182 protein-coding genes, 1 tRNA gene, 2 pseudogenes and 1 riboswitch (2 of these 186 running past the window's edge) are annotated in these 230,686 nt (G+C 63.8%); of the genes and pseudogenes, 91 read left to right on the plus strand and 94 right to left on the minus strand.

The features are described from left to right. The 12 genes from PTE30175_RS04155 to PTE30175_RS04210 form a co-directional block, all read right to left on the minus strand. Positions 1 to 88, minus strand: the 5' end (the start) of a protein-coding gene (locus PTE30175_RS04155) for a TadE/TadG family type IV pilus assembly protein (protein ID WP_150695804.1). It extends 338 nt beyond the left edge of the window; only the first 88 of its 426 coding nucleotides appear in the window; the start codon lies at positions 86 to 88; its stop codon lies beyond the left edge, outside the window. Further along, positions 85 to 942 carry a tetratricopeptide repeat protein gene (locus PTE30175_RS04160; RefSeq protein ID WP_150695805.1) on the minus strand — a complete coding sequence of 286 codons (858 nt, stop codon included), beginning with the start codon at positions 940 to 942 and terminating at the stop codon, positions 85 to 87. Before PTE30175_RS04160 ends, PTE30175_RS04155 begins: the two co-directional genes overlap by 4 nt. Further along, positions 939 to 1,892: a type II secretion system F family protein gene (locus PTE30175_RS04165; RefSeq protein ID WP_150695806.1), complete on the minus strand. Its 954-nt coding sequence runs from the start codon at positions 1,890 to 1,892 to the stop codon at positions 939 to 941. The genes PTE30175_RS04160 and PTE30175_RS04165 overlap by 4 nt, the downstream gene beginning before the upstream one ends. Further along, entirely contained in the window at positions 1,889 to 2,866 is a 978-nt protein-coding gene (locus PTE30175_RS04170) for a type II secretion system F family protein (RefSeq protein ID WP_150695807.1), read from the minus strand. Before PTE30175_RS04170 ends, PTE30175_RS04165 begins: the two co-directional genes overlap by 4 nt. Beyond that, a complete protein-coding gene (locus PTE30175_RS04175) occupies positions 2,863 to 4,245 on the minus strand; it encodes a TadA family conjugal transfer-associated ATPase (RefSeq protein ID WP_150695808.1) in 1,383 nt (460 codons plus the stop codon). The genes PTE30175_RS04170 and PTE30175_RS04175 overlap by 4 nt, the downstream gene beginning before the upstream one ends. Next, complete coding sequence (locus PTE30175_RS04180; RefSeq protein ID WP_150695809.1) at positions 4,245 to 5,462, minus strand: CpaE/TadZ family protein; 1,218 nt, start codon at positions 5,460 to 5,462, stop codon at positions 4,245 to 4,247. The genes PTE30175_RS04175 and PTE30175_RS04180 overlap by 1 nt, the downstream gene beginning before the upstream one ends. Before the next feature lie 14 nt (positions 5,463 to 5,476). Then, positions 5,477 to 5,863, minus strand: coding sequence for a CpaD family pilus assembly lipoprotein (locus PTE30175_RS04185; RefSeq protein WP_150695810.1), 387 nt, complete (start codon positions 5,861 to 5,863; stop codon positions 5,477 to 5,479). Between the two features lie 16 nt (positions 5,864 to 5,879). Then, entirely contained in the window at positions 5,880 to 7,304 is a 1,425-nt protein-coding gene (locus tag PTE30175_RS04190) for a type II and III secretion system protein family protein (protein WP_191628827.1), read from the minus strand. Positions 7,305 to 7,341: 37 nt separating this feature from the next. Next, complete coding sequence (gene cpaB, locus PTE30175_RS04195; RefSeq protein WP_150695812.1) at positions 7,342 to 8,343, minus strand: Flp pilus assembly protein CpaB; 1,002 nt, start codon at positions 8,341 to 8,343, stop codon at positions 7,342 to 7,344. A gap of 18 nt (positions 8,344 to 8,361) precedes the next feature. Next, positions 8,362 to 8,859: an A24 family peptidase gene (locus PTE30175_RS04200; RefSeq protein ID WP_150695813.1), complete on the minus strand. Its 498-nt coding sequence runs from the start codon at positions 8,857 to 8,859 to the stop codon at positions 8,362 to 8,364. 96 nt (positions 8,860 to 8,955) lie between these two features. Continuing rightward, positions 8,956 to 9,129, minus strand: coding sequence for a Flp family type IVb pilin (locus PTE30175_RS04205; protein WP_150695814.1), 174 nt, complete (start codon positions 9,127 to 9,129; stop codon positions 8,956 to 8,958). 423 nt (positions 9,130 to 9,552) lie between these two features. Further along, entirely contained in the window at positions 9,553 to 10,449 is an 897-nt protein-coding gene (locus PTE30175_RS04210) for a LysR family transcriptional regulator (RefSeq protein ID WP_150695815.1), read from the minus strand. Positions 10,450 to 10,565: 116 nt separating this feature from the next. Here PTE30175_RS04210 and PTE30175_RS04215 point away from each other — a divergent pair, with 116 nt between their 5' ends. The 3 genes from PTE30175_RS04215 to PTE30175_RS04225 all read left to right on the plus strand — a co-directional run bounded on the left by PTE30175_RS04215 (position 10,566) and on the right by PTE30175_RS04225 (position 14,966). Then, positions 10,566 to 12,320 carry an acyl-CoA dehydrogenase family protein gene (locus PTE30175_RS04215; protein WP_150695816.1) on the plus strand — a complete coding sequence of 585 codons (1,755 nt, stop codon included), beginning with the start codon at positions 10,566 to 10,568 and terminating at the stop codon, positions 12,318 to 12,320. Continuing rightward, entirely contained in the window at positions 12,317 to 13,495 is a 1,179-nt protein-coding gene (locus PTE30175_RS04220) for a CaiB/BaiF CoA transferase family protein (protein WP_150695817.1), read from the plus strand. The genes PTE30175_RS04215 and PTE30175_RS04220 overlap by 4 nt, the downstream gene beginning before the upstream one ends. A 76-nt stretch (positions 13,496 to 13,571) precedes the next feature. Continuing rightward, on the plus strand, positions 13,572 to 14,966 hold the full coding sequence (locus PTE30175_RS04225; protein ID WP_150695818.1) for an MFS transporter: 1,395 nt from the start codon (positions 13,572 to 13,574) through the stop codon (positions 14,964 to 14,966). Positions 14,967 to 15,043: 77 nt separating this feature from the next. Here the strand turns inward: PTE30175_RS04225 and PTE30175_RS04230 are convergent, their stop codons facing one another. Further along, on the minus strand, positions 15,044 to 15,688 hold the full coding sequence (locus tag PTE30175_RS04230; protein WP_150695819.1) for a lytic transglycosylase domain-containing protein: 645 nt from the start codon (positions 15,686 to 15,688) through the stop codon (positions 15,044 to 15,046). Between the two features lie 408 nt (positions 15,689 to 16,096). Between PTE30175_RS04230 and ccsB the strand changes: the two genes are divergently transcribed. Then, complete coding sequence (gene ccsB / locus PTE30175_RS04235; RefSeq protein WP_420819603.1) at positions 16,097 to 17,212, plus strand: c-type cytochrome biogenesis protein CcsB; 1,116 nt, start codon at positions 16,097 to 16,099, stop codon at positions 17,210 to 17,212. A gap of 98 nt (positions 17,213 to 17,310) precedes the next feature. On the opposite strand, the gene PTE30175_RS04240 is transcribed toward ccsB, so the two are convergent. The 3 genes from PTE30175_RS04240 to PTE30175_RS04250 form a co-directional block, all read right to left on the minus strand. After that, the gene (locus tag PTE30175_RS04240) at positions 17,311 to 17,547 is read right to left on the minus strand and encodes a hypothetical protein (RefSeq protein ID WP_150695821.1); all 237 of its coding nucleotides are present in this window, start codon (positions 17,545 to 17,547) and stop codon (positions 17,311 to 17,313) included. Positions 17,548 to 17,820: 273 nt separating this feature from the next. Further along, the gene (locus PTE30175_RS04245; protein ID WP_150695822.1) at positions 17,821 to 18,522 is read right to left on the minus strand and encodes a c-type cytochrome; all 702 of its coding nucleotides are present in this window, start codon (positions 18,520 to 18,522) and stop codon (positions 17,821 to 17,823) included. A gap of 185 nt (positions 18,523 to 18,707) precedes the next feature. Next, positions 18,708 to 20,093 carry a cytochrome C gene (locus tag PTE30175_RS04250; protein ID WP_224788595.1) on the minus strand — a complete coding sequence of 462 codons (1,386 nt, stop codon included), beginning with the start codon at positions 20,091 to 20,093 and terminating at the stop codon, positions 18,708 to 18,710. 569 nt (positions 20,094 to 20,662) lie between these two features. Here PTE30175_RS04250 and PTE30175_RS04255 point away from each other — a divergent pair. Beyond that, the gene (locus PTE30175_RS04255; protein WP_150696054.1) at positions 20,663 to 21,430 is read left to right on the plus strand and encodes a response regulator; all 768 of its coding nucleotides are present in this window, start codon (positions 20,663 to 20,665) and stop codon (positions 21,428 to 21,430) included. Positions 21,431 to 21,524: 94 nt separating this feature from the next. Here the strand turns inward: PTE30175_RS04255 and PTE30175_RS04260 are convergent, their stop codons facing one another. Further along, on the minus strand, positions 21,525 to 22,592 hold the full coding sequence (locus PTE30175_RS04260; RefSeq protein ID WP_224788596.1) for a sensor histidine kinase: 1,068 nt from the start codon (positions 22,590 to 22,592) through the stop codon (positions 21,525 to 21,527). A 374-nt stretch (positions 22,593 to 22,966) separates the two neighbouring features. Between PTE30175_RS04260 and gspG the strand changes: the two genes are divergently transcribed. From gspG to PTE30175_RS04355, 19 genes are all read left to right on the plus strand, one after another. Further along, positions 22,967 to 23,452, plus strand: a complete 486-nt coding sequence (gene gspG / locus PTE30175_RS04265; RefSeq protein ID WP_150695824.1) for a type II secretion system major pseudopilin GspG — start codon at positions 22,967 to 22,969, stop codon at positions 23,450 to 23,452. A gap of 53 nt (positions 23,453 to 23,505) precedes the next feature. Beyond that, positions 23,506 to 24,708 (plus strand): type II secretion system F family protein, encoded by a 1,203-nt coding sequence (locus PTE30175_RS04270; RefSeq protein ID WP_150695825.1) that lies wholly within the window; start codon positions 23,506 to 23,508, stop codon positions 24,706 to 24,708. Positions 24,709 to 24,715: 7 nt separating this feature from the next. Continuing rightward, positions 24,716 to 26,419, plus strand: coding sequence for a GspE/PulE family protein (locus PTE30175_RS04275; RefSeq protein ID WP_150695826.1), 1,704 nt, complete (start codon positions 24,716 to 24,718; stop codon positions 26,417 to 26,419). 175 nt (positions 26,420 to 26,594) lie between these two features. After that, entirely contained in the window at positions 26,595 to 27,323 is a 729-nt protein-coding gene (locus PTE30175_RS04280) for a hypothetical protein (RefSeq protein WP_150695827.1), read from the plus strand. Continuing rightward, positions 27,320 to 27,850, plus strand: coding sequence for a PilN domain-containing protein (locus tag PTE30175_RS04285; protein WP_150695828.1), 531 nt, complete (start codon positions 27,320 to 27,322; stop codon positions 27,848 to 27,850). Before PTE30175_RS04280 ends, PTE30175_RS04285 begins: the two co-directional genes overlap by 4 nt. Next, positions 27,847 to 28,404, plus strand: a complete 558-nt coding sequence (locus tag PTE30175_RS04290) for a hypothetical protein (RefSeq protein WP_150695829.1) — start codon at positions 27,847 to 27,849, stop codon at positions 28,402 to 28,404. The genes PTE30175_RS04285 and PTE30175_RS04290 overlap by 4 nt, the downstream gene beginning before the upstream one ends. Beyond that, positions 28,401 to 29,009, plus strand: coding sequence for a secretion system X translation initiation factor (locus PTE30175_RS04295; protein ID WP_150695830.1), 609 nt, complete (start codon positions 28,401 to 28,403; stop codon positions 29,007 to 29,009). The genes PTE30175_RS04290 and PTE30175_RS04295 overlap by 4 nt, the downstream gene beginning before the upstream one ends. Next, positions 29,010 to 31,253 (plus strand): type IV pilus secretin PilQ, encoded by a 2,244-nt coding sequence (locus PTE30175_RS04300; RefSeq protein ID WP_150695831.1) that lies wholly within the window; start codon positions 29,010 to 29,012, stop codon positions 31,251 to 31,253. A 3-nt stretch (positions 31,254 to 31,256) separates the two neighbouring features. After that, positions 31,257 to 31,787 (plus strand): type II secretion system protein, encoded by a 531-nt coding sequence (locus PTE30175_RS04305; RefSeq protein WP_150695832.1) that lies wholly within the window; start codon positions 31,257 to 31,259, stop codon positions 31,785 to 31,787. A gap of 8 nt (positions 31,788 to 31,795) precedes the next feature. Then, the gene (locus PTE30175_RS04310) at positions 31,796 to 32,182 is read left to right on the plus strand and encodes a type IV pilin protein (protein WP_150695833.1); all 387 of its coding nucleotides are present in this window, start codon (positions 31,796 to 31,798) and stop codon (positions 32,180 to 32,182) included. Next, the gene (locus tag PTE30175_RS04315; protein WP_224788597.1) at positions 32,179 to 32,787 is read left to right on the plus strand and encodes a type II secretion system protein; all 609 of its coding nucleotides are present in this window, start codon (positions 32,179 to 32,181) and stop codon (positions 32,785 to 32,787) included. The genes PTE30175_RS04310 and PTE30175_RS04315 overlap by 4 nt, the downstream gene beginning before the upstream one ends. A gap of 208 nt (positions 32,788 to 32,995) precedes the next feature. Next, positions 32,996 to 34,558: a multicopper oxidase domain-containing protein gene (locus tag PTE30175_RS04320; protein WP_150695834.1), complete on the plus strand. Its 1,563-nt coding sequence runs from the start codon at positions 32,996 to 32,998 to the stop codon at positions 34,556 to 34,558. A 10-nt stretch (positions 34,559 to 34,568) separates the two neighbouring features. After that, positions 34,569 to 36,218, plus strand: coding sequence for a multicopper oxidase domain-containing protein (locus PTE30175_RS04325; RefSeq protein ID WP_150695835.1), 1,650 nt, complete (start codon positions 34,569 to 34,571; stop codon positions 36,216 to 36,218). A gap of 17 nt (positions 36,219 to 36,235) precedes the next feature. Then, positions 36,236 to 45,109: an Ig-like domain-containing protein gene (locus tag PTE30175_RS04330; protein WP_191628829.1), complete on the plus strand. Its 8,874-nt coding sequence runs from the start codon at positions 36,236 to 36,238 to the stop codon at positions 45,107 to 45,109. A gap of 149 nt (positions 45,110 to 45,258) precedes the next feature. Next, positions 45,259 to 45,750 carry a hypothetical protein gene (locus PTE30175_RS04335; protein ID WP_191628831.1) on the plus strand — a complete coding sequence of 164 codons (492 nt, stop codon included), beginning with the start codon at positions 45,259 to 45,261 and terminating at the stop codon, positions 45,748 to 45,750. 46 nt (positions 45,751 to 45,796) lie between these two features. Next, complete coding sequence (locus PTE30175_RS04340; protein ID WP_150695836.1) at positions 45,797 to 46,582, plus strand: outer membrane lipoprotein-sorting protein; 786 nt, start codon at positions 45,797 to 45,799, stop codon at positions 46,580 to 46,582. Positions 46,583 to 46,594: 12 nt separating this feature from the next. Further along, a complete protein-coding gene (locus PTE30175_RS04345; protein ID WP_191628833.1) occupies positions 46,595 to 47,446 on the plus strand; it encodes a LolA-like protein in 852 nt (283 codons plus the stop codon). A gap of 13 nt (positions 47,447 to 47,459) precedes the next feature. Next, entirely contained in the window at positions 47,460 to 49,124 is a 1,665-nt protein-coding gene (locus PTE30175_RS04350) for a cytochrome c/ABC transporter substrate-binding protein (protein ID WP_150695837.1), read from the plus strand. A gap of 17 nt (positions 49,125 to 49,141) precedes the next feature. Continuing rightward, a complete protein-coding gene (locus PTE30175_RS04355; protein WP_150695838.1) occupies positions 49,142 to 49,765 on the plus strand; it encodes an SCO family protein in 624 nt (207 codons plus the stop codon). Between the two features lie 60 nt (positions 49,766 to 49,825). On the opposite strand, the gene PTE30175_RS04360 is transcribed toward PTE30175_RS04355, so the two are convergent. From PTE30175_RS04360 to PTE30175_RS04370, 3 genes are all read right to left on the minus strand, one after another. Continuing rightward, on the minus strand, positions 49,826 to 50,326 hold the full coding sequence (locus tag PTE30175_RS04360) for a hypothetical protein (protein WP_150695839.1): 501 nt from the start codon (positions 50,324 to 50,326) through the stop codon (positions 49,826 to 49,828). 239 nt (positions 50,327 to 50,565) lie between these two features. Continuing rightward, positions 50,566 to 52,536, minus strand: coding sequence for an APC family permease (locus PTE30175_RS04365; RefSeq protein ID WP_150695840.1), 1,971 nt, complete (start codon positions 52,534 to 52,536; stop codon positions 50,566 to 50,568). A 253-nt stretch (positions 52,537 to 52,789) separates the two neighbouring features. Further along, on the minus strand, positions 52,790 to 53,656 hold the full coding sequence (locus PTE30175_RS04370) for a LysR substrate-binding domain-containing protein (protein ID WP_150695841.1): 867 nt from the start codon (positions 53,654 to 53,656) through the stop codon (positions 52,790 to 52,792). Between the two features lie 125 nt (positions 53,657 to 53,781). Between PTE30175_RS04370 and PTE30175_RS04375 the strand changes: the two genes are divergently transcribed. Continuing rightward, positions 53,782 to 55,419, plus strand: coding sequence for a gamma-glutamyltransferase family protein (locus PTE30175_RS04375; protein ID WP_150695842.1), 1,638 nt, complete (start codon positions 53,782 to 53,784; stop codon positions 55,417 to 55,419). Positions 55,420 to 55,473: 54 nt separating this feature from the next. On the opposite strand, the gene PTE30175_RS04380 is transcribed toward PTE30175_RS04375, so the two are convergent. From PTE30175_RS04380 to PTE30175_RS04390, 3 genes are all read right to left on the minus strand, one after another. After that, positions 55,474 to 56,607 (minus strand): porin, encoded by a 1,134-nt coding sequence (locus PTE30175_RS04380; protein WP_150695843.1) that lies wholly within the window; start codon positions 56,605 to 56,607, stop codon positions 55,474 to 55,476. Positions 56,608 to 56,820: 213 nt separating this feature from the next. After that, positions 56,821 to 57,513: a response regulator gene (locus PTE30175_RS04385; protein WP_150695844.1), complete on the minus strand. Its 693-nt coding sequence runs from the start codon at positions 57,511 to 57,513 to the stop codon at positions 56,821 to 56,823. Beyond that, complete coding sequence (locus PTE30175_RS04390; protein WP_150695845.1) at positions 57,510 to 58,883, minus strand: sensor histidine kinase; 1,374 nt, start codon at positions 58,881 to 58,883, stop codon at positions 57,510 to 57,512. Before PTE30175_RS04390 ends, PTE30175_RS04385 begins: the two co-directional genes overlap by 4 nt. 351 nt (positions 58,884 to 59,234) lie before the next feature. On the opposite strand from PTE30175_RS04390, the gene PTE30175_RS04395 reads away from it, so the two are divergent. The 5 genes from PTE30175_RS04395 to PTE30175_RS04415 all read left to right on the plus strand — a co-directional run bounded on the left by PTE30175_RS04395 (position 59,235) and on the right by PTE30175_RS04415 (position 64,748). Further along, complete coding sequence (locus PTE30175_RS04395) at positions 59,235 to 60,092, plus strand: undecaprenyl-diphosphate phosphatase (protein ID WP_150695846.1); 858 nt, start codon at positions 59,235 to 59,237, stop codon at positions 60,090 to 60,092. Between the two features lie 40 nt (positions 60,093 to 60,132). Continuing rightward, on the plus strand, positions 60,133 to 61,065 hold the full coding sequence (locus PTE30175_RS04400) for a LysR substrate-binding domain-containing protein (RefSeq protein ID WP_150695847.1): 933 nt from the start codon (positions 60,133 to 60,135) through the stop codon (positions 61,063 to 61,065). A gap of 107 nt (positions 61,066 to 61,172) precedes the next feature. Beyond that, entirely contained in the window at positions 61,173 to 62,366 is a 1,194-nt protein-coding gene (locus PTE30175_RS04405) for a CaiB/BaiF CoA transferase family protein (protein WP_150695848.1), read from the plus strand. Then, the gene (locus PTE30175_RS04410; RefSeq protein ID WP_150695849.1) at positions 62,363 to 63,325 is read left to right on the plus strand and encodes a hydroxymethylglutaryl-CoA lyase; all 963 of its coding nucleotides are present in this window, start codon (positions 62,363 to 62,365) and stop codon (positions 63,323 to 63,325) included. The genes PTE30175_RS04405 and PTE30175_RS04410 overlap by 4 nt, the downstream gene beginning before the upstream one ends. Before the next feature lie 97 nt (positions 63,326 to 63,422). Beyond that, on the plus strand, positions 63,423 to 64,748 hold the full coding sequence (locus PTE30175_RS04415) for an MFS transporter (RefSeq protein ID WP_150695850.1): 1,326 nt from the start codon (positions 63,423 to 63,425) through the stop codon (positions 64,746 to 64,748). Between the two features lie 73 nt (positions 64,749 to 64,821). Here the strand turns inward: PTE30175_RS04415 and PTE30175_RS04420 are convergent, their stop codons facing one another. Beyond that, positions 64,822 to 65,778, minus strand: a complete 957-nt coding sequence (locus PTE30175_RS04420) for a 3-ketosteroid-9-alpha-monooxygenase, oxygenase component (RefSeq protein WP_150695851.1) — start codon at positions 65,776 to 65,778, stop codon at positions 64,822 to 64,824. A 157-nt stretch (positions 65,779 to 65,935) separates the two neighbouring features. On the opposite strand from PTE30175_RS04420, the gene PTE30175_RS04425 reads away from it, so the two are divergent. Then, positions 65,936 to 66,811 carry a LysR family transcriptional regulator gene (locus PTE30175_RS04425; protein WP_150695852.1) on the plus strand — a complete coding sequence of 292 codons (876 nt, stop codon included), beginning with the start codon at positions 65,936 to 65,938 and terminating at the stop codon, positions 66,809 to 66,811. Between the two features lie 63 nt (positions 66,812 to 66,874). After that, positions 66,875 to 68,962, plus strand: a complete 2,088-nt coding sequence (locus PTE30175_RS04430) for an ATP-dependent helicase (protein ID WP_150695853.1) — start codon at positions 66,875 to 66,877, stop codon at positions 68,960 to 68,962. A gap of 34 nt (positions 68,963 to 68,996) precedes the next feature. Here PTE30175_RS04430 and PTE30175_RS04435 read toward each other — a convergent pair whose 3' ends face one another. From PTE30175_RS04435 to cyoA, 5 genes are read right to left on the minus strand one after another with little or no spacing between them, the layout of a single operon-like run. Next, positions 68,997 to 69,776, minus strand: a complete 780-nt coding sequence (locus tag PTE30175_RS04435) for an SURF1 family protein (RefSeq protein WP_150695854.1) — start codon at positions 69,774 to 69,776, stop codon at positions 68,997 to 68,999. Beyond that, positions 69,773 to 70,165, minus strand: coding sequence for a cytochrome o ubiquinol oxidase subunit IV (cyoD, locus tag PTE30175_RS04440; RefSeq protein WP_150695855.1), 393 nt, complete (start codon positions 70,163 to 70,165; stop codon positions 69,773 to 69,775). Before cyoD ends, PTE30175_RS04435 begins: the two co-directional genes overlap by 4 nt. Then, positions 70,162 to 70,827: a cytochrome o ubiquinol oxidase subunit III gene (gene cyoC / locus PTE30175_RS04445; protein WP_150695856.1), complete on the minus strand. Its 666-nt coding sequence runs from the start codon at positions 70,825 to 70,827 to the stop codon at positions 70,162 to 70,164. Before cyoC ends, cyoD begins: the two co-directional genes overlap by 4 nt. Next, entirely contained in the window at positions 70,820 to 72,823 is a 2,004-nt protein-coding gene (gene cyoB / locus PTE30175_RS04450) for a cytochrome o ubiquinol oxidase subunit I (protein ID WP_150695857.1), read from the minus strand. The genes cyoC and cyoB overlap by 8 nt, the downstream gene beginning before the upstream one ends. 52 nt (positions 72,824 to 72,875) lie before the next feature. Continuing rightward, positions 72,876 to 73,904: a ubiquinol oxidase subunit II gene (cyoA, locus tag PTE30175_RS04455; RefSeq protein ID WP_150696057.1), complete on the minus strand. Its 1,029-nt coding sequence runs from the start codon at positions 73,902 to 73,904 to the stop codon at positions 72,876 to 72,878. Positions 73,905 to 74,061: 157 nt separating this feature from the next. Here cyoA and PTE30175_RS04460 point away from each other — a divergent pair, with 157 nt between their 5' ends. The 3 genes from PTE30175_RS04460 to PTE30175_RS04470 all read left to right on the plus strand — a co-directional run bounded on the left by PTE30175_RS04460 (position 74,062) and on the right by PTE30175_RS04470 (position 76,978). Next, positions 74,062 to 75,387, plus strand: coding sequence for an MFS transporter (locus tag PTE30175_RS04460; protein ID WP_150695858.1), 1,326 nt, complete (start codon positions 74,062 to 74,064; stop codon positions 75,385 to 75,387). 134 nt (positions 75,388 to 75,521) lie between these two features. Next, positions 75,522 to 76,070, plus strand: coding sequence for an RNA polymerase sigma factor (locus tag PTE30175_RS04465; protein ID WP_150696058.1), 549 nt, complete (start codon positions 75,522 to 75,524; stop codon positions 76,068 to 76,070). Beyond that, positions 76,067 to 76,978 carry an anti-sigma factor gene (locus PTE30175_RS04470; RefSeq protein ID WP_150695859.1) on the plus strand — a complete coding sequence of 304 codons (912 nt, stop codon included), beginning with the start codon at positions 76,067 to 76,069 and terminating at the stop codon, positions 76,976 to 76,978. Before PTE30175_RS04465 ends, PTE30175_RS04470 begins: the two co-directional genes overlap by 4 nt. An 11-nt stretch (positions 76,979 to 76,989) precedes the next feature. Here the strand turns inward: PTE30175_RS04470 and PTE30175_RS04475 are convergent, their stop codons facing one another. The 9 genes and pseudogenes from PTE30175_RS04475 to PTE30175_RS04515 form a co-directional block, all read right to left on the minus strand. Beyond that, the gene (locus tag PTE30175_RS04475) at positions 76,990 to 77,193 is read right to left on the minus strand and encodes a hypothetical protein (protein ID WP_150695860.1); all 204 of its coding nucleotides are present in this window, start codon (positions 77,191 to 77,193) and stop codon (positions 76,990 to 76,992) included. A gap of 209 nt (positions 77,194 to 77,402) precedes the next feature. After that, entirely contained in the window at positions 77,403 to 77,960 is a 558-nt protein-coding gene (locus PTE30175_RS04480; protein ID WP_150695861.1) for a recombinase family protein, read from the minus strand. Further along, on the minus strand, positions 77,954 to 78,136 hold the full coding sequence (locus PTE30175_RS04485) for a hypothetical protein (protein ID WP_224788598.1): 183 nt from the start codon (positions 78,134 to 78,136) through the stop codon (positions 77,954 to 77,956). The genes PTE30175_RS04480 and PTE30175_RS04485 overlap by 7 nt, the downstream gene beginning before the upstream one ends. A gap of 30 nt (positions 78,137 to 78,166) precedes the next feature. Beyond that, a pseudogene (locus PTE30175_RS04490) lies at positions 78,167 to 78,544 on the minus strand (HepT-like ribonuclease domain-containing protein). Further along, a complete protein-coding gene (locus PTE30175_RS04495; protein WP_150695863.1) occupies positions 78,541 to 78,831 on the minus strand; it encodes a nucleotidyltransferase family protein in 291 nt (96 codons plus the stop codon). The pseudogene PTE30175_RS04490 and the gene PTE30175_RS04495 overlap by 4 nt, the downstream one beginning before the upstream one ends. A 313-nt stretch (positions 78,832 to 79,144) precedes the next feature. After that, positions 79,145 to 79,381 (minus strand): hypothetical protein, encoded by a 237-nt coding sequence (locus tag PTE30175_RS04500; protein WP_150695864.1) that lies wholly within the window; start codon positions 79,379 to 79,381, stop codon positions 79,145 to 79,147. Between the two features lie 502 nt (positions 79,382 to 79,883). Continuing rightward, the gene (locus tag PTE30175_RS04505) at positions 79,884 to 80,402 is read right to left on the minus strand and encodes a M48 metallopeptidase family protein (RefSeq protein ID WP_150695865.1); all 519 of its coding nucleotides are present in this window, start codon (positions 80,400 to 80,402) and stop codon (positions 79,884 to 79,886) included. 66 nt (positions 80,403 to 80,468) lie between these two features. Continuing rightward, positions 80,469 to 82,283, minus strand: a complete 1,815-nt coding sequence (locus tag PTE30175_RS04510) for a chloride channel protein (protein ID WP_150695866.1) — start codon at positions 82,281 to 82,283, stop codon at positions 80,469 to 80,471. A gap of 8 nt (positions 82,284 to 82,291) precedes the next feature. Then, positions 82,292 to 82,717: a MarR family winged helix-turn-helix transcriptional regulator gene (locus PTE30175_RS04515; RefSeq protein WP_150695867.1), complete on the minus strand. Its 426-nt coding sequence runs from the start codon at positions 82,715 to 82,717 to the stop codon at positions 82,292 to 82,294. Positions 82,718 to 82,958: 241 nt separating this feature from the next. On the opposite strand from PTE30175_RS04515, the gene PTE30175_RS04520 reads away from it, so the two are divergent. From PTE30175_RS04520 to ahpF, 3 genes are all read left to right on the plus strand, one after another. Then, positions 82,959 to 83,228: a hypothetical protein gene (locus PTE30175_RS04520; protein ID WP_150695868.1), complete on the plus strand. Its 270-nt coding sequence runs from the start codon at positions 82,959 to 82,961 to the stop codon at positions 83,226 to 83,228. 184 nt (positions 83,229 to 83,412) lie between these two features. Beyond that, entirely contained in the window at positions 83,413 to 83,976 is a 564-nt protein-coding gene (gene ahpC / locus PTE30175_RS04525; protein WP_150695869.1) for an alkyl hydroperoxide reductase subunit C, read from the plus strand. A 75-nt stretch (positions 83,977 to 84,051) separates the two neighbouring features. Continuing rightward, positions 84,052 to 85,659: an alkyl hydroperoxide reductase subunit F gene (gene ahpF, locus PTE30175_RS04530; RefSeq protein ID WP_150695870.1), complete on the plus strand. Its 1,608-nt coding sequence runs from the start codon at positions 84,052 to 84,054 to the stop codon at positions 85,657 to 85,659. A 54-nt stretch (positions 85,660 to 85,713) separates the two neighbouring features. Here ahpF and tssE read toward each other — a convergent pair whose 3' ends face one another. The 8 genes from tssE to tssB all read right to left on the minus strand — a co-directional run bounded on the left by tssE (position 85,714) and on the right by tssB (position 95,429). After that, positions 85,714 to 86,148, minus strand: coding sequence for a type VI secretion system baseplate subunit TssE (gene tssE, locus PTE30175_RS04535; RefSeq protein WP_150695871.1), 435 nt, complete (start codon positions 86,146 to 86,148; stop codon positions 85,714 to 85,716). Continuing rightward, the gene (gene tssH / locus PTE30175_RS04540; RefSeq protein ID WP_150695872.1) at positions 86,145 to 88,874 is read right to left on the minus strand and encodes a type VI secretion system ATPase TssH; all 2,730 of its coding nucleotides are present in this window, start codon (positions 88,872 to 88,874) and stop codon (positions 86,145 to 86,147) included. The genes tssE and tssH overlap by 4 nt, the downstream gene beginning before the upstream one ends. Positions 88,875 to 88,994: 120 nt before the next feature. Further along, a complete protein-coding gene (locus tag PTE30175_RS04545) occupies positions 88,995 to 89,480 on the minus strand; it encodes an Hcp family type VI secretion system effector (RefSeq protein WP_150695873.1) in 486 nt (161 codons plus the stop codon). A gap of 13 nt (positions 89,481 to 89,493) precedes the next feature. Then, complete coding sequence (locus PTE30175_RS04550) at positions 89,494 to 91,194, minus strand: OmpA family protein (protein WP_150695874.1); 1,701 nt, start codon at positions 91,192 to 91,194, stop codon at positions 89,494 to 89,496. A gap of 11 nt (positions 91,195 to 91,205) precedes the next feature. Beyond that, complete coding sequence (locus PTE30175_RS04555) at positions 91,206 to 91,868, minus strand: DotU/TssL family secretion system protein (RefSeq protein ID WP_338044401.1); 663 nt, start codon at positions 91,866 to 91,868, stop codon at positions 91,206 to 91,208. Next, positions 91,865 to 93,211, minus strand: coding sequence for a type VI secretion system baseplate subunit TssK (gene tssK, locus PTE30175_RS04560; protein ID WP_150695875.1), 1,347 nt, complete (start codon positions 93,209 to 93,211; stop codon positions 91,865 to 91,867). The genes PTE30175_RS04555 and tssK overlap by 4 nt, the downstream gene beginning before the upstream one ends. A gap of 124 nt (positions 93,212 to 93,335) precedes the next feature. Then, positions 93,336 to 94,883, minus strand: a complete 1,548-nt coding sequence (tssC, locus tag PTE30175_RS04565) for a type VI secretion system contractile sheath large subunit (protein ID WP_150695876.1) — start codon at positions 94,881 to 94,883, stop codon at positions 93,336 to 93,338. A 27-nt stretch (positions 94,884 to 94,910) separates the two neighbouring features. Continuing rightward, the gene (gene tssB / locus PTE30175_RS04570) at positions 94,911 to 95,429 is read right to left on the minus strand and encodes a type VI secretion system contractile sheath small subunit (protein ID WP_150695877.1); all 519 of its coding nucleotides are present in this window, start codon (positions 95,427 to 95,429) and stop codon (positions 94,911 to 94,913) included. A gap of 263 nt (positions 95,430 to 95,692) precedes the next feature. Between tssB and PTE30175_RS04575 the strand changes: the two genes are divergently transcribed. From PTE30175_RS04575 to tssJ, 12 genes are all read left to right on the plus strand, one after another. Next, the gene (locus tag PTE30175_RS04575; protein ID WP_150695878.1) at positions 95,693 to 98,041 is read left to right on the plus strand and encodes a type VI secretion system Vgr family protein; all 2,349 of its coding nucleotides are present in this window, start codon (positions 95,693 to 95,695) and stop codon (positions 98,039 to 98,041) included. A gap of 148 nt (positions 98,042 to 98,189) precedes the next feature. After that, on the plus strand, positions 98,190 to 99,146 hold the full coding sequence (locus tag PTE30175_RS04580) for a DUF4123 domain-containing protein (RefSeq protein WP_191628835.1): 957 nt from the start codon (positions 98,190 to 98,192) through the stop codon (positions 99,144 to 99,146). Next, entirely contained in the window at positions 99,143 to 99,982 is an 840-nt protein-coding gene (locus PTE30175_RS04585) for a DUF3304 domain-containing protein (protein ID WP_150695880.1), read from the plus strand. The genes PTE30175_RS04580 and PTE30175_RS04585 overlap by 4 nt, the downstream gene beginning before the upstream one ends. Before the next feature lie 2 nt (positions 99,983 to 99,984). Next, complete coding sequence (locus PTE30175_RS04590; protein ID WP_150695881.1) at positions 99,985 to 100,776, plus strand: DUF3304 domain-containing protein; 792 nt, start codon at positions 99,985 to 99,987, stop codon at positions 100,774 to 100,776. After that, positions 100,769 to 102,988 carry a phospholipase effector Tle1 domain-containing protein gene (locus PTE30175_RS04595; protein WP_150695882.1) on the plus strand — a complete coding sequence of 740 codons (2,220 nt, stop codon included), beginning with the start codon at positions 100,769 to 100,771 and terminating at the stop codon, positions 102,986 to 102,988. Before PTE30175_RS04590 ends, PTE30175_RS04595 begins: the two co-directional genes overlap by 8 nt. Before the next feature lie 127 nt (positions 102,989 to 103,115). Then, the gene (locus PTE30175_RS04600) at positions 103,116 to 103,295 is read left to right on the plus strand and encodes a PAAR domain-containing protein (RefSeq protein WP_263596276.1); all 180 of its coding nucleotides are present in this window, start codon (positions 103,116 to 103,118) and stop codon (positions 103,293 to 103,295) included. 9 nt (positions 103,296 to 103,304) lie between these two features. Continuing rightward, the gene (locus tag PTE30175_RS04605) at positions 103,305 to 104,591 is read left to right on the plus strand and encodes a hypothetical protein (protein WP_150695884.1); all 1,287 of its coding nucleotides are present in this window, start codon (positions 103,305 to 103,307) and stop codon (positions 104,589 to 104,591) included. After that, entirely contained in the window at positions 104,584 to 108,126 is a 3,543-nt protein-coding gene (locus PTE30175_RS04610; protein WP_150695885.1) for an ImcF-related family protein, read from the plus strand. The genes PTE30175_RS04605 and PTE30175_RS04610 overlap by 8 nt, the downstream gene beginning before the upstream one ends. A 43-nt stretch (positions 108,127 to 108,169) precedes the next feature. Beyond that, positions 108,170 to 109,747 carry a type VI secretion system protein TssA gene (tssA, locus tag PTE30175_RS04615; protein ID WP_150696060.1) on the plus strand — a complete coding sequence of 526 codons (1,578 nt, stop codon included), beginning with the start codon at positions 108,170 to 108,172 and terminating at the stop codon, positions 109,745 to 109,747. 23 nt (positions 109,748 to 109,770) lie between these two features. Further along, complete coding sequence (gene tssF, locus PTE30175_RS04620) at positions 109,771 to 111,570, plus strand: type VI secretion system baseplate subunit TssF (RefSeq protein WP_150695886.1); 1,800 nt, start codon at positions 109,771 to 109,773, stop codon at positions 111,568 to 111,570. A gap of 65 nt (positions 111,571 to 111,635) precedes the next feature. Then, positions 111,636 to 112,661 (plus strand): type VI secretion system baseplate subunit TssG, encoded by a 1,026-nt coding sequence (tssG, locus tag PTE30175_RS04625; protein WP_150696061.1) that lies wholly within the window; start codon positions 111,636 to 111,638, stop codon positions 112,659 to 112,661. Positions 112,662 to 112,703: 42 nt separating this feature from the next. After that, the gene (gene tssJ / locus PTE30175_RS04630) at positions 112,704 to 113,306 is read left to right on the plus strand and encodes a type VI secretion system lipoprotein TssJ (RefSeq protein WP_150695887.1); all 603 of its coding nucleotides are present in this window, start codon (positions 112,704 to 112,706) and stop codon (positions 113,304 to 113,306) included. 23 nt (positions 113,307 to 113,329) lie between these two features. On the opposite strand, the gene PTE30175_RS04635 is transcribed toward tssJ, so the two are convergent. From PTE30175_RS04635 to PTE30175_RS04655, 5 genes are all read right to left on the minus strand, one after another. Beyond that, positions 113,330 to 113,920 carry a hypothetical protein gene (locus PTE30175_RS04635; RefSeq protein ID WP_224788599.1) on the minus strand — a complete coding sequence of 197 codons (591 nt, stop codon included), beginning with the start codon at positions 113,918 to 113,920 and terminating at the stop codon, positions 113,330 to 113,332. Positions 113,921 to 113,986: 66 nt separating this feature from the next. Then, the gene (gene ppk2 / locus PTE30175_RS04640) at positions 113,987 to 114,907 is read right to left on the minus strand and encodes a polyphosphate kinase 2 (protein ID WP_150695888.1); all 921 of its coding nucleotides are present in this window, start codon (positions 114,905 to 114,907) and stop codon (positions 113,987 to 113,989) included. 85 nt (positions 114,908 to 114,992) lie between these two features. Then, positions 114,993 to 116,252 carry an autotransporter strand-loop-strand O-heptosyltransferase gene (locus PTE30175_RS04645; protein WP_150695889.1) on the minus strand — a complete coding sequence of 420 codons (1,260 nt, stop codon included), beginning with the start codon at positions 116,250 to 116,252 and terminating at the stop codon, positions 114,993 to 114,995. Between the two features lie 151 nt (positions 116,253 to 116,403). After that, positions 116,404 to 116,853: a YXWGXW repeat-containing protein gene (locus tag PTE30175_RS04650; protein WP_150695890.1), complete on the minus strand. Its 450-nt coding sequence runs from the start codon at positions 116,851 to 116,853 to the stop codon at positions 116,404 to 116,406. A 141-nt stretch (positions 116,854 to 116,994) separates the two neighbouring features. Next, complete coding sequence (locus tag PTE30175_RS04655) at positions 116,995 to 117,864, minus strand: MBL fold metallo-hydrolase (RefSeq protein WP_150695891.1); 870 nt, start codon at positions 117,862 to 117,864, stop codon at positions 116,995 to 116,997. Between the two features lie 70 nt (positions 117,865 to 117,934). Here PTE30175_RS04655 and PTE30175_RS04660 point away from each other — a divergent pair, with 70 nt between their 5' ends. Both PTE30175_RS04660 and PTE30175_RS04665 read left to right on the plus strand, forming a co-directional pair. Continuing rightward, on the plus strand, positions 117,935 to 118,387 hold the full coding sequence (locus tag PTE30175_RS04660; protein WP_150695892.1) for a YeeE/YedE family protein: 453 nt from the start codon (positions 117,935 to 117,937) through the stop codon (positions 118,385 to 118,387). A 2-nt stretch (positions 118,388 to 118,389) separates the two neighbouring features. After that, entirely contained in the window at positions 118,390 to 118,809 is a 420-nt protein-coding gene (locus PTE30175_RS04665; RefSeq protein WP_150696063.1) for a YeeE/YedE family protein, read from the plus strand. Between the two features lie 98 nt (positions 118,810 to 118,907). Here PTE30175_RS04665 and PTE30175_RS04670 read toward each other — a convergent pair whose 3' ends face one another. Both PTE30175_RS04670 and PTE30175_RS04675 read right to left on the minus strand, forming a co-directional pair. Then, entirely contained in the window at positions 118,908 to 120,242 is a 1,335-nt protein-coding gene (locus PTE30175_RS04670; protein ID WP_420819606.1) for an MFS transporter, read from the minus strand. A 200-nt stretch (positions 120,243 to 120,442) separates the two neighbouring features. Continuing rightward, complete coding sequence (locus PTE30175_RS04675; RefSeq protein ID WP_224788600.1) at positions 120,443 to 121,102, minus strand: GNAT family N-acetyltransferase; 660 nt, start codon at positions 121,100 to 121,102, stop codon at positions 120,443 to 120,445. Positions 121,103 to 121,707: 605 nt separating this feature from the next. Between PTE30175_RS04675 and PTE30175_RS04680 the strand changes: the two genes are divergently transcribed. Then, positions 121,708 to 122,001 carry an H-NS histone family protein gene (locus tag PTE30175_RS04680; RefSeq protein WP_150695894.1) on the plus strand — a complete coding sequence of 98 codons (294 nt, stop codon included), beginning with the start codon at positions 121,708 to 121,710 and terminating at the stop codon, positions 121,999 to 122,001. Positions 122,002 to 122,107: 106 nt separating this feature from the next. Here PTE30175_RS04680 and PTE30175_RS04685 read toward each other — a convergent pair whose 3' ends face one another. Then, complete coding sequence (locus tag PTE30175_RS04685) at positions 122,108 to 123,379, minus strand: ATP-binding protein (protein ID WP_150695895.1); 1,272 nt, start codon at positions 123,377 to 123,379, stop codon at positions 122,108 to 122,110. Next, positions 123,376 to 124,092, minus strand: a complete 717-nt coding sequence (locus tag PTE30175_RS04690; protein ID WP_150695896.1) for a response regulator — start codon at positions 124,090 to 124,092, stop codon at positions 123,376 to 123,378. The genes PTE30175_RS04685 and PTE30175_RS04690 overlap by 4 nt, the downstream gene beginning before the upstream one ends. A gap of 349 nt (positions 124,093 to 124,441) precedes the next feature. Between PTE30175_RS04690 and PTE30175_RS04695 the strand changes: the two genes are divergently transcribed. The 5 genes from PTE30175_RS04695 (at position 124,442) to PTE30175_RS04715 (ending at position 134,830) form a co-directional block, all read left to right on the plus strand. Beyond that, entirely contained in the window at positions 124,442 to 125,803 is a 1,362-nt protein-coding gene (locus tag PTE30175_RS04695; RefSeq protein ID WP_150695897.1) for an MdtA/MuxA family multidrug efflux RND transporter periplasmic adaptor subunit, read from the plus strand. A gap of 40 nt (positions 125,804 to 125,843) precedes the next feature. Then, positions 125,844 to 128,981 carry an MdtB/MuxB family multidrug efflux RND transporter permease subunit gene (locus PTE30175_RS04700; protein WP_150695898.1) on the plus strand — a complete coding sequence of 1,046 codons (3,138 nt, stop codon included), beginning with the start codon at positions 125,844 to 125,846 and terminating at the stop codon, positions 128,979 to 128,981. After that, entirely contained in the window at positions 128,978 to 132,142 is a 3,165-nt protein-coding gene (locus tag PTE30175_RS04705; protein WP_150695899.1) for a multidrug efflux RND transporter permease subunit, read from the plus strand. Before PTE30175_RS04700 ends, PTE30175_RS04705 begins: the two co-directional genes overlap by 4 nt. Before the next feature lie 49 nt (positions 132,143 to 132,191). After that, positions 132,192 to 133,712 (plus strand): efflux transporter outer membrane subunit, encoded by a 1,521-nt coding sequence (locus PTE30175_RS04710; protein ID WP_150696065.1) that lies wholly within the window; start codon positions 132,192 to 132,194, stop codon positions 133,710 to 133,712. A gap of 476 nt (positions 133,713 to 134,188) precedes the next feature. Continuing rightward, a complete protein-coding gene (locus PTE30175_RS04715) occupies positions 134,189 to 134,830 on the plus strand; it encodes a response regulator (RefSeq protein ID WP_224788601.1) in 642 nt (213 codons plus the stop codon). Positions 134,831 to 134,881: 51 nt separating this feature from the next. Here the strand turns inward: PTE30175_RS04715 and PTE30175_RS04720 are convergent, their stop codons facing one another. Next, complete coding sequence (locus PTE30175_RS04720) at positions 134,882 to 137,104, minus strand: FUSC family protein (RefSeq protein WP_150695900.1); 2,223 nt, start codon at positions 137,102 to 137,104, stop codon at positions 134,882 to 134,884. Positions 137,105 to 137,274: 170 nt separating this feature from the next. Here PTE30175_RS04720 and recC point away from each other — a divergent pair, with 170 nt between their 5' ends. From recC to recD, 3 genes are read left to right on the plus strand one after another with little or no spacing between them, the layout of a single operon-like run. Further along, the gene (recC, locus tag PTE30175_RS04725; RefSeq protein ID WP_150695901.1) at positions 137,275 to 140,694 is read left to right on the plus strand and encodes an exodeoxyribonuclease V subunit gamma; all 3,420 of its coding nucleotides are present in this window, start codon (positions 137,275 to 137,277) and stop codon (positions 140,692 to 140,694) included. Beyond that, the gene (gene recB / locus PTE30175_RS04730) at positions 140,691 to 144,518 is read left to right on the plus strand and encodes an exodeoxyribonuclease V subunit beta (protein WP_150695902.1); all 3,828 of its coding nucleotides are present in this window, start codon (positions 140,691 to 140,693) and stop codon (positions 144,516 to 144,518) included. Before recC ends, recB begins: the two co-directional genes overlap by 4 nt. Continuing rightward, positions 144,515 to 146,677 (plus strand): exodeoxyribonuclease V subunit alpha, encoded by a 2,163-nt coding sequence (recD, locus tag PTE30175_RS04735; RefSeq protein WP_224788602.1) that lies wholly within the window; start codon positions 144,515 to 144,517, stop codon positions 146,675 to 146,677. The genes recB and recD overlap by 4 nt, the downstream gene beginning before the upstream one ends. A 13-nt stretch (positions 146,678 to 146,690) precedes the next feature. On the opposite strand, the gene paeA is transcribed toward recD, so the two are convergent. Next, positions 146,691 to 148,022 (minus strand): polyamine export protein PaeA, encoded by a 1,332-nt coding sequence (gene paeA, locus PTE30175_RS04740; RefSeq protein ID WP_150696068.1) that lies wholly within the window; start codon positions 148,020 to 148,022, stop codon positions 146,691 to 146,693. 587 nt (positions 148,023 to 148,609) lie between these two features. Here paeA and PTE30175_RS04745 point away from each other — a divergent pair. Further along, positions 148,610 to 149,317: a hypothetical protein gene (locus tag PTE30175_RS04745; RefSeq protein WP_150695903.1), complete on the plus strand. Its 708-nt coding sequence runs from the start codon at positions 148,610 to 148,612 to the stop codon at positions 149,315 to 149,317. A gap of 92 nt (positions 149,318 to 149,409) precedes the next feature. Here the strand turns inward: PTE30175_RS04745 and thiC are convergent, their stop codons facing one another. Both thiC and pdxR read right to left on the minus strand, forming a co-directional pair. Continuing rightward, complete coding sequence (gene thiC, locus PTE30175_RS04750; RefSeq protein ID WP_150695904.1) at positions 149,410 to 151,326, minus strand: phosphomethylpyrimidine synthase ThiC; 1,917 nt, start codon at positions 151,324 to 151,326, stop codon at positions 149,410 to 149,412. A 73-nt stretch (positions 151,327 to 151,399) separates the two neighbouring features. Next, a riboswitch (TPP riboswitch) is annotated at positions 151,400 to 151,497 on the minus strand. Positions 151,498 to 151,634: 137 nt separating this feature from the next. After that, complete coding sequence (gene pdxR, locus PTE30175_RS04755) at positions 151,635 to 153,110, minus strand: MocR-like pyridoxine biosynthesis transcription factor PdxR (RefSeq protein WP_150695905.1); 1,476 nt, start codon at positions 153,108 to 153,110, stop codon at positions 151,635 to 151,637. Positions 153,111 to 153,223: 113 nt separating this feature from the next. Here pdxR and PTE30175_RS04760 point away from each other — a divergent pair, with 113 nt between their 5' ends. Next, positions 153,224 to 153,679: a carboxymuconolactone decarboxylase family protein gene (locus PTE30175_RS04760; RefSeq protein WP_150695906.1), complete on the plus strand. Its 456-nt coding sequence runs from the start codon at positions 153,224 to 153,226 to the stop codon at positions 153,677 to 153,679. Positions 153,680 to 153,692: 13 nt separating this feature from the next. On the opposite strand, the gene PTE30175_RS04765 is transcribed toward PTE30175_RS04760, so the two are convergent. Further along, entirely contained in the window at positions 153,693 to 155,363 is a 1,671-nt protein-coding gene (locus PTE30175_RS04765; RefSeq protein WP_150695907.1) for a hypothetical protein, read from the minus strand. Positions 155,364 to 155,448: 85 nt separating this feature from the next. Between PTE30175_RS04765 and PTE30175_RS04770 the strand changes: the two are divergent. After that, positions 155,449 to 155,643, plus strand: a pseudogene (locus PTE30175_RS04770) (penicillin-binding transpeptidase domain-containing protein); the annotation flags it as partial. A gap of 17 nt (positions 155,644 to 155,660) precedes the next feature. Here the strand turns inward: PTE30175_RS04770 and PTE30175_RS04775 are convergent. Together PTE30175_RS04775 and PTE30175_RS04780 are read right to left on the minus strand one after the other, a co-directional pair. Further along, a complete protein-coding gene (locus PTE30175_RS04775) occupies positions 155,661 to 155,954 on the minus strand; it encodes a hypothetical protein (RefSeq protein ID WP_150695909.1) in 294 nt (97 codons plus the stop codon). A gap of 178 nt (positions 155,955 to 156,132) precedes the next feature. Next, positions 156,133 to 157,062 (minus strand): LysR family transcriptional regulator, encoded by a 930-nt coding sequence (locus tag PTE30175_RS04780; protein ID WP_150695910.1) that lies wholly within the window; start codon positions 157,060 to 157,062, stop codon positions 156,133 to 156,135. 142 nt (positions 157,063 to 157,204) lie between these two features. On the opposite strand from PTE30175_RS04780, the gene PTE30175_RS04785 reads away from it, so the two are divergent. Then, positions 157,205 to 158,272 (plus strand): bile acid:sodium symporter family protein, encoded by a 1,068-nt coding sequence (locus PTE30175_RS04785; RefSeq protein WP_150695911.1) that lies wholly within the window; start codon positions 157,205 to 157,207, stop codon positions 158,270 to 158,272. A 335-nt stretch (positions 158,273 to 158,607) separates the two neighbouring features. After that, on the plus strand, positions 158,608 to 160,113 hold the full coding sequence (locus PTE30175_RS04790; RefSeq protein WP_150695912.1) for a DEAD/DEAH box helicase: 1,506 nt from the start codon (positions 158,608 to 158,610) through the stop codon (positions 160,111 to 160,113). 10 nt (positions 160,114 to 160,123) lie between these two features. Here PTE30175_RS04790 and gluQRS read toward each other — a convergent pair whose 3' ends face one another. Then, positions 160,124 to 161,041, minus strand: a complete 918-nt coding sequence (gluQRS, locus tag PTE30175_RS04795; protein ID WP_150696069.1) for a tRNA glutamyl-Q(34) synthetase GluQRS — start codon at positions 161,039 to 161,041, stop codon at positions 160,124 to 160,126. A 42-nt stretch (positions 161,042 to 161,083) separates the two neighbouring features. Further along, positions 161,084 to 161,962, minus strand: a complete 879-nt coding sequence (locus PTE30175_RS04800; RefSeq protein WP_150695913.1) for a sulfurtransferase — start codon at positions 161,960 to 161,962, stop codon at positions 161,084 to 161,086. A 21-nt stretch (positions 161,963 to 161,983) separates the two neighbouring features. Here PTE30175_RS04800 and PTE30175_RS04805 point away from each other — a divergent pair, with 21 nt between their 5' ends. The 3 genes from PTE30175_RS04805 (at position 161,984) to PTE30175_RS04815 (ending at position 174,086) form a co-directional block, all read left to right on the plus strand. After that, positions 161,984 to 162,694, plus strand: a complete 711-nt coding sequence (locus tag PTE30175_RS04805) for a DoxX family protein (protein WP_224788603.1) — start codon at positions 161,984 to 161,986, stop codon at positions 162,692 to 162,694. A 439-nt stretch (positions 162,695 to 163,133) separates the two neighbouring features. Further along, a complete protein-coding gene (locus PTE30175_RS04810) occupies positions 163,134 to 173,180 on the plus strand; it encodes a hemagglutinin repeat-containing protein (protein WP_150695914.1) in 10,047 nt (3,348 codons plus the stop codon). 369 nt (positions 173,181 to 173,549) lie between these two features. After that, the gene (locus PTE30175_RS04815) at positions 173,550 to 174,086 is read left to right on the plus strand and encodes a hypothetical protein (protein ID WP_150695915.1); all 537 of its coding nucleotides are present in this window, start codon (positions 173,550 to 173,552) and stop codon (positions 174,084 to 174,086) included. Here the strand turns inward: PTE30175_RS04815 and PTE30175_RS04820 are convergent. Beyond that, positions 174,036 to 175,043: a KpsF/GutQ family sugar-phosphate isomerase gene (locus PTE30175_RS04820; RefSeq protein ID WP_150696071.1), complete on the minus strand. Its 1,008-nt coding sequence runs from the start codon at positions 175,041 to 175,043 to the stop codon at positions 174,036 to 174,038. The two genes, PTE30175_RS04815 and PTE30175_RS04820, sit on opposite strands and share 51 nt — an antisense overlap. A gap of 263 nt (positions 175,044 to 175,306) precedes the next feature. On the opposite strand from PTE30175_RS04820, the gene dnaE reads away from it, so the two are divergent. Both dnaE and PTE30175_RS04830 read left to right on the plus strand, forming a co-directional pair. Then, on the plus strand, positions 175,307 to 178,792 hold the full coding sequence (gene dnaE / locus PTE30175_RS04825; protein ID WP_150696072.1) for a DNA polymerase III subunit alpha: 3,486 nt from the start codon (positions 175,307 to 175,309) through the stop codon (positions 178,790 to 178,792). Between the two features lie 74 nt (positions 178,793 to 178,866). Continuing rightward, positions 178,867 to 179,712, plus strand: coding sequence for a glycosyltransferase family 2 protein (locus PTE30175_RS04830; protein WP_150695916.1), 846 nt, complete (start codon positions 178,867 to 178,869; stop codon positions 179,710 to 179,712). An 84-nt stretch (positions 179,713 to 179,796) separates the two neighbouring features. Here the strand turns inward: PTE30175_RS04830 and PTE30175_RS04835 are convergent, their stop codons facing one another. Then, complete coding sequence (locus PTE30175_RS04835) at positions 179,797 to 180,582, minus strand: glycosyltransferase family 2 protein (RefSeq protein ID WP_150695917.1); 786 nt, start codon at positions 180,580 to 180,582, stop codon at positions 179,797 to 179,799. Between the two features lie 12 nt (positions 180,583 to 180,594). Continuing rightward, a complete protein-coding gene (gene recQ / locus PTE30175_RS04840) occupies positions 180,595 to 182,406 on the minus strand; it encodes a DNA helicase RecQ (RefSeq protein WP_150695918.1) in 1,812 nt (603 codons plus the stop codon). Positions 182,407 to 182,644: 238 nt separating this feature from the next. Here recQ and msbA point away from each other — a divergent pair, with 238 nt between their 5' ends. The 5 genes from msbA to rfbC are packed head-to-tail and all read left to right on the plus strand — an operon-like array spanning position 182,645 to position 187,633. Then, positions 182,645 to 184,393, plus strand: coding sequence for a lipid A export permease/ATP-binding protein MsbA (gene msbA, locus PTE30175_RS04845; RefSeq protein ID WP_150695919.1), 1,749 nt, complete (start codon positions 182,645 to 182,647; stop codon positions 184,391 to 184,393). A gap of 60 nt (positions 184,394 to 184,453) precedes the next feature. Then, the gene (locus PTE30175_RS04850) at positions 184,454 to 185,032 is read left to right on the plus strand and encodes a peroxidase-related enzyme (protein WP_150695920.1); all 579 of its coding nucleotides are present in this window, start codon (positions 184,454 to 184,456) and stop codon (positions 185,030 to 185,032) included. A gap of 45 nt (positions 185,033 to 185,077) precedes the next feature. After that, entirely contained in the window at positions 185,078 to 186,169 is a 1,092-nt protein-coding gene (rfbB, locus tag PTE30175_RS04855; RefSeq protein WP_150695921.1) for a dTDP-glucose 4,6-dehydratase, read from the plus strand. After that, positions 186,166 to 187,059 carry a glucose-1-phosphate thymidylyltransferase RfbA gene (gene rfbA / locus PTE30175_RS04860; protein WP_150695922.1) on the plus strand — a complete coding sequence of 298 codons (894 nt, stop codon included), beginning with the start codon at positions 186,166 to 186,168 and terminating at the stop codon, positions 187,057 to 187,059. Before rfbB ends, rfbA begins: the two co-directional genes overlap by 4 nt. 13 nt (positions 187,060 to 187,072) lie before the next feature. Then, positions 187,073 to 187,633 carry a dTDP-4-dehydrorhamnose 3,5-epimerase gene (gene rfbC / locus PTE30175_RS04865; RefSeq protein ID WP_150695923.1) on the plus strand — a complete coding sequence of 187 codons (561 nt, stop codon included), beginning with the start codon at positions 187,073 to 187,075 and terminating at the stop codon, positions 187,631 to 187,633. A gap of 42 nt (positions 187,634 to 187,675) precedes the next feature. Here the strand turns inward: rfbC and PTE30175_RS04870 are convergent, their stop codons facing one another. The 14 genes from PTE30175_RS04870 to PTE30175_RS04935 form a co-directional block, all read right to left on the minus strand. Next, entirely contained in the window at positions 187,676 to 188,878 is a 1,203-nt protein-coding gene (locus PTE30175_RS04870; RefSeq protein ID WP_150695924.1) for a cation diffusion facilitator family transporter, read from the minus strand. 43 nt (positions 188,879 to 188,921) lie between these two features. Next, on the minus strand, positions 188,922 to 190,391 hold the full coding sequence (gene rng, locus PTE30175_RS04875) for a ribonuclease G (RefSeq protein WP_150695925.1): 1,470 nt from the start codon (positions 190,389 to 190,391) through the stop codon (positions 188,922 to 188,924). Between the two features lie 155 nt (positions 190,392 to 190,546). Then, positions 190,547 to 191,146: a Maf family protein gene (locus PTE30175_RS04880; RefSeq protein ID WP_150695926.1), complete on the minus strand. Its 600-nt coding sequence runs from the start codon at positions 191,144 to 191,146 to the stop codon at positions 190,547 to 190,549. A gap of 123 nt (positions 191,147 to 191,269) precedes the next feature. Further along, the gene (gene ugpQ / locus PTE30175_RS04885) at positions 191,270 to 192,049 is read right to left on the minus strand and encodes a glycerophosphodiester phosphodiesterase (protein WP_150695927.1); all 780 of its coding nucleotides are present in this window, start codon (positions 192,047 to 192,049) and stop codon (positions 191,270 to 191,272) included. Then, the gene (locus tag PTE30175_RS04890; RefSeq protein WP_150695928.1) at positions 192,046 to 193,143 is read right to left on the minus strand and encodes a sn-glycerol-3-phosphate import ATP-binding protein UgpC; all 1,098 of its coding nucleotides are present in this window, start codon (positions 193,141 to 193,143) and stop codon (positions 192,046 to 192,048) included. The genes ugpQ and PTE30175_RS04890 overlap by 4 nt, the downstream gene beginning before the upstream one ends. Positions 193,144 to 193,145: 2 nt before the next feature. Beyond that, positions 193,146 to 193,991 (minus strand): sn-glycerol-3-phosphate ABC transporter permease UgpE, encoded by an 846-nt coding sequence (gene ugpE / locus PTE30175_RS04895; RefSeq protein WP_150695929.1) that lies wholly within the window; start codon positions 193,989 to 193,991, stop codon positions 193,146 to 193,148. Further along, positions 193,988 to 194,884, minus strand: a complete 897-nt coding sequence (gene ugpA / locus PTE30175_RS04900; protein ID WP_150695930.1) for a sn-glycerol-3-phosphate ABC transporter permease UgpA — start codon at positions 194,882 to 194,884, stop codon at positions 193,988 to 193,990. The genes ugpE and ugpA overlap by 4 nt, the downstream gene beginning before the upstream one ends. A 142-nt stretch (positions 194,885 to 195,026) precedes the next feature. Further along, entirely contained in the window at positions 195,027 to 196,343 is a 1,317-nt protein-coding gene (ugpB, locus tag PTE30175_RS04905) for a sn-glycerol-3-phosphate ABC transporter substrate-binding protein UgpB (protein ID WP_420819607.1), read from the minus strand. A 182-nt stretch (positions 196,344 to 196,525) separates the two neighbouring features. Next, positions 196,526 to 196,996, minus strand: coding sequence for a 23S rRNA (pseudouridine(1915)-N(3))-methyltransferase RlmH (gene rlmH / locus PTE30175_RS04910; RefSeq protein ID WP_150695932.1), 471 nt, complete (start codon positions 196,994 to 196,996; stop codon positions 196,526 to 196,528). 30 nt (positions 196,997 to 197,026) lie between these two features. Beyond that, positions 197,027 to 197,479, minus strand: coding sequence for a ribosome silencing factor (gene rsfS / locus PTE30175_RS04915; RefSeq protein ID WP_150695933.1), 453 nt, complete (start codon positions 197,477 to 197,479; stop codon positions 197,027 to 197,029). 84 nt (positions 197,480 to 197,563) lie between these two features. Beyond that, positions 197,564 to 198,277, minus strand: a complete 714-nt coding sequence (locus PTE30175_RS04920; protein ID WP_224788605.1) for a nicotinate-nucleotide adenylyltransferase — start codon at positions 198,275 to 198,277, stop codon at positions 197,564 to 197,566. A gap of 2 nt (positions 198,278 to 198,279) precedes the next feature. After that, a complete protein-coding gene (gene hemF, locus PTE30175_RS04925) occupies positions 198,280 to 199,215 on the minus strand; it encodes an oxygen-dependent coproporphyrinogen oxidase (protein WP_150695935.1) in 936 nt (311 codons plus the stop codon). A 72-nt stretch (positions 199,216 to 199,287) separates the two neighbouring features. Beyond that, the gene (purD, locus tag PTE30175_RS04930) at positions 199,288 to 200,571 is read right to left on the minus strand and encodes a phosphoribosylamine--glycine ligase (protein WP_150695936.1); all 1,284 of its coding nucleotides are present in this window, start codon (positions 200,569 to 200,571) and stop codon (positions 199,288 to 199,290) included. Positions 200,572 to 200,643: 72 nt separating this feature from the next. Beyond that, positions 200,644 to 201,369, minus strand: a complete 726-nt coding sequence (locus PTE30175_RS04935) for a YebC/PmpR family DNA-binding transcriptional regulator (protein WP_150695937.1) — start codon at positions 201,367 to 201,369, stop codon at positions 200,644 to 200,646. Positions 201,370 to 201,520: 151 nt separating this feature from the next. On the opposite strand from PTE30175_RS04935, the gene PTE30175_RS04940 reads away from it, so the two are divergent. After that, positions 201,521 to 202,438 carry a DMT family transporter gene (locus PTE30175_RS04940; protein WP_150695938.1) on the plus strand — a complete coding sequence of 306 codons (918 nt, stop codon included), beginning with the start codon at positions 201,521 to 201,523 and terminating at the stop codon, positions 202,436 to 202,438. Positions 202,439 to 202,476: 38 nt separating this feature from the next. Here the strand turns inward: PTE30175_RS04940 and upp are convergent, their stop codons facing one another. After that, on the minus strand, positions 202,477 to 203,127 hold the full coding sequence (upp, locus tag PTE30175_RS04945; protein WP_150695939.1) for a uracil phosphoribosyltransferase: 651 nt from the start codon (positions 203,125 to 203,127) through the stop codon (positions 202,477 to 202,479). Positions 203,128 to 203,310: 183 nt separating this feature from the next. Between upp and PTE30175_RS04950 the strand changes: the two genes are divergently transcribed. The 4 genes from PTE30175_RS04950 to PTE30175_RS04965 all read left to right on the plus strand — a co-directional run bounded on the left by PTE30175_RS04950 (position 203,311) and on the right by PTE30175_RS04965 (position 207,117). After that, the gene (locus tag PTE30175_RS04950) at positions 203,311 to 204,090 is read left to right on the plus strand and encodes an SDR family oxidoreductase (RefSeq protein WP_150695940.1); all 780 of its coding nucleotides are present in this window, start codon (positions 203,311 to 203,313) and stop codon (positions 204,088 to 204,090) included. 109 nt (positions 204,091 to 204,199) lie between these two features. Continuing rightward, positions 204,200 to 204,592, plus strand: coding sequence for a methylglyoxal synthase (locus PTE30175_RS04955; RefSeq protein WP_150695941.1), 393 nt, complete (start codon positions 204,200 to 204,202; stop codon positions 204,590 to 204,592). A 59-nt stretch (positions 204,593 to 204,651) separates the two neighbouring features. Further along, positions 204,652 to 205,626 carry a quinone oxidoreductase family protein gene (locus PTE30175_RS04960; RefSeq protein WP_150695942.1) on the plus strand — a complete coding sequence of 325 codons (975 nt, stop codon included), beginning with the start codon at positions 204,652 to 204,654 and terminating at the stop codon, positions 205,624 to 205,626. A gap of 216 nt (positions 205,627 to 205,842) precedes the next feature. Then, complete coding sequence (locus PTE30175_RS04965) at positions 205,843 to 207,117, plus strand: gamma-glutamyl-gamma-aminobutyrate hydrolase family protein (protein ID WP_150695943.1); 1,275 nt, start codon at positions 205,843 to 205,845, stop codon at positions 207,115 to 207,117. Positions 207,118 to 207,223: 106 nt separating this feature from the next. On the opposite strand, the gene PTE30175_RS04970 is transcribed toward PTE30175_RS04965, so the two are convergent. Then, positions 207,224 to 208,381: a porin gene (locus tag PTE30175_RS04970; protein ID WP_150695944.1), complete on the minus strand. Its 1,158-nt coding sequence runs from the start codon at positions 208,379 to 208,381 to the stop codon at positions 207,224 to 207,226. 928 nt (positions 208,382 to 209,309) lie between these two features. Here PTE30175_RS04970 and PTE30175_RS04975 point away from each other — a divergent pair. Then, positions 209,310 to 209,846 (plus strand): NUDIX hydrolase, encoded by a 537-nt coding sequence (locus PTE30175_RS04975; protein WP_224788606.1) that lies wholly within the window; start codon positions 209,310 to 209,312, stop codon positions 209,844 to 209,846. A gap of 63 nt (positions 209,847 to 209,909) precedes the next feature. Here PTE30175_RS04975 and PTE30175_RS04980 read toward each other — a convergent pair whose 3' ends face one another. Then, positions 209,910 to 211,076, minus strand: a complete 1,167-nt coding sequence (locus PTE30175_RS04980) for a sigma-54-dependent Fis family transcriptional regulator (RefSeq protein WP_150695945.1) — start codon at positions 211,074 to 211,076, stop codon at positions 209,910 to 209,912. Between the two features lie 173 nt (positions 211,077 to 211,249). On the opposite strand from PTE30175_RS04980, the gene PTE30175_RS04985 reads away from it, so the two are divergent. Next, positions 211,250 to 212,179 carry a LysR family transcriptional regulator gene (locus PTE30175_RS04985; protein WP_150695946.1) on the plus strand — a complete coding sequence of 310 codons (930 nt, stop codon included), beginning with the start codon at positions 211,250 to 211,252 and terminating at the stop codon, positions 212,177 to 212,179. A gap of 41 nt (positions 212,180 to 212,220) precedes the next feature. Here the strand turns inward: PTE30175_RS04985 and PTE30175_RS04990 are convergent, their stop codons facing one another. The 3 genes from PTE30175_RS04990 to PTE30175_RS05000 all read right to left on the minus strand — a co-directional run bounded on the left by PTE30175_RS04990 (position 212,221) and on the right by PTE30175_RS05000 (position 215,959). Further along, positions 212,221 to 212,976 (minus strand): SDR family NAD(P)-dependent oxidoreductase, encoded by a 756-nt coding sequence (locus PTE30175_RS04990; protein ID WP_150695947.1) that lies wholly within the window; start codon positions 212,974 to 212,976, stop codon positions 212,221 to 212,223. 85 nt (positions 212,977 to 213,061) lie between these two features. Continuing rightward, complete coding sequence (locus tag PTE30175_RS04995; RefSeq protein ID WP_150695948.1) at positions 213,062 to 214,939, minus strand: TRAP transporter large permease; 1,878 nt, start codon at positions 214,937 to 214,939, stop codon at positions 213,062 to 213,064. Then, entirely contained in the window at positions 214,940 to 215,959 is a 1,020-nt protein-coding gene (locus PTE30175_RS05000; RefSeq protein ID WP_150695949.1) for a TRAP transporter substrate-binding protein, read from the minus strand. Between the two features lie 431 nt (positions 215,960 to 216,390). On the opposite strand from PTE30175_RS05000, the gene PTE30175_RS05005 reads away from it, so the two are divergent. From PTE30175_RS05005 to PTE30175_RS05020, 4 genes are read left to right on the plus strand one after another with little or no spacing between them, the layout of a single operon-like run. Next, positions 216,391 to 217,557: an acetyl-CoA acetyltransferase gene (locus tag PTE30175_RS05005; protein WP_150695950.1), complete on the plus strand. Its 1,167-nt coding sequence runs from the start codon at positions 216,391 to 216,393 to the stop codon at positions 217,555 to 217,557. Between the two features lie 23 nt (positions 217,558 to 217,580). Further along, positions 217,581 to 219,158, plus strand: a complete 1,578-nt coding sequence (locus PTE30175_RS05010; RefSeq protein ID WP_150695951.1) for an acyl-CoA synthetase — start codon at positions 217,581 to 217,583, stop codon at positions 219,156 to 219,158. After that, positions 219,155 to 219,691, plus strand: coding sequence for a PPC domain-containing DNA-binding protein (locus PTE30175_RS05015; protein WP_224788607.1), 537 nt, complete (start codon positions 219,155 to 219,157; stop codon positions 219,689 to 219,691). Before PTE30175_RS05010 ends, PTE30175_RS05015 begins: the two co-directional genes overlap by 4 nt. Beyond that, complete coding sequence (locus PTE30175_RS05020) at positions 219,688 to 220,107, plus strand: PPC domain-containing DNA-binding protein (protein WP_150695952.1); 420 nt, start codon at positions 219,688 to 219,690, stop codon at positions 220,105 to 220,107. Before PTE30175_RS05015 ends, PTE30175_RS05020 begins: the two co-directional genes overlap by 4 nt. Positions 220,108 to 220,205: 98 nt before the next feature. Here the strand turns inward: PTE30175_RS05020 and alaC are convergent, their stop codons facing one another. Together alaC and rocD are read right to left on the minus strand one after the other, a co-directional pair. Continuing rightward, positions 220,206 to 221,420 (minus strand): alanine transaminase, encoded by a 1,215-nt coding sequence (gene alaC, locus PTE30175_RS05025; protein ID WP_150695953.1) that lies wholly within the window; start codon positions 221,418 to 221,420, stop codon positions 220,206 to 220,208. Between the two features lie 148 nt (positions 221,421 to 221,568). Continuing rightward, positions 221,569 to 222,798, minus strand: a complete 1,230-nt coding sequence (gene rocD / locus PTE30175_RS05030; protein ID WP_150695954.1) for an ornithine--oxo-acid transaminase — start codon at positions 222,796 to 222,798, stop codon at positions 221,569 to 221,571. 192 nt (positions 222,799 to 222,990) lie between these two features. On the opposite strand from rocD, the gene PTE30175_RS05035 reads away from it, so the two are divergent. After that, positions 222,991 to 223,067 (plus strand) — tRNA-Arg (locus PTE30175_RS05035). Between the two features lie 317 nt (positions 223,068 to 223,384). Here the strand turns inward: PTE30175_RS05035 and PTE30175_RS05040 are convergent. The 3 genes from PTE30175_RS05040 to PTE30175_RS05050 form a co-directional block, all read right to left on the minus strand. Continuing rightward, on the minus strand, positions 223,385 to 223,801 hold the full coding sequence (locus tag PTE30175_RS05040) for a RidA family protein (protein WP_150695955.1): 417 nt from the start codon (positions 223,799 to 223,801) through the stop codon (positions 223,385 to 223,387). 102 nt (positions 223,802 to 223,903) lie between these two features. Next, entirely contained in the window at positions 223,904 to 224,200 is a 297-nt protein-coding gene (locus tag PTE30175_RS05045) for a Crp/Fnr family transcriptional regulator (RefSeq protein WP_191628837.1), read from the minus strand. Between the two features lie 199 nt (positions 224,201 to 224,399). Then, entirely contained in the window at positions 224,400 to 225,317 is a 918-nt protein-coding gene (locus tag PTE30175_RS05050) for a LysR substrate-binding domain-containing protein (protein WP_150695957.1), read from the minus strand. 120 nt (positions 225,318 to 225,437) lie between these two features. Here PTE30175_RS05050 and PTE30175_RS05055 point away from each other — a divergent pair, with 120 nt between their 5' ends. Next, on the plus strand, positions 225,438 to 226,472 hold the full coding sequence (locus PTE30175_RS05055) for a pirin family protein (protein ID WP_224788608.1): 1,035 nt from the start codon (positions 225,438 to 225,440) through the stop codon (positions 226,470 to 226,472). Positions 226,473 to 226,560: 88 nt separating this feature from the next. Here PTE30175_RS05055 and katG read toward each other — a convergent pair whose 3' ends face one another. Continuing rightward, complete coding sequence (gene katG, locus PTE30175_RS05060; protein ID WP_150695958.1) at positions 226,561 to 228,744, minus strand: catalase/peroxidase HPI; 2,184 nt, start codon at positions 228,742 to 228,744, stop codon at positions 226,561 to 226,563. 280 nt (positions 228,745 to 229,024) lie between these two features. On the opposite strand from katG, the gene PTE30175_RS05065 reads away from it, so the two are divergent. Then, positions 229,025 to 229,372 carry an MTH938/NDUFAF3 family protein gene (locus PTE30175_RS05065; protein WP_150695959.1) on the plus strand — a complete coding sequence of 116 codons (348 nt, stop codon included), beginning with the start codon at positions 229,025 to 229,027 and terminating at the stop codon, positions 229,370 to 229,372. A gap of 147 nt (positions 229,373 to 229,519) precedes the next feature. Here the strand turns inward: PTE30175_RS05065 and PTE30175_RS05070 are convergent, their stop codons facing one another. Next, a complete protein-coding gene (locus PTE30175_RS05070) occupies positions 229,520 to 229,942 on the minus strand; it encodes a phasin family protein (RefSeq protein ID WP_150695960.1) in 423 nt (140 codons plus the stop codon). A 426-nt stretch (positions 229,943 to 230,368) separates the two neighbouring features. On the opposite strand from PTE30175_RS05070, the gene PTE30175_RS05075 reads away from it, so the two are divergent. Beyond that, positions 230,369 to 230,686: the start of a leucine-rich repeat domain-containing protein gene (locus PTE30175_RS05075; protein WP_191628839.1), read on the plus strand. It continues 864 nt past the right edge of the window; the window shows 318 of its 1,182 coding nt (coding positions 1-318); the start codon lies at positions 230,369 to 230,371; its stop codon lies beyond the right edge, outside the window.

A 230,686-nucleotide genomic window follows, 5' to 3' on the forward strand; every position in this document is an offset into this window, starting at 1 on the left:
ACAACACCGTCATCAGGAACGGCAGCACAAGCACGAATTCGAGCGCGACGACGCCGCGCTGCTGGCGCGTGCGCGCGTGCCGCTTCATTGCGCCGCCCCCGGCCGGGCTTGCGCCGCGCCCGCGCCGGTCGGCGTGTCGCCGCCGTCCACGGTACGCGCGGCAAGCTTGGCGCGCACGCGCTCGTAGAAGCGCAGATTGTCATCGACGGACGACGCCGGCAGGTCGGCCAGCAGAATTTTCTTCGCCGCGTCCGCGTTGCCGAGCAGGCCGTAGGCCAGCGCCAGATTCTGGCGGGCCTGAAGCGGCGCACTGGACAGTCCCGTGATATCGAGCAGGACGTTCGCGCCCTCGCGCGGTTTGTTGCTCAGAATGAGCGACAGCCCGAGATCCACGCGCAGCCCCTGCACCTCCGGATGCGCCTGCAGCGCGCGGCGATAGACCGCCTGCGCTTGCGTATGGTGGCCCTGCAGGTCGAGTGCCGTGCCCAAGCCCTCTGCGGCCAGCGTGTTCTCGGGTTGACTGTCGAGCAGCACGCGATACAGACCGACGGCGTCATCGAGGCGGCGCTGCCGCAGCGCCACGCGCGCCAAGCCGAGTTGCGGACCCGGCTGCGCCGGCGCCTGCCTTGCCGCCTGCGTATAGAGCACGCGGGCGCGTTCAAGGTCTCCGGCCTGGTACAGGGTGTCGCCAAGGCCGATCTGCGCCTCGATCGACTTCGGGCTCGCCGTCAGCGCCCGCTCGAACAGGGTGCCTGCCAGTTCAGTGTTGCCGGAGGAAAGCGCACTTTCGGCGAGCCGCAGGTCGGTCGTGTTACCGGTACTTTGCTGCGAGGACAGCGGCCGCACATCGAAGCCGCCGCCACTCGCGCAGCCGCCGAGCAGACCGGCCGTCAGCGCAAGCGCCGTGGCCATCGAGCGAAGGAAAGCGGGGAGCGTTTTCATTGGCGGAAGAGTACGACAAGGCGAATTATGGCGGGGCCGGCCGCGATCAAGCCGACGGTTGGCAGAATGAACAGCATCATCGGCAGCGTCATCTTGGTGGCGAGCTTCGCCGCCTTTTCTTCCAGCGCCATCATTTGCGCCGAGCGCTCGGTGCGCGACAGCACCCGCAGCGACTGGGTGATCGGCGTGCCGTACTGTTGCGACTGGATCAGGGTCGAGACGAGCGAGCGCACCGACGTCAGGCCGATCCGGTTGGCAAGGTTGCGCAAGGCGGCTGAGGTGTCTCCGCCGACCTGCATTTCGTCGGCGGTGACCGAAAATTCGTCGGCCAGTGGCGGGCAAATCGCCCGCAATTCGCGTGCCACGCGCCCCACGCCGACCACCAGGCTATTGCCGGCATTGGTGCAGATGATCAGCAGGTCGAGCGCGTCCGGCAAGCACGAGGTGATCATTTTCTGGCGCCGCTCGATTCGATAGCCGAGCAGGTACTCGGGCACGATCATGCCGCTGATGAGGGCGCCGCCCATCATCAGCGCCCGAAATACGAAATACTCGCCCAAGCGCGGCACGTGCGGGCCGACCGCGATCGCTGCGAGTGCCAGCAGCCCGCCCGTGAACAACTTGAAGCCGATCATTACCGAGACGGCCCGGCGATCGCGGAAGCCCGCGCGCACCAATTGTTCGGCGAGCTTGATGCGTTGCATCGCGTTGATGAAGGGCACCCGCTCGCCGAGCATCGCGAAGCGGTGTGCCAGTCCCTGCTTGAGCTGTCGCGGCTGCAGGCCCGCCTCGGACCGGTGTGCCGCGGCCCCGCGTGCGGCCGCGTAACGGGCACGCTGGGCGATCCGGCGGCGCCAGCCGACGGGGCGTTTGAGCGCCAGGACCATGCCGGCGATCAACATCAGCAACAGCGCGAGGTCGCGGGCGGTATCGGTGACGAGGAAGTTCATCGCGAGGTATCCAGATTCGAGATTTTTCGAATCATCGCGAGCCCGATCACGAGCAGCACGGCGGCCAGCGTCAGCATTTTGTGGCCTGCGCGCGTATTGAACAGCAGTTCAATATACGGTCGGTTCACGAGAAACAGCAGTCCGGTGATGGCGAAGGGCACGGCCGAGATGAACTTGCTGGCAATGCGGCCCTCGGCGGTGAGCGCCCGGGTTTTGATCCGGATATCGCGTCGCGTACGGATGATGCCGGACAGGTTCTCCAGGGTTTCGCCAAGGCTGCCGCCGGTCTCGCGCTGCAGCATCAGGCAAACCGAGAAAAAAGAGAAATCGGCAATCTGGAGCTCCTCCGTGGCGCGGTCGAGCACGTCTTTCAAGTCCGCGCCGAGCAGCAGGCTGTCGCCCATGGTACGAAAGGTCGAGCGTACCGGCTCCTGCGTCTCCTGGCCGGCGATGCTGATTGCCTGCACCACCGGGATGCCGGCGCGAACCGCGCGAATAATCAGGTCGAGCGTATCCGGGAACACCGCCAGGAAGCGCGCGCGAAACTGCTCGATCAGGAAGCGATAGGACATGCGCACGACGAGCACGGGCGCGCCGATCAGGATCAGCGGCCGGCTCCAGCCAGGCGTCGGGGCGAACGCGACCACGATGGCGGCGATGGCGGCGGCGGCGAATGCGCCCAGGCCGATCAGGCGCAGCCCGCCCGTGCCGCTCACCGTTTTGACGCGTTGCACGCGCTCCGCAAACCAGGCCGTAAGCGTGCCGTAGTTCTTTGGACGGCTGAACAGTTCGACATTTTCCACGGGCGTCGCGACCCGCTGGTTGACGATGCGCAACTGCCGGATATGTTGCATGCGCTCCTGAATACGTGGCCCCGGCCGGCGCCGCGCGACATCGCGCAAAGTCGAAAGCAGCATGCCGGCCACCACGATCGAGAAGAACGCGGCGACGGCGACGATATCGGCCGGCGTCATGGCCGCATCGCCTCGACGAGCGCGTCTTCGAGCCCGTAGTAGGCCGCGCGCGTCGCGAACACCGGCCGCATCGACGACGACTCGAACGTTCCTTTGACGTCCTCCTGGAAAGCGCTGGCGTCGTAACGGAATGCGAACAGATCCTGCGTAATGATGACGTCGCCTTCCATGCCGGCAACCTCGGTGATGCGCGTCACGCGGCGCACGCCGTCGCGCATGCGCTCGACCTGCAGGATCAGGTGCACGGCGCTGGCGATCTGGCGCCGGATCGACAGCAGCGGCAGATTGCCGTTGGCCATCATGACCATGCTTTCCAGACGAGTGATAGCGTCGCGCGGAGTGTTGGCGTGGACCGTGGTCATCGAGCCGTCGTGGCCGGTATTCATGGCCTGGAGGACGTCGAACGCTTCCGGGCCGCGCGTTTCGCCGAGAATGATCCGGTCGGGCCGCATCCGCAGCGCGTTGCGCACCAGATCGCGTTGCGAGACCCCGCCCAGCCCCTCGGTGTTCTCGGGCCGGGTTTCCAGGCTGACCACGTGCGGCTGCTGCAACTGCAGCTCCGCGGCGTCTTCGATCGTGACGATCCGCTCGTGCTCGTCGATATAGTGGGACAACGCGTTGAGCAGTGTCGTCTTGCCCGAGCCGGTGCCGCCGGAGATCACGATGTTGAGCCGGCACGCGCTGGCGACCTTCAGCGCGGCGACCATGCCCGGCGAAAGGTTGCCCTGCTGCGCCATGCGCCCCAGCGTGATATTGCGCTTGGAGAACTTGCGGATCGAAATCGACGCGCCGCGGATCGCGATCGGCGGCAGGACCACGTTGACGCGGCTGCCGTCGGCCAGGCGCGCATCGACCATCGGGCTCGATTCATCGACGCGCCGGCCGACCGCGGCCGCGATACGCTGGGCGACGTTGATGACGTGCGTGTTGTCTCGGAACTTCAGCGACGTGAGTTCGAGCCGGCCGTGCCGCTCGGCGTAGACCTGGTCCGGTCCATTGACCAGGATGTCGGTGACCGATTCGTCGGCCAGCAGCGGCTCTATCGGGCCGACCCCGAACATATCGTTGAGAATCTCGTCGACGATCAGTGTCTGTTCGGCTGGGGTAACGTCGAGCCGCTCGCGCAGCGCCGTCTCGGCAGCGATTTCCTCGATGCCGGCGCGCACCTGCTCGCGGGTCTTCATCAGCGCAGCCGACATGTTCATCGACGCGAACACCGTCGCACGGATGGTTTTGAAGGTTTCCGAACGAATCAGGGCTTCGTGGCGGTCGGCCGGCGGGGCCGCCGCCGGCCTCGCAGGCACTGCGGCCACGGCCGGTTCCGGGTTGCCGCCCGCGGGCGCGGCAGGCACGGCCGCGACGCTCTTCAGGCCAAACATCATGGCTTCCTCCCGGGCAGTTTCAGGCGCGCGTACCACGGCGTGGCGGCGGTGGGCGACTCGCGCCCGGTGACGGTGTGCGCGAGCCGCTCGATGGCGCTGGCAAAGCCGCCCGGCTTGCGATCCACGACGGCTTCGCCCAGGTTTTCCGCCTTCGCCAGGGTTTTCGGGTCATACGGCAACTCGTGCAGGGCGAAGTGTCCGAGCGCGCGCTTGAAGTCCGCTGTCTGGACCCGGCCGGGCACCGGCTCCAACGGCGTGTTGAGCAGGAGCGTGACGATCGGCGCTTCGGCGAACTCCTCGGCGAAGCGGATCAGACGCGTGCATTCGCGCGCCGAGTACACCGAGTGGTCGGCAACGATGTAGAGCAGTTCCGAGACTTCGAGCGCGTCTTCGGCCATACGTCCGGCACGGCCCGGCAGATCGAGCAACACGTAGTGGAAATTGCGCTTGAGCGTGTTGATCAGGTCGCGCACAGCGCCCGGCTGCGGGGCAAAGTCGCTGCCATAGGCGAGTTCGGACGACAGCACGGAAAGCCGTTTGCTGTGGGCCACCAGCGCGCGCTCTACGGTCGGCGCATCGACCGCGCGCCCACGCTGCAGCAGCTCGGTCAGGCCATTGTTGCTCGTGAGCGCGAGCAGCGAGTTGCCGGCGCCGCCGTGGGGATTCAAGTCGACATAGGCGACCCGCCGTTGCGCGTGCTCGGCCAGGTGGCGCGCCAGCGAAACAGCAACGGTGGTGACGCCCACCCCGCCACGCGCGCCGACCACGCCGATGACTTTGCCGGTGCGCACCTGGGTGGCGGGATCGTTCGCCGACAGCGCCCGCTGCAGCAGCTCGATTGTCAAGGGCTTGACGAGGTAGTCCTGGACCCCAACCTTGAGCAGTTCCCGAAACAGCCCGACGTCGTTGCGATCGCCGACCACCACCACCGAGACCGACGGCACGCACACCTCGGCCAGGCGCGCCAGATCCGACAGCGGCATGGACGAGCCCGACACGTCGACGATCAACTGGCGCGGCGGCTGCGCGCTCCCCTGCAGTAGCCGGATGGTGTCGTCGAGCGTGCCGACTTGCACGTGCGCGTTGGCGACCGCCTGGTCGTTCACCAGGCTTTGCACCACGTCTTCGCTGCCCTTGTCGGACACCACGGCGAGGAACTCGGGGTTCTCTACGGCCGCGCTGCGTTTGGGGCGGAGGAATTCCAACGCGCTCATATCGATTGTCCCGCTCAGGGCGTGGCCCCGGCGCTCGTGGCCGCCGAGGTCGAGGTGGAATTGAGTGGCTTGATTCGATCTTCAGCGAAGCGACGCACCGCTGCCGCGGCCGTCGCCGCGTCGGCGCCGGCGTAGGGCTTGGGTGCGACCAGGTCGGCCGGGCGCGCGAGCATGGCGGCAAGGTTGCTGTAGGTCGCGCAGCCAAAGGTTACGCCGGGGTATCTGGCCCCCGCATCGACCAGGTGCGACGGCTGTACCATCTTGGCGCAGTCGGGCGGCACGGCGTGCTGGCCATCGAAACCGATGACCGAGGCGTCGGGCAGGCTGAGCGGCGGGCGCGGCGACATGCAGCCGGCGAGCGCGAGTGGCAGCAGGGCGATGGCAATCGGTCGCAAGGGCATCGCGGGCCTCCAGGAATCAGTAGACGAAGCCGGCAGCGCCCACCAGGCGCGGCGTGTCACCCGACAAGGGGTCGAGCCCCAGGCTTCGTTGCAGGACATATTCGATATCGCTGCTCGGCCGCGTGACACTGTCGATCGCCTGACCCAGCCGCCCGGGATCGGTTGGCTGGACGATGTACGGTGTGACGATGACCACGATTTCGGACTTGTTGTTCAGATAGTTCTTCGATGAAAACAGCGCGCCGAGCACCGGCAGCTTGCCCAGGCCGGGCAGTTCTTGCAGCACGTCGCTGGTCTTGCTCTGCAGCAATCCGCCGATCGCGAAGCTTTGCCCGCTGGACAGCTCGACCGTCGTCTCGACGCGGCGCACCGTGAGCGCCGGGATCTTGATGCTGCCGGTCGTGACACTGTTGGCCGCATCGATTTCGCTGACCTCGGGTCGGACCTTGAGGCTGATTCGGTTGTCGGCGAGCACCGTCGGCGTGAAATCGAGCGACACGCCGAACGGCTTGAACGCGATCGTGATCGAGCCGGACTTGTCCTGCGCGACGGGAATCGGGATCTCGCCGCCGGCGAGGAAGCTGGCGGTCTCGCCGGACATCGCCGTCAGGTTCGGTTCGGCGAGCATGGTGAGCAGCCCTTCCTGGTCGAGGGCATCGAGCACGCCGTCGATGCCCCAGTGCGAGGTGTGAAATCCACCGAGGATGGAGAAGGCTTGCGAGGTCGAGGAAGACGCGGCGGTCGTCGCGGCGTTCGCGGCGGCCGCACCCACGAGCGCACCGCTCAGGGAGTTGGTGGCGTTCAACGCCGTGCGTCCGTTGAAGAGTCCGCCGATGAAATTGCCGGAGGCCCCCAGGGAGCTCCAGTTGATGCCGAGCTGCTGCGTGATGTTGCGATCGACTTCCGTGACGCGCACGCGCAGATTGACCTGAATCGGCCGAGACAGTGTCATGCGGTTGACCAGCGCTTCCTTGTTACGCAGGTAGGGTGTGAGCGACTGGATCACGGCGTCCGCGTCGGCGGCGCTTGGCACGACGCCCGCCACCATCAGCGAACCAGGCGCGCTGCTCACCGTCAGCCGGAATTGCGGGAAGCGCGCATCCAGCAGGCGCTGCAGAGATTGCGTATCGACGCTGACCACGATCGTCTGGCGCAGGATCGTGCGGTTGTTCGCGCCCAGTGCGAACACGGTCGTGGTGCCGGCTTTCTTGCCCAGCACGAACACCGTCTGCGGCGTCGGCACGTGGACGTCGGCAACCTCGGGGTCCGCGACGAACACGGCCACGGCCGGTTCAGGCAAACGCAGCATCTCGCCTGCGCCGATGGCGACGGTTAGCATTGGACCCGCGCCTTGGGCATGTGCGCCCTGCGCGAGCACCACGCCGAGCACAACGGCCCAGAGCCACCGTGAGCGAACCATCGAAGACGCCATGCGCCACATATTCAGATCCCTGTCAGCACCCGGGACATCCCGGACATCAGCGTTGCGTTGCCGGGTTGGCGGCCACTTGCGGCTGCCCCGCGGGCGTGGGTGGCGGTGAGCCGGGCGTGGCCGCAGCGCCTGCCGGCGGCGCCGGCGTATTGGTTCCGTCGCCCACCTTCGAGCCCCGGTAGACGATGACCTTCGGCGCCGGCGCGCGAGCGGCGCCGCCAGCCGCCGCCGGCCCATGCGAGGAGGTGCGCACCGCGCGCGAGACGTCGCTTGCCCACACCGGCGGTGTTTGCGGCTCCATCTCGTCGCCGGCGGCCGGTTGTTGGCGATCGCTCGTCGCGAAGCTGCGCAACGCCAGCGACAAGGAACCGAGATGGGTCGCCACCGCGATCACCTGCGCCGTGTGTGGCGTGACCTCGAAGGTGACGGTGCGGGCCCGCTGGTGGGCATCCTTGGGTTGCTCCTTGGTTTCCGCGTCTGCCTTCGGGCGCAGGAAGGCTGAGCCGACGGCCAGCACGCGCACCCGGCTGACCACCGTTTCGGCCGCGACCGAGTGGTCGGTCGGCGCGGGCCTGCCGGGAGTGCCGTCCAACTGTTGCGTCAGCAGGAGATCGACATAATCGCCCGGTTGGATCAGGCCGGCATTGCCCGAGACGTCGTCGATCGCCACAGAGGTCGCGCGCATGCCGGGCTTCAGGGCCGCCGCAAGAAAGCCGGGCGCGTCGGGCTGGATCACGTCGGCCAGGCCGAGCGGTTTGCCCGCGCTGACCGACGTGCGCAGCACCGCGCCTTTCAGGTCGGCGCCGCCGTCCTGCGACTGCACCAGCGCGCCCGGCGGGACCTGCCCGTGCGGGAAGTCGCGCCAGGCAAGATCGCTGTCGCGCAACAGCAGCCCTTGCGGCAAGTCGGCCGCGGCCGCACGCACGTGATCCATCGCCGGCGGCGCGGATGACGCGGGGCGGGACGCGGCGACGTAGAGTGTTCTCAATACGAAGGCACCGATGGCGGCGACGATCAGAAGCCCTGCAATTCTCAATAGGCTGGACATGGTCGCGACCGTACTCGGTTAGACAATCAATAGGGGACGTAGCGCGAGCGGCCAGACAGCCGCCATCCCGCCGAGTGCGAGCGCCACGCCATACGGTACGCCGCGCGCCGGAGCAAACAGCGCCAACATGCCGGGAAGTTGCGCGGACGGATCCCGATAGCGCACGCGGATGGCCAGCATGGCAAGGCCGAGCACAAGTCCGCATGACGACACAATGAACAAAACGGGCCAGGCGAGGGGCGGCCCTGCCCAAAGGAAAACCGCGGCTGCGAGTTTTGCGTCGCCGCCGCCCAGCCAACCAAAATGGAACAGCACGGCCGCTATTGCGAACGCCATAGCGGCCGCGCCGAGATGGCTTGCCAATGACGCCACACTCGCTTGCGCGAACGGTGCGCCCACAAAATACAGCCCGGCCACGAGAAGCACCGCACGCGTCGGCAAGCGGCGGAAGCGGACGTCATGCACCGCCAGGAAGGCCAACGCAAAGCAGGTCGCCAACTTCACCGCGTAGAGCATGTGATCCTCATCCAAGCGCACTACCACCGCCGCAACAGGGTCACGTTACGGAAACGCTCCGAACCCCGTGCGGCACGTGTCGCCAAAGATCATCGATTAGATAATGCCCGAGATCTTGGTCGTCAGTTGGGTAAACAGGCCGGATAGCGCAGGGCTGAAAACGACACCGGCCGCGGCCACTGCGACAACGACAATACCTGCGAGCACCGCGTATTCGAGTGCGCTGACGCCGCGCTCGTCGCGCGACAGGGACTTGATGAATTGCAGCATGAGGACCTCCATCATTAAAGTGACCGGTTGGCCGGCCGTGGGGAACATCTCAACGGAAAGCGGCTTGTGTCACTTTCCTTGCGGCTTAACGGCATCTGCTTCTGGTTCATGAATACGACAACCACGGCATCGACGTAGGCGGGACACTTGCATGGAAGGGGAGCTCGTCGATAATGACCATCGTAGCGAGCGGCGTGCGCCGGTGATGCGTGGAACTGAGGGTAAAAAGGATGTCAATTCGTTGTTTGGAGGGCGCACTCGAAGCGTGGCGAGCGGCCGCTCATACGCGGCGGGCTATCGGGTTCCGAAATTGATTTCAAAATGGCTATGACGCTCGTGAAAACATTTGTTTTCAGGCATCCCGGGCGATTTTTGTCATGACGCCGTCATGAATATGCGGGCACGGGGACGTCGCCGGCATGCCTACCCCGGTGCACTCTCGCGCACTGCCTCATGCAAATACTCCAGGAACCGTTCTGTCGCTGGCTCCGCAGCCCCCGCACGTCGTAGCGACAACACTGGCGATGCCTTCTCATTGCGCGCCAGCGGCACAAAGCGCACGCGCGCATCGCCGGCCTGCTCAAGCGTCTTCGGCACCAGCGCCACGCCCATCCCGAACCCGACCATTGTCACCACCGTCTGCCATAGCCGGGCCTCGTGGCGGATCACAGGGCTGAAGCCGGCGTCCACGCACAATGCAGTAATCAGATCGTGATAATGCGGCGACACCGTGCGCGGGAACAGGATGAACGGTTCCTGCGCGAGTGCGCCCAAGTCGACGGACTTGTTGCGGGCAAAGGGATGTCCAACGGGCAGGCAGCACAGGAAGGGCTCGGAAAACATCGGGGCGGACACGACCTCGGCCGGGAAATTGCCCCAATAGGCACAGCCCAGGTCGATCTGCATACGCTGGACAGCCTGGACCTGCTCGCTGGTGTTCATCTCCGTCAGGATGATCTCGACAGCAGGGTGGTCGGCCTCGAAGCGCTTGGCGGCGCTTGGCAGCCCGCGATACAGCATCGAATTGACGAAACCGATGCGCAGCCGGCCCGCCAGCCCATGCGCGGAGCGTTGCGTCAACCGTTCCACCTCGCTGGCCTGCTGCAGCAACTTGTGCGCTTCGTGCAGCAACACCTGCCCGGCGTTGGTCAGCGCGACCATCTTGTTGGTGCGCGACAGCAGCTGCACGCCGAGCTGCTCCTCGAATTTGCGGATGTCGAAGCTGAGCGCCGGCTGCGAGATGAACAGCCGCTTGGCCGCCCGCCCGAAGTGCAATTCTTCCGCGACAGCAACGAAATAGCGCAATTGCTTGAGGTCCACGGCCGCTCCCGTTATCAATAATTAATTCTTATCGTACAGGACAAATCATGTATTGGACGTTAATCGTTGCCGTTTCTATGCTTCACAAACCGAGGAGACAAGCGAGACACGCCCGCATGAACGACATCGTCCACGAGCCGCCTGGCGGCCATCTGAACATCCCCGACAGCCGGGGCATCAATTTCTTCAGCGTCGACCCGGATCTCGCCCGCCTGTTGCGGCTTTATCTGGGCGAGAATGTGTACCAGGCGCTGGAACCCCAGCTCGACTTGCTAGGCCAGCGCGCCTCCGACGAACTCGATGCCTGGGCGCTCAGCGCCGACCACAACCCGCCCCGGTTGCGCCACCGCACGCGTCGCGGCGAGCCGCTGCAGAGCATCGACAAGCACCCCGACTACGTCGCGCTCGAGCGCGTGGCCTATGCCGAGCTCGGCTTGGCCTCGATGAGCCATGTCCCCGACGCGCCGCCACCGCTGGTCAAGTACGCGTTGACGTATCTGTTTGTGCAGGCGGAGTTTGGTCTGTGCTGCCCGGTCAGCATGACCGATTCGCTCACCCGCACGCTGCGCAAGTTCGGTGATGCGTCCGTGGTGGAGCGCTACCTGCCGATGCTTGCCTCGCGCGATTTTGATGCGCTATACCAGGGCGCGATGTTCATGACCGAGCAGGCCGCCGGTTCCGACGTCGCCCGGGTCGCCACGCGCGCCGCGCTCGAAACCGCGCCCGATGGCACGAAAACGTGGCGCCTCCATGGCGACAAGTGGTTCTGCTCAAACGCCGACGCCGACTTGGCGATGGTGCTGGCCCGCCCGGACGGCGCACCGTCGGGCATCAACGGCCTGGCCCTGTTCCTGCTGCCGAAGACGCTGCCGGATGGCTCGCGCAACCACTACCGCATCATCCGCCTGAAGGACAAGCTTGGCAGCCGCTCGATGGCCAGCGGCGAGATCGTGCTGGAAGGCGCAAGCGCTTACCTGATCGGCGAGGTGGGACGCGGATTTCACCAGATGGCCGACATGATCAACATGTCGCGGCTGTCGAACGGCGTGCGTGCGGCCGGCCTGATGCGTCGCGCGACGACCGAGGCGCTGCACATCGCGCGCAACCGCGAAGCCTTCGGCCGCAAACTGATCGACATGCCGCTCATGCAGCGCCAGTTGCTGAAGATGCTGTTGCCGACCGAGCAGGCACGCTCGATGTTCATGCAGATCGCGCTGCTGCTCGCGCGTGCCGATGCCGGCGATGCACAGGCTGCCAAGTGCGTACGCATCCTCACGCCGCTGATCAAGTTTCGTGCCTGCCGTGACGCCCGGCGCGTCACCGGCGATGCGATGGAAGTTCGCGGCGGCACCGGCTACATCGAGGAATGGAGCGACGCCCGCCTGGTGCGCGACGCACACCTTGGTTCGATCTGGGAGGGCACGAGCAATATCGTTGCGCTGGATATCGCGCGTGCGGTCAAGCGCGAGGATGCGCTCGAACCGCTGCGGGACTATCTGCTGAGCCTGCTCGACGCGGCGCGGCTGCCGGCGCAAAGCGATGCCGCGCTGCGTACCACGCTCGACCGCGCCTGCAGCGTCATGGCCAGGGTGGCCGCCGATGGCGACGACGAGCGGGTGCGTCAGGTCGGCTCCGCGCTATACCACATCACCACCGCCGTCTTCATGGCATCCGAAGCGATGCGGCTTGCGCCCGACTTCCGCCGGTTGGCGTTCAGCCACCTGGTGCTGCGTCACAAGCTGCTGCCGGCCGATCCGCTGGCGGTGTCGCCGGAGCAAGACGATGCCCCGCTGCTCGAGGCGCTGGTCAAGGGCCGGGAAGTCTCGCTTGCGCTGGCGCTGCAAGTGCTGCCAGCAGGGGGCTCGCAATGAGCGGGGCACTGCAAGGGCTCAAGGTCGTCGACCTGAGCCGTGTCCTTGGCGGCCCGTACTGCACCCAGGCGCTGGCCGATCATGGCGCCCAAGTCATCAAGCTGGAACCGCCCAGCGGCGACGAAACCCGCACCTGGGGCCCGCCGTTCGACGGCGATACGGCGTGGTACTTCAACGGTGTCAACCGCAACAAGCTGGGCATCTCGGTCGACCTGTCGAGCGAAGACGGTCGTGCCATTCTGTGGCAACTGCTTGAAGGCGCCGATGTGCTGGTCGAGAACTTCAAACCAGGCACGCTGGCCCGCTGGGGGATGGATTTCGAGCGGGATCTGCATCCGCGCTGTCCGCGCCTGATCCACTGCGCTGTCTCCGGCTTTGGCCCGGACGGCCCGTTGGGCGGGTTGCCCGGCTACGACGCCGCCATCCAGGCCATGGCCGGCCTGATGAGCGTCAACGGTGAGCGCGACGGCGGCCCGATGCGTATCGGCCTGCCGATCGTCGACATGGTGACCGGGCTCAACGCGTTGTCCGGCATCCTTTTGGCGCTGGCCGAGCGCGAGAAGAGCGGGCGTGGCCAGTCGATCGACATTGCGCTGTATGACTGCGGCGTATCGCTGCTGCATCCGCACCTGCCCAACTACTTCGGCTCCGGCAAGGTGCCGCAGCGTAGCGGCAACGCCCATCCGAACATTGCCCCGTACGACAGCTACCAGACCGGCACTGCGCCGATCTTCCTGGCCGTCGGCAACGACCGCCAGTTCGCCAGGCTGTGCACGCACATAGGCGCGCCGGAACTGCCCGACGATCCGCGCTTTGCCGACAACCGCAGCCGTTGCGCGCATCGGCCGGAACTCAAGCGAGCGCTGGAGGCGCAACTGGCCCGGTTCGATTGCGAGCGGCTCGCACACGACCTGATTCATGCGGGCGTGCCGTGCGGGCCGGTGCAGACGGTCGACGTGGTCGCCGCACATCCGCACACATTGCATCGGCAGATGGTCGTGCATATCGACGGCTATCGCGGTACCGGTTCGCCGATCAAGCTGTCGCGCACGCCGGCCACGTACCGGACGGCCCCGCCCGCGCTCGGCGCGGATACGGATGCGGTGCTCGCAACGCTCGGCATCGACCCGGCGACTCGTCAACGCCTGTTTGAAGCTGGCGTATTGAAAGGCTGAAACGCGCGCACCGGCGCACACCCCCCGGCGACGGCCCGCAGAGGCCGCGCCCTGCAGTCCCATTAGGAGAGCAACCATGCATCGCCAATCCGATCCGCAGCCAGCGGACCGCCAACCGCGCCGCGCCGCGGCCGCCGCCTTCATCGGCACGACCATTGAGTGGTACGACTTCTACATCTACGGCCTGGCCGCCGCGCTGGTTTTCGGCAAGGTGTTCTTTGCCAAGACGCTGGACCCGGGTATCGCCACGCTGCTGTCGTTCGTAACGTTGTGGGCCGGTTTTGCGGCGCGCCCGATCGGCGGCATCATCTTTGGCCACCTGGGTGACAAGATCGGTCGCAAGACCACGCTCATCATCACACTGATCATGATGGGTCTGGCCACCATGGGCATCGGCTTGCTGCCGAGCTATACGCAGATCGGGGTGTGGGCGCCGGCCGGGCTGGTGATCCTGCGTGTCTTGCAGGGCGTGGCGGTCGGCGGGGAGTGGGGCGGCGCGGTGCTCATCGCCAGCGAGAGCGTGCCCAAGCGCAAGAGCATCCTCTATTCCGCTTTTGCGCAGCAGGGCTCGCCCACGGGCAACCTGCTGGCCACCGTCGTGTTCTTCTTCCTGAGCGTGCTGCCGACACCGGACTTCATCCTGTGGGGTTGGCGCATTCCGTTCCTCCTGTCGGCCGTGCTCGTGATCGTGGGTCTGGTGATGCGCCTGAGATTGGAAGAATCAGACGACATGAAGCGCGTCCTGCAGCAGAAGAAGACCGTCAAGTTGCCGCTGAGGGAGGTGCTGCGCGATCATTGGGGCCTTGTCCTGCTGGGTGCCGGCACGCTGCCGCTCATTCATGTGACGTACCTGAAGAGCAACTTCGCGTTGTCGTGGGCGACCAAGGAACTGGGTTATTCGCAGGGCACCTTCCTCGGCATCATTGCCATTGCACTGGTCGTGCAGTTCCTGACGCAGCCGCTGGGCGCGCTGCTGGTGTCGCGCATGGACATGCGCCGCGCGATCTGCCTGATGGTGCTGCCCGAATTTCTGCTGATGCCGGTGATGTTCTTCGCCATCCAGAGCAAGGTGTACTGGATGGCCCTGGCGGGCATGTGCCTGGCGACGATTCCGCATTCGATGTTCTATGGGGCCATTGGCGGCATCCTGGCGCGTGTGTTTCCGACGCGGATTCGCTACACCGGTTTGTCGCTGGCGTACCAGTTGTGTTCGCTGGTGGTGGGCGGCGGCACGCCGGTCTTCGCACAGTGGGTGCTGAATGCGACCGGCAGCATCGTTGGCGTAGCAATCTCGTCGGCCCTGTACGCGGCGTTGTCGCTGGCCTGCACGCTGATGCTGCTCAATCGCACCGGCTTTCGGGCGGATGAATTGTCCTCGGCGGAACAGGCGGATGCCGCCGATCTCGGACTCGACCAGGCCGGCATGCCGGCAAGCGCGCCTCAGCCGATCGGCAAGACCGTGACTGCATAGTCGGAACGAATGGTGGTTACAAGATCCCGGGCTCGCGGCGATACACGCGTTGTGTCGCGCGGATGTCTTTCAGCGGACTAACTCTGACGTTCGCCTCGAAGCCGGCGGTAGTGCGACATGACCGTCAGTACGTACAACTTTGTTTCCGAGAACGCGGGGATTCGATTGCCTGCACGCATTACCGCGTTCTCGCCCGCGTTGTACGCCGCAACCGCCAATTCGATATCGCCCTTGAACGTATCCAGAAGGAAGCGCAAGTATTGGGCGCCGGCCAGCACGTTGGCTCGGGGATCGAACATGTCGCCGGCCGAAAAGCGCTTGGCAGTCTGCGGCATCAACTGCATGAGGCCACGCGCGCCTTTTTTTGACACCGCTTTGGGGTTGAATTTTGATTCGACCGCAATCACTGCCCTTAACAACTCCTCCGGCACCTGCGAATTGCGGCTGGCTTCGGCAATGATGCCGGAGAATTTGGACGTATCGACGACTGCCGTCGCATTGGCCGCAGAGGATTCTTCCGAACCATGCGCCCCAGGTTCGGGGCCGGCGACGATCACGTGCAGGGTCGGGTCGCTCGGATCGTTGCTCAATACGACCACACCATTGGTACCGACAGCGCCATAGATTTGCGCGTTTGCGAGACACGAAAACGCCAGTCCCACTACGATCAACGCGGTGAGAAAGGCGATTCTGGGCAACGGCGAGGATTCACATAGGTTCATCTTGAGCTTCTCCGCAATTGAATTATGCGAGTGAGCCTGGAAGCTCGACATGGGGTATCGCCCTACCGAAGCGGTGGGGTTTGCGCGCCTGTCGTCTCTTGATGATCGCGATGATTTTCCTGACCTGCACAGCCTGGTCCCGCAGCAGCGTTGCGCGGTTTCGAGGATGAAACGTTTCGGATAACCGCGGGCTTCGTCACCCGTGCCGTCGCAAGTCGCGCCGCGCTGCGTCTGGGTTTTCAGCGTCGGGTACGGTTCGTGCATGGGTAATGGGAGTCGTGCGAAGTGCCGCGACGCCAGAACAGGATATGGCTACTTCGCCATATATCGATCGACATGAAACCGAATCCATCACTTCCCGGACCCGGCGCGCGCCGGCATGCGCATGCGACCCAACAGCACGGCGAAATGACTGCCGCGTCAGCCTTGGGGCCGTTCGACTGGCTGTTCGCCCTGTTGCTCGCGATGGGCGCCGGTTTCGCGTTCTTGCGTTATCACGCGACCATGGATGTCTACGACGAAGGCGTCCTGGCGGCCGCCTCACCGGCGCTGGTCGTGTTGGGTTGGCGCTGGAAACCGGCGCGATCGCTGTTGCTTGGCATTGCAGCGTTGTCGTTGGCGGGCATCGCGCTGTATCGCGGTGACCTGGCGCGGGCCGAATCGGCGTTCTTCCTGAAGTATCTGCTGGCGAGCCAGTCGGCGATCTTATGGATGAGCACGCTGTTCGTCGTCGCCACCGTTTTCTATTGGATCGGCATGCTGGCGCGCTCTCCTGCGGGCGGTGCGATCGGCTCGAAGTTGACCTGGGCGGCCGTGCTGGCGGGCTTCGTCGGCTTGATGATGCGCTGGCATGAGTCCTATTTGATCGGCAGCGACGTCGCCCATATTCCCATTTCGAATCTGTATGAAGTGTTCGTGCTGTTTTGCCTGATCACCTCCCTGTTCTACCTGTATTACGAGGGACATTACCGGACGCGCGCGCTCGGCGCGTTTGTATTGCCGGTGATCTGCGCCGCGGTCGCCTTCATGGTGTGGTACTCGCTCACGCGGGGCGCGCACGAAATCCAGCCGCTTGTGCCGGCGCTGCAAAGCTGGTGGATGAAGATCCATGTGCCGGCGAACTTCATCGGCTACGCCAGCTTCTCGTTGTCGGCGATGGTGTCGGTAGCCTACTTGCTGAAACGGCACGGCGTGTTCGTCGATCGCCTGCCGTCGTTCGAATTGCTTGACGACGTCATGCACAAGTCGATTGCGGTCGGCTTTGCATTTTTCACCATAGCGACAATTCTGGGCGCGCTATGGGCGGCCGAAGCGTGGGGTGGCTATTGGAGTTGGGATCCGAAGGAAACCTGGGCGCTGATCGTGTGGCTGAACTACGCGGCGTGGCTTCATTTGCGCCGGATGAGAGGGCCAGGCGGCGCCGCAGCGGCCTGGTGGGCGCTGATCGGCCTGCTCGTCACAACCTTCGCATTTCTGGGCGTGAACATGTTCTTGTCGGGGCTGCACAGCTACGGCGAGCTGTAGGACGCGCGACTTCCGGCAACAACCATACAGCGCTGCGCCTCGCGAGACTTCCGGCCGGCGCCGGCCGTCGCTGAGGCGCAGATTTTTCAACGGAACGACTACTCCTTCGCGTCGTTGCTTTTTTCGTCTTCCTGCGTGTTGCTCATCGCATCTTCTTTCACCGGGTCGCTGGCCATGGTTGCTTGATTCGTCTCGTCCTGCACGGCTTCGGCGTTCGCAACGGGTTCCTGGCTGGTGACCTCTTCAACGCCCGGCGCGTTGGCTGCGGCCTGGACCGCGAATGCGGGGGCGAACGTCAGGCAACCGAGCAGAATGCCGGCAGTAAGCTTGTTCATGATGGACTCCTCGATCGATTCAGTGAGTGGGTGCAAGACTTGCGAGGCGGCCGCAGGCGCTGGGGGAATCCCGTCGCTACCGGGATCCCTGAAGCGGCCAGCGGCCAGCGGCCAGCGGGTAGGGGGCCGGTCCGCTGGCCGCCAATTCATTTTTGTGCGGATCCCCCCGGAAGAAAAGTAGGAATCCTCGCAAAGCAGGATGGGTAAGGTCCCGCCCGCCCGTCGGGGCGGCCAAGGCAATCGCAGGCGCGGACCGGGGGGACTACGCTGCGCTCATTGAGCGTCCGGGGTAGCGACTGCTTCCTTCTCAGCGTCCGGGGTAGAGACCGCTTCCTTCGTCTCGGCCGGAAATGCCTCGACGTAGGCCGCGACGGCTTGCATCTCACGCTCCGTCATGTTGGCGCAGATCTCCTTCATGATGGCCCCGCGAGGCCGGGCATCGGTGTGCCGGAAGACCATGAGCTGTTTCACGACGTAATCGGAATGTTGGCCGGCCAGCCGTGGAAACGCGCCTTCGCCCTCGCCCCGCTGGCCGTGACATGACTGGCACGCCGCCACGCCTTTGTCCGGCAGGCCGTGCGCATAGATCGCCCTTCCTTCGGAGATCAGCTGGTCATCATCGGCCTTGCCGAGCGCGGGTTGCTGACTTGAGAAATAGTCGGCGATTTCGTTGATTTGCCGCTCGCTAAGATGCGTAAAACCCCACATGAACTTGACGCCGTTCGGATCGGTCCGGCGATGGTTCTTGAAGTCCGTGAGCTGATCGACGATGTATTCGCGTTGTTGCCCCGCCAGTTTGGGAAAAAAAGGCGACACCGAAACGCCAGTCATGCCATGGCAGTTCGAACATATCTGCATGGCGATCGTCTTGCCGGCGACCGCCGGATTGTCGACCTCCCGGGAGCGCTCCAAGGTGTGACAAGCCGATCCGGCAAGCAAGGTTCCAAGAACGATGATTGACGCTGCATGTTTCATGTGACTAACCTCCTGGGCCCTGCCTTTGCTGTCGCCGAGTTAGCGGCGTCGCGCGCTGGTGCGTCCGATGCGCACCACGCAACACTTCGATCCCCGCGTTCGCTGGATATGCCACATCCGCGAAACCGCTTCCACGCGTCGCAAGGTCTTCGCATTGCGACGCGTGGAAGGCACCGAAACGTATCTCACCAGGACACAGCCCATAGATAGATGAACAACGTGTTGTTGTCTCTTGCGTTGCGGCCGTTGCCGTCGAAGTTGGTGGTGGCGCCGAAGAACTTTGTGAAATGCGTGTACTGAACGCCGATCCGCACGTATGGCCACGGCATCCAGAAGATCTCCGGCATCCAGCCTTGCGTCGCGGGAGAAAAGGTTGCACTGCCGGCGTAGGCGACGCTGTCGCTGGTGCCGGAAATATTGAAGTAGGAAAGGCTGACGCCATATTTGGCGTTATAGATATACGAAGCCTTCAGCCGCAACGAGTTGAGATTGGCGGAGGTGGTGTCACCAAAGACCAGGTTGTTCGGGTCATCGATGTTCTCGCGAACGTAGCGGGCCTGTACGCTGACCGTGTGGGGCTCGAGCAGGTATTGGTATTGCGCATCGAAGCCGAGATCGCGAAAGCGGGTCACCCCTTGGTCGAATATCGGAAAAGCGTCCGGGCCATTGGGATAGACATCGGCATTCAAGCCGAATGCCCCGACCATGACGTTGTTCGCGCCCCATTCATGGGTCAGCGCAACCCGCCAATATGGGTTGGAGCCGCGCAAATACGTCTGCGGGTGGTCCACGTTGCCGGCCGCCTTGCCTTTGCTCAGGAACGACCAGATGCCGTCGGCGGTGCTGTACAACGAGACCTCTGCGTAAAGGATCTTGTTCCAGTAGGCATAGGCGCCCATGCCGACGACCTGCTGGGCCAGTCCTCCCTCGACGAGGGTCGTGGCCGGTGGCGTCGCGACCGGACTTAGCGGCGGGGAAACGTAGGGATAGCTCCATGCCGGCGCCGTGTTGAACACGTCTTGCACGGTCGGGTTGTTGTGCAGCGTCGCGCCGATCACGAGGTCGGTGCCGTCGGTGATGATCCGGTCAGCGTAGCGAATGTCCGTGTTGTCCGAGCCCCATCGACCGACAAACCGGCTCTGATCGTCCTGGTGATCGTAGTTCACATAGGTGTATTGGGCGAAGCCGCCGATGTGGTCGGTAATCTTCCCTGCGAGGAAGACGCTGGCCGCATCGAATATCACATTACCGTCCTTGGGGACGATGGGATTGCCGGACGAATCGATGTTGTTCCGCGTCCGCGTAATGTCGACGGTGCCCATCGCGGCGATCGGAATGGTGCGTTCGCCGAAGGTATACCCGGTCATCTTGAACATTCGCCCGTAGGGTGTCAGCTCGGGAAACTGCCCGCCGGCGTGACAGGCCACGCAGCCGTGCGCCGTCTGGCGCGCGAATATCGGCAGTGCCAGCGCGCTGGATGCCTGCCACAGGCAAAGGCCCACGAGTGCGCCCATCCAGGCGCGGCGAAGCTGGCGACTTGTTTCGTTTTTGGCAGTTTGGATCGTCGTCATGGCTACTCCCCACACACAGGCGTTGTCAAGGGTAGAACGCCGCACACTTGTATTCTGGAAGCAGGGGGGATGGCGCGGTATGGGGCGCTCTCCTACGCAGTCGGTAGGCCAAACCATACAAGTTGCGATGGGTTCATATGGGGCGTGAAACTTGCCGACGGCACGCGTTTGATTCGGAGTTGCAACAGGAATCGAGCCTGGGACGCGCCTGAGGGTAGTCCCGTAGCGTTGTCCGGGCGTGCGCGGCAAAGCACCGCCTGTCTTGGCAATGGCGCGGCTGGCGGCGTCGGCCAGGACGAAATTTCAGAGGGAACGGCACCGTGTTTGATACGGTTGCGTACGTCTGCACGCAGGCCAAGGACCTCCGTGTTTCAGGAGTGAAACGTTTTTCTGCGCCCGAACAAGGGGTCGGCACCGGCGCCACGCGCCAGCGTGGCTGGTGCGAACCTTGCTTCACTTGGCGCGGGATGACGCTGCGCCGGATGGACCCGATCAATGGACTTCCGGTGGATCCCTCTTTTTTGCACGCGGGCGAGGTGCAAGATGAGAATGCAGCGGGGGAGGATAACGTGAATGCCAAGTATCGCGTGTTGTTGGCGGAAGACCACCACCTTTTGCGAGAGGGGCTGCGCCTGATGTTCTGCGCCCTGAACGAGTTCGACGTCATTGGTGAGGCGAAGGATGGCGGGGAGGCATGCCGGCTTGCCGTCTCCATGATCCCGGACCTGATCGTGACTGACCTGGCGATGCCCGGCATGGATGGCATCGATGTCATCGCAGCCATCAAGCGCAGATTGCCTCACATTCGGATCATCGCGCTCACCGTGCATCAGGATGAAGAATACGTCCGTGAGGCGCTGCGCGTAGGCGCTGATGGTTACGTGCTGAAAAGCGCATCGGTCGACGAACTTTTCGCAGCCGTGCGCGCCGTGATGCAGGGAAAGCGGCATTTGAGTCCCGACGTCTACGGCTGCCTCGTCGATTCGTTCGTCTCCGGGCGCGAAAATCATGCGCCAAGACCCGCCTGCGACCGTCTCACCGCACGTGAACGCAGCGTCCTGAAGCTTGTCGCGGAAGGTCGCACCAATCGACAGGTCGGCGTGTATTTGCACCTCAGTCCCAAGACGATTGAAAAGTATCGCGCCAGCCTGATGCGCAAACTGGAAATATGCAACTTGACAGGTCTGGTGCTCGTCGCGATCGAGATGGGCTTGATTGGGGACCCGACGCCCGCGGCGCCCGTGCACCACGCGAACGGTGAAGCAGAATCGAATGGCAAGCACCGAGACGGCGACGCGCGGCTGGATAGCCAAATCAGCGTTGCCAGAGGCGGCTGAGCGCGGCTGGCGCGAGCTTGGGCGAAGAGGGCGAAGAGGGCGGGGGCAGGGGCGAGGGCGGAGGGCGACGCAGACATCGCGCAGCCCGTGCGCATCACATCTTCCAGATCGCTGATACCAGCGTTCCGCCGCCGTCGCCGCAGCAGATGAAAAATGCGCCGCCGTTCAACTCGACGCGTTGTTGCATCCCGATCAAGCCCAAACCCGAGAAAGTCGATGGGTCGGCCGTGACGGGCAGATTGCCAAGTCCGATGCCGTTGTCCTGGATCGTCAACAGGATGCCGGCTTCGACGCGCTGCACGGTCAGCCTGATTTCCGTTGCCGCGCCGTGCTTCATGGCATTGTTCATCGCTTCCTGAGCGATTCTGAACATGTCTGCCTTGAGATTGTCCGGGATGTCATGCTCCTCCACATCACATTCAAAGACGACGGCGACGGTCTGCGAACCCTGAGCCACCCGCCGGCAGAGCGATTCCAACGCGACGGCAAGGCCCAGCCGGTCGAGCAGCACCGGGCGCAATTCGCTGCAAATGTGATGCACCTCGCCGATGGCATCGCGCATGTGCAGCACGACCGTGTCGAGCTGCCCGGTCGCTTCATCGACGTCGCCCTGGCGCATGCGCCGAAGTGAGTTTTCGACCATCAGCTTGATCAGGGTAAGGGCCTGACCGAGGCCGTCATGGAGTTCGGAGGAGATGCGTTTGCGTTCCCATTCCTGGCCAATCATCAGGTGCGCGTAACGCTGTCGGGAATCCGTTTCGGAACATGGCGCAGCTTCAAGACATTGCCGCTGCCCGACGACGGGCTCCTCGAAGATGGTCAGAAGTGCCCTGCAATGTCCGGCGTTATCCAGGATGGTTTGCTGGTGCAGCATCAGCGATGTCCGGCGGCCGTTGCGCGTGTGCAGGATCGCGTTAAACGAATGAGGCGTGCCCGATGCGCTCAGGGACAACCCGGCCACGACACCTTGCTGGTCGGCGTCCGACGCCAGGTCGACCACCGATTTGCCGATCAGATCCTCGATCTGGTAGCCGAACAGGGCAGCGGCGCTGTCGTTGGCCGAGATGAATCGTCCGTCGCGGGACAAGACTCCCAATGCAGCGCCGCGTACGTCAGCCCCGACGCCGAAGCTCTTGCCATCTGGCTGAATCAGGGTCTTCATCTTGCGAGTCGCCTCGATCACGTCGCGCAAGTTCAGACGATTGATTCCGCGGGGCGGGAAGGCATCCATCGGAACTCCCTAAGGCGGTAGTCGAGCCCGTGCTGCGAGACGCGGGAACGTAACGCTGCCGACGACCCGCACACGGACCGATGTCAGCGTGCGAAATTCAGGCGTCGGCGCGCCTTTTCATCGTTTTGTGCGCTTTATTGTAGGCAGCCCGTAATGTTGTGCGCAACGGGGCGTAGCGCCATAGATGGGGCGCGGGTTCTTACCCACAGCTATGGGCGGGTATTCCTACTACTTACGCGTCCCCATAAGGACAAGAATGGGTACAAAGACCACTCGAACCGGGGCCGGAAAGAAGGGGACGCACCATGCACATCGATACGCATTTGATCGGGAGCGAACGGCGCCCGCGTATCTCGCGGCACGGTGTTCGCGCAAACGGGCAGGTGCGTCGATCGGGCGGGTTCACTTTGCTCGAGTTGCTGGTGGTCATGGTCATTATAGGTTTGCTCGCAGGGCTCGTGGCGCCTCGATATTTCGAACAGATCGGCAAATCGAACGTCAAGGTTGCGAAGGCGCAGATCGATTCCCTTGGCAAGGCGCTCGATGAATACCGTCTCGATATCGGGGCCTATCCGACCACGGAGCAGGGGCTTCAAGCGCTGGTGACGATGCCGCAAAGCGAGTCCCGCTGGAGCGGCCCTTACTTGCAGAAGGCCGTCCCGCTCGACCCCTGGAGCCGTCCCTATATCTATCGCTCGCCCGGCGAACATGGCGATTACGATTTGTACACCCTGGGCAAGGGTGGGCAACCCGGCGGTACCGGCGAGAGCGCGACCATCGGGTCCTGGTGAAACCGTCTGCGGCGACCCGCTACTCGCCTTACGGGCCGCCGAGGAGAAATGAGGTGAAGTACTTGCTGCGCGTCTTCGATGCCGGTGGCCAGATGCAGACGATCCGCATCGAAGGAGATTCGTCGGCCAGTGCGACCGCTGATGCGCAGTCGCGCGGACTGCGCGTGATATCCGTTGCCGCCGAAAGCGCAGGAAAGCGGCGCCGGGCCGTCGGGTCGGCGTTGCCGGGTTTGAAATTCAACGTCGACTTGTTTGCCCGCGAGCTGGCCGCATTGCTCGACGCCGGTGTCGGTGTGATCGACGCGTTGCGCACCTTGGGCGGCAATGAGCGGCGCGAGGCTTCGGCGAGGATCTATCGCGAGTTGCTGCGGCGATTGGAGGAAGGGCACGCGCTGTCTACGGCAATCGAATACGCGTCTCCCGTCTTTCCCCCCGTACTGGTCGCCTGCGTCAAGGCCAGCGAACAGACCGGCGGGCTGGCGGAAAGCTTGCGGCGCTACTCGCACAATAGCGCCACGATGCAGACGTTGCGCTCGCGCGTCGTGGCCGCTGCGATCTACCCGTCGGTATTGCTGGCGGTTGGCTCGGCGGTCGTGCTGTTCCTGCTGACTTTCCTCGTGCCGCGGTTCGCAACGCTGCTCGAGCGTGGGGGCCGTGACCTGCCGCTGATGTCACGCTGGCTGATGGCCTGGGGCGGGCTCGTGCACGCGCATGGCATCGAACTTGCGGTGGGATTCGCCGTGACGGTGGTGACGGTGATCCTGGTGCTGCAGCGGCCGGCGGCGCGCCACTGGATGGTCGACCGATTGCTGGCGCTGCCCGGCATCGGTGCCCACTTCCGGGTCTACCGGCAGTCACAATTCTTCCGCACCTCGGCCATGCTGGTCGATGGCGGCATTCCGGCGCTGCAGGCCTTCGATCTTGCGCGCGGCCTCGTCAGCCGCGCCGATCGTGCCGCGCTCGCGGCTGCGATGGATGATATTCGCAATGGCGGAAAAATTTCCGAGTCGTTCCAGGAGCGCGGGCTTGCCAACCCGATTACGTATCGCTTGCTGACGGTGGCTGAGAAGACTGGCGGTCTCGGTCCCGTCCTCGACAAGATCGCCGCCTTCCAGGAAGCCCATTTGTCGCGCGCGATCGACCTGATCTCGCGCCTGATCGAGCCCGCGATGATGATCTTTATCGGCATCGTCATCGGCGGAATCGTGGTGCTGATGTATTTGCCGATTTTCGAGCTGGCCTCCAGCGTTCAGTAGGTGTGTCATGGACGAGATCAGTCTGATCCAGGAATCGCGCAGCGCCCGCTACCGGGACGCGCTGCACGCGCTTGGCGAGCGCTACGGGTCACGGCTGCGCGCGCTTGAAGCGCTGCCCGAGCATTTCGCGATCGAGGTCGACGAGGTCGTCGCGCAATTGGCGGCGGAATTCCGGATGACGCCGATCACGATCCGCGAAATGCATCAGCGCGAACCGGATTTCGAAGTCCTTCCGTTTGTCGAAGCCGCGATGCGCCTGTGCGTGGGCTTTCAGGACGGCGCGGGCCTGCTGTTCGTGATCGCCGATCCGCTCGATGCGCGCACGCGCGGCTACGTCGACCAGCGCATGCGTGCGCGGCCAACCGTGCCGTATCGATGGTCGCTCGCGAGCGTGGGCGATATGAACGCCTATCTTGCCGCGCGGGAGAAGGATGTCCGAGCCATGGACACGCTGGCCCTCGACGCGGCCATCCAGCGCAAGAGTGAAATTTCCGCGCTGGCGCTGACCTTGCAAGGGATCAGTCACGATGACAGTCCTATCGTGCGCCTGCTCAACTCGACGATTTACGACGCGCTGAAAATGCAGGCCAGCGACATTCATCTGGAGTGCCGCACCAACGGACTGACGATCAAATGCCGCATCGATGGCGTGTTGAACGTCGTGGGGAGGGCGGACGGACGCGACGTGGCCGATCAGGTCCTGTCGCGCCTGAAGGTGATTTCGGAACTCGACATCTCCGAGCGGCGCGTGCCGCAGGATGGGCGCTTCAAGGCGCATTACGCCGGCCGGGACATCGATTTTCGCGTCTCGATCATGCCGAACCTGTTCGGCGAGGATGCCGTGCTGCGTATTCTCGACCGCTACCAACTGTCCCAGGCGTCGGGCGCCCTGACGCTTGAGACACTCGGCTTCCAGGACGTCGACATGCACTTCATGCGTACCGTGGCGGCGATGCCTTACGGCATGTTGCTCGTGACCGGGCCGACCGGTAGCGGCAAGACGACGACGCTGTACGCCATTCTGACCGAGATCAATGACGGACTCGACAAGATCGTGACGATCGAAGATCCGGTCGAGTACCAGTTGGGCGATATTTTGCAGATACCCGTCAACGAGGCCAAGGGACTGACGTTCGCCCGCGGACTGCGGTCCATTCTGCGGCACGATCCCGACAAGATCATGGTCGGTGAAATCCGCGACCCTGAAACCGCGCAGATCGCCGTTCAAGCCGCGCTGACGGGGCACCAGGTCTTTACGACTGTCCATGCCAACAACGTATTCGATGTGATCGGCCGCTTCACCAACATGGGCGTCGATTCCTACAGCTTCGTGTCGGCCTTGAACGGCGTCATCGCCCAACGTCTGGTGCGTCAGTGCTGTCCGGAGTGTGCGGTCGAGGAGCCGGTCGATGATGACGCCCTGGTTCGTTCGGGCATCGATCCCGACGCGGCGCGGGCCTTCCGCTTCCGGCGAGGTATCGGATGTGCCGCCTGTCGCGGCACCGGGTATCGCGGTCGCCGCGCCATTGCGGAAGCCTTGCGCATGAATGACGAATTGCGCCAACTGCTGTCGGAGCGCGCACCGCTTGGGCACATCAAGAGCGCCGCGCTGCGTTACGGCATGACCAACTTGCGCAGCGCTGCCGTTTGCCTGCTCAGCAGAGGCGAAACCACACTCGAGGAGATCAATCGTGTCACGATCGCCGACTAGTACCCTTGCCATTGGAATTGGCGCGTGCGATCTGGCCATTGGCACGCATCATTCCCGACTGTGGCACGCGTGGCAGCGGATGCGGCGCGGGCATGCCCCGGCGTCCTCCGCAACACTTCCGCGCGAACCAGACGCGCCGCAGCGCGGAACCCCCGGCGCGGATGTCACGTTCGCCATGGACGAAGCGCTGCGTTTCACAGAACCGGGCGCACTCGAAGTCCTTGGCCGGGGCTTGGCCAGCGTAACAGGCGCGCCGGACAAACAGCGCGGATCGCCACGGCGAGCCTTCATCGTCCTCGACGATGCCTGGGCGCATCACGCGATCCTGCGCGGCGATTTTCGCAGTGTGCGCACGCGCGAACTCGGCGATATCACGTTGGCGTATTTCGCCGACACGTTTGGTCTCGACGCCGGGGCGATCCTGACCCGATGGCAACTGCAGCGTGGCGGGCGAGCGCTCTTTGCCAGTGCGATGTCACGCTCGCTTCACGACGGCATTCTCGAGGTCAGTGCTGCCGCACATGTCGATGTGAAGCACCTCACTGTCGGACTCCCTGAGTGTCTGGACCAAGTCCGGCGTGGGGTCGACGACCACAAGGCACTGCTGCTCGTGGTGACCGAAACCCTCTTGCAGGTCGTCGCGGCGGACCATGGCCGCTGGGCTGCCTACGACGCACAGCGCCTCTTTGCCGACGATGCGGCGGACGCCGCGCGGCTCGTCGGCATCGTCGACCACGTGCTCGAGCGCTCGTCGATGAGGCAGCAGGAAGACGGCAAGGTTTACCTCTGCGGGCTTGCGGTCGACCCGGCGCCGTTCCAGGAACGATTTTCCGGCGCGCTTCAACTGCCGGCATTTGCAACGGCTGATCCGCCCGCGGTCCGCCTGATGGGGTTAGCGCAATGATGCCGCACCTGACCATAGATTTCGCCCGGCGCCACGCCATCGTGCCGGCGGCCGGCGTGTTGCTGCTCATCATTGCCAGCGTATGGCTGATGGTGAGCGCCGCAATGATGTGGATTGTCGGCCAGAACAATGAGTTTGCCCGCAACGAGTTCGAGGCCGTCGACAACCATCATGCCGTGCCGAAACGCCAAGCGCCGACCGCGCCGGCGCCGGGCGCCGAGTTGGCGGCCAAGCAGAGCCAGGCGGTCATGCGCGAGTTGACCGTGCCGTGGCAGGAACTGCTGTCGATCGTCGAGAGTTACGCCGGGCGCGACGTTGCGCTGATTGGCATCGACCAGAATCCCGCGCAGGGCCAGCTTCGTATTACGGCTGAAGCCAAGGACGCCGACGCGATGATCGCCTACCTGAAGTATTTGCAGCGCAGCACCTTGCTGCGCGAGGCTGTGCTGAATACGCATGTGGTGGAGACAACCGTTCCGGGTACGCCCATCCGTTTTCAGATCACCGCGGTGTGGAGGAAGCCATGAGCACCGGACAGGACCTGCTGCTGACCCTTCGTTTCGAATTGCGGCGCCTGTTCGGCGTACCGGGTTTGCTCGGCAGCGTGTTGCTCGCGGCGGGATTGGCGATGTGGTTCGCCATTCCCGTGGTCGAGTCGAGTACGCGCGTACTGCTCGAGCGCACGCGGCTCGCGCATCTTGAACGGCTTCATGCCAGCGAACGCGTGCTGGTATCAACCAACGCGTGGTCGCCGGACAAGCTGCCGGGACTTTTCCCGGTCTTCACGCAAAGCGGCAACGACATTGACGTCATTTTCGAGCAAGCCAGGCAGAGCAATCTCACGCTCGGCTCCGCGCAATACCAGATCGTGGCAGACCGAAGTGGGCAATTCACCCACTATCAGGTGCTGCTGCCGGTCAAGGACCGGTACGGCGTGATTCGACGCTTCGTCGCATTGGTTCTCAATAACGTGCCTAATGCCGCGCTGCAGGAAATTCATGTCGAAAGGCCGGCGGTGGACGGTGACGTCCTTGAGGCGTCGATCCGTTTCGATCTCATCTACCGGACGAGCGGGCCATGAAACGCACCTTCTCTACACCGACGCTCATTTCGGCCGCGATCGCGGGCATCGCAATCGCCGCGCTCGGCTATTGGATCGCGCTGCCGGGCATGCATCAGTCAAGTGCCGTTGCCGCGGTTCGATTACCCGCCGCCGCCAGACATATCGCGTCGGGTACGGCGGCGTTGGTGCCACCGGCCACGCGGCAGGCGTCGCAGCCCGCAGTACCCGACGCGGCGGGGGGCGCCGATGCAATGACGCCGCAGCAAAAGCTTGCCTCCTTGCGGACACCGCTGTCTCCCGAATCGGCCAGCGATCCTTTCACCGTTTCGTCGTGGCTGCCGCCGCCACCGCCGCCGCCCCCGGCGCCGGCGCCCGTGCCCGAGGTAAAGCCCGCGCCGACGGCGCCGCCCCTGCCATTCGCATACGTGGGTGCGCAGAACCGCGATACCGACAAGCCACGCGTCTTCCTCAGCAGCGGGGATCGTCTGCTGATTGTGTCTCCAGGCGAGATGATCGACGGGCAGTATCGAATTGAGTCGATCAGTGCCACGGGGGTGGTCTTCACCTATTTGCCGCTCAATGAGAAGCAAGTCATGTCCATTCAGGGCGAGGGAGCAAAATAAATGAAACCTTCACTCAGCCGTCATCCGCCCTGCAAACCCAGGCCCTCGGCTTTGGCGCAAGGTGTTGCGTGCGCCCTGGCCGTGCTTGTGCTCGGGGGATGCGCGACCACCAATCTGAACGAGATGCGCGAGGCCAGCAAGCGCGAACCGACCAACGCCAAGACGCAGATGGACTATCTGCGCGAGCGCGAGAAAGAGGCGAACGCCGTGCTGGATGAGGCCGACCGGTTGCGCGAAGCGAACCAGTTCGACGAAGCCGTGCTCAAGCTCATGGTGGCAAGCAAGATCGATCCGACCAGCGAGCGCGGCCGGATCATCGGCGCCGCGATCGACCGTGACCGGCGTGACCTTGTGATCCTGTTGGAAGCCGAACGGATGATCAAACGCGGCTCCTACGACAACGCCAGTGCGAGCGTCGATCGGGTGCTCGCCGGAAACCCCGCCAATGTTCAAGCGCTGCGGCTATATCGTGAAATTGGCGAGAAACGCCGTTTGCAGCGGGCCGCCAAGGAAGAGAAGGACGCAGCGGCGTCGATCATGCACAAGCCGGTCACGCTGCAGTTTCGCGATGCCAACGTCCGCATGGTGTTTGAGGCGCTCGCGCGCACGACGGGTTTGAACGTCATTTTCGACCGCGACGTGCGCCCGGACCTGAAGACGACCATCTTCGTGACGAACGCCGCGCTGGATAGCACGGTCGACATGATCCTGATGCAAAACCAGCTCGACAAGAAGGTGATGAATGCGGACACGCTGTTCATCTACCCGGCCACCCCGGCGAAGCAGCAGGAGTACCAGGACCTGAAAGTCCGCACCTTCCAATTGTCGAACGTCGACGCGAAGCAGATCCAGGCGCTCCTCAAGAGCCTGTTGAAGATCAAGGAAGTGGTGATCGACGAGCGCGCCAATTCGGTATCGATCCGGGCCACGCCCGAGACGATTCAGGTGGCCGAACGCATGATCATGGCGCATGACTTGCCAGAGCCCGAGGTGATGCTCGAAGTCGAGGTGCTCGAGGTATCGCGCGATCGGATGTCCGATCTCGGTATCGACTGGCCGAGCAGCTTCACGATGGGCACGCCGAGCAGTGTCGGTACGTGGGGCGCGCTGCACCACCTGCACGCGAATGACTTGAACGTGAGTGGCTTGTCCGCGACGGCGAATTTCAAGCTGACCGATACCGATGCGAACCTGCTGGCGAGCCCGCGTATCCGCACCCGCAACAAGGAAAAGGCCAAGATCCTGATCGGCGACAAGGTGCCTGTCATTTCGAGTTCGAGTGTGCCCAGCACCAGCGGCCCGGCCTATTCCCAGTCGATCCAGTACCTCGATGTCGGCATCAAGCTCGAGGTCGAACCGCAGGTGTACCGGGACAACGAAGTCGGCATCAAGATGAACCTCGAGGTCAGCAATATTACGCAGACGATCTCGACGAGCAACTCCCAGAGCGGGCTGAGCTCGCTCGCCTACCAGATCGGCACACGGAGCGCTTCGACCAGCCTGCGCCTGAAGGATGGCGAGACGCAGATTCTCGGCGGCCTGATCCAGGATGAAGATCGCGACGCGGCGAACAAGATTCCCGGCCTGGGCCAGCTGCCCGTGCTCGGACGGCTGTTCTCGAATCACAACGGCGACCACAAAAAGACTGAGATCGTGCTGCAGATCACGCCGCACATCGTGCGGGGGCAAATGGCGGCGGATCCCGACACGCGCGAGGTTTGGTCAGGCACTGACAGCAACGTTCGTACGGAGCAGTTGCTGCTCGAGCCGCCTGCTGCATCCACGAGCGGCGTTCCCGTCGTCGCGGTGGCACCCGTGACGCCAGGCAATGTCGGCGGCGGTGGCGGCGACGCGAATGCCGCGGCAAGCGCGAAGAGCGCGGCGCCCGAAGCGCCCGCCCAGGCGCCGGCAGGCGGCGCATTCGGCGTGGCGCCCGTGGCGCCGCGCACGACCCCGCCGCCGTCCCCCTATGGCGGCAAGTTCATCACGACGGTGCCGCCACCGGCGTCGGCAGCAGGGTCTGCGGCGGTCGCACCTGCCGCCGCGCCGGCGGCTGCACCGGCACCGGCACCGGCAGAAGCGGCTGATGCGGGTCCGGGGGCCACGGTGACACCCGTGGCACCACCGGCGGCGACGCCTGCAACGCCGGTCGCGCCGCCGGCGCCGCCACCGATCCTGCCGGCGCAACCGACCGACATGCCAAGCGAGAATCCGCTGCATGCGATTCCCGTGGAGTCGAATTGAGCCATGGCTTCGGTATTCCACTCGGCGCGGCGGTGCGGTCGCTGTCTATCGGGCGGCCGCGCCGGTGTGCGCGGCTTCACCCTGATCGAGTTGATGATCACGCTCGCGCTCGTCGGCATTCTCGCGCTCGGCATCATGCCGTTTTCCGAGTTGATCGTGCAGCGGCAGAAGGAGCAGGAGCTCAGGGTCGCATTGCGCGAAATCCGCACCGCGCTCGACGCCTTCAAGGAAGCGAGCGACTTCGGCAATATCGAAAGGCAGCCGGACGCGTCGGGCTATCCGCCGACGCTGTCCCTGCTCGTGGCCGGCGTCAAGGATGCCAAGGACCCCAACGGCGCCATGATGTACTTTTTGCGGCGCGTGCCCGCCGATCCCTTCTTCACCGGCGATCCGGCGACGCCGTCGGAGGAGCAATGGAACACGCGCGCCTATGCCAGTCCTCCAGACGATCCGCAAGGCGGCGCCGATGTGTTCGACGTGACGTCGAAATCGGAGGGTGTCGGCATGAACGGCATTCCCTACAAACAGTGGTGAGGTGCATCATGATGCCCGCTAACCGGCGTGGCCGCCGCGGCTTTACCCTGATCGAGTTGATGGTCGTCCTGGCGATCATCGGCTCGTTGCTGACCATCGCGCTGCCGCATTACTTTCATAGCATCGAACGGGGCAAGGCGCAGGTGGAGCGGCAGAATCTCGCGGTGATGCGAGACGCGATCGACAAATACTACGGAGACAACGGAGAGTACCCGCAAACGCTCAATGATCTCGTAAGCAAGCGTTACTTACGTAGTATCCCGGAGGATCCGGTCAGCGGCAACGCCGACTGGGCCATCATTGCGCCGCCGGATAACACCAAGACCGGCGTGTATGACGTGGGGCCGGCGACTGCCTCGGCGGTTCCGGCCGCCGAGGCGGCGGTGCAAAAATGACCGGCGTGCCGCGCGCGCGACGCCCGCGCCGGGTGCGAGCGCCCGGGAGAGAGCGCGGCCTCGCGCTGTTGGCGGTGCTGATCGCGCTGATGCTCGTCACCATCGCCTTGAGTGGCGCGCTGGATGTTTGGGCGCTGCAGCGGCGGCGACAGCAGGAAGAAGAGTTGTTATTCGTCGGCAACCAGTACCGGCATGCGATCGAGCAGTACTACCGGGCGGGCAGGACCTGGCCCGTATCGATCGAGGATCTGCTCAACGACAACCGCTTCCCGGTGCCGGTGCATCATCTGCGACGTGCCTATGCGGACCCGATCACAGGCAAGAACGACTGGATCATCCTGAAGCAAGGCGACGCGATTTACGGTGTTGCCAGCAGTTCGGGCGACGCGCCCCTCAAGCACGCCAATTTCCCCAGGCGCTACGTCGCTTTCGCCGACGCGAAAAGTTATGGCGAGTGGCAGTTCTACTACTTGCCGCTAGGGCGACACAGCCCCGGCGCGACCAATTTGCCAGTGACCCCCGCGCCGGTCAGCCCGTCTGGCCCGTCGAGACAGCCGGGCAGCGCGAAAGGCGTTTCGCCGTTCAGTCCTAACGGCCGTTTTTGAGCCGATGGGCAAAGCCTTGGTTCCGCGAAGTGAAAGCAGTCGAAGGGTTGCCCTACTGCAAGAGTAGGAGGATGACCCATAACGCTCTTGGCCGCGCTTTTGCACAATGTAACTGGGGAGAGAAGTTTGTAATAAACGTGTTTGCCGCGAGACCGGGGCAAGGTGCCGGATTCGATTTGCGCTGGTTGGTCGGTAAGAAGGGGGTCGTATGTTTGGTGCTCGCATCTTTCGAGGCAGTCTGTCGGCGCTGCTGTTGCTGATCGTTGCCGTACCTGCCCTCGCGCAGTCATTTCGGGTTCAGTGTCCGCCCACCACGACACTTCACCCGCTGCCGGCAACTGCCGAGCCCGCCTACACCGGACCATCGGTGACAGGCCAGAAATCCACGCCGACGGGCGTCGTCAACGGGGCGATCAAGTGCCAGCAGATCGCGGGCGGCGACGGTTACGCAACGATGGGGGACGGCACGCAAACGTACATGTTCTCCTTCGGCCCGCTGTCCGGGCTGGCGGATATCCGTAACGGCCTGCCTGGCACGGAAATGGCGAACGTGTTCAGGACGGTTGGCGATCCGATCAATGATATGAACTACAACGGCGCGGTTGGCCTGGTTCCCGATCCGAACGTGGTGGCGCCGGCCGACCCGATTACGGGTCACGTCGATCCGCGGCCGATCATGGATGTCGGCGTCATGAACGGCAACATCCCCGCGCCGATGATGGCGATCGACGAGGACGACGAATTTTTCCTCACGCTGTCGAACGTCGGCATGATCATGCGCCCCGACCTGTTCGAGAAGCACACGGTGCACTTCCACGGCTACCCGAACGCCTCGTCGTTCTATGACGGCGTGCCGGATGCCTCGGTCGCGATCAACATCGGCGGCAGCTTCACCTACTACTACCTGGCGCCGGATGCCGGCACGTACTTCTGGCACTGCCACATCACGCCGCCGGAGCACCTGCAAATGGGCATGGTCGGGCAGATCTACGTGCGGCCGCGCCAGAACCGGGTGCCGTCCACTGGCCAGCTGTACGCCGCGTTGCAGCAACAGCAGTTGGACCTGCGCACCAAGTGCGGCGGCGACATTCTGTGCTCGACGCCGCTACCGCGGGTTCCCAACACCTTGACCCACCAGCCCAACAAGAGCGGCTCGGCAACCCTGTTCGCTTATAACGACGGGGACGGCACGACCGCCTACGACGTTGAGTACCCGATACAGATCCACGGCTTCGATCCAAACTTTCACTTCGTCGGCATGACGTTCAACCCCGAGCCGTTTACCGACATGAAGGACAAGTACTTCCTGCTGAACGGCCGTAGCTACCCGGATACGGTGACCCAAGGTTCGATGCAAACGCCGGTGGCCGACGGCACCATGCACTATTCGCAACCGTTGCCGACCATCGTCAATATTCCGGCAGGCGGCAAGGCTCTGCTCCGGATCTCGGATCTGGATGTCACGGAGTATCAAACACTCGCGTCGCTCGGCATTCCGATGCATGTGGTGGGCATCAACGCCCGTTTGTTGCGCGACATGTCCGGCAACGACATGACCTATTACGCGAACTCGATCACCCTGGGCGGCGGCGAATCGATCGACGTGATCCTGGATGCGCACGACATGGTCAGTTACCCCGTCGGATCGACGTTTTATTTGTACACGCCAAATCTCGACCACCTCTCGAACGACGCGGAAAATTTCGGTGGCCTGATGACAGAAGTCCACATCTGCAATTCCGTGGACCCGGTCAGCAAGTCCTGTTCGTAGGAGAACAGCCGTGAGCCAGATTAATCACAACAAGTGGATCGCGACAGTCGCGCGGTTTGCCGCGGTCATCCTCGTCGCCTTGATCTGCGTACCGGCGCGCGCCGCCGCCCCAGGCATTACGGGGGGCGCCACGAACCCGCGTTTCGATTTGTCCGCCGAGGCGAACCGCATAACGCAGCCAGACGGCATGAGTCTCTATGCGTGGGGCTATGGTTGCCATACCGCGCCGGCGGGCTTTTCGCCGGCGGCGATCGCGGGCGCAAACTGTCCGACCATGCAGATCCCGGGGCCGACGCTGATCGTTCACCAGGGTGACACGGTGACGGTGACGCTCACGAACAACCTGCCGGCGGCCGCAGGCAACACGTCGATTCTTTTTCCCGGCTTCCAGGTCACCCCGACGGGTGGCGTGCAGGGCCTTCTCACGCAGGAAGCTGCGCACGGCGGAACGGTTACCTACACGTTTGTCGCGACAACGCCGGGCACGCACAGCTACTACAGCGGCACCCAGGGCGACCTGCAAATCGAGATGGGGTTATACGGCGCCGTCATCGTCCTGCCGACCGTCAGCGGGTCGTTGGCAGTGCCGACCGGCTGCCGTACGGTTGGCCCGACGCTGCCGGATGGACAGACCGACTTCCGCAACGCCGCGGCGGCTTACAACCTCAGCGCGGCATGCTACGACCGCGAGTATCTGTTCCAGTTCTCGGAGATGGATCCGCGCATCCATACGCAGGCAGAGCAGCAGGCTGGCATGGCATGCGCGCGCAATAGCGGCTGCATGACCGTCGAAACCGAGCCCTACCATCCGGCCTACTACATGATCAACGGCCGCTCGATGCCGGACGACATGGACCCGAATTACTCGCCGCAGTATCCGCATCAACCGTACAACGGCAATCCGCATATGCACCCCGGCGAATTGGTGCTGTTGCGCATCATCGGCACGGGCCGTTGGCAGCACCCGTTCCATGAACACGGCAATCACGTGCGCATCCTCGCACGCGACGGCAACGTCCTGGTCAGCCAAACGGACCCGACACAACCCGCCGGACCGCTGCTGTTCACGACGACCACGACGCCTGGTATCGCCATGGACGGGATTTTCTACTGGACCGGCAGGGGCCTGAACTGGGATGTCTACGGACACTACCCCGGCGCCGTGTACACCGACCCCGACCCGAAATACGCTGCCTTCCTGGGCAAGCCGGTCGTCTGCATCCCGGACGCGAACGGCTACTACACGCAGCTTGACAACGGTAGCGGACAACCAAACGGCGTGCCCAATTCGGCCTCGCTCGCGCCCAACTACTACGAGTGGTGTGCGGATCACAACAAGCCGCTCGAAGCCCACGCGTTCGGCAATGTCGGCAGCGGCGGCCCGGTGACGCTGCCGGACTCGAACATCCTGACCAACGGCGCCTGGTACGGCGGAAGTCCTTATCTCGGTCCGGACGCCACGATACGCGCTGTCGGCGCCACCGGTACGTCGCCACCCAGCAATACGATCGCGAATCCACCGGCGACCGAAGCGGGCTTCGCTTTCATGTGGCACTCGCACAATGAGCGCGAGATCACGACGAACAATATCTTCCCGGGCGGGATGATGATGATGATGCTTGTCGATCCGCAAGCCTTTGTGATCGACGAATCTAATTAGTGGCAAGGGGAACGGCGATGAGACCCATTCAGTTCAAGGCGACGCTTTGCGGCCTGGCCAAGGCGGGGATCGCGGCTTCGATGCTGGTGCTGGCGACTGGCGCAGCGTTTGCACAGACCGTCAGCCTTACGGCGAAGTCTGCCAATGCCGCGCTACCCGACGGACAGCTGGTGCCGATGTGGGGCTATAGCTGTGGCGCGGCCGCGTCGGCCACTTGCACGGCGTTGAACCCGAGTGCCGCCGCCCTCGGCAACTGGTCGCCGGTGGTGATCACCGTGGCCCCGGGCCCGCTGACGATCAGTCTCACCAACAATCTGCCTGCCGGCGTGCCAACGTCGATGGTGATCGTCGGGCAAGTTGGCGGCGGGCTTGGCGCGGCGCCGAGCCGGGCGGCGAACCCCGTACATGCGACGCAGGCTGCCACGTGGCCCATCGCAGGCAACTCGAACGGCGCGACGTTTACGCCGCCTACCCAGCTGCCCGCCGGCCGGGTCCAGTCGTTCGGCACGGAAGTGGCGACCAACGGGACCACGACCCTGAGTTGGACAAGCCTCAAACCCGGCACCTACCTGATCGAGTCGGGCACGCACCCGTCGATTCAGGGGCCGATGGGGCTCTACGGCGTACTGGTGGTCACCACGGCGCCGACGACCACCAACCCGGCGGGAACGGCCTATACGGGCGTGACCTACAACGCGGACGTCCCGCTGTTGCTGAGTGAAATCGACGCCGTGCAAAACGCTGCCGTGGCCAAGGCCGTGGCGACTGTCGGGTTCAAGGAAACGGCCAACGTCGTGTTGCGCGATACCGTCAGTGCGGTAACGGTGAACAGCGCCGGTACCGGCTATCATGTCGGCGACGCCGTGGCATTCTCCGGCGGCGTTGCCGCAGGGGACGCCTCGGTCGCAGCGGCCGCGACGGTCGCCAGCGTGGACGCCAACGGTGGCATCACGTCGATCAATGTCACCAGCGGGGGCTCGGGGTATTCCTCGGTGCCCGGCGCGACGGTGACGAGATCGTCGGGCACCGGCACCAACGCGGTGGTTACCGCGGTACTGGTCCTGGGTGGCGATATGTGCACCGGTGGTGCAGGCGCCTGCTATCCGCCAGCCGTGAACTACGATCCGCGCTATTACCTGATCAATGGCGTAGCCTTCGACCGAACCAATCTGGTCAAATCGCAATTCTCCGCCGCGGCGCCTGCCGCGACCGGCCAGGTTCTCCTTCGTTTCGTGAACGCCGGCCTGCGCATGCATGTGCCGACTGTGGTCGGTGCGCAGACAGGCACGCCGCCCGTCTCCGGATTCTCGCTCATCGCGGAGGACGGCAATCTACTGCCCGGCATTCGGAAGGTCCAGAGTGAAGTGTTCCTGGCTGCAGGCAAGACCTACGATGTCATGATGAACGCGCCCGCCACCGGGGCGCCGGCGCTGCCCGTGTTCGATCGCCAACTCAGTCTGTCGACGGACAATCAGCGCGACGGCGGCATGCAGGCCTATATCAGCGTCAACAACGGCGCGTTGCCGACCACGGCCGCCGGTCTGACCGCGGTCGCCAATAACGACACCTACAACCTGGTGCCCGGCAATCCGTTGATCGTCTCGGACCCGGCCAAAGGGGTGATCGCCAACGACATCGGCGTGTACGGCGTTACGCTCGTGCAGACGCCTGGCTCTGGGCCTAGCGCTGGCACGGTCAGCTTGAACCCTGATGGCACGTTTACTTATGTGCCGAATCCGGGCACGACGACAGACACGTTCACCTATTATGCCAACGGTAATCCGGCGATCCATGCAACTGTGACGTTGCAACCCTGCACGGTGATCTCCGGCTGCATGTCGGCCAACCCCCCGACGATCACTAACCAAAGCTACACCAGTACCGTCGCGTCACGGATGGTGTTGTCGCCGCCCGGCCTGCTGGCAAGTGCGAACGATCCTTCAGGGCTGAAGTTGACGGCGGCACTCGTAGGGAATGCCACGGGCGGCACCGTGACGGTTAATCCGGACGGCTCGTTTGCCGCCTCGCCGACCGCTGCGCCGGCCGCAGGCGGCACGGCTACCGTGTCGTTCCAATACAAGGCCGTCAATTCCCAAAACACCGCGGCCGTCAATGCGCAAAACACGTCGAGCCAAATGGCGACGGCCACGGTGACGTTCGTTGGGGGCAGCGGCCTTAACGTTGTCGTGAAGGACGCGCCGACCGGCCTGCCTATCAACGATTACCGCTGGATCATCGAGGAAGACCGCACCTTCCAGATCGACCCCGCATGTCAAGTGAATCAAACGAGCACGGCCACGCGGCCGGCCGGTTGTCCGCCGTTGCCCGTGCCGAGCGTCGGGACCAATTTCCACACCAGCTACATGCCGGTGGTTGCCTCCGGCTGCTGGGGCACGTTTGCCTGCGAAGCGGGGCAAACGGTCTTCGACCCGGCGAGCAATTCCCACCTGCCGGCCGTATGCGACATCGGCAACGGTAAGTGTCGTACGGACGCCGCGCAACAGACGCCGGTCAATCCGGGGCAGGTCGTGCTCGATCCGACCAAGCGCTACTACCTCTCGATCCTGCCCGGCGATGCCGGCAACCCGTTCGCCTCGGGCGCGGGCGCACCGGTGACGATGAATGGCACGACGAGACCGTTCAGCATCGCGACGGATTGCGGGACGTATGCAGTCGGGGCCGCGAAGTGGCTGCCGGGTACGGGCACCTGCGGCCACGGCTTGGGCGGCGCACCGCTCGCGGCCGGGCAGAAGTCGGTCAATGTGGTCCTGCAACAGACACCGCTACCGACCGCGACGGTTTCGGTGTACGTGTTCGAAGACGACTCCCCGCTCAATGGCGAAGTCGATGTCCACGGTGGGGTCGAGAATTTTGGAGACTCCCGCGAGCCGGGACTGGGCGGCTTTGAAATCAAGATGTGGGACGACTATGGCAGCACCGGTGATGCGACGGGACAGATGAGCTACGACATGTTCAACATGCCGCTGTCCAATGCCTTGCAGTCGAAGATCGATCCCGCCACCGGGCTGTACGCGTGCCCGATCTCCGTGAAAAAGGACGGGCTGGTGGGCATGATCCCGACGTGTCCGAAGTATGAATCCGACGGCAAAACCCTCTCGCCGCTCGTAGGCCAGGCCGTGATTACCAACCTGATGCCCGGCAGATACGGCATCATCGCCACGCCGGCCGCCGACAGAATCGGCCGGGGAGAGGAATGGCTGCAGACGAATACCCTCGACGGGCAGAAGGCACACGACTCTTTCATCCGGGTCGGCGGGCCGACGTACTTCCAGGAATTCGGGCCGGCGGGTTTCCACGTCGCCATCGGCTTTGCCAACCCGAAAATCATCAATGACCGCAGGACCAATGCTGCGAAGACCGGGCTGTGCGACGTGGCCGGCGCTGCGTGTGGCAATAGCATCACCGGCCGGGTCACCAACCTGCATTACAGCCGTCCGCCCAATGAGAACCTCTATGGCAGCGGCTCGCGCGACTCCCTGGCCTTTACGCAGTGCTACGTAAGCGCCGGTGATCCGGACGGCGACGATATTGCGTTCACCAAATGCAACCAGGACGGTACGTTCACGCTTTCCAACCTTCCTGACGGCACGATTCGGGTGACCGTGTTCGACCAGTGGAACGATCAGATCGTCGACGGGCTTGCCAAGGCTGTCGCCGTGAGTGGCGGCCAGACAGTCAACCTCGGGGACCTGCCGGTGCTCCAATGGCACACGAACCTTTACACGAGGACGTTCATCGACCTTCACGGGGATGGCGTCTCGCATCCTGACGACCCCGGGCTGGCGCTGGTGCCGACCAACATCCGTTTCCGGGACGGCAGCTATTCCAATTTCAACAACACGGACTTGAACGGCTACGCGCCATTCAACGAGGTATTCCCGCTGTTCAATTGGTACGTCGTCGACCCCGACCCGACCCGCTTCAAAAACACGGGCACGCATGTGGTCTATGACGCCGGCGGTCCGACGGACGGCACGGGTTTGCCCGGCGCCGGAACGTCGACGATTGCGAAGTTCTTTGCCAATACCGTGGAATCGTCGACCGCGCAGTTGCCGGCAGCCCTGCGGGTGCCGGGCGCTGTGTACTGCGGCAACGCCGACTGCACCGGCTATTCGATCAAGAACGGTCCGGGCAGCAGTGCCGCCAGCCCCTCAACCGGAAGAATCGATCCGCCTTGGGTCACCTCCATGGGATGGCAGGGTTTCTCCGGGCAGAACCAGTTCATCGAGTTCGGCAAGACGCCGTTTGTCGCCGGCGAAAACGGGGGCATCCGCGGTGAGGTCGCCTATGCCTCGACGCGGGCCTTCGATGACCCGACGCTGACGGTGCATGCGAAGTGGCTGCCCAACGTGCCGAACGTTACTGTCAACCTCTATCAAGAGGGTACGGCCGCGGACGGTACGACCAGCCTGAAACTTGTGGACACCACCAAGACCACAAGTTGGGACGATTGGGCGCAAGGTTTCCGCTCCGACGGCATGCCGAACATGAACTGCCCGGGCCAGGAAAACGGCACCAAGGACCCGTTCTTCTTCACGCTGGCTGGCAGCAAGCAGTGGCTCAACCCCAACACGGCGATGCCCAACAACTCCCAGTTCAAGTGCTACGACGGCATGCACGCCTTCAACCAGGTGCAACCGGCGCCGTTCGACGGCAGTTACCAATTCCCGAGCGTGACGGGAAGGGATCCGAATACCGGCAAGCCGACCGCCACGAACTGCAAGATTTGTACGGCGAATCCCTCGAAGGACGGCACTGTGGTTCTGCCGGCGGGCAAATACGTCGTCGAAGTGATCGTGCCGCCCGGCTATGAACTGATGAAGGAAGAGGACAAGAACATTCTCATCGGCGATAACTTCATCGCGCCGGTGACGCAGCAGTTCGGCGCCTTGACCAACATCTTCATCATTCCTGACCAGGCGGCGGTGAATGCCTCGCAGAACCCGAACAATGCGCAGAACCCGACTACGGATCTCGGTTCCTCGCCGCGGCGCGAGGGCGATACGGGCAGTGTCGAGCAGTTCTGGCCTTGCGTCGGTACGCTGCGCATCGTTCCCGATTACCTCAGCCTGTTCCCGGGCGCACTGGAAGTGGCGCCGTTCGCCGGTGCTTCCCGGCACCTGTGCGACCGCAAGGAAGTGCTGCTCAATGATCAGATGTCCGTGCAGACGAAGTTCTATATCTTCAGCTCGACACACGTCGCGGCGCACTTCACCGGCTTCATGCTGGATGACTTCTCTGCGGAGTTCGATCCGTTCTCTCCGCAATTCGGAGAAAAGTTCGCCGTGCCCAACGTGCCGGTTTCCCTGAAGGATTTCACCGGCAACGAAATGTCGCGTGTGTATTCCGACCAGTGGGGCATCTTCAATGGCTTGACGTATTCGACCTGGGAAGTCAACCCGCCGAATCCGACCGGTTACGCGCCGAACATGATGATCGCCTGCATGAACGATCCGGACAAGCCCGATCCTGCCAATCCCGGCAAGACGATCCGGGACCCGTTGTACAACCCGGCGTACAGCCAGTTCTGCTACGAAATCCCGTTCATGCCGGGGCTCACCCAGTACATGGATACCCCCGTGGTGCCGGTGCAGGCGTTCGCGAGTGGCTATAACCCGCCCGACTGCGCGTACCCGGACGCCACCCCGGCGGTCTCCACGGTACTTGGCGATTTGATCCCCAAGAATACCAAGATCGCCGCCAGCGGTAACGGCAACGGCCCGTGGGTCAGCCAACCGGGACACGTCCTGACCATCAACGCATTGGGTGACCAGACCGTGCCTAACAATGCCTACTCGGGACCGGCGGCGACGACTCCGCCGTTCAACCAGAAGTTCATCACGCGGCATTACGGCTTCGGTACGACGAAGGGAACCGTCACGGTTAACGGCTTCCCGGCAACCGTGAACGGGTGGAGCGATACGCAGATCCAGATCCAGGTGCCAGCGATCCCGCCGGCCGGGTTCCCCGTGCCTCCGGGGACGAAGGCATCGAGTTGCCCGATCCAGCAGCGCAACACGGGGTTCGGCGTCGGGCCAGCTTACTGCGGGGAGCTGGTGATAACGGCCGCCAACGGCAAGAAGTCGGTCGATGCGGTTACGGTCACCATCGGTGGCAAGACGCCGATCTATATCAGTGGGGAAAATGCCGCGAACAACGCGATCCAGAGCGTGATCGACGACACGACCAACGTCACGCCGGGCGACATGATTGTCGTCGGTCCGGGCACGTACAACGAAATGCTGCTGATGTGGCGGCCGCTGCGCCTGCAAGGGGTCGGCGCGCCGTCGGTCATCGTCAACGCCAATACCCACCCGTCCGGGAAACTGGACCCGTGGCGCAGGGAAGTCAACTGCCTGTTCGGCATCGCGCTGGACGGTGCCCCGATCACCGGCACCCATCCCTACGATCCGGCGAACCTCAACAGTTGTAAGCTGGGTTCCAGCATGGAGGGCAAGGTGGACGCGATTCCGTTCGAGCCCGTCTTCGGCTGGGACTCCAACGCCAACGGGAATCTCGCCGAACTCCTGATCGAGCCTTCGCTGATGGGTGCGTACGAAGGTGCCGGCATCACGGTGCTCGGCAAGGGCGTGACCGCCGACCCGGTCTGCGTCGCCAACGGCACCTGCCCGCCGCTGACGAACAGCAGCACGGATTGCAACAACAATCCGAGCAACTTCCTGTGCAATCCGTCGCGCATCGATGCCATGTCCTTCTCCAACAGCTCTCAAGGCGGAGGCGGTATCTTCGTGCACGGCTACAACCACAACATCGAGATTGCCAACAACCGCGTCTTCGCCAACGCCGGCACGCTTACGGGCGGCATCACGATCGGCCAGGTCGAGGTCCCGGACGGGATCATTGGCGGGGCGGATGGCAACACCCAGCAGCCGTTCAACTTCAACATGAACGTGAATGTGCATAACAACGCGGTCACGTCGAACGCTTCCTATGGCGACGAAATCAATTCGTCCACGCCAGCTTCGGCCGGCGGTGTGACGTTCTGCTCGGGGGCCGACAACTACCACTTCAACTACAACTGGGTGTGCGGCAACATGAGCAGCGGTGACGGTGGCGGCATGGCGCACTTCGGGTTCAGCTATAACGGCGACATCTCGCACAACTGGGTGTTGTTCAATCAGAGCAACAACCCGACGCTGCCCACCTACGGCGGTGGCATCATTGCCCAAGGTGTGCCGCCGGACGCAACGTTCTGCGAAAACGCGTTGGCGGATACCGACTGCGCGCCCGAGTTGTCCGACGGCATCGGCCCTAACCTGACGATCGACAGTAACCTGATCATCGGCAACACCGCGGAAAGCGGCAAGGGCGGCGGCCTGCGGCTGCAAGCTGTCAACGGCACTGATGTGCAACGCTACCCGACCACGCCGGCCGCATGGTACCAGGTCAAGGTGGTCAACAACATCATTGCCAACAACGTTGCCGGATGGGCAGGGGGAGGTGTGTCGCTGCAGGATGCGGTCGCGGTCAACTTCATCAACAACACGGTGGTTTCCAACGATTCGACCGCTTCGGCTGGCGTGCTCTTCAACACTGCGGCGGCCTCCCAGGCCAACGTTCCGCCACCGACGACCTGCGTCACGACCGGCTCGGAAACGGTCTGTACGCCGATCCCGACGCCGACGCCGAATACGTCGTATCCGTTGCCGGCCGGCCTCGAAACGGCGCCGCACACGGCATTGTTCAGCGCCGTGTTCCCGACGACGGGCGTGACGTGCCCGACGGGCGGTCCAAGCTGCGCGAAGTACTCGAACCCGGTGCTGACCAACAATATCTTTTGGCAGAACCGTTCGTTCAGCATCCAGGTCGGAGGGCAAGGTGCCGGAATCCAGCAGAACATCGTGACGCTGCAACCCGCGTTGCCGAGCCAGACGTCGACCGGCAGTTGCCCCTCGGGCGCCAACTACTGGGACATCGGCGTCTACAACGACAAGGGGCCGCGCGACCATAGCTCGGGATTGACGCTTAACCCGACCTTCTCGATCCTGACTGACACGACGGGCTACGCCGGGACCAACAAGGGTACCGCTCCGGGCGTCATCAGCCAGTATTGCAATGGCGCGCGCGTGCCGCCGGAAAATGGCGGCCTGGGTTACGCCGTGCCCCCGGGCATTGCGGATGCGGTGTTGCCGAATCCGATGTTCGCCTTGCAGCCGTCGGCAGTGCCGGACGAGGGTAACAACTGGATCAACATGTCCTATGGACCGCTCTCGTTGGTGAACGCTTCGATCGCGTCGGGCAGCCCGGGGTACAACGCGATGCTCGGCAACTACTCGATCACGTCGAGCTCGGCCGCGTACAACGTAGGCACCGGGGCGGGTGCGCCGCCGGTCGACATCTTCGGGACGCAACGGCCTCAACCCCGGTTCGGGGGAAGCGGTATCGACATCGGCGCCGTCGAGGTCCCGGGCTTGTTGTCGGGCGGTGCGGGTCCTCTGCTCGCGAGCCTTACCGGTGGACCGGTCGGCACGACCACTTCGGGTGGCCCGGCACTTGCGCCGTCGACGCAGCCGTTCGGGACTGTCACGCGCGGGACTACCGGGCCGGTTCACCTGTTCACGCTGACGAATTCCGGCAGCACGACAGTCTCCGGTATCGGGAACCCGACGACCACGCCGACCGGATCGGGTTTCGTTATCGTCCCTCAGCAGACGAACTGTGGCTCGGTCAATCCGGTGAACACGGCGAACTCCCGGGTCACGAGCCTGGCGCCCGGCGCGAGTTGTGTGATCGCCGTGCAGTTCAATCCGCCCGCGACCGCTGGTGCAGGTTCCACGCAGAACGGAACGCTCAACATTACGGATTCGCCGGGCACGCAGACGAGCAGTCTGCAAGGGACGGCGCAATGAGAGGCGGTACGTTTCGGGCTGCGGGTGGCGTGTGAAGTCACCCGTGAACCGGCGGCGAAGGTAAGGGGCGATGGGGCGGGCACGGCACGCGCCGTCGCCCGCCGAGCCCAAGCCGCTGCGCAAGCGGGTCAACGGGGGGAAGGTCGACCATGTCGAATCAGATGTCGCAGTGGATAGCATTGACGGCGTTGTTCGCGCTCGGCGGGTGTGCCAGCATGGCGTCGGTGGACTCGGCGCGGGACACTGCACCGGCGTCGGCCAGCACTTCCCCCTACTACCCGGTGCAGCTGACTAGCGTCGCGATGGCGTACTACGACCTCTATGGGGGCGTCGAACATCTACGTGTGCGCCGCACCGCATCGGGCAATCTGGTTCGCTTCAGTTTTCGCGTGACCGACCCCGTGGTGGCCAGCGCGCTGGGCGACAAGCGGGCGACACCTTACCTGTACGGACAGCGCAGCCATGCGCTGTTGCAGGTCCCGGTCATGGACAAGATCGGCCCGCTGCGGCAGGCGGGCCCATTGATAGGCGGTAGAGAATATTGGGTGGTGTTTTCCAACAAAGGTGATTTCATCAGGGCCGGGGATCGCGTCAATGTGATCATCGGTTCCTTTCATATCGACGGCTTGCTGGTCGAGTGACCAGGCGAGCGCGTTCGATAAGGCATCAACCGGGGAGGATAGCGTGATGAACCGAGTTCATTTTCTGGCATGGAGCCTCGCGGCACTGGGGGCATCGGTCACCATGGCGGCTACCGCCGCGCCGGCGGGCGGCCTGAGCGCGGCCCAGGTCATTGACAAGAATGTGGCGGCGCGCGGCGGGCTACAGGCCTGGCGGGGGGTCGACACCCTGGTCATGTCGGGCCAGCTCGATGCCGGCGGCAAGAAGGACGTGAAGCTGCCGTTCGTGATGACCATGAAGCGGCCGCACAAGAGCCGTTTCGAGCTTCGCTTCGAGGGGCAAACGGCGCTGCAGGTCTACGACGGACAGCAAGGCTGGAAGGTCAGGCCCTACCTCGGGCGCGATGAAGTCACCCCCTACACGCCTGCCGAGGCTCAATCGGCCGCCGCATCGGCGGAACTCGACGGGCCGCTCGTCGATTACGCCAGGAAGGGGACCAAGGTCGCGCTCGAAGGCACCGAATCGGTCGAGGGACACCGCGCCTACAAGCTCAAGCTGACCATGAAGGATGGTACGGAGCGACGCCTGTGGATCGACGCGACGAGCTTTCTCGAACTGAAGATAGACGGTGAAGCGCGCAAGCTGGACGGCAGACCTCACAAGGTTGCCATTTACTATCGCAACTACAAGCCCGAGCATGGCCTGAGCGTGCCGCACGTCCTGGAGACCGTCGTCGAAGGCGTCAAACCGGCCAGGCGAATGACGATCGACCGTGTGGCGGTCAATCAGCCGATCGATGATGCCGCGTTCGCGAAACCGGCGTTGGCATCGGCCAAGGCGGCCGCCCACTAGGAGGAGCCCGCCATGACGACGAGACGGATGGCGATCTGGGCGCTCGCGGCTTGCTTCTCACTGGTGGCGTGCGCGGACGAACAACGCGCACCGGCCGATCTGAGCGCGGCCCAGATCGTCGAGAAATACGTCCACGCGAGGGGAGGTGTGGACGCGTGGCGCAAAATCGAAACCATGGTGTGGTTCGGACACGTGGAGGGGTCGACCACGCCGGCGCGTTTTGTCCTTGCCCTGAAGCGCCCCAACAAGACGCACTATGAGGTCTTCGCGTCCAACCGCATGGCCCTGCGCGTCTACGACGGGGCCCGCGGCTGGAAGCTGCACCCGGCGGTGCGCGGCACGAAGCCGGAGATGCAGCCTTACACGCCTGAGGAGCTGAAGTTCGCGCATGACGAACACGTCATTGACGGCCTGCTGATCGATTACGAGGCCAAGGGCGTCGCCATCGCGCTCGATGGTCTCGACGAGGTCGAGGGGAAAAAGGCCTACCGGCTCAACGTTACCCTGCCATCGGGCACCACGCGCCACGTATGGATCGACGCGCATTCGTTTCTGGAGGTCAAGGAGGACCGCGAGGTGCACAGCGTGCTCGGGCAGACGGCTACGGTCGTGGTGTACTACCGGGACTACCGGACGGTCGAGGGCTTGAAGATACCGTTCATGATCGAAAGCGGCGTTGTGACGGCCACGGCGACGAACAAACTCGTGATCGACAAGCTGACGCTCAATCAGCCATTGGAAGATCGGCTGTTCGAGAAGCCGGTCGTGCCCAGCGGCGCGTCGACATCGGCGGGAGTCGACACCTGGCCCGGCACCGGCAGCGTCGGCCTGCCAAATCGGGATCAGCCTCCGGCCAGCCGGTAGATGGCCGATCATCATGCTGCCAAGGCGACCCATACAGAATGCTTTTGCCGATGCGCGACGGCGCGTCGTGCGCGCGCTGGCGGCAGTCTTCGTCGGGGGCGCGCTCACGTTCGTCGTGGGCCACGCCTGCGCGGGTGAACCGGTGGATGCCGGTGAAACGATTTTCCGCCGCGGCATACTCGGTTCGGGGGAACTGCTCGAGGCAGGCCGCGAAGGCGGCCTGCGCATGGAGGGCGCGGCTGCGGCCTGCATCAACTGCCACCGGCGCAGCGGGCTTGGCGCCAAGTCGGGCCAGACCTCGATTCCACCGATCGCCGGCAGGTATCTCTACCACCCTCGCGCCCAAAGCCGCGAAGACCTCGACCTGCCTTACGTCGAAAGTGTCCGTTTCGATCGCGATCCATACACCGACGCCACCATCGCCCGTGCGATTCGCGACGGCGTCGACTCGCAAGGCAGGCCGCTCAGCTATCTGATGCCGCGCTTCGCGTTGAATGATGCCGACATGGCGGCGCTGATCGCTTACCTCAAGCGCCTTGATGTGCGCAGGGCGCCAGGGGTTACCGACACCGAACTGCACTTCGCCACCATCATCACGCCGGAAGCCGACCCCGTGAAGCGGCGCGGCATGCTCGATGTGCTGGAGCACTACTTCGCCGACAAGAACGCATTTCCGCTTGGCGCCACGCCCGCGCTTCGCACCTCGCGAAAAATGATGTTCATGGTCAATCGCCGCTGGAAGTTGCACGTCTGGGAGTTGACCGGCCCGGAGGCGACCTGGCAGGACCAGCTGGCCCGGTATATGGCGGCGGAGCCGGTCTTCGCGGTGGTGTCGGGGCTCGGCGGCACGCACTGGGCGCCGGTCCACGCATTCTGCGAGCAGGCGAAAGTGCCTTGCCTGTTTCCAAATGTCGAGGTGCCCGTCGCTGACGATGGTGCGTTCTATCCCCTTTACTACTCGAAGGGCGTGGTGCTCGAGGCGCAACTGATGGCGACACGAATCCTTGGCGCGCACAGCGGCAAGGTGCCCGGGACGGTGTGGCAGGTCTACCGCGCGGGCGACAGCGGCGAGGCGGGCGCGAAGGCGTTCGCCGCCGCCCTGAAGGGGCATGGCGTCACGGTCTCCAGCCGCGCACTCGCGCCGGGCGAGCACGCCGCCCGGGCGCTGCGCGGCATCTCTCGCGCGGACACGCTCATTCTGTGGCTGCGCCCGGGCGATGTCGCGGCGCTCGGCACGGCGCCGCCCGCGCAGAACGTGTACATGTCGGGCCTGCTGGGAGGGCTCGAGCACACGCCTTTGCCGCCGGGCTGGCGCGGTGTGACGGAGATTGCGTATCCGTTCGACCTCCCCGAGCGTCGGCGCGTGCGGGTCGACTACGCGCTTGGCTGGTTCGCAATCCGACGCATTCCCGTGGTGAATGAACAGGTGCAGGCGGACACGTTCCTTGCCTGCGGACTGCTCGCCGAGACGCTGAGCCACATGACCGATACCTTTGTCCGCGACTATCTGGTCGAGCGCGCCGAGGACATGATCGAGCGTCGCATCATCACCGGCTACTATCCGCGGCTGACGCTCGCGCCAGGCGAGCGATTCGCTTCGAAGGGCGGCTACCTTGTCCGTTTCGCCGATCGCGAGGGTACACAGCTCGTGCCCGACGGCGATTGGATCGTGCCATAGTGCAAGAGGAGATTCCAATGAGAGTGCCAACATACCTATTGGGTAGCGCCCTGGCGCTTGCCACCGTGGCCACGATTGTAGTCGTTGACCCGCTTGCACAGGCCCATGAGGGGGCCGATCCGCACGCCCAGCATCATATGATGCAGGGCACGATGACATCCACCATGGACTACACGTTGCCCGCGGTGAATCTGGTGCGCGATGATGGCCGGACCGTCTCGCTGAAAGACGCACTGGACGATGGACGCCCGGTATTCCTGACTTTCATCTACACCGCATGTACGTCGATTTGTCCCGTGATCAGTCACACGCTCTCCCAACTGCAGGACGAGCTCGGTGCGAACCGGGACAAGGTGCACATTGTCTCGATCTCGATCGACCCGGAGAACGACACGCCGTCAGTGCTGCGAGCGTATGCGAAGAAATACGGTGCGGGCCCCGAATGGCAACACTACACGGGGAGTGTCGCTGCGAGCGTGGCGACGCAGAAGGCCTTCAACGTGTTTCGCGAGGACAAGATGGACCATAGTCCGGTGGTCCTGGTCCGCTCTGCGCCCGGCAAGCCTTGGCTGAGGATCGATGGGTTTGCAACCGCGGAGGACCTGTTGCACGCGTATCACGATCTTGTCGCGTCCAACTGAACGCGGCGGGCAGATGACTGATTCATCTGCCCGTTCTACTCGGGCGCCGGTCCGAATCGCTCAGAAATGCACACCAAAGTATCCGGGTGCAGTGATGAACAGCCTGGCGTCAGTACTCGGCGGATTGAACGAGCGAAGCCAGAGCATCTGGTAGGACACGTCCAGGCCGTTGCCCGGCTCGATCAAGGTCTGGCCATCCGCGGCATCGACGCCGAGATGACTCTGCATGGCTTGCAACATCCCGCCCTCTACCAGCGGCGGTGCCCCCGACTTGGCGCGATATGCAAAGAACACCTCGCGCCAGTCCGGCAGCGCGGGTGGCACGATGGCCAATGCGAGTGGCGGAGATCCCGGCGGCGAGTGCGACGGCGAGGAGGGCGCAGGTACTCGCTGCAGTGACCCGCTGGACCCAGTTTCGACGGTAGCCGAGGCAACCGCCGCGGTCCCGCCATCGGTGCGTGCGACGACGCAAACGTCGGATGCCCCGGGAATGCCGGGCATGCCGGGCGTCAGGGGGAGTGCAAAGCATAGACTCACCCAGGCGGGTAGCGACTTTTTCATGACATCCTCGAGGGGACAGGCGGTCGACCCACCTTTTTCCCCGAAGCATGAGCAAAGTTCACGCCATGGCGTTTAGCTGCATGATTCTCAAGGACTTTTTGCTGACGCCAAATAAAAAGTATAGCTCTGTAGTGCGACGTGTTTCAAAATTGAAACACGTCCTTAGAAAATCTAAACAACTCATGCATCAAGCCTCTGAACAATCCCGGTACCTTCCTCGGGACTGGCGCTATGGCCTGTCACCCCACGTTCATCGGCAACAACACCATTTGCCGCCCTTGCAGATGCAGACGTGACTGTATTTCGACGGGCGTCCGATTATGCAGCCATGCGGACAAGAAATTGACGCGCTTGAAGATCAGCTTGCTGGCGAAGCAAACGCTGTTGGGATATTCATCCATCGCCTTATCGGCAAGCTTCATGAATTCGACGATCGGGTTCGTGCCAAAGCCGATCTCGTAGTCGGCAGCGATGCCGTGCCGGCGGCACTGCGCCATGTAGTAATCGAGCGATGACGTGATGGTTTGCCGCAGGCGCTCCAGATGCTCCGCGCCGTCGTAGCTCTGCGCATCGACCTCGCCGACCGCAAGGAAGATGAAGTTCTTGAAATGTCCGGGAAACAGCCGATTGACCCACAGCAGCGCGTGCATGCTGGCGCCACGGTGCTTGCCGACCATCAGGATCGCGGTCGGTTGTGACGGATCCGGCTTCGCCGGCGCTTCACCGTCGGCAGCCGGCGGCATGTCGGCAAACAGCGCGTCCTCCTTGGCCAGCTGCGCACGCGTCTCAGTGTAGTGCCGCTTGATCAGCACGCACACGACGATCACCGCGCTCGTGACCAATACCGTCAACCAGCCGCCGGCCGTGAATTTCTCGATCAGCGTAATGACCAACACCGTGCTGGTCACCGAGAGTCCCAGCGCCGACAGGGCAAAGTGCTTGCCCCAGGTCTTGTCTTCATGACGCCGCCGCCACCAATAGGTGCTCAATCCCAGCAACGACAAACTAAATGTCAGGAATACGTTGATGCTGTACAGCACGACAAGCACGGACACATCGCCGTGCGTCCAGAACAGGATCATCAGGCTCGCGACACCCATCACGATGATGCCGTTCTGCCGGACGAGTCGTGCCGACAAGTCGCGGAAATGGCGCGGCACCCAGGAATCGGAAGCCATATTGGACAGCACGGCCGGGCCGTCCAGAAAGCCGGTTTGCGCCCCGACCAGCAACAGTCCCGCTTCAAAGGCCAGCACCGCCGCCAGCAGCGCATTGCGCGCAAACGACGACCCGAGTCCAAGATGATCGATGACGCTGCCGAACACCACCGCGTTGAGCGTTTGGCCCTCGACCGGCCGGGCATGCCACAGCATGTAGAGCAGGATGATCCCGCCTGCCGTGAATGCCAGCGACGTGGCCATATAGAACATCGTCACCTTGCCGTTCGGCGTACGCGGCTCCGCCAACATATTCACGTTGTTCGACACCGCTTCGAGGCCGGTGTAAGTCCCGCCGCCCAGCGAGAACGCGCGCATCAACAGCGCCGCGACCACGACGGGGCCGAACGCGCTCGACATGCTGTGTGCCTCGCCGATCGCATCCGGCACCACGGCGGGCAGATAGCTCCCGTGCACCGCAACGCCGTAGACGATCAGCCCGAGGTGCAGCACGACAAAGCCCACGAAGATCGGCAGCAGCACGAGAATCGATTCCTTCATGCCGCGGAAATTGAGACCGGTCATCAGCACGATCAAGGTCAGTTCGGTCGTGAGCTTGAACGCCTGCGCGCTGACCGGCAGCAGGCTGAAGAAGGCGTCGACGCCGCTGGCAAGGGATGTCGCGATCGTCAGCACGTAATCCACCAGCAGCGCGGCACCCGACACCAGCCCGGGACGAGGGCCCAGCAACGCTGTCGCGACGCGATAGCCGCCGCCGCCCGTCGGAAACAATTCGATGACCTGGTTATAGCCGAGCGCGATGATGAAAACCGTCGCCGCTGTCGACAACGCAAGGAACAGCGCCAGCGGTGTGTGTTGACCGAGCGCGAGAAAGGCTTCTTCAGGACCGTAGCAGGAGGAAGACAGGCCGTCCGCGCCGAGGCCGACCCACGCCAGCAGCGGCGTGACAGCAATGGCATGCCGAGTGCGCGGATCGAGGGGATCGAGCGGCTTGCCGATCAGCAGTTGCCAAACCTTGTGGACGGCGGCCATAGCGTCTCCGGGGGGCGGGTCCAGAAGCGGCGGAACGATTACCGGCGAGCGCAGCGCACTGCCCTTGCACAGGTGAAAGGACGCCGTATCGTTATCGTCTTTTGCCGCAAAAGTGTAAGTCAGTTCAATACGGTGCGCCAGTCGGCGATACCCCGGCGAGCGCCGCCGGTGCAAAATTTTTACGGATTTTTTACACGGTACGGCCACCGAATTGCGCCACCATGACGCGGCATGTGAAGTAGCGCCCGCGCGCTCACCCCGCGTGCAGCATGTCGGCGATCGCGTCGGTGATGCCCGCCTGGGCGGAGTTCACGCGTTGGATCATGCCGACGGAACGCAGGACCGGCGGCTCGGCGATCGGGATCACGCGCAGCGCCGCATCGCTCTGCCAGTCGCCGCGATGCAGCAGCGGCAGCACCGATACACCGACGTTCTGCCGAATGAGCGCGACGATGGTCTCGATGGAGTTGAGCTCCAGATACTCGTTGACCTCGAGGCCCGCCGACGTCAGCGCTTGCTGTACCACCTGTCCGGTCCGCACACGGCGGTCGAAACGCAGAAACGGATGCGTGTGCAGGATGCGTTGCGCATCGGTGTCGGTGATGTCGCGATTGACCACGAGCATCATCGGCTCCGTATAGAGCGGCACCCAGGCAAGCCCGGACGGCAGCGTATGATCCGTGCGCGCCACAACGGCCGCGATATCCACGTCGCCCTGCTCGACCATTGCCGTCAGCTCTTCGGAACGCGCCGACGTCAGGCGCACGTCCAGCAATGGATGCGCTGTTTTCAGGCCCGCCACCACCAACGACAGCGCGCCAATGACCGATACGACTGCGCCGATGCTCACCGGCCCTTGCATGACCGCCGCCGGCGGTGCTTCCAGTTCGTCCAGCATCGATAGAATCGCCTCGACTTTCGGCAGCAACTCGTGGCCTTGCCGCGTCAAGGCGATCTGTCGCCCGCGCCGGTCGAACAACTGCCGGCGCAGCGCTTCCTCCAACCCGCTCATCTGCAGACTGACCGCCGCTTGCGTCAGCGGCGCCTTCTCGGCCGCCGCGGCGAACGAGCCCGTCTTCGCCGCCAGGCGAAAGGTCTTCAACATCCGGATGGTGACCATGCTTGATTAAATTTTATTTAATTGTCGATAATTAATATTAATATTCTTTGATTGTAATGGGAATGCATAATTGGAGGTGATGTTCGAGTCACGGCATTCTTTCTCACTTCATGACGATCGCTTCGATGAAAACCTTCGACTGGCACAACCCGTATCCCACCGTGCGCATGCCGGTGTTCGCACGCAATATCGTCTCGACGTCGCATCCGTTGGCGGCGCAGAGCGGCTTGCGCATCCTGTGGCAGGGCGGTAACGCCGTCGATGCGGCGATTGCCGCCGCCGCCGTCATGACGATCGTCGAACCGGTATCGAACGGTCTCGGCAGCGATGCCTTCGCGCTCGTCTGGGACGGCAAGGAACTGCATGGCCTGAACGCGTCCGGCGTGGCGCCGGCGGCGTGGAACGTGGACTATTTCAAGCGCAAATATGGCGAGGACAACGGCCTGGCGCTCCAGCCCAAGCGCGGCTGGGATACGGTGACGGTGCCCGGCGCCATCGCCGGCTGGGAGGCGCTGCATGCGAAGTTCGGCAAGCTGCCGTTTGCCGATCTGATGGCGCCGGCCATCGAAATCGCGGAGCGCGGCCATGCGGTCGCGAATATCGTCGCGCATAAATGGGCCGCTGCCGTACCGGAATTGCGCGATCAGCCGGGGTATGCCGCGGCCTTCATGCCGCACGGCCGCGCGCCGGAAACGAGCGAAATGATGCGGTTCCCCGGGCATGCGGCCGCACTGCGCATGCTCGCCGAGCAAGGGCCGCGCGCTTTCTACGAGGGCGAGATCGCCGATCGTATCGCCGCGTATGCCCGCGAAGGCGGCGGGGCGATGACGACCCAGGATCTGCGCCAGTACAGGGCCGATTGGGTCACGCCGATCTCGAAGGACTATCACGGTTACACCGTCCACGAAATCCCGCCGAACGGGCAGGGGATCTCCGCGCTGATGGCGCTCGGCATGCTCGAGAAATTCGACGTGAAATCGCTCACGGTCGACCGGATCGAGTCGCAGCACTTGCAGATCGAAGCCATGAAGCTCGCGTTCGCCGATCTGTACCAATACGTCGCCGATCCGCGTTCGATGGCTGTCACCCCCGAGGAGATGCTCGACGACGCGTATCTGACGGAACGTGCGAAGCTCATCGACCCGAACAAGGCCCGGCACTTCGACTTCGGCATGCCGAAATCGGGCGGCACCATCTACCTCACGGCCGCCGACGAGCACGGCATGATGGTCAGCTTCATCCAGTCGAACTACATGGGCTTCGGCTCAGGGGTGGTCGTGCCGGGCTTGGGGATCTCACTGCAGAACCGCGGCTGCGGCTTCTCGATGGACCCGAGATCCGCCAATGTCGTCGAGGGGGGCAAGCGGCCGTTCCATACGATCATCCCGGCGTTCATGACGCAGGAGGTCAACGGCAGGCGCGAAGCGGTCATGAGCTTCGGTGTGATGGGGGGGGACATGCAACCGCAAGGCCATGTGCAGAAGGTCGTGCGCATGATCGACTACGGCCAGCAGCCGCAGGCGGCTTGCGATGCGCCGCGCTGGAAGGTCAACCGCGATTTCTCGGTCGATGTGGAGACGACGATGAACCGCGACACGGTCGAAGGGCTGAAGGCGCTCGGCCACACGCTCAAGTCCATCGACGATCCGTATATGGACTTCGGCTCCGGCCAATTTATCTGGCGGCTCGACGCCGACGATCCCGAGCGGGGCTACGTGGCGGCCAGCGACAGCCGCCGCGACGGGCTGGCTGCGGGCTTCTGAGTACCGTCCCCTCCCCGCGAGGGGAGGGGCGGCGTGAAGCGGGTTCAGCGGGGATCAGAAGCGGGTACGGATACCGCCCGTCAGCTCGACCTGATTGTTCTTGCCGTTGGTGCCTGCGACGGTGTAGCCGTTATGCAGCTTCATGTAGTCGCCGGCCACGTACAGTTCGGTGCGCTTGGACAGGTGATAAAACGCGGACGCGTACAAGGTTTCCTTGTAGCCGCTGCCGACACCGTTCGTCAGGCTGAAGCTGCCGGAGTTCGCGTTCGGCACGAAGCCGTCGGCGTTGTACGCGACGTTGCTCGCGTGCATCTGCTGGTAGCCGAGTTCGTAATCGAAACGGCCCTGCGGCATCAGCTTCATCGAGACGGTCCAGGCGTTGTCGCGGCGCTGGCCAAGCGCGCCCTGATCGCCCGTGTAGTGGAAGTAACCGGCGTTCACGCGCACGATGCCGATGGTGTAATTGCCGCCGGCCGAATACGATTGGTTGGTGAAGCCGGCACGATTCGCGTGGCTGTAGAAGCCCGATACGTTGAACGGACCACCGTTGTAGCCGATCGCGACCTGGTAGTTCGAGCCGACCGCGAAATTGGTCGTGTTACCAAATGCGTAGCCGGCACTGAGGAACAGTCCGTTGTTGAACAGCTTCTTCCACGCGACGCCGTTCGTGTAACGCGTGCCGGTTGCACTGGCCGCGTAGAAGATCATCTGCTTGAAGTTATTGGAATTGGTAAAGCCGCCTTCTTCGGTGCTCAGCGAGGCGCTGCCGTACGCATCGCCGTAGATCGCCGCCGCGTCGCGCGCAATGGTGTTCTGGAAGCCGACCGTGAGCTTGCCGAAGGTGTCGTCCTGAACGCCGACCCAGGCGTCGCGGTCGAAGATCTGGCCCGGATCTTCCATATCGCCGCTGGAAGTCACGAACTCGCTTTCCAACCGGAAAATGATGTGGGTGCCGTTACCGATATCCTCGGAGCCCCTCAGGCCCCAGCGCGAGCCGCTGAACCAGGGCTCACCGTCGTTGCCGATACCAATGGTCTTGGCGCCGTTCGGGCCGGCATTGCTGCGATAGGTCGGCACGCTCATGTCGATCAGGCCGTACAACGTCACGTTGGACTGGGCGTGGGCCTGCCCGGCGAAAAGTGCACCGGCGGCGGCTGCCAGTGCCAGGGTGTTGTTTTTTAAACGCATCTCCTCGTACCTCTTTGTCGTAGTTGATTACTGATTTGCTAATGTGCCGTTGTGCCAATGGTTGTTCCGGCAGGATGCTCCTCGCGAACGCACTCAATCCTGTACGGTGCCATCAGAGTCCATCGTAGCCAGCGCAACCTTTCACGACCCTGTCACGTTGTCGGGGGACAACTCAGGAGAAATGCCTATTCCCACCCCCGGCGCCGCAGGGCGTTACTGCGCGCAGGCGTCTTCCGGCTGGGGTTTGGTGCGCAATACGTAGCCAAAGCCGCGCAGCGTCATGATCTGCGCCGACGATTCGGCCAGATGCTTGCGCAGGCGATGGATGTAGGTGTCTATCGCGTCCGTGCCGGCTTCGTCGTCGAGGCAGAACACGCTTTCCATCAACTTGACCTTCGATACGGTCTTTCCCTGTCGCAGCATCAGGGTTTCGAGGATGGCGTGCTCGCGCCGGCGCAGCGTGAGCGCGGTGCCGTTGTGGCGGAACTCGCGCGCGCCGAACAGGTAGTGAAGGTCGCCGCAAACCAGGTCCTCCGCCCGCTCGCTCGAATGGCGCCGGATCAGGGCCTTGATGCGCGCAACCAGCTCGCGTGCGTCGAACGGCTTCACGACATAGTCGTCCGCGCCGCTGTTCAGGCAACTGACCTTGTCGTCGGTGGAGCCATGCGCGGTGAGCATGAGCACCGGCACGTTGTCGCGCCGGCGCCGCAAGCGCGCCAGCACGTCCTTGCCGCTGATGCCGGGCAGGCGCATGTCGAGCAGCACGGCGTCATAGTGCTGCGTGGTGAGGACCATGTCGGCCGTCTCGCCGTCGCCCACGCAATCCACGGCAAAGTTCTCATCGCGCAAGAGCGTAACGACCCAATGGGCCAGTTCGGCGTTGTCTTCAACCAGCAGTAATTTCATATGGTGTCTCCCTGCCAAGCCCGCATCCTGACGGTGGCCACAAGTCCGATGCCGCCCGCGCCCGGATCGAGCTGGACGGTGCCGCCGTGCGAGTGCGCGATTTCGCGAACGATCGCCATGCCGAGCCCGGTGCCTTCGGCATTCGTCGTGCCGCGGTAGAAACGCTGGAACACCCGCGACCGGGCCTCGGCCGCAATGCCCGGTCCGTTATCCGCAACCTGCATGAGGACCTCGTCGCCCTCGCGGCGGCAACTGGCGGTGACGTGCCCTCCGCACTGGGTGTAGCGCAAAGCGTTGTCGACGAGATTGGTCATCAGCGCCGACAGCAGGCTCGCGTTGCCTGCCACGTAACTGTCGGCACACAGGTCGGCGCCGAGATCGATGTTGCGCTGCTGGGCGATGACCAGCAGTTCAGAGAGCATGTCCGACATGACGTTGGCGACGTCGACCTTGTCCCGATAACTGTCCGAGGACGCCGATTCCGCCTGTGCCAGCAACAGCAGCTTGGCGGTCAGGTCGGCCATCCGCCGGCTGCTGCGCTGCATGCAGCGCAGCGTCTCGGCGAGTTTCGGGTCGGGATTCGCGCAGCGGCGCGCCACCTGGATCTGGGAATCGAGCACCGTGAGCGGCGTGCGCAGCTGATGGGCAGCGTCGGCAATGAATTGCCGCTGCGCCGCCGCATGCAGATGGAGGCGGGCGATGCACTGATTGATGGCGTCGACGATGGGCCGCAGTTCGGCGTGCAGGCGGTCCGCGTGGATCGGCACGAGCTGCATGGGTTCGCGGTTCGCCACGTCGTCCTTGAGTTTCATCAGCGGGCGCAGCTCGAACGTGAGGCCAAGCCACACCAGCAGCGCGGCGAGCACCAGCATGATCAACTGCCGCAGCAACTGCGGGTGCCACAGGGCCTGGATCATGGCGGTGCGCGATGCCTGCGTCTTGCCGACGACGACGGTGATATGGGTGGTGTTGCCCGCGTCGTACAACTGGCGCTCGTAGGCGATCGCATGGATCGACTGGCCGTTCAGCGTCGTCTCGAAGTAGACGGGCTGCGCCGATCGCACTGACGGCAAGGCAAGGTCGGGGGTGCCGGCGAGCAGGCGGTCGCCGTCGGCGATCACCCGGTAGAACACATGGTCCTGTTCCGGCGACTCAAAGATTTCCAGCGCAGCGGGCGGAATGGTCGCGGTAACCACGCCGTTGTCCCAGCCGACGACTTCGCCGATCGTCCGCGCGGACGCAAGCAGGGCGCCGTCCTGTACAAGGTCGGCGGTTTGCCGCGCTGCGTCGTACGACATCATGCCCGATATCGCGGTGAATACGGCCAGCGGAAGCAGCAGCCACCAGAGCAGGTGCTGACGCAGGCTCATGTCCGACCCGCGGTCGGGCAGGTGACGATCGCCACCGGGGCGCGGCAACGCAAAAGGTCAAGACGCGATCTGAGGGCACAGAATCGCATGATTGTCTCCGTCGTGTAGGGTTGCCGGCATGCGAACGTGCACGCCCGACGTTGTGTTTCCGACGGATTCTACGAAGCGCAAGCCTTCAACCAGCTTTCATGTTGCGTAAACCTGTCCAAGGGTTTTCCCGGCTGGACGGGCGCATCCAGCCAGCTTTTGTCATTGAATTGTCATATTTGTCCCTCAGAATTCCCGCCCGTCCCGGGCGTGCCGGCCTTACAATCACGCTCGACCCACGTTACTCGGAACAGGCCCTTACTCATGGATATGTTGCAGGTGTTGGTGTTGGCGATCGTGCAGGGGGTAGCGGAGTTGCTGCCGGTATCGAGCTCGGCGCACGTGATCCTTGCGGAAAAGCTGATGGGCCTCGACCCGACGGCGCCCGAGATGACGCTGCTCCTCGTGATGCTTCACACCGGCACGATGCTGGCCGTCATCGCGTACTTCTGGAAATCGTGGCGCGAGCGCTATTTTTCGTCGAAGGACGCTTTTGTGCAGTTCGCAAAGCATGTCGTGGCGGCCACGGCGCTGACCGGCGTCATCGGCGTCGCCCTGATGTTGCTCATCGAAAAAGTCGTCCTGCGTGGCTCCGAACATGCGGAAATCGAGCATCTGTTCGGCAATCTGTACATCATTTCGGCCGGTCTCGCGATGGCGGGCGTGCTGATTCTCGTGTCGTCGCGCCGCCGCCCGCCAATGGGCGATCGCCCGATGCGGGTTGCCGATTCCGCCTGGATCGGCGCGGTGCAGGGCGTGTGCCTGCCGTTTCGCGGCTTTTCGCGTTCGGGGTCGACGATCTCGACCGGCCTGATGCGCGGCCTCGACAAGGTCCGCGTCGAAGAATTCAGCTTTGCGCTCGCCGTCGTGCTGACCCCGCCGGTCATCCTGAAAGAAGGCTACCGCCTGTTCAAGTCGCATGACGGTGCGCATGCGCTGGCCGGCCACTTCCTGAGCGTCGCTGCGCCCAGCCTCGTCGGCATGGTCTTCAGCTTCATCGCAGGCCTGGTCGCGCTGCGCTGGTTGTCGCGCTGGCTCGAACACGGCCGCTGGTATCTGTTCGGCATCTATTGCCTGTTCGCCTCGGCTGTCGTCCTCGCGGCAAGTCAATTCCTCGCCTGATCCGCCTCCGGCGAGGTGGCATGGCGCACCTGAAGTCGCGATGACGCTGAACAATCTCCTCCGACGCCTGGATCTCACGACACTGCGCCTGTTTGTCTCCGTACAGGAGGAGTCGACGCTGACCCGCGCGGCAGCGCGCGAAACGATGGCCGTGTCGGCGGCCAGCAAGCGCCTCGTCGACCTGGAGCAGGCGCTCGGCATTCCCTTGTTCGTGCGCCATGCGCGCGGCATGAAATTGACGCCTGCGGGCGAGACCCTGCTCACGCATGCGAAGCGCGTGTTGCTCAGCGTGGAAACCATCGGACACGAACTGGCCGAGCATGCGCAAGGCGTGCGGGGGTATGTCCGGATGGTCGCGAACCTGTCGGCCATCGTCGAATTCCTGCCGGAAGACCTGCGCGCGTTCACGCGGCTGCATGAGGAAGTCAAGATCGATCTGGAGGAGCGCCCCAGCGGCAGTGTCGTCAAGGGCGTGCTCGACGGTTGGGCCGATCTCGGCATCTGCTCCGGCGATACCGATAGGCAAGGACTGCACGAGGTCACTTATCGCCGCGACCGGCTGGTGCTCGTCATGCGAGACGATCATCCCTTGGCATCGGCGGGGCGCGTGAAGTTCAAGGACTCGCTCGACTACGATCATGTCGGACTGCACGCGGACAGCTCCATCAACAATCGCACTCATCTCGCGGCGCGAGATGCCGGCAGGCGCCTGAAAATGCGCATCCACGTGCCGGGTTTCGATGCGGTTTGCCGCATGGCGCAAGCCGGCATGGGGGTTGGCGTGATCCCTGACGGCGTTTTCGAAGCCATCGGACGGCCGCTCGGACTCACCGCCATCGCCTTGTCCGATACTTGGGCGACGCGAGAATTGAAGATCGTGGTGCGCGACGTCGACAATCTCCCGCCGGTCTCCCGCGCCCTGTTCGATTATCTTGCGCCGGCCGAATCGCCTTCGGCGCGTCCCCGCACGTAGCCGACGCGCGAGCGTTCGTCATACGCGAACGCTCGTTGAAAATTTGCGGCTGGATGGCGATGGGTGTCTCTTTTTATCCTTGTCGCAAAGGATAGAAGGAGACAGCAATGAGTGGACCCCTCAAAGGCATTCGCGTCATCGAGATCGGCACACTGATCGCCGCGCCGTTTGCCGCGCGGATGATGGCCGAGTTCGGCGCCGACGTCATCAAGATCGAAGCGCCCGTCAACGGTGACCCCATCCGCAAGTGGCGCAAGCTGCACGAAGGCACCTCCCTGTGGTGGTACCTCCAGTCGCGCAACAAGAAGTCGCTTGCCGTCAATCTCAAGGCCCCCGAGGGCATTTCGCTCATCAAGCAACTTGCGACGGATGCCGACGTGCTCGTCGAAAACATGAAGCCCGGCGCGCTCGAGTCTCTCGGACTCGGCTGGGACATGCTTCACGGAATCAACCCCAAGCTCACGCTGGTGCGCATCTCCGGCTATGGGCAGACTGGACCGTACAAGGATCGTCCGGGCTTCGGCGCCATCGGTGAAGCCATGGGCGGCATCCGCTATACGACCGGCGTACCGGGGAGCGCGCCGGCGCGCGCAGGCATCAGCCTGGGCGATTCGCTCGCGTCATTGCACGCCGTCATCGGGGCGTTGATGTCCGTGTTGCGGGTCAAGACCGGCCAGGGCCTCGGTCAGGTGGTCGACGTCTCGCTCGTGGAGAGTGTCTTCAACCTGATGGAGAGCCTCGTGCCCGAATACGATCTTCTCGGGCATGTGCGCGAACGCAGCGGCGGCGCGTTGCCCGGCATCGCGCCGTCCAATACCTACCCGACGCGCGATGGCGGCTACGTCGTGATCGCCGGCAACAGCAATCCGATCTTCAAGCGATTGATGCATGTCATCGGCCGGCCGGACCTGGCCGACGATCCCGCGCTGGAGCACAACGACGGACGGGTTCGGCAGGTCGCCCTGCTCGACGCGGCGATCGCGGGGTGGACTTCCGCAAACGCCACCGACACGATATTGACTGCGCTCGAAGCGGCAGGTGTGCCCGCAGGGCGCATTTACTCGGTCGCGGACATCGTCGGCGATCCGCATTACCAGGCCCGCGACATGCTGCTGCCGGCACAACTGCCGGGTGGCGTCACCGTGAAAATGCCCGGCATCGTGCCGAAGCTCTCCGAAACGCCGGGCGAGGTGCGTTGGCAGGGGCCGGCGCTCGGTGCGCATACCGTCGAGGTGCTGGGGGAACTCGGATTCACGGCGCAGGATATTCACGGACTTCAGCAGTCGGGGGTGGTGCAATGAGCTCCGCAGTGTCCGAACGTCTGCTGGTGCAGGAAGTCGCCCCGCGCGACGGTCTGCAAATCGAGCCGGTCTGGGTGCCGACCGGCGACAAGGTCGCGTTGATCGACGCGCTGTCCGCCGCAGGCTTCACGCGCATCGAAGCGGGGGCCTTTGTTTCGCCCAAGGCGATTCCGGCGTTGCGTGATGGCGACGAAGTCTTTCGACGTATCCGGCGTAAAGCCGGCGTGATCTATGCCGCGCTGATTCCGAACCTGAAAGGCGCCCAACGGGCGTTGGCCGCCGGCGCCGACGAATTGAACATGGTGATGTCGGCCAGCCAGACACACAATCTCGCGAACATGCGGATGACTTGCGAGGCGTCGCTGGACGGCTTCGCCGGCGTCGTTGCGCACACAGCGCAAACGGCGCAAACGGTGCAAACGGGTGTCACGCTCAACGGCACGGTTGCCACGGCGTTCGGTTGTCCGTTCGAAGGCAAGATCGACGAAGACCGTGTGTTGTCGATCGTTGAACACTACCTGCGTCTGGACATCGGTGCGATCACGCTGGCCGACACCACCGGGATGGCCAACCCGCGGCAGGTCGCGCGCCTGGTGCGCCGGGTGCTGGCGATGCTGCCGGCCTCGGCGCTGACGCTGCACTTCCACAACACCCGGGGGCTCGGGCTCGTGAACGTCATGGCGGCGTTCGAGGCGGGGGCGCGCCGTTTCGACGCTTCGCTCGGCGGCTTGGGCGGCTGTCCATTCGCGCCTGGGGCTTCGGGAAACATCTGTACCGAAGACCTGGTGAATCTGTGCGATGAAATCGGCATTGAGACCGGCATCGATTTACCGGCATTGATGGCATTGACGCGCGGTTTGCCCGCGTTGCTTGGACACGATGTACCGGGGCAGGTGGCCAAGGCCGGACGCAATTGCGACCTGCATCCGGCGCCGCCATCGATGCCCGACGCCGGCTGACGACCACCGATTCGGCGCAGTGCCGCGCCGGCAAGACCCTGAACCATAACGACATGCGCTGCGGCATCGCCGCAAAAGCGCTTCTTCTGGAGACGACATGCAAGACGCATTCACCGCCGGGACCGCCCCGGCCGATCTGCCCGGCGACACCGCCCTGGAAAACGCGATCATTCGCAAGGTCGCGTGGCGCATCATGCCACTGATCATGATCTGCTATCTGTTCGCGTTCTTCGATCGCATCAACATCAGCTTCGCGAAATTTGCACTGCAGGGCGACCTCGGACTGAGCGACACCGCCTACGGTCTCGGCGCGAGCCTGTTCGTCGTCGGGTACGTGATCTTTGAAGTCCCGAGCAACATGTTTCTGTTCAAGGTCGGTGCGCGCAAATGGATTGCCCGCATCATGATTTCATGGGGATTGGCAACGACGGCGATGGTGTTCGTCCACACCGAGTGGCAGTTCTACGCATTGCGCTTCCTGATCGGCGCGATGGAAGCGGGATTTGCGCCCGGCGTGCTGTACTACCTCACGCTGTGGTTTCCCGCCACGTTCCGCGGACGCATCACGTCGTTGCTGTTCCTGGCGTCGGCCTTCGCCGGCCTGATCGGCGCACCGGTCTCGGGTTTGATCCTCGGGCATATGGAAGGCGCGTTGGGCATTCGCGGCTGGCACTGGCTGTTCATGCTCGGTGGCCTGCCCTGCGTGGCGCTGGGCGGGGTGGTGTTGTGGCAACTGCGGGATCGTATCGAGGATGCCAGCTGGCTGACGCGGTGCGAGAAGGACATCCTGAGCAGCCGCATTGCGCGCCATACCCCGCATGCCGGCGGTCATTCGTTGCTCGGCGCGATCAAAACGCCCGGCTTCCTGATGCTCGCGCTGGTCTATTTCCTGATTCAGGTGGGTTCGTACGGATTGAATTTCTGGGCGCCGCATCTGATTCGTGCTGCCGGTACGCAGAATCCGTCGATCATCGGCATGCTCACGGCGGTGCCCTATATCTGCGGCGCGATCGCGATGGTCGTGGTCGGCCGGATGTCGGATGCGCGCGGTGAACGGCGCCGGTTCGTGATCGGGCTGCTGATCCTGGCGACGGTCGGATTCTTCGCGGCAGGTGTCTTCTCGACGCAGACAACCTTGCTGGTCGTCGCCCTGGGGATCATGGGCGCGGGCGTGGTGGCATCCATTCCGGCATTCTGGGCGTTGCCGCCCAAGCTGGTTACCGGCGCGGGCGCTGCGGCCGGTATTGCACTGATCAATACGCTGGGCCAGCTCGGCGGCATTGTCAGCCCGGTCATGGTGGGACGGATCAAGGACGTGACCGGCAGCACCACGCCTGCGTTGTACGTCATCGGCGGCATGACGCTCCTGTGCGCGCTGCTGTTGATGTGCGCAATGCCAGAGAGTCTGAGCCGCAAGGAATAGGGGCATCGGGACGCGTTGTCCGGCGGCGGCGCATGCCGCCGGCCTTGTCCATGAGCCGGGTACGATTCCGACCTCACACGGACCGGATCTCGTCCTCGAAGAATTGCCGGTACCAATCGCGCAGTTGGAACAGCGGGCCGTCGCCGTCGCAGAGCAATGGGGCGGCGCGATAAATCTTGCGCTGCCAGATCACCACATCCTGTTCGAATGCTTCGTGCGCGAAGCGGGCGTATTCGCGCGCAATGGCGTCGGTATCGTGAAGCGCTGGGTCGCGCTGAAGCTTGATGCCGTAGCACACGTCGACATGTTCGGTGTCCACTGGCGTGTGGATATTCACCTGCTTGCTCGGGTAGGTTCCGTCCATGGTAATGTGCTGCACGGCCGGGCCGAAATAGGTGGCTTCTGTCGTCAACTTTTTACCGAGCGTCGGATGTCCGCCGATGGTGGACTGTTGCGACGCAACGTGACCGTCGAATCGGATGACGATGTCTTCGATCGGTGAGCCGTGCACATAGGTGAAGTGCGGCGTATCGACGAGGTTCTCGATGATTTCCTTGCCTTGGGTGCGAATGCGCCACCGCTTGAAGTACCAGCGTGTCCACCCCGGTGCGCCGTTCATGCATTCGTCGAGGGGGAGCTCCCACGTGGGCGGCGCGCCCGCCGGATCGAACCACATATGCACGATCTGGTTGACTTCACGCACCGGGTGAGATTGCAATGCGCCTTCCTTCGCCTTGACCGGAATGCGGGTGGCATAAGGCACATCGACGCATGCCCCGGTTTGCGAGAACTTCCATTCGTGAAAGGGGCAGACGATCGTATTGCCTTCGCATTTCCCGTCACCGAGATGTGCGCCAAGGTGCGGGCAGAACGCGTCCAGCACCGATACCTGGCCGTTTTCGCCGCGAAACGCCACGAACTCCCTGCCGAAATAGCTGAGCGATTTGATTTCGCCGGTCTTGATCTCGTCCGAGAACAATACGGCGAACCAGCCGCGGGGATACTTGCCTGCGAAATAGTCCTTGATCATGCATGTCTCCTTGTCGTCTTATAGGCCGATTGAGTGAGGACCGGGGAACCGATTCGTCCTACCATCGGGTGCACAGCGCCGTCCGATCTCAGTGATTCAGTGGGCTAGTCTAGGGAATCGGTCCTGGACGGAAAATGAGTTTGTTTGCGCGCCCCCTATGCAAAAACGCACACGTTCCGTCATCAAGTGGGATGACCTTCGCTACTTCCTCTGCGTCACCAAGGCAGGCTCCTTTCTCGGGGCCGGCAAGATGCTGGGCGTCGATCGGACCACGGTCAGCCGTCGCATCGACGTGCTCGAGCGGACGCTGGGCTGCAAATTGTTCACATTCGACGACGATGGATTTCGGCCGACGCCCGCAGGCCGGGGCGTCATGTCAGCGGCGGAACGCATGGCGTGCGCCGCCGGTGCGCTCGAAGACCTGCGAACGGACGCGAACGACGACATTGAAGGCACGGTGCGCCTCGCCGTGTCGGTCTCCCTGGGCGATGCGTTCATCGCAGACATTGTCGCGTTTCACGAGCAGCACCCGCGCGTCGCCATCGAAGTGGCTTATGTCAGCGATCCCCTGGCGACGCTCTCGGAACGCCGCGCCGATCTTGCCATCGGTGTATCGCACGAAGCCCCGGCCCGATTGGAAAACGTCCTGCTCGGCCACGCGGAGGTCGCCGTCTACGGACCGGCCGACCGCAACATTGCGGGTGTGCCGGAATTCTGGATCGGCTGGAGCGAAGATATCCCGAAGGCGTTTGCCGACTGGATGCGGGCGTACGCGCCCGCCGGCGCCCGAGTGAATACGCGCGTCAATTCCTGGGACGCGCTGAAACGGGCGGTGCTGTCCGGCGGCGGCGTCGCGCCGCTCTGGTGCATGTTGGCCGACCGCGAACCGGGGCTGGCGCGCCTCGATCCCCGTGCGGATGAGCATCGCATGCCACTTTGGCTAAGCGCTCACGCCAGTGAAAAACGGAATGCGGCAGAACAGGCGGCGTGGGCGTTTCTCTCGGTCCGCATTCCGCAGACGTTGAATGTGTGACGCGAACGGCGTTTCAGTGTGCATATAATGTACGGATATACAGTACTTTGCCGCGTTCGCCCCATGCCACCGACTTCCGAAACGCTCGTCCGCGACCCTTGGGCCGATCTGAATCCGCGCCAGCGCGAGGCCGTTGAATACGGCATCGCGGGGGCGGATGCGCCAGGCGGCCCCTTGCTCGTGATCGCCGGCGCCGGGTCGGGCAAGACCAGCACACTGGCGCACCGCGTCGCCAACCTGATCCTGCAAGGGGCGAATCCGCACCGCATGTTGTTGCTGACGTTTTCCCGCCGCGCTTCGCTGGAAATGGAGCGCCGCGTGGGGCATGTAGTGAACACCGTGCTGAACCTGCGCAATGCGTCGCCGCCGTCATTGCCGTGGGCGGGCACCTTCCATGCCATCGGCGGACGCCTCATTCGCGAGTACGCCGGCCGCATCGGCTTGTCGGAAGACTTCACGATCCATGATCGCGGCGATGCCGAGGACCTGATGGGCATCCTGCGTCACGATCTTGGCTTCTCCGGGACGAAGTCGCGGTTTCCGCTGAAGGGCACGTGCCTCTCGATCTATTCGCGCGCCGTGAACAGCCAGGCGCCGCTGGACGATATCCTGTTGCGGCACTTTCCGTGGTGCGCGCAATGGGAAGCCCAGTTGAAGTCGCTCTTCGGCGCTTATGTGCAGGCCAAGCAGGATCAGCACGTCCTCGATTACGACGACCTGCTGTTGTATTGGTCCGAAATGATGAAGGCGCCGTCCATCGCGCAGGCGCTGGGGGCGACGTTCGACCACGTCCTCGTCGACGAATACCAGGACACCAACCGCCTGCAAGCCGACATCCTGTTGGCGATGAAACCCGACGGTCATGGCTTGACGGTGGTCGGCGACGACGCGCAATCGATCTACTCGTTTCGTGCGGCCACGATCCGCAACATCCTGGACTTTCCGCAACAGTTCGCGCAGCCGGCGCACGTGATCACGCTCGAGCGCAACTATCGTTCGACGCAGCCGATTCTCGATGCCTCGAACGCCGTCATCGCCGAGTCGCCCGAGCGGTATGCGAAGCAATTGTGGACAGACCGCAACGCATCGCGCAAGCCGCAACTGGTTCATGTCAGCGACGAGTCGGGGCAGGCGCGCTGGGTTGCCGATCAGGTGCTCGAACTTCGCGAGACAGGTGTGCCGTTGAAGTCGCAGTCGGTCCTGTTTCGGACCAGCAGCCACAGCGCCACGCTTGAGCTTGAACTGACGCGCCGCAACATCCCGTTCGTCAAATTCGGCGGATTGAAGTTTCTGGAGGCGAGCCATGTCAAGGACATGCTGTCGATCTTGCGCTGGGCGCACAATCCGTTGGCGCGGTTGTCGGGGTTTCGCGTCGCGCAGTTGATTCCGGGGATCGGGCCGGCAATCGCGACGCGTCTGCTCGACGCCATGGCGCACGCGACCGATCCGCGCCGCGCCCTCGCCGAATTCTCGCCGGGCGCGGCCGCCGCGCACGATTGGGCTGCGTTCACCGACACCTATCGCGCATTGTGCGGCGAACGCGTCTCATGGCCGGCCGATATCGATCTCGCGGCGCGTTGGTACGTCCCGATATTGCAAAGCCGCTACGACGATGCGGCAGCCCGTGAAGCGGACATCGGGCAACTGGCCCGCATCGCCGGAGGCTATGGTTCGCGTGAACGTTTCCTGACGGAGCTGACGCTCGATCCGCCCGATGCGACCAGCGCGGAGTCGCGCGATCCGTCGCTCGACGAAGACTACCTGATCCTGTCGACGATTCATTCGTCGAAGGGACAGGAGTGGAATGCGGTGTACGTGCTCAACGTCGTGGACGGCTGCATTCCGTCGGACCTGGGCGTGGGCAGCGCAGATGAGCTCGAAGAGGAGCGGCGCCTGCTGTATGTCGCGATGACGCGCGCCAAGACGCATTTGCAATTGGTCGTGCCGCAGCGCTTCTATGTCCACAAGCAGGTCGGCAATGGCGACCGGCACGTCTACGGCAGCCGCAGCCGTTTCATTCCGGAGCATTTGCTGCCGATGTTCGAGCTGCAGCCGAAGCGCCAGCCCGGCGGCGTTGCCGCATCGTCCGGCGCGCCGGAAGTCGCGGCCAGCATCGATATCGCCCGGCGGCTGCGCAGTACATGGCAGTAACCGGCTGCGGACGGCGCGATGCGCAATCTGCGGGTTAGCCGTTGCGTCTGCGCCGGATCTCCTGCCGACCGATGAACACGATCGCACCGGCCGTCATCAGCGCCAACGTGTACCACGTAAACGCATAGACGAGGTGGCTGTTCGGAAACGAGATGACGGTCAGGCCGCCCACCGGGAACACGGGTTTGCCATCCTCCGGCTTGGGACCGGCATCGGCGTCGATGAAATACGGCGCGACATGCGCGAGTTCGCGCTTCTGCGCGATTGCCTGCACGTCACGCGAATACCAGTTGTCGTTGGGGGCATCGTTTTTTTGCAGGAAGCCGCCGCCCGGCTCGCTGATCCGCAGCAGTCCTGTCACGCGTGTCTCACCGTCCGGTCCGCGCACCTGCGGCGGATTTTTACGCCACTCGGGCGGCACGAAGCCACGATTGATCAGGATCAGATTGCCGTCTTCCTCGCGCAACGGGGTAAGCACCCAAAAGCCGCCACCGAGTTCGGTGACAGCCTGCACATAGGTTTCGCGGTCGTAGAGGAAGGTGCCGAGTGCGCTGACATGACGGTACTCGTCATTGGCGGCGCTGACCTGCGGCCATTGCGACGGCGCGGGCGCCAGCACGGGCGGCGCGTGCACGCGCGTCTCGACGCGCTCGATCAGGTCCAGCTTCCAGGCGCGGCGTTTCACCTGCCACGTGCCCAGCGCCACAAAGATGGCAAAGATCACCACCGCCACCACGCCCCATACCGCCAGCGATGCGGTCGAGAGGCCGGCACGCGGTTGCGTGCCTGTATTACGCGTTTTCCCGTCGGTCAAGGTAAGTTTCTCGGGTCATGCATCATGCCCGGCATCATGTTCTGGTTGAGATGGAACATTACCCACAGCGAGCCGCTGAGCGTAATGACGACAAGCACGATCGTGAAGATGAGCGCCAGCATTGTCCAACCATGCTCCGACCTGGCGTTCATGTGCAGGAAATAAACCATATGCACCACGATCTGAATCGCCGCACAGAATAGCAGGAGCATCGCCGTCGTGCTCGACTTCTCGAACGTGTGACCCATCACGAACCAGAACGGAATTGCCGTCAGGATCACCGACAGCACGAAGCCTGTCATATAGCCCTTGAAGGTACTGTGCGGCGCGCCTTCGTCATGCGCATCGTCGTGCGCGCCGTCGTGCAAGGTATGGTCATGCGCGCTCATGGCAACACCCCCATCAGATAGACAAACGTGAAGACCCCGATCCAGACCACATCGAGAAAGTGCCAGAACATGGACAGGCACATCAGGCGGCGGCGGTTCGCGGCCATCAGGCCGTGCTTGCCCACTTGGACCATGAGGGTGATCAGCCAGACGGTGCCGAACGTCACGTGCAGGCCGTGGGTGCCCACCAGCGCGAAGAAGGACGTCAGGAACGCGCTGTGCTGCGGCCCGTATCCCTCATGAATCAGGTTCCCGAACTCGTACAGTTCGACGCCGAGAAACGCGGCGCCGAACAGGCCCGTGACGGCGAGCCAGGCCAGCGTCGCACCTTGTCTGCGCCGCTGCATTTCGATCATCGCGAAACCGTACGTGATCGACGACAGCAGCAGGAACGTCGTGTTCAAGGCCACCAGCGGCAATTCGAACAAGTCCGCCCCGGTCGGGCCGCCGGCGTAGTTGCGGCCGACGACGCCGTAGGTCGCGAACAGGCACGCAAAGACGAGGCAATCGCTCATCAGGTAGAGCCAGAAGCCCAGCAGCGTGCCGTTCTGCGGATGATGGTCGCCATCGACAAGAAAGCTCAGGCGAGGCGGCGGCGGCAATTCGGCGGACGGGACAAACGTGCCCGCGCCGGCGGGGAAACGGGCGGTGGTATCAGGCATGTTGGGTCAGCAGGCGCGTGCGCTCTGCCTCCGTGCGGTCGACCTGATCGGCCGGGATATAGAACTCGCGCTGGTAGTTGAACGTGTGCCCGATGGCAACGGCCAGCAAAGCGACGAACGCCACGATCACCAGCAGCCACATGTGCCAGATCAGCGCAAAACCGCAGGCCGTGCTCAAGCCCGCCAGGATGATCCCTGCACCCGTGTTCTTCGGCATGTGGATCGGCACAAAGCCCTCCTCCGGACGTTGGAAGCCATGCTGCTTCATTTGCCACCACGCCTCGTTGTCATGGACCTGCGGCGTGAACGCGAAGTTGTAGACGGGGGGCGGCGAAGACGTCGACCATTCGAGGGTGCGGCCGTTCCACGGATCGCCGGTCACGTCGCGCAGCGCGTCGCGCCGGCGGAAGCTCACATACAACTGGATCAGGAAGCTGCCGATGCCGAGGGCGATCAGGAACGCACCGAAGGCCGCGATCTGGAACCAGATCTGCAGCGAGGGATCGTCGAAATGGTTGACGCGGCGTGTCACGCCCATCAGACCGAGCCAGTAGAGCGGCATGAACGCGAAGTAGAAACCGGTGAGCCACAACCAGAAGGAACATTTTCCCCAGAACGGATCGAGCTTGTAGCCGGTGGCTTTCGGGAACCAGTAGGCGATGCCGGCCATGGTCCCGAAGACCACGCCGCCGATGATCACATTGTGGAAGTGCGCGATCAGGAACAGGCCGTTGTGCAGCGAGAAGTCCGCCGGGGGCACCGCCAGCAGCACGCCCGTCATGCCGCCGATCACGAACGTCACCATGAAGCCGACGGTCCACAGCATCGGCACTTCGAAGCGGATGCGGCCGCGATACATGGTGAACAGCCAGTTGAAGATTTTCGCGCCGGTCGGGATCGAGATGATCATCGTCGTGATGCCGAAGAACGAATTCACGCTGGCGCCCGAGCCCATGGTGAAGAAGTGATGCAGCCACACGAGGTAGGAAAGCACGGTGATCACGACCGTCGCGTAGACCATCGACGCATATCCGAACAGGCGCTTGCCGCAGAACGTGGAAACGACTTCCGAGAACACGCCGAACACCGGCAACACCAGGATATAGACCTCGGGGTGACCCCAGATCCAGATCAGGTTGATGTACATCATCGGGTTGCCGCCGAGGTCGTTCGTGAAAAAGTTGGTACCGATGTACCGGTCGAGCGACAGCATCGCGAGCACCGCAGTCAGCACCGGGAACGCGGCGACGATCAGCACGTTCGTGCACAGTGCCGTCCATGTGAACACCGGCATGCGCATCATGTTCATGCCCGGGGCGCGCATCTTCACGATCGTCACGAGCAGGTTGATCCCCGAGAGCAATGTGCCGACCCCCGCGACCTGCAGGGCCCATATGTAGTAATCCACGCCGACGTCGGGACTCTGCGCGATGCCCGACAAGGGCGGATAGGCGAGCCAGCCCGTGCGCGCGAACTCACCGACGAACAGGGACATCATGACCAATACGGCGCCGCCGACCGTCATCCAGAAACTGAAATTGTTGAGGAACGGAAACGCCACGTCGCGCGCGCCGATCTGCAACGGGACGACAAAGTTCATGAGGCCGGTGACGAGCGGCATCGCCACGAAAAAGATCATGATCACGCCGTGCGCGGTGAAGATCTGGTCGTAGTGGTGCGGGGGCAGATAGCCCGCCGAGTCGCCGAACGCCACCGCCTGCTGGATACGCATCATGATCGCGTCGGCAAAGCCGCGCAGCAGCATGACCACGCCCAGGATGATGTACATCACGCCGATCTTCTTGTGGTCGATGCTGGTGAACCACTCGCGCCACAAGTAACCCCACACGCGGAACCAGGTGAGGGCGCCCGCGAGCGCGAGTCCACCTATCGCCACGACGGCGAAGGTCGCAAGCAGGATCGGTTCGTGGTAGGGAATGGCCTCCCATGTCAGGCGGCCGAAGATCAGACGGGCAATGTCGAGGTGATCGGACATATCGTTCAACCAGGTCTTGGGCACGTGGTGGTCGGGAAGGGCGCCGCCCGCGTCATTGCGGCAGTCCCTCGCCGGACGCGGTTTTCAGGGCGCTGAGCTGGGCGCCGACGTTGTCGGCCGTGCACAGCGCGTCGGCAAGCCATTGCGGCGACGCGGCCTGATGGCCGCCGCGCATCGGCATCATGTCCTTGATGCATGTCTGGCCGGGCGCGACGCAGCGATTCAGGATGGCGTCGTACAACCCGGCAGCGGTGTCAGCGTAATGACGTACCGGCTCGCGTTCGCTCGGCTGCGCCAGCCTGGCGTATTCGGCGCGCGTGAGGGTTTTGCCGTCGGCCTTGACCTGCCGCACCCATGTATCGAAATTCTCGGCGCTCATGCCGTGGAATTTGAAGCGCATGTCCGAGAAGCCCGCGCCGCTGTAGTTCGCCGAGAAGCCGTCATACTCGCCAGCGCGGTTGATGACCGCATGCAGCCTGGTTTCCATGCCGGGCATGGCGTAGACCTGGCCGGCGATCGCCGGCACGAAAAAGGAGTTCATCACGGTCGAGGCCGTGATCTTGAAGCGGATCGGACGGTCGACCGGCGCGGCCAGTTCGTTAACCGTAGCAATGCCCTGTTCCGGATAGAAAAACAGCCACTTCCAGTCGAGCGCGACGACCTCGACGGTCAGCGGCCTGACGTCTGGCGGCAACGGGCGCCTGGCATCGATCTGGCTCAACGGGCGATAGGGGTCGAGTTTGTGCGTGTCGACCCAGGTAAGGGCGCCCAGCGCGATGATGATGAGCAGCGGCGCGGCCCAGATCAGCAGTTCGAGCAACGTCGAGTGGTCCCATTCCGGCGTGTAGACGGCTTCCCGGTTGGATTCGCGATAGCGCCACGCGAACAGCAGGGTCAGGAAGATCACCGGGACGATGATGAGCAACATCAGGCACGTCGAGACGATGATGATGTCGCGCTGCCGTACCGCCAGATCGCCTGCGGGTGACAGCAACACCGCGTTGCAGCCACCGAGCAGGGCGAGGGCGGGAAGCAGACACACGCCGCGGCGTACGCCGATGATGCGCTTGGGAGATATCATCGCTGCGATCAGGTAACCGTAGCCGTGGACCGGACTCATCATGGACTGATCGACTCGCCCGGTGTATTACAGGTTTACCCGATGGCGCATCGCGGCAATTGCTGCGATGCTCCTGAGTGCGCGATCGTCTTCGTCCGAACCTGAAGGGGGCACGATAATGTCCAGCAGCGCTCGTCCGCATCAAGCGCCAGGGGGCACCGCCACGGCGCACGACCATGGGAGCCGTTCCCACATCGCCCCGGAAGAGATTGCCTGTGGCGTCGTCATTGGCCGCGCTTCAGAGTATTTCGACTTCTTCGTGTACGGCATCGCGTCGGTGCTGGTTTTTCCTTCGGTGTTCTTCCCGTTCGCGGACAAGCTCCACGGGCTGCTCTACGCCTTCACGATCTTTACCTTCGCATTCATCGGCCGGCCGTTCGGCACGGCGCTGTTCATGGCCGTCCAGCGCCGCTGGAGCCGCAGCGTCAAGCTGACGGCGGCGCTCTTCATTCTCGGCACGGCAACCGTCGGCATCGCGTTCTTGCCGAGTTACGAGACGCTGGGCGAAAAGTCCATCGTCCTGCTGGGCCTGCTCCGTTTCGTGCAAGGGATCGCCTTCGGCGGTTCGTGGGACGGGCTGCCCTCCCTTCTGGCGCTCAACGCACCGCCGGGCCGGCGCGGCTGGTATTCGATGCTTGGGCAACTGGGCGCGCCGATCGGCTTCGCCATTGCCGCGGGGCTGTTCCTTTTCCTCAATTCCAGTCTGGAACATGCCGATTTCATCGAGTGGGGCTGGCGGTATCCGTTCTTCGTCGCCTTCGCGATCAACGTCGTGGCATTGTTCGCGCGCCTGCGCCTGGTGGTGACGCAGGAGTACACGCAATTGCTGGAAGAGGGGCAACTGGAACCGATCAGTACACGCGAGATGGTGCACGAGCAGGGCTACAACATTTTCCTGGGCGCGTTTACGGCATTGGCCAGCTATGCGCTGTTTCACCTGGTGACGGTGTTTCCGCTCTCGTGGGTATCGCTGGGCGAAACGCAGGCAATCGACAGCGTGCTCGTGGTGCAGATCGTCGGCGCGTTTATCGCCATGGTTGGCACCATCGTGTCGGGGCTGATCGCGGATCGCGTCGGGCGCCGCACCACGCTTGGCGGGCTCGCCGTGCTCATTGGCGTGTTCAGTCTGTTCGCGCCGTTCCTGATGGGCGGAGGCGCTGTCCGCCAGGACATCTTCATTCTTGTCGGCTTCGCCTTGTTGGGACTGTCGTACGGACAGTCGGCGGGGACGGTTACGTCGAACTTCGAGCCGCGCTTCCGGTACACCGGGGCGGCGCTGACGTCGGACTTCGCGTGGCTGCTCGGCGCCGCCTTCGCGCCGCTGGTGGCGCTTGGCCTGTCGGCGGAGTTTGGCCTGGTCGCCGTGAGCGGTTACCTGCTCTCCGGCGTGTTTTGCACCATCGTCGCGCTGCGGATCAACAAGGTGATTGAAACGCGGGACTGAGCGATGGAATAATTCCCTGGGCCCAAACGTTATCCAGTCATTGAACCCCACTGGATGACGTTTCGTGAACCCTTCCCTTGCGCCTCATGCTGCTGCGGACCGTCAAACCGGATACCCAGCGAGGAAACCCGTCGATGAGCGGCCCGGATTTACCCGACATGCTTCCCGGCATGCTGCCCAGATTGTGGGCGTTCGCATTGCGCATCTGCGGCGACCGGCACGATGCCGAGGATCTGGTGCAGCGGGCCTGCGTACGTGGGCTCGAACGTGCGCACCAGCTCCGGCCCGATACGTCGGCGTTAAGCTGGATGTTCTCCATCGTTCATTCCATTTGGGTTACGGAAATTCGCGCGCGCAGCGTGCGCAACCGTTCGAGCATGGAGTGGAACGACGCGCTCGTCGAGACGGTGGCCGATCCTGCGCAATGCACGCCGGAGGAGTATGCGATCCACAATCAGATCGTCAGCGCGGTCGAGCGGTTGCCTGAGGCGCAACGGCTTGTGATCCTGCTCGTCGCGGTGGAGGGCCTGACCTACAGCGAAGCCGCCGCAGTGCTCGACGTGCCGATCGGCACTGTCATGAGCCGGCTGTCTCGCGCACGTCAGACCATTGGCGCCATGTTCGGCGACAAGGCCTCCGCGCCCCGGAAGGCCGCAGGATTGAGGAAGGATTCCCTCTCATGAAAGTGGATGACGTCTTGCTTCTCGCCTATGTGGATGGCGAATTGCCGCCCGAGGCCCGTCAGGCGCTGGAAGCGCGGGTGGCGGCTTCGCCCGAGTTGGCCGAGACCGTCGCGCGGCTGCGTGCATCGGTGCTGCCTTATGCGCAGGCGTTCGAAGCACAGGCATTGCCGCCGCTGCCGGACAGCCTGACGAAAAACATCGAAGCGATGGTGCGTGAACATGCGTTTCGCGCGACGCCGAGTGCCAACGACATGCGTGTGACGCGCGCGGGCGCCTCCGGTGAACCGGTGCGATCGCGTTTGCGGCCGTCGCTGTGGTGGACAGCCGGCGCCTTCGCGGCTGGCGTGGCGTGCTGCGCGCTGGCATTGCAACTGATGTCGGCGCTTTCGGTGGGCCCGAACGGCGGCGGGGCAACGATCGCTTCGGCGCCGGCGAAGCCGGTGACGTGGGTTCGCGCGGCCGCCGAGTACCAGCAGCTCTACACGCGCGATACGGTTGCGCGCGTGGTCGTCGATCCCGACGCAACGGCGCAGACTGTGCAGGACATTCAGCGAAACGACGGACTTGCCGTGCGTGTGCCGGATCTGCGGCAGTCAGGGCTGAGCTTCAAGCATGTGCAGCGTCTGCGGTTTCGCGATCAGCCGCTCGTGCAGATGGTCTATTTGCCCGAACGCGGCGATCCAGTTGCCTTGTGCGTGGTGAAGGACCCCCGGCCGGATCAGGATGTGACGGAGCAGCGCATCGACAACATGGGCGTGGTGATGTGGCGGCGTGGCCAACTCGGCTATGCCCTGATCGGCGCGCCCGGCAGCGCCGACCTCGTCGCCATTGCGAAACGTCTGGCCGAGGACGGGACAGCGCCGTTGTATGGCCAGGTTGCGACGCCGGGTGCGGGGGTGGGCGCCTGACCGGTTCGATCTCAGGCGGTCTTGCGGCGCTTCCCGCTGCCCATGGCCAGCAATGCTGCGTAGACCTCCGGCGCAAAGAACTCGCTTGCCGGCTTCGCTCTCGCGAAGTCTGCGGCGGTCCATTCCCGGCTGTCTGGATCGGCGGCAATGCCGGCATTGATTTGCGCATCCTCTTCCGGTGTCGGAGAGATGTGATCGGGCTTAAGCTTCGGCATACTTTCTTTCCTCGCGTGAATTGGTTTTTCTGAAGCTGATGATGCGGACCGCGGTCTCCCGCAGGCAATACACAAGCCGAAGTTTGACGGATTCAGACGATGCGGGAAATCGGACGTGTCCGAGAAACGTGGGAAACAGATTTTTCGCGCGACAGCGTATGTTCCATTGCGTCTGTAACGGGCGTCTCAGAAAAGGAAAAAATCGTACGCTAAGCGTGGGCGGACGCCGGAACCCAGCGGTACAGCGTAGGAACGGACACTCCCAGGTTCTTGGCCACGTCCTTGGGAGGGACGCCGCTGGCTAGCAGCTTCTTCGCCGACTCGATCTTGCTGTCGGTCATCTTGGGCTTGCGACCGCCCTTGCGGCCAAGCTGGCGGGCAACCTCCAGCCCGGCACGGGTGCGCTCGACGACGAGTTCGCGCTCCATTTTGGCAAGGCTGGCCATGACGTCGAAGAAGAATCGGCCTGACGGAGTGCCGGTGTCGATGGCGTCGGCAATGCTCTTGAATTGGATGCCCCGCGCGTGCAGTTTGTCGACCAGATCGACCAGTTGCTTGACGCCATGACCCAGACGATCAAGTTTCCAGACGACAAGCGTGTCGCCGTCGCGCAACATTTCCAGCGCCTTGGCCAAGCCGGGGCGGTCTGCCCTTGTGCCACTCACTTTGTCCTCAAACACCCTTGGGCACCCGGCCTTCGTCAACGCCTCGCGCTGCAATTCAAGGCGCCGATCTTGCGTAGAGGCGCGCGCATAGCCGATCAGCATGGTTGGTCTCTCACCCGGTCGATACGTTCCTGCATCGCCTGCATGCGTTCCTCGTGGCGGTACGACTTGGTGTTGGGATCATCGGATTCCAGAAGGGCGTTCTCAATCTCGCGTGTCACTTCGTCTGGGACCTGTGCCCAAGCGTTCGCCAGAACCTCAATACTGGACGTGCTCATTTGCTCGTCCACTTGCGTAGCAGCCCGCTTTCAGGGACATCCATTGTGGTCGTCGTCATCGGCGTCACGACGCACGACCTGCAGTTCTTTCAACAGCTCCGGTAATGCTGTCTGCACCGTTTCCCACACGACTTCAAGGTTGATGTCGAAATATCCGTGGGCGATACGGTTACGCATGCCTTGCATGCTGCGTCATGGCACCTCAGGGTGCGCCTGAGTGAATCCGGCATAACCGTCCATCACCTTCGTCGCTGCCTCACCGATGATGATGAGACTCATGATGACAGCTTGTTGGGTACGCTTGTCCTCAATGAAATCGTCTTTGCCCAAACCGTCAACGAAGCTGCATGCATCCGCCGCGGCTTGCTGCATGTGCTCAAGGTAGTCAGGAAGGCGATTCCCGCTCATACCGGCTGCGCCTCCGCGAGCACCTTGGCGCGGAACTTCGGCGGGAGGTCCGCAGGGGTCAACAGATCAACGTGAACGCCGAGCAGGGACTCCAGTTCAACTTGCAGGCCGCCCAGGTCGAACAGCGTTGCGCCGGGCAATGCATCAACCAACAGATCAAGGTCACTCCCGTCCAGGTCTGTACCATGAAGCACCGAGCCGAAGATACGCGGGTTCGCCGCGCGAAAGCGGCTCGTCGCTTCACGGACGGCGCTTCGTTTGAGGTCAAGCACAAGTGAGGGTCGCATGGCCATCCATCCTTATCGAAACTCATTGAAATAGTAAGTGACTGAGAATGGTGTTTCAAGAACTATTTGTGAGAATTGCAATGCCTTGATTTCCTGCGCGCATCGACAGCGCGGACGGGCGTTGTGATCGACGTATTGCCGAATGGAAGTGGCGGGATGATTGCAGGTAAGCGCCTTGACGAAGGATATGACCTTGCGCTTTCGACGCGTTTTGAGAACATCAAGCGAAGCCGCGGTCTTCGCAGGTGATGCTTCAGGTGCCCGATCATGGAATCAAGGGTCGCGACCGATTCCTGCGGGCAGATGACGCTGATCAGGCAGCTGCGCGTAAAGTCATGCCGAGATCGTTGGCCACCAAATGAACTTCCATGGCGAGATCTTCCATTTGAAGGAAGTAGGCGCCAAGAAACGGTTCATCAAGTGAATCGATGCCTCCCTGCGTCGCAGCCGATGAGAGTGCTGCAAGACGGGTCGCCAAATCGTCGATTCGGGCGACGGCATCGCGAAGATCGGTAACAGAGAAGGAAGGCGTGTTGGGTTGCTCGGACATACGGTGTACCTCATGCAGATGCGTGGTTTTCCCGTACGCCTGCTGCCGCTACGGCAGGGGCGGGCGGGCACTCAGCGAGGTTGACGAACCGAAAAGCACAACGCAAGCAAACGGCACTCCATTAGGAGTCCTCGAAGACGCCCGCCCATTGAAGATGGCACATTGCGAATAACTTGTCGCATCCGCATCGAACGACGTCGTGCATTTGCGGGTCGTCAAACCCGGTCACGTTTGTTGACGTGACGAACCCAGTGTAGCGAGGCAAAGGCGATCGAACAATGCGAAAGCGGTTGAATATACGCGGATTTATCGATTTTCGGAATGCTCCGACGTTGCGTCGGGACAAAGCTCAAAAAATCCTTAGGGAGAATCTGATGACGCCTCCGTTTGGCGTGCAGATGTCGAACGTAGCCGCCGAATCCCTCACCGACAGTAGCGATAAGTTGGCAGCCAACCGCACGCGGTTGAACGGCCTATGGCGTCCGCATCGACGACTATTGACCTAGCGAATGCCGGAGGGGGAGGGTCTGGGCGCAAGATCGCGATACGTAAGAAACAGTCGCGTGTCGAATTCGACCTGGCCGTATTCGGGCATCATCGTCTCGCACAGGCGGTAGAACGCCTTGTTGTGCTCGCGTTCGCGGAAATGCGCGAGTTCGTGCACGACGATCATCTTCAGGAATTCGGGCGCGCCCTCCTTGAAGAGCGACGCAATGCGAATTTCCTTCTTGGCCTTCAGCTTGCCGCCCTGCACGCGAGAAATGCTCGTGTGCAGGCCGAGCGCCTGATGCAGCACGTCGAGCTTGCCGTCGTACACCGCCTTGTCCAGCGACGGGCCAGTGCGCAGGAACTCGCGCTTCAATTCCGTGCAGAAATCATAGAGCGCACGGTCCGTCTGGACCGTGTGACGTTCCGGATAGCGCTTCGTGAGATACGCGCCAAGTTGATCGTCCGCAATCATGCGGCGCACCTGATCCTGCAATGCCGCAGGATAGGCGCTCAAGTATTTCAGGGAAGACATGCCGCTATTATGCCGCACGATGCAAAAACGCCGCGCCAGTCGGCGAAACGCCAGCCGGCGAGGGCGTCAGCCGCGATTGCGGCGCGCGTGCAGCATGCGCTCGCGCACATGCTCTTCGTCGATCCAGGCGTGGGCCGGCTTGACGAGATCGCTGCGCGAAATGATGCCGACAAGCCGCGCGGAGTCGGCATCGGCGACAACCGGCAGACGTTCCAGCGAGTGTGCCGCCAGGCGCGCGGAAATCACGCGACATGTTTCGTCCGGCAAGGCGACGAGCGGTCGATTAACGCCGTACAACTCGCGCAACGTCGACGTGCCTTGCGCCTGCCCAATGGCCAGCGCCGTACGGTCGACCATGCCGAGGACACGTCCGTCCGCTTCGACGACCGGAAATGCGCGATACCGCTGTTGTGCACCGAACGCACTCGTCAATGCCGCCGCGATCGTCATGCTGGCGGGAAGGCTTTCCGGCGTTCGGGTCATCAGTTCACCCACGTGCAGCCGTTCGAGGGGGTCCACGCCATATTCCCGATAAATATGGCGTCCACGCCGCGCGATCTTCTCCGTCATGATCGAACGCGGCATGACCCAGATCGTGACGCCGTACGACACGCCGCATGCGAGCAACAAGGGCAGCAGGGCGTTGACGTCGTGCGTGAGGCCGAGGGCGAAGACGATGGCCGTGAGCGGCGTGCCGAGCACGCCCGCGAGCGTGGCGGCCATGCACACCAGCGCCCACATGGACACATCGCCGCCCGGCAGCACCGGCGCGAGCAGAGTGCCCAGTCCCGCGCCGATCATCAGCAGCGGCGCCAGCACGCCGCCCGATGTGCACGAACCTAGCGCAATCGCCCAGATCACCGCCTTGACGGCGAGCAGCGCTAATGCGGCGTGCATCGTGAAATGACCGTGAAGCAGATCGCCGATGACGTCATACCCTACGCCGAGCGCGCGCGGCTGCAGATAGCCGCCGACGCCGACGGCCAGTCCGCCGATTGCCGGCCACCACATCCAATGCACCGGCAGTTTGTGGAAGGCATCCTCGATGGCATACAGCGCCCGCGACATGATGGCCGACAGACCTCCCGCGCAAACGCCGGCCGCGACGCACGACAGCAACGCGATCGGCTGCGCAGGCGCGGTCACCAGCGGAAACAGCGGCCCTGCATCGAGCAGCAAGGGCCGTGCGAACCCTGCCACCGCGCAGGCCACGATGACCGGCAGGAGGCTGCGCGGACGCCATTCAAACAGGAGCAGCTCGACCGCCAGCAACACGGCGGCCACAGGCGTGCCAAACACTGCGGTCATGCCGGCCGTTGCGCCCGCGACAAGCAGGGTCTTGCGTTCGGCCGCGCTCAGGTGAAAGTATTGCGCGATGAGCGAGCCGAGCGCGCCCCCCGTCATGATGATGGGCCCTTCGGCGCCGAACGGGCCGCCGCTGCCGATCACGATGCCCGACGACAGCGGCTTGAGTATGGCAACGCGTGGCGACATCCGGCTCTTGCCGAACAGGATGGCTTCGATCGCTTCGGGAATGCCGTGGCCGCGGATCTTGTCCGTGCCGAAGCGCGCCATCAGGCCGACGATCAGGCCGCCAAGCGCGGGCAGGGCAATCACCACCGCGCCGAGCGTGTGCGTGGCGGGCGAGTGTGCCGCAAACGAAAACGTCTGGAAGAAGAACAGATTTGTGAACCCCTGGATCAGGTTCAGCAGCGCCCAGGCGGCAGGCACGCCGCAAAGGCCGATCACCGCAGCAAGCGCCAGAATGCGCGGCAACCCCGGATCGCGCGCGAAATCGCGGGCGTGCGGCGGGGCGCGGTGATGGGCGGAGGAATGTGTGGCGCCGTGCGCTGACGCCTGCGAAGAAGCTGCGGTGGACATGAGTCGACTCAGAGATGAATGCCGGGAATACGGAAGATGTCGCCGAACGTGGTCAGTTCGTTACGATGTTGGGCGGCCAGGCGCGACAGGCACGCTTCGCCGGCGGGCAGCAGATGGATTTCGACAAGCCGCCGGTCGTCCGCATTCGGACGGCGCGCGATCAGGCCGGCCTTTTCGCAACGCGACACGAGCGCGACGACACTGTGATGCTGCGTCTGCAACCGTTCGGCAAGCTCGACAATCGATGCCCAGTGCCGGCCGGGGAAACCCTTTACGTGCAACAGCAGCAAATACTGTTGTGGCGTGATGCCGCCTTCGCGGGCGGCCGATTCGCTGAAGTGCAGGAAGCGGCGCAGACGGTAACGGAATTCGGAAAGCGATTCGAAGTCGCTTTTGGAAAGCGCCTCGGGCGCAACAAGCGGTGTTTGGGGCATGGATGAGCAGCGCGGAAAGGAAACCTTCGATGGCGCCAAATATATCACAATACGATATATTTTTCGGGGCGAAATTTTTGCTGCCTCGACAAGGGGCGCAGTCGCGTCCAGAATGGCGGAAACGTGCAATCCGGCAGTGCCTGGAAACAAACAAGCCCGCCGAGGAACGGCAGGGGCGGTCCCTTGTGCGGGATTCGTCCGTCCGAGCCCGAGCGGTGCACGCTCTCGACAGGGAGGAGACATGGGTTCATCGGCCCGGCGCCATTTGCGCGCAGGTACTCTCATGTTGTTGACGGTGGCGCTAGGCTCCACCGTCGCCGCGTATCACTACGCCACCGGCCTTACGGTCGGCGGCGGCGTGTTCGAACGGATCGGCATTCCGCGCGCCCGCGCCGACACCGGTCCGCCGTCGTCCGCCACGCGTTTGCGTGCCGGCGCTGTTCCCGGCTGCGCGAGCGCGACTTGCGCCGCGTCGCCAACCACGAGCGCGGCGGAGCCATCTCCGCGCTGATCCTTCGTCTTGCGGCGCCTCGCTCAGAACGTATGACGCACGCCGATGGCCGTCGCGAGGCCCGATCGTCATGACGCAGGCGCCATAGCCTGCGTCAATTGCATAGATTTTAATAATCAATTTTATTGCATCGATAGCATTAGGCATACTGATCTCACTTTCCACCCGTTAGAGAGATACTGAAATGCCGATCATCAACACCCAGATCAAGCCGTTCAAAGCCACCGCCTACCATAACGGCGACTTCGTCACCGTGACCGACGAGACCCTGATGGGCAAATGGTCGGTCGTGGTGTTCTACCCCGCCGACTTCACCTTCGTGTGCCCGACCGAGCTTGGCGATCTGGCGGATCATTACGCCGAATTCAAGAAACTCGGCGTGGAAATCTATAGCGTTTCGACCGATACGCACTTCACGCACAAGGCTTGGCACGACACGTCGGACACGATCGGCAAGATTGAATACCCGATGATCGGCGACCCGACCCAGGCGATCTCGCGCGGCTTCGACGTGCTGATCGAAGAAGAAGGCATGGCGTTGCGCGGCACCTTCGTGATCAATCCGGAAGGCCAAATCAAGCTGTGCGAAATCCACGACAACGGCATCGGCCGTGACGCCGGCGAACTGCTGCGCAAGGTGCAGGCCGCGCAATATGTGGCCGCGCACCCGGGCGAAGTGTGCCCTGCCAAGTGGACGCCGGGCGCCGAGACGCTGACCCCGTCGCTCGACCTCGTCGGCAAGATCTAAGCCGGACACCCCATCACCCTCGAAGCAGGCGCCGCGCAAGCGGCGTCCGACACACATTAAGGACACCAAATTGCCATGTTGGACGCCAATCTCAAAGCCCAGTTGAAAGCCTATTTGGAAAAAGTCACGCGCCCGATCGAGATCGCCGCCTGGCTCGATAGCGGCGCCAAGTCGCAGGAACTGAAGGCGCTGATAGACGACATCGCCGCACTCTCGCCGCGGATCCGCGTGGTCGAACGCGCGGATGCGGACGCGCGCAAGCCGTCGTTCTCCATCGGTGCGCCCGGCGAAGACCCGCGTATTTACTTTGCTGGCCTGCCGATGGGCCACGAGTTCACGTCGCTCGTACTGGCATTGCTGCAAGTCGGCGGCCACCCGGTCAAGCTCGACGAACCGACCATCGAGCAAATCCGCAATCTCGATGGCGACTACCGCTTCGAGACTTATATTTCGCTGTCATGCCAGAACTGCCCCGAGGTCGTGCAGGCGCTGAACGTGATGGCACTGATCAACCCGCGCATTCGCCAGGTGACGATCGATGGTGCGCTCTTCCAGAACGAAGTCGAAGCGCGTCAGGTGATGGCCGTGCCGACCGTGTTCATGAACGGCGCGTCGTTCACGCAAGGCCGCAGCAGCGTCAAGGAAATCCTGGCCAAGCTCGATAGCGGCGCGCAGGCACGTGCCGCCAAGGCACTGGCCGACAAGCCCGTGTACGACATGCTGATCGTGGGCGGCGGCCCCGCAGGCGCAGCGGCGTCGATCTATGCCGCGCGCAAGGGCATCGTGACGGGCGTCGTCGCCGAACGTTTCGGCGGCCAGGTGCTCGACACGATGGCGATCGAGAACTTCGTGTCGGTCACGCACACCGAAGGGCCGAAATTCGCTACCGCGCTCGAACAGCATGTGAAGACCTACGACGTCGACGTGATCGACGCGCAGCGCGCCGACGCGCTGGTTCCAGCCACGACGGCGGGCGCGGTTCACGAGGTGCATCTTGCGAGCGGAGCCGTGCTGAAGGCGCGCACCGTGGTGCTGGCAACCGGCGCGCGCTGGCGCGAAATCGGCGTGCCGGGCGAGCGCGATTACCGCAACCGCGGCGTCGCCTACTGCCCGCATTGCGATGGCCCGCTGTTCAAGGGCAAGCGTGTCGCGGTCGTCGGCGGCGGCAATTCGGGTGTGGAAGCGGCCATCGATCTGGCCGGCATCGTGCGCGAAGTCACGCTGATCGAGTATGGCCCGCAACTGCGTGCGGACGAGGTGCTGCAGCGCAAACTGCGAAGCCTGCCCAACGTTCGTGTCATCATGAACGCCCAGACGACCGAAATCACTGGCGACGGCCGAAAGGTCGATGGGCTGGTCTATCGCGACCGCGAAAGCGGCGAGACAGTCAACGTGCCGCTCGAAGGCGTGTTCGTGCAGATCGGTCTGGTGCCCAACACGGAGTGGTTGCGGGGTACGGTCGAATTGTCGCGTCACGGCGAGATCGTCGTCGACGCGAAGGGGGCGACGTCGGTGCCGGGGATTTTCGCTGCGGGCGATGTGACCACGGTGCCGTTCAAGCAGATTGTCATCGCAGTCGGTGAGGGGGCGAAGGCGTCGCTGGGCGCATTCGATTACCTGATCCGCAGCAGCGTCGACACTATGGTGCCCGAGCGCGCCATGCCCGTCGCCATGGCGGCATGATCCTCGCTGCCACCGCAGACTGCGCCGTCGGGGGCCGTCTGCGGCAACATGCCGTCAGTCGCGATCGTGGTCGGCCTTCAGCATCTTCAGCCGCGTCTGTCCATCGGGTGTGAAGTGTGTGCCGAACCGCACCAGCCCGGCCTGGTGCAGATGACAACTCATCGTGAAGCTCAGCAACATGCCTGGCTCGGTGTCTTCGATATCGATGCCGATCGACATCAGGCGCGGTTCGTATTTGAGCAGCGTGGTTTCAATCGCGTGCCGGAGCTTGTGCGCCGACGACGGCAGGTGGCGATAGATTTCCGACAGGTCGTCAAGGCCGTAATCGGGCAAGTGCGCCAGGCCGTTGCGGCGGCTGTTCAGGATCCGCTGGATATTGTCCTGCACCGAAAGGAAGGTCTGCGTCGCTGGGTCGAAATCGTCGACGGCAGCGCCGTTCGCGAAATGTCCCGTTACCGCTTCGAAGAGTCCCGGCCCGCCACGTGTCATGCCATCGCCCCCGTAGACGCGCCGAAGTCGACCACAATGCCTTCTTCCTCGGAAAACGTCAGGCGGATACCCTTCGGTGCCTCTGCGCCGGACGCTTTTCCGGACGGGCGCTGTTGCACGACTTGCAGCAACTCGCGCGATAGCACCGGCAAGATCTGCTGATCGAGCAGCGTGTCGATGTTGCGTGCGCCGGAATCGGGGAGTTGGCAAGCACGAACGAGTTCGGCCACCAGCGCGCCGTCGCATATGAGCGGCAAGCCGAATCGCCTGTCGATGCGCTGCGCGACCTTATCGACCTTCATTCGCACAATGGACGCCAGTGCCTCGGCCGACAGTTGGCGGTAGACGACCGTCTGGAACCGTGCGAGCAAGGCCGGCTGGAAATGCTCGACCAGTTGCGGGCGTATCGCTTCCATCAGCATGCTCGTGGTGACTTCTCCGCCGGCTTCAGTGACCGCTTCGGTCGCGGCCATGATTTGCTCGCTGCCGAGATTCGACGTCATCACGATCACGGCGTTGCGGAAGTCGATCACGCGGCCCTCGCCATCGCGCATGAATCCGCGGTCGAAGACCTGGTAGAACAGATTCAGCACGTCGCGGTGCGCCTTTTCGACCTCGTCGAGCAAAATCACGCTGTAGGGACGCTGCCGCACGGCCTCGGTGAGCACGCCGCCCTGTCCGTAGCCGACATAGCCCGGCGGCGATCCCTTCAACTGGGAAACGGTATGCGCCTCCTGATATTCGGAAAGATTGATCGTAATCAGCGCGCGTTCACCGCCGAACATCAGGTCGGCAAGCGTGCGCGCGGTCTCCGTCTTGCCAACGCCTGAGGGGCCGGCCAGCAGGAACACGCCCAGGGGGGCCTCTTCGGATGTCAGCCCGGCCTTTGCGGCGCGAAGACTTTTCCCGAGTGCCGCGAGCGCGTCGTCCTGACCGACCACGACGCGCCCGAGACGCGTCTCCAGATCGAGCAATGTGGCGAGTTCGTCCTCGAGCAGGCTGCCGACCGGCACGCCTGTCCAGTCGGCGATGACGCGGGCGATTGCCGCTTCGTCCACCTCCGCGTGAAGCAGTGCATTCGGGCCGTGTTTTTCCATCTTCGTGTGAGCGGCGCGGATCGACGCCTGCAACGCTTCGCGAATCGCTTCGTCCGTCGCCGCGCGCCATTCTTCGCGCAGTGCAACGAGCGCCGTGGCCGCCTTCTTCTGCTCGGCAAACGCCCGGTCAAGCGCTTCGCACTCGCGGGTCAACGCGGCAAGACGTACGTCAATGGCTGTCAGCCGGTCCGCGGCATCGGTGGATGTGAGGCCCTGATCCTCGGCCAGCGCCGCACGTTCCATGTCGAGTGCCGAACGCTCGGCGTGGCAGGCGGAAATGGCGATGGGCGTCGCTTCGGTGCTCATGCGCACGCGGGCCGCTGCGGTGTCGAGCAGATCCACGGCTTTATCCGGCAACTGGCGCCCGGTCAGGTAACGGCGCGACAGACGCACTGCAGCGGCGATGGCCGCATCCGTGATGTGCACGCCGTGGTGCTCGGCGTAGCGGTCCTTCAGGCCGCGCAACATGAGGCAGGCACCGTCGTCGTCGGGCTCATCCACCTTGACCATCTGGAAGCGGCGTTCGAGCGCCGCATCGCGCTCGAAGTACTGCTTGTATTCGGACCATGTGGTGGCGGCAATGGTGCGCAGCTCGCCACGCGCGAGCGCCGGTTTCAACAAGTTCGCGGCATCGGCGCCACCCGCGGTATTGCCCGCGCCGATCAGCGTATGCGCCTCGTCGATGAACAGCAGGATCGGCGTGGGCGACTGCTGGACCGCTTCGATAACGTTCTTCAGGCGTTGCTCGAATTCGCCTTTGACGCCCGCGCCCGCCTGCAGCAAGCCGAGATCGAGCGTCAAGACGCTGACGTCGCGAATCGCCGCCGGCACGTCGCCTTCGGCAATCTTCAGCGCCAGGCCTTCGACCAGCGCTGTCTTGCCGACACCCGGCTCGCCGACCAGGATGGGATTGTTCTTGCGGCGGCGCGCGAGAATGTCGACCATCTGCCGGATCTCGACGTCCCGCCCGAACACCGGATCGATTTTTCCGCTGCGTGCCTTCTGTGTGATGTCGATGGTGAAGCGCCGTAGCGCCTCGGGTTCAGGCGGGCGAACTGTCGTCGCGCCTGCCGCTCCCGCGCCGGCCTCCCGCCCGGACGCATGTTCGGACTGCCCGTTTTGAGCCCACGTCGTCGTGTCGCTGGCTGTGGCCGGGGCCTCGATCGAGATCCGGTCAAGCTGGGGCATCAGTCGCTCGATCTGTGTTCCTGAGACCGACAGCAGCGCCCACGCGTCGGGCGCGCGCAATAGCGCAGGCTTGTCGGCAAGTGCGGCCAGCAGGTGGGCAGAGCGGATCGATGGTTGTCCATCCTCGAGGGAGGCGCGCATCCATGCCGCTTCGAGCAGTTGCCCGAGCCGATCGGACAAGCCGGGCTTGCCGCGCAGTTCGTGCGGCAGGCGGTCGATGGCGTGGAGCAGGCCATGCCATATGCCGTCGACGTGAAGATCATAGTGGCGCACGATCGCAACCAGATCGCCGTTGCCCAGTTCAAGAAGCTTGATCAGCCAGTGCTCAATTTCGATGTTCCGGTGCGCACGCGTTTCGCACAGACTCGCCGCCTCGGCGAGGGCGCGCGTGCAGTGATCGTTGAGGCGGCGCAGGAACGGGGAAAGGTCGCGAGAGGTCATCGTAAAAGATCAAAAAGACGCCAGTCCGCGCGGCGGACTGGCGCAAAACAGGACTGACACGGCATCAACGGGGGAAGCCGGCGCGGCCGTTGTCAGTCCCTGGAGCACTCAACCGTGGTATTACGAGCGTTCGTTCCAGCTGTCGGCGTGGATGATGTTGCCGTCCTTGTACGACCAGGTAATCTTCTCGTAACGCAGCTCGACGTCTTCCAGATGGTTATGCTTCTCGTATGCCGGGTTCTTGATGTCGAGCATCTTCGGGTTGACCGCAACGACCTTGACGTTTTCGAGCTTCGTGTTGAAGTACTCCTTTTCCTTGCCCGCGTCGTCGATCTTGTACCACTTGAACTCGATCGACTTGAGCGTTTGGCCGCTGGTGACTGCCTTGTACAGATACGGCGTCGAGGCATCGGTCTCCTTCGTGAAGGCGATGGGCTTGTGCTCGCGCGTGCCGGTCAGCTTGCCGGTGTTCGCATCGGTCGGGATCTTCACCGAATGATCGAATGCGATCACTTCCACGCTGCCTTCGCGGTCCTTGACCGTCACCGAGCCCTTGATGTCGGCGCCGCCATCGTCCTTGATCCACATGTATGCGGGAATTGCCATTGTGATTCTCCTTCTATGAACAGGCCGGATGGCCTTGGGGGGGTAATGGACTGCCGCGGTCATCGCGGCAATCCGGGACGAGCGTGATCTCGACGCGGCGGTTCGCTGCGCGTCCAGCTGCGGTGTCGTTCGAGGCCTTGGGCCGGGTGTCGCCGTAGCCCTGGATCGCGAAGTGCGACGATGGGATGCCCGACGCATCCGCGAGCCAGTCGCGCACGGACGCCGCGCGGGCTTCGGAGAGTTTCAAATTGCTGCCGGGATTGCCCACGGCATCGGTGTGGCCTGCGACGAGGACGCGCCTGTCGGCGTTTGCCTTGATCATCTCGAGCGCATTGACCAGCACGCGGTTCGATCCCGGCTCAAGCGCGGCGCTGCCGCTCCGGAACAGGGAGAGGCTGTCCAGTTCGATCGTCGAAGGCGGTGGCGCCGGGGGCTGATAGCCGGCAATGAGGTCGCGCACGGGCGGCAGCAGCGTTGCGCCACGGTAGAAGCCTAGCCCAAGGCGTGGCGGCACGCCGGTGCTGGCGTAGCGTTCGAGTTCATCGCGATCGCGCTTGAGCGCTGTCAATGCGTCGGCACGTGCAGCGTGCTGGGCCGGTTCTAACGCGTTGTACTGTGCCATGTGGCCCGTGACACGTTGGACCAACGCGCGATTCTGCCAGGCCGACGCGGCGGCCGCCGCGCAGAAGCCCAGCGCAAGCCAGACGAATGCATGCGCCAGCGCTAGCGATGCCAAGGACCGCACAGGTTGCCGCGGAATTCCCCGGATCAAGGCCTCCGGCAACGGATAGCGGATACGGGGGCCGCCCGTCGAGGGAAACGTCAAACCGGCGGCATCGGCAACGAACTGTCCGTACGGCGACGCCGGAGCGGGGCGTCCCTGCACCCCCGTTACGCCAAACGATGTGATACGCAATGGATGACCGGCCCGCTGCGTATCGACGAGCGCCGGCAGCACTGCGCGGCAAGCCCAACGCGTCAGCGCGTCGAGCCGCGCAGAACGATATGCGGCAGGTTCCCTGTGCTCGGCGATCGTCATGCGGGTGTACTGATCGGCACGCGACGCAACCAGCGCCGGCAACGTGTCGATTCGCAGCGGCTCGCTCCCGGAAACGCCGAACCACGGACATTCGTCAGGCGCGGGACGCGCTTCTTCCGCGTACACGGCGACGCACACGGGCAACGGATAACCGACCGCGCGGCTGGCCTCGCCGATCGCGCTGCGCCAGCGCTTCAGGCTCGCCCCGAGCACGGCATCGCTGTCGGCCTTGTCCGCGGCGATCAGGTGAGCGACGGCATCCGGTCCCTGTCCGCCGCGCCAGCGCTGCAGGGCGTCTGCAAGGTGCATGAGATCGGCAGGCGCCCCGGCGCGCACCCAGATGGCCGTGTCCGTAATGCGGATTCGATCGACGCCGAACACGTGATCGAGTGCACGGTTCGCATCACTGACGGCAAGCACCAGCGGGGTATTGCGCTTGAGGTTGCCGGGCAACGACAGGAGTGCCGTGTCGATTGCGATCAGCAGGTGCGCGGTGGCTGCACGCCGCGCGCGTACGCGCCGCGTTGCAATGACGAAGGACAACAGCGCAAGGAATCCCGTCAGCATCGCCAGCACGGCGTTCCATCCTGCTGACCAGGGCGAGCAAAATGCCAGCCAGATCAGGGTGAGCGATGCGATCCAGGTGATCAGGGTTCGGTAAGGGTAGCCGGCCAAGCGTCGCTCCCTCAACTTGCCATTCGCGCGATAGCGGCTGTGAGCCACTGATCGAGCGTGAGGTACGCGACGGCCGATGTGACGCAGGCGGCCAGCACCCAGGCAAGCGGCGACAGCTTGCCAAGCCGCCCGCGTGCGGCGCCGGACCTGACGATCACCGGCCCCGACGTATCGCGCTCGGATGCAAGGCGTTCATCGAGGGCTGCCATGAGCGCGACGCGGGCATTGCTGCCGTCCAGTGCGAATTGGCCTTCGAACCCCAAGTCCAGCACGGCGGCGAAGATCGCGAGCAGCGGCAGTACCGGCTGTGGCTGGGCGAGACGGCGTTTGATGCGCGTAATCAGTTCTTCGCCGGCATCATGACTCTTGAACTCGGTCACTTGCAGGGGCTGATGTTCCCATGCGTCGCGGTCGCTGCCCTTCAAGAAGCGCAGTGCTGCCTCGTCCAGTAGCGCACACTGGGCGTATGTAGCGTCCTCGACGATATCGGGCGGGTGGCCCGCCGATTCGAGTTCGGTCCGCAGGCGGTCGATCTGAGCCTTGCATTTCTCGCGGAACGTATCGAAGTGGGCCGGCGTGGCGTCATGGGCCAGACCCATGACCGTGAGCGCCGTGTCGCGTAATGCGACCGGCACAAGCGAAGTATCGCGGGGGGTGGAAACGGAAGGCATCATGTCGGCAACACAGCGTAGAGTTCAAGCGACACGTCCGGGATCGACGACGGAACGTAGAACTGGCATGCACGGGCGGCGATCATCCGTTTGAAAGCGGGGTGGGCGCCATCGAGTGCGAAGTACTGGTTCTCGATACGGATCGGAATCGCCGCCGGCAGGCGCGACATCGTGCGCAACGGAATGCCGGGCAGCGCCGAGTTGACGATATGCTCCACCTCGTCCGGCGCGCCGGCCTTGCACAGGCGCGGCAGCTGTTCGAGCAGCGCGTGAGCGGGCAGGCCTGACTGGACTGACAGGTAATAGTCGGCGCCGTCGGCGAGCCGTTCGTCCTTGATCGCGCCGACCCAGACGGTCCCGCGCGGACGTTCGAGCGCAATGGGCACGACGCGTGACGGAATGACGGCATCGAGCAGCACGCGGATCACGGATTCCAGTTCCGCGAACATGGGTTCGGGGGCCTGGTGGTCATACGGCGGGATCGACTGCAGCGTGTCGCTTGTCGAAAACGTCAGCAGCGCGCCGGCCAGCCGGGCGAGCACGCTGTACAGGCGCTCCGGGTGCTGGTCGGGGGCCTGGCACAGCCGCGCCAGATCCGGCCACGTGCTGTTGACGCTGTGCAGCAGCCAGAACAGCGAAACATCGGCGACGGCGTAGTCCGCGATCTGGTCGGCGCGCTCGCGCCGGCGCACGGCGAGGCTGCCGCTTTTCGCACTCAGTATCCCGGCCATTCGGTGTGTGCGTTCCATCAGGCGCTCGTTGGCCGACAGGAAGAGGCACGGCGGCACGAACGCCGGATCGAGTTCGAACCGGCCCTGCGCATTGCGCACGAAGCGGCCGACCGGGCAGGTAACATAGGCGTCGGGGGCTTCGAAGTCGAACAGCAGCACCAGTGCATGCCGTTCGACGCTGATTTCCTCCTTGCCCTCGCCATTCAGGTCCGCGACTTGAAGGTATTCACGAAAGAACCGGCGCGGCCGGGGGGGCTTCTGGTCGGCTTCGACGCAATTGCTGCCCTGTGCGTCGGCGAGCGCCAGGCCGACCCGTGCAACCACCGCGTCGATATTCGCGGGGACATCGCTCAGATCGCGCGCGGCGGGCAGGCAATCGGCCGTTTCGGTGTCGATGAACGTGCCGTCGGGCAGCCGCACGTCGAGCGTCTGCAGTTGCAAACGGTGGATCGACAGCGCCTGCGTGTCGAAGGCAACCCGGCGTACACCCCACGGGTCGGGGCCGGCCATGCGCGCAACACGCTCATCGGCGAAGCGGTCCCATAGTGCCTGCTGCTGGAAATGCTGGGGCGTCATGAAAATCCCTTGAGCCCACAGCGGTCTTGTAATCTTCATCTTGTTTTGTGGATGCGCAACGATGCACGATGCGTTGCCGCCCCCGCCTGGCAGGCGAGCCGCGCGCTGCCAAGACGGGCAGCCCGCAGCGGGGTGGCAACGGTGGATGGCGGGCGGCGAACGCTCAGTTCTTCGCCTTCGGCATCTGCGAGACGAGCGACAGATTGATATCCATGCCCTCGATCTGGAAGTGCGGGACGATGAAGAGCTTGACGCGGAAGAAGCCCGGGTTGTCTTCGATATCCTCGACGATGACCTTCGCCTCGCGCAGCGGGTGCGAAGCCTGCAGGTCGTCGCCCGGGTCCGTCATCTCCGTGACCAGCGACTTGATCCACGTGTTCAGCTCGAGCTCCAGCAGGCGCCGGTCCTTGGTCGTGCCGATGTTTTCCCGCTGGATCAGCTTCAGGTAGTGCGCGATGCGCGAGAGCAGGAAAATGTACGGCAGGCGCGCATTGACGCGGCTGTTCGCGGTCGCTTCGCGGGTGTCGTACAGCGCCGGCTTTTGCGCCGAGTGCGCGGAGAAGAAGCACGCGAAGTCGTGGTTCTTGTAATACGACAGCGGGATGAAGCCGAGGTTGGCGAACTCGAACTCTCGCGTTTCCGGAATCAGCACTTCGCTCGGGATCTTCGCCTGATTGCCGGTGCCCAGATCGTACAGATGGATCGGCAGGTCTTCGACCAGGCCGCCGGCTTGCGGGCCGCGGATCTGCACGCACCAGCCGTTCTTGACGAAGCTGTCCACCATGTTCGCCGCGAACGCGAACGACGCATTCGCCCACAGATAGCGGGAGTGGTCCGGGCCCTTCACGCCTTCCGTGTAGTTGAACGCGCGCACGGGCACCGTTTCCGGGCCGTAGGGCAGGCGTGCCAGGAAGCGCGGCAGCGTCAGGCCGATGTAGCGGGCGTCGTCCGATTCGCGGAAGCTCTTCCACTTCAGGTACTCGGCGCGATCGAAGTAGTTGCCGATATCGCGAATGCTCGCCACTTCTTCCATCGAGTCCTTGCCGAAGAACGCCGGCGATACCGAACCGATGAACGGCATGTGGGCAGACGCCGACACCTTGGAGATATTGCGCAGCAAGGCGATGTCCTGCGGACTGCGGCTGAACGCATAGTTCGAGATGATCGAACCGATCGGCTCGCCGCCCGGCGTATCGTATTCCCGGATATAGGTGTGCAGATACAGACCGCTCTGGATCAGCTCCGGGGTGTCCTCGAAATCCTGGCGCAGGGCATCCTTGGACACGTCGAGCACTTCGATCTTGACGTTCTTGCGGAAGTCGGTGCGATCGACCAGAAACTTCAGGCCCCGCCATGCCGATTCAATCTCCTGGAAGGTCTCGTGGTGCATGATCGCATCGAGCTGGCGGCTGATCTGCTGATCGAGATGTTCGATATGGAAATCGAGCAGGCTCTTGTCCAGCCGGTCGACCTGCTGCGACGAATCCTTGATCATCTTCAGGAAGACGTTCATCGCTTGCGCAACGCGCTCGTCCAGCGACGACTCCGACAGCGTGTCGGCGCTTTGGAACGATTCGAACGGACGCGCCGTCGTGACCGGCGTCAGATTGATCTTTTCGCAAAGGGATTCATAGACGCTCTTGCCCGCTGCGTCGAGAACGGCGGTGCCGGACGCGGCCGATTCAAGGTTATGCGATTCGTTTTTTGCCATGGTGCTTGACTCTCTCGTGGGCGGCGATTACTGGCCGGATTGCGGGGCGGCCGGTGCGGCCTCGCCGATTTTGTGCAAATCGGCGCGCAGACGATCCGACAGGGCCGGATCCTTGAGGATTTTTTCGAGTTCGCGGCGGAACATCGCGTTGTCGAGCAGGTTCGACTTCAGGTCGCGCAGCAGATTGCGCGCGGCCATCAGCGCGCGCAGTTCGGGGACCTTTCCGGCCACGACATCCGGCTGGAAGTCGTGCATCGACTTGAAGTCGAGTTCGACGGGCAGTTCGGTGCCATCACCGGTCAACGTGTTCTCGACGGCGATCTTCGCCTTCGGGTTGTAGTCAGCCAATACCGCGTCGAAGTTGTTCTTGTTGATGTCCACACGCGTGCGCTCGCTGAGTGCTCGTGTGTCCTGGCCATTGCTGTAATCGCCCATCACCAGCAGCTTGAGCGGCAACTCAACCTTCTTCTGGGCGCCTCCCGTGTGCAGGTCGAGCTTGATATTGATCCGACTTTTCGGCACCTCATTCTGAAAGCTTTCGCTCATCGTTATGTCCTTTGCGTTGTGGGGTAACAGTCAGGAACGCAAAGTTAATTCGGAAGTTGCCTATGGGAAACATTTTTGGTCGATAAATGGGGTAAATCCCAATTGTCGATGGGGTTTGTCGCATTCCTTAAGATTGTTTGATAAAAACGCGCTTCGCCGTAACGTGAAGCGCGTCTCCTTGGTTGGCAAGGTTCGCGCTTTGCATCGGATGGGCTTGCGCATTTGTGCAGCGGTTCGGGGCACAGACCATGGGAGAGGGAGCGATGAACGAATTGCAGGGCGGCGTCGAGAGACGCGCGCAGGACTTCGGGCGTTTGACGGGAAGGCAGTCGTACTTTCTTGACGTGCCGAGCGCGGCGACGGCGAAGGATCTGTCGGTCGTGTCGTTCGAAGCGGTCGAGCGCATGGGGCAACCGTACCGGATCACGTTGACGTTGACGCATCCGGATGCGCTCTCCCGGGACGAGTACCTGGGCCGTGACGGCACGTTTTCGATTGCGCCTGCCGATGGCACCGAGCCGCGCGTGTTTTCCGGCTGCATTACGCAGTTCTCGAAGACGAAGACGACGAAAGACTTCAGCAGCTACCGGATCGTGGTGGAAGCGCACATCGCGCGGCTGGGGATTACGCGCGCGAGTCGCATCTATCAGCAGCAGAGCGCGCCGCAGATCATCGAGGCGATCCTGCGCCGCCATGGCTTCAAGGGGCATCAGTTCGTCTTCAAGCTGCGCCGCAAGTATCCCGAGTACAAATTCCGCTTTCAATATTCGATCGCCGACTGGCCGTACATCCATGTGTTGATGGAGCGGGAGGGGATCTACAGCTACATCGTGCCGGGCAAGCATGGCGATGTCGTGATGTTTGCCGACGATATCGATCATTACCTGTACCAGCCCGAGCTGAAGGTGCCGTATCGCGAGACGGCGGGGATGGAGTCGGGCATCGAGTCGGTGTCGGCGCTGCAAACGCACGCGCAGACAGTGCCGGCGTCGTTTGTGGTGGCGGACTACAACCCGGATCAGGCCTACGAGCGGTTCAAGGCCGAGGCCAACGTTGCGCGCAAGGACACGACGACCTACGGTCAGCCGTATGTCTACGGCACGCATCACCTGGATCAGGCCGGCGCGAAGTGGGAAGCGCAACTGCGGCACGAGGCGGCGATCGCCTGGCAGGTGGTCTACGAGGGCGAGAGCAATGTGCTCGACCTGCGGCCCGGTCGCATCCTGCGCATGGACGAAGCGCTGCCGGATGCGCCGACCGGACAGGTGATGATCGAGGTGACGCACACCGGCGCGCGCGATGAGGCGTACCGGAATACGTACCGCGCGATCCCTTCGGACAGGCGCTTCCGGTTAAAGCTCGAGGACGAGACTTGGCCGAAGATCAGCGGCACGTTGAGCGGGCGCGTCACTTCGCCGGGCGGGTACAAGTATGCGTACCTGACGAAGGACGGCCACTACAAGGTCCGATTCGACTGCGATTTCGACGAATGGAATCCGGGCGGGGAGAGTGTGCCGCTGCGGCTTGCCAAGCCCTTTGCCGGGGGCTTGCAGACGGGGTTTCACTTTCCGGCGCTTGAGGGCACGGAAGCGACGCTGGCGTTTCGCGACGGCGATCCGGACAAGCCGTATATCTCGCAGTTTCATCACAACAGCCAGCAAACAGACCTGATCACGAATCAGGATCGTTGGCTCTCGCGCAATGTAATCCGCACGCAGAGCAACAACAAGCTGCGCTTCGAGGACTGGGAGGGGCAGGAACACATCAAGCTGTCGACCGAGCACTCGGGAAAGAGTCAGTTGAATCTCGGCTATCTGGTCGACAGGAAGCGGCAGAAGCGCGGTGAAGGGTTTGAGCTGCGGACTTCGGGGTGGGGGGCGGTGCGCAGCGGCAAGGGATTGTTCATCTCTGCCGATGACCAGCCCAGGGCGGAGGGGCAGCAGCTGGATATGAAGGCGGCGAAGGCACTTCTTTCCGACGCGTTGGCGCAGATGCAGCGTCTGAATGAGTGTGCCGCCACCGCTCGGGTGCAGTTGGCGGATATCGAACGACAGCGCGATCTGATGGAGCGGCGTCTCACTGACCTCCAGCAGGCGGTCATTCTGGTAAGTGCACCGGCAGGCATCGCGCTCACGTCAGCCGAGAGTATTCAGCTTGCGGCAAACGGCAATGTGATTGCCTCAGCGCGCGCGAATCTGGACTTGGGAGCCGGTCAGCACGTGACGATTGCCGCGGGGCAGAGCGCGTCGATTTTTGCGCAGGAGAACGGTATCAAGCTGGTCACGGCCAAGGGCGACTTTTCGGCGGCGGCGCATTCGGGCCAGATGCAGCTTACCTCGTCGAAGGACATGACGCTGTCGAGCGTGGATGGTCAGATCAATGTCGTATCGGCCGGCGCGATGACGATGTCCAGTCAGAGCTCCTATTTCAAGTTCGACGGCGGAAACATCGAATTCGGGTGTCCGGGAACCATTACGTTCAAGTGCGGCAACTTCACGTGGCAAGGGCCTGCGAGCCTCGAACCACCGATGCCGACGCTTCCGGTGGGTGTTTGCAAGCAGTGCCTGCTCGATGCACGCACCGGGGTCGAAGCCATGACGGAGAAGGCATGACGTTGAACACAAGGGGGACGACGATGCGATTTGAACACTACGTTTTGACCCCGGCTTATGTCATGGATTCGTGCGGACTGGCCAATTTTCGTAGCGGTTTGCAGTGTGGTGCAATGCTCAAAACGCCGGTGTTATGGCGGTGATGCCGATGACCGATATTCATGAGAATGGCGCCGAAGGCGCGGCGGCTTGTTGGCAGGGGTTCGGCGCGCACGTTCACGAAACGCAAGTGCGATTGAGTGAGGTAAACGCGGCGACACGCCTTTACGCGCTTGTCGACACTCGCGGGCTGTCGGATCTGCGCAACGCCCTTTCGCGCCTGGAGGTAATCCAGTTCGAGGCGCTCTGGGACGAAACCGATTTGTCGGCGCACAAGGACATATCGCCGTTGTTGATCGCGATTGATGTAAACGCGTCGGTGCCGGACATTCCCCTGCAATTGCTTGAACGCCTATGGCAGTTCTCGCAGGACGACTTCGTGGTGACGTGGATATGGTCGTCGTATGGGCTGCCGGAATTGACACGCCATTTTCGTGCGCACTGCGAATACAGGCTTGAGGACCGTCGGGCGTTTTACCTGCATTACTACGACAACAGGATATTGGAGTGGCTGCGCGACGTCTGGACACCGGAGGAGCAGCACCGTTTCGCCTCGGTAGCGTTCGAGATCTGGCACCGCAAACGTACGGGAGGCGAGTGTGTCTGGCGCGAGGCCGAACCGCAGCGTCCTCAATGCACTTTAACCCTGGAGATGACCAACGAACAGCACTTGGCGTTGCTCGCGTTGGGTATTCCCGACAAGCTGGCCTTGCAACTGCGCGAACTGTTGGGGGGGCGTCTCGCTCACCTGTCGGCGGAGGCGTTGTATCAGGTAGTACGCGACCAGATGGAGCGTGCGGCACGTTATCGCATTCGTGACGAAGGCGACATGCTTCAGTATGTGTCCAAGGGCCTGCTGGTCGCGCGGCGGTTTGACGAGCATCCGCTGATTCAGCACCAACTGACGTTGGCATCGTCCGGGGACATTCCATTTGCTGACGTGTTGTCCAAGGTCAACGATGAATTTGTGGAAACGCTTGCAACGCGACGACTCACACGGATATGAAAAGAAAACTTCTTTACATACTGCTGCTGCCACTGACGCTTCTCGCCGGGTGCGACGTTTTTTCATCGGAGCCGACTTACGGCGGACTGAGCATGAGCGGCTTCAACTACACGCCATACAACCTGAGCCGGTTTGTCGTGACGGACAAGTATGGCAACAAGGCAGGTGGCGGCGGGGATCTGATGCCGGGGTCCGGGGAAGGCAGCCTGAGTTGCTGCTACAAGCTTAAGGGAACGGAATTTACGGTGGACTGGTACGTCTACGACGCTGACGAGGCGAGAAAGTCCCTCCGTGCACACAAGCGGATTCAAGATATCCACAAAACCACCCAAGTCCACGTTCCCCCCACCAAAGTTTCAGGTGGCGCCGGCGAACGGGTCCTGGGTCTGCACTTCTACCCTGACGATCACGTCGAATTCGAGTTTCGCAATGATCTGAGGGGCACGCGCATCTTTTATTCGGACGTGCGGTTTTGGTTGAGCACGCATCACGGAAAGCTTCTCAACCCAAACGGGGAACATCGCAGCGTTGTGTTCCGCCGTACCGCTCGTCTGGCGGCGGAAGGCTGGATCAAATACCGCCTGACGGATACGGAGGATTTAAAGCAGTACGTCTATTTCACTTTGCTAAATCCGAAGTTCGACGAGCATCCGGCGGTCGAGAAGATCCTGGCTGAGACCAAGGGCATACCCGGTGCCTTCGGCGCGGCAATGGAAAAGCTGCCGGCATCGGTAGTTGATGCGGTGAAGCGCAACAAATTCCACAGCATCCAGAAAGGAGCCGCTCAGGCGAATCCCGCACTCGGCATCCATCACGTAGACAACCAGGTGACGTGAATATGAAGAAAAAGTTGCTCTACGTACTCCTATTGCCGTTGGCGCTGCTCGCCGGATGCGACGTGTTTTCGTCGGAGCCGACCTATGGCGGGCTGAGCATGAGCGGCTTCAACTACACGCCATACAACCTGAGCCGGTTTGTCGTGACAGACAAGTATGGCAACAAGGCAGGCGGCGGCGGGGATCTGATGCCGGGGTCCGGGGAAGGTCGCCTGAGCTGCTGCTACACGCTCAAGGGCACGGAATTCACGGTGGACTGGTATGTCTATGACCAGGATGAATTCATGAAAAATCCGTACGCACCGATCAAGAAAATCCACAAGGTATCTCACGTACGTCTGCCGCCGACGAAGCTCACAGGAGGGGCCGGCGAACGGGTTCTTGGTCTGCACTTCTACCCCGACGATCACGTCGAATTCGAGTTTCGCAATGATTTGAGAGGCACGCGCATCTTTTATTCGGACGTGCGGTTTTGGTTGAGCACGCATCACGGAAGGCTTCTCAACCCCAACGGAGAAGATGGCAGCGTTGTGTTCCGCCGGACTGCCCGTCTGGCGGCTGGCGCGTGGGTCAAGTATCGCCTTACGGATACAGAGGATTTAAAGCAGTACGTCTATTTCACTTTGCTAAATCCGAAGTTCGACGAGCATCCGGCTGTCGGGAAGATTCTGGCTGAGACCAAGGGCATACCCGGTGCGTTCGGGGCTGCGATGGAAAAGCTGCCGGCATCGGTGGTTGATGCGGTGAAGCGCAATAAATTCGAACGCGAAAAGAATGGAGCCGCACATGAATAACGCCACGCCACTCGATACTGTAGATCGGACGCCGCTGAAGGTGCTCAGTGGGATGATCACGACCCACAAGCCTTATAAACACGACGAATGTATTCCCTGCGGTGCGGTAATCAAGATGGGGTTTTTCTTCGACGCGTTTGGTCGCCATCGCGATTTCGATGACCCTTCGACATCGCGCTATTCGAACATTTGCCGTCTGTGGGAGGCTCATCGAGACAATAAGGACGACCGACGGAAGGACCTGCCCAACCAGTTCTGGTATCCCTTCTACTACTCCGGCCTCGGCACCGAACTGAACAAAGACGCAGAGAACAATGAAATTGTGTCCGCGGCAGTCAAGACCGCAAAGGCGCTCGGCACGTCAGCGGTCGGGGCAGCGCAATCCACGGGGCTGAAGGTCGTCGGCGCCGACAAGCTGCTCGATCTGAAAAAGGCGCCCGGCGAAGCCGTGAAGCGTGCGGCGTCGGAGGCGCTCGACGAAATGTCATGGCGACCCGTCTCCAGGGTATATGGCGACCTCGTTGCGCAAGCGAAAACTGTTCCTGGCAAGGTCGGCCGCGTGCTGACGTTCGCGCGGGACCATCGGTGGGGGCGCCGCCTCGAGGCGGCGGGTCGGGGGACACTTTACGACGTGAAGAAAAACCCGCTCAAAGCAGGTTGGTCCGTGGCCAAAGGTGTGTTCGTCGGCGTCGCAATGGAAGCGGTTCCGCAGGTACGTGACAATGCAGCCATCGCCGCGCTGTTCGGAACAGGTGTCGAGGATCGGCTCTACGCGGCGCTCAAGCAGTTTGAGGCGGCCTACCGCGATGCGAAGTCGCAGATGGACAAGATTCAACGCATCGAGGTTTCCGTGTTCGGTGCCGATCGTGGTGGCGTACTCGCCCGGGCTTTCGTGAACGAACTCGTGCGGAAGTACAAACGGCGTGACGACCTTGATCTCGCGATTGAGGACAATGCGATCGAGATCAAGTTTGTCGGCCTGCTCGATGCAGTGTCGTCGCTGATCGCGGCAAACAAGCTGCTCGACTTCGTGCCGTTCGTGAACATGATCAAGCAGAACTATGGCGACCAACCGCTTGGCGTTCCCGAGGCGGTGCGCCGATGCGTGCATTTCGCGGCAGCGCATGAGCTTCGCTTCTACCAGCGGCTCGACAGCCTTGAAAAGACGCGCGGTGATCAGTACCTGTATCCGGGGTCCAGCGAAGACATCACGGGCGGTGCGCGAGAAGAATCGACGGGCTTTCACGCGGAACTCCAGCGCGTCACGTTGCGCGACATGCTGAACGAGGCGTTGATGGCAGGGGCGGCGGTCGACATGATGGAGGATCTGTTCAAGTTCAAGGGCAACACCTTCGACAAATTCACCCTCGCACAGCCCATCACCGTCGGCCAGGCCAGCTACAAGATCCCCGATCTGATCGGCGCGTACCGCGCTTTTGTGCCGCGTGAGAAAGGGCTCAACTTCCACGCACACATGCAGGTGTTTCTGCGCTGGCAGGCCACGCGATATCAGACGCCGGCGTTCCGCGCATCCTTGAACGACGCGACCGAAGACGTGAAGCGCGCCCATCGTGCACTCGTGCAGCAACGTACCAATGCGGTGGAGGAGTACCGGGCCGCGCGCGCGCGCAGGCCGATCGATCGGCAAGCGCTGGGACAAGCGCTCGCGCGGATGCAGGCGGCACAGGACGCCGAGCGAGCGTCGTTGCGCAGCACGGCGTCGGCGCTGTCGAATTCAGTGGTGGGTGTGTGGGAGCGCATCGGCCGCGAAGCGGAGGTGCTGATTCAGCGCCAGTCGATGCATGACGCACGAAAAGAGTCAGCGCACCGCATTCGGGCGCTGGACCGGAACGTCGAACTCCCCTACGACGCAGATATGGAGCACAGCGCGCAATTGATTGAGTCGGTCATGCTGGCTCCTGAAACGCTTGCCCTCGTGCGGGCATGGCAGGACGGCGCGAGCGGCCGAAATCCGCTTCCCCCGGAAGTCATGGCGCTGTTCGACCTGCTGGTGCACGACACGATGCTGACAAGTTGGCACGACCACGTTCTTTCGTCGAACCTGTACTTCCGCACACGTGAGACGGACACGCTCGGAACAAGCGATTTCGACGAGGAAGCCAAGCAGCGCGCGCAAGACCAGCGTAGCGCGCAGCGCGTGGATGAATTTTCAAAAAGAATGGCAAAACCAGGCGCGCTTGGTGGGTTTTGAACGCAGTTCCGGTCGGCAATGGACGGTTGAATTCAGCATGGGAGAAAAGTCAATGGCAGGCGTAATACGAGCGGGTGATCGTTTGAGTCGCGGCGGTGAGGTGCTGCACGGCGGCAAGCGTGATTTCATGGGCCGGGCGCTGGCGCGGCGCACTGACCCGGTGCGCTGCGACGTACACGGTCTCAATCGCATTGCGCAAGGCAATCCGAACATTCGTGACGGTAACCTCGAAGTGGCTGAAGACGGTCATCTTTGTGAGTGCGGGTGCGCATTGATTTCGTCGTTGCCGAATAGCGGGTCGCGCTAGGTTTCCGTGATGGCTGTTGATTTTTCGCTGTTGCCAGCCGAGACGCCGGTGTCACACAAGGGGCCGTCGCCATTTGTCTGGTCGATCGTTTTCGTCGTGCTGACGCTCGCCGGTATTGCGTTTGCGCTCTGGACATGGCCACGCAACGCGAAGACGCAGACGTCGTGGTTCTGGTTCACCGTTGTCGTCATCCCTGTGTGCCTGTCTGGCGCGCTTGTTCTGCGGCGTTTCTCGCATTTTTACAAGTGGCGGAGCCGGGCGCAATCGGATAACCGGCTCCGCAAGGTGTACATCGACATGGTGTTCGACGTGGCGAGCGTGCCGCTGGCCGTTCTCTCGGCTCAATACCGTCTTCACGTCGACGAGAAGGAAAACACCTTCGACGCAATCGTGGCGCGAAGTGCCAGTCTGCCGACCCGGCCCGCGAAGGCGTCGCGCGAAATGATCGTCGCGAGCTGCCTTGAACCCGCTTCGGCGGCGTTGATGTTTAACGATAAGGAGCGGCAAGGTGCCGTACTCAAATGGATCTTGCGCTCATTTGCTCCCCAAATTGCGGATGTTCTGGACTCGGTCCCAATGCGGATTCCGATTCGGGTCCACCTGGATATTACCGGCTTCGATCTTTCCAGCGAAACCATCCTGGCGGTTTGGGACGGTTTGCCAGAATCGGTTCGCCCTTCGCGCCTGAGCGAAAAACCGGTGATCGAGCCGAACGGCGGCCTGTGGCTCGTCGATACGATGCTCGACCGTACCGACCCCGCGCTTCGCGACGTTGTGACATTACTTATCAGCGCAAATCTCAGTCACCTTTATACGAAGGATCCTGAGCCCGGTAGTGCTGAGGCGGCGTGCATGTTCATGCTTTGTCCGGCGGAACTCGCGCACAAGGAAAAGCTTTCCGTGGCCGGCTGGCTGCACCGCCCGCAGTCCAATACCTCCAACCCGCCGGAAGGCGCCATGCACTATGCATTGAAGTGGGGACGAACGACGGGCGGAGCCGTCGGCGGAACGATACAGACCGGGTTCGATGAAGGCAACGCAGCCCAGATGCAAATTGCGCTAACGGCAGCGGGCCGTTCGGCCGCTGGTTCCGCGTCATCGGATTTCGCGCTCGAAACACTCGTTGGCCAAACGGGGCCAACGGCGCCTTGGCTCGCATCAGCACTCGCACTCGATCGGGCCATTGCGTCCAATGCGCCGTACATCGTGGGCGTCCAGGACGAGGCGCAGGTCCTGCTGGCCGTTCTCGCGCCAGCAGAGCAACACACGCAACAAGACGTTCCGAAAAATGACTAAATTCCGTATCGACGTATTTTCGTATCTGCTTGTCGCGATTGCGGTTGGCGCGCTGGTCTGGTTCAAGGGAGACCTCTTCTGGCTCGATACTGAAACGAAGAAGACCTTGGCGATCGTCGCGCTTTGCGCCTTTCTTGTTGCGATGGCACTCTATTTCGGCTTCGAACCGAGGCGCGAGGAGGCGGATGCTTCGCGGCGTTTGACGAAATTGTTGCACTGGAATCCCGCGCGCCTCACGGGAACGACGCAAGCGCTGTTGGTCCCCGAACATGTGAAGGCACTCGAGAAGGGTACGTCAGCCGCCTTGTTGCGATTGCGTGATGAATTGCGAGTCCGTCACGGCCTGCGCTGGCGCTATCGCCAACCCTGGCTGCTGCTCACCGGCGACGATGCGGTGATCGCGCGCTTGATGTCCGACTTCGCCGACCAGGGCTGGCTGGTCACGCCAGACGCGGTGCTGCTGTGGAGTAAAAACGGCGCGGACGGCCGACCGGATGCCAACTGGCTCAAACAGCTCTACCAGCTGCGCCGTGGCCGTCCGGTCGATGCGGTGGTGCTGGCACTTGACGGCACCCAGGACCTGTCTGGCCGCCAGCGCGGCGCCGATGCGCACCACGCCAACCTCGCGGCCATCGCCGAGGCGCTGCACTGGGCCGCACCGGTCTACCTGCTCGACGTCGCGCAAACCGATGACGTCGCGCAGGGCGCCACGCCGGTGATCGGCTGCGAATTCCCTCGCCAGGCCGATGCCCCCGCGATCGAAGCCGCGTTGCTGAGCGTGCGGGCCCAACTCGCCGATCGCGGCGTCGCACAACTGGTCCGCAACGGCCTTGACCGCTATGCGGCGGAACTGTCGGAGCGCCTGGACACACGCTGCGCACCGCTGGCCAGCTGGATCGCCGGCTCGCCCGCGAGCGTGCGCCGGCAGTCCGTGCGCGGCGTGTATTTTGCGCCGTACCCGAGCGAAGCCGGCGCCGTTGCAGATTCCGCCCCCGCCGACGCCGCGTCCGACGCCGCGTCCAACGCCGGCGCCTTTGCCCCCGACAGTGCCGATCTGCCGCTTTGGCAACACATCGGCCGTGTGGCGCGCCGTGCACCGGGCCGACGCATCGGCTGGCATCCGGTCACCGTATTCTCGACCGTGGCCCTGTGCGCGCTCGGCCTGTGGAGCGCCGGCATGCTGGTCTCGGGGCTGTCGAACGCGCGCGAGCTGCACCTCAGCGAACAAGCCGTCCGGGCGCTGGCCAGCGCGCCCGATGCCGCGACACGCTTGCGCGCCCTGCTCGCGCTGCAGCAACGTATCGACCTTTACGACGAGCGCACGCGCGACCGCGCACCACTTCACACCCGCTTCGGCCTGAACCGCGACGCCGACGTACTCGCCGCCCTGTGGCGCCCGTACGCGCAGGCGAGCCAACGCGTGCTGGTCACACCGGTCAAGCAGAGCCTCGAAGCCGAACTTGCCGACCTGAGCCAGATGCAGACCACCGAGCACGACAACCCGGCCATCGACCTCGCCCTCGACGGCCACAAGGCGCTCAAGACCTACCTGATGCTGGCCGAGCCGGGCCGTGCCGACGCCGCATTCATGACCCCGTTGCTGGCCCGCTACTGGCGCGCCGACGCGGACATGCCCACGGGCGAGACGCTCGACCTGGCCGAGCGCCTGCTCGGCTTCTACGCACGGCATCTGCCGGCCCATGAAGACTGGCGCATCGCGCCGCATGCGGAACTGGTGAGCGCATCGCGCCAGACGCTGCTGGCCGCCATCGGCGTGAAGAACTCCGAAGACACCATCTATCAGGGCATTCTCGATGCGCTGGGCAACAAATACCCGGACCAGAGCCTGGCATCGCTGACCTCCGGCACCGATACGCGCGGCCTGCTGCGCGCCTCGGCCATCGTGCCGGGCGCCTTCACGCGCCAGGCCTATGCCGGGAGCGTCGAAGCCGCGATCGACGCGGCCGCCAAGCGCGGCGAAGTCGCGGGCGACTGGGTGCTGGCAGGCGTTCAGGCCGCTCGGCCGCAGGCGCCTGCGCTCTCGGTCGACGCGCGCAAGGCGGCCTTGCGCAGCCGCTACTTCGCCGACTACGCGGGCTACTGGCAGCAGTTCATGAACACCCTGCAATGGGCGCCGGCGCCGACGCTGCCTGCCGCGATCGAACAACTCAAACTGATGGCCGACGCACGCCAGTCGCCGGTGATCGCGCTGATGAAGTCGCTCGAATACCAGGGCGGGGCGGGGGCGTTGACGGCCTCGCTATCGGACACGCTGGTGACGAAGGCGCAGAACATGCTGGGCAGCAAGATCGAGGCGCCGCAGATGGCGAAACCCGATCCCGCAGGCCCGCTGGGCGCCTCGTTCGGCCCGGTGCTGCGCCTGGTGGCGCAGGGCGACGCGAACGCCCCCGCCAATGGCGAGCTGAGCCTGCAGCGCTTCATGGAGCGCGTCACGGCGCTGCGGCTGAGGCTGCAACAGATCAGCGACAGTCCCGACGCCGATGCCCAGGCAAGGCAGGCCGCGCAATCGTTGTTCCAGGGCGGCAGTTCGCCCCTGGCCGACACGCAGGCCTACGCGGCGCTGCTGGCGGCGAGCTTGGGCGAGCAATGGGCGGGCATGGGCGACGCGCTGTTCGTGCGGCCTGTCGCGCAGGCCACGCAGACGGTGTTGCGGCCTGCGCAGGCGAGCTTCAACGAGGCGTGGCGGCAGACCATCGTGGCGACGTGGGACCGCTCGTTTGCCGGCCGCTATCCGTTCGCCGACACCGACAACGACGCGTCACTGCCGGAACTTGCCCGCTTCCTGCGCCCGCAGGGGGGACTGATCGCATCGTTTCTCGGCGCGCAACTCGCGGGCGTGCTGGAGTTGCAGGGCGACCAGTGGGTGCCGGCATCCACGGGGGGCAGGACGTTGCCGTTCGATCCGGCGTTCCTCGCGGCGGTCAATACCTTGCAGCGCATCGCCGTGCACCTGCTGGCGCAGGGCGAGCCGCAGTACCGCTTCGATTTGAAGCCGGTGCCGACACCCGGCGTAACGGATACCGTGTTCACGCTCGACGGGCAGCGCCTGCACTACTACAACCAGCAGGAAAGCTGGCAGGCACTGACATGGCCGTCGGGCGACTCGCAGCACCTCGGCACGGGGCTGACATGGCAGACCGAGACGGCGGGGACGACGCAGCGCCACGCGTTTGGCGGGCGCTGGGGGCTGGTGCGAATGCTCGAGCAGGCCAGGGTCGAGCCGCTCGACAACGCAACGTATCAACTGACGTGGCAGGGCGTCCCGCAGACGAACGCGTTGACGCGCTCAGACACGGCGGCGCGGACCCAGGACGATGACGCTGCCGGGGACGCCGCCGAAGATGCCGACCGTCTGGTGGCGCAAGGTCCTCGCGCCCCGGCGCCCGAGACGCTGACGTATCCGTTGCGCTACCTGATGCGCACCGATGTCGGCCGCGGGCCGCTGGACCTGCTGGCGCTCAGGGGCTTTGTACTGCCACAGCGGGTCTTCATGGACAGGACGCCAGGGGCATGACGCACAGCATGAATCGGACCGCACAAAGAGACCATTGACCGTGATACTCACCAAACTTCTGAGCGCGCTGTTCGGCGCGCGCACACCGTCAGATCTGGCTCGTTCGGCGCAATCGCGCTGGGACGACTGGTTGCAGCCGATTGGCAGCGCCACGCCGGCCGGCGAAGACCTCGCTTACGACGACGATTTCCTTGCCGTCAAGGACGAGGTCGCAAAATTCTCCGACATTGACGATACGCTGATCGTCGACACAGCGGAACGGTTGCTCAAGCACCGGGCGAAAGACGTCCGCGTTGCCGTGTACTACGTTTATGCCCGCATGCGTCGCGACGGCGCAGAAGGTGTGGCTTCCGGCTTCGAACTGCTTTCGGCGCTGATTGACCGCTTCGGCGATACCTTGCTGCCGGCGCGTGCCAGCACCCGCAAGGCGGCGCTCGAGTGGCTCGCCGGCAGCACGTTCGCGGACCGTCTCGATCGCGTGCAGGGGCTCTCCGCCACGCGCCTCGAACGCACGCTCTCGGCGCTTGCGCTGATCGCCGAGCGCACCGCGCAATGGCCCGAGGCCGCGCGTCCAGACCTCGATTCGCTGTTTGGCCGCTTCGAAGGCCGCCTGGAAACACCGCTGCCGCCCGACAGTGCGAATCATGAAGTCCTGTCGAGCTCGGCGCCCATCGTGGCCGCGCTGCCGGTACTTGCCGAAGTCTCGTCCACGCGTGAACTGCTCGAACGTGCGCGCCAGATGGCGCAGTTCCTGCGCAACCAGCCGCAGGGTTATCTGGCAGCCTATCGCCTGATGCGCTGCGTTCGTTGGGATACGCTGACGGAAGTGCCGCCCCATGAAATTGGCGGCAAGACCCGGCTCGTCGCGCCGCGCACCGAACTACGATCGCATCTCAAGCGCCTGATGTTGCAAAAGCAGTGGTTCGAGCTGCTTGACTCAGTCGAGTCCGCCTTCGCCGAGGGCGCCAATCACTTCTGGCTGGACCTGCAGTACTACGCGTTCAGCGCACAGGAGCAGGCGGACGGGGAATACGCGCAAGTGCGTGAGCTGGCCGCCACGGACTGCGCGCTGATGCTCGAACGGCTCCCGGGCCTTGAGCACCTCGCGTTCTCCGATGGGGCGCCGTTTGCCGACGATGCCACGCTCGAATGGATCGCGCGCCACGCGACAGTGCGCGACGTCGAACGCGGCGAGGCGGTGGCGCCGATGGCGGTTTCGTCGGCCGATGCCGACTGGGCGGAAACGGAAGCCCAGGCCACCGAACTGGCGACGCAGCAAGGCCTTGGCGAGGCGCTCGCCTGGCTGCAGCGTCTGCCCGCGCAAGACGGACAGCGTGACCGCTTTGTGCGGCAACTCGTAATGGCCCGCGTCGCCGAAGGCGCCGACCGGCCGGACATGGCGCTGCACCTGCTCTCGACGCTCGACACCGTCGCCCAGCGTTTCCAGCTTGCCGCCTGGGAGCCAACGCTGGCGTTCGAAACCAAACAGCACATGTTGCGTCTGCTCAAGATTCGCATCAACCGCAAGGACGCGGACAAGCCCGCGCTCGGTCAGCGCATCGACGCCTTGGTGGCCGAGTTGACCGCCATCGATCCATCGCGTGTCGCAACGCTCGCTTAACGACGCACTAAAACTCTCCCTCAATGAGCAACCCTACAAAAGACAACGAAATCCTCCGCTATTACGAAGCGGAAATGCGCTATCTGCGCGAAGCGGGAAAAGAGTTTTCCCGCGCCTTTCCCGACCGTGCGCGCATGTTGAACGTCGACCGTATCGGCGATCGCGATCCGCACGTCGAACGACTCTTCGAGGGCTTCGCGTTCCTGATGGGCCGCCTTCGCCACAAGCTTGACGACGAACTGCCTGAACTGACCGAAGGTCTGGTGAGCATGCTGTGGCCGCACTATTTGCGGATGATCCCCTCGCTGTCGATTCTTGAACTGATCCCGGCAGACGGCGCGTTGCAAAAACACGAGACGCTCGAGCCCGGCCTCGAAGTGATGTCCGACCCCATCGGTGACGACAGCATCGAATGCATATACCGGACGACGCAGGCAGTTGACCTGTATCCATTACGCTTGAGTGAAGCGAGCACATACACACGCGAAGACGGCCGCTCGGTGATTCGCATCCGGCTCGAAGTGCAACCGCAGGCGCGCCGCGAGCAGCTGGAAGTCCCCCGCCTGCGGCTGTATCTGAACGCCGACCGGCCGGTGGCGCTGGCGTTGTATGCGGCGCTCACGGCGGAGCCAGTGGCGGTGCAGGTGCGCATTCCCGGCTACCCGGAAGACCGTCCGGGCACAGCGCAACCGATGCCGGGCCTGCACCTCGAACCCGCCGGATTCGCCGCCCACGAGCGCCTGTGGCCCAAGGCCGACAACGCGTTCGGCGGCTACCAGTTGCTGCTCGAGTACTTCACGTTTCCGGAGAAGTTCATGTTCGTGGACATCGCCGGTTTGGACATGCAGGCGATCCCGCATGCCGCGCCCTATGTCGACGTGGAAGTCGTGCTGGAGAAGCCGTATCCGGACGACATGCGTTTTTCCGCCGACAACCTGCGCCTGTTCTGCACGCCGATCATCAACTTGTTCACGCTGGAAGCCGACCCGATTACCGCGACGCAGTTCGAAACGGAATATCGCGTTCGCGCCCTTGAGCAGCGCGGGGAGCATGTCGATGTGTATTCGGTGGATACCGTGCAGGGCTTCGAAACAGGTAAAGGCGCACGCTTCGAATATGCGCCGTTTGCCGCGTTCCGCCACCGCGGCGGCATGCTGCGCCACGAAATGCCGGAACGGTATTTCCATACGCGCATGCGGCGCAGCCCATCGGGCCGGTTCGACACATGGGTGGTATTGGGCGGCCACGCGTGGGAGCGCCGGGAGACGCTGCCACAGGAAACGCTGTCGCTGTCGGTCACGGGCACCAATGGCATGCTGCCGCGCAAGCGTTTGCGTGAGGCCGGCATCACGCGCATGGGGGGCGGCTTCACGAACATTGGCGCGGTGCGCAACCTGTGCGCACCCACATTGCCGGTGTACCCGCCGACCGGCGACCGTTTCCAATGGCGCGTGCTGTCACATCTCGCGCCGAACTATCTGTCGTTGCTCGATGTGGAAATCCTGCGCGGCAGTCTTGCGCTCTACGACTGGACCGAGGGCGAACTGAACCGGCGCCGGATCGAGGCGATTACCGAGGTGCGTCATCGCTTGCTGCAGAAGCTCGTCAAGGGCGGACTGCAGCGCGGGGTTGAGATCGAGGTCACGCTCGACAGCACGGCGTTCGCCGGCGACGGCGATATCGAGCTGTTCGGTGGAATGCTGAATCGCTTCCTCGGCTTGTACGCAACGTTGAACCTGTACACGAAGCTCGTGATCGTGGCGCAGCCGACCGGGCGGCGGATTGAATGGCCCGATACGAATGGAGAAGGAGCACCGTTTTGAACGACATGCGTGGGCTGGCGCCCGAACGGGAAGGCGCGCGGGCGCTGGCGAACGATGTGGGCCCGATGCTGATGCCCGTAATCCTTGACAACGCCACGCGGATGAATTTCTTCCGCTTTTGCGAACTGATGGAACTTGCGGCGCCGGATTGTGCGCCCATCGGCACCACCGATTCACCTGCGGCCGAGCCGGTGCGCTTTCGCTCGCGCGCGCGGCTCGGGTTTCCGAACCGCGAAATCGATGCGATCGAATACGACGGCGAAAACGGGCCGACGTCTCCCGTGGTGCGCACGACGTTTCTTGGGCTGTACGGTGTCGACGCACGCATGCCGTCGTACTTCCCCGACGAGATTGCGCAGAACCGCGAAGGTGCCGAGCCGCTGTCGGCATTTCTCGACATCTTCCATCACCGGACCATCACGCAGTACTACCGCGTGTGGCGCAAGTACCGCTACCCAGCCGGCTTTCGGGCCGATGGAACCGACGAAATATCGCGCTATCTGCTGAGTTTCGCCGGGCTCGGCATCGGTCATGCGGAAATCGGGAAAACGGTCGGTACGCGCAAACTGCTGTCGATGCTCGGCCTGGCGAGCCAGAAAACCCGCACGGCCGAAGGGCTGGCGGGCGTACTGCAGCACGCGGTTCCGGATGCGAGCGTTAGCGTCGAGGCGTTCTATCCGGTGTGGATTCCCGTAGCGGACTACCCGCCGACGGCGCTGGGAGAGAACTGCCTGCTCGGTCGCGGATTCCATGACCGGGCAAATGCGGTGCGCATCGTATTTACGCCGCAAACGCGCGAATCGGTACTTGGGCTGATGCCGGGACGGGACAATCACCGCGAGGTGATGGCGCTGCTGCGCTTTTATCTCGGTTACGAAGCGCAGGCGCATCTGGATATGCACGTCAGCCCGGAACTGATGCCTGCACAGGTACTCAATTCGGATCAGCTTCGTCTCGGTTACACGACCCAGTTGCCGATACCTGGCGCACAACACACAGCGGACGTGCCCGGAACGGTCACGCGCGTGCAGATTGGCATTTGGACAGGCGGTACTACCGGGCACGTTGCCAACCCGCGCAAGGCGCACTGACACATTGAATCATGGCTATGAAACACGAAGGAGATCAGCAGGATGATGCGAAAGCTTCAAATCGGCGCGGCAGCATTCGTCATCCTTACTGCCGCAGGGTGCGGCGTAGGGCAGGCGGTGAAGGACAACACGGTGGACGCAGCGAAGTGGGCGTTCACGACGCAGGTCAAGACGATGAACGTGGATCTCGTCAGCCGGTCGTCATTAAACGCAAACGGCGCAGGGCGCTCGTTGTCGACGGTGGTGCGGATCTATCAGCTGAAAACGCCGCAGACGTTCGAGCAACTGGACTACCTGCAACTGCAGACGAATGATCTCGATGCGCTGAAGCCGGATCTGCTGGCGACGAAGGATGTGGTGCTGCGACCTGATGCGCGCGCAAGCATCCGCGAACCGATGAACAGCGAGGCGGCGTATGTCGGTGTCGTCGCGTTCTTCCGAGATGCGGGCAAGGCGTCGACGTGGAAGATCGTGGTGCCGAAGGCGCAGTGGAAGAAGGCCGATCCGGTGAGGATCGATGTGCTGGACAACACGCTGGAACTGGTGGGGGCGAAGCCTGCACCGGTCAAACGTGCCGCGCCACAGCAAAGTGTGCCGAATCTTTCGAAGCCTGACCCTGCGGCCGCGAAGGCCCTCGGCGCTTAGCGGGAATACGTGAGCGGCGTGTTTCAGTGCGACGGTGCACGCAACACCACCGGATCGGGTCTTTCGACGGTGGGGTAGGGTAACGGTGCCCGTCCGGGACGCACCACCGTTTGGTTGACGACGTTTTCCACGTCAGCCGTCTGCCCGAGCGAACGGATCAACGCCGCAGTCGGAAAGCCGGGGGCGACGCAGCCTTGCACGACGACGATGCGCCGCTGGAAGGTCAGCCAGAGCGATGTCGACGTGCGCCACGGCATCGTGCCGGACAGGCTGTCCAACCTGCGCTGGGCGCTCGCGGCAATCTCGGTGTCGTAGGCATAGCTGTTCGGCAGGCGGCACCGGCCTTCAAGCCAGCAGCTGTTGCCTTTCTCGGCACGATGGTGGGCGTCCGCAATCCACTCGGCACGCCGCATGGCCGGGCCAAGCGGCACGGGACAATCGGGCACGGCCGAGGAAATGTGGAGAAACGGATCGTGACCGTAATTCTGGATGTCCGGCTCGGCGGCGCTGGATCCACCGTTCGCGGCAAGGCCGAAACCCGCGACGCACAGGGCGGCGTAGGTCATCGACATGCGGCGTGAAGGACTGCTCAGTGGGAAAGTCGTCATTCGCATGGAGGACTCCGTGAACGGAACGCCCGGCCGGGGTAACGTCCGCGCGAACGGTTCGCGCAAATCCGCTCAATAGACTTCCGGCACGACCATCTGCGGCGGCACCGGATTGCGCGCATAGTCTTCGGAGCGGGCGCGCTCCGGCAGAACGACGGGCGCATGGTCGACGTCGTGGTACGGCACTTGCGACAGCAGATGGTGAATGCAGTTCAGTCGCGCACGTTTCTTGTCGTCGGCCTGCACCACCCACCATGGCGCCTCCTCGATGTGCGTGCGTTCGAGCATCACTTCCTTCGCACGCGTATAGCTCTCCCAGCGGCGGCGGCTCTCGAGATCCATCGGGCTCAGCTTCCATTGCTTGAGCGGGTCGTGAATGCGCGACAGGAAGCGCGCCTCCTGCTCTTCGTCGGAAATCGAGAACCAATACTTGATGATCTGGATGCCGCTGCGCGTGAGCATCTTCTCGAACTCCGGCGCCGAACGGAAGAACTCTTCGTATTCGTCGTCGGAACAGAAACCCATCACGCGTTCGACCCCGGCGCGGTTGTACCAGCTGCGGTCGAACAGTACGATCTCGCCGGCGGCGGGCAAATGTGCGACATAGCGCTGGAAATACCATTGGGTACGCTCGCGGTCGTTCGGCGCGGGCAGGGCGGCCACGCGGCACACGCGCGGATTGAGCCGCTGCGTGATGCGCTTGATCGCACCGCCCTTGCCGGCCGCGTCGCGGCCTTCGAAGATCACGACGAGACGGTGACGATTACGGATCACCCAGTCCTGCAGTTTGACGAGCTCGCCCTGCAAACGGAACAGCTCGCGGAAATAACGCACGCGCTCGCCGCGTGCGGGATCATCGAGATCGGTCAGTCCGGGCAGGTGCCGGTCGTCGATCTCCATTTCAAGTTCTTCGTCGTAGCTGTCGATCAACTCTTCCCGCAGGCGACGCTGCATGGCGTCGTCGAGCGGAGCGTCAGGCGTGCGATGGGTCATGGCATCGGTTCCGGTCGATGGAGGCGCGCCGGCGCGGACTCGCTCATGACGGTTCGCGCCGGAATCATTGAAGTATGCGACGATTTTATGACAGTTCGATGGGCGCGGCGCGCGCCCATGCCGCCCGGTGGGCCGGCGGCGACCCGGGAATGCGCTCGATGGCTGACATGACGGCCGCAGGCGTGATTGCGCGCGTGCACTCGAACGCACGCGGCGTGCCGGCGTGACGTGGACACCAGTGAAAGTCCTGGTGCTGGTAGCGCAGCGCCGGATCGTGCCAGCAGCCGGTGCATACCGTGGCGTCGATCACGCGATACGGCGTGGCGAATTCGTTATGTGGCAGCGTGAAACCCGAAATCAGCACGACCGGCGTGCCCATCGTCCACGCGAGCCATGACAGCCCGCTCGACAGGCCAATGAAGAACTCGGCATGCATCAACCAGCGGGCGCGTTCGACGAGCGGGCGCTCGCCGGTTTCGTCTTGCGCGCCGCATGGCATGTCCATCCAGAAATCATCCTTGCCGTGGCGGTGTTTCTGGTCGATGCACACGACCCGGTAGCCGCGCGTGCGAAGCTGCTGCACGATCTCCGTCCAACCGTTTTCATGATTCCAGTATTTGCAGCGCGCCGTACTCTGCACGGCGATACAGACGTAGGGTTCGGCCAACGGGCGCGAGACTTCCGGCAACGCCGCGCGTGCGGGCTGTTCGCGGGTGTCGACGCCGAGGATGTGCGCAGCCGCGAGATGCAGGCCGGTGCGCCGGAAGTCCCCGGGCTGGTGGGTGCAGCCGCCATCGTCGAAGAACAGGCCGACGTTGTAGGTCGCGTAATACTCGCGGCGCTCGATTCTGTCCTGCGGCACAAAGTCGACGTGCGGGTAGGCGTCGCGGAACAACGCAGCGATATCGGGCGGCATCACGCAAGCGAGTCGGCAACCGTGGGTTTCCTGGAAGCGGATCGCATAGGGCAGCCAGCCGAGCGTATCGCCGAGCGTGCCGACCGGAAACTGCACCAGTACCTTCTGGCCGCGCGCGTCGTACCGGTGTTCGAACACCACGACGTCATTGAGCCAGATCGTGATGCCGTACGGCACGAAATATTTGACGGGACTGCGAACGATGCCGGACGCGAGCGCTTCCTCGCGTACCACGGAACCGTCGCGCAGATCGGTCAGGCGGACGCGCCACCGCAACGGTTGGCCGAAATCGGGAATGACCACGCGGCAACCGTCGTTGAAGTCGAAGCGCAGGCCGGCCGGGCCGACCTGGGTCGGCAGCAGCGCCGGCGCGAGGAAAACCTGATGCGGCGACTGGGGGAACGGCGAAGCGGCGGAGGTTGCGGACATGGCGGTACAAGCGGCATGGAACCTCGCAACCCCGCGCTGGCGTTGCCGTGCGAGGGTGCGGTGGGTAATTCCGCTACCTTACCAGCGTCGCGGCCGCGTCATCGACCGGCAACGCCCGACAATCCGCCTTTATTCGATGAATGATCGACGGTCAGTACCGGAAACCCGGCCCCGGACCCTCGTTTCGTCCTCGATCGTCGTGGCCGCGCTCATCATGTCGGTCTCCGCGGTGTTCGTCACGGCGATCGTCACGGCGCTCGTCGCGGCGTTCCTCCCGACCGCGCGGTCCATGATCCTGATCCCAACCGCCCCGGTTGAGTTCCCAACCTCGCTCGCCATGATGCCAGGCCGGTGCGCGGTACACGTAACCCGGACGTTCCTGCTCCCAATGCCCTTCACGCCAGACGTGGCGTTCGCCCACCCAGTCCCAATAACCCGGCGCCCAGATATACCCGTAGCGCGGCGGTGGAACCGGTTCGACACGCGGCGGCGGCGGCTCGCCGATCGTGATCGAAACGCCGACCTGCGCGTGCGCGGGCGTTAGCGCGAAGCCGCCCAGCGTTGCTGCTGCGAGTGCAATGGAGATTGTCAGTTTTTTCATGATCGCCCCCTTTTGTGCGATGGCTTCAAATACAGTTTCACTCTAAGAGGGGCCCGGAAAAAATCGAAGGAAATAGTCGTAAGAAAATGTTCGAAGTGTTGTTTTTGTCGCCGGGAAAGCGAATGAGTTGCGGATGCTCACCTATAGCGCGTTGACGGGGATCTTGAGGTAGCGCGTGCCATTGGCTTCCGGCGGCGGCATGGCGCCGGCACGGATATTGACTTGTACGGCGGGCAGAATCAGCATGGGCATGTCGAGCGTGGCGTCACGCGCTTTGCGCATCGCCACAAAGGCGCTTTCGTCGATGCCGTCATGCACGTGGATGTTCGCGCGGCGCTGTTCGGCGACGGTGGTGACCCAGGCCGCCTCGCGGGAAGCGGGCGGGTAGTCGTGGCACATGAAAAGACGCGTATCGCCAGGCAGTTCGAGCAGGCGGCGAATCGACCGATACAGGGTATGCGCGTCGCCGCCGGGGAAATCGCAGCGTGCGGTGCCGACATCCGGCATGAACAACGTATCGCCCACGAATACCGCATCGCCGATGCGATACGCCATGTCTGCCGGCGTATGCCCCGGGACAAACAACGCCTGGGCTTCGAGCGCGCCGATCGTGAACGTTTCGTTGTCTTCGAACAGGTGGTCGAATTGCGACCCGTCCATCGACATCTCGGCGTCGAGGTGGAAGAGCTTCGTGAACACGCCCTGCACCTGGCGGATCTGCGCGCCAATGGCGATCTTGCCGCCGACGGCCGACTGAAGATGGTGCGCCGACGACAGATGATCGGCGTGCGCATGCGTCTCCAGAATCCAGTCGACGGTCAACGCGTGCTCGCGCACGAACGCGAGCACGCGCTCGGCGGAGCCGGTGTGTGTGCGGCCGGCCTTGGGATCGTAGTCGAGCACCGGGTCGATAATGGCGGCGCGCCCTCCGGGCCTGTCGAAGACGACGTAAGTGACGGTCGACGTCCCGGTATCGAAGAACGCCTCGATATGCGGACTCGTGCGTTGCATGGCATACTCCTTCAAAATAATTTATGGTTATATCTATATTATATATTTGTATAAGGAAGATTTTCGAGTTATGACGCTGGACACCCTTCATTTCACGCCGCTGACTGCCATCGCCGGCGGCGTTCTCATTGGCGCGGCGGCGGTCTGGCTGATGCTCGCCAACGGCCGCATCGCCGGCATTTCCGGGATTGTCGGCGGTTGGCCAACCGCGGCGGCAGGCGATCGCGCCTGGCGCGTGGCGTTCATGGCGGGGCTGCTGCTGGCGCCGTGGGCCTGGCGTCTGGCCGCTGTCGCCCCCGACATGCAGATCGATGCCGGTTGGGGCGTATTGGCGGCCGCCGGGCTGCTGGTCGGCTTCGGGACGCGGCTGGGCAGCGGCTGCACCAGTGGTCACGGCGTTTGCGGCTTGTCGCGCCTGTCGTGGCGCTCGCTTGCGGCAACGCTGTGTTTCATGGCCTCGGGCTTCGTCACGGTGTTCGTGGTGAGGCACCTCTTGGGCGTTGGTGCGGGAGGTGCGGTATGAGTATGAAGAAGCTCGTTTTTGCGTTTGCCGGCGGCCTTGTGTTCGGCGTTGGCCTGCTCGTGTCCGGCATGGCGAATCCTGCGAAGGTGTTGGGATTCCTGGATTTGACGGGTCGATGGGATCCTTCGCTGGCGTTCGTGATGGCCGGCGCGATCGCCGTGGGGTTGGCGGGCTTTGCCCTTGCCCGGCGGGGGACGCGCGCCTGGACCGGAGAGCCGCGCCATTGGCCGGTCAAGCGTGGCGTCGACAGGCGCCTCGTCGTCGGCAGCCTGATGTTCGGCGCCGGCTGGGGGCTGGCAGGCATTTGTCCCGGCCCCGCACTGGTGCTGCTCGGCGCCGGTGCGGCGAAGGGCGCCCTGTTCGTCGTGGCGATGGTCGTCGGCATGGCGATTCACACCGGGGTCACACGGGGCAATACGTAACGTTGCCAGACGTTACGTAACGTCGGGACGTGCCGGGATATGCCGGGATATGCCGGGATATGCCGCCCTATGCTGCTTGGCGGCGCCGCTGGCGCGCCTTACTGCCGCCTGGCGAGTTCCATGCCCGCGTCATGCGGCAGACGTAGCGTCACGGGGATAGAGAGTACCGAAAAGAGGCCGATGACGAGAAATGCGGGCAGGAAATCGGCCACGCTCAGTCCGCCGTGGCCGGACAGCCGGCTGCTCACCTGTAGCACCATGCCGGCCACGGTGACCCCCAGGCCGAGCGACAACTGCTGCACGACACTGGCGAGGCTCGTTGCACGGCCCGCGTCGGCCGGCCGGATGTCCGCGTAGACAATCGAGTTCAGGCAGGTAAATTGCAGCGATGGGAAAAAGCCGCCCATGGCGACCACCAGCAGCATGACCAACACTGGCGTGCTTTGCGAGAACATGCCATACGAGGCGAGCGCGATGCCCGCCAGCGCGGCGTTGACGATGAGCACACGGCGAAAGCCGAAGCGCGCTAGCACCGGGCCGGCAATCGCCTTCATGAAGATCGCGCCGAAGGTCGACGCGCACGTGATCATGCCCGACTGGAACGGCCCCATGCGCAGCCCTTCCTGCAAGGCGAGCGGCAGCAGAAACGGCACCGCGCCCAGGCCGATCCGGAACAGCGAGCCGCCCACCACGCTCGCGTGGAACGTAGGAATGCGCAGCAGACGGAAATCGAGCAGCGGCGTCTCCGTACGATTTGCGTGCCGCCAGTATCCGTAAAGGCTTAGGGCGCCGAGCGCGCACATGGCTGCAACGACCCGGTCGTCGGCCTGATGCTCGCCGATCAACGCGAGACCCAGCATCAACAGGGCGCTGCCGACGGCTGACAGTACAAAGCCCCTGACGTCAAGCGGACCGGCGTCGCCGCCGCGTTCGTTATCGATGTATTTGCTGGCCAGGTAAATGCCGAGCAGGCTGACGGGGATGTTGATGAAGAAGATCCAGCGCCAGTGCAGGTAGGTGGTGATCGCGCCGCCGAGCGGCGGACCGATGACGGGACCGAGTAGCGACGGCATCGTGAGATAGCCGATGGCCTTGACGAGGTCCGCCTTGGGCACGGCCCGAAAGATGACAATACGCCCGACCGGCACCATCATCGCGCCGCCGACACCTTGGAGAAAGCGGGCGAGGACGAAGGCCGAGAGGGTCGTGGCGCAGGCGCACAGGATCGAGCCAACCATGAAAATGCCGATCGCGGTCCGGAAAACGGAACGCGCACCCACCCGGTCGGACACCCAGCCGCAGACCGGAATGAAGATGCCTAGCCCGACGACGTAGGACGTGAGCGCAAGCTTGAGCGAAATCGGGTCTTGATGAAGATCGCGCGCCATGGCCGGCAGCGACGTGGTGATCACCGTCGCGTCCATGTTTTCCATGAACAGCGCACAGGCGACGATAAGCGGAATGATGACAGCGCGTGGCACGAGCGGGGGGCGGCAGGTGCAAAGATTCGCATTGTCCCACGCCTGGCGCGCTCACGCGTAACAAATAGCAGCTTAAAACAGCATTAGATGACGCGCGCGGCGACTGAAACAGCATGGTATGCGTCCGGATCAATCGCCATGCGCTTGCGGGATTATTCCGATGGGCCGGTAGCCGACGCGGCGAGCCGATACAGCACATGCCGGCGCAGTCGATGGCCGGGCGGCACCAGAGGATGCATGAAGTCTTCCCCGACGCAATGCTGCATGCCGATTCGTGTCATCACGGCGCGAGAGCGGGCATTGGCCGGCACGGTAAACGACACGAGGCCGGGCAATCCCAGCGCACCGAAGGCGAATTGGGTCACCGACCGCGCAGCCTCCGTGGCGTAACCGGCGCCCCAGAAGGGACGCGCCAGCCGCCAGCCGATTTCCACCGCCGGTGCAAACGGCACGTCGTACCCGACACGCATCAGCCCGACAAATCCGGCAAACGGGGTTACCCCCGGAATCTCGAGCGCCCAGGGACCGTAGCCGTGCGTGTCGAAATGGCGCTGCAGGCGCTCGGCCACCGCGTCGCTTTGGGCGCGGTCGAGTGTAGTGGGAAAATAACGCATGACTTCCGGATCGGCATTCAGCCGTGCAAATGCCGGCAGGTCGGAAGCGCGCCATAGCCGCAGGACGACACGGTCCGTCGCCGCAGGACATGGCAGTGCGCCAGGCGATGCGCCGTCCGGCGTTGGGTCGCTCGGAAATGGTGGGGCGGAGAAGACAGGGGACATGGGCGCGGCCGGGATCGTCAATCCAAAAATCATACCCTATCAGGCGAATGCCCCGCCGGTAACGGCTAACCCGAATTCAACCCGCTTTTGCCGAGATGTCTCATGCACGCGGAGATTCATCCGATTGGAATCCGCATGAATAATCGTACTAATAAAAAGTACAAATTGACGCGTGATCGGCAGTTGTGCCGCATCATGCGGGATATTCTCCCACAAGTGCCCCGGGAATGACATTGTTTTACGTATACGTCACGGATCTCGTCAATTGTCTCCATTAAGTGGATCCGGCTCGGGATTCTCCTTCACCGCCGCTATGTGGGTTGAATCCGAAAACTGGCGCCACAGGCACGGCGCCGTGGTGAATATTCGTGATCGTGTATTGGCGGGTATGACGAATGCACCGGTATTCTTTCGGACGCTTCCCTACAGTGGTTTGCCATTGGCAGAATGCGCCAAATTGGGGAATTGTGGAGTCCTGAGAAGATGAAAGCCGGAACAAGGTGGATTGGGGCCGTCAATTGTTGCGGAACCGTAGGACTTTTCTGCAAGCGACTCACGCGATGAAAATGCTGTTTTCAATTTTTTAAAAGACGTGCTATTTTAAGTGGCATTTTTTTAAACCAGAAAGGAATCGCCAGATGGCAAGCTATAAGGAACTCGTCGCTCAGCGCGAAAAGATCGAAAAGCAGATCGAGGAAGCGCGCGCCAAGGAAGTCGCTCAGGTGATCGCCGAAGTGAAGCAGAAGATTCGCGATTACGAATTGACTGCCAAGGATTTGGGACTGTCGACTGTTGATGGCCGCCGCCGTGCCGCGCGCACCCCGCTCGCTGCGAAGTACATGAATCCGGCAACGGGAGAAACGTGGTCGGGTCGCGGCCGCGCGCCGAAGTGGATTGGCAAGACCAAGGAAAAGTTCCTGATCAAGGCATGATGACCGGCGCGGCGGCCTGCCGGCAGTGCGTTTCGCGAGGAATGCGCCGTGAGCGGGCCGTGCCAATGCCGCCGCCCGACGCCGCCTGCGCAGCGTACACCGCCCCTCAGGCCTCCGAGGCCGTCAGCGGAAAGTGCAGCGTGACGCGAAGCCCGCCTTCCTGCCGGTTCACGAATGTCACGCGGCCGCCCAATTGCTGGGTGAGCTTGTCGACAATCGCCAGTCCCAGCCCGCAATGGGCGTTGCCGCCGCGTGCCGGATCCAGGCGAACGAACGGCCGGACAATCCGGTTCAGATCGGCTTCCGGAATCCCGGGGCCGTTATCCTCCACGCTCAATTGCCAGCCTTGTGCATCGTGTTTCGTGCGCACGATCAGCGGCGCGCGGCCGTACGTTACGGCATTATCGAGCAGATTATTCAGAATCCGTTCCAAAAACGTCTGCTTCAGGCGGAACGTCGGGCCTGCGTGCAGATCGAGTTCGATGGCGTGTCCCTGGTCGGTGAAGGGTTGAATCACATAAGGCAGCCGCGACTCGACCGATGTCGGCAGGCCGTCCGATTCCACGCCGCGCGCGAATAGCAGGAATTGATCGACGATACGCGCCATCGCTTCGGCATCCCGGGTGATGCCGTCGCTCATTTGTGGGTCGTCGAGCATTTCGGCGCGCAACCGCAGCCGCGCCAACGGCGTCTTGAGATCGTGCGCGATGCCGGCGAGCATGGTGTTGCGTTCGCGGTCCGTTTGCACGATGTCGTTGCTCATCCGGTTGAAGCGTTCGGTCAATTGACGCAGTTCCAGCGGCCCGCGTTCCTTGACCGGCGTGCGGGTGCGGTGCGTCGCCAGATGTTCGGCGGCCGCGGCCATGTCGCGCACCGGGCGTTGCAACTGCCATGCGGCGAACAGCGCGAACACGACCGTGATGCCGATCACGACGGCCAGTCCCGGCAGAATCGTCGCCGTTCCGGGCGGACTGCGGACCGACAGGATGGGGGTGGCGATCCAGTAATTGTGATCGGGCAGGCGCGCCCAGATGCGAGGCGGCGGCGTGCGCTCGATGCGCAGCTCCGTGCCGGGCGGCAATCGACGTGCAAGCTGGACCGTCAGGCGTTGGGCCTGATTGGCGGGCTCGAACTCGTCCCCGTGGGCAAGGTGGGCCGGGACCACCTGGACGAGATCGGGCAACGTCAAGGAGGAGCGGCCGTCATGGACTTCGGCGGCGCTCTTGATGAGGAACGCCATCTGGTCTGCGGCGTTCTGGATGCGGGTGTCATCGCGATCGCTGCGCAGAATCGTCAGATACGAGAAATGACTGATGACGAGCGCCGCGATAATCAGCAGCGCGAGCCGGCCGAACAGGGTGTCGAAACGCCGTTTCATGCTGCGGAGTCAGCGCGTTTGCCGTCCGGCACAAAGATATAGCCGCGGCCGCGCACGGTCTGGATAAAGCGGGGGTTCTGCGCGTCTTCGTCGAGCAGCCGGCGCAGACGCCAGATTTGCACGTCGATGCCGCGGTCGTTGACGTCGCTGTCCGCGCCGTACAGGAGTTCGATGATCCGTTCGCGCGAGAGCACTTGCATCGCATGATTGACCAGCAGGCGCAGCAGGCCGTACTCTCCATCGGACAACGTCAGCAGCTGATTGTCACGCGTCAGGGTGCGGCTGCGGAAGTCGAGCGAGAAGGGACCGAACGCATAATTCTCGCGTTGCTCCGGCACGGCGGCGTCGGGCGTCTTGCGGCGGCGCAGCACCGCATTGATACGCGCCAGCAGCTCGCGCGGGCTGAACGGCTTGCCCAGGTAGTCGTCGGCGCCGATCTCGAGACCCACGATGCGGTCGATTTCGTCGCTGCGGGCGGTGAGCAGAATCACGGGAACGTCGTCGTTGCGGGCGCGCAGGTCGCGCAGGGCGGTGAGGCCGTCGACCTTCGGCATCATCAGATCGAGCACGATCAATGCCGGACGTTCGCGTTCGAGCCGTGCCGCCAAGCCGTCGCCGTCATGCATCACGGCCACCGAAAAGCCGTGTCGGCTGAGGTATTCGCGCAGCAGGTCGCGCAGATCGGGATCGTCGTCAACGACTAGGATTTTCATGGGTGTGGACTCGGCACGCGTCAGTCGGGCCGAAAACAGGCCCCGGTACCGTCATGATAGAGGGTGACGGGCCAATGCGCCGCACGATATGTTTCCAGACATTACAGCCTCGCCCACCCGTAAACTGGCGTAATAATTGACGGCGGGCCGATAACATATGGGCGCGCGGCCGCCCTTATGCTTGAAATGCGAAGGGGGATGCCGCGCAGAACCCGGAAAAAGCAGGGCTGCGAACCGTTGGCACGACCAGACGGTCCTTAGCGTCGAATTCGGCGCGGCGTGACGCGCCGCCCCGTCTGTTATGCTGGCTCATCGCCCGCCCCGATTAACTTGTTTGCAAGAGGAACACATGACCGTCAACGGTCCTCACGGCGCTGATCAGCCGCCATCGTCCACATCGCCGACTCCCGCCGCCCCGCCTCCCGGCCGGCCCGAGCCGCCGCGCGGCGGCCGAGGCAAGCGCTGGATCGTCGGTGGCGTGTTGATCCTGATCGTGGCCAGCATTGCCGGGACCATCTATTATCGTCTGCATCAGCCGGCGGCGAATGCGCAGGGGCAGGGCGGCGGCCGTCGCGGTCCCCCCGGCGGCCCGGGCGGGGCAGGGGGCGGCGCGCCAGCCACGCCCGTCACGGCGGCGCCGGTCACGACCGGTGACCTGCCCGTCTACCTGAATGGTCTCGGCACGGTCACGCCGGCGGCAAGTGTGATTGTTCACTCGCGCGTCGACGGCCAACTCATGAAGGTCCATTTCACGGAAGGCCAGATGGTCAAGGCGGGCGCGCTGCTGGCCGAAATCGATCCGCGTCCGTTCCAGGTGCAGGTCACGCAGATGGAAGGGCAACTCGCGCGCGATCAGGCCTTGCTCAGGAATGCCCGGCTCGATCTCGCGCGCTACCAGACGCTGATGCAGCAAGACTCGATCGCCAAGCAGACGGTCGACACCCAGGCATCGCTGGTGCATCAGTACGAAGGCACGGTCAAGGCCGATCAGGGGCAGCTCGACAATGCGCGGCTGCAATTGACGTACGCCAACGTCACGGCCCCGGTCAGCGGCCGCGTCGGCCTGCGCCAGGTGGATCCGGGCAACATCGTGCACGCTTCGGACACGAACGGCATCGTCATCATCAATCAGGTGCAGCCGATCTCCGTGCTCTACACGATGCCCGAAGACAACCTGCAATCCGTGCTCGGCCGCATGAACGCCGGCGAGCCGCTGCCCGTCGATGCGTTCGACCGCGCCGGCAAGAACAAGCTCGCGGCCGGCAAGTTGCTGACGGTGGACAACCAGATCGATACCACGACCGGCACCGTCAAGCTCAAGGCCGAGTTCGCGAATGAGAACGGCGCGCTGTTTCCGAACCAGTTCGTCAACGTCAAGATGCTCGTCGACACCCTCAAGGGCGCCACGCTGATTCCGGCGGCCGCGGTGCAGCGCGGCACGCAGGGCAGCTTCGTGTATTCGGTGCAGCCGGACAACACCGTCAAGTTGAAAGTGGTCAAGCTCGGCGCGACCGACGGCAACCACGTTGCGGTGGAGTCGGGCGTCGCCGCCGGCGAGCAATTGGTCGTCGACGGGCTCGACAAGCTGCGCGACGGTGCGAAGGTCGAAGTCATCACGGCGGCCAGCCGCAATGCCGCGATTGCGCCGCGTCAGCCCGGCGAACGCCGCAACGGCCAAGGCGGTCAGCGCCATGGCCAGCAACCGAAATGACGGCCCGGCCATATCGGCATGACTGTCTGGTGAACCGCGCATGAACCCGTCCCGTCCGTTTATCCTGCGTCCGGTAGCGACCTCGCTGCTGATGGTGGCCATCCTGCTGGCCGGTTTCGTGGCGTACCGCCTGCTGCCACTGTCCGCACTGCCGGAAGTCGACTACCCGACGATCCAGGTCGTCACGCTCTATCCGGGCGCGAGCCCGGACGTCATGACCTCGTCGGTCACCGCCCCGCTCGAACGCCAGTTCGGCCAAATGCCGGGGTTGAACCAGATGTCGTCGACCAGTTCGGGCGGCGCGTCGGTCATCACGCTCCAGTTCTCGCTCGACCTGGGCCTCGACGTGGCCGAGCAGGAAGTGCAGGCGGCGATCAACAGCGCCAGCAACCTGCTGCCGTCCGATCTGCCGATGCCGCCGATCTACAGCAAGGTGAACCCGGCGGACACGCCGATCATCACGCTGGCGGTCATGTCGAAGACGATGCCGTTGCCCAAGCTCGAGGATCTCGTCGACACGCGTCTCGCGCAGAAGATCTCGCAGTTGCCGGGCATCGGCCTCGTCAGCATTTCCGGCGGCCAGCGTCCGGCCGTCCGGATTCAGGTCAATCCGACCGCGATCACTTCCTACGGCCTCAACATCGAAGACGTGCGCGCGTCCATCGCGGCATCGAACGTCAACCAGGCGAAGGGAAGCTTCGACGGGCCGCAGCGCGCATCGACCATCGACGCCAACGACCAATTGCGATCGGCGGACGAATATCGCAATCTCGTCATCGCATACAAGAATGGCGGCCCGATCCGCCTGGCGGACATCGCCGACGTCATCGACGGCGCGGAAAACACCAAGCTTGCCGCCTGGGCGAACACAACGCCGGCTATCGTGCTGAATGTGCAGCGCCAGCCGGGCGCGAACGTGATCGAAACGGTGAACCGGATCAAGGCGCTGCTGCCGCAACTGCAGGCGGCGCTGCCCGGCAGCGTCGACGTGCAGTTGCTGACTGACCGCACCACCACGATCCGTGCATCGGTCGCGGACGTGCAGTTCGAACTCGTGCTGGCCGTCGCCCTGGTGGTGATGGTGATCTTCATGTTCCTGCGCAACGTGTCGGCCACGATCATCCCGAGCGTCGCCGTGCCGCTGTCGCTGATCGGCACCTTCGGCGTGATGTACCTGGCGGGCTTTTCGATCAACAACCTGACACTGATGGCGTTGACGATCGCGACCGGCTTCGTGGTCGACGATGCGATCGTGATGATCGAAAACATCGCGCGATACATGGAGAAGGGCGACACGCCGTTGCAGGCGGCGTTGAAGGGGGCGGAACAGATCGGCTTCACGATCATCTCGCTGACGTTTTCGCTGATCGCGGTATTGATTCCGCTGCTGTTCATGGGCGATGTCGTCGGACGGCTGTTTCGCGAGTTCGCGGTCACACTGGCTGTCTCGATCCTGATTTCGGCCGTGGTGTCTCTGACGCTCACGCCGATGATGTGCGCGAAGCTCCTGCGACACGTGCCGGAAGAGAAGCAGGGGCGTTTCTACCGCGTGATGGGGCATTTCTTTGACCGCGTCATTGCCAAGTACGGCGAATGGCTGACGTGGGTACTGGCGCGTCAGACCGCGACGTTGTTCGTTGCCCTTGCCACGCTGGTGCTGACCGTGTTGCTGTATCTCTGGGTGCCGAAGGGTTTCTTCCCGACGCAGGATACGGGCGTGATCCAGGGGATTTCCGAGGCGCCGCAGTCGATATCGTTTTCGGCCATGGCCACGCGCCAGGAAGCGCTCGTCGCGCAGGTTCTCAACGACCCGGCGGTCGAATCCGTGTCGTCATTCATCGGTGTCGACGGCGTGAACGCCACGCTCAACAGCGGCCGTCTGCTGATCAACCTCAAGCCCAGGGGCGAGCGCGCCGACAATGCATCGGAGATCATCCGCCGGCTGCAGACCTCGGTGGCGAACGTCGGGGGCATTTCGCTGTTCATGCAGCCGGTGCAGGATCTGACCATCGAAGACCGTATCAGCCGGACGCAATACCAGTTCACGGTGCAGGACCCGAACCTCGACACGTTGGGCGAATGGGTGCCGAAGCTGGTGGAGAGGCTGCAGCACGTGCCGGAACTGGCTGACGTCACGAGCGACCTGCAGGTCAACGGCTTGCAGGCGTACGTCGACATCGACCGCGACACGGCGAGCCGTCTGGGCGTGTCGCCGGCGAACGTCGACCAGGCGCTCTACAGTGCCTTCGGCCAACGCCTGATCTCGACGATCTACACGCAATCGTCGCAATACCGCGTCGTGCTGGAAGTGGCGCCGGAATACCAGAAGGGACCGGCTGCGCTGAACGCCATTTACGTTGCCTCGACGGGTGGGCAGCAGGTGCCGCTGACGGCGTTTGCGCGCATTGTCGAGAAGCCGACGCCGCTTGTGATCAACCATCAGGGGCAGTTTCCGTCGGCGACGATTTCATTCAATTTGGCCAAGGACGCTTCACTCGGCAACGCGGTCAAGGCGATCTTGGCGGCGGAGCAGTCGATCGGTTTGCCAATCAGTACGCAAACGACGTTCCAGGGCGCGGCGCAGGCCTTCCAGGCGTCGTTGTCGAATACCCTGTGGCTGATTCTCGCGGCGGTCGTCACGATGTATATCGTGCTCGGTGTGCTGTACGAGAGCTATATCCATCCGATCACGATCCTGTCGACGCTGCCATCCGCGGGGGTGGGCGCGTTGCTCGCGTTGATGGTGTCGGGCAACGACATCAGCATCATCGCGATCATCGGCATCATCTTGCTGATCGGTATCGTGAAGAAGAACGCGATCATGATGATCGACTTCGCGCTCGAAGCGGAGCGCGAGCAGGGCATGGCGCCGCGCGAGGCGATCTATCAGGCGTGCCTGCTGCGTTTCCGTCCGATCCTGATGACGACACTGTCCGCCGTGCTCGGCGCATTGCCGCTGATGCTCGGCTCGGGCGTCGGCTCGGAGTTGCGCCAGCCGCTCGGTATCACGATGGTCGGCGGCCTGATGGTCAGTCAGGTGCTGACGCTGTTCACGACGCCAGTCATCTATTTGTGGTTCGACCGACTCGCGCGCCGCGTAAACGCGTGGCGCGAGCGCAAGTTCGGACCGTCCGAGCCGTCGCATGCGTTTGATTCGACGGACGGCGACGCGCCATGAATCTCTCGGCCGTATTCATCAGGCGCTCCGTCGCGACCGTCCTTCTGACGATCGGCGTGACGCTGGCCGGCATGGTCGCGTTTGGATTGTTGCCGGTGTCGCCGTTGCCGCAGGTCGATTTTCCGACGATCTCCGTGTCCGCGTCGCTGCCGGGCGCAAGCCCGGAGACAATGGCCGCGAGCGTGGCCACGCCGCTCGAACGGGCGCTCGGGCGCATTGCCGGCGTGACGGAGATGACGTCGAACAGCTCGCTCGGCTCGACCCGCGTGACGCTGCAGTTTGATCTCGATCGCGACATCAACGGTGCAGCGCGCGACGTCCAGGCCGCCATCAATGCGGCGCGCAGCCTGCTGCCGACGGGCCTGCCGAGCAATCCGACTTACCGCAAGGTCAATCCGGCCAGCGCGCCGGTGTTGATCCTGGCGCTCACCTCGGAGAGCATGACGCGCGGCCAGATGTATGACGCCGCCTCGACCATCCTCGCGCAAAAAATCTCGCAGCTCCGGGGCGTGGGCGACGTGACGGTCGGCGGCAGCTCGCTGCCGGCGGTGCGCGTCGAGTTGAATCCGATGGCGCTGAACAAATACGCCATTCCGCTCGAGAAGGTACGCACGGCAATTCAGTCCGTCAATGCCAATCGCCCCAAGGGCGCGCTCGAAGATGGCGACCGCCGATGGCAGATTCTGGCCAACGATCAGGCGACGTCGGCGAAGGACTATCTGCCGGTCATTGTCAGCTATCAGAACGGCCATCCGGTCCGTCTGCAGGATATCGCCACGGTGGTGGATTCCGTGCAGGATCTGCGCAATGCGGGCTCGGCCAACGGCAAGCCGTCGGTGCTGTTGGTGATCACCACCCAGCCGGGCGCGAACATCATTCAGACGGTCGATAGCATCAACGCGATCCTGCCGACGCTGCGCGCGTCGATTCCGGCAGCGATCAATCTTGATGTGGTGATGGACCGCACGCCGACCATACGCGCCTCGCTGCGCGAAGTCGAGCACACGCTGCTGATTTCGATCTCGCTGGTCGTCATGGTGGTGTTCCTCTTCCTGCGAAACTGGCGCGCGACGCTGATTCCGAGCGTCGCGGTGCCCGTCTCGCTGATCGGGACGTTCGCCGTGATGTATCTGTGCGGCTTCAGTCTGGACAATCTGTCGCTGATGGCGTTGACCATCGCCACCGGCTTCGTCGTCGACGATGCGATCGTTGTGCTCGAGAATATCTCCCGGCACATCGAGGAAGGCCTGTCGCCAATGGCCGCGGCGCTGAAGGGCACGCGCGAAGTCGGGTTCACCGTGTTGTCGATGAGTATTTCGCTGGTCGCGGTGTTCATTCCGCTGTTGATGATGGGCGGCATCGTCGGCCGCCTGTTCCGTGAGTTCGCCGTGACGCTGTCGGTGGCGATCCTGGTTTCGCTCGTCGTCTCGCTGACGACGACGCCGATGATGTGCTCGCGACTGCTGAAGGCGCGCAAGCCCGCGGCTTCGGTGCTTGGGCACGATGCGCCGCCCGCGTCGGCGACACCGGTGAAGCCGTCCATCTGGACGCGCATGGGCAAATTTTCGGAGCGCGCGTTCAACGGCTTGTTGCGTCAATACGAGGAGTCGCTGGCGTGGGCATTGCGGCACGGCCCGCTGATGATGCTGATCCTGCTCGGGACGATCTGCCTGAACGTCTGGCTCTACATGGTGGTTCCGAAGGGCTTCTTTCCGCAGCAGGACACGGGGCGCATGATCGGATTCATCCAGGCCGATCAAGCCATCTCGTTCCAGGCGATGGAAAAGAAGCTCGCCAACTTCATCAGCATCGTGCAGGCCGATCCGGCGGTCGATACGGTCACCGGTTTCACGGGCGGCTCGCGGCGCAATAGCGGTGCGATGTTCGTCACACTCAAGCCGATCAAGGCACGCAAGGTTTCCGCCGATCAGGTGATCGCCCGGTTGCGCGTCAAGCTCGCGAAGGAGCCGGGGGCGAACCTGTTCCTGCAATCTGTGCAGGATATCCGCGTCGGCGGCCGCGCGAGCAACGCGCAATACCAATACACGCTGCAAGCGGACGATCTCAATGAACTGCGCGAGTGGGAGCCAAAGGTGCGCAATGCGCTGTCGCGCGTGCCGACGATCGTGGACGTGAACACCGACCAGGAAGACAAGGGCTTGCAGACCTCGCTCGTGATCGACCGCGATCAGGCCTCCCGCCTCGGCATCACGGCAAACATGATCGACAGCGTGCTCAATGACGCGTTCGGGCAGCGGCAGGTCTCCACCATCTACAACCCGCTGAACCAGTACCACGTGGTGATGGAAGTCGCGCCGCAGTGGTGGCAGAGTCCCGAGTCGCTCAAGGATATCTACGTGGTGACGGCCGGCGGGGCGCAGGTGCCGCTGTCGACCTTCTCGAAGTTTGGTCCGACCAATACGGCGTTGGGCGTGTCTCACCAGGGGCAGTTCGCCGCGAGCACAATCTCGTTCAACCTGCCGCCGGGCGTGTCGCTCGGCGATGCGCAGCGTGCAGTCGACGACGCCGTCGCTCGTCTGGGCATGCCGACGTCGGTGCACGGCAGTTTCCAGGGCACGGCTCAGGCGTTCCAGGATTCGCTCAGCAGCCAGCCGGTCCTGATCCTGACCGCACTGTTGACCGTGTATATCGTGCTGGGCATCCTGTACGAGAGCTACGTCCATCCGCTGACGATCCTCTCGACCCTGCCGTCAGCCGGCGTGGGGGCGCTCCTGGCGTTGCTCGTGTGCGGCACCGAGTTCTCCATCATCGCCCTGATCGGGGTGATCTTGCTGATCGGGATCGTCAAGAAGAACGCGATCATGATGATCGACTTCGCGCTCGACGCGCAGCGGCGGCAGAACATGGCGCCGCGCGATGCGATCTTTCAGGCGTGCATCTTGCGGTTCCGGCCGATCATGATGACGACGATGTCCGCCATGCTCGGTGCGGTGCCGCTCGCGCTGGGCACGGGCGATGGCGCGGAATTGCGCCAGCCGCTGGGCATCTCGATTGTCGGCGGTCTGCTGGTCAGTCAGTTGCTCACGCTGTATACGACGCCGGTCGTCTATCTTTATCTCGATCGTTTGCGCGCGCGCATGCAGCGCTTGCGCGTGCGCCGCCGCGCCGCAAGTCCTTCTGTGGAGATCGGCCATGGCTAACCCTGCTGCAGTGAGCGAATTGCCGCCGTCCATTCCTTTGATGCGTCTCATGATTCGACCTTTGAACCGCCTTTCGAACCGCTCAACCCTTCGCGCCGTTGCCGCGGCCGCCGCAGCGCTCTGGCTTGCCGGTTGCGCCGTCGGCCCCGACTACGTGCGTCCGGCGATGGAAACGCCGGCGGCATTCAAGGAAACGGGTGACTGGAAGCCGGCCGAGCCGCAGGATGCGCATCCGAAGGGGGACTGGTGGGCGATTTATCAGGACCCCACGCTGGGCGAGCTGATGACGCAGGTCAACATCAACAACCAGAACATCAAGCTTGCGGAAGCCAACTACCGTCAGGCACAGGCCGTCGCGTCGCAGGCACGCGCGGCGTTCTTCCCGACGGTTGGCGCCAGCGCAGGTGTCACGCGCAGCAATTCGCGCAGCGCGTCGACCGGTGTCAGCGGCGGCGGGGCAGGCATCTCCAATAACTACAGCCTCGCGGCCAACGCGAGCTGGGAGCTGGACCTGTGGGGAAGTGTGCGCCGTTCCGTCGAGGCGGGCGAGGCCGGCGCGCAGGCAAGCGAGGCGCAACTCGCCAATGCAAGACTGTCCGCGCAGGCGCTGCTCGCGGAGAATTACTTCGACCTTCGCGTAACGGATGCGCAAAAGGCGTTGCTCGACCGTACCGTTGAAGCCTACGCGCAGACGCTCAAGCTCACGCAGAACCGGTACGCGGTTGGCGTGGCGCAGCGCTCGGATGTCATTCAGGCGCAGACACAACTGCAATCCGCGCAAGCGGAGGCCATCGATATCGAAGTCACGCGCGCGCAACTCGAGCACGCGATCGCGCTGCTCGTGGGGCGCGCGCCTGCGGCGTTCTCATTGCCGCCGGCGCCGTTGCGCGTGGCATTGCCGACGCCGCCGGTGAGCCTGCCGTCACAGTTGCTGGAACGCCGCCCGGATATCGCGGCGGCCGAACGCCAGGTGGCGTCGGCGAATGCCCGTATCGGCGTCGCCCGCGCGGCGTTCTTCCCGACCTTGTCGCTATCGGCCTCGGGCGGCTTCCAGAGCAGCAGCTTCGCCAATTGGCTGACGCTTCCGAACCGCATCTGGTCGCTCGGTCCGGCGCTGGCGGCAACGTTGTTCGACGGCGGCCTGCGGCGTGCGCAGACGGACGCTGCGGTCGCTGCCTACGACGCGCAGGTGGCGGCGTACCGCCAGACGGTGCTGAGCGCGTTCCAGGGTGTCGAGGACAATCTGGCGGCGCTCAACTATCTGGGGCGCGAAGCCGCAGTGCAGAACGACGCCGTACAATCGGCGCAAGAGGCTGCACAGCTGATTCTCAATCAGTACCGCGCCGGCACGGTCAGCTTCATCAACGTGATCACGGCGCAGACCACGGCCTTCACCGCGGAACGCACCGCCTTGCAGATCCTTGGCCGGCAGTTCACGGCGAACGTCCTGCTGGTGACGGCGCTCGGCGGCGGCTGGCATGCGGGCGAGGCGCCGCCGGCCAACAGTGGCGTCCCGACCCCGCCGGCGCCTGCGTCCGGTGCAGGCGCCGCCGGGCGCGACGCCGGGTAGCGCTAATGTCGGTTTCGCGACGCACCGGAGCCTGTGCGCGTCAGCCGGCCGCAACTTGCGGAGGCTCCATTCTCACCGTCAAATTGCGTCGTTCCATTTCGGGATAATTCCGATAGTTGGCATGTCCGGTCACGAGATTTCCGTGACTCGGACAGGTCCATTCTTTGCGCGACGTCGCGTGTCCCCGCGTTGCACATCTTCCTGAAAAGCCATGTCCTGCAAGGGTTGAGGGCGATGTGCAAGTTCCGATGCGATTTTCGGAATCAGGCCGAAACTATTTTTTAAATATTACGGTATCCAAAATTATTTGCGCCGCGTCCCATAAAATCGCCCCCGGCGATTTGACAGAATGGTCGGACTTCGCGTCGCCAAGGCGGGCGTGGAGTGTCGTCAGGCGCCGCCATCGGGGCTCCCCGGGGTAGCGCATTTTTGGCCTGACCGACTTTCTGCCTGATGACGGAGAAGGAGGACATGCTATGACAATCAATGTCTTGGTAGCCGACGACCATCCCATCGTGCGTTACGGGATTCGTCGCTTGCTTGAAGAAAACGAAATCATCAACCTGGTAGGTGAGGCATCCGACTCGACTGAACTGGTCGGCATGCTGGGAGACAAACCGTGCGATATTCTGGTTACCGACTTTTCGATGCCGGGCGGACAATTCAAGGATGGCCTGTTTCTCATAGGCTATGTCCGCCGGTACTTTCCTCACGTCAAGATCATCGTCGTCACGATGCTCGAGAATCTGGCGATACTGCGCGGCATTCTGAAGCTCGGTGTCCACTCGATTCTCTCGAAACTCGACGAGCAGAGCCATATTGCGGAAATCGTCTGTGTTGTCGCCGACGGCAGCCGCTACATCCCGGCGGGGCTGGCATGCCGGCTCAACGACGCCAACGCCGAGGAGGCGTGGGGGCCCGATGTTCCCAAGTTGAGTGGCCGCGAGGTGGAGGTGGTCCGCCTGTTCGTGTCGGGCATGACGATCAGCGAGATTGCGGTGAAGTTGAACCGCAGCGTGAAGACCGTCAGTTCGCAGAAAACGAACGCGATGCGCAAGCTCGGACTAGAGCGCGATGTCGACTTGTATCACTACGCCACACGTAGCGGTATCGCCTGAGTGCCGGGCGCGGCGGCGGCCCCGATTCGGCACGCCCCGCGCCCGGCGGGATCAGGCAGGCAAACGGATGCCGCGCATGTCGCGCAGGATCAGTTCTCCCGAGCGCAGCATTTGCTTCAGTTGATGCACGATCAGCTTGAGTTCCTGAACGGCTTCGGGCGCCGGGTCCGCCAGTTGCTCCTTCGCGACCACCAGGGCGTCCAGGCGGCGGGTGTAGTCGCGCATGGTTTCGGCCACGGATTGCGAGTCGGTTTGCACGGAAGCCGCGGGGGCGGCCGCCGCCTGACTGAGCAGGTCGCTGATGGCCCCGACGACATGGCCCAGTTCGCCGGTCTTGTCGGCATCAACCTGACGCGCCAGGATCTCCGAAATGCCTGTGATGTGCGAGGCGAGTACGTGGTTCTGGACGAGCAGGTCGTTCAGTTCCGGCACCGATACCTGCTTCGACTTCGGCTCGAGCATCATGCGCTTGAAGGCGGCGCCGAAGTTGCCGAACGCGATATGCATGTCCTTGCGTGCGAGCCGGTATGCGAGATCGTCGCGGCGGCCGTTGCGGCCCACGCACGATTCGAGATAGGTGCGGGTCGACTGCACTGCGTCCCGGATGAGCGGCCCCATCAGGCGGTATTCCCAATAGGGGAACAGGTAGCTGCACACCAGCGCCACGCCCGAGCCGATGGCCGTGTCGATCGCCCGCTCGCCGATCACCGCCAGGGACCCCGGAAGCAGGAAATGGAACAGGAGCAGCACGTATGACGACATGAACACCACCGACAGCCCGTAATTGAACAGCGACAGGCTGTTGCCCATGATCATGCAGAAGAACATCAGCGCGAGCAGTACCCAGGCCTTGTGCACAAATGCGAGCAGCGCCAGCACGCCGATGCAGCCGACGAGCGTACCCGTCAGCCGCTGGAAATTCTTCTGTTTTGTCAGGCTGAAACCGGGCTTCAGGATCACGATGATGGTGAGCAGCACCCAGTAGCTGTGTGCCTGACTCTCCAGAAGCGGCCAGTTCTGGCAAATCAGCAGGCCGAGCGTGATGGCGATCGTCACGCGCAAGGCGTGGCGAAAACTCGGCGACGAAAACGTCAGGTTCTTCGAGAAAAGCTTCGGCGAGAAACTCTGTCGCGAGACGAAACGGCCCAGCGCCTGATCCATGCGCATTTCGGTGGCGGGCGTGCCGGCGTCCAGCCGGGTGTTGCGGTGCATTTTCTCGACCACGCGCGTGGCGCTCCACACGCGCCGGAACGTCGCCGCAAGCGCCTGGTAAGCCTCGGGCGAGCGTTGCGGCACCTGTTGCTTGCGCATCAGTTCGATTTCGTACTCGATCGCACGGAATTCCGCGCGCCAGCTGCGGCGTGGCTTCGACGGCTCATTCACCGCGATCGCGTAGCCGATGGCGTCGACCTCCCTGCCAATCTTGCGGATCATGTCGCGGAAGAAGATGAGCACGTCGCCACTGGCGAATTCGCGACGCAACATCGGGTAGTCGGTATGCACGGCCACCACGACCTCGTGCAGGTCGACAATATTGATGAACAGGTTGAACAGCATCACACGGCGCGGATCGAGTGTGCCGCTGCGCAGGCGGGGCAAGTTGCGCAGGATGATTTCGCGAGCGGCCTGCTGTTTTTCGACGACGGTGACCTGGGCGGCGATCAGGCGCCGATAGCATTCGTCCAGATCGGCCTCGACGTCGTAGAACGCGGCCTTGGCCTCCAGGTACTGGGCTGTGACGAAGAAGCATTCGGCGAGTGTCTGCTGTTCGATGCGGAACCACCAGAGCCGGCAGATCGCAAGGCTGAAGTACGTATACCAGAGACCTCCCGCCAATACCGCGCCTGCGTCGAGCACGGCCTGATGGCGTGTCACGTCGGCCTCCACGTTGAGCACCATCATCATCAGGCAGGCAAAACTGACGAGCGATGCACGGTAGCCGTAGACGACCAGCATCGAGAGCAAGAACGACAACGCCAGCGTCGTGATCCAGAGTTGCCAGGGCGCGGCGGCCGTCGCCACCCCGGTGATCAGCACCGTGGCCGCGCCGAGCAGCGTGCAACTGAGCAATTCGGTATGTTTATGACGCAGCGGACCGTTGATGTCGATGACGCTCGCGCACAGGGCACCGGACGCGACCTCGATGCCGAGCAGATGCATGTCAAGGCCCCAGTACAGGACGAGCGCCGGCAGTATCACGCCCACCGCCTGACGCGTGCCGCTGAAAAGGTAGTGACTGTAGAGAAACTTCTTGATGTCGGTCTGATAGTCCATGCGTCGGGAATGGGCGGGTCGGCCGTGTGAGTCTAGCGCATCGCATCGCCGGCGCGAAGACTTTCGGATGTCTCCGAGTGCGGCGCATGGCCCGCATTTGTTATGCTTGCGGGCAATGACCTTGCGAGGGCGGCGTTTGTCGTCCTTGCCATCGGGAACCGTCCAGCCGCATGCTCCATCTCTTCTTCTCGAACCGCTTTACCACGCTTGAAGCCGCGATGTTGCGCGATCTCGCCAACATGCCGGGCGATCCGCTGCAGGCGGAGACGATTGTGGTGCCGAGCGTTGCCGTCCGGCGGCGGCTCGAACTCGATTACGCGTCGGTGTTCGGGGTCTGCGCCAACGTGCGCCTCGCCTATCTGGCGCAATGGCTGTGGGACATGGTCGGCAAGTTGCTGACCGTGCCGGACAGCTCGCCGTTCGCGCCTGACCGGCTCGTTTGGCCGCTGTACCAGTGCCTTGCCCAGCCATGGGTGGCGAATTCCCCCCGGCTGGCCGGCTATCTCGGCGAGGCCGACGACGTCATGCGCTTCGAGCTGGCCGATCGTCTGGCCCACGTCTACGATCAATACCTGACCTACCGGCCCGATTGGCTCGAACGCTGGCAGTCTGGGAATACCATCGCATCGGGCGGTGCGGAAGCCTGGTCCGACAATCAGCGCGACGACGAACGCTGGCAGGCCGAACTGTGGCGGCGGGTGCTGGCGCATCTGGACATCCGCGAGCGTCACCCGACCTTGCGCGCGATTGACGCCATCGATCAGCTGACGCCCGAAACCTTGCCGCCGGGGTGGCCGTCCCGCGTCGCGATATTTGCGCTGTCCTCCATGCCGCCGCTCTCGATGACCCTGGTCAAGGCGATGTCCCGCCTGATCGACATTCATCTTTACGTCCTCAATCCCTGCGAGAGCTATTGGTTCGACATCGTGCCGCCAGCGCGGCTGTCGTATTTGAAAACGCGTGACGGCGCGGCGCACCAGGAGGTCGGGCATCCGTTGCTGGCTGAATGGGGGCGGCAGACCCAGTCGCATATCGACCTGCTGTACGCCGACCTGGCGCAGCACGCGGTGGAAGATCGCGCGTTGTTCCAGCCGAATCCCTCGCCCACACTGCTGGCGGCCCTGCAAAACGGCATCCTTGCGCTCGACGATGGCAGTCAGGGCAGCCCTGACGACGCCGCACCGGACGGCACGATCGAAGTGCATGTGTGCCACAGCCTCGCGCGGCAGATCGAGGTATTGCACGACCGATTGCTCGCCTGCTTCGACGCCATGCCGGACCTGAAGCCGGACGACGTCCTCATCACGGTACCCGATCTGGGGCACGCTGCGCCGTTGATCGACGCGGTATTCGGCACGGCCACGCCGCGCATTCCCTATTTGATCACCGGGCTGCCGCCGACGCGCACCAATCCGGTGGCGCGCGCCTTCACGTCGATACTTGCGCTGCCGCAACGGCGTGTGGCGGCATCGGATCTGGTCGAGCTGGCGCGCACGGAAGCGGTGGCGTCGCGCTACCGTCTCGGCGGCAATGCGCTCGATTCGATCCAGAACTGGCTACATGCCTCGGGCGCCCGGCGCGGGTGGCGTGGCGACGCGCTGCAGCGGCTCGAAGCCGGCGGCGCGCCGCCGCAGCGCTCTGACGCTGCGGCGGGCGATATCGGTGCCGGCACGGCGTCGCCCGCCGAAAGGCATACGTTGGGCGACGCCATGATGCGGCTGTTTCTCGGCTACGCGCTGCCCGATCGCGCGTTGCCTGTCGACGATTGGCTGCCCGTCGGCGGCATCGAAGGCGCGCGCGCGGCATTGCTGGGCGATCTTGCGCGGCTTGTCGACGATCTTGATACGGCAACCGTCACGTTGCAGTCCGAACGCACGGCCTTGGCCTGGCGCGATCTGCTGCTGGGCCTGCTCGAACAATTCTTCTCCGACGAGGTGATGCACGCCGACGACGTCGCGGAAGTCCGCATGGCGATCGAGCAGATCGGCAACGCCATCCACGACGGCGCGCCCGACGTCGCGGTGCCGGTCGCGGTGATTGCCCGCGTGCTGGCCGAGGCGCTCGACGACCCGACGCGAGGCGGCGTGCCTTCCGGGCGCGTCACGTTCGCCGCGATCCCGAGCTTGCGCATTCTGCCGTACCGGGTCGTCTGCATGCTCGGCATGGACGATGGCGTGCTTCCCGGGCGGGTGCATGCCGATGAATTCGATCTGATGCGCGCGTTGCCGCAGCGCGGCGACCGGCAGCGGCGCGACGACGAACGCAATCTGTTCCTCGATTTGCTGCTGGCGGCGCAGGACCGGGTCTGGATAGGCTACACCGGCCGCAGCGTACGCGACAATTCGGCGCTGCCGCCATCGACCGCCGTCGATGAATTGCTCGATTTCCTGGCGGCGCTGCTGGCGCCGGCGGCGCTCGGGTTCGAGGCGGACGATCGCGCCAAGGCACGTGCCCGCCTGATTGTGGAGCATCCGTTGCAGCCGTTTTCCCCGAGCTATTTCGACGGATCGCGCGAAGCGCTTTTCAGTTACGACGTTGCGAACGGCGAAGCCGCGCGCGTGCTTGTCGAGGCCGCGAGCACACCGGCGTCGCTGGCCGCAGCGCCGCGCTTCGTGACGGCGGCATTGCCGTCGGCGGCGCAAACGCCAATCGCACTGGATGATCTGATGCGTTTCTGGCGGCATCCCGGCCGCGCATGGGCGAGAGACCGTCTGGGGCTCGCACTGTTCGAAGCCGCTGCAGATGTCGACGACGACGAACCGTTTCTGCTGGACTGGTCGGGGCGGGACGCGCTCGCGGCACGCCTGCTGCCGCGCATGCTGACTGGCGATATCGCCGATCGGGCGTCCGCTGCCGCGATCGATCGCATCGCGCGGGTCAGCCATGAGTTGCCTGCGGGCGCGACGGGCGCCGTCTGGCGCCAACGCGAGCTTGCGGGCTTGCGGGCACTCGCCGCGCAGGTCCGGGAGGCCGAGACGCAAGGGGTTGACGAAGCGGTGCTGTCGATCGAGCTGACGCCCCGTTTGCCGACAGACTGGACAATCGACATGCCGGCTGCGTGGCACGGCGACGCCACGCTTGCCACACCGTGCCTGCTGCAGGGACGCCTCGCGCCGTTGACACCGCACGGTCTCGTGATGTTCCGGTACGGCGGCATGCGTCCGAGCGATCTGCTGACGGCGTGGCTGTCGCATCTGGCGTTGTGCGCGCACCTCCAGGCTGCGGATTCGCCAGACGTGGCCGTTGCACCGCGCACGCACTGGTTTGGCGACGACGACGCCTTCGCACTGAAACCCGTGACCGACGCCGCGACCGTGCTCGGTCACTACGTGGCGCTCTATCGGCTCGGCCAGGCGCGCCCGTTGCCGTTCTTTGCGCGCACCAGCTGGAAATTCGCGAGTCACGGCCGCCGTGGCGATGCGGAGTCCGAATGGAGCGGCTCGCGTTTTGCGCGCGGCGATTGCGAGGATCCGTATGCGAAGCTGGTCTGGCGCGGTGTACCCGATCCGCTCGATGCGCCGTTCGAAGCCCTGGCGCGCGCCATATACCAGCCGCTCATCGCCCACCTTGAATTGCCGGAGGGCACATGAGTCAGCTGACGGAACTCGACGTTTTCTCCTGTCCGCTCGACGGCGTCAGCCTGATCGAGGCGTCGGCCGGCACCGGCAAGACGTGGAACATCTGCGCGCTATACGTACGGCTGGTCCTCGAGAAAGGGCTTACCGTCGAGCAGATTCTCGTCGTCACGTTTACGAATGCCGCGACTGCGGAGTTGCGCGACCGGATACGAACGCGTCTGTCAGGCCTTGTTGCGGCGATGGCGCCGACCACGGGTGACGAGCACGGTGAAGACGGCGATGACGACTTCGATCCGTTCGCCTCAGACGATCCATTGCTGGGCGTGTTGATTGCCGGGCTTGTCGAGCGGGGAGAACTGACGCCGGCGCTCGCGCGCCAACGGCTACAGGCGGCATTGCGCGGATTCGACCAGGCCGCCGTCTACACCATCCACGGATTCTGCCAACGCGCGCTTGCCGAGGTGCCGTTCGCAGCGGGCCTGCCGTTTGCCTACGAACTGGTGCCGGACGACAGCGGCGTGCGCCACGATCTGGCCGTCGAGTTCTGGCGCACGGCGGTGGAGCCGGCCGCCGCTGCAGATCCCGCATTCGCGGCGTGGCTCGTCGACCGGAAGTATTCGCCGGGCACGTTGACCGAGCAACTGGCGCGTCGGCTCAAGAAGCCGTTGGCCGCGTTGCGTTGGCCCGAGGCGATCGACGCGCAACACGGCGCCGGTGGCCCGTTGGCCGAGTGGTATGACGAAGCGCGAGCCACATGGCAGACGAGCGCAGGCGATATCGAGCGGCTGATGCGCGATGCGCTCTCCCGCTTCAAGCAGAACATCTATCACGCGGGATCGCTTGCCCAGGCGCTGGCGGCCTGGCGCCGTTACTTCGGCGCGGCGGACCCCTGGGCGCCGCTGCACGACAAGGCAGCGCTCCTGGGCACGGAAAGGCTGATCAAGGGCTGCAAAAAGGGGGAAACACCGCCGGAACACCGCTTCTTCGGACTGGCGGAGGCGATCGTGTCGGCTCGCGCGTCCGCCGACGACGCTCACGCCATGCAGTGGCTGAGACTGTTGCGTGGATGGCTCGAAACGTCTCCGGAGGCATTGGCAGAGCGTAAACGCCTGTTGCGCGTGGTGTCGTTCGACGATCTGCTGGGCAATGTCGCCCGTGCGCTGCGTCAGCATCCGGCGCTTGCCCGGGTGTTGCGCGACCGTTATCCGTGCGCGCTGATCGATGAATTCCAGGATACCGACCCGCTCCAGTTCGCCATCTTCAACGGACTGTATGGCGAAGCCGCGGACGGCGGGCTGCGCGGGCCGATGTTCATGGTTGGCGACCCCAAGCAGGCAATCTACAGCTTCCGCGCGGCCGATTTGCATACTTATCTCGCCGCGCGCGAGGGGGCCGACGCGGCATATACGCTGGCCGTCAATCAACGTTCGACGCCGCCGGTCATCGAAGCGGGCAATCGCCTGTTTGGCGCCAATCCGCGTGCGTTTGTCCTCGATGGCCTCGACTATCCGCCGGTACGCCCGGGCAACCGTCGCCGTCCGCCTTTGCAGGACGCCGCCAGCGTCGCCGATTTCACCGTCTGGATGCTGCCCGAAGGGGGCCGCGAAGATGACGCGGGGAACGCTGATAAGGACAATGACGATGCCCCGGCCACGCTGACCAAAGACGAGGCGCAGCGGGCCTCGGCGCGCGCCGCTGCTGCGGAGATCGCCCGCCTGCTCAGTGGCGCGGCCCACGGGCAGGTCGCGCTGGGCGACCGTCCATTGGGCCCCGGCGATATCGCGGTGATCGTGCAGACGCACCGCCAGGGCGCGCTGATGAAGTCGGTGCTGGCGGAGTACGCGATCGGCAGCGTCGAACTGACGCAGGACTCCGTATTTGCCAGCGATGAAGCCGAAACGCTGCTGAGGGTGTTGCAGGCCGTCGAAGCCCCGGGAGATGTGCGCGCCCTTCGCGCCGCGCTATCGACAGAACTGTTCGGACTCGATGCAAGCGCACTGTACCGGCTTCAGACGAGCGAGGCGTCCGATGCGGAAGCGATTGCGTGGATCGAGCGCTTGCAGCGTTACCGGCAACTCTGGATCGACCGGGGCTTTGCTGCCATGTGGCGCGCGCTCATGCGCGAACTTGAGCTCGCGGCACGGCTGGTCGCGAGCCCGGGCGGTGAACGCCGCCTGACCAATTTCGCACATCTGGCGGAATTGTTGCAGTCGCGCTGGGCCGAGCAGCCGGGCATGCCGGCGTTGCTGCGGTGGCTGGCTTCGCAACGCACGGCCGGTGGTGGCGAAGCGGCGCAGCTTCGACTCGAATCTGACCAGAATCTCGTGCAGATTGTCACGGTGCACAAATCGAAAGGCCTCGAATACGAAATCGTATTCTGTCCGTTCCTGTGGGACGGGGCTGTGCGAGACGCGGGCGGTCTGCAGGGGCGGGAGTATCACGACGGTCCCGATGCCATCATCGATTTCGGCGAGGACGGCGGCCGAGGCGGTCTCGCGGCGGCGTCACTGCGCGAGGAGCAATCGGCGGAGCAGGCGCGGCTGCTCTATGTGGCGCTCACCCGGGCGGTACAGCGCACCTATCTCGTGGCTGGCCAGTACACGTCGCGCAAGAGCACCAAAGAGGCCTGCAGCGGCATGCTCAACTGGCTTGCCGCAGGGGCAGGTGTGTTGTTTGGCGATTGGGTCGCCGCAAAGACGCCGCCGGAGGCAATCGCTGCAGCGTGGCGCGCACTCGATGGCGGGCCGATTGCCGTGGTGCCGTTGCCGATGCCGTCAGGTGTTGCCGAGCGCGTGCGCGTGGCGGCGCATGCCGTCACGACGCTTGCCGCGCGCAGCAGCCAACGCGCGTTGCGCGAGGTGTGGCGAATCGGCAGCTTCTCCGGGCTGCTCGCCGGGGCCCATATGGGACCGCAACTGAGCGGCGGGCAACTGAGTGCGCCGGAACGCACGCGTCCCGACTATGACGCTCAGGTGAATGCCGGTCCGTCGCTGGCGCCGCCGCCCGGGGCCGACGGCATGGCGCTGCCCGCCGACGACATCCTCATGTTTCCGCGGGGGCCGGCGGCTGGGGAGTCGTTGCACCGACTGTTCGAGTTGGCCGATTTCCGGCGGCCCGAAACGTGGCCGGCAGCCGTCACGCGTGCGCTTCGCGAACGTCCGCCTGCCCGAGGCATGGAGCAGCTCGACGAATGGCGGGCGATGATGACGAACATGCTGACCGATACCGTGGGCACCACGCTGCGGCCAGGACTGCGTCTTGCCGACGTCGGACTGGGCGCGCGGCTGACCGAGCTCGAGTTCACCTATCCGGCCGGCGCTGTGCGGCTCGACATGTTGCGCGCATTGTTGCGTCAATACGGCTATCCCGACGTTCCGCTCGACGCCAGTGCGCTGCGCGGATATTTGAAGGGTTTCATCGATCTGGTTTTCGTTCACGAAGGCCGGTGGTGGATTCTCGACTGGAAGTCCAACTACCTCGGCACGTCGCCGCAGGATTACGGCCCCGAAGGTGTGCGCATCGCCATGGCGGAACACGGCTATCACCTGCAATACCTGATCTACACCGTCGCCCTGCATCGTTACTTGCGCCGCCGTTTGGCTAATTACGACTACGATCGGCACATGGCGGGCAGCCTGTACCTGTTCGTGCGCGGCGTGCGCCCCTCGTGGCAGGTCGACGGTTCGGGCGGCGGATCACCGGCGGGCGTGTTCTTCGATCAACCGCCGCGCGCAATGGTCGATGCGCTCGACCATCTTTTCGATGCTGCGAACTCGCCGGCCGGCCTTGACGATACGGGACTCGACGCACGCCCGGATCTGGAGGCGAGCGCATGAGCGAGATGATCAACGCCAGCGTGGCTGACGCTGGGGCCAACTGGCTGGCAGAAGGCTTTGCCCGCCGCATGGCGCTGTTGGCGCGCGGACGTGGCGCATCGGATACGGTATGCCGGCGCGTTTGGCGCGCGTCGCTGGCCGTCAGTCTGGCGACGTCCGAGGGGCATGTTTGCGTGCCGTTGGCCGATCTGGTCGATGCGAGATCCAGCGGCGAATTGTTCCCGGATGCCGCCCCCGCGCTCACCGAATGGCGCGATGCCTTATTCGCCAGCGGCTTGTGCGGGGTCGCCGGCCCGGACAGCGCGGCCGGTGGCGATGCCGACGGCGACGCCTGGCCGCTGCTGCTCGACAGCGACGACCGGCTCTACCTGGCGCGCTATTACAGCTACGAGGCGCGCCTGGCCGCCGCGCTCGCCCGGCGGCTCGGCAACGCAAACGCCAGCGGCGAGTCTGGCGACGGTGCGCCGGCTGACGGCGACACGCTGACCGACGATGACCGTGCCCGTCTGCGCCGTTACTTCACGGCAGGCGTGATTCTCGCCGACGACGGGTCATTGGAACCGAACTGGCAGATGGCGGCGGCCGCGCTGGCCTTGCAACGCAAGCTCGTGGTGTTGAGCGGCGGCCCGGGGACCGGGAAGACGACGACGGTCGTGGGCTTGCTCGCGTGCCTGCTGGAGCGCCAACCCGACCTGCGCGTGGCATTGGCTGCCCCCACGGGCAAGGCGGCGCAACGGATGCAGGAAGCGCTGAGCGCCCGGCAGGATTTACCGCCAAATGTGCGTGCGGCCTTGCCCGAAGCCGCGTTGACCCTGCATCGGCTGCTCGGCGTGTTGCCGGAGACGGCGGAGCACGTGGGGCGGCGTTTCCGCCACGATGTGGACAACCCGTTGCCGTACGACCTGATTGTCGTCGACGAGGCGTCGATGATCGACTTGTCGCTTGCGACGCAACTGATCGAGGCCGTGCCTGCGCAGGCACGGCTTGTGATGCTCGGCGACAAGGACCAGTTGGCGGCCGTCGAGGCGGGTGCCGTGTTTGGTGAACTGAGCGCTGTACGGGCCTTTTCGCCGTCGATGCGGGTCAAGCTTGCGCAGGCGCTGGACTGGCCGGGCGCGGCGGCGCGCAGGGTACCGGGGAGCGACGATCGCGATGGCGCCCGCCCGGTGCTGGAGGACGCGGTCGTTTGGCTCGAGAAAAACTACCGGTTCGGCGAGTCATCGGCGATCGGGCGGCTGGCCACGGCCATCAAGCTCGGACGTGTGGCCGACGCGCGGCGTGAACTGGTGCCGGACGGGGAGGGCGAAGCGCAGGGCCGGGCGCCGCAAGCCGATACCCCGGAGACCGCGCCTGCCGAAGGGCGCGCAAGGGACGAAGTGGGCGCGCCAACGGCCCCTGCCGACGACCCGCAGGCCGACCGCGTGCGCTTGTATGAGGACGGCGGCACACAACTTTCGCCACGGCATCTGCACGATCTTTCTGCCGGCTACATCCCTTACCTGACGGCACTCGCTGCGGCATTGCAAGCCGCAGCGCAGGCGGGCGAGATGCCAACGGATCCGGCGCAGGCGCAGGCGCTCGCTTCGGAAATCGCAGCGCCGGTGTTCGCCGCCTTCGGCCGTTTTCGTGTCCTTTGTGCGACGCGCACGGGGCGGCGCGGCGTCGAAGCGCTCAACGCGCAGCTCACGGCGTTGCTTGCGCGGCAGGCGGGCGTCATGATGAACGCGGGCGGCGGCGCATGGTTCGCGGGCCGGCCGGTGCTCGTCACGCAAAACGAGTATGCGCTGGGCCTGTTCAACGGCGACATCGGGATTGCCTTGCCGCTCGGCCCGGGAGGCGCACTACGCGTCGCCTTCGCGACGCCGGACGGCAAATATCGGCTTTATTCTCCCGCTAGCTTGCCGACGCACGAAACGGCGTTTGCGATGACGATCCACAAATCACAGGGGTCGGAATTCGAGCGCGTGGGCATTGTCCTGCCTGAGCAGATCAGCCGGGTGCTGACGCGCGAGTTGGTCTATACGGCGGTCACGCGCGCGCGCAGGCAGGCGGCGCTGTACGCGCCGTGGGCGGCGGTAGCGTCGGCGCTGGCGCGGCCGACCTTGCGGGACGGCGGTTTGTCGGCACGCTTGCGCGAGGCGATGATGGCGCCAGCGTAGCGCCGCTTACGGCTTACGGCTGCGCCGGTGCTGTGGTACTGGTGGCAGAAGAATTGAGCCGCGTCACGAGCAACTGATCGACCTTGTAGTTGTCGATATCGACAACTTCGAACTTGTAGCCGCTCGCCTCTGTTGCTTCGGATTTCTTGGGAATGCGCTTGAGCTGGTAGATCATGAAGCCGGCGATCGTCTCATATTCGCCGTCGCCTGGAAGTTCGTCGATGTCGAGCACCTTCTTGACGTCTTCGATGGGCGTCACGCCGTCCACGAGCCATGACGTTTCATCGCGCCGCACGATCTGGTCGTCATCGCTCGGATGCACCACATTGCCCATCAGCGCACCGACGATATCGTTGAGCGTGACCACACCGACGACCATGCCGTATTCGTTGATGATAACGGCGAAGCTGTCGCGCGCCTCCTTGAAGCGCGCCAGCGCTTCGGACAAATTCAGCGTGTCCGGAATGACCAGCAGCTTCTTGGCGTACAACCTGTCGAGGCTTCGGATGACACTGGACAGATCCTCGCTGGCGATCCGTTGGAGCAAGTCTTTCGAATCGACGTAGCCGAGGACGTTGTCAATGTCCTCGCGGCAAACCAGATACTTCGAATGCGGGCTCTCCGTAATTTTCTGACGGATGCTGCGCTCGTCCTCGGCAATCGTGAAATAGACCACCTCGTCACGATACGTCATGACCGAGGCCACCGTACGGGACTCCAGCTCGAAGACGTTCTCGATCAGATGCAGTTCCTGCTTGCGCAGCACACCTGCCTCGGCACCGGCGCCGACCATGGCGGCAATGTCTTCGGATGTGATGAGCTCGATCGAGTGCGTCGGCAGCTTGAACAGACGCAGGAACAGGTTGGCGAGGCCGTTGAACAGATACACGAGCGGGCGCAGCGCGCGCACGCACACCAGCATCGGATCGGCGATGCCGATCGCGACGCGTTCAGGGTTGACCATCGCGAGACGCTTGGGAATCAGATCGGCAAACTGGATGAAGGCGATCGTGATGATCAGAAACGATCCGACGCTGGCCAGCCGCTGCGCCAGCGTGGGGTCGGCCAACGGCCGCAGGAGATCGGCCAGGTATCCGTTCAGGAAACTCTCGCCGAGCACGCCGCCCAACACGGCGACCGCATTGACGCCGATCTGCACGACCGTGAAGAAGGTGCCGGGCTGCTCCTTGAGCGCCATCACCTTCACCGCGCGAGGCTCCCCCTTGTCGAGCAACACCTGCAATTTCGTCTTCTTCGACGCCGTCAATGCAATCTCTGCGGCTGAGAAGAATGCACTCGTCAGCAATAGCAGTACGAGGATAAACAGGAAGCTGTATCCACTCATCATTTCACCTGGTCGTGATCGTTTCGGGCGTGGGCAGCATGGGGTAGCGTGTATGCACAGGCAGGGCCGGCGCTACGCGGGGAGGCTATTTCAAAACAAGGCCGGGACCGGTGAAGGACGCGTCATTTTGAGATGGCTTCCCGATACGCCGAGCGCAAACACCACGGCGCAGGCGCCCAAAGTTGCGCCACATCTATCAAGCATGCCACAACTTCCGGATTTTGCCGATGGCACCCCCTGGGCCGCTTGCCCGGGCGCGCCGGCCGGCAGCGTCTGCACGCGTCGTATCGGGTCTGCGCAGGCCGGTGCAGCGCACAGGCCGGAACAGTTTCGATAGCAATGCCGAAGGCCCGAATGCATGGTGGCGAATGGTGCCGGCACGTCTTGCCGCCATCGTAAATGCCAACTGGATTTCGAACATGACGCATATCAGCCAAACGCACGGGGCAGGGCTTCCCGCGACCAGGACCGACGCCGCTGACTCGGTCGTCATGCGTATCGGTGGCGAGTTCGCCGATGCCCTTTCCCGGGTGGGTCAACTGGCCCGCGCCGTTGTCTCGCAATGGCTGGGGCAACTCGACGCTCCGATGGATGTCTCCGATTCGATCGATGCGTTAATCGCTCTGCACGCCTGCTACGCGCGAACGGACCGGCCGAAGAGCGGCGCGCCGGGATTTTCTGCGCATCCGATTTACCTGAGCGAACCGTCTGCCGCCGACGATCGTCTCGCCTGGCGTGCCGTACAAGGGGGTCCGCAGCAGTGCGAATTCTCGTGGACGACCACCCGGTACCGGTTGATGCGTGATGCCTTCGATGATCTCGACCTGATGTTCGCCAATCATCCCGAGTTACGTGTGCCCACTAACGTCCTCATGAATGCATGCCGGGATGGCCAAAATATCGGCCGCGTTCTTGACACATTGGCGGAAAATTTTTGCCTCGCCAGTGAGGGGGCGATGTCGCCGGAGGCTGCCAAGTGGTTCGTGCAATTGAAGTTTGCGAACTGGGGATCCCCCGTCGTGTTGACGGTCGCGCGTCTTGATACGCCTGACGACTGGATCATTGGCTCACTTGACTGGGCGCGTCTGGCCCTCGGAATTCAAGCGGTGATGGGGCGCCATTGGGACATGCCTTTCTGGGAGGTGATCCAGCATGCGCGCGTCCCAAATCCGCCAAACGCAAGGGTGCGCGCCATCGCCGCGTGCGCATATCCCGGTGCGTCGCCTGATCGCGCTGTGCGGCTGCTAAAGCGCGATCTGCGACCTTACCAAATGAATACCCCGCGGCAAGGATAAACGGCATACAGCGCCGCGCAACAGCGCCCCCGCCCAGCGCCCGGTGTCCGGCCACGACCGGGGGCGCCGTTGCCGGCGGGGAACAGGCCGCGTCAAGTGCGCTGATAAATCTCGGCGCCGCTCTTCACGAACTCGATCGCCTTGACTTCCATACCTTGCTTGAGTGCGGCTTCGTCGGTGAGCCCTTGCTTGGCTGCGTAGTCGCGCACGTCCTGGGTGATCTTCATCGAGCAGAAGTGAGGGCCGCACATCGAGCAGAAGTGAGCCACCTTCGCGGAGTCTTTCGGCAACGTTTCGTCATGGAACTCGCGTGCCTTGTCCGGATCGAGACCGAGATTGAACTGGTCTTCCCAGCGGAACTCGAAACGCGCCTTCGACAGCGCGTTGTCGCGAATCTGCGCACCCGGATGCCCCTTGGCGAGGTCGGCTGCGTGGGCGGCCAGCTTGTACGTGATGATGCCTTCCTTCACGTCGTCCTTGTTCGGCAAGCCCAGGTGTTCCTTCGGCGTGACGTAACACAGCATCGCGGTGCCGTACCAGCCGATCGTGGCCGCACCGATGCCCGACGTGATGTGGTCGTAGCCCGGCGCGATATCGGTCGTCAGCGGTCCGAGCGTGTAGAACGGGGCTTCGTCGCAGTACTCGAGCTGCAGATCCATGTTTTCCTTGATCAGCTGCATCGGCACGTGGCCCGGGCCTTCGATCATGACTTGCACGTCGTGCTTCCACGCGACTTGCGTCAGTTCGCCCAGCGTCTTCAACTCCGACAGTTGTGCTTCGTCGTTGGCATCGTAGATCGAGCCGGGACGCAGGCCGTCGCCGAGCGAGAAGGCGACATCGTAGGCCTTCATGATTTCGCAGATTTCTTCGAAGTGCGTGTACAGGAAGCTTTCCTGATGGTGTGCAAGGCACCACTTCGCCATGATCGAGCCGCCGCGGCTCACGATGCCCGTCATGCGGTTGGCGGTCATCGGCACGTAGGGCAGGCGCACGCCTGCGTGGATCGTGAAATAGTCGACGCCCTGTTCGGCCTGTTCGATCAGCGTGTCGCGGAACATGTCCCACGTCAGCTCTTCAGCCTTGCCGTTGACCTTCTCGAGCGCCTGGTAGATCGGCACCGTGCCGATCGGCACCGGGCTGTTGCGGATGATCCATTCGCGCGTTTCGTGAATGTGCTTGCCGGTCGACAGATCCATGACCGTGTCGCCGCCCCAGCGGATGGCCCACGTCATCTTGTCGACTTCTTCGCCGATCGACGACGTCACGGCCGAGTTGCCGATGTTCGCGTTGATCTTCACGAGGAAGTTGCGGCCGATGATCATCGGCTCCGATTCCGGGTGGTTGATGTTGTTCGGGATGATGGCGCGGCCGCGCGCAATCTCCGAGCGGACGAACTCCGGCGTGATCTCGGCGGGGATGCTCGCGCCGAAATGCTGCCCCGGGTGCTGGCGCGACATCAGCTTCGCCAGACGCTCGCCTTGCGGGCCGGCGTGGCGCAGGCTCTCGATGTATGCCTCGCGGCGCAGGTTTTCACGAATCGAGATGTATTCCATCTCGGGCGTGATGATGCCTTGGCGCGCATAGTGCATCTGCGTGACGTTCTTGCCGGCCTTGGCGCGGCGCGGGGTGCGGTGCAGACCCGGGAAACGCAGCTCGGCAGTCTTCGTATCGGCGGCGCGCTCACGGCCGAACGCCGACGACAGCCCCGGCAGCGCTTCGGTGTCATTGCGGTCGTCGATCCATTTGGCGCGCAGCGCCGGCAGGCCCGAACGGATATCGATCTTGGCGTTCGGATCGGTGTACGGGCCCGAAGTGTCGTAGACGAAAATCGGCGGATTCTTCTCGCCACCGAAGCTCGACGGCGTGTCGGATTGCGAGATCTCGCGCATCGGCACCTGAATGTCAGGGCTCGAACCTTCGACGTAGATCTTGCGGGAATTCGGCAGCGGTGCGATCGCGGCTTCATCCACGCGCGCGTTGGCTGAGAGGAACTTCGGATTTGCGTTCATGCGGGTGTCTCCTGGCTGGCACGTATTGACGCCGACGATTCGGCGCAAAGCGGAGCAGGGGCATGAACGGGGGGCGAGGAACATCTACGCTCCCTGCGCTGGCATTATCCAGATCAGGTTCTAAGGGTATGTCTCACCCGCAACGTTGTTGCAGGACCCCTGCGCTAGCTTTGCGGCAACGATACACCGAGAAACGGGGCCAGCACAAGCGCGGGTTGTCCCGAAAAATGCAAACCACGACGCGCGAAAACCCGGCCTCGGGATGGTGCGGAGCAGCATCCGGCAAGGTTTCAGAGCGCTTTCGGAAGCTATCGGCCGCGTCCCGACGCCTCTGCGATGGCGGCGGCAAGCCGTTGCGTGACGCCGTCGGCCGCCTCGGGGGACACATTCGTGAAGCTCATGACGAGCGCGGGCGGCATCTCGCGCGCGATGCGCCAGTGCGACAGTGGCGCCGGCGCGAGGCCTCGCCGGCGGGCGGCGGCTGCGCATGCGACGTCGTCGTCGTCCTTGCCGAGCCAGCCGAGCAGATGCATGCCCCCGGCTTGCGCGGCGACGTCGACCCGCCCGCCCAGATGGCGCGCAAGCGCCTGTGCGAGCGCGGCGCGCCGTTCGCCGTACAACTGGCGCATGCGTTTGATGTGGCGGCTGAAGTGGCCCTGTTCGATGAATTCCGCGACCGTCGCCTGTTCGAGCCAGCCCTGCGCGGGCCAGGTGACGGCGTTCGCGGCAAGAAACGAATCGCACAACGCGGGCGGCACGACCATGTAGCCGAGCCGCAGTCCGGGAAACAGGACCTTGCTGAACGAACCGATGTACAGCACGCGCTCCCCGCCATCCAGGCTCTTGAGGGCGGGCAGCGGCGCGCCCGTGTAGCGGAATTCGCTGTCGTAATCGTCCTCGACAATCCACGCCCCCTGCATCTGCGCCCAGGACAGCAGTGCGAGGCGGCGTGCCAATGGCAGCGCCACCGACATGGGCGCCTGGTGCGACGGGGTGACAACGGCCATGCGCGCACGGGGCGAGCGCATTTCGCCGGCGCTGACATCGAGGCCCTGCGCGTCGACAGGCACCGGCACCAGGTTGGCGCCGGCCAGGCGCAGGCCGTCATGTGCATGAAAATAACCGGGGTCTTCGCACCAGACGGCGTCGCCGGGCTGGAGCAGGACACGCGCGGCCAGGCTCAATGCCCCCTGGAACCCCGCCGTGACGATGATCTGCCCGGGATCGCAACGAATGCCGCGCGCGATGCCGAGGTAGTTGGCAATGCCCTCGCGCAGCGGCATCCAGCCTGCCGGGTCCTGATAGTTAAGCGCTGTGGTCGGCAAATGACGCGCATGACGCGCGGCCAGCCGCGCCCACAGCTTGCGCGGGAAGGCGTCGAAGGCCGGCATGCCGCCTTGCATCGGCAGCGGCGCGCCATCCGCACCCACCGGGATCAGAGCGGTCGATTCACGCGCCGGCACGGGGGACTGGGCCGCCGCCGTGGCCACGCCCGCAGGCGGCCGCTTGCGTGGCTCGGCGAGCTGCGGATTGACGTGGCTGCCCGCCGCGCCTCGTCCGATCAGGAAACCTTCCGAGACGAGCAACTCGTACGCGGCTTCCACCGTGCCGCGCGCCATTCCCAGCTCACTCGCCAACGCTCGCGTGGACGGCAGGCGGGAGGCCGGTGCGAGCTTGCCGGAGAGAATGCCGTTGCGGATGCGTTCATAAAGCACGCGATAAGCGGGCGCGGTCGCCCCGGCGGGCAGCGTCAGATCGGCAAGATCGAGGGAGGTGGTTTTCATGGCCTACTCATTCTATCGATTTTTGGCCCTTTTGAATGAGACAAGCGGCGCGTATCGTCGCACCATCGTCATGCGACGAACGTTGATGACTGTTCCCACTGGAGGATTTCTCGATGCAACGTCTGAATTACATCAAAGCTTCGCCCCGTCCCTTTGAGCATTTGAGCACGCTGAGCAGGTATTTTCACGATTGCGGCTTCCCAGGCGGCCTGCTTGAACTTGTGTGGCTGCGCGCGTCGCAACTGAACGGCTGTGCGTACTGCACCGACATGCATGTCGCGGACGCACTGAAGCTCGGCGAGGCACCGCGCCGTCTGCATCTGATCGCCGCGTGGCGCGAGGCGAACCTGTACTCACCTGCCGAGCGTGCGGCACTGGCCTGGACCGAGGCCGTCACGAATGTGCAGGACGGCCATGTGCCGGATCATGTCTTCGAGGGGCTGAAGCCGCATTTCGACGAGCGTCAGATCGCCGACCTCACGTATGCGATCGCGACGATCAACGCATGGAACCGGCTTGCGGTGGCGTTTCGCGTGCCGCTGCCGGACACGCCGGCGGGCGTTCGGTAGCGCTCGTCCCACTTTAGCGCGCTTGCCGCACTTCGCGCTGGAACTCGCGCGGCACAAGACGCAAGACGTCACGGAAGAAGCGCCGATCGGGCGGCGGTAACGCCGGCAGGACACGTCCGAGCCGCCGCGCCGCCTGCATCGCCTGCGGCGAGTCGCCGTCCTGATGCAGCGCGAACCATAGCATCTCGAACCAGAGATTGGCGAGTTGCAACGGTTCGAAGCGCACGCGGCCGTCCTCATGATCGGACAGCGCATTGGCAATCACGTCGGTCCAGCGCGCAAATCCCTTTGCGCGCGAGAAAGGTGCGCCAAATGGCTGCACCGCTTCCAGGAACGCTTCGACGGCCAGCGGCGTCGAGGCCCGCAAGGTCGCAAGATCGGGATCGCGCCGTACCGGCGCGGCGCCCCGTGCGATCCGCAGCAGGAACACGGTATTCCAGACGGAGTTTCCGCCCACGCCGAACCGGTCGCAAATCCATTCCGACAGCCCGATCCAACGCAGGGCCTGCCGTTGCACGTCAGCACCGGCCCATAGGCGTTGCGGGTCGATCAGGCCGCCTTGCCAGAACAACCATAGCGACAGGCCGATGTTCGCCGCGACGTGCTGCGCCGACTCGATGGAGTCGGCTTCGAAGGCAGCCTGAAGTGCATCGGAGAACGCCGCGAGCGCCGCCGCTGCGGCCGGCGCACGTTCGTGCGACGGGCCCTCGCGCGCGGCGCGCGCCTTATGCAGCAACGCCTGCAGATTGCTGCTCTCGAAACGGATACGCGGGTTGTAGACGAGGATGGGCGCGAGCGAGGCGTCTTCTCTGATGCGGCGCAAATGGCCCAGCGCGCCGGCCTCGTCGCGCACCGCGTACGCTTGCCAGGCTTGCGCTACGCGGTGCATCGCCCGCAGTGTCGGCGATGCGTTGGCGCTGTGACCGAGTGTCTTGGCGAGCACGTCGAGTGCGCGGTGCGCGCGAGGCAGGTCGCCTGCACGCCGCCAGACCATCGTTTCCGCGAGCAATGCGATGCCGCGCTGGACGTCGTCGATAGCGCACACCTGCGCTGCGTGAAATGACGGAATCGCCCCGACACGCCGGTTGCGCGCGGTTCCCGCTGCGCCGCCCGGCGCCTGCGGCGCGAAGAACACCCCATCCTGCATGTCGCGCTTGCCGAGCGTGACGTGATGCCAGAACGCGATGTCCTGCATGACGTAATCGAGCGCCGGTGTATCCGACGGCAGCGGCGCATCGGGCGGCAGTCCGAGGAACGCAGCGAGCATCGAGCGGTCGGCGCGGTGCGCATCGCTGTCGCCGCCGATCAGCACGCGCACGCGCTGCACGTCCTCCGCACCGAGCCAGAACGGTCCGCGCCCGCGGCCGCGCGTGGGAAGCAGGCGCACGTCGATGCCTGTGTCGTTTCCCCATCCTGCCGCGATGCCCCAGCGTGCGAAATCGGCGTAGGCGCGGCTGATCATCATGCGAACGTCGGCTGTGTCGGCGAAACGGGCCTTGACGGCAGACAACGGCACCGTCGCTTGTTCGAAGCGCGCAGCGTAATAGAGACGAACCAGTAGCCAGAGACTTTGATAGCGCGCCGCCGCGCCGGCCACGCTTTGTGGATTGTCGATACGAACCGGCAAAGGCATCGTCGCCGCGTCGGCGGTGTTCGTCTGGACGTCAGGCGGCAGGTCGGTCATCGGGCGCAAGGGCGTGTTGGCGGGATCGTCGTGCGAAATGATACGGCGGTTACGTCCGTTACGGTACGTCGAGCAGTCGATGACGTATATCCTGCATGGCAAGACCGGTTGGTACGACGGCAGCAAGCCGGGTGTCGGCTGGTGGGTGGCCTGGATCGAGCGTGACGGCAATCTCACGGCCATGGCGCTCAACATCGACATGTCGACGATGGCGGATGCGCCGAAACGCTTGCGGATCGCGCGCGCGGTGCTGCGCGACTTGAAGCTGCTGGGCAGTTGACAGTTGATTGTCGGGCGTCAGCGCAATCGCGAGCCGATCAGGCAGCCGAGGGCGAGCGCGGCCATGATGACGGTGACGCTCGCCGACAAGGCGCCGGCAAGCGCAAAACCGAAGGCCGCCAGACCATGCGCGAGCGATGCCGCCGGCACGAGCAGGATGGCAGTGACCGCGCTCCACCGCAGGACATAGCGCCACAGGAAGCGGCTGACTACGCGCATGCGCGCGTCAAGTTGATGACGCTGCCAGAATGTCAGATCGGCCGCGGCTTGAAAAAGCCACAGCGGATTGAAATATTTGATGACCAAATCCATGACGCCTGCCGCTGCACCAAGCCCGTGCACGACGGGCAGAAAAACAGAATGCCCGCATCATGCGGGCATGGCGTCGAGGTCAAAGACACACGCGACGCGCCCACGGATTCCGTGGGCCAGCATCGGTCGACGCGGGAAATTAATTGTAGCAAACGCTCACTGACATCGCGTCCCGAAATCAGGCTCGCAACGCGTGCGACGTGTGTTGTGTAATCTGCTGAATCAATTCCCAGACGGTCTGCGCGGCCGGCGACAGCGTGCGGTTCTTGCGGCGCACCAGCACGATGGTGCGGTCGAGTTGTGGCACCAGCGGCAGTGCGACGAGCGAGGCGCCATCGCCTTGCACACCGGGACCGGGCAGCGCCGGCAGCGCCAGCGCCGGCATGATGCTGATCCCGATGCCGGCTTCGACCATGCGAAACACGGTGATCGCATGGCCGACTTCCTGGGCGACCTGGCAATAGGCGCCATGTTCGGCGAGCGCGCGATCGATGAGCGGCCGGCTGCCCGACGCGTAGTCGAGCAGCACGAGCTTTTCTCCGTTGAGTTCGGCCCACGTGACCTGCTTTTGCTTCGCGAAACGGTGGCGGCGCGGGCAGACGACCAGGAACGGCTCGACCATGATTGCTTCGCAGACGAGATCGTCGATACCCTCGGCGGACACGACGACACCGAAGTCAACCTCGCCGTGCCGAACGCTGTCCACCGCAAGCGTCTGCACCTGATCACGCAGCATGAGCGTGATGTCCGGGTAGCGGGTGGCGCATTGCGAGATGCACTCGGGCATCAGGTTGGCGGAGATGGTCGGCGCGCTGGCCACGCGCACGCGGCCGCGCCGCTCCTCCGCCAGCCCGTGCGTGTCGCGCAGTGCGCTTTCGAGTTCGTCGAGGACGCGAGCCAGCGTGGCCGACAAGCTGGCGCCCACTTCGGTCAGGGTGACTTCGCGCGTGGTGCGGTCGACCAGCTTGAGCCCGAGTTCTTGCTCGAGCTCACGGATACAGCGGCTCACGGCCGGCTGGGTCAGGCCGATGTCCTCGCCGGCGCGGCTGAAACTGCCGTGTTCGGCGACGGCGAGGAACACCTTGAGCTGGCGCAGCGAGATATTCATGCGCGTTCCGTATGAATTAATTTTTTAAATGAATTTGTATTTTAACTGGTCTTGCGCTTTAATACGTACAAACCCGCACAAGCCCGAGCGCGTCCTGCGACCGACCGGGCTTTGTCGTTTTTGTGAACCCTCCGAGACTGTGATGGCCCGACCGCGTTTTTTGCCCGATAACTTCACGCTGATGCTTGTCGCGACCGTCGTGCTGGCGAGCTTGTTGCCCGTGCACGGCGAAGGCGCAATCGCGTTCAACCTGCTGACGAACTTCGCCATCGCGGCGTTGTTTTTCCTGCACGGGGCGAAGTTGTCGCGCGAGGCGATCCTCGCCGGGGCGACCCATTGGCGGCTGCATTTGCTCGTCTTCGCGTCGACGTTTGCCGTGTTCCCGCTCGTCGGCGTGGCGTTCAAGCCGGTCCTGTCGTGGCTGGTGACGCCGGAGCTGTATCTGGGCGTCCTGTTCCTGTGCACGTTGCCGGCCACGGTCCAGTCTGCCATCGCATTCACGTCGATCGCGCGCGGCAACGTGCCTGCCGCGGTGTGCAGCGCGTCGGCATCGAGCCTTTTCGGCATCTTCCTGACGCCGGTGCTGGTCGGCCTCGTCGTCGTCCATCACGACGGCAACACCGGTGTGTCGCCGTTCGACTCCATCGGCAACATCATGCTGCAGTTGCTGGTGCCGTTCGTCGCCGGCCAGATTGCCCGGCGCGCCATTGGTGCATGGGTCGAGCGCCATCGCGCGCTGCTCAAGATCGTCGATCAGGGCTCGATCCTGCTGGTGGTCTATACCGCCTTCAGCAAGGCGGTGAATACCGGTCTGTGGCACCAGATTCCGCTGCTTGCCCTCGGCGGCCTGCTGGTGGCGTGCGCGGTGATCCTTGGGATCATGCTGATGTTCACGACGTTCGCGTCGCGCTGGTTCGGTTTCTCGCGGGAGGACCAGATCACGATCGTGTTCTGCGGCTCAAAGAAGAGCCTGGCCTCGGGCATTCCGATGGCAAAGGTGCTTTTCGCGGGCGGCCCGCTCGGCGCGATCGTGCTGCCGCTGATGCTGTTTCATCAGATGCAGCTCATGGTGTGCGCCGTGTTGGCGCGACGCTACGCCAACCAGCAGCGCGCGGCGCTGGCCAATCTCGGCCCGGTGCAGGGCGGCAAGCCGGCGGGACACGCCACGGCGGGATCGGGCAACGACGCCAAGGCCGGTGCCGGGCGCTGACCCCGGGGCGGGTGCGCGAGGGCGTCACCTCGGCGGCACCTGTGGCCGATCGTTCGAAATCCTCCCGGATTTTGCGCGAAATTGCCCTGAAAACTTGACAATCTTGGCCCGGTGCGGCTTCGCTGTCACACGTCGGACTCGTCAAGGTGCTAGAATTCGGGTTGTTTCGCTTCTTATAGACCTCCCAGGTCACCCCGGCGCGCGACGTGGAACGTCCGGCTGCGCCAGCCCCGTGAGAGTGGCGCAGTTGCGCCCCCGAATAATCTTCGCGAGTGAGCATGGTGCGGATTGGCCGCACGCCGTTCCCCGTTTTTTTAAAGAGATGTCCGTTCATCATGGCTGATGTGAATGCTGTTCCCACCCCCGGCTTCGACAGCTTCGGGCTGCATGCGGACATCCTGCGCGCCATCACCGAACAAGGTTACACGACGCCCACGCCGATTCAGGCGCAGGCCATCCCCGTGGTGCTGGCCGGCCGCGATGTGATGGGGGCGGCGCAAACCGGTACGGGCAAGACCGCAAGTTTCTCGCTGCCGATTATTCAACGGCTGTTGCCCGACGCCAATACGAGCGCGTCTCCGGCGCGCCATCCGGTGCGTGCACTGATTCTCACCCCGACGCGCGAACTGGCCGATCAGGTGGCCGACAACGTGCGCGCGTATGCCAAGCACACGCCGCTGCGCAATACCGTCGTGTTCGGCGGCGTCGACATGAATCCCCAGACCGATGCGCTACGCCGTGGCGTCGAGATCCTGATCGCCACCCCGGGCCGCCTGCTGGACCATGTCCAGCAAAAATCGGTGAATCTGGGGCAGGTCAAGATGCTGGTGCTCGACGAAGCCGACCGCATGCTGGACATGGGCTTCCTGCCGGACCTTCAGCGCATTCTGAATTTGCTGCCGAAGGCGCGTCAGACGCTGCTGTTCTCCGCCACGTTCTCGAACGACATCAAGAAGCTGGCGTCGAGTTATCTGAACGATCCGCTCACGATCGAAGTCGCCCGCCGCAATGCCACGGCCGATAAGGTCGAGCAAGTCGTGTACGAAGTGGATGAAGACGACAAGCGCGCTGCGGTGGTACAGATTCTCAGCGAACGCGACCTGAAGCAGGTGATCGTGTTCGTCAACAGCAAGATCGGCGCCAGCCGCCTCGCGCGACAGCTCGAGCGTGACGGCGTAGTGACTGCTGCGATTCACGGCGACAAGTCGCAAAGCGAGCGCATGCAGGCGCTCGAAGCGTTCAAGCAGGGCGGCATCCAGGCGCTGGTGGCCACCGATGTGGCGGCGCGCGGCCTCGATATTTCGGATCTGCCGGGCGTGATCAACTACGATCTGCCGTATAACCCGGAAGATTACGTGCACCGCATCGGCCGTACGGGCCGCGCCGGTGCATCGGGCGAAGCCATTTCGCTTTGCGCGCCGGATGAACGCAAGCATCTCGTCGAAATCGAGAAGCTCATCAAGCGTGAATTGAAGCGGGGCGAACTCGTGCTTGAGCGCAGCGCCAGCCGCAGCCGTTCGCGTGATGACCGTGGCAGTGAGCAACGCTATGGCCGCGAGGAGCGTGGCGAGCGCCATGAGCGCAGCGAACGCGGCAGTGGCCGTCACGAAGGCTTCCGCACGCGTAGCGCGGCCTCGTCGACGCCGCGTCGTGTGCGTCCGGAGGACGAGTTCTTCTATAAGCCGTACGAACCTTCGGTGACGAGCGATGCCACTGGCAACGGCCATGGCGCGCGAGCGGGCGAAGCGTCGCCGACAGCCTTCGGCGGACTGCCGGAAAAAGCGCCCAAGCGCCAGGTCGCGGCACTGTTGATGGGCTTTCCGCGCAAGGCTGGCGGCTAGGCAGTCGCTTTCAGGCGGGCCGCTTGCTCGCCGGTGACAGCCGCGTGGCGCGCCATGCGCCGACGGCGGCCGCAAGGAAGCTTTCAACCGTCGTAAGGTCGTCGAGGCCTTGCGGCAACCCCAGGTGGCGGGCTGCCCATCGCAATTCCCCCAGGCGCGCTTCCGGCGTCGCGACCGTCAACGGTTGCGCACCGTTCTGTTTGCTCAACTTCTCGCCGTCACTTGCGACGACCAGCGGCACATGCAAATAGCGCGGCGCCGGCACATCCAGACATCGTTGCAGGTAAATCTGGCGGGCGGTGGAGTCGAGCAGATCCGCGCCGCGCACGATGTCCGTGATTCCCGATTCGGCATCGTCGACCACGACGGCCAATTGATAAGCCCATTGGCCGTCTGCACGTTTGAGCACGAAATCCCCGACTTCCTTCGCCAGATCCTGTACCTGCGCACCTTGCCAGCGATCCTCGAACCGGATGACGGCCGGCGTCCCGTCGGGCACGCGTAGCCGCCAAGCGCGCGCCGGCTTGCCATGCAGGCCGGCGCGGCATGTCCCGGGATAGGCGAGCGTGCTGTGGCGGGCGTGCACGCGCGTGAGCGAATCGGCGATCTCGCGGCGCGTGCACCCGCAGGGGTAGATGAGGCCGCTGGCGGTGAGTGCGGCGAGCGCCTTGTCGTAGGCATCATGCCGGCGGCTTTGCCAGACGACGGGTTCGTCGGACGTGAACCCGAAAGCGGCGAGCGTGGCCAAGATGTCCTCGGCGGCGCCTGGTACGCAGCGCGGGCCATCGAGATCCTCCATGCGGATGAGCCAGACGCCTTCCTGCGCGCGGGCGTCGAGCCAACTGGCCAGCGCCGTGACAAGCGAGCCGCGATGCAATGGCCCGGTCGGCGACGGAGCGAAGCGGCCGCGATAGGCGCGAGACGGCATGGCGTAGGCGGATGCGAAATCGGCGCCGGACATCCGGCGCGCTCAGACGGCGACAGCCGGCGCGTCGATGGCGTTGGGTCGGGCGTGGCCGTCAGCGCCGATACATGCCGGGCAATGCTTGCCGACCACGTACGCCGGATCCTGCTGGGCTTCGGGCGAAACCACCGCGCGGCAGGCGAAGCACTGCACGGGGCCCGCGGGTGTCAGGTCGGGCGTGAGCGCGGTGCGATAGTCGAACACGAAGCAGTCGCCCCGGTAGTGGGCGCCGCCCACGTCTTCGAAATACTTGAGAATGCCGCCGTCGAGCTGGTACGTATGTTCCATGCCGATATTGCGCATGTGGATCACGGCCTTCTCACAGCGGATGCCGCCCGTGCAGAACGAGACGATCGTCTTGTCCTCGAAATCGGCCCGATGCGCGGCGATGACGTCCGGGAACTCCGAAAACCGGGTGAGGCGGTAATCGACGGCGTTGTCGAACGTGCCGACGTCGATCTCGAAGTCGTTACGCGTATCGAGCATGACCACCGGCCGGCCAGCATCGTCGACGCCGGCGTCGAGCCAGCGCTTGAGCGTGGCCGGATCGATGCCCGGCGCACGTCCGTCTGCCGGCTTGATCACCGGCATCTTCATCGTGATGATTTCCTTCTTCTGGCGCACCAGCATACGGCGGAACGGTTGTGACTCGGACAGGCTTTCCTTGACCGGGAGATCGGAGAAGCGCGCGTCGGCGCGCAGTTCGGCCAGAAAGGCGTCGATAGCGTCGCGCGAGCCGGCGAGGAACAGGTTGATGCCCTCGGGGGCGAGCAGGATCGTGCCCTTGAGTTCAAGGGCCTGGCAGCGGGCGAGCAGCAGCGGGCGCAGCGTCGCGATGTCGTCGAGCGTGACGAACTTGTACGCAGCGATATTGACGATGGACATGGCGGCGGAAATCGGAAATGAATGCAAGAAACCGCTATTATCGCCTATCGCGCCGGCTCTGTCCGCGTCCGAGGCTGCCAACCCGGCGCGTCGGCGCCATCGGTCAACAGCTGCCGCATCGCTGGACGCCTGCCGCTTGCCAATGACGATGATGCGTCCGGTCTCTGCAACTCATGCCAGTTGATGGCTGTCTACTTCCGCTCAACGACAGTGACAGCAGGCACAGTTCATTGTTCTATTGTCGGAGACCGTATGATTCTAATTTATCGCCTCGTCCAGATGCGCCAGTCCATACGCTGGCTGCCGCTACTGTTTGCACGCATCAACGTCGGACTGTTTTTCTCTATTTCCGGCTACAACAAACTGTTCGTGCCGGCCAACCAGGCCGCCATGCTCGACACCATGCGGCATGCCGGCATTCCCTTCCCGGAATTCAATGCGATTTTCGTCGCCATGCTTGAGTTTGTATTCGGCGGCTTGCTCAGCCTGGGCTTGTTGACCAGGCCAAGCGCGCTCATTCTGGTGACGATCGTCAGCGTCGCGATTTTTTCGAACGGCATTCACAAGATCCCCGCCGGTCTTGGTCCGCCGGATTGGTACGACTGGTTTCTCTACCTGCCCGAGGTGCGTTATGGCTTGCTGCCGTTCTGGATATGGTGCGTCGGCGCCGGCCGCTTTGGCGTCGACCGGATCATGACAAAACGTTGGCCGGCTTTACAGCGATTCCTATAGACCGCTCAATAAGCGGATCACAAAGAAGCAATCGCTACCTGCGCCGCAGCCAGCTAAGAAGCGTGCAGTCGTCTTCGCATGGCGCGCTCATAGATTCCGCCATCGCCGCGACAAGATGTTCAATTCAAGAAATAAGTGATCGATTTTCGATAGGCATGATGCGAGATCCCGCTTACGCTCGTCGTGCCCCTCACGATGCGTTACGCCACGATCGTGACGACCGAGCACTTGCAATTGCCCATCAACAATGCGTGCATGTTCTGTCGCAATCCTCGCCGTGTTCCATTCGGTTCGTAGCCACACGTTGGTAGCTTAGTGCTTCCGCGCACGCGCCGTTTGATACATCGCATTTTCCTGCAGCCGTGCCCCCCGGCGGCCGTCCGTTTCCCTGCGCGGTTTGCTCTGACAGGTAGCAGCTGCGCCATGAACCGAGATCGGCATGAACGCTCGTTGTTATCGTTTGGTTTTCAATCGTGTCCGCAGCCAGTGGCTGGCGGTGGCGGAATCCGTTACTTCCGGCCAGTCGCCGGGACTGAGTCGTAGCGGCCGACGTGCGGCGCGAAGCGCCACTGCGCTGGCGACGGCAACGATGCTGGCCATTCCTCGCATCGCCGGTGCGCAGATCGTGCCGGACGCGGGCGCGGGGGGCTCGACGCCGGGCGTGCACGCGGCGCCCAACGGCGTGCCGCTGGTGGACATCACCGCGCCCACGCCCGGCGGCGTGTCGCACAACGCCTACGAACGGTTCGATGTCGGCACGCCCGGCGCGATCCTGAACAACGCGCCGACCAGCGTGCAGACACAGCTCGGCGGCATGGTGCCGGGCAATCCGAATCTGGGCGGCGGCAGCGCCGCGGTGATCGTCAGCGAGGTCACGGGCCAGTTGCCGTCGACACTGAACGGCTATCTTGAAGTGGCCGGCCCGCGCGCCGAGGTGATCGTCGCCAACCCGAATGGCCTGACCTGCAACGGTTGCGGCTTCATCAATACTTCGCGCGGGGTGCTCACCACCGGCGAGCCGGTGTTCGGCGGCACCGGCTCGCTCGAGGCGTTTCGCGTCAAGGGCGGCACGCTGCGCATCGACGGGGCGGGGCTCAATGCGAGCAATCTGGAGGGGGCCGCGCTGCTGGCGCGCGCGATTCAGTTGAACGCCTTGATCCACGCGGGCAAGCTCGATCTGGTCACGGGCCTGAACGAGGTGGATGCGCGGACGTTCCTGGTGCGCTCGAGCCTGGCCGGCGCCGACGGCAAGCCGGAATTCGGGCTCGACATCTCGCACCTGGGCGGCATGTACGCGGGCAAGATCCGCCTGATCGGCAGCGAGCGCGGCGTGGGCGTCAACGTGGGCGGACACGTCGCGGCGCAGGAGTTTCACCTGTCGGCCTCCGGCCTCCTGACGGTCACGGGCCAGGTGCACGCGACGGAAGCATTGTCGGTCAATGTGGCCGGCGGCATCAGCAACACCGGCACGATCTCCTCAAAGCGCGACCTCGTGATCGCGAGCGGCGGTGATGTCGATAATGCAGGGACGCTGTACGCCGCGGGCGACGTGACCGCGCGCATTGGCGGCGTGCTCACGCACAGCGGCGCGTGGGCCGCAGGCCGGCATGTCTCGCTGTCGGCGCAGCGCATCGCCTCGCGCGGCTGGTTTGCGGCGGGCGTCGATGTGCACGGCCAACCGGTCCAACCGGCTCAACTGAACACATCGGCAGAGGCCGGCAGTCTGCGGCTCACGGCCGACGGGGCGCTCGTCGCCACCGGCCGGCACTGGGCGGCGGGCGATGTCGCGCTGCAAGGCGCCTCGCTGGATGTCGCGGGCAGCCGGACCGACGCAGGGCGCAACCTGCACTATGCGGCGATGCATGGGCCGTTGAGCATGGCGGGCGCCAGGACGCGCGCAGGGCAGCGCGTGCGGCTCGACGCAAGCGGACGCATTGAGGGCCGCATCAATGGAAGCGTCGATGGGCGCATGACCGGTCACATCGATCACGACGGCGCCGAAACCGAGGCCGCACATCTTGAGGTGGCCGGGGCGTCGCTGTCGAACCGGGGCGGGCGCCTTGCCCAGCACGGCGGCGGCGATGCGCGCGTGGATATCACCGGCGCGCTGGATAACACCGGCGGCAAGCTTGAGAGCAATGCCGCGACGTTCACGCTGGCCGCAGGCAGCCTCGACAACACGCGCGGCACGATGACGCATGCCGGCGCCGGGCGGTTCGACCTCACGAGCGGCGTGGTGACGAACACCGGCGGGCTGCTGGCGGGCAACGGCGCGCTCGGGCTGCGGGCGGCGGCGCTCGACAATCGCGGCGGCACCTTGCGCGCCGGTGGGGCGTTGCAACTCGAGGCGGGCGCCACCGACAACCGCGACGGGCGCATCGAGGCAGGTGAGATGGTGCTCGCGCTCGAGTCGCTGGCGAACGCGCGTGGCGCGATCGTGCAGACGGCCAAGCGCGACGCGGCCGTGACGATTCGCGGCCTGTTCGACAACCGCGCGGGCAAGGCGCATTTCAACGCGATCGCACTGTCCTTGTCCGCGGGTTCGCTCGACAACCGGGGTGGTGTGCTGGCGCACGCGGGCGAAGGCGTGTTTCGTTTGCAAACCGGCACGTTCCATAACACCGCAGGGGACCTCGGGAGCAACGGTCAAATCGCGCTGCAAGCCCTGTCGCTGGATAACACCGCAGGCCGGCTGAGCGCGCTCGGTGCGATGGGGCTGACGATCGAGGGCCACGTGCTCAACGGTGCGGCGGGCGCGATCGCGGCGCAGAGCCTGCTGTTTCGCGTCGCAGGCTTGCTCGATAACACCGGCGGCTTGATCGAGGCGCGGGCATCGTCATCGATCGAGGCGCAGCGCCTGGTCAATGCGTCCGGCCGGGTACTGAACAGCGGCACCGGGGTGCTGCGCATCGAGTCGCGCGGCGTGACCAACACGCTGGGCGGGGTGATCGGCGGCAACGCCGCAGTCGATATCGCGGCGCATGACTTCGACAATACGCAGGGGCGGGTGACGGCAGGCGGCACATTGACTGTCGCGTCCGAAGACACGCTCGCCAACGACGAAGGCGAGTTGACGGCAGGTGCCGACGTACATCTTGTGGCGGGTGAGGTGCTCGGCAATCGCGGCGGCAAGGTGTCGGCACAGGGCGACGTTGCGATCACGGCAGGCGGTGCGCTCGATAACCGCGCCGGCAGTATCGAGGCTGCCGGCGCGCACGGGTCGATTGCGCTGACGGCCCAGTCGGTGGACAACACCGATGGCCGCATCGTCAATACCGGCACGGGGCTCACGCGCATCGTTGCGGACTCCGTGACGAATGCCGTGACCAATGCCGAGACAAGCGCGGCAGCGAGGCGCGGGGCGCCGGCTTCCAGTACAGATGGCGGCGACGCTGCCTCGAAGGACACCGCGAAGAACGACGCTGCGGGCTTCATCGGCGGCAATGGCGCGGTGCAGATCGCTGCCAACGTGCTTGAAAACGACGCCTCGGCGCGCCTCCAGTCCGGTGGCGATCTGGTGCTGGCGATCGCCCGGCGCCTCGTCAACGGCGGCACGCTGTTCGCGGGCCACCATCTGCGCCTTGGCACGCTCAAGATGCAGTTGGCCCAAGGCGCTGCAGCAGACTCGGGTGACGCCGCAGACTCGGGTGACGCCGCGCATGACGCGCCCTTCGCCGGCACATCGCAACTGGTCCTGCACAACCGCGGCCAGATCCACGGCCTGGGTGATGCATGGATTCACGCGGCGGCGCTCACGCACGCCGGCAAGCTCGCGTTCAACGGCAGCCTGGCGCTGCGGGCCGCAGCGCTCGCCGGTGACGGCGCGCTGCAAGCGGGCGGGGACCTGCTTCTCTCGGTCACCGGCGACTACACTCACGCGGCCGGGCGCGACTACCGCGCCGACGGCGACCTGAGCTTCACGGCCGGTGGCGCCTTTGTCAACGCCGGCAGTTTGTCGGCGGTCAAGCGCCTGTCGCTCAACGCGGCCTCGATTCACAACGCAATCGGTGGCCAGCTGCGCGGCGGCACGACCACGCTTGCCGCCACCGACGAGATCCGCAACGACGGACGCATCGACGGCCAGGACGTCAGCTTGAGTGCCCGGCGCGTGCATAACGCGGCCACGGTGCTTGGTGATCGCATCACTGTTGCCGCCACCGACATCGTCAACCAGGGCAGCCGGGCGGTGATGGCGGCCACCTCGGCGCTGGATCTGTGGGCCGATGGCGACGTGCTCAACGACGACGGCGCGGTGCTGTACAGCCTCGGGGCGCTGCGCATTGGCGGTCGGGGCGATGGGAGCGGCGAGGCCGAGCGCGACGCGCAGGGGTACCTGGCGCGCCAGACGGCGAGCCTCACCAACCGCTCGGCCTCGATCGAGGCCGGCGGCGATCTCGATATCGCCACCCGCAAGCTGGTGAACGAACGCAGCTTCATCCACGTTCAGAAGGCGGTGCCGGAAGGCGAGAAGACGTTCAACCGCCGCGTCTGGGTGGCGGGCTACCACGTCGACCTCCGGCCCGGCGACGCGCAGGACCTCGACACGAACCTGCCCACCACGCACCGCAGCCACAGCCTGGCGGTCAACGGCGAGCCGGCGTTCACCCTGCAGGAGATTGAAGTCCAGGGCGAGAGCGGTGAGCCGCCCCGGCGCGTGAAGATCGCCAAGCCGAACCCCAAAAATCAGTCGTTCACCCAATGGCGGTGGCACGAGGCCAAGGCGGCGCTCTCGGAGGAGAAGCTGCAGGCAGTCGCCGCGCCCGTGCGGGTGGTGATCCCGAAGTCGGGGGTGCGTGCGCTTGACGCCAACGGCAAGACCTTCCGCCTCGCGCATCCGATCGAAGAGGTGTATCAAGCCAGCGCCGCCTGGCAAGCCGCCGGCGCCGCCGAATATCGCAAGCGCACGATTACGCACAACGCGATCCAGCATTTTGAGCGACTGGCGGAGGACGGCCAGGGCAACTACGTCATCGAGTTCTATCCGGACTACAACCCCGAAGAACACATGCGCCCGGGCGTGGCCGACGAGGCCGGCGGCTTTGTTACGGGCGAGGCGGACGAGGGCGTGCGCATCCTGCGCTACCGGCCGGGCATGCGCGATGGGCGCGACTACAACGAGGTGCGGCGCGAGTTCCGCGAGAGCGCCACGATCGACCGCCTGATCGGCGCGGCGCCGACGGCGAGCCTCGTGTCGCAAGGGGCGATGCGCATCAATGTCGACGGCGGCACCGCGCTCAATGACGCCTCGACCATCGCGGCCGGCGGTAACCTCGATGTGCGCGCTACCGGGGCGAGCGGGGACGGGGCGATCACGGTCAAGGGCCTCGAACTCGAGCGCATCGTCAACCAGACCCAGACCAGCTGGGTCTACTGGCACGAGAAGCGCGGCAACAGCGCGCGCGAGGTGCGCGCCTATGACTTCTCGGTGGCGCAGCGCCGGGAAGTCGTCGATGCCTTGCCGGCGATCGTGTCGTCGAACCGGCGCGTCACCATTGCCGGGCGCGACGTCGACGTCGCGAGCGTCAACCCGGACGGGGCGACGGTGGCCGGCACGCGCGTGCAAGGCGCAGGACAGGGGGACACGCGCATCGCGGGCGGCGCCGCGCGCGTGATCGGCACCGACGCAGCGGGCGAGGCGGGTGCGGTGGATGCGGTCGCCGTGCCGGCGCTGCCGGACCTGCAGCTGCCGAGCATCGGGCTGTTCGCAATCGTGGTCGCGCCCGCGCATCCGTACCTGGTGGTGACCGATCCGCGGTTCACCGACTACGGCAACTTCGTGTCGAGCGATTACCTGCTGGCGTTGCTGGGGCTGGACCCTGCTTTGGTGGACAAGCGCATCGGCGACGGCTTCTACGAGGCCCGCCTGCTGCACGAGCAAGTGCTGAAGGCGACGGGCCGCACCTTCCTCGCAGAACACACGCAAGCGGATGAAGAGTTCAAGGCGCTGATGGCCTCGGGCGCAAGGTATGCGCGCGAGTTCCAGTTGCGCGTGGGCGTGGCACTGACCGCAGCGCAGATGCAGGCGCTCACCAGCGACATCGTCTGGCTGGTCCGGCAGACCGTGACGCTGGCTGATGGCAGCACGCAGGAGGTGCTGGTGCCCAAGCTCTACCTCGCTCGTGGTGCCAGGGCGGGCAGTCGGGTGCGGCTCGAGGCGAGCGGCGCCGTGGTGGCTGGCAACGAGGTGCTGATCGAGGCGCAGGACACGCTGAGCAACAGCGGCCGGATCGTGAGTGATGCGGAGGTGCGCGTCACCGCGCGCGACGTGGTGAATTCGGGCGCGATCGCATCCGTGGGCTCACAAGGTTCGCAGGGCTCGGTGGGCCCCGAGAGTTCGGAGGGCGCGCAAGGCACCAGGGGCAACGTGGTGGTACGGGCCGAGCGGGACGTGGTGAACCTCGGCGGCGAGATCGCGGGCCGAGGTGTCGACATCCGCGCGGGGCGGGATGTGGTGGTCGGCTCAAAGACGCGCCGCATCGCGCAGGCATCCGGGCGCGCAGGGCAGACCAATACGGTGTCAAACACGCTCATCGACGGACAGGGGGCGATCCACGCGGATGAAGCGTTGCAGCTGGTGGCGCAGCGCGATGCGAAGCTCGAGGGCGCGGCGGTGAGCGCCGGCGGTGACGCGCGGCTGGTGGCCGGCCGCGATGTGGCGATCGGCACCACGGTGCTGGAGCGCGAGTTCGGCAGCCGTGGCAAGGACGTAGGTGGTGCCGCGGGCTGGACCGAGCGCCGCGAGCATCTGGGCACATCGATCGACGCGCTGGGCAGCGTGACGGTGGTCGCGGGCCGCGATGCCGCAGTGCTGGGCTCGACGATCTCGTCCGGTGGCGACACGACCGTCGCGGCGGCAGGCGACGTCACGGTGGGCGCAGTCAAGGACACGCACCGCTTCGAAGGCAAATCGTTCGGCGGCACGCACAAACACACCACCGATGCGTATCACGAGACCGTGCGCGGCAGCGAGGTGCAGGCCGGTGGCGACATCCGCTTCGGCGCGGGCCAGGCGCAGGCCGTCGCGCAGGTGCTCGACACCCTGGGCGTGACGGCCTACGTTGACGCCGACAGTAGCGACAGGGCCGCGTCCCGGCACGGCGACATCAAGGTACAGGGCTCGTACGTCAATGCGGGCCGGCAGGCAGGCGCCGCCGATGCGCAGCGCGGCGACGGTGCTGGTGCCGCGACGGCGGCCACGGCCGCGCGCAACCACGCGACGGGCCACGCTGCCGACAACGACGCGGGTAACCCCGCCGGCAACCCCGCGCGGCCGGGCACGGTGCGCATGATCGCCTCGGGCGATGTGCGCATCGAGGGCGTCGAGGAGCGTCACGACACGGCGAAGTGGAGCCACGACACGCGCTCGGGCGTGCTCTCGCGCAGCACCAAGGAGACGCGGCGCGACGCGCATGACGTGCTCGCGCAGGGCAGCACGGTCTCGGGCAATGCCGTCGACGTGGGCGCCGCGCGCGACGTGCGCGTGACCGGTTCGAACGTGGTGGGCGAGGGCGACGTCACGGTCAAAGCGGGGCGCAACCTCGAGATCGCGGGCGCGCAGAACCGGCACGCCTCATCGGAGTACCGGCGCGAGACGACCTCCGGGGTGTTCGGCAACGGCGGCGGGAGTGTGACGATTGGCCGGCGCGCCGAGAAAGAGACCACGCGGCGCAGCGAGACCTCGCACACCGCCAGCGTGCTTGGCTCGGTGGCGGGCGACGTGACGCTCGTCGCGGGCGAGCAGTACCGCCAGGCGGGCAGCCAGGTGGTGGCGCGCGCGGGCGACGTCGACATCGCCGGCCAACGCGTGGCGATCGTGGAGTCGACCGACACGGCGCACAGCGAGCACGAGTTTGAAGTGCGCCAGTCGGGCGTGACGGTCACGGTATCGAGCCCGGTGTTGGCTGCCGCACAGACGGCCGGCCAGATGGCCAAGGCCGCAGGCAAGACCAGCGACGGGCGTCTGCAGGCGCTGGCCGGCGCGACGGCGGGCCTGGCCGGCAAGAACGCCTACGACGCGGTGGCGAAGGATCCGGAGGCGCTCGGCGGCATCAACGTCTCGGTCACGGTGGGCGGCTCGCAGCAAACCAGTCGCGAGACGCAGACGAGCACGAGTGTGCGCGGTTCGTCGGTGGCGGCCGGCGGCGACATCAGGGTCCGGGCCACGGCGGGTGGTGACCGTGATGGTGACCACGATGGTGTCCCATCCGGCGACCAATCGACGCTGACGGTGCGCGGGGGCGACCTCGAGGCGGGCGGCGACGTGACGCTGGCGGCTGACGGCGCGATCGAGCTGGTGGCGGCCGAGAACACCTCGAGCACGCGCCGCAGGAGCAGTGGCGCCAGCGCCGGCATCGGCGTGGGCGTGAATATCGGCTCGAAAACCTCGGCGGGCGTCACGGCCAACGCGAGCGTCTCGCGCGGCAAGGCCGAGGGCGACGCGCAGACCTGGACCCCCACGCAGGTGAGCGCGGGCAAGCACCTGACGCTGGAATCCGGCGGCGACACCACGCTGCGCGGCGCGCAGGTGCGCGGCGAGTCGGTTGCGGCGAAGGTCGGCGGCGACCTGAAGCTCGAGAGCCTGCAGGACCGGGATAACTACCGCAGCCGCGACCAGTCGCTGGCCGGCAGCATCACGGTCGGGATAGGTGGCACCGTGTCCGGCAGCATCAACGCGAGCCACCAACAGATTAATAGCGACTACGCGAGCGTGCAGCAGCAGTCGGGCATCCTGGCGGGCGACGGCGGCTTCGACGTGCAGGTCGCCGGCAACACCGATCTGGTGGGTGCGGTGATCGCCTCGACGGACAGAGCGGCCGAGGCGGGCGCAAATCGCCTGAAAACCGGCACCCTGACGCAGCGCGACCTCGAGAACCGGGCCGAGTATGACGCGTTGGGCGTGAGCATCGGCGGCGGCTTCAGTTCGGGCGGCAGCGACGCCAAGCTCGGCACGGATCAGGCGGGGCACGCGACGACCGGCGCAAATGCGGTGCCGGGACACGAGGCGCCGACCTCAGTTGGCACGTCAGGGGGCGCGTCAGGCGGCGTGTCGGTGACCCCGCCGATGATCGTGGCGGCGGGCGGCAGCGCCACCAGCACGACCCGCAGCGGCATCAGCGCCGGCGAGATCGAGATCACCGACGGCGCGAAGCAGCAGGCGATCACCGGCAAGACCGTGCACGAGACCGTCGCCGGGACGAACCGTGAGGTGTCCTCGGAGCGCGACGGCAGCAACGCGCTGGGCAAGATATTTGATGAGGAGGAGATCCGCGCGGGGTTCGAGATTGTGGAGGCGCTGCAGCGCGAGGTGGGCGTGTTCGTGAACAACCGCGCGCAGGAGGCCGACGCGCTGGAGAAGGCGCGCGACGCGGAAGCCGATCCGGCAAAACGGGCGCAGCTGGACAAGCAACTAGCCGAGGCGCAAAAGTGGGGCCCGGGCGGGGACTACCGTCAAATACTGACCGCAATTTCAGCGGCTGCGGCAGGCAACGTGACCGGAGGGGCGGGCGAAATGTTGCAGTCGGCGGTAGTGCACTACATACTGGGCTTGGGTGCAAAGAAGGTAAAGGAAATTGCAAAGTCACTTGACAGTGAAACTGCGAGGGCCGCGTTGCACGGAATATTGGGGTGCGCGGGTGCTGCGGCATCGGGCGGGACTTGCGGGGCGGGGGCGCTTGGTGCTGCCGGAAGTGTTGTTCTGAATAACTTGATTGAGACCGTTGCCAAAGATAAAGGAACCGTCCAGACGATTGAGGAACGTGAGGCTCGAATGAATTTGGTTCAGAGCATTGTTGCGGGCGTCACGCAAAGCGTTGGCGGAGATGCTTCCGCTGCGTCGATCGCGTCACGTATCGAAATGGAGAACAATGAGTTTTCGCTGCCACAGGGCACTGTGACAGCCGGGGCGGGATCCGCATCATTAGCAGAATTCATGTTCCAGAACGGTGCCACAGCGGAAGACGTTGCGCGAGCACAGACCGAGTTGCTGGAAGGCTTGGGTACCGACGCCGCGCAGCCGGCTTCAGAGTTTCTTAAGTCTTGGGCGCTCCTCATGGGGGGCGCTGCTGCAGCGGGTTCAGGGCAGGCTGTCGGTACAGGATCGGTCGTGATTGGCGGGGCAATCGGAGGGGCGGTAAACGCAGTTACCCAACTGGTGGGTGATGCGCCATATAGCTACATCGATACGCTCACAGCAATCGCGACTTCCGCGGCCTCCCAAGGAAAGAGCCTTGTCAAATCAACGGCGATCAGCATCTGGGGCGCAGTGACGGTCAGTCACATAAAAGGTGAGGATGCGACCAACGCAGCAATCGGTGCGGGCGCTGGTGCAATTGTTGGCGGAAAAACTGGCAATGTAGTCACCCGAGCAATCCCTTCCTCGGTAAAAAACGCCGCCACGGTGGAGGTAGGCGGCGGAATTGCAAACGCAATTTCGTCTGAAATCGTTGGCACAGAAGTGCAACGCCAACTCAAAAGCGAGAGGGAATAATGATTCGGATAATGGCCGAGTTCAAGTTACTCCTCCTACTTGTCCTTGTTTACTCTGCAAGTTTACTGGCAGCCGCATATGCGATCAGTTTCTCCGTGGCAGTTATTTTCATGGTCAGGCGCGGGTATTTTTACTATCCATTGGAAAGTTTCACGTTTGCCTCAAAGGTCGGGGTTGTCGCGGGGTTGACGGCCGGCCTTACAGCATGGGTAGCCTGCAAACTTCGCGAACTTTGGCAACGCTAGTGTAACGACTGGCGCCCTAGCGCCGGGCAATGGGCGGTTCTCAAAAGTACTAGGCAAGATATTTGATGAGGAGGATATCCGCGCCGGCTTCGGGATCGTCGAGGCGTTGCAGCGCGAAGTGGGCGTGTTCGTGAACAACCGGGCGCAGGAGGCCGATGCGCTCGAGAAGGCTCGCGACGCGGAAGCCGATCCGGCGAAGCGGGCCGAGCTCGATGCGCAGTTGATCGAAGCGCCGATGTGGGGCCCGGGCGGTGACTATCGGAGAATCGCAAGTGCCATCACGGCCGCTGCGGGCGGCAACGTGATGGGCTCCGCCGCCGAGATGGCGAAGGTCGCCACGGTCAACTACCTGCAGGGCCTCGGTGCGACGCAGGTCAAGGCGCTGGGAGAGCACCTCGACCCAGCTTCGAAGGCGGCACTGCACGCGATCGTGGGTTGTGCGGGGGCTGCCTTGCAAGGCAGCAGCGAGCGACGGGTCTCGCAGCATTTCCCCGGTGTCAGTCCAAAAATTTTGCATTCCATATCCGACCCCGGAAAGCGAACTGGCATCCAGCTGGAGTTCGGCTCGTGTGCATGTGAAACCTCCGTTGCAATAGGCGTGTCGACGACGTTAAAGGACACCTGCGCGCATCAAATCGTGTGTGCTGACCGCACCGAGTAATCGATACTGATCGTCCACAACCGGGACTACGCTGATGCCGGTGCATTCGATGAGATCAGCGACCTCCGTTGCAAGCACATCCGGATGCGCCGTCCGCGGTGTTCGGGTCATTACCTCCCCCACTTGGACGGATGTCGGTGTGAGGCCTCGCTCCAGACACCGGCGAAGGTCGCCATCTGCAACGATTCCCAGCAACTGATAGCCTTGATCGACGACAATTGCGGCGCCCAAATTCTTCCCGCTCATACTTGCCATCGCACAAAGGACTGATGCGTCGGTGAAAACCACCGGCAACCGGTCGCCGATGCGCATTACGTCACGTACCCGGGTGACGAGACGTCGGCCGAGCCTTCCTCCGGGATGGGAGCGCGCAAAATCAGATTGGTCGAAGCCGCGTGCGTCCGCGATGGCAATCGCGATGGCGTCGCCGATGGCGAGCTGTAGTGTTGTGCTTGCGGTAGGGGCGAGGTTGAGGGGACATGCCTCACGGACCACCTTGCTTTCGAGCGTGATGTCCGCGAGTTGAGCCAGCGTGGATTCAGTGCTGCTCGTAATCGCGATCAGCGTCACGCCGATGCTTTTGATCGCCGGCAGTATTTGCACGAGTTCGTCGGTTTCGCCGGAATTGGAGACTGCCAATACGATATCGTCGCCAGTGATCATGCCAAGATCACCGTGACTCGCTTCCGTGGGATGGACAGAGAAGGCCGGCGTGCCTGTGGATGCCAACGTCGCAGCGATCTTCCTGCATACATGCCCGCTCTTGCCGACGCCGGTGGCGATGACTCGGCCGGAAGATCCCAGAATGGTTTGGACGATCTGGCCGAATGTGTGGCCGAGGTTCGATCTGGCCTCGAGAAGACTATCGGCCTCCAGTTGCAGGGTACGCCGCCCGCTTTCTATGGCGTCGTCAATCTTGAATGTGCCGCCCCCACATTCACTCGCGGCATTGGGCATGATTTCTTTCATGAATAGCAGTCCGGATTCGCCGAAGAAACGAAACTGTCGCGGGCCGTGGGGGGCTCACGTCCTTCGTGCAGGACCAATACTGACGGGAACAGCATACAGCCATAACTTCTACTGGAGAGTGGGAGATATCCGATATGTACCGGTCCGGATCATAGCGGGTGGTGCGGCACATCATGGCGGCTGCAAGGCGAAGCCTGCAAGAGTCGGGGCTGAGCGGCACGAATGCGCCGGTCCGTGCCTCACGCGTTACAATAGCGCCCATGTCAGAACCCCGCTTTGTCCATCTCCGAATCCATTCCGAATACTCGATTGCCGACGGCATCGTGCGGCTTGACGACGTCGTCAAGGCTGCCGCGACCGATGGTCAGGGCGCGATCGCGCTGACCGACCTGGCGAATCTGTTCGGGGCCATCCGTTTCTACAAAGAGGCGCGAGGCCGCGGCGTCAAGCCGATCGTCGGCTGTGACGCCTGGATCACCAATCACGCCGACCGCGACAAACCGTCGCGGCTGCTGCTGCTAGTGCGCGACCGCGCCGGTTACCTGAACCTGTGCCAGTTGCTGTCGCGCGCGTGGCTCACCAACCAGTGGCGCGGCCGGGCGGAAATCGATCCCGAATGGCTGAAGGCCGACGGCCTCGCCGGCGGCTTGTTGGCCCTTTCGGGGGCGCAAATGGGCGATGTCGGCATGGCGCTGGCGGCCGGCAACCCGGAGGCTGCCGCACAGTGCGCCGAACGCTGGTCGGCGGTATTCCCGGGGGCGTTCTATGTGGAACTGCAGCGTACCGGGCAGCCCGGCATGGAGGCGTATGTGCAGCAAGCGGTCAAGCTGGCCGCATCGCTGAAACTGCCGGTCGTGGCTACCCATCCGATCCAGTTCATGACGACCGACGATTTCACCGCGCATGAGGCGCGCGTGTGTATCTCGGAAGGGGAAATCCTCGGCAATGCGCGCCGTGTGCGCCGCTTCTCCAACGACCAGCATTTCCGCACGCAGGCGGAGATGGCTGAGGCGTTTGCCGATGTGCCGTCGGCCATCGCCAACGCGGTTGAAATCGCCAAGCGTTGCAATCTCACACTGGAACTCGGCAAGCCGAAGCTGCCGCTGTTCCCGACGCCCGACGGCATGTCGCTCGACGATTACCTCGTCAAGATGGCCAAAGACGGCCTCGAAGTGCGCATGACGCAATTGTTTCCGGACGAGGCCGTGCGCGATGCGAAGCGGCCGGAATACTATGCGCGGCTCGATTTCGAAACGGGCACCATCATCAAGATGGGCTTCCCGGGCTACTTCCTGATCGTTGCGGACTTCATCAACTGGGCCAAGAACAACGGCGTGCCGGTCGGACCGGGCCGGGGCTCGGGCGCCGGCTCGCTGGTGGCGTATGCACTCGGCATTACCGATCTCGATCCGCTGCGTTACAACCTGCTGTTCGAACGCTTCCTGAATCCGGAGCGGGTGTCGATGCCCGACTTCGATATCGACTTCTGCCAGGACGGCCGCGACCGCGTCATCCAGTACGTGAAGGACAAATACGGCGCGGACGCCGTGTCGCAGATCGCCACGTTCGGTTCGATGGCTGCCAAGGCGGCCGTGCGCGACGTGGGCCGCGTGCTCGACCTCGGCTACAACTTTGTCGATGGCGTGGCGAAGCTGATTCCGTTCAAGCCGGGCAAGCACGTCACGATCGACGACGCGATGAAGGAAGAGCCCCAGCTGATGGAGCGCTTCCAGACCGAAGACGAAGTGAAGCAATTGCTGGAGCTCGCCCAGCGCGTGGAGGGCCTGACGCGTAACGTCGGCATGCACGCCGGCGGGGTGTTGATCGCGCCGGGCAAGCTCACCGACTTCTGCCCGCTCTACACGCAGGGCTCCGGGGAAGACGCCAGCGGTGTTGTCAGCCAATACGACAAGGACGACGTCGAAGCGGTCGGGCTCGTCAAGTTCGACTTCTTGGGCCTGACCACGCTGACCATCCTGAATTGGGCGGAGCGCTACATCAAGCGTCTGCACCCGACCATGGCCGAGTGGTCGCTCGATCAGGTATCGCTGACCGACCCCGCCGCATTCAGCATCCTCAAGAAGGCCAATACGGTCGCCGTGTTCCAGCTGGAAAGCCGCGGCATGCAGGGCATGTTGAAGGACGCCCAGCCTGACCGCTTCGAGGACATCATTGCGCTGGTCGCGTTGTATCGCCCGGGCCCAATGGACCTGATTCCGAGCTTCTGTGCCCGTAAGCATGGCCGCGAGAAGGTCGAATATCCCGATCCGCGCGTCGAATCCGTGCTTCAGGAGACCTACGGCATCATGGTCTACCAGGAGCAGGTGATGCAGATGGCGCAGATCATCGGCGGCTACTCGCTGGGCGGCGCTGACTTGCTGCGCCGCGCGATGGGCAAGAAGAAGGCCGAGGAAATGGCGGAGCATCGCGCGTTGTTCCGCGAGGGCGCCGACAAAAATGGCCTGACTGCCGAGAAGGCCGACGAAATCTTCGACTTGATGGAGAAGTTCGCGGGCTACGGCTTCAACAAGTCACACGCGGCAGCGTATGCGCTGCTGGCGTACTACACGGCATGGCTCAAGGCACATCATCCGGCCGAATTCATGGCGGCCAACTTGAGCTTGGCCATGGACGACACGGACAAGGTCAAGATCCTGTACGAGGATTGCCTGACCAACGGCCTGGCCGTGCTGCCGCCCGACGTCAATGTGTCCGCTTACCGGTTCGAGCCGGCGGACAGCAAGACCGTGCGCTACGGACTGGGTGCGATCAAGGGCAGCGGCCAATCGGCCATTGAGGAAATCCTGCGGGTGCGTGAGGACAAGCCGTTCACGGACTTGTTCGATTTCTGCCAGCGCATCGACCGCCGCGTGGTGAACCGGCGCACGATTGAAGCGCTGATCCGCGCTGGGGCGTTCGACGCGCTCAACGGCAACCGCGCGCAGCTGATGGCGTCCGTGCCGATGGCCATGGAAGCCGCCGAGCAGGCGAGCGCGTCTGCGAATCAGGTCAGCCTGTTCGATCTCGGCGACGAAGATTTGCAGGCGCCGCTGGAATTGGTCGACGAACCCGCGTGGACGGACAAGAAGAAGCTGCAGGAAGAGAAGGCTGCACTCGGTTTCTACTTGTCGGGCCACATGTTCGACTCGTACGCCGAGGAAGTGCGGCGTTTCGTGCGCACCAAACTGCGTGACTTGAGCGACGGGCGGGACAAGCTGGTCGCCGGTGTGATTGCCAGCCTGCGTACGATGATGACGCAGCGCGGCAAGATGGTCATTGCCTTGCTCGACGATGGCACGGGGCAGGTCGAGGTGACTGTCTTCAACGAGCAATTCGAAGCCAACAAGCACCTGTTCAAGGAGGACGAGCTGCTGGTCGTCAAGGGCAATGCACGGCCAGACGCTTTCACGGGCGGCCTGCGATTCACGACGGAGAGCGTCATGGATCTCGGCCGGGCGCGTGCGCACTTCGCGCGGGCGCTGAAGCTCTCGTTCAACGGCAATGCCGACTGGCCGCGCCTGCGCGCCACGTTGCAGCCGCACTGCTCGATGTACCGCATGGGGGGCAGCGGCAACGGCGACAAGCCGAGCGGCTTGCCCGTGCATATCGTTTACCGCCGCACGGACGCGGAGTGCGAATCGAGGCTGGGCGACGACTGGAAAGTACAGCCCGGTGACGAGTTGCTGGGCGAATTGCGCGAGTGGCTGACGCCCGGCTCGGTGCAACTCGTGTATTAAGCTCGGGCAGGCCCTGACCGCGGGCCATGCCCCGGTAACTTCGACGCTACGCGTCATCCAGAACAGGACAGCGGATGTTTTCGATCATCATTCCGACGTGGAACAACCTTGCGTTGCTCCAGCTTTGCGTGCGCAGCATTCGCCAAAATTCATGCGCGCCGCACCAGATCATCGTGCACGTCAACGACGGCTCCGACGGTACGCTGGATTGGGTGCGGGCTGAAGGCATCGACCACACGGCATCGCCCGGCAACGTTGGTATCTGCTACGCCGTCAATCAGGCCGCGGCGCTGGCGCGTGAAACCTACATCGTCTATCTCAACGACGACATGTATTGCTGCCCGGGATGGGATCGCGCCTTGCTCGATCGTGCGGCGCAAATGACCGATACCGCATTCATGTTGTCCGGCACGATGATCGAACCGGTGGAAAGCGGCAACCAGTGTGTCGTCGTGCATGATTTCGGACGCGATGTCGACAACTTCGACGAGGCGGCCTTGCTCGAGACATGCAAGACGCTGCGCAAACCGGATTGGTATGGCTCCACGTGGCCGCCCACGCTGGTCCACCGCGACTGGTGGTTCAAGGTTGGCGGCTACAGCACCGAGCTGAGTCCGGGCATGAGCAGCGACAACGACTTCTCGATGAAAATGTGGGCGGCAGGATGCCGGGTCTTCCTCGGCATCGGCGACAGCTTTGTCTACCACTTCCAGTGCAAGAGTACCGGCAGGATCGTGAAGAATGACGGCCGAGGCCAGTTCCTGCGCAAGTGGGGAATGACCCAGCGTACGTTTGATCGCTACTATCTGCAGCGAGGCAAGCCCGTGGCCGGCGGTCCGCGCGTGTTGCAGGAGCCGGCCGCCAGCCTCGCACTGCGGTGGGACCTGTTCCGCAGCCGGATCAAGCGCGCATTGGCGTGAACAGGCACTCAATCGGCGCGATATCTTGCCGCCGGTGATCGCCGCACGGCAACGCGTGCAGTGTCTGCGGACGTTGCCCGGCGATTACCCGATGTTACCCGCCGCGCGACGCTGCTCGCGCCATATCAGCGACAGTTTGAGATAGCGGTAGTACGTATACTCCGCATTCGAGACCGCGAGCATGAAACCTTCCTGTCCGTCGAGGAAGCCAAGCCGGAATACGTAGGTTCGCAGAAAGGCCCAGAAGCCCTTGCCGATGGCCTTGCCGAGCGATGACCGTTTGCCCTGCTCGAACATCGTCTTTGCGCCTTCGGTCGAATACACATTGTTCTTGTCGAGTGCTTCGTGAAGGGTCGGGATGCTGATGTGAATCAGCGGGCCGTTGAGACTCCCGGTGGTGCCTTCCAGCTCGAGATGGGTATGCGTGCGCACGTCGGTGAATCGGCCCTTGCCCCGACAGAACAGTCGGACGATGCGGTCGGGCCACCAGCCTGAGTGATTCATGAAGCGGCCGCAGAAACTCGAGCGCCGCGGCGTCGAAAACGCGACATGCGTCGAGCCGCCGCGCAGCAGCGTCAGGATTTCTTCACGAAGCGCATCGCTGACCCGTTCGTCGGCGTCCAGGCACAGCACCCAATCGCTGGTGGCCTGCGCCAGTGCGCGATTCTTCTGCGGGCCGTCACCCGGCCAATCCGTTTCGAAGACGCGTGCCCCGAGTGCACGGCAGATGTCTTGTGTGCCGTCCGTGCTGCCGGAGTCGAACACGATCACTTCACTGGCCCAGCCGCGTACGGACTCGATGCATGCGGAAATGTCGTGGGCTTCGTTCATGGCCACGACGATGACGCTCAGCGTGTATTGATTTTCCATTTTCTTGTTGGTTTATTCGGCAAGCAGCGCAAGCAGATCCTCGCCGTAACGCTCGATTTTTGCTTCGCCGAGCCCGGTGATGTCGCCCAACGCCTCACGATGGCGCGGGCGGCGCTGCGCCAGTTCCCGTAGCGTCCGGTCGTGCAGGATGACATACGCCGGCACTTGCTGCGTCTTGGCCATGTCCTGCCGCCAGCCGCGCAGTTTTTCGAAGACCTGCTGGTCGGCGATGTCGAGTTCGATCACCGGACCGGATGCCGCATACCCCGCGAACCTGCCGCGTTTGGCCGCGGCCACCCGCTGGCGCCGGAACGACAACTGCGTCTCGCCCTTGAGCACAGGCTTGGCGGCTGCATTCAATGTCAGCGCCCCGTATTGGCTGCTGTCGGGCTCGATGATGCCGTGGGCGATCAGCTGACGGAACACCGCGCGCCAGCCGTTGTCGTCCAGTTCGGCCCCGACGCCGAATGTCGGCAGCGCTTCATGGCCGAATTGCTTCATCTTGTCGGTGCTGCGCCCGCGCAGCAAATCGATCAGATGGCCGGCGCCGAAACGCTGGTTCGTGCGCAAAATCGCCGATAAGGCCTTCTGGGCGGCGATCGTGCCGTCCCAGACTTCCGGTGGATTCAGGCAGACGTCGCAATTGCCGCAGGGCTCGCTCGTCTCGCCGAAATACGACAGCAGGACGGTGCGCCGGCAACGTGACGCCTCGCAGTAGCCGAGCAGCGCGTCGAGCTTCTGGCGTTCGATGCGCTTTTGCATGTCGGGCGCATTGGATTCGTCGATTCGGCTGCGATGCACCACGACGTCATTCAGGCCATAGGTCATCCACACTTCGGCAGGTTCGCCGTCGCGGCCGGCGCGGCCCGTTTCCTGGTAGTAAGCCTCAAGACTCTTCGGCAAATCCAGATGGGCGACGAAACGCACGTCCGGCTTGTCGATGCCCATGCCGAACGCCACGGTCGCGGACATCACCAGCCCTTCCTCGCGAAGGAAGCGTTGCTGATGTGCGCGCCTCACCTCGGCGTCGAGCCCCGCGTGATACGGCAACGCGGGGATTCCTTGGGTTTCGAGCCAGGCTGCAGTTTCCTCGACTTTCTTGCGCGACAGGCAATAGACAATGCCCGCCTCGCCGCGATGCCGGGATAGAAACGCAAGCAATTGCTTGCGCGGATTGTCTCGATCGACGATTTCGTAACGAATATTGGGCCGATCGAAGCTCGCAACGAACAGGTGCGCGTCCTGCAAGCCGAGGCGCGTCTGGATTTCATCGCGCGTGGCGGCATCGGCCGTGGCGGTCAGGGCAATGCGCGGCACGCTCGGATAGCGTTCGTGCAGGGCCGACAGCTGAATGTACTCGGGGCGGAAATCGTGACCCCATTGCGACACGCAATGCGCTTCGTCGATGGCGAACAACGCCAGTTGTCCGCGTTCGTCGAGCCGATCGAGCAGATTGAGGAAGCGCTCCGTCAGCAGCCGTTCCGGCGCGACGTAAAGCAGATCCAGTTCTCCGCGCGCCGCGCGCCGTTCGGTGTCGATGGCTTCGTCGAAGCCCAGGCTCGAATTGAGATACGCTGCGCGCACGCCCGCCTGCAGCAAGGCGTCGACCTGATCCTGCATCAGCGCGATCAACGGCGAGACGACAATGCCCACGCCCGGGCGCAACAGCGCCGGAATCTGATAGCACAGCGACTTGCCGCCGCCGGTCGGCATGAGCACGAGCGCATCGCCGCCGCCGGCCACATGGTCGACGATGGCGGCCTGATCACCGCGAAATGCGTTGTAGCCGAATACGGAATGAAGGACTTCAAGTGCGCTTGCCATGGCCGGGAGTATACCGGCTTGCCGGGCGGGCAGGGGCGAGCTGCGCCGCCACACACCGCGAAATGCGCTGAAATTGCCCGGATTCGGAATAACCGCATCCGAACCTCGGACAAAACGACGCCAAATGTTGGGGAAATATGCCCATTCAGGCGGAATGTCCCCTCGGGGCGCGCAGTGGCACACGGCGCGCACGGCCGGTAGTTTAGAATACCGGTTTTCCCGGCTGTCCCCCGAATACATGAATCCTCCTGCACAGGCCACCGGCCCGGTATTGCGACGTCTGCTCGGTTACCTGAAGCCCTATTGGGTCATGGGCGTATTCGCGATTCTCGCGATGGCCATGGTCGCTGCCAGCGAAGCCGCCATTCCGGCCGTGCTCAAGCCCATCATGGACAAGGGTTTCTCGGGCCGCGACCCGTGGACCTTGTGGTTCGTGCCGGTGTCCGTGGTGGCGCTCGCGGTCGTTCGCGGGCTGTCGCAATACCTGGCCAACTACCTGCTTTCGTGGGTGTCGAACCGCGTGCTGCTCGACTTGCGCGTGCGCATGTTCGAGCGCATGTTGCATGCACCGGCGTCGTTCTATCAACGCGAAACCACCAGCACGTTGATCAATCAGATCGTTTTCGAGGTCAATCAGGTGCTCGGCGTGCTGACCACGGTGCTGATCACGCTCGTGCGCGACTCGCTGACGGTCGTTGGCCTGCTCGGCTACCTGTTCTACCTGAATTGGCGCTTGACGCTGGTCATGGCGGTCATCCTGCCGACCATCGGCTTTCTCGTCAGCAAGATCAATCGTCGCCTGAGGCGCCTGAACCGCGAGCAGCAGACGCTGACGAACGAGCTCTCCTACGTGGTCGAAGAGGCGGTCGCCGGCTACAAGGTGGTCAAGATCCACAACGGCGAGGAATACGAAAGGCGTCGTTTCGACAGCATGACGGCGCGCCTGCGCGGATATGCCATGCGCGTCACGGTGTCCGGCGGCCTGGCGCAGCCGATCACGCAAATGCTCGCGTCGCTCGCGCTCGCCGTCGTGATCACGGTTGCCATGATTCAGTCCACGACGGGCGAACTGACGGTCGGGGGCTTTACTGCATTCGTGACCGCCATGCTATTGGTTGTGTCACCGCTCAAGCATTTGATCGACGTCAATCAGCCGCTGCAGCGGGGCATGACGGCCGCCGAACTGATTTTCCAGCTGATGGACGCCGAGGTCGAGCCAACCGGCGGCACGCGTACCCTCGAGCGCGCCCGCGGCAAGGTCACGTTCGATCACGTGGGTTTCCACTATGGTGCCTCCGCCGTGCCCACGCTCGGCGACATTTCGCTCGATGTCAGGCCCGGCGAAATGGTGGCGCTGGTGGGCCCGTCGGGCAGCGGCAAGACCACGCTGGTCAATCTGGTCCCGCGTTTCTTCGACGCGACCGGCGGGCAGATTCGCCTCGACGACATTCCGCTGGCTGAATTGCGCTTGCCCGATTTGCGGCGGCAGATCGCGTTCGTGAGCCAGGACGTCGTGTTGTTTAACGATACCGTGGCGGCCAATGTCGCCTACGGCCAGACGATTGACCTGCCTCGCGTGGAGGCTGCGCTGAAGGCGGCCAACCTGCGCGATGCGGTGGCCGTGATGCCGCAAGGCCTGGAAACCTTGATCGGTGACAACGGCATGCGGCTGTCAGGCGGCCAGCGCCAGCGCCTGGCCATCGCGCGCGCGATTTACAAGGATGCGCCGATCCTGATTCTCGACGAGGCAACCTCGGCGCTCGACTCCGAGTCCGAGCGCCATGTCCAGGCGGCCCTCGAAGTGCTGATGGAAGGCCGCACCACCCTCGTCATCGCGCATCGTCTGTCGACGATCGAACGCGCCGACCGCATCGTCGTGTTGGAACGGGGCAGTATCGTGGAGCAGGGCTCGCACCACGAATTGCTGGCGCATAATGGGCTTTACGCGCATCTGCACCGCATCCAGTACGCCCAGAACGAGGCGTGACTGCGTCCTGGCGGCAACGGCTTTCCGGCGTGCCGCCCGGCGTCCAACCAGGAGCCTTCGATGACCTATCCGATCAGCCGTTTCCCGGTCCCTGACCTGAAGTCATTGCCCGCCGACATTCGTGCGCGCATCGACGAAGTCCAGGAGAAGGCCGGTTTCATTCCGAACGTCTTCCTGACGCTGGCGCACCGGCCCGATGAATTCCGCGCCTTCTTCGCCTATCATGACGCGCTCATGCTGCGAGGCGGCAATCTGTCGAAGGGCGAGCGCGAGATGATCGTGGTGGCGACCAGTGCCGCGAACCAGTGCCTGTACTGCGTGGTCGCACACGGCGCGCTCGTGCGCATTTACGAGAAGCAGCCGTTGCTGGCCGACCAGATCGCGGTCAACTACCTCAAGGCGGATCTGAGCCCGCGCCAGCGCGCCATTCTCGCGTTTGCGATGAAGGTCTGCGAGCGCTCGGGCGAGGTGGGCGACGACGATTACGAGGCCCTGCGCGCCCACGGTCTTGACGACGAGGATATCTGGGACATCGCCGGCATTACCGCATTCTTCGGCATGTCGAACCGCATCGCCAATGCGATTTCGATGCGCCCCAACGACGAGTTCTTCCTGATGGGCCGCGTGCCGCGCGAATAATCGGGCCCACTCCGACAACGCATTCGATTCTTAGAACAGGAACCTATGATCTTCGTGACAGGTGGCGCCGGTTTCATCGGCGCGAATTTCGTGCTCGACTGGCTCAAGCAGAACGACGAGCCCGTGCTGACACTCGACAAGTTGACCTACGCAGGCAATCTGGCGAACCTGGCAAGTCTTGAGGGCGACGCGCGCCACGCGTTCGCGCAGGTCGATATCTGCGATCGGGCGGCGCTGGACGCGCTATATGCGGAACACCGTCCTCGCGCCGTGCTGCATTTCGCGGCAGAAAGCCACGTCGACCGTTCGATTCACGGTCCCGGGGCGTTCGTGCAAACGAACGTGGTGGGCACCTTTACGATGCTCGAGGCGGTCCGCGCCTACTGGTCGGGTCTGGCGGGGGAGGCGCGCGAGATGTTCCGCTTCCTGCACGTGTCGACGGACGAAGTCTACGGTTCGCTCGGCCCAGATGACGCGGCGTTCTCGGAAGTTACGCCTTACGCGCCGAACAGCCCGTACTCGGCGTCGAAGGCCGGCTCGGACCATCTCGTTCGCGCCTACCATCACACCTATGGCTTGCCGGTGCTGACGACCAACTGCTCGAACAATTACGGTCCGTACCAGTTCCCCGAGAAGCTGATTCCGCTGGTCATCGCCAATGCGCTCGACGGCCAGCCGCTGCCGATCTACGGCGACGGCAGCAATGTGCGCGACTGGCTCTATGTCGGCGACCACTGCACCGCGATCCGCGCCGTGCTGGCCAAGGGCCGGCCGGGCGAGGTGTACAACGTGGGCGGTTGGAACGAGCAGACCAACCTGACCGTCGTCAAAACACTGTGCCAGGTGCTCGATGAGATTTCACCGCGCAGCGATGGTGCGTCGTATGCGACGCAGATCACCTTTGTGAAGGATCGTCCGGGACACGACCGGCGGTACGCGATCGATGCACGCAAGATCGAGCGCGAACTGGGCTGGCGCCCGGCCGAGACGTTCGAGACTGGGCTGCGCAAGACGATCGAGTGGTATCTCGCGAATGGCGAGTGGGTGCGCCAGATTCGTTCGGGCGAGTACCAGCACTGGATCGAAACGCATTACCGGAATCGTGACGCGGCACACCCCGCCAAGGAGGGCGCATGACGGTCTCGCGCAAGGGCATCATTCTCGCCGGCGGGTCCGGCACGCGGCTGTATCCGGCGACACTGGCCGTCTCCAAGCAATTGCTGCCGGTGTACGACAAGCCGATGATCTATTACCCGCTGACGACGCTTATGTTGGCGGGTATTCGCGACATCCTGATCATCTCGACGCCGCAGGACACGCCGCGCTTCGAGCAGTTGCTCGGCGATGGCGCGCAATGGGGGCTCAATCTCCAGTACGCCGTTCAGCCTTCGCCGGATGGTCTCGCACAGGCCTTCCTTATTGGCGCGGACTTCATTGGCCGTGACCCTTGCGCGCTGGTGCTGGGGGACAATCTCTTCTACGGGCATGATTTTGCCGCGCTGCTGGCTGCGGCGAACCGGCAGACGTCGGGCGCATCGGTGTTCGCCTATCGCGTGCATGATCCCGAGCGCTACGGGGTCGTCACGTTCGATGACAACGGGCGTGCGATCGAACTGGTCGAGAAGCCGAAGGAGCCGAAGTCGCGCTACGCCGTGACGGGCTTGTATTTCTGCGACAACGAAGTGATCGACATCGCGCGCAGCATTACGCCGTCGGCGCGCGGCGAGCTTGAGATCACGGACGTGAACAACGAGTACTTGCGCCGCGGGCAACTCAATGTCCAGATCATGGGGCGGGGTTACGCATGGCTCGATACCGGTACGCACGAGTCGATGCTCGAGGCGAGCCAGTTCATTCACACGATCGAAAGCCGCCAGGGCCTGAAGGTTGCGTGTCCGGAGGAAATTGCGTTCCGTCGCGGTTGGATCGACGCGCAAACGATCGAAAGGCTGGCCCAGCCGCTTGCCAAGACCGGCTACGGCCAATACCTGCTCGCGTTGCTCCGTGAGAAGGTCTACGATTTCTAAATTCCCGATTGCAATGAAAGTCACGCCTACCCGTATCGCCGACGTGTTGATCATTGAACCGCAAGTGTTCGGTGACGCGCGCGGCCATTTCTTCGAAAGTTTCAATCAGCGCCGTTTCAACGAGGCGTTGGGCCGTGAGGCAGTGTTCGTGCAGGACAATCAGTCGCGCTCGGTGCGTGGCGTGCTGCGCGGGCTTCACTATCAGGTCCGGCAACCGCAGGGCAAGCTGGTGCGCGTGCTCGACGGTGAAATCCATGACGTGGCCGTCGATATCCGCCCTGCGTCGCCGACCTTCGGTCAGTGGGTCGCGGAAGTGTTGAGCGCGGAGAACCGCAAGCAATTGTGGATTCCCGCGGGATTCGCCCATGGCTTCGTCGTCACGTCCGAGCGGGCGGAAGTGCTGTACAAGACGACCGACTACTGGGCGCCGCAACATGAGCGCTGCATTCGCTGGGACGATCCCGATCTTGCAATCCCCTGGCCGCTCGAGGGGCCGCAAGGCGCCATTACGCCGATCGTCTCCGACAAGGACAAGCTCGGCATGGCATTCGCCGATTTCACGCCGGAAGACTGAGCGCCGGTCGTCGATTCTGCCGATATCGCCGATACCGCGGGCTCAAGCTGACGGCGTGTCGTCCAACGCCAATAGCGGCCGCACCCGGCGCAGTCCGAAGTGTGCCGCCAGCGCTGCCGCGACTTCGGTGCGCGCCGCTGCTGCCTGCGTATCGGAAAGCGCGGGCGCGTTGCCGAATGTCAGGTCGATTTCCATGCCGTTGTCGAGGTAGTGCGGCGTCAAATCCACAAGCGCGAGCCCTCGGCTGTCGCAAAGGGACTGCGCGAATGCCGTCAGCGTCGGGCGCGACGGCCAGTCCCGCTGCGCGGTGCCCTTCGTATCGCTTTCGGGATCGATATGCACCAGCACGTCGAGGACTTGCGGGTCGGTCATGACGGCATTGCGCGCTTGCTCGGCGATATAGTGACCTTCCGACACCGAGATATGCGGATCGACCAGCAGATGCACGTCGACGACGGCCTGGTCACCCATTTTCCGCGTGCGAAGACTGTCAAGCCCCCGCACGCCGGGCGTGCCGAGCAGCCGGGCACGCATGCGTTCGATGTCGGCATCGTCCACACCGCGATCGATCAGGTCCTGCAATGAATTCCAGCCGAACTTCCAGCCCATGCGGCCGATCATCAGGCCGACCAGCGCGGCGGCGGCGGGATCGAGGACGCGGTATCCGGCGAGATTGCCGAGAATCCCGAAGGCGACGACGAGCGAGGAAGCCGCATCCGAACGTGCGTGCCAGGCATTTGCGACAAGCATGGCGGAGCGCACGCGCTGCGCTTCACGCAGCATGTAGCGGAACAGTCCCTCCTTGCCGACCAGTACGATGAGCGCCACAACCAGTGCCGAGACATGCACGGCGGGAATGTCTTCGGGGTGCAGCAGCCGTTCGATGCCACGCCACAGCATGCCGGCGCCGACCGCGAGCAGGACGCCGCCGAGAAACAGCGACGCGGCGTTTTCGTACCGGCTGTGGCCGTAAGGATGATCGGCGTCGGGGCCGCGCTCGCTGCCGCGCGTGGCTGCGAGCACGACAAAGTCCGACACGATGTCGGACAGCGAATGAATACCGTCGGCAATCAGTGCCTGCGAGCGGGCCATGATGCCGATGACGATCTGGGCGGCGGTCAGGACGACGTTGACCCAGATGCTGACCCAGGTGGAGCGTCGCGCGACGGCATGCTTATGGTCGGAGGGCGACGTGCCGGCAACGGCGGCGTGAGGCGATGAAGTGTCGAGCGGAGCGTGTGCCATGGGCATTGGGGGCAGGCCGCCCGGCACAAGGCCGGGCGTGCTGTCACATCAGAATGATGTCGTACTGTTCCTGATGAAACGACGATTCGACTTGCAAGGAAACCGGCTTGCCGATGAAGTCGATCAGCATCGCGAGGTGTTGCGATTCCTCTTCGAGGAACAGATCGACGACCGTCTGCGAGGCAATCAGGCGGAACTCGCGCGGATTGAACTGGCGCGATTCGCGCAGGATCTCACGCAGGATGTCGTAACACAACGTACGCGGCGTCTTGACCTGGCCCTTGCCCGCGCAGATCGCGCACGGTTCGCACAGCACGTGCGCGAGCGATTCGCGCGTGCGCTTGCGGGTCATCTCCACCAGTCCCAATTGCGAGAAACCGTTCACCGTGATGCGTGTACGGTCGCGCGAGAGCGCCTTCTTGAGCTCGGCCAGCACGGAGTCGCGATGATCCGCGCTTTCCATGTCGATGAAGTCGATGATGATGATGCCGCCGAGGTTTCGCAGCCGCAACTGGCGCGCGATCATCAGCGCGGCTTCGAGGTTCGTCTTGAAGATGGTGTCATCGAAATTGCGCGCGCCGACATAGCCGCCCGTATTGACGTCAATGGTCGTCATCGCCTCGGTCTGGTCGATCATCAGATACCCGCCGGACTTCAGGTCGACACGGCGCGACAACGCCCGCTCGATTTCCGTTTCGACGTTATACAGGTCGAACAGCGGCCGCTCGCCGGTGTAGTGCGTGAGCTTGCCGAGCACGGCCGGCGTGTAGGCCGTCGCGAATTCGGTCAGGCGCGCGAACGTTTCGCGCGAGTCGACGAGGATCTTGCCCGTATCCTCATGCACGAAATCACGCAGCACGCGCTGCGCCAGATTCAGATCCTGATAGAGCAGCGCCGGGCCCGGCGTGCGCGTGCTTTCTTCGCCGATGGTCTGCCAGGACTTGCGCAGATAGGCGATATCGTTGGACAGTTCGGCATCGTCCGCGTCTTCGGCGATCGTGCGCACGATGAATCCGCCTTTCTCGTCGGCAGGCACCAGCGACTGGATCTTGTTGCGCAGCGCCTCGCGCTCGGCTTCGCTTTCGATCCGCTGCGAAATGCCGATATGCGCCTCCTGCGGCAGATACACCAACGTGCGTCCGGCGATACTGACCTGCGTGGACAGGCGCGCGCCCTTCGTGCCGATCGGGTCCTTGATGACCTGAACCATCAGCGTCTGACCCTCGAACACCGTTTTCTCGATCGGTGGTTGCGGGTGAGCCGTCGACGTATCGTGCCCGTTACGCGGATGCCAGATGTCGGCAACGTGAAGGAATGCCGCGCGTTCCAGCCCGATGTCGATGAAGGCGGACTGCATGCCGGGCAACACGCGCACGACCTTGCCGAGATAGATGTTGCCCACGAGCCCGCGCGATAGCGTGCGCTCGATATGCAGCTCCTGTACGGCGCCCAACTGCATCAGCGCGACCCGCGTTTCTTGCGGGGTGATGTTGACGAGAATGTCTTCGTTCATAAGTGGTGGCGAAGGCGTGCCGGACAATGCCCGGCGTGAGGCCCGTGTGGCGTGACAGCAGGCGCGGCGCCTACGCCATGTGCGTGGGGCGGTGCGCGCCGTCCCGCAACAGCGGCGCTAAACGATGTTGCTTCGCAGCAAACGGACGGGAACGATCAGAACTCGACGTCGGCTTGCCGCAGCAGTGCGGCGGTTTCGCACAGGGGCAAGCCCATGATACCGGAATAGCTTCCGTCGATGCGCATGACGAATTCGGCGGCCTTGCCCTGAATGCCGTAGGCGCCGGCCTTGCCCATCGCTTCGCCGCTGTCGACATAACGCTCGATCTCGTTTTGCCGCAGCGGTCGGAACCAGACGTGCGAGATGTTGAGGGCCTGACGGATCTGGCCCCCGGCCGCGACGGCTACCGAAGTCAGCACGCGGTGGCGCGTGCCCGACAGGCGTGCGAGGACAGCCCTTGCATCGGCGCGATCGAACGGCTTGCCGAGGATGGTCCCGTCGAGGCAGACGGTCGTGTCGGCCGCGAGGACGGGTGCGTCCGGCAGCCTGCTCTTCGTCAGGCGGGCGAGCGCCGCGTCGAGCTTGGCCCGGGTCACGCGCCGCACGTAATCATCAGGCGGCTCCGCCGGCAATACCGCCTCCAGCCCCTCCGCATCCTCGTCGGTGCCGGGCAGCAGCAACTCGAAGGGCACCCCGAGTTGGTTCAGCAGTTCCTGGCGGCGGGGGCTTTGCGAAGCGAGATAGATGTACGGCATGGGCGTCGGCTAGGCTGAAGGGCGCGTGGGATCGCCGCCGCGCAATGTGGGGCGCGGCGGCGGCAGGTGGCCATTATTATGCCGGATTTACCGGCGTACACGCTCACGAAAGCGCGCACAGGGTCATTCGAGAAAGTCCGCGCCGATCAGATCGATGCGGTCCGTGCAGATGGCGTCGACGCCCCATGCCGCGAGTTCGCGCGCCCGGTCGGGTTCGTTGACGGTGTAGGCAAGAATATTCAGGCCGCTGGCCTTGATCGCGGCGACGAGCGGGCCTTCGAGATGCGTGTGGCTGGCGTGCAGCGAGACCGTCTGCAGCGCCTGCGCATCATCGCGCCAGTGCGCCGGCACGGCTTCGTACAGCATGCCGCGCGGCAACTCGGGCGCAGCCACCGCTGCGGCTTCGAGTGCTTCATACGAGAATGACGACAGCACGGGGGCTTGTTTGCCTTGCCACAGGTCGCGCACGGCGAGCGCCACGCACCGGCCGGTTTCGGCCTCCCGGCCCGGGCACGGCTTGATCTCGATGTTGGCCGCCAAACCATGCGTCGCGCAGCGGGCGGCGACCTCGGCCAGTGTCGGCATCGCCTGGCCGGCGAAGCGGGCGTCGAACCAGCTGCCGGCGTCGAGCGCGGCGATTTCCGCATACGTCATGGCGGCTGCCGGGCCGTGGCCGTTACTGGTGCGGTCAACGTCGTCGTCGTGCAGCAGGAACACGACGTTGTCCTTCGACAGTTTGGCGTCGAACTCGACCATTTTCAGCCCGAGCGATGCGCCCATGTCGAATGCGGCGAGCGTGTTTTCGGGCGCGAGCTTGCCGCCCCCGCGATGGGCGACGATGCGTGGATACGGCCAGCCCGGCCAGAGGGGGCGCGGCGCGATGACGGGCTTGGGCGCGCTCATGCTTCGACCCGCTTGCCGGTGGCCGCATCGAACAGATGCAGCGCGCGCGCCGACATCACGAGCGGCACGATCGTGCCGGCGGCAGGCCGCAGTTCATGCGGCAACCGCGCCGTCACCGGTTGGTCGCCCCACATGCCATGCGCGAGATTGTCGGCGCCCAGACGCTCGAGCTGATCGACCTTCAGGCTTGCCTGCGCAGCAAACGCTCCCGCGCCGTTGGCTTGTTCGGCCGCCAACAGATGTTCGGGGCGCACGCCGAGCACCAGTTCGCGGTTGGCATACGCCATGCTCGTCGGCGGCAGGCGCAGGGTGGGGCCGCCGCCGTCAACGAGGAACGCCTTGCCGTCGGCGTCGACACGGCCCTTGAGCAGATTCATCGCGGGCGAGCCCATGAAGCTGGCGACGAACAGCGAAGCGGGGCGTTCGTAGACATCGGTCGGGCTGCCGATCTGTTCGGCGATGCCCTTGTTCATCACGACCACGCGATCGGCCAGCGTCATCGCTTCGACCTGATCGTGGGTCACGTACAGGCTGGTCGTCTTCAGGCGCGCATGCAGCCGCTGGATTTCCAGGCGCATCTGCACGCGCAGCTTCGCATCGAGGTTCGACAGCGGTTCGTCGAACAGGAACACCGCTGGTTCGCGCACGATCGCCCGGCCCATCGCCACACGCTGGCGTTGGCCGCCCGACAACTCGCGCGGCTTGCGTTGCAGCAGCGGTTCGAGTTCCAGGATGCGCGCGGCGGCGGCCACGCGTTCCTCGATCTTCTTCTTGTCGAGGCCGCGAATCTTGAGACCGTACGCCATGTTCTCGCGCACGTTCATGTGCGGATACAAGGCATAGTTCTGAAACACCATCGCGATGTTCCGGTCCTTCGGCTCGAGTTGGTTGACGACCTGCGAGCCGATCAGGATGCTGCCGCTGCTGATCGATTCCAGCCCGGCCACCATGCGAAGCAGGGTGGATTTTCCGCAGCCCGACGGACCGACAATCACCACGAACTCGCCGTCCTCGATGTCGATATCGACACCGTGCAGCACGTGATGCTTTTGGTCGTAGGTCTTCTTGACGCCGTGCAGTTTCAGTTTTGCCATGTTTACTTTTCCGAATCGACCAGGCCCTTGACGAACCAGCGCTGCATCAGCAGCACCACTGCGAGCGGGGGCAGCATCGCGAGCAACGTGGCGCTCATGACGAGCTGCCATTGGGTGGCGGTGTCACCGCTGCCGATCATGCTCTTGATGCCGACGACCGCCGTCGTCATCGATGGGGCGTTGGTCACGAGAATCGGCCACAGGTATTGATTCCAGCCGTAGATGAAGGTGATGACGAACAGCGCCGCGATGTTGGTCTTCGACAGTGGCAGTACCACGTCGAAGAAGAAGCGCATCGGGCCCGCGCCGTCGATGCGCGCGGCTTCGACGAGTTCGTCGGGCAAGGTCATGAAGAATTGCCGGAACAGGAACGTCGCCGTGGCCGAGGCGATCAGCGGAATCGTCAGGCCGGCGTAGCTGTTGATCAGCTGCAGGCTGGATATCACCTGCACGGTCGGGAAGATCCGTACTTCGACGGGCAACATCAGCGTGACGAAGATCAGCCAGAAAAACAGATTGCGTAGCGGAAAACGAAAGTAGACGATCGCGAACGCCGACAGAATCGAGACCGAAATCTTGCCGATCGTGATGACGAGCGCCATGAACAGACTGTTGCCGAGCATCAGGCCGAACGGCATGGCGGCGTCGCCGGTGCCCTGCGACCAGATATGGCCCATGTTCTCGAACAGGTGACTGCTCGGAATCAGCGATAACGGCACGTTGAAAATTTCCTGCTCGTTCATGGTGGCGGCCACGAATGCCACATAGAGCGGAAACACCACGATGATCACGCCGAGTATCAGCATGACGTGGCAGAAGATGTCGAGGCCTTTGCGATTCTCGATCATGCGTATTGGACCCTGCGTTCGATGAAGCGGAACTGAATCACCGTCAGGACGATGACGATCGTCATCAGGACCACCGACTGCGCTGCCGAGCTGCCGAGGTCGAGCCCCTTGAAGCCTTCCGAATAGATCTTGTAGATCAGGGTGTTGGTCGATTGGCCCGGCCCGCCGCCGGTGGCGGCATCGATCACCGGGAAGGTATCGAAGAAGGAGTAGACCAGGTTGACGACCAGCAGGAAGAAGGTCGTCGGCGAGATCAGCGGCAGCACGAGACCGAAGAAGCGGCGCACCGGTCCGGCGCCATCGATGGCGGCGGCCTCGACCAGCGAGCGCGGGATCGCCTGCAGTCCGGCGTAGAAGAACAGGAAGTTGTAGCTGATCTGCTTCCACACCGAGGCCAGCACGACCAGAAACATCGCCTGCCCGCCGTTGAGCGCATGATTCCACTGCACGCCGAACTTGGCCAGACCGTAGGTCAGCAGGCCGATGCTCGGATTGAAAAGAAAGGCCCAGAGCACGGCGGCGATCGCGGGGGCAACGGCGTACGGCCAGATCAGCAGCGTTTGATACAAGCGCTTGCCGCGCGTGACGCGATCGGCCATGGCCGCGAGCAGCAGGGAAATCACAAGGCCGCTGGCGGTGACCAGGCCGCTGAAGAGCAGCGTGGTCTGGAACGAGGCGTGGTAAAGCGCATCGCGCGTGAGGCTGGCGAAGTTCTCGAGGCCGACGAATTGGCTCGACAGGCCGAAGGCATCCTGGGTGGAGGTCGATTGCCACAGTGCTTCACCGGCCGGCCAGAGAAAAAACACGGCCGTGATGAACAACTGCGGCGCCACCAGCGCATAGGGCAGCCAACTGGTGCCGAAGCGGGGGCGTTCTCTTGAGTTTTGCGCCATGAGGGTCCTACGGTACGTCAATCCATGCCACTCGCCCGTGGCAGCCAGAAAGCGGCGCGGCCCGCATCTTCGACACGGGCCGGCCGTTTCATTGTCACAGCCGGCTCACCGAGCGGGCCATTTTGACTTGCAATGCCAAAAGTCAGCTGCCCGATTTCTCGAAGCGTTGCAGCAGGTCGTTGCCGCGCGCCACGGCTTTGTCCAGCGCTTCCTTGGCCGGGAGCTTGCCGCTCCACACGCCTTCGAGCTCCTCGTCGACCACCGTGCGGATCTGCGGCATGTTGCCCAGGCGCAAGCCGCGCGTGTACGGCAGGGGCGGCTTGTTGAGCATCTGCTTGATGGCAGTGTCGGCGCCCGGGTGCTTCTCATAGAAGCCCTGCTTCTGCGTCAGCTCATAGGCCGCTTTCGTCACCGGCAGGTAGCCCGTGTCCTGGTGCCATTTGGCGGCCACTTCAGGCGATGCCAGGTAGTTCAGGAACTTGGCGACGCCCTTGTATTCCGCAGGCGACTTGCCGGCCAGCACCCACAGGCTTGCGCCGCCGATGATGGCGTTTTGCGGCGCGCCCTTGACGTCGGCGTCGTACGGCATCATCGAAACGCCGTAGTTGAATTTGGCGTACTTGGCGATATTGGCCAGCGCACCCGACGTGGTCATGGCGATGCCGCAGTCGCCGCTATAGAACTTCGACGTGACTTCGTCCTTGCGGCCGACGTACGTGAAGGTGCCCTGCTTGGCCATATTGCCGAGGAAGGCGATGTGCTTGACCTGTTGCGGGCCGTTGAACGCAAGCTTGGCGTCGAGGCCGTCGAAGCCGTTGTTCTTCGTGGCGAACGGCAGCGCCTGCCACGCGCTGTAGTTCTCCAGCTGTGTCCAGCTCTGCCAGCCCATCGTGAAGCCACAGGCGAGGCCGGAGGACTTCAGCTTGGCGGCGTCGGCACCGACTTCGGCCCAGGTCCGCGGCGGCTTGTTGGGATCGAGGCCCGCCTTCTTGTAGGCGTCCTTGTTGTAGTACAGCACCGGCGTCGAGCTGTTGAACGGCATCGACACGAGGTGGTTGGTCTTGCTATCGGCATAGTAGCTCGCGACCGTCGGCACGAAGGCCTTCTCGTCGAACGGCTCGCCGGCGTCCTTCATCACTTCCCAGACCGGCTTGATCGCCTTCTTGGCCTGGATCATCGTGGCGGTGCCGACTTCATACACCTGCAGGATGGCGGGCGCATTGCCGGCGCGGAACGCGGCGATGCCGGCGGCCATGCCCTGCTCGTAATTGCCCTTGTAGATGGGGACGATCTTGTAGTCGTTTTGCGACGCGTTGAACTGGTTGGCGATTTCGTTGACGCGCTCGCCGAGCGCGGATTCCATTGAGTGCCAGAACTGAATTTCGGTGGCTGCGTTTGCAGTGCCACACAATGCCATGCCGAGCGCTGCCCCGATTGTGCCGATGGCGGCCAGGCGCATGGTGGGTAGGTTCATGCCTGTCTCCGGTGGTTCACAGAAGTCGTACCCGGCTCGCGGATATGAGCGGGGTAGCGCGCGTAGACTACCACGCCGGCATGACTTTTCCACGGTGGGGCGGGCCCGGCACGTGCGTGAACGCAACAGAATCGAAGCTGCCCTCTAGCGGCCGTCTTGCGCCGGTGTCAGACCCGGTGGTAAGGGTGATTGGCGTTGATGCTCCACGCGCGGTAGAGCTGTTCGGCCAGCAGGACACGGACCATGCCGTGCGGCAAGGTCAGGCTGGACAGGCGAATCAATTGGTCGGCGCGGGCTTTCAGATCAGGATCGAGCCCGTCGGCGCCGCCAATGACGAAGGCGACGTCACGGCCGTCCTGCTGCCAGCCGGTCAGTCCTTGCGCGAGCTTCGCGGTCGTCAGGTCCTGCCCGCGTTCATCCAGGCAGACGAGACGGCACCCGCGGGGCAGCGCCGCATCGATCCGCTGGGCTTCGGCGGCCATCACCGTCTCGGCAGTGCGCGAGTTGGAGCGTTGTTCCGGCTTGATTTCCTTGAGTTCGATGCGCAACTCGGGGGGCATGCGCTTGGCGTACTCAGCGAAGGCGGTCTCGATCCAGCCGGGCATCTTGTGCCCGACTGCAACGATGTAAAGACGCATGCGGGGCCCCCGTGACGTCCTGGTGCGGCTTTATTGCACGCGGCGGCGCACGGCCGCACGACGCGCCGGCGACGCACCTTCGCCGTCTTCGTCTTCTTCCTCGTCGCCTTCGTCGGCACCTGCGCCGCGTTTGGCCGGCGTGGCGCTCTTCAGGCGCACAGGCTTTTCGCCCCAGATTTCTTCGAGGTTGTAATACTGGCGCAGGGCCGGCTGCATGACGTGGACGATCGCGTCGCCGCAATCGACCAGCACCCATTCGCCGACATCTTCGCCTTCAATGCTGATGATGTCGCCGCCGGCGGATTTGACCTTGTCGCGCACGCTGGCGGCGAGGGCCTTGGTCTGGCGGTTCGAGGTGCCGCTGGCGATCACCACGCGGTCGAACAGCGAGGTCAGGTGCTGCGTGTTGTAGACCTTGATGTCCTGGGCCTTGATGTCTTCGAGCGCGTCAACAATGAGGCGCTGCAGTTTGCGAATATCCATTTTGCGTCTTTACAATGAAACGGGGAGCCGGACAGGTGCGCGAGACGGACCTCGCGCGGACATGCCCATGCCTACGGTGTTGATTCAACTGCGATACAAATGCTGATCGCGGATGTACTGCCAAACGGCGGCGGGCAGGTTGGCTGGCGGCCGGGCGCCGGGCCCGCTGCCATGCTCCGCGCCGGCCAGCGCGGCGCGCAATTCGGTGGCGGAGATGTCGACGGCCAGTGAATCGTCGATCAGGATGCCGCCGCGAGGGCTAGATTGTACCTCGTCAGCGGTTTTCTCCCGCCGGACGATCTCATCGCGCACTTCCGGCGGCGCATTGTGACGGTCAAAACCGGGCCGCGCCGCCGCGCAAACATGCGCGAAATCGAACAATTCGCGCCACGCGTGCCACGTGTTGAGGCGCATCAGCTGATCCGAGCCGATGAGCAGCGAAAGGGACGCGCCCGGGCCGTACCGCGTGCGCAACGCGCGCATCGTATCGACGGTGTAGCTTGGCCCGGCACGATCGATCTCAAGCGTGCTGACCGTCAATTGCGCCCGTAATCCGGCGGCGCGCATGGTGTCGGCCAACCCGTCGGCGGCCAGCCGCGTCATCGCGAGCCGGTGCTCGGCGGCTGTGCTGCCGGTCTTCTGCGGCTGCTGGCCGGCGGGCATCAGAATCAGTTCGTCGAGTGCGAGGGTGCGTGCAAACAACGCACCGAGCGCCAGGTGGCCGGTATGAATCGGATCGAACGTGCCGCCCAGCACGCCGACACGCGGCGCGCGGCCGTGGGCCTGAGGCTGCCCCATGGTCAGACCCATTCGCGACGAATCAGGAAGTCGGTGTACAGCTTCGCCTCGGGTGAACCCGGCGCCGGTTTCCAGTCGTAATGCCATTTGACGACCGGCGGCATAGACATCAGGATCGATTCGGTGCGCCCGCCCGACTGCAGGCCAAAATGGGTGCCACGGTCGAACACCAGGTTGAATTCGACGTAACGGCCGCGGCGGTGCGCCTGAAAATCGCGCTCCGGCTCGCCGAACGGCATGCCCCGCCGGCGTTCGACGATCGGCACGTAGGCATCGAGGAACGCGTCCCCCACGCTCTGCATGACGCCGAAGGCATCGTCGAAGCCCTGGCCCGTGAAGTCGTCAAAGAAGATCCCGCCGATGCCGCGCGGCTCCTGGCGATGCTTCAGATAGAAATACTCGTCGCACCACGTCTTGAAACGCGGGTACAGGTCCGCGCCGAAGGGATCGAGCGCGTCCTTGCAGGCCTGATGAAAATGACGGCAGTCTTCTTCGAACGGATAGTACGGGGTGAGATCCATGCCGCCGCCGAACCAGAAGACCGGGGCAACGCCTGGCGCGGTCGCCAGCAGCATGCGGACATTGAAGTGCACCGTGGGGCAGAACGGGTTGCGCGGGTGCAGCACGAGCGACACGCCGAGCGCCTCGAATCCGCGGCCGGCCAGTTCCGGACGCGAAGCGCTGGCCGACGGCGGCAGGCGGTCACCGACCACATGCGAGAAGTTGACGCCGCCGCGCTCGAAGAAATCGCCGTCGTCGAGTACGCGGGTGCGGCCGTCGCCGCGCAGGGCGCCTTCGGCCGGGCGCTGCCAGTCATCGCTCAGAAAGCGTTTGCCGTCGAGCCGTTCAAGTGTCTCGACGATACGGTCCTGCAGCCCGAGCAAATAGGTGCGCACCGCGCCGGTATCGGGCGCGCTGGCGGCGTCTTGCACTGTCATTCTCCGGTTCCTCGTCTTCGAATCGTCTCGTGAATACCGGAATTGTACCGGGCAGACGGCCCGGCGGGGCGATCAGGACTGTTCGGGCTTGCGCGCCATCGCGCGGAATCCGATGTCGTGGCGGTATTGCATGCCGTCGAAATGGATCTGGTTGACGGTCGCGTAGGCGGCGCTCTGCGCACCGCGTACGGTGTCGTCGAGGCCGACGACGCACAGCACACGGCCGCCGGTGACCGACAGCACGCCGTCTTCGAGCTGCGTGCCGGCATGGAACGTCACCGTGTTGGCCGTTTCCGCCGGAATGTCCGAGATCCGGTCACCCTTGCGCGGCGTGTCGGGATAGCCGTGGGCGGCCAGCACGACGCCGAGCGCATAGCGGCGGTCCCAATCGAGTTCGACCTGATCGAGCGTGCCGGCGATGGCGTGCTCCACGACCTTCGAGAAGTCGCCCTTCAGGCGCGTCATGATCGGCTGCGTTTCCGGATCGCCCATGCGGCAATTGAACTCCAGCGTCTTGATGTTGCCTTGCGGGTCGATCATGAGGCCGGCGTACAGGAAGCCCGTATAGCGGATGCCGTCCGTTTCCATGCCGCGCACCGTCGGCATGATGATTTCCCGCATCACGCGCGCATGCACTTGCGGCGTCACGATCGGCGCGGGCGAATAGGCGCCCATGCCGCCGGTATTCGGGCCCTGGTCGTTGTCCTGCAGGCGCTTGTGGTCTTGCGACGACGCCAGCGGCAGCACGTTCTTGCCGTCGACCATGACAATGAAACTGGCTTCCTCGCCGTGCAGGAATTCCTCGATGACAACGCGCGCGCCGGCATCGCCGAGCTTGTTGTCGGCGAGCATCATGTCGACGGCGCCATGCGCCTCTTCCAGCGACATCGCCACGACGACGCCCTTGCCGGCAGCAAGTCCGTCGGCCTTGATCACGATCGGTGCGCCACGGGCGTCGATGTATGCGTGCGCCAGCACGGGGTCGGAAAACGTTTCATAGTCGGCCGTCGGGATCTGATGGCGCTTCATGAACGCCTTCGCGAAATCCTTCGACGATTCGAGCTGCGCCGCTTCGCGCGACGGTCCGAAGATCTTCAGGCCGCGTGCGCGGAACAGATTGACGATGCCGGCCGCGAGCGGGGCTTCCGGACCGACGACCGTGAATGCGATGCCTTCGCGCACGGCGAATTCAGCGAGGACTTTTGGATCGCTGATCGGCACATTACGCAGCCGCTCGTCAGTGGCGGTGCCGCCGTTGCCCGGCGCGACGTAGACGAGCTGGATGCGCGGCGATTGCGCAAGTTTCCAGGCCAGCGCGTGTTCGCGTCCGCCCGAGCCGACAACAAGTATCTTCATGATGTTTCCGCAAACTGGGGCCCGGCCGAATGGCCGGGCCGTATTTCATGCCGCGACGTGAGTTGGCGCGGCTTACTCGTCGATGACGGCGTTTGTATAGACTTCCTGGACGTCGTCGAGATTTTCGAGGGCGTCGAGCAGCTTCTGCATCTTCACGGCATCTTCACCCGTGAAAATAACTTCGTTCTGCGGCTTCATTGTGACTTCCGCGACTTCGGCCTTGAAACCGGCGGCTTCGAGCGCGGCCTTCACTGCCGGGAAGTCGTTGGGCGGGCACACCACTTCGAGGCTGCCGTCGTCGTTCGTCACGACATCGTCGGCGCCGGCTTCAAGCGCCGCGTCCATCAGCTTGTCTTCCGGGGTGCCCGGGGCAAACAGGAATTGGCCGCAATGCGTGAAGAGGAATGCGACCGAACCGTCCGTGCCCATGTTGCCGCCGTGCTTCGAAAAGGCGTGACGCACTTCCGCCACGGTACGCGTGCGGTTGTCGGTCATGGTGTCGACGATGACCGCGGCGCCGTTCAGGCCGTAGCCCTCGTAGCGGATTTCTTCGTAATTCGCGCCGTCGAGGCCACCCACGCCGCGCTGGATGGCGCGCGTGACGTTGTCTTTGGGCATGTTGGCGTCGGCGCCCTTGTCCATGGCCAGGCGCAGGCGCGGATTGCTGTTCGGATCGCCGCCGCCCAGGCGCGCCGCCACGGTGATTTCCTTGATGATCCGCGTCCAGGCCTTGCCGCGCTTGGCGTCAGCTGCAGCTTTCTTGTGCTTGATGTTGGCCCATTTGGAATGACCCGCCATGTATTTCTCCGTCGTGCCGCCGCGCGGCAAAGTGTACTGACGGCCGGCCGCGCGTGGCGCGGGCAGCCATTGAAGACGGCGATGTGCCGCTATAATCATTCGCAATTTTATCATGCCGCTGCACTGCCTCATCAGGAGACATTTCCCCCCGATGTCCGGTAAATCCTCAGCATCCGGTGTGCCTGCATCGGCCGGCTCGCGGCACGCCCCGGTTTGGCTGCGTCTGGCGCCCGTCGTCTTCCTGATCCTGTGGTCGGTCGGCTTCACGATCGCCAAGATCGGCCTCGCTTACGCCGATCCGCTGACGTTCCTCGCGCTGCGCTACGGACTGGTGTTGGTCGTCCTCGCGCCGTTGGTCGTCGTGCTGCGCCCGCCAATGCCCAAAACCGCCGCCGCATGGGGGCATCTGATCATCGTTGGCCTGCTGATCCAGGCGCTGTATTTCAGCATGACCTACCTGTCGCTGAGGCTGGGCGTCTCGGCCGGCAGCGTGGCGCTGATTACATCGCTGCAACCGATCCTGGTGGCGTTGCTGGTGCCGCATCTGGTCGGCGAACGCATCGGGGCGGTCAACTGGATCGGGCTGGCGCTCGGTCTGGCCGGGGCGGCGCTGGTGATCGTCGCGCGATCGTCCATCGAGGCAACATCCGCGCTCGGCCTGACATTCGCGTTCATTGCCCTGGCGTCGATGACGGCCGGCACCCTTTACGAGAAGCGCTTTGGCGCCTCGCACCATCCGGTGACGTCGAACGCCGTGCAGTACGCGGTGGGTTTCGTTGCGACCTTGCCGCTTGCGGCAATCCTCGAACCGATGCGGATCGAATGGACCTGGCAGTTGGTTGCGTCGCTGGGCTATCTGGTGATTGCCAATTCGATCGTGGCAATTTCGCTGTTGTTGGCGATGATTCGGCGAGGCGAGGCGTCGCGCGTGTCGGCGCTGTTCTTCCTTGTGCCGCCCGCGGCCGCGTTAGCCGCCTGGGCGCTGCTCGGGGAGCACATGCCGCCGGCCGCATGGGGCGGCATGGCATTGGCGGCTATCGGCGTCGCGTTGGCCACACGGCGCCGCTAGGTGGCCGGCCCCAAATCGCCGGCCATATCGCGTCAGTCTCAGTTCTTGGTGCCGAACAGGCGGTCGCCTGCGTCGCCCAGGCCCGGCACGATGTACGCATGTTCGTCGAGACGCTCGTCGAGCGACGCCACGTAGAGTTTCACGCCCGGATGCGCGTCGTGGAACACCTTGACGCCCTCGGGCGCGGCCACGAGCGCGAGGAACGCGATGTTTTCTTCCGCTACGCCGCGCTTGCGCAGCACGTCGATGGCGTGGACGGCCGAATAGCCGGTGGCGACCATCGGATCGCACAGGATAAAGATGCGGTCGGCCGTGTCCGGCAGTCGGACAAGGTATTCAACCGGACGGTGGTGTTCGTCGCGGTATACGCCGATATGGCCGACGCGGGCGGACGGCACCAGGTCGAGCAGGCCGTCGCTCATGCCCACGCCTGCGCGCAGCACCGGCACGATCGCGAGCTTCTTGCCAGCGATGACCGGCGCGTCCATTGTGACGAGCGGCGTGTCGATGCGCTCGGTGGTGAGCGGCAGGTTGCGCGTAATCTCGTAGCCCATCAGCAGCGTGATCTCGCGCAGCAACTGGCGGAACGTGCGCGTCGACGTTTCCTTGTCGCGCATGTGCGAGAGTTTGTGCTGGATCAACGGGTGATCGCAGATGAAGAGGTTGGGAAAGCGGGCGTCTTGTTTCATAACAGGCGAAATCGGTGGCGGGGCGGCCGTGCCGAAGTTGGCGGCCGCATGGCGCCGATTTTAGCCGATGCGGCTGCCGTCGGGCCGGGTTTCGCGCGGCACCTCAGCGCAGCCGCGCCGATTCCCTTAGAATCGTCGCACGGCGTCCGTCAGGGCGACGGCCGTGGAAAACAAGGTCAGCCAATGAATCTCGGTATCGAAGGAAAGACTGCGCTGGTATGCGGTGCGAGCAAGGGGCTGGGCCGCGCGTGCGCCGAGGCGCTTGCCGCGGAAGGCGTTGCTGTGACGATCGTGGCGCGCACGCCCGACACGCTGGAGGCGGCGGCCGATGCCATGCGCGCCGCCACCGGCGCCAGAATCACCGCCGTGGCGTGTGACATCACAACCCCCGAAGGCCGCGCTCAGGTGTTGGCCGCATGCGGACAGCCCGACATTCTCGTGACGAATGCCGGCGGGCCGCCGCCCGGCGATTTCCGTGATTGGACGCGCGACGACTGGATCCGTGCCCTCGATGCGAACATGCTGACGCCGATCGAATTGATCAAGGCGACGGTCGATGGCATGATCGCCCGCCGCTTCGGGCGCATCGTCAACATCACCTCCTCGGCGGTCAAGGCGCCGATCGATATCCTCGGTCTGTCCAACGGCGCGCGTTCCGGACTCACGGGGTTCGTGGCCGGCCTGGCCCGCAAGACGGTCGCGCACAACGTCACGATCAACAATCTGCTGCCGGGTCCGTTCGATACCGATCGTCTGGACAAGACGATGAAGGCGTGGGCCGACAAGGCGGGCAAATCGCTCGACGAGGTCAAGGCGCAGCGCGCGGCAGACAACCCGGCTCGCCGTTTTGGCGTTCCTGCCGAGTTCGGCGCGACGTGCGCTTTCCTGTGCAGCGTTCACGCGGGGTACATGACAGGCCAGAACGTGTTGCTGGACGGCGGCGGATATCCGGGTACGTTCTGACGGCAAACGGACATCATCGGCACGTAAAATCATCGGTTTCACCGCCGCCCATCCGGTTTCGTTCGCTTGGCGGCAATCCATCCCCCAATCGCTTTCAGGAACAGGCAGCATGACGGTACGAATTGCGTTGATCGCCCACGACAAGAAGAAAGATGAAATCCTGGCGGTCGCCAGGGAATATGTGCACGTGCTGCAGCAGTGCGCGCTCGTCGCCACCGGTACGACCGGCGGCCGGCTCGCCAGCGAGCTGGGCCTGACGGTCGAGCGCATGCTCTCCGGCCCCCACGGCGGCGACTTGCAGATCGGCGCGCAACTGGCCGAAGGCAACGTCGACATGGTGCTGTTCCTGCGCGACCCGATGACGCCGCAGCCGCACGAACCGGATATCAATGCGCTCGTGCGCGCGTGCGACGTGCACAATGTTCCCTGTGCGACGAACAGTTCCACGGCACGGCTGCTGCTGGAGCAACTGACCATCCGTCTGGCGGCGCAACCAGCTTGAAAGCGCGTGGCGTCGAATGCCGGCGGGGTTTCCACTGACGCAACAGAGTGAGGAGCAAGATGACGAAAGCTATCCGCATTACGGAAAACGGCGGCCCCGAGGTCATGCAGTATGTCGACGTGGAGGTCGGCGATCCCGGACCGGGCGAGGCGCGGGTGCGTCACCACACCGTCGGATTGAACTATATCGATGTGTATTTCCGCACCGGCCTGTATCCCCAGCCGCTGCCGGGCGGACTCGGCATGGAAGCGGCGGGCGTGGTCGAAGCCGTTGGCGCAGGCGTCACGCATGTGAAGCCGGGCGATCGCGTTGCGTACGCCAGCCGTCCGCCGGGTGCTTACGCAGAGGCGCGTGTGATGCCGGCCGATTCGCTGGTGAAGCTGCCCGATGCGATCGATTTCGATCAGGCCGCCGCCATGATGCTGCAAGGCATGACGGCGCAATATCTGCTGCGACGTACGTATCCGGTGAAAGCGAGCGACACGATCCTGATCCATGCGGCTGCCGGCGGCGTCGGCCTGATCGTCTGCCAGTGGGCCAAGGCGCTCGGCGCGACGGTGATCGGCACGGTGGGCTCCGACGAGAAGGCTGATCTTGCGCGCGCGCACGGTTGCGACCACCCGATCGTCTATTCGCGAGAGAACTTCGTCGAGCGGGTCAAGGCGATCACGGGGGGGCAGGGGGTCGCCGTCGTGTACGACTCCATCGGCAAGGATACGTTTACCGGATCGCTCGATTGTTTGCGCCGGCTCGGCATGATGGTGAATTTCGGGAACGCGTCGGGGCCTGTACCGCAGATCCAGACCGCCGACCTGGTGTCGCGCGGTTCGTTGTTCTTCACGCGTCCGACGCTGTTCAACTACACGGCAACGCGCGAGGAACTGGAGGCAACGGCGAAAGACCTGTTCGATGTCGTCGCCAATGGCACCGTCAAGATCGAAGTGCGCCAGCGATATGCGCTAAAAGATGTGGCGCAGGCCCATCGCGACCTTGAGGGTAGAAAGACGACGGGTTCGACGCTGTTGATTCCGTAACGGCGCCAATGCGAGGGCCCGGCCCGCACGGCGGGCGCTCGCATACCACGCTATGCGCGTTGTGTGAAAACGTGTGCCGGGGCGTCTGCACAAGTTGCACTTTTCCGTCGCAATGGGTTTTGCGGTTGCGACATCGCCGGTGCGGCGGGATAATTTCCCGACCCGATAGGTCTATCAATCTTTCCCCCCGATACGAGCACGTTATCGATAGCCGCCATGACCGAGCCCCAAGACCCGAAGTCGCCTGAAAAGCCAGTCAACCCTGAAGCCGAGCCGGCGCCGCCGAGTCAACCGGCGCAATCGAACCCCGATACGCTGACGAGGCCGTTGCCGCCGGAAGTGACTGGGCCGACAGCCAAGCCGGGCGAAGTGCCATCGGCCGAGCCCGCGAGTGCCACGGGTACCGCCGCGCAAAGCGCAAGTGAGCCCAAATCCGAAGCCACGGGTGAGCCGGCCGGCGTCGCCGGTGGCCCCGGGTCTGCAGGCGGTGCAGGTGGCGCAGGCGGTTCGGGGCGCGGTGGTGCCGGTGGCGGTGGTGAGCCGCCGCACGAGCCGACATTCCAGGTGCCGCCGCCGGGTGGTCGCCCGGGCGGTCCAGGGGCAATGGGCTCGCCATCCTATTTGTCTGCAGGCGATTCCCCATGGTCCGTATTGCGGCGGATCATGTCGGCCCGCTTTCGTGCGTGGTACGACCGCGCCGGACAGCGCATTACGCAGCGCACGCTGAAGATCGGCATTTCGGCGCGTATCTTCCATCCGGAGCCGGGCTCCAAGGGCCTGCGCAGCAAAACGCTGCAGTACCTCGAGGAATCCATTGCGCACTGGGTGATGTCGCGCGACGTGCTGGTGTTCATGATTCCTACGGTCGACACCCAAGGGCTCTTGCATCCGAGTCACATTCGTCTGCACGATTACGCGAAGCACCTCGACGGTCTCGTGCTGCAGGGCGGCGCCGACGTATCGCCGCATACGTATTCGGAAGCGGCGACGCGTCACGAATGGCAGGGCGACCGTATGCGCGACATGTACGAACTCGAACTGCTGCATGAGTTCATCGAAGCGGGCAAGCCGATCCTCGGCGTGTGCCGCGGGTGCCAGCTCATTAACGTCGCGTTTGGCGGAACGCTGCATCAGGATATTGCGACGGACCTGCCGGAGGCGATCGCGCATGTGACGGATACGTATGAACACAATCGTCACACGCTGCGTTTCCCGGAAGGGTCGTCGCTGTCGCAGATGCTTCAAATGCACGAGACGCCAATCGTCAACTCCATTCACCATCAGTCGGTGAAGACCTTGGGACGCGATCTGACGGTCGAGGCGGTGTGCGAGGAAGACGGCGTGGTCGAGGCGATCCGCTATCGCAAGGCGCCGTTCGTGATGGGCTTGCAGTGGCATCCGGAGTTCCACCGCGCGGGCGGTCCGGAATTCCTCGATTGCACGCCGGTGCTCGATACGTTCCTGCGCGCGGCGCGCGAAACGCGGTTCTGAAGAGGGGGGCGAAACCCGGTGACAAGAGGCAGCCAAACGGCTGCCTCTTTCGCTTCACCGTCGACCTTGGCCAACGTCGCCGGCGAAAGCATGGCGTTACCCGTGCTTAGAAGCGGTGGCGAATACCCGTGCCGACGACGGTTTGCGAGCTGGTCGTCGACATGCCGCCGGCGCCGTTGATACCGGCTTGGAAGCCCGTACCGTCGTTGCTGGAGATATGTTGGTACGAACCCGTCAGGTACACGTCGGTACGCTTGGACAGACGGTAGTCGGCTTGCAGCGACACGGTGTGGAACTTCGGCTTCTTGCCGGTCAAGTCATCCTTGGCCATCGTGTACGTGTAGGCACCGGCCAGCGAAACCGTCGGGGTCAACATGTACTTCGTGTTGACTTCGAAGTTGTCGAACTTCACGCCGTCGTTGGCGAAGTTGGTCGTGGTGCTGTTGAACGTTGCCGAGGTCAGGCCGTCCAGTTGCGTGTGGGTCCACACCAGGCCGACGGTCGCCGGGCCGAAGGCGTAGTTGCCGCCGACGCCGAACACGCGTTGACGCGAGGCGTTGAACACGGCGTCGCTCGACGGATCGATCGCGCCCGAGGTGTTGGCAACACCCGTGTTGTTGTTGCGTTGCAGGTAAGCGGCAGCAACGCTGATCGGGCCGTTGTTGTATGCCACGCCGGCGCTGTATGCGCGATTGTTCGAGAAATCGCCGGCCTTGTTCGAGAAGCCGTACAGGGCGCCGAAGGTCAGGCCGTTGTAGTTGGCGCTGGCGAACTTCACCGAGTTGTTCACACGGAACGAGTTGTTCGTGTTGTCGTTGTCATACGGGTGCGTTGCGATCGTGCCGCCGAAAGCGCTGCCGTTCAGGGTCAGCGGTGCCAGGTAGTCGACCAGGGAGTCATATTGACGGCCGAGGGTGATCGCGCCGTATTGGTCGTTCTGCAGGCCGACAAACGCTTGACGGCCGAACATGCGGCTGCCTTGCAGCGAGTTGCCGTTGGCGATCGAGAAGCCGTTTTCCAACGTGAAGATTGCCTTGGTGCCGCCGCCCAGGTTTTCCGAGCCCTTCAGGCCCCAGCGGCTGCCGTTGACCAGGCCGCTCGTGGCGCGCCAGTTGGCCTTGCCAGCCGCCGCCGACGTCGACGAGTTGCTGGTGTAAGCGAGGCCGGCGTCGATCAAGCCGTACAGCGTGACGCTGCTTTGGGCGTGAGCGGCCGTTGCCGAGAACGCGCCGACCACTGCAGCGGCAAGAAGAGTTTTTTTCATGGTTTGAGCTCCAATAATTTGACACGAATCGCAGAATTCGCGTGAAAACAGAACGCGGCGAAACAGAACATGTCGTGGTGACGGTTTGTTATTCGCGGACCCGGCATCGAGTGCGGCACTGCTCTGTTGACGGACCAGAGTGTAGGAGCGTGCGTGTCCCGCGCATATTTCAGAAACCGCAAGAATGTATTGCGGATTCGGGAACAATCCTTTGTGAGGGCGCAAAGCCTTGTACGGCAAGGATTTACGGGCGGAAGGCGATGATGCCGGAAGGAGATGCAAGCCTCTTGTGTTGCGATGAGGACACACCGCAAGGTGAGCAAACGTAACGAAGCGGCGTAGGAGATGTGTCGAGATTCTCGTGCGACGAAATCGCTTCGGGACTATTGCAAGGCGCTGAATAAATCATTGCGCCGATTGATGACAATGTTTCGCGGGGACGCTTCTATACTACGTCTCGCGAGAAGTAGACTTTTGCCTTGAGTGAAGGTCTCCAAACCTTGGCGCGGCCTCATTGGCCGCGCTTTTTTTTGTGCAGTGTTTTGCCTCTCCGGCAACACTGACGCGCAACGCGAGCGGGGCGTTTTGCTGTTGCAAAAAAGTCAGGCATCGTCCTGCATTGCCGCCGTCGGTAGGCAATTTCTGTCGATCAAATTTCGGAAAAATCACGTCTGCCGGCCAGCCGGTCAACGGGTAATATTGTTACTTCTCCGTGCGACTCTCGGGTGACCCGGAAACGGTAGCCGAAGCGGATGGTGGAAGGTACTCCAGCCGCAAATAGTTCGGCGTAAAAAGCAAACATCCGAAACCAAAAGGTGCTCAATGTTCTCACCCGTTTCGTCAGGAAAGGTCCCTAATTCAGGGGGGGAACGCTGAACTCGTTTCGTTCGGCACAACGGTGGCATCAAAGGGATTTTCCCGTCGGGAGTTGATTGAGCAAATCGACCGCTATTTGACGCATTCCCCAAACGAGCGTGAACGGCTCGCCCCCTTGATCGCTCAGTTGAACTGTGCGGCCGATCCGTGCGATCGCAAGACGCTGCCGGGCCACGTGACCGCCAGCGGAATCGCCATCCAAGGAGGGAGGATGCTAATGATTTTTCACCCCTACCTAAAGATATGGCTGCAACCAGGAGGGCACATCGACGCCGGCGAAACGCCAGGGCAAGCGGCACAAAGAGAGGTGCGGGAAGAAACCGGTGTGCATACCGAAGTCCATCCATGGCATGCGCGGCATCTCATGCCGTTGGATATCGATATCCACCCCATCGCTGAGAACCCCCACAAACAGGAACCCGCCCATTACCACTACGACTTCCGTTACCGGCTTCGCGTCAATGACATCCCTAATCCCGGTCAGGGCGAAGGCCTCAAAGTTGGCTGGAAGGCACTCGACGAGATCGATGAACCGTGGCTTCAGGATCTGATAGCCAAGCTGGAACACCAAGGACTTCTTCTTGCGTGAAGTCCGCGCAGGCAGTCATGCGGTTTGCGCAGCTGACATTGAACGGGGCTGGCAACGCGAAGCTCAGCTCGCCAGCGCCGGCGATTGCCCCATCGCAATTTCGTGGGCGCAATCGCGCATGTGCGGGATTCGCAAATGCTTGAGCCGGCGGTAGAGCGACGCACGGCATAGCCCAAGCGTGCGCGCTGCGGCGGAAATATTCCAGCGGTGACAGGCCAACGCCTGAAGAATGCGGTCGCGTTCGCACGCCTGCGGCGAGATGTCGTCGCTGTCGTCATTGGTTGCAGCTTGCGGGGCGGCGAAAGACACGCGCGTCAACTCGGGCGACGGCAATGCGGGCGGCAGGTTCATCGCCGGCATTGCATCGAGCGCTACGTCGCCGGCAAGCAGCTCCTGCGGCAGGTCGCGCAGCTCGACGAGCGGGCCGCTCGCCACCGCGCACGCGAAACGGATCGCTGCGCGCAGCTGCCGAAGATTGCCGGGCCACGAATAACGCAGCATCCGTTCGAGCGCCGCAGGCGAAACTTTTTGCAGCGCTTGCGCCGCGGACAGTTGCGGCCACTCGTCGCACAGCATGCGCGCGATCAAGCCGCGGCGATCCGTGCGCGCGCGCAGCGTCGGCAACTGCAGCACGCCGACGGCGATCCGGTAATACAAATCCTGACGGAACATGCCTTCTGCGACGAGCGCCGGCAAATTCTGATGTGTGGCGCAGATCAACTGAACATCGACCGGTACCGGATGCGTCGTCCCCAACGGCGTGACTTCGCGCTCCGAGAGCACACGCAGCAAACGCGTCTGCAAGACCAGCGGCATGTCGCCGATCTCATCCAGAAACAGGGTGCCGCCGTCCGCTTGCTGCAACTTGCCTTTCATGCCGCCGGGCAACGCGCCGGAGAACGCGCCTCGGCTATAGCCGAACAATTCGCTTTCGACCAGATGCTCGGGGATCGACGCCGTGTTGATCGCCACCAGCGCCTTTGCGCGGCGTTCGCTGTAGTCGTGCAGTGCCCGCGCCAGAAACTCCTTGCCCGTTCCCGTTTCGCCCAGGATCAGGATCGGCAGGCCACGCTCGATGAATCGCTTGCCGCGCGCGATCAGCGCCTGCATTTGCGCATCTTCGCCGCACAGGTCGTCGATCGCCAGATATTCCGGCGCGGACTGACGCGAAGCAGGGCAAGCGGAAGCGGGACGTGCGGGGGCGGGCGCTACAGCGAGGTGTGCGGGCATGCTGCTGTCTCCTTGTCGTATTTGTGCGAAAGGTCGCCATGTGCGGCTTTTGGCCTGGGCGTTTCCTAATCGTTACGGTTCACGTTGGTCGCGACCGCCAATGGAGAATACGTTCGTCCTGTAATAACTTCCAATATAATATTGATGCGCTATTAATACCCAATAGGTATCAAATGATCGAGCTGCGCCATTTCCAGTATTTCGTCGCCGTGGCCCAGACGCTGCATTTCGGGCGTGCGGCGAAGCAACTGCACATTTCGCAGCCGCCGCTGTCGCGTCAGATCGCGTTGATGGAAGAGGAACTCGGCGTGAAGCTTTTCGATCGCACGCGCCGCAGCGTGCGCCTCACGCGCGCGGGGGAGCGGCTGTATCAGGATGCCGTCGACATTCTCAACGCGGTAGCGCAGGCGCGCCGTAACGCGGTGGCGGCCAGCCGGGGCGAGGACGGCGCCATCTCGGTCGGTTTCATGATGTCGTCTGCCTACAATATCCTGCCGGCGCTCACCCGCACCTACGCGGCGGCGTACCCGCGCGTCGACATGAAACTGGCCGAGACGCTCCCGAATCTGCTGGCAGATGCCGTTCGCTCAGGGCGTACCGACGTGGGCATCATGTACCGCCCGGAAGATCTCGACGGACTCGACAGCGCGACCGTCTTCCGTGAGGAGATGGTTGCCGTGCTGCCGAAGCAGCATCCGCTGGTGAAAGCGCGCGTGCTCGATGCCGCCCTGTTGGCGAACGAATCGTTCGTCAGCATTCCTCGCGAGATCGCGCCGCTCGTCTACGACCTGGTCGTCGGCCATTGCCAACGTTCGGGTTTTACGCCGCGCATCCGGCTCGAAGCCAATCTTCAGCAGACGATTATCAGCCTGGTCGGCGAGGGGCTTGGCGTGGCGATGGTGCCGGTGTCGATGAGCGCCATTTCGTCGGGCGGCGCCGTCTTCAAGCCGTTGCGCAATGCCCCGGTGGTGGAGGTGGCGCTGCTGTGGAGCCGCGACAACCACAATCCTTGCGTGGGGACGTTCGTCGAGAACGCGCGCGCCGTGTGGCAGGACCTGCAGCACGCCCCCGGCGCGCGGGTGGTGGCGGACGCGCCTGTCTGAGTGCGAGGCGCGTCCGTTGGTGCCATTCTCAGGCTGCGTTGTCAGATTTCCAGCAAGCCCGCGCAAACGAAGCCGCCGTCGACCGGCAGGACGTGTCCGGTGATGTATGACGAATCATCGGAAGCCAGGAAGCTCACGGCGCCGGCGATCTCGGATGGCTGGCCGTAGCGGCCGATCGGCGTGAGCTCGTTATAGTGTGCGCGAGAGACGTCCGAATGCAGCGCCTGCGTGAGCGGCGTCTCGATCGGGCCCGGCGCAATACCGTTGGCGGTGATGCCGAACGGCGCCAGTTCAATCGCCATCTGACGCGTCAGGCCAATGACGGCGGCCTTGGACGTGCCGTAAGCCGTGCGCCCGGCGCTCGCCAGAATACCGGCCACCGATGCGAGGTTGATGACGCGGCCCCAGCGGTGCTCGCGCATCAGGCGCGCGGCGTGCTGTGCGCAGAGCAGCGTGCCGGTCACATTGACGGCCATCACCTGGTGCCAATGGTCGAGCGGGCAGTCGAGGAACGGAATCGTCTTGGCGATGCCGGCATTGTTGACGAGTACGTCGCAACGGCCGTGTTTCTGTGCGATCTGCGCAAAGCCGTCGGCAATCGAGTGTTCATCGCCGACGTTCATCGCCAGCGGCCACGCCCGCCCGCCATCCGCGTCAATCTTCGCCACCGTTTTCTGCGCGGCTTCGTACTTGAGATCGGCCACCACCACCGTCATGCCATCCTTGGCCAGGCGCTCGCAGATCGCGGCGCCGATGCCCATGCCGCCACCCGTGACGACCGCAATTTTCTCGCTCATTTTATGTACTCCTAAATTTTGTCGTATCTACAGCACGGGCTCCGCCGCCATGATACGGCGAAGCCCGTCCGGGGTTACTGCGAAATCACTTCAGGAAACCGGTGGAGACCCACGGGACGAACACCACCACGAGCAGTGCGATCAGCAGCGCGCTCATGTAGACCCACATACGATTGAACACCTTGTCCGGTGACGTCTTGCCGATTGCGCAAGCCGCGTAAAAGCCTACGCCAAGCGGCGGAGCGAAGAGACCCATGCCCATCGACAGGATCACGAGCATCGCGTAATGCACGTCGTGAATGCCGAGCGAGCGCGCCACCGGGAACAGCAGCGGGCCGAACAGCACGATCGCGGGAATGCCTTCCAGCACGCTGCCGAGGATGATAAACACGATCATCGAAATCAGCAGGAAGCCGGCCTGGCCGCCCGGCATGCCGTGCATGAAACTCACGAGCTTGGCCGAGAAGCCCGATTGCGTGAGCGCCCAGGCCATGGCCGTCGCCATGCCGATGATCAGCAGGATGGCGCCGGACAGGGCCGCCGTTTCCGTCAGCAGCGGATACAGGCGCTTGAAATCCAGATGCTTGCGGAACAGATGGATGATCAGGCCGATGACGATCGTATACGCGATGCCGAGCGTCGAGACTTCGGTTGCGGTCGCGGCGCCCTCGATCACCGCCGTACGGATCAGGATCGGCAGCGCCAACGCCGGCAGTGCCACCATGAAGGTCTTGCCGATCACCGGCAGCGGTGCGCGTTTGGCGGTCACCGGCGCTTCCTTGCGCGACTGAAAGAAGCACACGACGACGATCGCGAGCGTCGCAATCACGGCCGGCATCAGGCCGCCCACGAACAGCGCCGTAATCGACACACCGCAGACCGCGCCGATGGTGATCAGCACCAGACTTGGCGGAATCGTCTCGGTCATCGCACCGGTGGCCGCGAGCAGGGCGACAAGATCTTCAGGCTTGGAACCGCGGCGCTTCATCTCGGGAAACAGCGCCGGGGCGACGGCCGCCATGTCGGCGGCCTTCGAGCCGGAGATGCCCGAAACGAGGAACATCGCACCCAGCAGCACGTATTGCAGGCCGCCGCGCACGTGACCGAGCAACGAGGCCATGAATTCGATCAGGCTGCGCGCCAGCCCGCTCATCTCGATCAGCGCACCGAGCAATACGAACAACGGCACCGACAGCAGGATCAGGCCCGACATGCCTTCGTCCATGCGGCTGACGACGATCTGCAGCGGCGCGTCCGTGACGAGCGCGAGATACGAGAGCGTGGCCGTGCCGAACGCGAACGCGATGGGGATGCCGCCCGCCACGCATACGCCGACGATCAGGACGAAGAACACCAGCAGGTTGTAGTTGCCCATCGCGATCAACGCGGGACGGCCGAGCCACAGCGCCGCGCCGATCACGGCAACGACGCCGACGCCCAGCAGGAACTGCTTGACCGTCGAGCAGCGCGCCATGCGGGAGATCGCGGCAACGAGCATCAACACCGCGCCGACAGGCAATGCCGCAGCGCGCAGCCCGTCCGGGATTTCCAGCGCGGGCGTCGTGATATCCATCTGCTCGATCGCATGCGTGTAGGCCGGCATGATGATCAATGCCACGAACACGCACACGGTCAGCGCAGCCATGGTCTGGAACCAGTTGCGCCATTGCACCGGCAGTTTGTTGACGATGGCGGACAGGCGCATATGCTCGCCGCGATCGAGCGCCAGCACAGCCCCCAGCATGGACAACCAGATGAACAGGATCGACGCCAGTTCATCCGACCAGGTCAACGGGTTGTCGAACCCGTAGCGCGAGATCACCCCGGCCAGCAGGATGAGCGTTTCCGCGATCACCAGCAGCACGGCAACCGCCTCCGTGACCTTCATCACGACGCGGTTGACGCTGCCGAGGAGGCGGGCAAGCCCATGCGTGGGCTCGGCCTGCATCGTCAACGTTTCCATTTATGCAAGTTTCCCGGTGTACTTTTCCAGAAGCGACCATGCCTCGTCGCCGAACTTCTTGTGCCATTCGGCGTAGAAGCCTGCCTGGCGCAGTTTGTCGCGGAACTGCTCGTTGTTCGGCGCGTTGAACACCAGACCCTTGGCCTTGAGTTCGGCCGTCACGCCGTCGTTGAGTTTCCTGACGTCGTCGCGCTGCGCCATGGCGGCACCGTTCACGTTCGTTTTGACGATCTCCTGCAGGTCCTTCGGCAGCTTGTCGAACTTCTGCTTGTTGGCGAGGAACCAGAAGCCGTCCCACATATGGTTCGTCATCGACACATACTTCTGGACTTCATACAGTTTCGCCGTGGTCAGCAACGCCAGCGGATTTTCCTGGGCTTCGACGATGTGCGTTTGCAGGGCCGAATAGACTTCCGCGAAGTTGATCGAGGTCGGCGCCGAATCGAAGGCGCGGAACATCGAGGTCCACAGCGGGCTCGTCGGAACGCGGATCTTCAGGCCCTTCAGGTCGCCCGGGTTGTTGATCGGACGGCTGCTGGTGGTGATCTGGCGATAACCGTTCTCCCAGATCTTGTCGAAGGCGAACACCGATGTCTTGGCGATCTGGCCGCGCACGTGCGCGCCCAGTTCGCCATCCATGGCCGACCAGACCTGGCCGTAGTCCTTGAAGGCGAAGCCGATGCCGGAGATTTGCGCCGCCGGCACCAGCGTGCCGAGAATCAGCGGCGACAGCGTGAAGAAGTCGATCGCGCCGGCGCGGATCTGGCTCAGCATGTCGCTGTCGGAGCCGAGCTGGTTGTTCGGATACACCTGGAAGTCGATACGGCCCTTCGACTGTTCGTTGATCTTCTGCGCCATCTCCTTGGCGCGGATGTTCATCGGGTGGCTGATCGGCAGGTTGTTGGCGAACTTCAGCGTGAATTCGGCAGCGCGGGCCTGCGTCTGATACAGGCCGGCCGCGGCGGCAGCCGACGTGGCGGCCACGACTTTGATGAAGTGGCGGCGATCCATATTGTTCATACTGCATGTCTCCTGATAGTTGGTTTGGTGACTGCTTTCTGCCGAACAACGTGCAAAGTGGCTCGCGTATATTACGCAAATCGAATGCCAGATCGGCACCCTTCACGGGAAAACCCTTACGTTGTTAACCATCTCGCAGGCCGCACGGCGCTTGGCGGTGGGGCGCGGGGCGGGTGACAGACGTTGAACCGGTGGCATCGCGTGAGACACCTGTCGCATTGCGGTGAGACAGGTGTCGCAGGTGCGACAGTTGGACGGGGGCAGATGTGTCGCTCCCGTACCGCCTGATGATTGCAATGCGATTGCCGAGGCGGTTGCGTGCCGCATCGTACGGTGTGCATGGCGTTTCCGTCCGTCATGCCATGGTGCATCCATGGCGCTGGCATTGAATTTGCTCTTGAGGTCCTGGATCACACTTTTCGGAGACACTCATGGTTGCTGCCTGCCTGACCGGCTGGGGACATTCCCAGTTTGGCAAACTCGACAACGTGGACGCCGAAGTATTGCTGGCGGACATCGCCCAAGCCGCCCTCGACGACGCGGGCCTCGACCCCGAACAGATCGACGCGATCTTCGTCGGCACTTTCAACGGCGGTTTCCTGTATCAGGACTTCCCGTCGTCGCTTGTCTTCAACAACATTCCCGGCCTTCGTTTCAAGCCGTCCACGCGCGTGGAAAACGCCTGCGCAACGGGTTCGGCTGCCGTCTACGCGGGCCTGCAAGCCATCGAGGCCGGCCGCGCGAAACATGTGCTCGTCATCGGCTTCGAGAAGATGACCGAATTGGCGACACCGCAGGTCGGCGAAGTGCTGCTGAAATGTTCCTATGCCCGTGAAGAGGCGGGCATTCCCGGCGGCTTCGCCGGTGTCTTCGGGCAGATCGCCACGCAATACTTCGAACGCTACGGCGACCAGTCGGATGCGCTGGCCCGCATCGCCGCAAAGAATCACCGCAACGGCGCCGTCAATCCGTACGCCCACATGCGCCGCGACTTCGGCTACGACTTTTGCCGCAATGTGTCGGAGAAGAATCCGTTCGTCGCAGGACCGCTCAAGCGTACGGATTGCTCGATGGTCTCCGACGGCGCGGCGGCGTTGGTGCTGTCGGCGCGCGACGTCGCGGGCGGCCTGAAAAAAGCGGTCGGGTTCCGTGCCGCCGTGCAGGTCAACGACTACCTGCCCCTGTCGCGCCGCGATCCGCTGGCGTTCGAGGGCGGCCAGCACGCCTGGCGTCAGGCGCTTGGCGTGGCGGGCGTGAAGTTGAGGGATCTGTCGCTGGTCGAGACACACGACTGCTTCACCATCGCCGAGCTGATCGAATACGAAGCGATGGGGCTCGCCAAGCCGGGCCAGGGCGCTGCGCTCGTGGCCGAAGGCGCTACCGAGAAGAGCGGCTTGTTGCCGGTCAACGCTTCGGGCGGCTTGAAGGCGAAGGGACATCCGGTCGGCGCGACGGGCGTGTCGATGCACGTGATGGCCGCCATGCAGTTGACGAACACCGCAGGCGAGATGCAGATCCCGAACGCACGCCTGGCCGGGGTTTTCAACATGGGCGGGGCGGCTGTCGCCAACTACGTGAGCATTCTGGAAGCGCTGTAATCAATGTGGAGGAGTCGGGCATCATGCTCAAGAAGGTCATGAATCTGGGCCGTCTGCTGGCCGATGTCGCGCGTCGGCATCCGGCGGAGGCGGGCATCATCATCGGCGAGCAGGTCTGGACGTGGGGCGAGATCGATGCCCGCGTCGACGCGGCAGTGCAGGCACTGCGCGCGCTCGGCGTTACGAAGGGCGACAAGCTGCTGGTGCATTCGCGCAACAACCTGCCGATTTTCGAGAGCGCATGGATTGCCTTCAAGCTAGGCGTCGTCTGGGTGCCGACCAATTTTCGTATCACGCCGCCAGAAGCCGCCTATCTCGGCCAATCGAGCGGGGCGTCCGTCATGCTCTACGACAGCGGCTTCGAGGGGCATGTCGATGCGGTGCGCGAGGCATCGCCTGCGCTGAAGCACGTCATCGCCATCGGCGCGCCGCGCGCCGGCGAACAGCACTACGAAACCCTGCTGGCCGATCACGCCGGCGCCCAGCCCTTCGAGGAAGAGGTGGAGTATGAAGACCCGCTGTGGTTCTTCTACACCTCGGGCACGACCGGGCATCCGAAGGCCGGCGTGTTGTCGCACGGCCAGATGGCGTTCGTCGTCACCAATCATCTGGCCGACCTGATGCCCGGCATCACGTATCGGAGCCGCTCGATGGTCGTTGCTCCCTTGTCGCATGGCGCGGGCATTCACGCAATCGTCAACGCCGCGCGCGGCGCGGCCAGCGTGCTGCTGCCGACCGAGAGGATGGAGCCCGAGCAGGTCTGGCAAGCCATCGCGACGCACCGCGTGGACAATATGTTTACCGTGCCGACGATCGTCAAGATGCTGGTGGAAGACGAATCCGTCGATCGTCATGATCACAGCTCGCTCAAGTTCGTGATCTATGCGGGGGCGCCAATGTACCGCGCCGATCAGAAGTTCGCCCTCAAGAAGCTCGGCCGCGTGCTGGTGCAGTACTACGGTCTTGGGGAGGTGACGGGCAACATTACCGTGCTGCCGCCGTGGCTGCACACCGAAGACGATGACGCCGCCGACGCCCGCGTCGGCACTTGCGGCATGCCGCGCACCGGCATGGAAGTCGCGATCCTCGACGCGCAGGGCGTGCGCCAGCCGCCGTTCGCCTCGGGCGAGATCTGCGTGCGCGGCCCGGCCGTGTTCATGGGCTATCACAACAATCCGGACGCGAACGCCAAGGCCTTCAAGGACGACTGGTTCCACACCGGCGACTTGGGGCATGTCGATGCACAGGGCTTCCTGTACATCACGGGCCGTGCGTCGGACATGTATATCTCCGGTGGCTCGAACGTCTATCCGCGCGAAATCGAGGAAGCGCTGCTCACGCATCCGGCGGTGTCCGAGTGCGCGGTGCTGGGCGTGCCCGACCCGAAGTGGGGCGAGAGCGGTTTGGCCGTGGTCGTCGCGAAAGACGGCATGAGCGCTGAAGCGAAGGAATTGTTGGGCCATCTCGAAGCGCGCATCGCCAAGTACAAGTGGCCGCGCCGCTTCGTGTTCTGGAACGCCATGCCCAAATCCGGGTACGGCAAAATCGTGAAGAAGCAAATCAGGACGATGCTCGAAGAGCAAGGAGACTATCGACTATGACAACTGCGCTTTCACGGGTCTATCAGCACGCCGGCGCCCCCACATTACCCCGTGTGGTCGATTGCGTGTTGAGCGGGCAGCACGAACTGCGCGTCACGATCCGGTCCGGTGCAAACCTTGGCGCGTCGTTGCGGGAGGCGCTCGCGCGCTATCCGCACGGCGGCGGCGTCGGCCGAATCTGCGCGGGCACCGCGCGAGGTCTGCGGTACCACATGCTGGTGACCACCGCGGACGAGAAGCGTCCCTTCGGTTACGGGGCGCCGGTCGACGAAGCACGGGAAGTGGACCTGATCGGCGGCGCGATCACCATCGGCTGCACGGCCGACGGCGCACCGCTCCTGCACTGCCATGCAGGATTCTCGGATCCGGCGGGCGGGCTGCATGGCGGCCACCTGATTCTCGATCACACGTGGGCCGGCGAAGAGCCGGTCGTGGTGCGTCTGTGCCTGTTTGCGCACGGCGGCTACGTCACGCGCGAGGACGCGGAAACCCACTTCAACCTGTTGCATCCCGTCGCCGGAGAGCCATCATGAGCGTCCCAGTCGAAGATCACGTCGCGATTGAGAACGGCACCCTCGGCCGGCTCGTCGTCGCTCGTCTCAAACCCAATCAGGACCTGACGGAAAGCATCGAAGCACTGTGCGCCGAGCACGGCATTGCGCGTGCGGTCGTGCGCGGCGCGGTCGGCAGCCTCATCGACGCGCGCCTGGCGCATCGGTCGGGCGATGGCTGGCGCGAGCAGGTCGTCACGGGGCCCGGCGTGGAAATCCTCAACGTGTTCGGGGAGGTCGACGTGTCGAACGGCCCGCCGGCGGTGCCGATGCTGCATGGCATGGTCGCCGACACCGATGGACGCATGTTCGCCGGACGTTTCGTGCGCGGCGGCAATCTGTCGTTCATCACCATCGAGGTGACATTGCAGGAATGGCTGCCGGCACAACCTGCGTGATTCAGGTTTCGTGAAAGCAGCATGAAAAAACGGCGTCGGTCCTCGATGACCGGCGCCGTTCGGCTTTGTGGCGGGTGACGACGCCCGTAGCGGATGTCTTACGCGTCCGCGCCGAGAAGTCCGTCTTCGCGGAACATCGTCTTGATGCCGCGAATCGCCTGACGAATCCGCGCTTCGTTCTCGATCAGCGCGAAGCGGACGTATTCGTCCCCATAATCCCCGAAGCCGATGCCCGGCGATACCGACACCTTGGCCTGTGCGAGCAGACGTTTCGCGAACTCCAGCGAACCGCCCTTGCGATACGGCTCGGGAATGCGTGCCCAGATGTACATCGACGCCTTCGGCAGATCCACCACCCAGCCGGCTTCCGTGAGGCCTTTGTACAGGACGTCGCGGCGGCGCTGATACTGGGCGCGGATGTCCTCGACACACTGCTGATCGCCTTCGAGCGCGGCGATGGCCGCGACTTGCAGCGGCGTGAAGGTGCCGTAATCGTGATAGCTCTTGATGCGCGCGAGCGCGGCGACGAGTTCGGCGTTGCCGACCATGAAGCCGATGCGCCACCCGGCCATGTTGTAGCTCTTCGACAGCGTGAAGAACTCGACGGCAACATCCTTCGCGCCGGGCACCTGCATGATCGACGGCGCCTTGTAGCCGTCGTAGACGATGTCTGCGTAAGCGAGATCGTGCACTACGAGGATATCGTGACGCCGCGCGAGTTCGATCACCCGCTCGAAGAACTCGAGTTCGACGCACTGTGCCGTGGGGTTCGACGGAAAGCCGAGGATGATCATCTTCGGCTTCGGATGCGATTCACGGATGGCCCGTTCGAGTTCCGTGAAGAAGTCGATGCCGGGCGTCATCGGCACGGAGCGAATGTTCGCGCCGGCGATGACCGCACCGTAGATGTGGATCGGGTATGACGGATTCGGCACGAGCACCGTATCGCCTTGGTCGAGCGTGGCGAGCATCAGGTGCGCGAGGCCTTCTTTCGAGCCGATGGTGACGATCGCTTCGCGCTCGGGATCGAGGTCAACGGTGTAGCGACCCTTGTACCAGCGCGTGATGGCGCGGCGCAGGCGCGGGATACCTTTCGATGCGGAGTAGCCATGCGTGTCAGGGCGCTGGGAGACTTCGACGAGTTTGCTGACGATATGCGGCGGCGTGGCCCCGTCGGGATTGCCCATGCTCAGATCGATGATGTCCTCGCCACGGCGGCGGGCGGCCATCTTCAATTCGGCGGTAATGTTGAAAACGTACGGGGGAAGACGATTGATGCGCGCAAAGCTGCGCGAGCCCTGGGAGCCTGACATGATGATCCTGGAACGTAAGCGCCCGGAACCGTCCGAGCGACGCCGGTGTGCTGGCCACACCGTGACAGGCATTCTAGCGCGCGTTGCGGGATTTGTGCGAGCGAAATTTTGCGGCGTGCGGGCGTTTGCGGGTGGCGGGCGAGGGCGGTCAGTTCGATGGGGCGACTGCCGCCGCGGCCTCCGTTTCCGCTTCCGCGATGACGGCCTTGAAGGCCGAGACGGCGAGATCGATCTCGGCACGATCGATCACGAGCGGCGGCGCGAATCGCAGTACCGTGTCGCGTGTTTCCTTGACGAGAATATGGCGACGGAGCATGCGCAGCGCGAGATCGTGGGCGGTGATCGTGCCGGGATGCATCTCTACGCCGATCCACAGGCCACGGCCGCGGACTTCGCGAATCAACGGACTGTGGATCGCGTGAAGCCGGGCGAGGAAGTATTCCCCGAGCTCGGCGCTGCGGCCCGGCAGGTCTTCGTCGTCCATGACGTCGAGTGCGGCGAGGCCGATGGTGGCCGCGAGGGGATTGCCGCCGAACGTCGACCCGTGGCTGCCAGGCTCGAACAGATCAATGATTTCCGCGCTTGCGACGAATGCCGATACCGGAAGCAGGCCGCCGCCGAGCGCCTTGCCGAGCGCGATGCCGTCGGGCACGATGTTTTCGTGTTGGAATGCGAACCATTTGCCTGTGCGTCCGAGTCCCGATTGGACTTCGTCGAGCAGCATCAGGACGTGGGCTTCGTTGCACACCGTGCGCAGTTGACGCAGGAATCCGTCTGGCGGCAGGACAACGCCGGCTTCGCCCTGGATCGGTTCGAACAGCACGGCGCAGGTGTTCGGCGTGATGGCGCGGCGTACGGCTTCAATGTCGCCGAACGGTACGCTCACGAATCCCGGCGCAAACGGCCCGAAATCGGCGCGGTATTCGGCCTCGCTGGAGAAGCCGACGATGGTGGTGGTGCGTCCGTGGAAATTGCCGTCGGCGACGATGATTTCGGCGCGGCCTGACGGGATGCCCTTGACCCGGTAACCCCAGCGGCGGGCCGCCTTGATGGCCGTTTCGACGGCTTCCGCGCCGGTGTTCATCGGGATGGCGCCGTCGAGACCGGTCAGATCACAAAGGCGTTTCAGGAAGGGGCCGAGACGGTCGGAATAGAAGGCGCGCGAGACCACGCCGAGCCGTTGTGCCTGCGCGGCGAGGGCGGCGACCAACACGGGATGGGCGTGGCCGTGACTCACGGCAGAGTAGGCGCTCATCATGTCGAGATAGCGGGTGCCCTCGACGTCCCAGGCCCAGACGCCCTTGGCGTGGGACAGTACGACCGGCAGCGGCGCGTAGTTGTGAGCGCAGAAGCGTTCTTCGAGATCGATCTCGTCCATGGCATTCTCCGTCCATGGAGCCAGTCTAATCCGCTTGTGACGGGCTTGGGAAGGGGGAGGATTTACCGAGAACGCGCGCGCTGGGGGCGGAAGGAGTGCGTTATAATGTTTGGCTACACTCGGCATCGTTGCCGAGTTGTGTCAATGCAGATGGACGCGGGGTTCAACTTTCGCGGACATCGTCACCCATCACTGCCCATAGCTCAGTTGGATAGAGCATCGGCCTTCTAAGCCGACGGTCGGGGGTTCGAATCCCTCTGGGCAGGCCAGAAAATTGCAGAAATCAATAATTTACGGTTATCGCCGCATTGGCGATGGCAGCCATCCACGCGGCATAACGCTGCCGCCCCTTGGGTCATGAAATGCGCGTCACCTTGTGCTTTGCCGCGAACGCGAAAGCCGAGGTTTTCGAAGCGCTCTACGAGCTCACCGGGCTTTTCCGACACGAATTCGACAAACGCGAATCCGTCGGTTTTGACTTCACTGCTCATCATGGACTCCTGTCAAAAAAAGCGTGCACGATGCCACGGGCCCCGGAGATGGGGCCTGGAAGCCGCCAAAACGGCTGAGATGCGAGGTTTTCTGGTTATGCCTGGCGCGGAGCCGCGACCACCTTGATTTCAACAATCAGTTCGGGACGCGCCAGTGCTGCAACGCCGAGAATCGTCCAAGCCGGGAAGTCGGAGCGGATGTACTGCTCCTTCACCGCACGGAAGTCAGCGAGCTGATTCACCACGTCGGTGTGGTAGGAGACCAACTCGACGACGTCGGTGAAATCAAGGCCAAGATGGTTGAGCACGGCGCTGATGCGCTTGAACGCGACATCGATTTGCTCCTTCGGTGATTCCGGGATGGTGCCGTCCGCACGAAGGCCAATTTGGCCGGCAATGAACACCAGGCCATTTGCTGTCACAGCGGGCGAGTATTGAAACAGGTCGAAAATTCGGTTGCTACCGAAAGTCGCGTCGTCCTCGGGCAGGCGCAGGCGCTCGATTTTGCTCATGGCTCTTCCTTTCACTCAAGTGAATGTACAAATCCGTGGGGCACGGCATGCACGTCACTCTATCGAGGAAGCTGAGCGAAGTCTGTATATTGAGTTACCAAGTCAGCCAAGAAGTCGCGAGGGGTCGATGACCCATATACGACGCTGTTTTACCTCGATGACGCCCAGGTCGGTCAGGCGCTTCAGGGCGCGCGTGACAGTGACACGATTGGTGCCCGTCATGGCGGCAATTTGCTCGTGCGTGAGCAAGATGGATATCAGCGTGCGCCCTTCATGCTCTTCTCCGTAGCGCTCTGAGAGTCGGCCAAGCAGTTCTCCGATTCGCATTTCAGGCTTCGGCAGGGCCAAATACTGGATGCGCGAGGCCAACACCCGCTGCTTCAGTGCGACCACGCGCATCAGGGAAACCGCGAGCTCGGGGCATGACGGTATCGCCCCGATAATCACGCGAATGTCGAACTCGATGAGCTCGGAATCTTCGACGGTAATGGCCGTAGCAATTCGTCGCTCTCGTCGCTGGCCAGGCGCTTCTATGCATAAGCGCGAATACTATAGGAAGAATTGCCCCCTTCCAAGCGCTGGCCGTGACACCTCGGCCTCAGCTTAGAAGGGGGGGCAATTCCTCTTTCAGGAAGTCGACCAGGGCGCGTACTGCAGGCATCATTCCGCGGCGCGTCGGGAACAGCACTGCCAATCGCCCTTCCTTGGGACGCCACTCCGGCAATACGACGCACAAAGTGCCCATCCCGATCTCGCTTGCGCAGGCATAAAGGGGCAGGCTCGCGACGCCCATCCCGGCCAACGCCGCCTCCTTTAGCGCAGCGATGTTGTCGCTTTGCAGGCGAGGTTGAATCGTCCGGGCAGCCACATCGCCACTTGCGCCAATCAGGCGCAGGGCGGTCACTGGCTCGTTGATTGACGCGTAGATCAACAAGTCGCCGTGGGGGAGCGCGTCAGGCCTGTCAATTACCCCGCTCTGTGCCAGATACACCGGGCTGGCCACCAGCCCCCAACGCGCAGTGCATAGTGGGGCCTGTACCAGACTGGAAGACTCCACTTCAAAACCCATACCGCGTACCACCACATCGACGTTTTCCTCGACGAGGTCCACTTGCCGGTTACTGGCCTGGATTGCGAGCCGGACCTTGGGGTAGCGCAGCATGAAGCGCGGCAGCAATTTGGCCAAGACGATGTCCGTAACGGCTACGGGCATGCTGACCCGCACCAGTCCGGTGGGCTCCGCCGTCCGTCGGCGAACCGCTTCTTCACCGGCCTGCGCCTCGGAAATCATGGCTCGGCAATGCTCATAAAGCGCCTGGCCGGCGTCGGTCAAGCTCAGTCGGCGCGAGGTTCGTTGCAGCAATCGAACGCCAAGGTTGGCTTCCAGATCGGTGATTCGCCGGGAAATCCGGGATTTGCTCACGCCGAGCGCCTCTCCCGCTGCGGTAAAGCCGTGATGCTCGATCACCTGAGCAAAAAGATAGAGGTCATTCAAGTCGAGAGATACGGGGTTCATCCGGCATCCGGCTGGCTTTGGGTGGGAATATTTATCGTTCTATACACGCAACGATAGGTTGTCAAATAGCATCTTTATCGTTTGTCGTTGCGTGAATATGATTTAACTTAACCGGAGCAGATGTGCACCGGGCAGTCAGGCAGGGGTGCATATACGCCGATGCCTTATCCAAACGCCAACGTTATTAAAGATCATGACGCCTTCCCGGGCCGACACAGCAGGATGGCTTCGGGGTCGGGCGCAACGGTAAGACGGAGTCTCAACATGAACGAGTTCGTACGCGTTTCGAATGTCATCGCCGGACACGACATGTCCATTGGCGAAGCGTTTCGGGCCAAGCATTTTGAAGAACAGGTGTTTGGCGGATTGATGGATCCCGTTGTCATGCTTGACCATTTTCACATGACGGGGCCTACCTTCGCGCCGCATCCGCATGCAGGGATCTCGGCGGTGACCTATGTGTTCGAGGACGCCATCGGCGCGCATGTCAATTACGACTCGCTTGGCAACCACGTCCCCATCAACCCGGGGGCCTTGCATTGGTTTGCCGCCGGCCGCGGGGCAGTGCATACGGAACAGCCCGAGGGCGAGGGGCATCACGTTCACGCGCTGCAAATCTTCGTTAATCTGCCGGCCAGCAAGAAATTCGATGCGCCATACGCAGTCCATGTGGAGCCGCAGGACATTCCGGAGTTCCATACGCCCGGCGTTCGCGTGCGCGTGGTTGCAGGCAGCAGCAATGGCGTGCAAGCTGCTCACTCTGCGCAACTGCCTGAGCCGTTCACATTGTTGGACGGCTTCCTCTCGCGTTCATCGGATTTCAGCCACGACTTGCCACGCGGCTGGAACGGGATGATTTACGCACTCTCGGGAGAGTTACGGGTAGACATCGGGGGCGAGGTACGGCAACTGATCGGCGGACAGGCCATCAGTGTGGCATTGGACAAGGGCGCGCCGAAGGGCAGGGTGGAGATTCGGCTCACCTCTGACGGAGACAGCCACTTTGTCATTCTCTCCGGCCCGGCGTTGAATGAACCGATTGCCAAACAAGGGCCGATGGTAATGAATACCCGCGAGCAACTTGAGGATCGGATTCAGGCTTTCCAGAACGGCGAATTCGGACAACTCGTCATGCCGCAAGCTGCCCGTCAGTGAAGTTTCGAAAACCGTTGCGTCCGCTGCTGCGGGACGCCCGTTAAGGGCGGCCCTGCAGTACGATTCAGACCGGTCTCCGGGCGGGCGATCAGGCCAAGTCGAAGCGGTCAAGATTCATCACCTTGGCCCAGGCCGCCACGAAGTCGCGCACGAAGACCGCCTGCGCGTCGCTGCTGGCATACACCTCGGCGAGCGCGCGCAACTGCGAGTTGGCGCCGAAGACCAGGTCCACCGTGGTGCCTGTCCACTTTAGCTCGCCGGTGACGCGGTCGCGGCCCTCCAGCACGCCCTCTGCGTCAGCGGCCTTCTGCCAGCGCGTGCCCATGTCGAGCAGGTTGACGAAGAAGTCGTTGCTCAGGGTCTCGGGCCGGCCGGTGAACACGCCGTGCGGCGTCTGCCCGATGTTCAGGGCGCGCAGGCCGCCGATGAGCACGGTCATCTCCGGTGCGCTCAAGTTCAGCAACTGGGCCTTGTCGATCAACAACTCTGCGGCCACGCCGTCCAGGCCCTTGCGCACGTGGTTGCGGAAGCCGTCGGCCAAGGGCTCCAGCACAGCGAAGGATTCCACATCGGTCTGCGCCTGCGTAGCGTCGGTGCGGCCGGGAGAGAAGGGTACCTTCACGTCGTGGCCGTCCCGCTTCGCAGCGGCTTCGATAGCCGCGCCGCCGGACAGTACGATGAGGTCGGCCAGCGAGATCTTCTTGCCGCCGGACTGTGCGCCGTTGAAGGCCTTCTGGATGGCTTCGAGCTTGGCCAGTACACCCGCCAGCTCGGCCGGGCGGTTGACCGGCCAATCCTTCTGCGGCGCCAGGCGGATGCGCGCGCCGTTGGCGCCGCCGCGCTTGTCGCTGCCGCGGAAGGTCGAGGCCGAGGCCCAGGCGGTGCCCACCAATTGCGAAATGGAAAGGCCCGAACCCAGCACCTCGGCCTTCAGCGCGGCGATGTCCTGCTCGTTCACGAGCGGGTGATCGACGGCGGGCACCGGATCCTGCCAGGAGAGCGCTTCCTGGGGCACCAGCTTACCGAGATAGCGGGCGCGCGGACCCATGTCGCGGTGGGTGAGCTTGAACCAGGCGCGGGCGAAGGCATCGGCCAACTGGTCCGGGTGTGCCAGGAAACGACGCGAGATCTTCTCGTAAGCCGGGTCGAAGCGCAGTGAGAGGTCAGTGGTGAGCATGGTCGGCAGGCGGCGCTTGGTCGGGTCATGCGCATCCGGGATGGTGGCGCTTGCGCCCTTGGCCACCCACTGGTGGGCGCCGGCCGGGCTCTTGGTCAGCTCCCATTCGTGGCCGAACAGGTTCTCCAGGAAATAGTTGCTCCACGTTGTGGGCGTCTGTGTCCAGGTGACCTCCAGTCCGCTGGTGATGGCGTCGCCGGCCTTGCCGGAGCCGTGGCTGCTGAGCCAGCCCAGACCCTGAGCTTCGATGGGGGCGGCCTCCGGCTCGGGGCCCACATGCTTCGCGTCGCCGGCGCCATGGGTCTTGCCGAAGGTGTGGCCGCCAGCGATCAGGGCTACCGTCTCTTCGTCGTTCATGGCCATGCGGGCGAAGGTCTCGCGGACGTCGCGCGCCGCGGCGAGGGGATCGGGATTGCCGTTCGGGCCTTCGGGATTCACGTAGATCAGGCCCATCTGCACGGCGGCCAGCGGGTTGGAGAGCTCGCGGTCGCCGCTGTAGCGCTCATCGCCAAGCCAGGTGCTCTCCGGGCCCCAGTCGGTGTCGGCCTCGGGCTCCCAGATGTCCGGGCGGCCGCCACCGAAGCCGAACGTCTTGAAGCCCATGGACTCCAGCGCCACGTTGCCGGAGAGGATCATCAAGTCGCCCCAGGACAGCTTGCGGCCATACTTCTGCTTGATGGGCCACAGCAGGCGGCGCGCCTTGTCGAGATTGCCATTGTCGGGCCAGCTGTTGAGCGGCGCGAAGCGCTGCGCACCCGTGCCCGCGCCGCCGCGGCCGTCGGCCACGCGGTAGGTGCCGGCAGCGTGCCAGGCCATGCGAATGAACAGCGGGCCGTAGTGGCCGAAGTCGGCCGGCCACCAGTCCTGCGAGTCCGTCATCAGCGCGTGCAGGTCCTTGATCACGGCGTCGAGGTCAAGGCCCTGGAATTCCTTGGCATAGTCGAACGACTCGCCCATGGGGTTGCCCTTTGGCGAGTGCTGGTGCAGCAGTCCGACGTTCAGTTGGTTGGGCCACCAGTTCCGGTTGCCCTTGGCGCCGGCCGTGGTGTGCTTGAGGGCGTCGCCCGAGAACGGGCACTTGGATTCGTTCGGCATCAGTCACTCCAATGATTGCTGGCAATGGAAGGGTTTGCAGACCGGATATGGGGGGGAGTGTACACCTATGGCGATCGCGTCGAGCGACGCAATCGCCCAGGAGATGAGCCCGCTCAATTGCTGATTCGACGCCTGCATTTACAACGGGAATGCGTCAAACGATCGTCAGCGTGACGTCGATGTTGCCGCGCGTCATATACTGGCAATGCGGTCGGACGTGAAGCTGACGGCTCGTCTCACCCAGCGGGTGAGTCGCGCCATGACTCCGGCGGAGGTGCCCATGCGTTTCGAAGCATTTTCTTTTGGTTCCATCCGTATCGATGGGGTCAGCTACCCGCATGACGTGGTCATCGACCACGGGGAGGTTCGCAAACGCAAGAAGAAGCCCTCGAAGAAATTTCGTGATCGCTTCGGGCACACGCCGCTATCGATGGAAGAGGCGATACCGTGGAAATGCCGGCGGCTTGTGATTGGTACCGGCACCGGCGCACTGCCTGTCATGGATGAGGTGAAACACGAAGCCAGGCGCCGGGACGTCGAGTTGGTCATTCTGCCGACAGCCGAAGCGATCGCGAAGCTGAAGGAGGCGTTCGAGCAAACCAACGCGATTCTCCACGTCACCTGTTAGTGGGGGAACGCGTCAAGAAATAGCACGTGATGTAAAGTCGCGTCGCGCGCTTTCGGCTACACGCGACGCGAATTTACATCTGGTGCGGCGCCCTCCCCAACGTGTGCAGGGCGCCGTGCAATCGATTCGGATCTGCCGTTTGCGATCTTACTTCTTCTGTTGCAAGAGCATCTTCAACTCTTGAATGTTTTCCTCCACGCGCTTTGTAAGCACAGTGTACGTCTCGGCCTGCGTCTGGTATGCGGTCTGGGCCAGTTCCTGCATGTCCGCGAGCGCCTTGTGCAGGGTCTGCTGCACCAACTCGGCCGTGTTCGGCGACGGTACCCCGCCCGATGACGACATCTGCGTGACAAGCGACTGGAGCTCGCCCAGGGTCGTACGGAGCATCTCAGCCTGCTTTTGACCCAGCGACTGCATGCCCTGGAGCGCAGTCTGATTTGCTGTCACCAGCGCCTCTACGTCCTTGCGTCGCGCTTCCATGATGGCGGGCACATCGAAACCGGGTAGCTTGAACTGCTCCAGCAATTTGGTGAATTCGCCAAACGGATTGGTGGCGTCAGATTGTTTCATGCTAAATCTCTCCGGAGACTTGCGTGTACACAGCTGCGCGCCGCTGCAGAGACCCCATTGGCCCGTTGGTGCGCATCAGCTGACCATTGGTGCGCCAGACTCGATAGGCAATTCGCATGACTCGCCAAACGTGAAAGGACTTACGGATTCGAGTCGGCACCTTGGCGATCATGCGCCATCCGCCCGCATTCCGCCAGTCAATCGCATGATTTGACCTTTCCGACAAAAAATGCACCGATGGTTGGGGGCCATCATGGACCGCAATCTTTGTCTATAAAGAGAGGAAAGGCGGTGGTATGGCCGAAGACGCAGTGCTTTACCACCAAAGTTCCACTGGCCGGCGCGCATCGGTCTGGCGCCGTGCCGGTCAATGGGTCCTCGGCGCAGGTACCAGGCCGGATATGGGGGCAGAGTATGAGGCTGAGTATGAGGCTGAGTACGGGGGTTTGTCTCGTGGCTTCGCTTGCGCTGTCGCAGTTCGCGAACGCTTCGGAAAGTGACGATCTACATGCCTTGGCGGATCTGGGGTTTTCCTCGAAGCCCTGTGAGGCATACCGTGGCATCTCAATCGATCCAGGCTGCCTCGTATTGTCGGCACAGGTCAGGCTGGATACCGCCGCGCTTGCTGCTGCAATACCGCACCTTAAGGGAGTCGAGAAGCGGCACGGTCTGAGCCTCGCGAACACCCAAATCCAGGACGTCGATGTGCTGAAGGGATTGACCAGCCTGCAACAACTCGATCTT

The organism is Pandoraea terrae (assembly GCF_902459695.1).
GTDB classification, from domain to species: Bacteria; Pseudomonadota; Gammaproteobacteria; order Burkholderiales; family Burkholderiaceae; genus Pandoraea; species Pandoraea terrae.

What these genes read in the sequence shown, in the direction of transcription:
- PTE30175_RS04515 (WP_150695867.1), bottom strand. Translation starts at nt 82,717, where the DNA reads ATGCCCCAAACACCGCTTGTTGCGCCCGAGGCGCTTTCCAAAAGCGAC.
- PTE30175_RS04555 (WP_338044401.1), bottom strand. Translation starts at nt 91,868, where the DNA reads ATGATGCCTTCCGTTTCCACCCCCCGCGATACTTCGCTTGTGCCGGTC.
- PTE30175_RS04430 (WP_150695853.1), top strand. Translation starts at nt 66,875, where the DNA reads ATGCCACCGACTTCCGAAACGCTCGTCCGCGACCCTTGGGCCGATCTG.
- PTE30175_RS04245 (WP_150695822.1), bottom strand. Translation starts at nt 18,522, where the DNA reads ATGAAACATGCAGCGTCAATCATCGTTCTTGGAACCTTGCTTGCCGGA.
- PTE30175_RS04500 (WP_150695864.1), bottom strand. Translation starts at nt 79,381, where the DNA reads ATGTCCGAGCAACCCAACACGCCTTCCTTCTCTGTTACCGATCTTCGC.
- PTE30175_RS04185 (WP_150695810.1), bottom strand. Translation starts at nt 5,863, where the DNA reads ATGCCCTTGCGACCGATTGCCATCGCCCTGCTGCCACTCGCGCTCGCC.
- PTE30175_RS04305 (WP_150695832.1), top strand. Translation starts at nt 31,257, where the DNA reads ATGGCTTCGGTATTCCACTCGGCGCGGCGGTGCGGTCGCTGTCTATCG.
- cyoB (WP_150695857.1), bottom strand. Translation starts at nt 72,823, where the DNA reads ATGTCCGATCACCTCGACATTGCCCGTCTGATCTTCGGCCGCCTGACA.
- PTE30175_RS04310 (WP_150695833.1), top strand. Translation starts at nt 31,796, where the DNA reads ATGATGCCCGCTAACCGGCGTGGCCGCCGCGGCTTTACCCTGATCGAG.
- PTE30175_RS04470 (WP_150695859.1), top strand. Translation starts at nt 76,067, where the DNA reads ATGAAAGTGGATGACGTCTTGCTTCTCGCCTATGTGGATGGCGAATTG.
- PTE30175_RS05050 (WP_150695957.1), bottom strand. Translation starts at nt 225,317, where the DNA reads ATGAACCCCGTATCTCTCGACTTGAATGACCTCTATCTTTTTGCTCAG.
- rfbC (WP_150695923.1), top strand. Translation starts at nt 187,073, where the DNA reads ATGAAAGTCACGCCTACCCGTATCGCCGACGTGTTGATCATTGAACCG.
- PTE30175_RS04295 (WP_150695830.1), top strand. Translation starts at nt 28,401, where the DNA reads ATGAAACGCACCTTCTCTACACCGACGCTCATTTCGGCCGCGATCGCG.
- PTE30175_RS04215 (WP_150695816.1), top strand. Translation starts at nt 10,566, where the DNA reads ATGAACGACATCGTCCACGAGCCGCCTGGCGGCCATCTGAACATCCCC.
- ugpQ (WP_150695927.1), bottom strand. Translation starts at nt 192,049, where the DNA reads ATGAGCGCGCCCAAGCCCGTCATCGCGCCGCGCCCCCTCTGGCCGGGC.
- tssB (WP_150695877.1), bottom strand. Translation starts at nt 95,429, where the DNA reads ATGAGCGAAAGCTTTCAGAATGAGGTGCCGAAAAGTCGGATCAATATC.
- PTE30175_RS04990 (WP_150695947.1), bottom strand. Translation starts at nt 212,976, where the DNA reads ATGAGCGAGAAAATTGCGGTCGTCACGGGTGGCGGCATGGGCATCGGC.
- PTE30175_RS04425 (WP_150695852.1), top strand. Translation starts at nt 65,936, where the DNA reads ATGCAAAAACGCACACGTTCCGTCATCAAGTGGGATGACCTTCGCTAC.
- msbA (WP_150695919.1), top strand. Translation starts at nt 182,645, where the DNA reads ATGAATCCTCCTGCACAGGCCACCGGCCCGGTATTGCGACGTCTGCTC.
- hemF (WP_150695935.1), bottom strand. Translation starts at nt 199,215, where the DNA reads ATGACAGTGCAAGACGCCGCCAGCGCGCCCGATACCGGCGCGGTGCGC.
- PTE30175_RS04960 (WP_150695942.1), top strand. Translation starts at nt 204,652, where the DNA reads ATGACGAAAGCTATCCGCATTACGGAAAACGGCGGCCCCGAGGTCATG.
- PTE30175_RS04970 (WP_150695944.1), bottom strand. Translation starts at nt 208,381, where the DNA reads ATGAAAAAAACTCTTCTTGCCGCTGCAGTGGTCGGCGCGTTCTCGGCA.
- PTE30175_RS04890 (WP_150695928.1), bottom strand. Translation starts at nt 193,143, where the DNA reads ATGGCAAAACTGAAACTGCACGGCGTCAAGAAGACCTACGACCAAAAG.
- PTE30175_RS04690 (WP_150695896.1), bottom strand. Translation starts at nt 124,092, where the DNA reads ATGAAAATCCTAGTCGTTGACGACGATCCCGATCTGCGCGACCTGCTG.
- PTE30175_RS04765 (WP_150695907.1), bottom strand. Translation starts at nt 155,363, where the DNA reads ATGACCGACCTGCCGCCTGACGTCCAGACGAACACCGCCGACGCGGCG.
- PTE30175_RS04240 (WP_150695821.1), bottom strand. Translation starts at nt 17,547, where the DNA reads ATGAACAAGCTTACTGCCGGCATTCTGCTCGGTTGCCTGACGTTCGCC.
- PTE30175_RS04350 (WP_150695837.1), top strand. Translation starts at nt 47,460, where the DNA reads ATGCTGCCAAGGCGACCCATACAGAATGCTTTTGCCGATGCGCGACGG.
- PTE30175_RS05020 (WP_150695952.1), top strand. Translation starts at nt 219,688, where the DNA reads ATGAGCGTCCCAGTCGAAGATCACGTCGCGATTGAGAACGGCACCCTC.
- PTE30175_RS04995 (WP_150695948.1), bottom strand. Translation starts at nt 214,939, where the DNA reads ATGGAAACGTTGACGATGCAGGCCGAGCCCACGCATGGGCTTGCCCGC.
- PTE30175_RS04935 (WP_150695937.1), bottom strand. Translation starts at nt 201,369, where the DNA reads ATGGCGGGTCATTCCAAATGGGCCAACATCAAGCACAAGAAAGCTGCA.
- PTE30175_RS04655 (WP_150695891.1), bottom strand. Translation starts at nt 117,864, where the DNA reads ATGCAACGCACGAGTCCGCATATCGAGGCGTTCTTCGATACCGGGACG.
- PTE30175_RS04545 (WP_150695873.1), bottom strand. Translation starts at nt 89,480, where the DNA reads ATGGCAATTCCCGCATACATGTGGATCAAGGACGATGGCGGCGCCGAC.
- PTE30175_RS04190 (WP_191628827.1), bottom strand. Translation starts at nt 7,304, where the DNA reads ATGTGGCGCATGGCGTCTTCGATGGTTCGCTCACGGTGGCTCTGGGCC.
- ugpB (WP_420819607.1), bottom strand. Translation starts at nt 196,343, where the DNA reads ATGCGCCTGGCCGCCATCGGCACAATCGGGGCAGCGCTCGGCATGGCA.
- cyoD (WP_150695855.1), bottom strand. Translation starts at nt 70,165, where the DNA reads ATGAGCGCGCATGACCATACCTTGCACGACGGCGCGCACGACGATGCG.
- PTE30175_RS04225 (WP_150695818.1), top strand. Translation starts at nt 13,572, where the DNA reads ATGCATCGCCAATCCGATCCGCAGCCAGCGGACCGCCAACCGCGCCGC.
- PTE30175_RS04710 (WP_150696065.1), top strand. Translation starts at nt 132,192, where the DNA reads ATGATTCGACCTTTGAACCGCCTTTCGAACCGCTCAACCCTTCGCGCC.
- cyoC (WP_150695856.1), bottom strand. Translation starts at nt 70,827, where the DNA reads ATGCCTGATACCACCGCCCGTTTCCCCGCCGGCGCGGGCACGTTTGTC.
- PTE30175_RS04465 (WP_150696058.1), top strand. Translation starts at nt 75,522, where the DNA reads ATGAGCGGCCCGGATTTACCCGACATGCTTCCCGGCATGCTGCCCAGA.
- PTE30175_RS05045 (WP_191628837.1), bottom strand. Translation starts at nt 224,200, where the DNA reads ATGCGCGTGGTCGCACTGAAGCAGCGGGTGTTGGCCTCGCGCATCCAG.
- PTE30175_RS04230 (WP_150695819.1), bottom strand. Translation starts at nt 15,688, where the DNA reads ATGAACCTATGTGAATCCTCGCCGTTGCCCAGAATCGCCTTTCTCACC.
- PTE30175_RS04715 (WP_224788601.1), top strand. Translation starts at nt 134,189, where the DNA reads ATGACAATCAATGTCTTGGTAGCCGACGACCATCCCATCGTGCGTTAC.
- PTE30175_RS04650 (WP_150695890.1), bottom strand. Translation starts at nt 116,853, where the DNA reads ATGAAAAAACTGACAATCTCCATTGCACTCGCAGCAGCAACGCTGGGC.
- PTE30175_RS04160 (WP_150695805.1), bottom strand. Translation starts at nt 942, where the DNA reads ATGAAAACGCTCCCCGCTTTCCTTCGCTCGATGGCCACGGCGCTTGCG.
- PTE30175_RS04785 (WP_150695911.1), top strand. Translation starts at nt 157,205, where the DNA reads ATGGCCCGACCGCGTTTTTTGCCCGATAACTTCACGCTGATGCTTGTC.
- PTE30175_RS04780 (WP_150695910.1), bottom strand. Translation starts at nt 157,062, where the DNA reads ATGAATATCTCGCTGCGCCAGCTCAAGGTGTTCCTCGCCGTCGCCGAA.
- PTE30175_RS04940 (WP_150695938.1), top strand. Translation starts at nt 201,521, where the DNA reads ATGTCCGGTAAATCCTCAGCATCCGGTGTGCCTGCATCGGCCGGCTCG.
- rfbB (WP_150695921.1), top strand. Translation starts at nt 185,078, where the DNA reads ATGATCTTCGTGACAGGTGGCGCCGGTTTCATCGGCGCGAATTTCGTG.
- PTE30175_RS04575 (WP_150695878.1), top strand. Translation starts at nt 95,693, where the DNA reads ATGAACGAATTGCAGGGCGGCGTCGAGAGACGCGCGCAGGACTTCGGG.
- tssF (WP_150695886.1), top strand. Translation starts at nt 109,771, where the DNA reads ATGAGCAACCCTACAAAAGACAACGAAATCCTCCGCTATTACGAAGCG.
- PTE30175_RS05055 (WP_224788608.1), top strand. Translation starts at nt 225,438, where the DNA reads ATGTGCACCGGGCAGTCAGGCAGGGGTGCATATACGCCGATGCCTTAT.
- PTE30175_RS04695 (WP_150695897.1), top strand. Translation starts at nt 124,442, where the DNA reads ATGACCGTCAACGGTCCTCACGGCGCTGATCAGCCGCCATCGTCCACA.
- rocD (WP_150695954.1), bottom strand. Translation starts at nt 222,798, where the DNA reads ATGGACGAGATCGATCTCGAAGAACGCTTCTGCGCTCACAACTACGCG.
- pdxR (WP_150695905.1), bottom strand. Translation starts at nt 153,110, where the DNA reads ATGAAAACCACCTCCCTCGATCTTGCCGATCTGACGCTGCCCGCCGGG.
- ugpE (WP_150695929.1), bottom strand. Translation starts at nt 193,991, where the DNA reads ATGATCGAGAATCGCAAAGGCCTCGACATCTTCTGCCACGTCATGCTG.
- tssJ (WP_150695887.1), top strand. Translation starts at nt 112,704, where the DNA reads ATGATGCGAAAGCTTCAAATCGGCGCGGCAGCATTCGTCATCCTTACT.
- PTE30175_RS05015 (WP_224788607.1), top strand. Translation starts at nt 219,155, where the DNA reads ATGACAACTGCGCTTTCACGGGTCTATCAGCACGCCGGCGCCCCCACA.
- PTE30175_RS04590 (WP_150695881.1), top strand. Translation starts at nt 99,985, where the DNA reads ATGAAGAAAAAGTTGCTCTACGTACTCCTATTGCCGTTGGCGCTGCTC.
- recC (WP_150695901.1), top strand. Translation starts at nt 137,275, where the DNA reads ATGCTCCATCTCTTCTTCTCGAACCGCTTTACCACGCTTGAAGCCGCG.
- katG (WP_150695958.1), bottom strand. Translation starts at nt 228,744, where the DNA reads ATGCCGAACGAATCCAAGTGCCCGTTCTCGGGCGACGCCCTCAAGCAC.
- PTE30175_RS05040 (WP_150695955.1), bottom strand. Translation starts at nt 223,801, where the DNA reads ATGAGCAAAATCGAGCGCCTGCGCCTGCCCGAGGACGACGCGACTTTC.
- PTE30175_RS05000 (WP_150695949.1), bottom strand. Translation starts at nt 215,959, where the DNA reads ATGAACAATATGGATCGCCGCCACTTCATCAAAGTCGTGGCCGCCACG.
- PTE30175_RS04610 (WP_150695885.1), top strand. Translation starts at nt 104,584, where the DNA reads ATGACTAAATTCCGTATCGACGTATTTTCGTATCTGCTTGTCGCGATT.
- PTE30175_RS04360 (WP_150695839.1), bottom strand. Translation starts at nt 50,326, where the DNA reads ATGAAAAAGTCGCTACCCGCCTGGGTGAGTCTATGCTTTGCACTCCCC.
- PTE30175_RS04680 (WP_150695894.1), top strand. Translation starts at nt 121,708, where the DNA reads ATGGCAAGCTATAAGGAACTCGTCGCTCAGCGCGAAAAGATCGAAAAG.
- PTE30175_RS04985 (WP_150695946.1), top strand. Translation starts at nt 211,250, where the DNA reads ATGATCGAGCTGCGCCATTTCCAGTATTTCGTCGCCGTGGCCCAGACG.
- PTE30175_RS04355 (WP_150695838.1), top strand. Translation starts at nt 49,142, where the DNA reads ATGAGAGTGCCAACATACCTATTGGGTAGCGCCCTGGCGCTTGCCACC.
- PTE30175_RS04345 (WP_191628833.1), top strand. Translation starts at nt 46,595, where the DNA reads ATGACGACGAGACGGATGGCGATCTGGGCGCTCGCGGCTTGCTTCTCA.
- tssG (WP_150696061.1), top strand. Translation starts at nt 111,636, where the DNA reads ATGCTGATGCCCGTAATCCTTGACAACGCCACGCGGATGAATTTCTTC.
- PTE30175_RS04415 (WP_150695850.1), top strand. Translation starts at nt 63,423, where the DNA reads ATGCAAGACGCATTCACCGCCGGGACCGCCCCGGCCGATCTGCCCGGC.
- paeA (WP_150696068.1), bottom strand. Translation starts at nt 148,022, where the DNA reads ATGAGTGGATACAGCTTCCTGTTTATCCTCGTACTGCTATTGCTGACG.
- PTE30175_RS04280 (WP_150695827.1), top strand. Translation starts at nt 26,595, where the DNA reads ATGGACGAAGCGCTGCGTTTCACAGAACCGGGCGCACTCGAAGTCCTT.
- PTE30175_RS04170 (WP_150695807.1), bottom strand. Translation starts at nt 2,866, where the DNA reads ATGACGCCGGCCGATATCGTCGCCGTCGCCGCGTTCTTCTCGATCGTG.
- PTE30175_RS04220 (WP_150695817.1), top strand. Translation starts at nt 12,317, where the DNA reads ATGAGCGGGGCACTGCAAGGGCTCAAGGTCGTCGACCTGAGCCGTGTC.
- PTE30175_RS04830 (WP_150695916.1), top strand. Translation starts at nt 178,867, where the DNA reads ATGTTTTCGATCATCATTCCGACGTGGAACAACCTTGCGTTGCTCCAG.
- PTE30175_RS04495 (WP_150695863.1), bottom strand. Translation starts at nt 78,831, where the DNA reads ATGCGACCCTCACTTGTGCTTGACCTCAAACGAAGCGCCGTCCGTGAA.
- PTE30175_RS04300 (WP_150695831.1), top strand. Translation starts at nt 29,010, where the DNA reads ATGAAACCTTCACTCAGCCGTCATCCGCCCTGCAAACCCAGGCCCTCG.
- thiC (WP_150695904.1), bottom strand. Translation starts at nt 151,326, where the DNA reads ATGAACGCAAATCCGAAGTTCCTCTCAGCCAACGCGCGCGTGGATGAA.
- PTE30175_RS04205 (WP_150695814.1), bottom strand. Translation starts at nt 9,129, where the DNA reads ATGCTGCAATTCATCAAGTCCCTGTCGCGCGACGAGCGCGGCGTCAGC.
- PTE30175_RS04955 (WP_150695941.1), top strand. Translation starts at nt 204,200, where the DNA reads ATGACGGTACGAATTGCGTTGATCGCCCACGACAAGAAGAAAGATGAA.
- PTE30175_RS04805 (WP_224788603.1), top strand. Translation starts at nt 161,984, where the DNA reads ATGCAAGAAACCGCTATTATCGCCTATCGCGCCGGCTCTGTCCGCGTC.
- PTE30175_RS05065 (WP_150695959.1), top strand. Translation starts at nt 229,025, where the DNA reads ATGCGTTTCGAAGCATTTTCTTTTGGTTCCATCCGTATCGATGGGGTC.
- PTE30175_RS04475 (WP_150695860.1), bottom strand. Translation starts at nt 77,193, where the DNA reads ATGCCGAAGCTTAAGCCCGATCACATCTCTCCGACACCGGAAGAGGAT.
- ccsB (WP_420819603.1), top strand. Translation starts at nt 16,097, where the DNA reads ATGACTGCCGCGTCAGCCTTGGGGCCGTTCGACTGGCTGTTCGCCCTG.
- PTE30175_RS04870 (WP_150695924.1), bottom strand. Translation starts at nt 188,878, where the DNA reads ATGGCACACGCTCCGCTCGACACTTCATCGCCTCACGCCGCCGTTGCC.
- purD (WP_150695936.1), bottom strand. Translation starts at nt 200,571, where the DNA reads ATGAAGATACTTGTTGTCGGCTCGGGCGGACGCGAACACGCGCTGGCC.
- PTE30175_RS04375 (WP_150695842.1), top strand. Translation starts at nt 53,782, where the DNA reads ATGAAAACCTTCGACTGGCACAACCCGTATCCCACCGTGCGCATGCCG.
- PTE30175_RS04965 (WP_150695943.1), top strand. Translation starts at nt 205,843, where the DNA reads ATGACCGAGCCCCAAGACCCGAAGTCGCCTGAAAAGCCAGTCAACCCT.
- PTE30175_RS04395 (WP_150695846.1), top strand. Translation starts at nt 59,235, where the DNA reads ATGGATATGTTGCAGGTGTTGGTGTTGGCGATCGTGCAGGGGGTAGCG.
- PTE30175_RS04665 (WP_150696063.1), top strand. Translation starts at nt 118,390, where the DNA reads ATGAAGAAGCTCGTTTTTGCGTTTGCCGGCGGCCTTGTGTTCGGCGTT.
- PTE30175_RS04260 (WP_224788596.1), bottom strand. Translation starts at nt 22,592, where the DNA reads ATGAAGACCCTGATTCAGCCAGATGGCAAGAGCTTCGGCGTCGGGGCT.
- gluQRS (WP_150696069.1), bottom strand. Translation starts at nt 161,041, where the DNA reads ATGCCGTCTCGCGCCTATCGCGGCCGCTTCGCTCCGTCGCCGACCGGG.
- gspG (WP_150695824.1), top strand. Translation starts at nt 22,967, where the DNA reads ATGCACATCGATACGCATTTGATCGGGAGCGAACGGCGCCCGCGTATC.
- PTE30175_RS04580 (WP_191628835.1), top strand. Translation starts at nt 98,190, where the DNA reads ATGACCGATATTCATGAGAATGGCGCCGAAGGCGCGGCGGCTTGTTGG.
- PTE30175_RS04745 (WP_150695903.1), top strand. Translation starts at nt 148,610, where the DNA reads ATGGATGTCTCCGATTCGATCGATGCGTTAATCGCTCTGCACGCCTGC.
- PTE30175_RS04880 (WP_150695926.1), bottom strand. Translation starts at nt 191,146, where the DNA reads ATGCCGTACATCTATCTCGCTTCGCAAAGCCCCCGCCGCCAGGAACTG.
- PTE30175_RS04850 (WP_150695920.1), top strand. Translation starts at nt 184,454, where the DNA reads ATGACCTATCCGATCAGCCGTTTCCCGGTCCCTGACCTGAAGTCATTG.
- PTE30175_RS04600 (WP_263596276.1), top strand. Translation starts at nt 103,116, where the DNA reads ATGGGCCGGGCGCTGGCGCGGCGCACTGACCCGGTGCGCTGCGACGTA.
- PTE30175_RS04370 (WP_150695841.1), bottom strand. Translation starts at nt 53,656, where the DNA reads ATGGTCACCATCCGGATGTTGAAGACCTTTCGCCTGGCGGCGAAGACG.
- PTE30175_RS04380 (WP_150695843.1), bottom strand. Translation starts at nt 56,607, where the DNA reads ATGCGTTTAAAAAACAACACCCTGGCACTGGCAGCCGCCGCCGGTGCA.
- PTE30175_RS05010 (WP_150695951.1), top strand. Translation starts at nt 217,581, where the DNA reads ATGCTCAAGAAGGTCATGAATCTGGGCCGTCTGCTGGCCGATGTCGCG.
- PTE30175_RS04315 (WP_224788597.1), top strand. Translation starts at nt 32,179, where the DNA reads ATGACCGGCGTGCCGCGCGCGCGACGCCCGCGCCGGGTGCGAGCGCCC.
- PTE30175_RS04595 (WP_150695882.1), top strand. Translation starts at nt 100,769, where the DNA reads ATGAATAACGCCACGCCACTCGATACTGTAGATCGGACGCCGCTGAAG.
- upp (WP_150695939.1), bottom strand. Translation starts at nt 203,127, where the DNA reads ATGAAACAAGACGCCCGCTTTCCCAACCTCTTCATCTGCGATCACCCG.
- PTE30175_RS04420 (WP_150695851.1), bottom strand. Translation starts at nt 65,778, where the DNA reads ATGATCAAGGACTATTTCGCAGGCAAGTATCCCCGCGGCTGGTTCGCC.
- PTE30175_RS04585 (WP_150695880.1), top strand. Translation starts at nt 99,143, where the DNA reads ATGAAAAGAAAACTTCTTTACATACTGCTGCTGCCACTGACGCTTCTC.
- PTE30175_RS04400 (WP_150695847.1), top strand. Translation starts at nt 60,133, where the DNA reads ATGACGCTGAACAATCTCCTCCGACGCCTGGATCTCACGACACTGCGC.
- PTE30175_RS04635 (WP_224788599.1), bottom strand. Translation starts at nt 113,920, where the DNA reads ATGCGAATGACGACTTTCCCACTGAGCAGTCCTTCACGCCGCATGTCG.
- PTE30175_RS04820 (WP_150696071.1), bottom strand. Translation starts at nt 175,043, where the DNA reads ATGCCCAATGCCGCGAGTGAATGTGGGGGCGGCACATTCAAGATTGAC.
- ugpA (WP_150695930.1), bottom strand. Translation starts at nt 194,884, where the DNA reads ATGGCGCAAAACTCAAGAGAACGCCCCCGCTTCGGCACCAGTTGGCTG.
- PTE30175_RS04605 (WP_150695884.1), top strand. Translation starts at nt 103,305, where the DNA reads ATGGCTGTTGATTTTTCGCTGTTGCCAGCCGAGACGCCGGTGTCACAC.
- cpaB (WP_150695812.1), bottom strand. Translation starts at nt 8,343, where the DNA reads ATGTCCAGCCTATTGAGAATTGCAGGGCTTCTGATCGTCGCCGCCATC.
- PTE30175_RS04660 (WP_150695892.1), top strand. Translation starts at nt 117,935, where the DNA reads ATGACGCTGGACACCCTTCATTTCACGCCGCTGACTGCCATCGCCGGC.
- PTE30175_RS05005 (WP_150695950.1), top strand. Translation starts at nt 216,391, where the DNA reads ATGGTTGCTGCCTGCCTGACCGGCTGGGGACATTCCCAGTTTGGCAAA.
- tssH (WP_150695872.1), bottom strand. Translation starts at nt 88,874, where the DNA reads ATGACCTCTCGCGACCTTTCCCCGTTCCTGCGCCGCCTCAACGATCAC.
- PTE30175_RS04200 (WP_150695813.1), bottom strand. Translation starts at nt 8,859, where the DNA reads ATGCTCTACGCGGTGAAGTTGGCGACCTGCTTTGCGTTGGCCTTCCTG.
- PTE30175_RS04720 (WP_150695900.1), bottom strand. Translation starts at nt 137,104, where the DNA reads ATGGACTATCAGACCGACATCAAGAAGTTTCTCTACAGTCACTACCTT.
- PTE30175_RS04385 (WP_150695844.1), bottom strand. Translation starts at nt 57,513, where the DNA reads ATGAAATTACTGCTGGTTGAAGACAACGCCGAACTGGCCCATTGGGTC.
- alaC (WP_150695953.1), bottom strand. Translation starts at nt 221,420, where the DNA reads ATGTCAGGCTCCCAGGGCTCGCGCAGCTTTGCGCGCATCAATCGTCTT.
- PTE30175_RS04920 (WP_224788605.1), bottom strand. Translation starts at nt 198,277, where the DNA reads ATGGGGCAGCCTCAGGCCCACGGCCGCGCGCCGCGTGTCGGCGTGCTG.
- PTE30175_RS05070 (WP_150695960.1), bottom strand. Translation starts at nt 229,942, where the DNA reads ATGAAACAATCTGACGCCACCAATCCGTTTGGCGAATTCACCAAATTG.
- recB (WP_150695902.1), top strand. Translation starts at nt 140,691, where the DNA reads ATGAGTCAGCTGACGGAACTCGACGTTTTCTCCTGTCCGCTCGACGGC.
- PTE30175_RS04460 (WP_150695858.1), top strand. Translation starts at nt 74,062, where the DNA reads ATGTCCAGCAGCGCTCGTCCGCATCAAGCGCCAGGGGGCACCGCCACG.
- PTE30175_RS04835 (WP_150695917.1), bottom strand. Translation starts at nt 180,582, where the DNA reads ATGGAAAATCAATACACGCTGAGCGTCATCGTCGTGGCCATGAACGAA.
- PTE30175_RS04485 (WP_224788598.1), bottom strand. Translation starts at nt 78,136, where the DNA reads ATGAGCACGTCCAGTATTGAGGTTCTGGCGAACGCTTGGGCACAGGTC.
- PTE30175_RS04165 (WP_150695806.1), bottom strand. Translation starts at nt 1,892, where the DNA reads ATGAACTTCCTCGTCACCGATACCGCCCGCGACCTCGCGCTGTTGCTG.
- PTE30175_RS04320 (WP_150695834.1), top strand. Translation starts at nt 32,996, where the DNA reads ATGTTTGGTGCTCGCATCTTTCGAGGCAGTCTGTCGGCGCTGCTGTTG.
- PTE30175_RS04950 (WP_150695940.1), top strand. Translation starts at nt 203,311, where the DNA reads ATGAATCTCGGTATCGAAGGAAAGACTGCGCTGGTATGCGGTGCGAGC.
- rfbA (WP_150695922.1), top strand. Translation starts at nt 186,166, where the DNA reads ATGACGGTCTCGCGCAAGGGCATCATTCTCGCCGGCGGGTCCGGCACG.
- PTE30175_RS04800 (WP_150695913.1), bottom strand. Translation starts at nt 161,962, where the DNA reads ATGTCCATCGTCAATATCGCTGCGTACAAGTTCGTCACGCTCGACGAC.
- recQ (WP_150695918.1), bottom strand. Translation starts at nt 182,406, where the DNA reads ATGGCAAGCGCACTTGAAGTCCTTCATTCCGTATTCGGCTACAACGCA.
- PTE30175_RS04285 (WP_150695828.1), top strand. Translation starts at nt 27,320, where the DNA reads ATGATGCCGCACCTGACCATAGATTTCGCCCGGCGCCACGCCATCGTG.
- PTE30175_RS04520 (WP_150695868.1), top strand. Translation starts at nt 82,959, where the DNA reads ATGGGTTCATCGGCCCGGCGCCATTTGCGCGCAGGTACTCTCATGTTG.
- PTE30175_RS04390 (WP_150695845.1), bottom strand. Translation starts at nt 58,883, where the DNA reads ATGAGCCTGCGTCAGCACCTGCTCTGGTGGCTGCTGCTTCCGCTGGCC.
- PTE30175_RS04705 (WP_150695899.1), top strand. Translation starts at nt 128,978, where the DNA reads ATGAATCTCTCGGCCGTATTCATCAGGCGCTCCGTCGCGACCGTCCTT.
- PTE30175_RS04510 (WP_150695866.1), bottom strand. Translation starts at nt 82,283, where the DNA reads ATGTCCACCGCAGCTTCTTCGCAGGCGTCAGCGCACGGCGCCACACAT.
- ppk2 (WP_150695888.1), bottom strand. Translation starts at nt 114,907, where the DNA reads ATGACCCATCGCACGCCTGACGCTCCGCTCGACGACGCCATGCAGCGT.
- cyoA (WP_150696057.1), bottom strand. Translation starts at nt 73,904, where the DNA reads ATGATATCTCCCAAGCGCATCATCGGCGTACGCCGCGGCGTGTGTCTG.
- PTE30175_RS04405 (WP_150695848.1), top strand. Translation starts at nt 61,173, where the DNA reads ATGAGTGGACCCCTCAAAGGCATTCGCGTCATCGAGATCGGCACACTG.
- rng (WP_150695925.1), bottom strand. Translation starts at nt 190,391, where the DNA reads ATGAACGAAGACATTCTCGTCAACATCACCCCGCAAGAAACGCGGGTC.
- PTE30175_RS04790 (WP_150695912.1), top strand. Translation starts at nt 158,608, where the DNA reads ATGGCTGATGTGAATGCTGTTCCCACCCCCGGCTTCGACAGCTTCGGG.
- PTE30175_RS04980 (WP_150695945.1), bottom strand. Translation starts at nt 211,076, where the DNA reads ATGCCCGCACACCTCGCTGTAGCGCCCGCCCCCGCACGTCCCGCTTCC.
- PTE30175_RS04685 (WP_150695895.1), bottom strand. Translation starts at nt 123,379, where the DNA reads ATGAAACGGCGTTTCGACACCCTGTTCGGCCGGCTCGCGCTGCTGATT.
- PTE30175_RS04505 (WP_150695865.1), bottom strand. Translation starts at nt 80,402, where the DNA reads ATGTCTTCCCTGAAATACTTGAGCGCCTATCCTGCGGCATTGCAGGAT.
- PTE30175_RS04645 (WP_150695889.1), bottom strand. Translation starts at nt 116,252, where the DNA reads ATGTCCGCAACCTCCGCCGCTTCGCCGTTCCCCCAGTCGCCGCATCAG.
- PTE30175_RS04410 (WP_150695849.1), top strand. Translation starts at nt 62,363, where the DNA reads ATGAGCTCCGCAGTGTCCGAACGTCTGCTGGTGCAGGAAGTCGCCCCG.
- PTE30175_RS04670 (WP_420819606.1), bottom strand. Translation starts at nt 120,242, where the DNA reads ATGGAAAACATGGACGCGACGGTGATCACCACGTCGCTGCCGGCCATG.
- PTE30175_RS04275 (WP_150695826.1), top strand. Translation starts at nt 24,716, where the DNA reads ATGGACGAGATCAGTCTGATCCAGGAATCGCGCAGCGCCCGCTACCGG.
- PTE30175_RS04340 (WP_150695836.1), top strand. Translation starts at nt 45,797, where the DNA reads ATGAACCGAGTTCATTTTCTGGCATGGAGCCTCGCGGCACTGGGGGCA.
- PTE30175_RS04675 (WP_224788600.1), bottom strand. Translation starts at nt 121,102, where the DNA reads ATGATTTTTGGATTGACGATCCCGGCCGCGCCCATGTCCCCTGTCTTC.
- PTE30175_RS04175 (WP_150695808.1), bottom strand. Translation starts at nt 4,245, where the DNA reads ATGTTTGGCCTGAAGAGCGTCGCGGCCGTGCCTGCCGCGCCCGCGGGC.
- PTE30175_RS04335 (WP_191628831.1), top strand. Translation starts at nt 45,259, where the DNA reads ATGTCGAATCAGATGTCGCAGTGGATAGCATTGACGGCGTTGTTCGCG.
- tssE (WP_150695871.1), bottom strand. Translation starts at nt 86,148, where the DNA reads ATGACACGTGGCGGGCCGGGACTCTTCGAAGCGGTAACGGGACATTTC.
- tssK (WP_150695875.1), bottom strand. Translation starts at nt 93,211, where the DNA reads ATGAAGATTACAAGACCGCTGTGGGCTCAAGGGATTTTCATGACGCCC.
- PTE30175_RS04250 (WP_224788595.1), bottom strand. Translation starts at nt 20,093, where the DNA reads ATGACGACGATCCAAACTGCCAAAAACGAAACAAGTCGCCAGCTTCGC.
- PTE30175_RS04700 (WP_150695898.1), top strand. Translation starts at nt 125,844, where the DNA reads ATGAACCCGTCCCGTCCGTTTATCCTGCGTCCGGTAGCGACCTCGCTG.
- PTE30175_RS04775 (WP_150695909.1), bottom strand. Translation starts at nt 155,954, where the DNA reads ATGGATTTGGTCATCAAATATTTCAATCCGCTGTGGCTTTTTCAAGCC.
- rsfS (WP_150695933.1), bottom strand. Translation starts at nt 197,479, where the DNA reads ATGGATATTCGCAAACTGCAGCGCCTCATTGTTGACGCGCTCGAAGAC.
- ahpC (WP_150695869.1), top strand. Translation starts at nt 83,413, where the DNA reads ATGCCGATCATCAACACCCAGATCAAGCCGTTCAAAGCCACCGCCTAC.
- recD (WP_224788602.1), top strand. Translation starts at nt 144,515, where the DNA reads ATGAGCGAGATGATCAACGCCAGCGTGGCTGACGCTGGGGCCAACTGG.
- tssC (WP_150695876.1), bottom strand. Translation starts at nt 94,883, where the DNA reads ATGGCAAAAAACGAATCGCATAACCTTGAATCGGCCGCGTCCGGCACC.
- rlmH (WP_150695932.1), bottom strand. Translation starts at nt 196,996, where the DNA reads ATGCGTCTTTACATCGTTGCAGTCGGGCACAAGATGCCCGGCTGGATC.
- PTE30175_RS04760 (WP_150695906.1), top strand. Translation starts at nt 153,224, where the DNA reads ATGCAACGTCTGAATTACATCAAAGCTTCGCCCCGTCCCTTTGAGCAT.
- PTE30175_RS04480 (WP_150695861.1), bottom strand. Translation starts at nt 77,960, where the DNA reads ATGCTGATCGGCTATGCGCGCGCCTCTACGCAAGATCGGCGCCTTGAA.
- PTE30175_RS04330 (WP_191628829.1), top strand. Translation starts at nt 36,236, where the DNA reads ATGAGACCCATTCAGTTCAAGGCGACGCTTTGCGGCCTGGCCAAGGCG.
- PTE30175_RS04810 (WP_150695914.1), top strand. Translation starts at nt 163,134, where the DNA reads ATGAACGCTCGTTGTTATCGTTTGGTTTTCAATCGTGTCCGCAGCCAG.
- PTE30175_RS04180 (WP_150695809.1), bottom strand. Translation starts at nt 5,462, where the DNA reads ATGAGCGCGTTGGAATTCCTCCGCCCCAAACGCAGCGCGGCCGTAGAG.
- ahpF (WP_150695870.1), top strand. Translation starts at nt 84,052, where the DNA reads ATGTTGGACGCCAATCTCAAAGCCCAGTTGAAAGCCTATTTGGAAAAA.
- PTE30175_RS04290 (WP_150695829.1), top strand. Translation starts at nt 27,847, where the DNA reads ATGAGCACCGGACAGGACCTGCTGCTGACCCTTCGTTTCGAATTGCGG.
- PTE30175_RS04365 (WP_150695840.1), bottom strand. Translation starts at nt 52,536, where the DNA reads ATGGCCGCCGTCCACAAGGTTTGGCAACTGCTGATCGGCAAGCCGCTC.